Below are 227,966 nucleotides of genomic sequence, written 5' to 3'. Positions count from 1 at the left end.
GGCCCGCTTGCACAGCAAGACCTGCAGCTGCCCATCTTCTTCCCAGACGGGAATCGAGCCGACCACCATTTTCGGGTTCTGGTAATGGATGGCGTCGCAGTTGGCGCACACATAGCGCGGACGGTTGTCGCCTTCCGGAATGGACAGGCTGACAGGATGGGCGCATTCGGAGCAGAATTTCATGGGCAGCTTAGGATAAGAGATGTCTCGTGTAACGCTTACTGTACACCGATTGCGTGCCGCGTGGCGAGCAGCGCAGGCACGATTGGCTGCCGCTCATGCCGCCCGCGTATTCATTAGATTGGTCTATTACGGTTGAATTTGAGATAGCTATTGCCTAAGCCACCCGTTTGCCCTTATAATTCTTGTGCGGGGTGGAGCAGTCTGGCAGCTCGTCGGGCTCATAACCCGAAGGTCACAGGTTCAAATCCTGTCCCCGCAACCAATACCGGAAAGCCGCTGATTCTTGCAAAAGATCAGCGGCTTTTTCATTCTCAAGCCGCCGATGCAGCTCTTCCAGCCCGCTGCCGAGATTAGCTCCCCGCAGTGCAGCAAACTGGTATATAATTCGCCTGCGGGGTGGAGCAGTCTGGCAGCTCGTCGGGCTCATAACCCGAAGGTCACAGGTTCAAATCCTGTCCCCGCAACCAATTCGAAGCCGCTGGTTCCTCGCAAGAGGGCCAGCGGTTTTTTCGTTGTGCGCCCCGTTGTGCGCCCCGTTCACTCCGGCGCCTGGCGCGCATACACGACCAGGCGCAAGTGGCGGTCCGCATCGATGGACAGCGAGGTGTGCTCATAGGCGACCTGCTCGCCGTCGATTGTCAGCTGGCGCACGCCTGCACACGGCGCATGTACATCGTGGCGGCGCCACCACAGCTTGAATTCGGGTGACACTTTTTCCAGTTCCTGCACCAGCGCGTGGATATCGGCTTCCTGCGTGGCGCGCGCATAGTCGCGGCGAAAGCTCGACAGCATCAGCGGCGCCTGCTCTTCCCAGGCCGTGAAGCGTGCGCGCAGCAGCGGGTCGGTAAACAGCAGCCACAGCAGATTGCGGCGCGAGGCGGCATGCGCGCCGAAACCAAACAGCGCGTCGGCGTCCGCATTGAACGCCAGTACGTCCCAGCGCAAGTTGAGCACATAGGCCGGATGCGCCAGCTCGTGCATCAGGCGGCGCACGAGCGGCGGCACCACGCAAAACGTCTTGCCTTCTTCGGCCGGCGGGCGCGCATGCGCGAGCAGGAACAGGTGGCGGCGTTCTGCCGCGTCCAGTTTCAGCACTTCGGCCAGCTTGTCGAGGAAGGCGCTCGAGACGCCGATGTCGCGCCCTTGCTCGAGCCAGGTGTACCAGGTCAGTCCCACGCCGGCCAGCGCCGCCACTTCTTCGCGGCGTAGGCCGGGCGTGCGCCGCCGTCCTCCACCGGGTAAACCCACGTCTTCCGGCGACAGCCGCGCGCGCCGCGCCCGCAGGTAGGCGGCCAGTTCGTGGCGGGTGCGTTGCAAGGTGCGCATGGTGCGGTCTTTCCGGTGAGGCTGTTGCTATCAGTAATAGCATAAACAGTTAAATTGTAATTGTTTATATTGTATTCCAGAATGCCTGCTTTCTTTCCGAAGGCTTGCCCATGTCTGACTCTTCCCGCAGCGCCCCCGCAGTTGGCACTACCGCGCTTCCCGCCGCCGTCTACCTGATCGCCATTGGCGCGTTCGCGCTGGGCATGGCGTCGTATGTGACGGCGGGCCTGATGCCGATGATCGCCGGGGCGTTTTCCGTTTCCCTGGCGATGGCCGCGCAACTGGTGACGGCGTTCACCCTGGCCTATGGCCTCGGCTCGCCCTTGGCCGTGGCCTTGCTGCCGGCGCGCGCGCAGCGCTCCGGCCTCTTGATCGCCTTGGGTGTATTCGTGCTGGCGAATGGGGCTAGCGCGCTGGCGTCCGGTTTCAGCGGTTTGCTCGCATGGCGCGCCATTGCGGGCATCGGTGCCGGCGTCTACCTGGCGCTCGGTATCGCGGCGGCGGCGGGCGTGTCTGCGCCGCAGCAGCGGGGCAAGGCCATCGGCGTGATCATGGGCGGCATGGCGGGCGGCACGGTGCTGGGCGTGCCATTGAGTTTGCTGCTGGCGCAGCAACTGGGCTGGACGGCGGCCCTGTGGCTGGTGACTCTTTTGGGCGGGCTGGCGCTGGCGGGCTTGCTGTGGCAGCTGCCCGCGTTGCCGGCGGCACCGGCGATTTCTCTGCGCCGCAAACTGGCCTTGCTGGCCGATGGGCAGGTGCTGGCCATCTTGCTCGTGTCCTTGCTGGCGGCCATCGCCAGCCTGGGCATGTACACGTTTATCGCGCCGCTGCTGGCGTGGTCCGCGAACGGTATGGCGATGTCCGCCACGCCCTTCCTGTGGGCGTGGGGCGTGGGAGGGATCGTGGGCAGTGTGCTGGTCGGGCCATGGGCGGACAAGGTGGCGGCGCCGAAGCTGACCTGCATCATCTTGCTGCTGCTGGCGCTGGCCTTGTGCGCGCTGCCGCTGGCGGCCGGCTGGTCGGCCTGGCTGATGCTGGCGCCGATCGCGCTGTGGGGCGCGGCTGGCTGGGCCCTGCAAGTGCCGCAAAACCAGCGGCTGCTGGCCGTGCGCGCGCGGCAGGGCGACGGCAATCTGGCCATCGCCCTCAACGAATCGGCGCTGTACCTGGGCAGCGCCATCGGCGCCGCCACGGGCGGCCTGCTGCTCCTGCTCAACTGGCCGATGTGGCTGCTGGCGGCAGGCGCCGCCTTGGTCGCCACTGCGGCGTTGCTGCTGCAGTGGCCTGCCGCGCGGCGGACTTAAGCCTTTTTCGCCAGCTGCATGCCCACGGGCAGGGCGCGGATGCGCTTGCCCGTGGCGGCGAAGATGGCGTTGCACAGGGCCGGGGCGATCGGCGGCGTGGCCGGTTCGCCCACGCCGCCGAGCTCCATCTCCAGGGTGCCCGGCACCAGATGCGTGTGGATCACGCGCGGCGCATCGGCGGCGCGCAGCACGGCGTAGTCGTGGAAATTGCTTTGCTCCACCCGGCCATTTTTAAAGCTGATCTCGCCGCTCATGGCCAGCGACAGGCCCATGATGCAGGCGCCCTCGATCTGCGAGCGCACGCGGTCCGGGTTGATCTGCGGGCCGCAATCCATGGCGATGTCGACTCTCGGCACGATGACTTCGCCGGCCGCATTGATCTCCACTTCGATCACGGCCGCCACATAGGTGACGAAACTGTAGGACACGGCCAGGCCCAGTCCCCGTCCCTTGGGCAGCTTGCGGCCCCAGCCCGCCTTGGCCGTCGCCAGCTCGATCACGTGGCGCATGCGGCCGATATCGACCGGATACTTCGCCGGGTCTTCGCCATAGTTCCAGCCGTCGGACAGGTCGGCCGGGTTGATCTTGCGCGCGGGGCCCAAGAGCGCCAGCAGGTAGTCGCGGTGGTCCTTCTTTGCCGCGTGGGCCAGTTCGGCCGTGAACGACTGGATGGCAAACGCGTGCGGGATGTTCGACACGGAACGGAACCAGCCGATGCGCGTGTGGGCCGGCACTTCGGGCACTTCCACGCGGACGTTTGGAATAGCGAACGGCACGTTGATGGCCGACATGCCCAGTTCGAACGGCGCCTGCTTGTTCGCGCCGGCGGCAAAGGTCGAGGTGATGGTGGGCGCGGCTGTGCGGTGCAGCCAGGCCGTCGGCATGCCTTTCGCGTCCAGCGACGCTTCCAGCCGTTCGACGGACACCGTGTGCAGATAGTCGTGCTGCAGGTCGTCGTCGCGCGTCCACGTCAGCTTGACGGGCGCACCATCCATGGCCTTCGACAGCAGCGCCGCCTCGACGGCGAAATCGGGTTTCGATTTGCGCCCGAAGCCCCCGCCCAGCAAGGTCACGTGGACGGTGACGTCGTCGTACGACAAGCCCAGGGCCTTGGCCACGTTGCTGCGCGTCGCTTGCGGCGCCTGCACGCAGGCCCACACTTCGGCCTTGCCGCCGGCGATGCGCACGGTGGCGGCGGGCGGCTCCATGGTGGCGTGGGCCAGGTGGGGCAGATAGTATTCGGCGCTCAGTTTGCGCGCGGCGGGAGCGGCGGCCAGGGTAGCCACCGTCTTGCCCTGGTCGCGCGCCGGGCTGGCCGGCTGGCGCACGGCCGCTTCCAGCGTCTTGCGGAAGGCTTTTGAGTCGTAATCGCCGTTCGGGCCATCTTCCCATTCCAGCACCAGCGCTTCGCGGCCCTTGATGGCGGCCCAGGTGTTACGCGCGATGACGGCCACGCCGCCCAGCGGATTGAACATGGCCGGCGGCGGGCTGCCCGCCAGTTCGACGATGCGCAGCACGCCAGGCACTTTCAGGGCCGCCGTCTTGTCCACGCTTTTCAGCTTGCCGCCGAAGACGGGCGGACGGGCGATGACGGCATACGCCATGCCATCGAGGCGCGTGTCGATGCCGAAGTGGGTATTGCCCGTGACGATGTCGCGCAGGTCGATACCGCGCGTGCTGGTCTGGCCGATGTAGCGCAGCTCGTCCGCCGTTTTCAGGCTGATGCGCGCGCGTGGCGGCACCGGCAATTTGGCCGCTTCTTCGGCCAGAGCGCCGAACGACAGCGAGCGTCCGCTGGCCGCATGCACGACCGCATGGTTGACGGCTTTCACCTCGGTGACTGGCACGTCCCAGCGCACGGCGGCCGCCGTTTCCAGCATCAGGCGCGCTGTGGCGCCCACGTGGCGCATGGCGCGGAACGAGTGGCGCATGCTGCGCGAACCGTCCGTATCCTGGCTGCCGTAGCGCGCTTCGTCGGCGGGCGCCTGCTGCACGCGCACCTGCGCCCAGTCGGCGCCCAGTTCATCGGCCGCCACCATGGGCAGGCTGGTGCGGATGCCCTGGCCCATTTCGGAGCGGTGCACCACGATGGTGACGATGCCATCGGCGGCCACCGACAGGAAGACCAGGGTGTCGTCGACCACGCCACCGGCCATCTTGTCACCGCCGTATTTGACGGCGTCGGCCGCCATCACGAGGCCGGAGGGGCCTGCCACCAGAGTCAGACCGGCCAGCGCGCCGGCCGCCTTGAGCCAGTTGCGCCGCGCAGGCGAATGGACGGCGGGAGTGTCATGGATGCTCATTTGGCCGCTCCTTTTGCGTTGATGCTGGTGGCGGCCTGCTTGATGGCCGCGTGGATGCGCGTGTAGGTGCCGCAGCGGCAGATATTGCCGCTCATCGCTTCGCGGATTTGCTGGTCGTTCGGCTTGGGCGTCTTGTGCAGCAGGGCCGTGGCCGACATGATCTGCCCGGCCTGACAGTAGCCGCATTGGGGCACGCCGTGCTCCTGCCACGCTTGTTGCAAGGCCAGGCCGACCTTGTCTTCGCCCACGGCTTCGATGGTGGTGATCTTCTTGCCGGCGGCGGCCGACACCGGCGTCACGCAGGAGCGGATGGCTACACCATCGAGGTGCACGGTGCAGGCGCCGCACAGGGCCATGCCGCAGCCGAACTTGGTGCCGGTCATGCCCAGTTCGTCGCGCAGGGCCCACAGCAGGGGCGTGTCTTCAGGCAGGGCAAGGTCGTACTGTTTGCCATTGATGGTCAGGGTCGTCATGTGTATTCCTCTGTGGGGGCTGGTACGGAAAGCGCGACGGCCATCCGCCATACGGATTAGCTCATCAGTAGGGGATGGTAGCACCAGCCGCCATGCGCTGCAGGGAGTGGGGCCCGGTGGCATACTGCGGCTTCTGATATTGGAGTTCTCCATGACATACATCGCAGCGGCGCAAGGCTTGCCGGACATCCTCGCTCCCGGCTTGCAGGTGGTTTTTTGCGGTCTCAATCCCGGCGTGGACGCGGCGGCGGCCGGCCACCATTTTCTCGGCCGCGGCAACCGCTTCTGGCCCGTGCTGCACCTGTCCGGCTTCACGCCGCATCTGGTGGCGCCGCAGGACGATGCCAGCGTGCTCGGTTTCGGACTGGGCTTGACGGCGGCCGTCGGCCGCCCGACCAGCCGCGCGGACCAGGTGGGGGCGGACGAATTCGCGCAAGCGGCGGCGGGCCTGCAACATAAACTGGTATTGATGCGGCCGCAGTGGATCGCCTTCCTGGGCAAGGCCGCCTACGCGGCGATGACGGGCAAGCGCCAGCTGGCGTGGGGCGAACAGGCAGAGCGCTTCGGCGGCGCGCGTGTGTGGATCTTGCCCAATCCCAGTGGGCTCAATCGCGGCTATTCGAAGGAGCGGCTGGTCGACGCGTATGCGGAACTCCAACGCGCGCTGGGCTGACGTCCAGTGCCGCGGCGCGCAACAGCGGCGTGACGAAATCGAGGAAGGCGCGCAATTTCAAGGGCAGCGGCGCTTGTCCCTTGTGCAGCAGGCTGACGGGCAAGGGCGCCGCTTCGAACGGTGCGAGCACGATGCGCAGCCTGTCGCCGCGCAGGGCGTCCATCACCTGATACGACAGCACGCGGATCACGCCCGCGTCCAGGGTGGCGGCGGCGATCGCCGCGTCCACCGTATTGACGGCCAGGCGCGAGTGCACGGGCACGGACTGCGCAGCCTTGCCCGTGCCGAAGACCCAGGCGCGCCGCGATTCCAGCACCTCGAAACTGATGCAGGCATGCGCGGCCAGATCGCCCGGCGCAGTTGGCGTGCCATGCGCGGCCAGGTAGCCGGGGCTGGCGCAGACGACCCGGCGCACCGTGCCGACCCGCGTCGCCACGAAGCTGCTGTCGGGCAGGTCGCCGATGCGCACGGCCACGTCGACCTGCTCGTCCATCAGGTGCAGGACGCGGTCCGTCAGTACCAGCTTGATCTCGATGTCCGGATAGCGGGCGAGGAACGCCGCCACCACGGGCACGATGTGCAGGCGTCCGAACATGACGGGCGCCGTGATCGTCAGTTCGCCTTTCGGCACCGCGTATTCGCCCGTCGCAATACGCTCCGCTTCGCCGATCTCTTCGAGGATGCGGCGGCACGCGGCCACGTAGGAGTGGCCCGCCTCCGTCAGCGACAGCTGGCGCGTCGTGCGGTGCAGCAGGCGCGTGTTGAGGTGCGCTTCCAGCGCCGCCACCTTGCGGCTGACGTTGGCCAGCGGCATGCCGAGATGGCGTGCGGCGGCCGACAGGCTGCCCGCGTCCACCACGGCCAGCAGGATGGTCATGGATTCCAGTCTATCCATCGCGTGTTCTCATGTGAGTCTATCGAATTTTGGAAGAATGATTCTCAATCTTATGGGATTCTCTTTGTTGGTGCAAGTACGTAAGCTGGTCTCCTTCGCCGCGGCATGTTGCCGCGGCAACTTGAAAGGAGAGCGCCATGCGCCCCACACCCATTCCCCCGCCCGATGCACACACCGTGGCGTCCGCGCCGCGCGGCAAGATCCTCATGATGGCGGTGATCGCCGGCGCGGTCATCACCAACATCTATTGCACCCAGCCTATCCTGCCTCTGATCCAGTCCGGCCTCGGTGTCGATCTGGCGGCCGTCAACCTGGTCGCCGGCGCGGCGCTGCTGGGCTTTGCCACGGGGCTGGCGCTGCTGCTGCCGCTGGGCGACCGCGTCGACCGGCGCACCCTGGTGCTGGGGCAGATCGCGCTGGCTTTCGTTTGCGCCCTGGCGGCGGCGCTGGCACCGGGCATCTGGCCGCTGATCGGCGCTTCGTTTGGCCTGGGCATCGTCAGCTGCGTGCCGCAGCAACTGGTGCCGCTTGCCGCGAGCATGTCGCCGCCCGCTGAGCGCGGCCGTTCCGTCGGCACGGTGGTCAGCGGCATCATGGTGGGCATCCTGCTAGGGCGTACGGTCGCCGGCGTGGTGGGCGAGGCCTGTGGCTGGCGCGCCGTGTACGCCATGGAAGCGGCGTTCATGGTGCCCGTGTGGATCGCGGCGGCGGCCTTGCTGCCACGCGGGAAACCGGGTAGCCAGCTCTCCTACCTTGGCTTGCTGGCGTCGTTGTGGCCACTGGCGCGCGACCATCGTCCCCTGCGCGAATCGATGCTGATCCAGGCGCTGTAGTGGGCCTGCTTCAATGCGTTCTGGGTCAACCTGGCCTCGCTGCTGGCCAACGGTCCATGGCACCTGGGCAGCGCCTGGGCTGGCGCCTTCGGCATCATCGGCGCGGCCGGCGCGCTGGCCGCCACCGTGGGCGGCAGGGCCACCGACAGACTCGGTTCGCGCACGGTCATTGGCCTGAGCATCGCCATCGTGACCTTGTCCTACGTACTGCTGGCGGGCGCCGCCTCGTCGCTGGTCTTGCTGGTGATCGGCGTCATCGTGCTCGACATCGGCGTGCAGGCCGCCCTGGTAGCCAACCAGACACGCGCCTTTGCCGTCGATCCGGCCGCCCAGGGCCGCATCAACAGCCTGTACATGACGGCGACCTTTATTGGCGGCGCCGCCGGCGTGGCGGTGAGCGGCTGGCTGATGCAGCGTTTCGGCTGGACGGGCGTGGCGGTGTTTGGCGTTGTATTGGGCTTGCTGGCCGGAGCGATCCACCTGGCCGGATCACGCGCACAGCGGCGCGCGCCAACCTTAACTTAACGCGGCTGTTCCAGCTGCGCGTACACGGCGCCGGCGATCTTGCCCAGTTCCTGCTTGGGCAGGTTCGCCGAGAGGGCATAACCGAGCTGGCCGTCGATCCAGTAAAACACGCTCAATTCCTTTTCCTGCGTGTAGCGGAAGGCCGTTTCCTGCCTGCCGGCCCGCTCTTTCGCCACGTACAGGGTCAGGCGCTTGCCGCCGCCATCTTCATACATGAATTGCGCCACGGGGCCGTCGCCATCGCCGGGCAGCAAGCGTCCGCCGATCAAGCGATAACCGAGCGGCGACAGCGCGGGCGGCTGCAATTTCGTACCCAGGCGTTTCGACAGCCATTGCACCAGGTGCGCCTCCTGTTCCGCGCCCACCTCGACGGGGTGGCGCACTTCGGGCGTGTAGACGGCGTGGGCGATGGCGGCGCTGCGCGCCAGGGCAAGGGGGCTGGCGCTGGCGGTGATGCTGTCGCCGGCATCGCCGCGCAGCAGCCAGCCGCCCGCGCCGCCAGCGATCACCAGCACGACGGCCGCTGCCGCCTGCATGGCGGGGCGCTGCCAGGCGCCGTTCGCGGCCGGTGGCGATGCCGCTTGCAGCAGGGCCGGTGGCACGGTTTCGTCCAGCACGGGGTCGAACAGGGCGCGCAGTTGCCGGTTCTGTGCACGCCAGGCGTCGACTCGGGCGGCGTCTTCTGGATGCCCGCGCAGGTGGTCGTCGATGGCCGCGCGCTGTTCCTCGGGCAGGACGCCGTCGGCCAGGGCGTGCAATTGCGCTTCGCTGATGGCTTGCGTTGTCATTTCACGACTTTCAGGGTGGGGGCGCCATGGCTTCCAACGGGGCGGCCGTCGAGCAGTTCGCGCAGCCGCTCGCGCCCGCGCGATAAACGCGACATGACGGTGCCGATGGGGATGTCCAGGGTGGCCGCCACCTGCTCGTACGGCATCTGTTCCAGCGCGACGAGCAGGATCACTTCGCGCTGCCCCAGCGGCAAGCGGGCCAGCGCCGCATCCATTTCGCCGATGGCGATGGACTGCCCGGGCGTGCGCTCGGGCGCGGGCAGCAGGGCGTCGTCGTCGAGCTCCTGCAGCGCCAGGCCGGGACGGCGCAATTGATCCACGTGCAGGTTGTGCATGATGGAAAACAGCCAGGGCCGCATCTCGCCGCCGCGCTGCCGCTGATCGAGCTTGCGCCACGCCCGCTCCACGGTGTCCTGCACCAGGTCGTCCGCGTGCAGGGCGCCCGCCAGCGCGCGCGCATAGCGGCGCAGGCCGGGCAGGCACGCTTGCAGCTGGCGGCTATCGTCTTGCGTGGCCATCGTGGCGGCGGGAAGGGCTGCTTACGGCTTGACGATGTGCCACACATTCTTGAAATTGTCGCCGGCCACGTCGCCCGGCTTCTTGTCTTCCTTGTACAGGTACAGAGGCTTGCCCTTGTAGGTCAGCTGCATGGCGCCGTTGTCTTCGCGCTTGATGCTGCCATATGGTGCGGCGGGCGCCGCTTCGGTGGCGATGACGGCGGGCCAGGCTACCAGGCAGCCGCCGCTGCAGGCGCTCTTGCCGCTGTCGGCGACATCCTTGTCGAACACGTACACGGTCATGCCGCTGGCGTTGACCAGCATGCCGTTGGCGGGCATGACGTCGGCGGCGAAGGCCAGTGGGGCGGACAAGGCGGTGAACAGGGCGGTGGCGGCAAAAGTGGTAAAGCGCATGATGGTCTCCTTGAGGTTTTGGGGGCTTGCAAGGGATAGACGCGTGCCGCCCGCCGTTTATTCCCGCGCTGGCGGATTATTTTTTGGATGCAGGCTGGCCCACAGGTGGGCCGCCGCCATGGTGCGGTGCGGCGCGTACTGGCGCAGCCACTGTTCCGTGCGCGCCATGTCAGGTTTCGTTACTTCGCCGAGCAGCTTTTGCAGGGCGGCGCGGATGGCCACGTCGCCATGCAGCGAGCAGTCGGCATAGCCGTAGCCGCGCAGCAGCGCGTAGTTGACGGTCCACGGGCCGATGCCCTTCACGGCCAGCAGCGCTTGCGATATCGCCGCCACGTCACCGGAGGGCGGCAGCTCCAGCGACAGTTCTCCCTCATCGACGAGGCGTGCCAGGCGCAGCACGGTTTCCGCCTTGGCGCGCGAGAATTTGCGGCTGGTCAGCTCTTCCACCGACAACCGTGCCACGTCGCGCGCCTCGGGATAGCACCACAAGCCGCTGGCGTGCCGGCGTCCCGCTTGCAGAATGAAAGTGCGGCGCAGGGAAATGGCAAACGGCAGGTTGATCTGCTGGCCGATGATGGCCCAGGTCAGCGCTTCGAACGGGCTGGCCGATTGCACGATGCGCAAGCCCGGATTGACGCTGACCAGAGGCGCCAGCAGCGGGTCGCCGGCGGCCAGTTGCGCGAACGGCTGCGGGTCAATGCGCAGGCCGAGGATGTTGAGCAAGGCGCCGTGCAGCGGCGTTTGAAGGTCCGCATCGCCATCGATGTCTGCCTGGCAGACGGCCGCAGCGTCCGTGAAGGCGACATCCAGCACGACCGGCACGCCCTGCATCAGGATGCCCTTGCGCAGGCCCGTTGGCGTGACTTGTTCCGCCACGGCTTCGCCATCGCGGCTGTGGAAGGCGATGACGTCGTCGCGGCGGTAGCCGGCGGGCAGGGGGAGGGTCCAGTGCAGCAGGGTCATGGTGGGGTGGGCCAAAGTCAGGGACGGTATCAGGGAGGCGATGCGGGCGCACCGCGTTTCTTGCTTTTTACCTTAGCGCGCGCAGATGTCGATGCTGGGCGGGCTCAGGGCCGCCGCGTGCTGGATCTGCAGAGCGTCGGGCACGCAATTTTTCACGGCCGTCAGTTCGGCCAGAATGGAAATGGCGATTTCGGCCGGCGTCTTGCTGCCGATGTACAGGCCAATGGGGCCGTGCAGGCGCGCCAGCTGTTCGGCGCTGACGTCGAACTGCAGCAGCCGCTCGCGCCGCTTGGCATTGTTGGCGCGCGAACCGATGGCGCCCACGTAGAACGCGGGCGATTTCAACGCTTCCATCAGGGCCAGGTCGTCGAGCTTGGGGTCGTGCGTGAGGGCGACGACGGCGCTGCGGCTGTCGAGCTTGAGTTCGAGTACGAGGTCGTCCGGCATGGCGTGCAGCAAGGGCACGCCGGGCACGTTCCAGCCGCCCCGGTATTCCTCGCGCGGGTCGCAGACGATGACGTGGTAATCCATGGCCGTGGCGATCTGCGCCACAAAGCGCGACAGCTGGCTGGCACCGATGATCAGCAAGCGCCAGCGCGGGCCATGCTGCGTGGTGAGCACGCCCTCTTCCAGGGCCAGCACGGCCCCCGGCGTGGCGCGCCGCAGGGTGACGGCGCCGGTATCGAGATCCAGGCGGCGTTCGACCAGTTCATGCGCTTCCAGGCGCGCCAGCAGTTCGGCCACCTTACTGTCCGCATGCAGCGGTTCGATGGCCAGTTCGATGGTGCCGCCGCAGGGCAGGCCGAAGCGGTGCGCCTCGTCCGCGCTGATGCCGTAGCTGACGATTTCCGGCAGTGCGCGCACGATGCCGTGCACGCGCACGGTATCGATCAAATCATCTTCGATGCAGCCGCCGGAAACGGAACCGACCACCGTGCCATCGTCGCAGATAGCCAGGGTGGCGCCCACGGGGCGGGGGCTGGAACCCCACGTCTTGATGACGGTGACGAGTTCGCAGCGGTGGCCGGCGGCCAGCCAGGCGGCGCTGGTTTTCAGAACTTCAAGGTCGATGCTGTCCATGGGGCGCGGAAGGAAAGCCGCAGGTACGCGGCAAAGTATGGAATATTTTTTAATATTGTGGCTATACTACGCTCTCCAACAGCCTGCGGAGAGTTTCATGTCGAACGACCAAAAGACGCAAGATGACGGCATCCCCAAGTTTGGCAAACTGCTCATCGCCCTGTTCCTGGCGGTGGTGTTTTGCGGCGCCCTGACCTGGATCATGGGCACCTACTTCCCGAACTTCCCAGGCGCCTGAGCAAACCTGCTGTATCAGGCGCCTTTGGCGTTTAAGGCTTCAACGGCTTCTTCGCCGCCTGCTTCGCGCGCACGTCGATGACGGCGCGGTTGACGGCCGCCATGCGCGAGTTGGTGCCCGGGTGCAGGGCCGTGTAGCCGTTGGCGACCGTCGCCGGCACTTGCGCGGCCAGGCGCTGCCAGAAGCGCGCGGCGTTGTCGACGTTGTAGCCGGCGCGCGCCAGCAGGTAGATGGCCAGGGTGTCGGCTTGCACGTCGAGTTCCTGCGGCATGGCCTTGATGCCGGCGGCGCCCGTCAGCATCGACACGTCGGGCTGCACAGCGCCCAGGCTGTCGATGATGCTGCCTGCCGTGCCTGCCGTGCGCTGGCTGCGCGCGTGGTCGAGGATGTTGTGCGCCATTTCGCGGGCGATCACGAAGGCGATGCCTTCGTCGTTTTGCGCCGCGTTGACCATGCCGCGCGTGAGCATGATGCGTCCGCCGTCCGAATACGCGTTGATATTGTCCGCATTGCCCAGGGCGACGCGGAAGGCGCAGGCGCGCGTGACGGGAATTTTGAGGTCCTGCTGCTGGCCGTCGCGGGCGATGGTCATGTTCAGGCTCGCGCTTTTCGAGGCCAGCGGGCCGACGATGGCGCCGAACGGGCCTTCCGCTTTCGGGCCGGCCGGCAGCGGCTTGCCTTCGGCGGCCAGCAAGCCGTCGCCCTTGCGCAAGCCGGCGCGCGCGGCGCCGCTGCCCGGCAAGACGCCGGACACCTGCATCTGTTCGCCGTAGCCGAGGGCCGCCTGCGCCGCGTCGGCATAGATGCCAGGGTAGGAATACTTGTTCTGCGCCGTGAAGCCCAGCAGGTTGCGCGCATACGTCTTGCACAGATCCGCATTGTTGATCAGCAGGGGCGCCGAGACTTTCGACAGGCGGTCCTGCAGCGCCACCATCTTCACCAGTTCTTCCTGCGCCGCCTTTTGCTGCGCCGTCGGCGCGGGCGCATCGGGCGCCGGCACGACGTTGAACGGGCCGCTGACATTCGTCATCGGGGTGGTGCAACCAGCGAGGATGGCCGCACTGGCCAACAGGAGAGGAGTGGCCAATCGGCGCAGCGAAGTTGGGGCTGGGATCAGATGGCGGAAACCTGGCATGGACTATTCCTTCGTGTAGCTCCTGACAAAACCTACTGCGCGGCGCGATTTGCGGCCTCCGATGCTCACTGTGCATTCGCACAGCTCCGCTTCTCAGCCACAACTCACATCCGCTCGCTACGGTTTGTCAGTCGCTGTTAATGTTTGCCGGTGCTGCCGAAACCGCCAACACCGCGTTCGCTGTCGCCGAATTCCTCGACGACGTTAAAGCCCACTTGCAGCACCGGCACGATAATCAGTTGCGCCAGGCGTTCCATGGGATTGAGCGTGAAAGCGCTCTGGCCCCGGTTCCAGGTCGATACCATCAGCTGGCCCTGGTAATCGGAGTCGATCAAGCCTACCAGATTCCCCAGGACGATGCCGTTTTTGTGGCCCATGCCGCTGCGCGGCAGGATCATGGCCGCATACGACGGGTCGCCGATGTGGATGGCCAAGCCAGTGGGAATGAGCACGGTCTGGCCGGCTTCGATGGTGATCGCTGAGGCTATGCAGGCGCGCAGGTCCAGGCCGGCGCTGCCGGGCGTAGCGTAGGCCGGCAGCAGTTCTTTCATGCGGGCGTCGAGGATCTTGATGTCGATATTTTTCATGAATCTAACTAAGCTAAGTCGTTTAATGGGATTATTTGAGCAGCGAATTCTTGGCAATGCGCTTCGAGATTTCCGAAATCAGCTGGCGCGCCAGGTTCAGTTTCGAGGCGCGCGGCAGCACGGTATGGCCTTCCTCGTCGAACAGGATGATGGTGTTGTCGTCCTGGCCAAACGTGTTCTGGCCGATATTGCCGACCAGGAGGGGAATGCCCTTCTTTTCACGCTTGGTCGAGCCGAATTCCACGAGGTTTTCCGATTCGGCGGCAAAGCCCACGCAGTACGGATAGCCGGCCAGGTTGGTGCGTGCCGCCACGGTGGCGAGGATGTCGGGGTTTTGCGCGAACTGCAGTTCGGGCACGGAGCCGTCGGCCTGCTTTTTCATCTTCTGGTCGCTGGCGTTGGCCACGCGCCAGTCGGCGACGGCGGCCACGGCGACGAAGACGTGCTGGCCGTCGACGTGGGCCAGCACGGCATCATGCATCTGCTGCGCGCTTTGCACGTCGATGCGGCGCACGCCGAATGGCGCGTCCAGGGCAGTTGGGCCGGAAATGAGCAGCACTTCGGCGCCCGCTTCGCGCGCTGCGCGCGCCACCGCATAGCCCATCTTGCCCGAGGACAGATTGGTGATGCCGCGCACGGGGTCGATGGCTTCGAACGTGGGGCCGGCCGTGACCAGCACGCGCTTGCCCGCCAGGACTTTCGGCTGGAAGGCGGCGATCAGCTCCGTCAGCAATTGCTCCGGTTCCAGCATGCGGCCCAGGCCCACTTCGCCGCATGCCTGTTCGCCGGCGGCCGGGCCGAACAGCTTGATACCGTCGTCGCGCAACTGCTGCACATTGCGTTGCGTGGCGGGGTTCTGCCACATTTCCACGTTCATGGCCGGCGCCACCAGCAGGGGCAGGTGGGCGGGACGGGCCAGGCACAGGGTCGACAGCAGGTCGTCGCACACGCCATGCGCGAGCTTGCGCATGAAGTCTGCCGAACACGGCGCGATCAGGATGGCGTCCGCATGGCGCGTCAAATCGATATGCGCCATGTTGTTGTCGATGCGGGCATCCCACTGGCTCGTGTGAACGGGGTGGCCGGACAGCGCCTGCATCGTGACGGCCGTGATGAAGTGGCTGGCCGCATCCGTCATCACCACTTGCACCGAGGCGCCGGCCTTTGTCAGCGCGCGGCACAGTTCCGCCGCCTTGTAGCAGGCGACGCCGCCTGACAGTCCCAGGACGATTTTTTTGCCGGACAATTCCATGCCGTTCTCCCGCGTGTCTATTTGTTTACCCGGCGCAGTTCATCGATGATGAACAGGGCCGCGCCGATGCAGATGGCGCTGTCGGCGATATTGAAAGCGGGGAAATGGCCCCAGCTTTTCCAGTGGAAGTCGAGGAAGTCGACCACGTGGCCGTACATCAGGCGGTCGATGGCGTTGCCCAGCGCGCCGCCGAGTATCAGCGCCAGGGCCCAGCAGAACATGCGCTGGCCCGCGTGCTTTTTCAGCAGATAGATGATGTAGATGGCGGCCGCCAGGGCGATGCCGGTGAAGAAATAGCGCTGCCAGCCGCCCTGGTCGGACAGGAAGCTGAACGCGGCGCCCTTGTTATACGCGAGCACCAGGTTGAAATACGAGGTGATGACCATCTCTTGCGCATAGCGGAAGGTCTTCAGGATCGTGATCTTGGTGATCTGGTCGAACAGGATGACGATGGCGGCAATGCCCAGCCAGGGCACGAGCGACGCAGACGATGACGATTTCGATGAAAAACGGTTTTTAGTGGCCATATTTTTCCAGGGAAGATAAAGCCGCCGCCACCCTTGCGGGCAGCGGCGGTGGGAAGCGGCGCAGGAGCCAGTCCCGCGCTGTTTTATGCGAAGCGGCGTTTCTCGCCGGCGCCAAACAGATTGCTGACGCAGCGGCCGCACAGGGTAGCATGCGCGGCGTCCGTACCCACGTCCGCACGGTAGTGCCAGCAGCGTTCGCACTTCGGCGCCGTCGACGCGGCCACGACCACTTCCTCGGCTGCTTCGTCGGCCACTTCAGCCACGGTTGCCTGCGAGGTGATGAAGACGAACTTCAAGTCTTCGCCCAGGGTGGTCAGCAGCTTGTACTTCATCGGCGCGGCCTTGATCGTCAGTTCCGCCTGCAGCGACGAACCGATGGCGCCCGAGGTGCGCAAGTCTTCCAGCTGTTTCGTCACGTCCGTGCGCACGGCGCGCAGGGCCGTGTATTTCTCCAGCAGGGCGGCGGCGTCCGCCACTTCCGGCAGCTGCCACCACGTTTGCGTGAAGATGGTTTCATCGCTGGCGGCATACGCTTCGCTTCCTGCGAAGACGGCCCAAGCTTCTTCTGCCGTGAACGACAGGGCCGGGGCCATCAGGCGCAGCAGGCTTTGCGTGATGTGCCACAGGGCCGTCTGCGCCGAACGGCGCGCATGCGACGTCAGGCCCGAGGTGTACAAACGGTCCTTCAAGATGTCCAGGTAGAAGCCGCCCAGGTCTTCCGAGCAGTACGTCTGCAGCTTCGACACGACCGGGTGGAACTCGTAGCGCGCGTAGTTGTTCTCGATCTGCGTTTGCAGCGATGCCATGTTGGCCAGCGCATAGCGGTCGATTTCGAACATGTCCGCCACCGGCACGGCGTCCGTGGCCGGATTGAAGTCCGACGTATTGGCCAGCAGGAAGCGCAGGGTGTTGCGGATGCGGCGGTACGATTCCGTCACGCGTTTCAGGATCTCGTCGGAGATCGACAGCTCGCCCGTGTAGTCGGTCGAGGCGATCCACAGGCGCAGGATGTCCGCGCCCAGGGTGTCCGAGATCTTTTGCGGCGCCAGCGTGTTGCCCAGCGACTTAGACATCTTCTTGCCTTCGCCATCGACCGTGAAGCCGTGCGTCAGCAGGGCTTTATACGGCGGACGGCCATTGAGCATCGAGGACACGAGCAAGGACGAGTGGAACCAGCCGCGATGCTGGTCCGAGCCTTCCAGGTACAGGTCGGCCGGGAATTGCAGCTGCGTCGAGTGCGAACCGTGGCCTTGCGGGCCGCCCAGCACCGTCTGGTGCGTGGCGCCGGAATCGAACCACACGTCCAAGGTGTCCTTGTTCTTCGCGTAGATGGCCGCTTCGTCGCCGATCAGGTCTTTCAGATCGAGCGCCTGCCATGCCTCGATGCCGTCTTTTTCGATCAGCTTGGCCACTTGCTCCAGCAATTCCGGCGTGCGCGGATGCAGGTCGCCCGTTTCCTTGTGCACGATGAAGGCCATCGGCACGCCCCACTGGCGCTGGCGCGACAGGGTCCAGTCGGGACGGTTGGCGATCATGCCGTGCAGGCGCGCCTGGCCCCAGTCCGGGAAGAACTCGGTGTCGGCGATGCCTTTCAATGCCGTCTCGCGTAGGGTCGCGCCGCCGTCTTTCGGCGTCACGTCCATGCCGGCGAACCACTGCGAGGTGGCGCGGTAGATGATCGGCGTCTTATGGCGCCAGCAATGCATGTAGCTGTGGTCGAACATCTTGACTTCGAACAGCGCGCCCGCTTCGCGCAGGGCGTTGCAGATCGGCTTCGACGCTTCCCAGATGGTCATGCCGCCGAACAGGGGCAGGGTCGAGGCGAACTTGCCGTCGCCCATGACGGGCTTGATGATGTCGTCGTCCTTCATGCCGTGCGCCTTGCACGAGATGAAGTCGTCCAGGCCGTAGGCTGGCGCCGAGTGCACCACGCCCGTGCCGCTTTCCGTGGTCACGTATTCGGCCAGGTACAAGGGCGACAGGCGGTCATAGAAAGCGTCGCTCGCATGCAGCGGGTGGCGGAAGCTGATGCCGGCCAGGGCCGCGCCGTCGCAGGTGGCGATCGTCGTGCCTTCGAGCTTGAAGCGCGCCAGGCTGGCCACGACCAGGTCTTGCGCCAGGATCAGCAGCAATGGCTGGCCATCGCGCTCGGCTTTCACCAGCGCGTATTTGACTTCCGGGTGCACGTTCAGCGCCTGGTTCGACGGGATGGTCCACGGCGTCGTGGTCCAGATGACGATGAAACCGTTATCGGTCGGCAGCGATGGCAGGCCGAAGGCAGCCGCCAGTTTGGCCGGCTCGGCGAACTTGAAGCCGACATCGATGGCGGGATCGCGTTTTTCCGCGTATTCCACTTCCGCTTCGGCCAGGGCCGACTGGCAGTCGAAGCACCAGTTGACCGGTTTCAGGCCGCGGTAGACATAGCCTTTTTCCAGCAGCTTGCCCAGCGCGCGCAATTCGTCCGCTTCATTGCCGTGCGCCATCGTCAGGTAGGGGTTGTCCCACTCGCCCAGCACGCCCAGGCGGATAAAGTCCTTCTTCTGGCGCTCGACCTGCACGTTGGCGTAGGCGCGCGCTTTTTCCAGCACTTCGGCCGTAGGCAGGTTCTTGCCGTGCAGTTTTTCGATCTGGATCTCGATCGGCATGCCGTGGCAATCCCAGCCCGGTACATACGGCGCGTCGAAGCCTGCCAGCGAGCGCGACTTGACGACCATGTCCTTGAGGATCTTGTTGACGGCGTGGCCCAGGTGGATATCGCCATTCGCGTACGGCGGGCCGTCATGCAGGATGAATTTCGGGCGGCCGGCGGCGGCTTTGCGCACGCGCTCGTAGATTTTCTTGTCTTGCCATTGCTGTACCCATTGCGGCTCGCGCTTGGCCATGTCGCCGCGCATCGGGAATGGGGTTTCCGTCATGTTGACCGGGTATTTGCTTTCAGGCTTCTTGTTCTGCTTGGGCGTGGCTGGCTTGTTTTGATCGGACATAATCTTCTTTAATGATATTGAATGGTTTGCGGCGGCAGGAGCCGCCAGTCGGCGGAGTTGGCCGGCGTCAAATTCGGTCGGTGGCGGTAATGGCGCCGCTGCGCTGCTCGAAGTAGGCGCGCGCCTGGTTCGAGTCGCGCTCGATGGCGGCCGTCAGGGTAGGCAAGTCGTCGTACTTTTCTTCGTCGCGCAGCTTTTCCAAAAACTCCACGCGTACCAGCTTGCCGTAGCAGGACTGGGCGAAATCGAACAGATGCACTTCCAGCAAGACGCGGCCGCTGTCGTCGACGGTGGGGCGCACGCCGAGGCTGGCCACGGCAGGCAGCGGTGCCGGTCCCAGGCCGTGTACCTGCACGATGAAGATGCCGGACAGGGCGGGGCGGTGCGCCACGCGCAGGTTCAGGGTGGGGAAACCGAGCGTGCGGCCCAGCTTCTGGCCGTGGATGACGTGGCCGGAAATGGCGTACGGATGGCCGAGCAGTTGCGTGGCCAGCGGGAAATCGCCGGCGGCCAGGGCCAGGCGCACGGCCGACGAGGAGATGCGCGTGCTGCCATTCATCACCGTCGGTAAAGTTTCTACGTGGAAACCGTATTGGCGGCCCGCTTCCTGCAGCATGGCGACGTCGCCGGCGCGCCGGGCGCCATAGCAGAAGTCGTCGCCGACCATCAGCCATTTCACGTGCAAGCCGTCGACGAGGACTTTTTCAGTGAATTCCTGCGGCGTCAGGGCGGCAAACTGGGCGCTGAAGTGCTCGACGACGACACGGTCGATGCCGGCGTCGTCCAGCGACTGCAGCTTGTCGCGCAGGTTGGCGATGCGCTGCGGCGCCTTCGACAGGTCGCCCGCGCGCTGCGCGAAGAACTCGCGCGGGTGCGGCTCGAACGTCATCACGGCCGCTTCGATGCCGAGTTCGGTGGCAGCTTCACGCACGCGCGCCAGCAAGGCCTGATGGCCGATGTGGACACCGTCAAAATTGCCGATGGTCAGAGCGCAAGGCGCTCGTGCCTGGGCATTGGGAAGTCCGCGGAATACCTTCATAGGAATCTGATGAAAAACTGTGCCAAAAGGGGGATTATACGGACTGTTTCAGGGATGCACACCCGGCAGGGCGGGCGCAGGGGCAATTTCCCTGCTGAAATGATAAAAAGCGTTGCCGGCGGGTGTGCTGGCAACGCTTTTCTCGAACTAAGGACTTGACAACATGTTCAGGGCTAGGCGCCGAGTCGAAGACAGTACGAATGTACGGCGATACGCGGCAACAACGCCCTGGACGTGTTGTCTTATTTGTTCATCAATGCCCAGTAACGAGCCAGGTCAGCCGCGCCATCCGTGCCCTTGACGGCTTTCAGCGCGGTCGATGCGTTGGATTTCTTGCCGGCGTGGATGTAGGCGATGCCCAGATGCAGCTTGGCTTCTTCCGGATACTTGGCGGTGCCCATTTTCACGGCGTCATTCATCAGGCCCAGGCCTTTGTCGGCTTGGCCATCGTAGACCAGGGCGAAGCCCAGCTTGCTCAAGCTGTCGGCGTCCTTGTTCTTGACGTATTCCGCTTCCGACTTGGCGGCGTTGGCCTTCAGATCAGCCTGGGTTTTCAGGGCCAGATCTTTCAGGCGCTGGTGACGGGCGGCATCGGTGCCGGTGCCCAGCACGCCTTTTTTGTAGCCTTGCTCGATGATGGCCAGCGCTTCGCCAGGATTGCCTGCTTGCAGGGCCAGCTGGCTGATTTCCATGTATTCGGACGGCTTGGTGAACAGGCCGTTGGCCAGGCGCAGGCGCTGGACGTCCAGGCCCAGGCGCTGCGAGAAGCCAGGTTTGCCGGAAACGCGGTTCAGCAGGTCGGCCCAGTAGCTGGTTTTCGGATAGCTCGATGCCAGTTTTTCCAGGGTGGCGACGTAGCCGGCCTTGTCGTTCTGTTTCAACTGGATGTTGGCCAGCATTTGCAGGCTCGCTTCCGAGTTGCCGCCGCGCGATTGCAGTTCCTTCGCCGCTTCGGCGTAGTTGCCGCTGACGTAGTAGGTCTGGATCAGCAGTTCGCGCATCTGTGGATCTTCGCGGTCTTTCAGCGAACGTTTGATCCAGGTGATGGTGTTCGGCCAGTCCTTGGCGCGGTAGTACATGCCTGCCAGCGCTTGCGTGAATTTGGGGGCTTCGGCGGCGCTCAGGCGGCCGGAATTGATGACGGCTTCAAACGCCTTGATGGCGGTGCCGTTGTCGCCGGCGGCAGCAGCGGCCGAGGCGCGCACGCGCTCGATCTGGTAGCTTTCAAAGGCGGTCTTGCCGCCGACGCTGTCAGCTTCGCGCAGCTTGGCCAGCGCTTCCTTGTTTTTGCCGCTGCTAGCGAGTTTTTGCGCTTCTTGCAGTGGCTTGCCCACTTCGGCACGCACGGTGTCCGCGGCGTATGCCAGCGAGCCCAGGCCGATTACGGGAGTTGCTGCGGTAAAACCGATAGCGGCCATGACGAGGCCGAGATGAGCGAGACGAAACTTGGACATAAGAAAGTCTTTCAGTAAAAAGCGAATAGGCAGGAAGTCCTGCCTATTCGGATGTAAAGAGAACCTGATTGCTGCAGCTTACTGGAATTGCTCGTTGCCGACCAGACCGATTTTGGTCACGCCCAGACGCTGCGCCGACGCCATCACACCGGCGACGACTTTGTATTCCACCAGCTTGTTCGGACGCAGATGCACTTCCGGCTGGTCTGCTTGCGCAGCGACGTTGCTCAGCTTGGCTTCCAGCGAAGCGCGGTCAGGAACGACCTGATTGTCCCACAAGATCGTACCGTCAAAATCGACATCGATCGTGACGACCACTGGTTCGGTTGTCGGTGGCGGCGGGGTGCCGACCGGCATGTTCAAGTTCACCGAGTGGTTTTGCTTAGGAATCGTGATGATCAACATGATAATCAGCACCAGCATCACGTCGATGAGGGGCGTCATGTTCAGTTCCATCATTGGTTCCGGATCCGCGCCTGGAGCGCTTCCCGAACCGACATTCATACTCATAGTGTTTCCTTTAAGAAGTCCAACGAAGCACCGGGCGAAACTGCCGCCCGGTCAGCTTCCGGCAGTGGCGCGCCCTTGTTGCCGGGGCGCCGCTGCCAGTCGCTATCAGCCCTTGTCAGGTGGTTCGGTGATGAAGCCGACCTTCTGGATCCCGGCACGTTGGGTCGTGTAAATAACCCGGCCGATCGATTCGTAGCGTGTTTCTTGGTCGCCACGAACGTGTACTTCCGGCTGCGGTACTTTCACTGCTTCAACTTTCAGATAATCGAACAGTTCGCTCGTATCTTTCAGTTTCTTCTGGCCCAGATAAATCTCGCCATCCTTGTTGACAACGATGTTGACGTTTTCTGGCTTGCTTTGAAGGGCTTGGTTGGCCTCGATCGGCAGATCGATTTTCTGCAATTTGAGGACAACCGGACTGGTGATCAAGAAAATGATCAGCAAAACCAACATGATGTCGACGAGCGGCGTCGTGTTGATTTCTGACATTACTTGATCTTCATCTCCGCTGTCGGAGCCGACGGACATCGACATGATTCTTATCCGATCTTTTTAGCGCCGGCAGCACGGCCAGCTTCGCTGGTCGACATTGCGCCGGAGATCAGTACCGAGTGAACGTCGGCGCTGAACGAGCGTACGTCTTCCATTGCGGTTTTGTTACGACGCACCAGCCAGTTGTAACCCAGAACGGCAGGAACGGCGACCAGCAGACCGAAAGCGGTCATGATCAGTGCTTCACCAACTGGACCTGCAACTTTATCGATCGAAGCGTTACCGGTCATGCCGATGTTGGTCAGCGCGCCATAAATACCCCAAACGGTACCGAACAGACCGATAAACGGTGCGGTCGAACCAACGGTTGCCAGGAACGACAGGCCATCTTGCAGACGCGATTGGACTTTGTCCGAAGCGCGCTGGATCGACATCGTCACCCAGGTCGACAGATCGATTTGTTCCAGCAGGGCGCCGTCATGGTGAGCCGTTGCCTTGGTGCCCGATTCAGCGATGAAGCGGAATGGCGAGCCTTCGGTCAGCGTTGCCGAACCAGCAGCGATCGAAGGTGCTTTCCAGAATTTGGCAGCGGTTTCTTTAGCTTGCTTGAAGATCTTCATTTGATCCATCAGCTTGGTGATGATGATGTACCAGCTGCCGATCGACATGATGGCCAGAATGATCAGGGTGGCGCGTGGCACGAAGCCGCCGTCCCACACTGCTTGCAGGCCGAACGGGTTGTGGACTTCTTCGGTTTTGGCTGGAGCTGCTGCGTCAGCGGCTGGAGCGGCTGCGTCTGCTGCTGGAGCTGCTGCGTCAGCAGCTGGTGCTGGTGCTGCTGCAGCGTCTGCCGCTGGAGCCGTAGCTGCTGCCGATGCTGGCGCGTCAGCGAATGCCGGAGCTGCTACCAGAGCGGTAGTAGCGGTAACGGACAACAGAACCGCGGCAAAAAATGCGGACAAACGGGTATTCTTAAACATGCTTCCTCCAAAATTAAAAATAACAGATCGCTGAACGTAATGACAACGAAATCATAGTGTGAGACAGGGGATAACTGTCTCGGGTTTTAATCCAGCGACCAAACGTATTGCATTTGCTGCCAGCCTTGTTCCGGCTTGCCGTCAACTGTTGCCGGCTTAAATGTACAGCGGCTGATACCTTGCACCGCGGCTTTGTCCAGGTCTCTGAAGCCGCTGGACTTCACGATCTTCGAATCAGCGACCTTGCCGTCTACACCGATCAGGAACGACAGTGTCACCACACCGGTTTCCTCATTGCGCTGCGACGACTTTGGATAAGCCGGCTTTTCGCAGACACTGAAGTCAACCACGGCCGGTGTACGCACCGATTTGGCTGGTCCAGGAGTTGGCGCAGGCTGTGCAGGCGGTGCTGGCGGTGCCAATACATTCGTGGCTGGCTTCACAGCAGTCGTATTTGCAATCACGTTTTGCTGTGGTGGCGGCTGCTGCACGTTCACCTCGACTGGCGGAATGAATGGCGGCGGTGGCGCTTTCATTTCTGGCGGCGGTGGTGGCGGTGGAAGATCCTTCGGTGGAGGCGGTTTGACTTCCTCGATAATCTTGGTTTCAACCGGTTCCATCATTTTGGTGACCAACCGCTTGCCCAAGCCCGTCACGATCCCGTAAGCCGCGAGAACGTGCAGCAGGACAACGATAGTGATGCCTGTGTAGTTCTTGGGACTTTTCTCGTTCGAAAAATTCATGCCTGCTTTCTCCAAATACCATCTCTTGTCTTGCAACTGAACCCCAAAATGACGACACAAAGCTCCAGCCGTATCCGGGACGTCGCCGAATTATACATACGAATTCTTTATTTTACACAGATTTTTAACGCCTAAAACCGGTTAAATTTTCGGCGCTTTTGCGCCCTGAAAACGTACTTGCTTATGTCATCTTTGCACGCTTTCGGACAGAAAAAAAGGCGGTCTTATCGGTTTTTTACAGCCGTTTTGGGCTACCACTGCTAAGTTCTCCGATGTGCCCATATGGCGGAATTATATTTCGTGATATTCAATATGGAAACTGCTAAATTTGGAGGAAAATCTTTCCTTTTGGAAATGTTTTACCTCGGAACCAGACCACTTAGCTGCACGCGCGCACCAAACGGGTGCGGAAGCCACTTCACCCAGGTCAAAAAAGGCGGTCCTGGCGGCCCATTTGAGGCCGCCAGGCCATACTGAATTCCTATGTAGGCATAGGAAACGCTTATATTCTTGCCATTGATTATTGTCAACAAATCATTTCATGGCCGGACAACGGGGTCATCGCGCCGGTTGCGTTTTTCCCGTCGGCAATTCAGGGTGCCCAGGACGACGCCCTGCGGGTCGACCGTATCGAGGTGGACGTCGAAGCCCCACAGCCGCGCCACATGCTTGAGCACCTCGGCCGCCTGCTGGTTCAGCGGGCGGCGCTGGAATTGCGTGTGGCGCAGGGTCAATGCACGGTCGTCGCGCGTATTGACGGACCAGACCTGGATGTTCGGCTCGCGGTTGCCCAGGTTGTACTGCTCGGCCAGCTGCTGGCGCACGTAGCGGTAGCCGGCATCGTCGTGGATGGCGGAAATGGCCAGCTTTTCATTCTTGTCGTCGTCGAGCACGGCAAAGAAATGGAATTCGCGGATCAGCCGCGGCGACAGATACTGGGCGATGAAGCTTTCGTCCTTGAAATTGCGCATGGCAAAGTCCAGGCTCTTGCGCCAATCGCTGCCGGCCATGTCGGGGAACCAGGCGCGGTCTTCGTCCGTCGGGTGCTCGCAGATGCGGCGGATGTCGCTCATCATGGCAAAACCCAGCGCATACGGATTGATGCCGCTGTAATACGGGCTGTCGATGGGCGGCTGGTAGACGACGTTGGTATGGCTTTTGAGGAATTCCATCATGAAGCCGTCGCCTACCACGCCTTCGTCGTACAGCTGGTTCAATATCGTGTAGTGCCAGAAGGTGGCCCAGCCTTCGTTCATGACCTGGGTTTGGCGCTGCGGATAGAAATACTGGGAAATCTTGCGCACGATGCGCACCATCTCGCGCTGCCACGGTTCCAGCAGCGGCGCATACTTCTCGATGAAGTACAGCAGGTTTTCCTCGGGTTCGGGCGGAAAGCGGGGGGCGGCCTTGCGCTGGTCGTCCTCGTCCTCGTCTTCGTCGCGCCGGGGCAGGGTGCGCCACAGCTGGTTGATCTGCGACTGCACATAGGCTTCGCGCTCTTTCTGGCGCGCATATTCCTTCGCCATCGACAGTTTCGCCGGGCGCTTGTAGCGGTCCACGCCATAGTTCTGGATGGCGTGGCACGAATCGAGCAGCAGTTCCACGGCGTCGACGCCATGGCGCTGTTCGCATTCGGCGATGTAATTCTTGGCAAACACCATATAGTCGATGATGGCGTCCGCATCCGTCCAGGCGCGGAACAGGTAATTGCCCTTGAAGAAGGAGTTATGCCCGTAGGCCGCATGCGCGATCACCAGCGACTGCATGGTCAGGCTGTTTTCCTCCATTAAATAGGCGATGCACGGATTCGAGTTGATGACGATCTCGTAAGCCAGGCCCATCTGGCCCCGCTTGTAGCTTTTCTCGGTGGACAAAAAATGCTTGCCGAACGACCAATGGTTGTACGAGACGGGCATGCCCACCGACGTGTAGGCATCCATCATCTGCTCGGCCGTGATGATTTCCAGCTGGTTCGGATACGTGTCGAGGCCAAACTGTTTCGCCACCCGGCGGATTTCCTCGTGGATTTGCTCGATCAGCTCGAACGTCCATTCCGACTGCTCGGGCAGGGCGTTCGGGTGGCGCAGGCGCACGAACGGTTCGCCCGGAGTATTGCTGGCGCGGTCAAAGGCTGCACTCATCATTTCACCTGTTTCTTGAACAGTTCGCGGAAGACCGGGTAGATATCGGCCGGCGTGACGATCTTTTGCATGGCGAAATGGGCGTGATGGTCGAGAACGCCCGCATATTGCTCCCAAAGGTTTTGCTGCGGGCCATCGGTGATCTCGACATAGGTGTAGTACTGCACCTTGGGCATGATGGTATTGATCAGCAATTGGCGGCACAGCATGGAATCGTTGTCCCAGTTGTCGCCGTCCGATGCCTGCGCTACATAGCTGTTCCATTGTCCGGCGCCATAGCGTTCGTCGATGATGGTATTGAGCAAGTGCAGCGCGGAGGACACGACGGTGCCGCCCGATTCGCGCGAATTGAAGAATTCATGCTCGTCCACTTCGGCCGCCGCCGTATGGTGGCGGATGAAGACCACCTCGATCTTGTCGTAGACGCGCTTGAGGAAAAGATATAACAGGATGAAGAAGCGCTTGGCCGTGTCCTTGCGCGACTCGTCCATGGAGCCGGAGACGTCCATGATGCAGAACATGACGGCTTGCGTCATCGGCTTCGGTACCTTGATGCGGTTGCTGTAGCGCAAGTCGAACGGATCGATGAAGGGAATGGCCAGCAGGCGCGTGTGCAGGTGGTGGATCAGGCGGCGCAGTTCCGTGACGAGCGGGTCGCTGTCGGGCGCCCCTTCGTGCAGCAGTGTTGCCAGGTCTTCCTCGGCCTGCGCCAGCTGCTTGCGGGCGCCACCGCCGACGGCGATGCGCCGGCCCAGCGCGCCGCGCAAGGAGCGCAGCACGTGGATGTTCGATGGCGTGCCCGACATATTGTAGCCGGCGCGCTGGTTCTTGAATTCCGTGGTGGCCGTCAGCTGGGTTTTCACCATGTGCGGCAATTCCAGGTCCTCGAAGAAATAATTCATGAATTCTTCGCGCGACAATTCGAAGATGAAGTCGTCTTCCGTCGTCTCGTCGCTATTGCCCGCCTTGCCCCGCCCGCCGCCACCGCCGCCTTTCGGCCGGGCGATCTGGTCGCCTTTCAGGTATTCCTTGTTGCCGGGATTGACCACTTCCCATACGCCGCCATGCGCGTGGCCAAACGACGGTTCGCCCACGTCCTTGACGGGGATGCTGACCTTCTCGCCATTCTCGACGTCCGTGATCGAGCGCCCCTTGATGGCGCGCCCCACGGCATCCTTGATCTGGCCCTTGTAACGCCGCAGGAAACGCTCGCGGTTGACGGCGGATTTATTCTTGCTTTGCAAGCGCCTGTCGATGAGATATGTCAAAGGGTGCCTCCTTGCCTCTCGTCTTGCGCGCCCCGCCGGTCGTCAGGCGGGAGCGCGCCTCCGCTGTCCGCGCTAGGATGACTTGCGTACGCGCAAGTACCATTCGCATAACAGGCGTACCTGCTTGGCCGTATAGCCTTTTTCCACCATGCGGGCCACGAAGTCGGCGTGCTTGTTGGCATCGTCGGCGCTGGCCTTGGCATTGAAGGAAATCACGGGCAGCAATTCCTCCGTATTCGAAAACATTTTCTTTTCAATCACGGTGCGGAACTTTTCATAACTGGTCCAGGCGGGATTCTTGCCGCCATTCGAGGCCCGTGCGCGCAAGCCGAAGTTCACGATTTCGTTGCGGAAATCCTTCGGATTGGAAATGCCCGCCGGCTTCTCGATCTTTTCCAGTTCATTATTCAGCGACTCGCGGTCAAAACTTTCACCCGTGTCCGGATCGCGGTATTCCTGGTCCTGTATCCAGAAATCGGCAAACGTCACGTAGCGGTCGAAGATATTCTGTCCGTATTCCGAATAGCTTTCCAGGTACGCCGTCTGGATCTCCTTGCCGATGAATTCCACATAGCGCTGCGCCAGGTGCTCTTTAATATACGAGAAGTAGCGCTGCTCGAGTTCCGGCGCGAACTGCTCGCGCTCGACCTGCTGTTCCAGTACATATAATAGATGCACGGGATTGGCGGCCACTTCGGAATTGTCAAAGTTGAACACCTTAGACAGGATCTTGAAGGCAAAGCGCGTCGACAGACCGTTCATGCCCTCGTCCACGCCCGCGTAATCGACGTATTCGTGCATGGACTTGGCTTTCGGGTCCGTATCCTTGAGGTTTTCGCCATCGTAGACGAGCATCTTCGAAAAGATGCTCGAGTTTTCCGGGTCCTTCAGGCGCGACAGGATGGCGAACTGCGCCATCATGCGCAAGGTGCCGGGCGCGCACGGGGCCTTGACGAGCGAGGAATTGGCCACCAGCTTGTCGTAGATCTTGATTTCATCGGACACGCGCAGGCAATACGGCACCTTGACTATATAGATACGGTCAAGGAACGCCTCGTTGTTGCGGTTGTTCTTGAACGTCTTCCATTCCGACTCGTTCGAGTGGGCGAGGATGATGCCGTCAAACGGAATCGCGCCGAAGCCTTCCGTGCCCTTGTAGTTGCCTTCCTGCGTGGCCGTCAGCAAGGGGTGCAAGACCTTGATCGGCGCCTTGAACATTTCCACGAATTCCATCAAGCCCTGGTTGGCCAGGCACAGGCCGCCCGAATAGCTGTAGGCGTCCGGATCGTCCTGGGCGTAATCTTCCAGCTTGCGGATGTCGACCTTGCCCACCAGCGAGGAAATATCCTGGTTGTTCTCGTCGCCCGGCTCTGTTTTCGAGATGGCGATCTGTTTCAGCACGGAAGGATAGCGCTTGACGACGCGGAACTGGTTGATATCGCCATTGTATTCATGCAGGCGTTTCACGGCCCACGGGCTGGGGATGTTGCGCAGGTAGCGGCGCGGGATGCCGTAATCCTCTTCCAGGATGGTGCCGTCCTCTTCCTCGTTGAACAGGCCCAGTGGCGATTCGTTGACGGGCGAGCCTTTCAGGCAATAGAAGGGCACGTGTTCCATCAGCGACTTGAGTTTTTCCGCGATGGATGACTTGCCGCCGCCGACAGGCCCCAGCAAGTACAGGATCTGCTTGCGTTCTTCCAGGCCTTGCGCCGCGTGGCGGAAATACGAGACGACTTGCTCGATCACTTCCTCGGTGCCGTAGAACTCGCGGAAGGCGGGATAGATCTTGATCACCTTGTTGGCGAAGATGCGCGACAAGCGCGTGTCGTTGCGCGTGTCGACCAGCTGCGGCTCGCCGATGGCGGCCAGCATGCGTTCGGGCGCGCTGGCATACGTCAGCTTGTCCTTCTTGCACAGGGCCAGGTATTCGGTGAGCGACATTTCCTCTTCGCGGGTGCGCTCGTAGCGTGCTGCATAGTTATCAAAAATGGTCATGTCAATGTCCTTTAATGTAAACCTGAACTGCCAGTCACCATGGCCGCCCGCCTGGCACTCGCCTGGGCTTGCCGTCTGAATTTTTTCTGTACCCCGTACCGATTTTTATTGTTGTTTCAAGCCCGGCTGTCTTTGCGAGTCCGGATTGCCCGGACCAAAAAACTGGCGCTTGATGCCGTGTGCTGACGTGGCCAGCCGGCTTATTTTTTCACTGTTGATAGCGCTTGTTGCACTTACCTTTACCCCATGAAATTAATTATTGCTCTAAAGGATCAGGAAGTCAAAAGATATGTCAGCATATCCTTAATACTTGTTTGTAAATTGTTGATTTAATTGGATAAATCATCAAATTTTTCCTCAATTTCAATGAACCTTTGTAGGCCTTTTAAACCATCATACGACAATTCGCCAGCGCGTGCCGATGCCGGCCGTGGCGCTGCCGCAGCCGGCGCCATGGCGGCCGGTCGCCGGTGAGGCTGGCCATCTTGCGCTAAGATGCCTGCATGTCTGATGGCCCTGCGCGCCGCGCGTGCGCGTGCGCGAGCCAGCATTTTTATCGTCACCCTATAAGGAACACCCATGATGAACCCCCAATTGCGCGCGATCGTCCGCGGCATGCCGAAGGCCGAACTGCATATCCATATCGAAGGCTCGCTGGAGCCGGAACTGATTTTCGCACTGGCAGCGCGCAATGGCGTGCCGCTTGGCTATGAATCCGTGGAACACTTGCGCAGCGCCTATGCTTTTACGGATTTGCAGTCTTTTCTCGACATTTATTACGCTGGCGCAAGCGTGCTCTTGAAAGAGCAGGATTTCTACGACATGACGCAAGCCTACCTGCAGCGCGCCGAGGCCGATAACGTCTTGCACACAGAAATCTTCTTCGATCCGCAAACCCACACGGCGCGCGGCGTGGCCATGGCCGACGTGATCAACGGCATCCACCGCGCCTGCCAGGACAGCCCCGTCAGCGCGGCCCTGATCCTGTGCTTCCTGCGCCACCTGAGCGAGGAAGAGGCGTTCGAGACCCTGGAAGACGCCTTGCCGCACCGCGACAAATTCATCGGCATCGGCCTCGACTCGTCGGAAGTGGGCAACCCGCCCGAGAAATTCTCGCGCGTGTACACCCGTTGCCGCGAGCTGGGCCTGCACCTGGTGGCCCACGCGGGCGAGGAAGGTCCGCCAGCCTACATCCGCACGGCGCTCGACGACTTGCAGGTCGAACGCATCGACCATGGCGTGCGCTGCCTGGAAGACGCGGAACTGACGGCCCGTTTGGCGCGCGAACAGATCGCCCTGACCGTCTGCCCGCTGTCGAACACCAAGCTGCGCGTGTTCGACCAGATGCATGACCATAACCTGGTGCAACTGCTCGACGCCGGCCTGCTGGTGACGGTGAACTCGGACGATCCCGCGTATTTCGGCGGCTACATGAACGACAATTTCGACGCCATCTTCGACGCGCTGCCACTGGGCCTGTCCCACGCGCATCGCCTGGCGCGCAACGGTTTCATCGCCGCCTTCCTGCCGCAGGCACAGAAAGACGCCTTCCTCGCCACCGTCGATGCGTATTTCGCCCAGCACGCGGCTGCCCACTGCATCGCGCAATAACGCATCACAACCAATTCGCATAAAGACCCGCCGCCCATGTTCCGCCTCTCCCTGAAAATGACCGGCCGCGACTGGCGCGCCGGGCAACTGCGTTTCCTGCTCGTCGCGCTGATCGTCGCCGTGGCGGCCCTGTCGGCCGTCGGCTTCTTCGTCGACCGCCTGCGCGCGGGCTTGAACCGCGACGCGCACCAGCTGCTGGGGGCCGATCTCGTCATCAACGCCGACCAGCCCGTCAATGCGGCCTGGCGCGCCGAAGCGCAACAGCGCGGCTTCATCCTGGCCGACACGGTGACGTTTCCCAGCATGGCGCAGGCGGGCGAGGGCGAGCAGTCGCTGTCGCAGCTGGCGTCCATCAAGGCCGTCTCGCCCGGCTACCCGCAGCGGGGCAAGCTGAAAATCACGACCACACTGAGCGAAGCGCAGGATGCCGTGGGACGGCCCACGGACCAGGTGCCGGCGCCCGGCACCCTGTGGGTCGATGCGGCGATCCTGTCCAGCCTGAACGCCAAGCTGGGCGACACCCTGACCCTCGGTGACAAGGCATTTACGGTCACGCAACTGATCGCCAGCGAACCGGACCGCGGCGCGTCCTTCTTGAACTTCGCCCCGAGAGTCATGCTGCCCCTGGGCGACCTGGCCGCCACGGCGCTGGTGCAGAACGGCTCGCGCGTGTCGTACCGGCTGCTGCTGTCGGCGCCACCGGCCAAGGCCGCCGAGCTTGCGCAGTATCAAGCCAGGCTGGAAAGCCAGATCAAGACGCAGGCCATCAAGGGCGTGCGCATCGAATCGCTGGAATCGGGCAGCCCGCAGATGCAGTCGACCCTGGACCGCGCCGACCGTTTCCTGTCCCTCGTCGGCTTGCTGTCGGCCATGCTGGCGGCCGTCGCCGTGGCCATGGCCGCGCGCCGCTTCATGCTGCGCCACCTGGACGCGTGCGCCATGCTGCGTTGCCTGGGCTTGACGCAAAACCAGGTCACGGCCATGTACGTGATCGAATTCCTGCTCGTCGGCCTGGCCGGCAGCGTCGTTGGCGTGATAGTGGGTTTCGGCGGCCACCTGGTGCTGCTCGAACTCTTGGGCAAACTGGTGCAGAACGACTTGCCGCCCGTGTCCATGCTGCCCGCGCTGCAAGGCGTGGCCACCGGCATGCTGCTCTTGCTGGGTTTTGCCCTGCCGCCGATTTTGCAGTTGCGCAATGTCCCGCACAACCGCGTGATCCGCCGCGAGCAGGAGCCGCCGCAGGCGCTGGCCGTGGCCACGTATGGCCTGGGCATCGCCGCCTTCGTCGTGCTGCTGTTGTGGCAGGCGGGCGACGTGAAACTGGCGCTGCTGACGGCGGCCGGTTTCCTCGGCGGCTTCGCCCTGTTCGCGCTGGCCGGCTGGCTGGGCATCAAGTCGCTGAAAACCTTGCGCGGCGCTTTCAGCCACCAGGGCTGGCGCTTTGCCGTCACGTCCTTGCAGCGCCGCCCGGGCGCCACCGTCATCCAGGTGGTGTCGCTGGCCCTGGGCTTGATGGCCTTGCTGCTGCTGACGGTGGTGCGCGGCGACCTGATGGTGGCCTGGCGCAATGCCACGCCGCCGGACGCGCCGAACCGCTTCATGATCAATATCCTGCCCGAACAGAAAGAGCCGATCGCCGCGCGCCTGGCGCAAGCGGGCGTGGCCAATGCGCCCTTGTATCCGATGATACGCGGGCGCCTGGTGGCCGTGAACGGCAACGCCATCACGGAAACCACCTACGAAGACGACCGCGCCAAGGGCCTGGCCGACCGCGAATTCAATCTGTCGACGATGGCCACGATGCAGGAAGAAAACAAACTGGTGGCCGGCAAGTGGTTCGCCAATGCGCCCGGCGTGCCTGCCGAAGCGTCGGTGGAAGAGGGTATCGCCAAGACCCTGAAGCTGAAACTGGGCGACAAGCTGCGCTTCGACATCGCCGGCCAGCCCGTGGAAGCGGCCATCACGAGTTTGCGCAAGCTGGAATGGGGCTCGATGCGCGTCAATTTCTTTGTCATCATCAACCCTGCCGCCATGGCGGACACGCCGCAGACGTGGATCACGGCGTTTCACCTGCCGCCCGCGCAGGCGGACCTGGGGAATGCTCTGCTGCGCGACTACCCGAACCTGACGGTGGTCGACGTGGGCGGCGTGCTCAAACAGATTCAGGGCGTGCTGGACCAAGTGGTCACGGCCGTCGAATTCCTCTTCGCCTTCACGTTGGCGTCGGGCTTGCTGGTGCTGTATGCGGCCCTGATGGGTTCGCAGGACGAGCGCACGCGCGAAGCGGGCTTGCTGCGCGCCTTGGGCGCCACGCGGCGCCAGCTGGCGCAGGCGCAGCTGATCGAGTTTTCGCTCGTCGGCGCGCTGGCCGGCTTGCTGGCGGCATCGGGCGCGGCCGCCATGGGCTGGGCCCTGGCCACGTACCAGTTCAAGTTCGCCTGGAGCTTCGCGCCCGGCGTGTGGGCGTTCGGCCTGCTGGCCGGCGCCCTGTGCGCGATCGCCGGCGGCTGGCTGGGCTTGCGCAACGTGCTCAAACATCCGCCGCTGCAGACCCTGCGCGAAGGCTAGTCCTAAGCGCTGACGCTGTCGCCCGCGCCCGCGCGCAAAAATTGCGAGTAGGACATGACTGCTTGCCCCAGCTGGTGCGCCGGCACGTCGAACAGGGCCCAGAAATACGTCACGCGGCCCAGGCAGATGGTGGGCGCGGCGCAGTAGCGGAACCAGTTTTCGCCGATCTGCGCCGCGTACATGCCGTCGCTGTCGGCGTCGGAGAAATACGGGATCACGCGCATTTCCAGCAGCGCCAGCAGCAATGACTCGGGCGCGTCGCTGTCGCGCGCCATTTCATATTGCGTGTGCAGGCTGCGTTCCGTCTCGATGATCATCAGCTTGGCGTGGCCGTCGCGCGTGAAAAACAGGATGCCGCTGGGATTGGGAAAAATATAGTATTCGACAAAGCCATGGCGCTGGCACAGCTCGTGCACGACGGCGGCCAGCGCCTCGTCTTGCAGAAAACTGTAATCGTGCAGCATCAGCAAATCGCGCACGGTGTCCGTTTGTTGCAGGAAGAATTCGCGCTGCAGGGCATGGATTTCCTGTTCCAGGATGTCGAGCGCATCGTCGTCGCTTTTCTTGATGTAGCGGTCGATCAAGCCCCGGTTGAAGGCCGTCACGGCCACTTTTTCATCGGCCGCCCCCGTAAATAAAATCTTCTTGCACGGCAGGTCGCGCACGGCCTCGCAAAATTCCAGGCCATTCATCTGCGGCATCGAATAATCGACCACCAGCACGGAGGGCACGGCAAAGCGCTGCGCCTGGCCGCTGATGCGCCAGATGCGTTCGATGTCGAGCGCCACGTTGCATTGGTCGGGCGGCAGGTTTTGCGTGTCGAAGTTCACGTGCAGCGGCGTTTCGCCCGGTTGCGCGCTCTGGCGCAGCCAGTGCAGCGCGCTGCTGGTGTCGTGAAAAGTCTTGCGCGCCAGGCCGGGATCGAGCTGGAACGCCAGGCTTTTCAGGAAGGAATCGCTGTCGTCGATCAGTACGGTCAGGGTCGGATGGGTGTAGACGGGCAGTTGCATGCGTCACCTCGCGCGGTGGATGGATGGAAAACGGTTGTGCGTGGGCACGGGCAGGGGTTGGGGAAATTCCAGTACGAAGATGGCGTAGGCGCCTTCGCGCGCGACGCAGCGGATGCGCGCTTGCCAGGCTTGCATGATTTGCCGGCACAGGGCCAGGCCGATGCCGCTGCCGTTGTGCGAGGGATACGAATAGAAGCGGTCGAAGATCAGCGGCAGGCGGCTGGTGGCGATGCCGCAGCCCGTGTCGATGAACAGCAGGCGCGGCACGGGATGGGCGCCATCGATGATGATGCGCACGCGGCCCTTGCCCGCGCGGTGGATGCTTTTCAAGGCATTGCGCAGCAGGTTGAGCAGGATCACCACGCACAGTTCCGACTGGCCGGGAAACGTGAAATCGGCGCGCACGTCGATCTTGACGATGTCGCGCTGGGCCGTGCTGGTAAACGGATAGCGGCGCAGCACGGCCGCCACGCTGTCGTGCATGGCCACCGCTTCGTTCGCCTCGAGCTTGCGGTTGACGGCGCTGGCGCTGAGCAGGAACAGATCGATCATGTGGTGCATATGGCGCACTTCGAACTGGATGCGCGCCAGCGCTTCCAGGCTGGCCGCGTCGGGTGGCTGGTCTTGCAGGTTTTGCTGTAGCCCGCGCTGCAGCCCGCGCACGTTCGCCTCGACGCTGACGAGGGGCGTGCGCAATTCGTGCGCCACGCTGCCCAGGCCAGCCGCCAGCCCGGCCAGTTTCTCTTGTGCGCCCACGTTGCGCCCCACTTTGACCACGGACAGCACGGCAATCGTGAACCAGTGCACGGGCAATTGCTGCAAGACGTCGCCGCTGAGCAGGAAGGCGGGATCGCCGGCCACGGCAAACGCCAGGCAGGCCAGCAGGGTGCCGCTCAGGTAAGCGAGTATGGCGATGCGCGTATCGAAGTGAAACAGCACGACCAGCGCCACCAGCAGCGAATGCACCCACATGGTCGAGGCATGGTTCATCAGGAACATGTACGTGAAGAAAAACGGCAGTTCGAAGGTCAGCCCCAGGAACAGGTAGACGCTGAACCAGGTATTGCTGAAGCGGTCGGGCCATAGCGCGGGCAGGAACAGCAGCGCCGCCACGATGCGCAGCAGCGGCGATTCATATTCCTGCGGAAAAAAATAATGCCACAGCGCGTAGTACAGGGGCATGCCCAGCGCACCGATGAGCGCCAGCTTACGCACCTGTGCGCGCCGCACAGGTGTGTGTTCGATGGCGTCGTGGAAATGCAGGAAAGGCTGGAGCAGCTTGCCTTGCCATCGTTTTCCGGAAGGGGACTGCGCATGCTTCATGATCAGGGGGCGCGTTCGTTGAGGCGTGTCAATGCAACATGATCGGCGGGTTCCCTCTGTATCAGCAGGATATCGGCATAACTGTTGAGCTGTATCAAACTCTTGCCCGATGGCTCGCGCATGTTGGATGCGGTAGTTCCCTCGCAACCAATCAGGAGTTCCTATGTTAAACGCCATTTCCCCCCTGTCTTCCCGCGCCATCCACGCCGAACAACGGATGCCCGCCTTCGTGCGCGCACGCATGGATGAACATTACGTCGAGCGCATCGAGAAGCTGCTTGGCGGCCAGCATTTGCATGAATGGCAAGCCATGCCGGCCAGTGCGGTCATGCTGGCAGGTAATGATTACCTGAACATCGCCGGCGAGGCGGCGCTGCTGGCGGCCCAGGCGCGCGTCTTGCAGGGCGGCGGCGCCATGCTGATGTCGTCCGTCTTCCTGCAGGAAGGCAGCCGCCAGCACCGGCTGGAACAAAAATTCGCGGGCTATCTGGGCAGTGAAGCGTGCGTGCTGGCGCAGTCGGGCTGGGCCGCCAATGTGGGCTTGCTGCAAAGCCTGGCCGGACCCGGCATCCCCGTGTACCTCGACATGCAGGCGCACGCTTCGCTGTGGGAGGGCGTGCAATCGGCGCAAGCCGTGCCTGTTGCTTTTCTGCACAACGATGGCACCCACCTGCAGCGCCAGATCGACAAGCATGGCCCCGGCATCATCATCGTTGATGCGCTGTACAGCACGAATGGCAGCGTGGCGCCGCTGCTGGAGATGGTGGAAATCGCCGAGCGCAGCGGCAGCATGTTGATCGTCGACGAGTCGCACTCGCTGGGCACGCATGGCCCGCAGGGCGCGGGGCTGGTGGTGGAGCTGGGCCTGGCCGAACGCGTGCATTTCCGCACGGCGTCCTTGGCCAAGGCGTTTGCGGGCCGGGCCGGGCTGATTACCTGTTCGGCCCGTTTCAAGGGATACTTTTTGTCCGCTTCGCGGCCCGCCATCTTCAGCTCCTGCCTGCTCGAACACGAGCTGGCGTGGTTCGATGCGGCGCTTGATTTCATCCGCGCCGCCGATGGCCGCCGCGCCGCGCTGCACCGCCACAGCGTGCAGTTGCGCCAGGGGCTGATGGACCTGGGCTACAACGTCAGCGACGGCACCGAGCAGATCATCGCGCTGGAAGCGGGCAGCGAACCCGATACCCTGATCCTGCGCAAGGCGCTGGAACGGCATGGCATCTACGGCGCCGTCTTCTGCGCGCCGGCCACGCCGAAAAACCGCTCGCTGGTGCGCCTGACCCTGAATGCGGGCTTGCGCGAGGATGAGTGCGCCAGGGTGCTGGACGCCTGCGCCGCCATCCGCGACGAGACGGGCATGGCGCGCTGGCCATCGACGCGGCGGTTGCGCAAGCTGGCGCTGGTGTAGACCTCAGACTTGGCCGGGCTGGTTGCCGGCGATGCCGTTCAATAGCAGGGACAGGGGCGCCAGCTGTTCCGCGCTGGCATTGCCCAGTAATTCCTGGCCCAGCGTCTGCGCCGTCGTATTCGCATGCGTCAGCAATTCCAGTCCCGCGGCCGTGATGGCGGCGTAGCCGACGCGGGCATCGCGCGCATCGGCCTGGCGCGCCACCAGACCGATTTTTTCCAGCGGCATCAGCGAGCGCGTGATGCCGGACGCCGTCAGCGCCAGACGCTCGGCCAGGTCGATGCGGCGCAGGCGTCCGCCGGGCGCCCGCTGCAAGTGGTACAGCAATTGATAATCGCCAAAGCTCAAGCCGTGCAGATTGCCCAGGGTGCTGTCGAAGCGGCGCACGAGCATGGCCTGGGCGCGCGCCAGGCGCAGGCAAAAGTCCAGCGCGCTGCCGCCGTCCGGCGGCGGGGGAGTGAGATCGGTCATGACATCCTTTTCATTTGCTGCGCAGTGCGTGAGTGCGCAAGTGTAAAGCATGGCCGCTCAATAGCGTGATTGCCCCTGCTCCAGCAGCTGCGCCTGGTGCAGCGCCAGCAGGGCGTCCAGTTCTGCGTCCGCGTCGAAACCGGGATCGGCCGATGGCTTGACGGTGTCGATGATGTCGAAGCGGAAAGCCGCTTCGCCGTCGCGCCGCCAGTCCGCCTGCAGGTGCGCATTGCGGTGCGAGCCCAGCGCGAGTTCGAAGCGGTGGCGGTTCAGCGCGCCGGGCGCATTGCGGCTGCGTTCGAGCAGGGTGCGGCCGCTGGGCAGGTGGCGCAGCGCGATGATGCCCAGCGCGGGTGCTTGTTGCCGGTAAGCTGCTTTCAAGGCAGCTTGCTGTGTTTTATCCATGGTGAGACGTCCTCAAGCTTGGGTGATGTAATCGGTGCTTGCGATGCGCGCAATATCCGTGAGCAGGGCGGCGGCGATGGCGGCGGCCAGCAGCAGGGCGCCGCCGGCGCAGAACAGTTCGCCCACGCTCAGGTGGCGCAGCAGCGCGCCCGTGGCCGCCGCCGACAGCGGTGCCAGTCCCAGGAAGATACCCATGAACAGCGCCATCGCCCGGCCCAGCATGGCGGGCGCCACGCGCCGCTGTATCCAGGTAAAGATGGCCACCTGCACGTAGCCGCCCAGCAATCCCGTGACGGCCAGCAAGGCCGCGCCTTGCCAGGCTGTATCGATTTGCCCCAGCGCCATCAGCAGCAGGCCCACGACCGCATCGACAGCCAGCAGGGTGGCGCCGAAGCAGCGGCGCAGCCAGGCGCCGCCCAGGCTGGACGCCAGCATGCCGGCCAGGGTACCGGCGCCGTGCGCGCCCATCAGCAAACCGAGCGCCGGGGCGCCGTGCAGACGCTCGCTGGCCAGTACGGGCAGGGCCACTTGCAGCGGTCCCATGACGAAGAACGCTACCACGGCCCAGTAGGCATAGCAGCTGCGCAAGGCCATGTCGCGCCACACCATGAACAGGCCCGCCGCCATGTCGCGCCACATGCCTTGCGCCGCCGTGGCCGCTGCCAGTGGCCGCAGGCTGACTTGCCGCAAGGTCCAGGCCGAGAACAGAAACGTCAGCGCATCGATGGCAAAGGCGGCGGCCAGCGCCGCCATGCCGGTTTGCTGCCCGCCATCGCGGGCGCCGAGTACGAGCGCCGCCAGCAGCGGGCCGGCCAGCAAGGACAACTGGCGCGCGCCCATCTGCAGGCTGTTGGCCGTTTGCAGCACTTGCGGCGGCACGGCTTGCGGCAGGATGGCGGTGCCGGCGGGAATGCCGAAGGCGGAGGCGACGCCCAGCGCCAGCGCGGCCGCATACGCAAGCGCCACACTGGCCTGGTCCAGCATCAGCAGGCCGGACAGTGTCAGCAGGATGGCGGCGTTCGCATATTTGCTCAGCAGCAGCACGCGCCGGGGCGAGTAACGGTCGGCGATGGTGCCGCCCAACAAGATGAGCACGGCGCGCGGCGCGCCCATCAGGGCCACGGCGATGCCCAGGCTGAGGCTATCGTTTGTCAGGCTCAGCACCAGCCAGGGCAGGGCCAGCATGCTGAACTGGTCACCGAGCATGGACACGAGGCCGCCGCCGAGCAGCCAGCGGAAGTTGGTATTGCGTAGCAAAGGAGCTTGGACGGCGGTTGACATGCTGTTTTATCTCTCGTTAAAAATTGCATGGTATTTGATAAAAGCTTGATTAGTCAAGTATATTGCCATTTATTGTGGCAGAGGGGGCTGGCGCCGCATGGGCCGCCAGCGCTTGCGCTATCATGGCGGCCATGACTGATACCACTGCCCCCACCCTGTACGAGACCATCGGCGGCGCCCCCGTGCTGCGCGAAATGGTCGACCGTTTTTATGACTTGATGGAGCTCGAGCCCGAGTTCGCTGGCATCCGCGTCATGCATCCGCCATCGACGGACGGCTCGCGCGACAAGCTGTATTTTTTCCTCACGGGCTGGATGGGCGGACCAGATTTGTATATCGAGAAATTCGGCCACCCGCGCCTGCGCGCCCGTCACTTGCCGTATGCCATCGGCACCAGCGAGCGCGACCAGTGGCTGCGCGCCATGGCCTGGGCCATGGAAGACACGGGCATCGAAGAATCCTTGCGCGTGCGCCTGATGGAATCGTTCTATCAGACGGCCGACTGGATGCGTAACAAACCTGACTGATACCCATGAGCCCAATCGAGTTCTACAGCCTGCTGGGCGCCGCCATCGTCGCCATCGTCCTGTTGCTATTGATCTTGCTGCGCCCGCGTGGCGTGGCCGGCGACGGCGCCACCACCCTGGCCCTGGTGCAGCAGCACCAGCAGCAAAGCCTGGAGCGCATCGACCGGGTCGAGCGCGAAGTGCGGCTGCAGCTGCAGGCGTCGGCACAGGCCACGCGGCAAGACCTGGCCGCTGGCCTGGCGCAATTCCAGGCGGCGACCCTGCAACAGCTCGACAGCCTGCGCACGCAGATGCAGGCGCAGGGCAAAGTCGGACGCGAAGAACAGGCGCAAAGCCTGGCGCGCTTTGCCGAGAGTACGAATCAAACTCTGGCGCAGCTGACGGAATCGAATGCGCAGCGCATGCTGGAAGTGCGTGCCACGTTGGAAAACAAGATCCGCGATTTGCAGGCCGACAATGGCGCGCGCCTGGAAGAGATGCGCAAGACGGTCGACGAGAAACTGCACGCCACCCTGGAAACGCGCCTCAGTGCGTCGTTCCAGCAAGTGTCGGAGCGGCTGGAAAAAGTTCATCAGGGCTTGGGCGAGATGCAGCAGCTGGCGCTGGGCGTGGGCGATCTGAAGCGGGTGCTTACCAACGTCAAGACGCGGGGAACGTGGGGCGAAGTGCAGCTGGAAATGCTGCTGGAGCAGGTACTCACTGTCGACCAGTACGCGAAGAATGTGGAAACCTTGCCGGGCAGCGGCGCGCGCGTGGAATTCGCCTTGAAACTGCCGGGCATGGTCGACGGCGGGCCGCCAGTGTGGATGCCGATTGACGCGAAATTCCCCAAGGAACAATACGAGCGCCTGGTCGAGGCGGCCGAGCGGGCCGATGCGGACGGCGTGGCCCTGGCCGGACGCGAACTGGAGCGGGCCGTGCGGGGCGAAGCGAAAACCATCGCCGAGAAATACCTGGCGCCGCCGCTGACCACCGACTTTGCCATCCTGTTCCTGCCCACGGAAGGCTTGTATGCGGAAGTGCTGCGCCGCCCGGGACTGGCCGACGAATTGCAGCGCGTGCACCGGGTCAGCATCGCCGGGCCATCGACTCTGACGGCCTTGCTCAACAGCTTGCAGATGGGTTTCCGCACCCTGGCGCTGGAAAAGCGCTCGTCCGAAGTGTGGCAGGTGCTGGGCGCCGTCAAGACGGAATTCGGCAAGTTCGGCGAGGTGCTGTCGCAAACCCGGCTGACCTTGGAAAAGGCGGCGAAAAATATCGAAAGCGCGGAAGTGCGCAGCCGGCAGATGGCGCGCAAATTGAAATCGGTGGAAGCCTTGCCGGGCGAGGCAGCCGCCTTGCTGCTGGGTAAGGCGGATGCCAGCGACGGCGAGTAGCGCGCCGCCTCAGGCCGCCCGCACAGTGCGGCGCCGCAGCGCGCTGTAGCCGATCAGCGCCAGTCCCGCCAGCAGCATGCCCCAGGTTTGCGGTTCCGGCACGGCCGGCAAAACGGTCGGCACGGTCGGTGGCAAGGTAGGGATGATCACGGTGGGCGGCACGATGATGCTGCTGCCCTGGTCCGGCGGCCGGCCGCTGCCGCCACCACCGCCACCACCACCACCTCCGCCGCCCATGCCGGCCGGCGACGTGATGCCGCCGACGGTACGCACATAATCGAAGGGCAGGAAAGGAATGCTGGCCACCTCGGGCGGCATGGCGCCGCCCGTGAAGGAACCGCCGCGCAAGGCGTCGGGGTTGTCGATCAGTGGTACGCCTGCCGCTGCCGGGGCGGCGGGCGCGGCGGCAACGGGTGCCGCACCGCCGGGAGCGGCACCGGCCGCTGGCGGCGCTGATGCGGGCGCTTGCGTGATACGGCTGACGTTGCGGCAGATCGTCGGCACCAGGATGCACTGGCCCTGCACGCAATACACGAGTCCCCGTTCCTGCATCTGCTCGTTCCAGCCCGCGCGCGTGACGTTGCGGCAAACGCGACCCGGGCCGAAATGCATGTCGCTGATGCGCGCGTTGTAATTGCCCTTGCCGCGGATGGCGTCGCGGCTGATCACGACGATCTCATCGTACTGGCGCGCACGCATGCGCTCCTTCAATTGTTCGCGTACGGGCGGCGCGATATCCGTATAGCGGTCCACGGCCGCCACCACGTCACCCATGAACGGGTCGACGCCGGGACGATTCCAGTTGCAGTTATCGAGCACATCGGCGCGCGCGATGCCTTTCGCGTAGGCGGGCAAGGGCGCCAGGGACAAGGTGGCAAGCAGGCAGGCCGTACCCAGCAAGCTGGCTCCCGCGATCCATGAGCTGTGTCTCATTGTTGTTCCTCGTGAAAACAATATCAAAATTGAACTTTTTTGTATGAGTTCGAATGTTATCACCGAAGAAACTTCAATATCAACTAATAAATAAAATTATTGCAATTAGTGTTGTGTTTATTGATTTGTTTTAAGGAGAAATGATTGATATTTTTATCTCGATAGGCGAACATCGGCCGCGCAGGGGAATTGATTGCAATGGGGAAATGCAAACGGCCCGCGCAGGGCGGGCCGGTGGGAATGAGGTGGCGCTTGGACGGGCGCGCCGCTGGCAGGCGGCGGTGAGGCCAGGAATGTGTGCTAGATGCGGCCTGGACAGGCTTGCGTATCGAAGGCGGGGTAGCCGATGGCGGGCAGCTTATGCAGCCACCGGCGCATCAAGGTGCGCGCGTCTTGCGCATCGTACTGTCGCCCTTGCTGCAAATCTGCGGCCAGCGTGTCCAGTTCCGCGCAGATGGATTGCTTGCCGGACTGGGCCGCTAGCAGCGACGCCAGCAGTTCTGGCAGCGCCTCAGTCGCTGGCGTCGCCTGCCGCGTGGCCCGGTAGTGCAGCCAGTAGCGCTCTGCTGCATCGCCATCAAAGCTGGGGACGAAGCCGAACGTGGCGTCATCGTGGCGCAAGCGGTACACCGTGGGGAAGTAATGCGGACCCGTCAGTTCGCCGGGGAAGAGGCCGCGTCGTAGGACGTCGATGGCCAGCGATCCGTTGGGCTCCACGCGCACGGGACTGGGCGAATCGTACTGGTCGACGCTGACCATGGAGAGTGAGCTGCCTTGCGTGAAGATGATCTTCTGCGTGTAATGGCGCCCGCCCAGGTGGCCGCACAGGGCCATGTAGCGATCATTGATGGCGGTCACGGCCGCAACGTTGCCGCAGCCGGGGCGCAAGGGCGTGTTTTCCTGCCACACGAGCGCCTGGTCGCTGGTGCGCACAAGGCGGATGCCGCCCACGGTTTCGCCGTGCAAGTCGCCTGGCGCCGTTTCGATGCGTTCGTCGAAGCGCGCCGTGTAGCCATTGCTCCGGACTTCGCCTGCATACGCTGTCATGCCCTGCAGCAGGGCCATTACCAGTATCAGCTTCATATCAGCCCATGGAACAGCACGACGTCAACGAGGTCGCCCGCCGCCACGTGGCCTTGCGCTTCATGCAGCACGATCATGCAATTGGCTTGCGTCATCGAGCGCAGGATGCCCGAGCCTTGCGCACCTGTCACGCGCACGTGCTGGCGCCCGTCCGCGCCCCGCTCGACGATGCCGCGCTGGTATTCCGTGCGGCCCCGTTTCTTGCGGATGGGCGCTTGCGCCGCCACTTGCAGCAGTGGCAGGGTGGACGTGTCCGCATCGGCGCCCATCAGGCGCAGCAGGGTGGGGCGGGCGAGGAAATAAAACGCCGCCATCACGGCCACGGGATTGCCGGGCAGGCCCAGCAGCAAGGCCGTGTCGCCTTCGCTGGCAATCCGGCCAAAGGCCATGGGGCGGCCCGGGCGCATGTTGATGTGCCAGAAGGCCACGTCACCGAGGCGGGCGAGGATCTCGCGCGTAAAATCGGCCGCGCCGCTGGACACGCCGCCCGAGGTGACGATGACGTCGGCCTTGGCGCAGGCGCCGCGCAGGGCAGCTTCCAGCGCTTGCGGATTGTCCTTGACGATGCCCATGTCGAGCACTTCGCAGCCCAAACGGGTCAGCATGCCCAGCAGGGTGTAGCGGTTGCTGTCGTAGATGCAGCCCGCGTCCAGCGGCTCGCCGATCGAGCGCAATTCGTCGCCGGTGGAAAAGAAGGCCACGCGCAGGCGCCGGCGCACGGGCACCGTGGCGATGCCGAGTGATGCCAGCAGTCCCAGTTCGGCCGGCCCGAGTAGCTTGCCCTGCAGCAGCGCAGGCTGGCCCTGCATCAAGTCTTCACCCTTGAAACGGCGGTTGTCGCCAGGGCGGATGCAGTCCGGCGCGATGGTAATGCTGTGCTCGCTGGCTTGCCGCACCAGTTCCTGCGGCACCACGCTGTCGCAGCCGTCCGGCATGACGGCGCCCGTCATGATGCGCGCGCATTGTCCGCGCTGTACGGTGACCGTACCCGGGCGGCCGGCCAGGATGGTGTCGACCACGGCCAGGGTCACGGGTGCGTCGCCACCGAGGTCGTCGCCGTGCAGTGCATAGCCATCCATGGCGGAATTGTCGTGCGCGGGCACGCTGATGGGCGAGATGATGTCGGCCGCCAGGATGCGCTCGAACGCTTGCGGCAGCGCCAGTTCCTCGATCTCGGCGACGGGCGCGACGGTGTCGGCCAGGATGGCTTGCGCCATCGGCACGGACAAGCCCTGCGCTTGCAGGGCGGCCAGCTCGTCCGGGGTATTGATGTTGCCGAACGCGCCATGGTTCTCGAAGAGCACCTCAGCCAGTTTCAAGGGGCCATGCCAGGTACGCATGCGGCGCTCGCCGCCGCGCAGATACGAGTCCAACTGGGGCAGGGCCGAGGTTTTGACCAGGCAAAAGACGGGATGCGGGCGGCGCACGGCCGATCCCGTCGCCGGATCGATTTCCTCGGTGACGGCGATGGCCAGGTCGGCATCGTTGTCGATCAAACCGGCCGTCAGGCGCGCAGCCAGATCGGACGGCAACAGGGGCGAATCGCACGGCACGGTGAGCAGATACGGCGTGCCAGCGTGCCGCATGCCGCTGTGCAGGCCGGCCAGCGGCCCCAGCTGGCCCGGTAGCGCATCGGGCCACACGGGCAGGCCAAAGCGCGCGTAATCGCCGGCATCGGCGTGGACACTGATGGCCAGTTCGCCCACTTGCGGCGCCAGGCGCTGCAGCACGTGGCGGGCCAGGGGCTGGCCATGCAGGGGCAGCATGCCCTTGTCGCGCTGGCCCATGCGCGTGCCGAGGCCTCCGGCCAGGATCAGGCCGGTAATGTCGTGTTTGTTGATCATGTCAGGTAGGGAAATTGGTGCATGCGCCATGGTAGCAGCGCGGGGCGTGCGCCGCCCCGGATTCAGCCGCCGATGTACGACATTTCCACTTTCTTTTTACCGTGCTCAAGTACGCCGCCCGTCAAATCCGTATGGCTGGTGCGCAATTGCGAATAGCGGTCGCCGCGGCCGCGCCACAGCTGTGCCACGGCCGAGGAAATTTCCGCGTCGCTATGGCCGCCGCGCAGCAGGCTGCGCAAGTCGTGGCCGCTGCTGGCAAACAGGCACGTGTACAGCTTGCCCTCGGTCGAGAGGCGGGCGCGGCTGCAGTCGGCGCAGAACGCTTGCGTGACGCTGGAAATGAGGCCGATTTCGCCGCTGCCGTCCGCATAGCGCCAGCGCGCCGCCGTCTCGCCCGTGTAGTTCGGGTTGATGGGCAGCAAGGGCATATGCGCGGCGATGCGGCGCACGACTTCGGCGGACGGGATGACTTCCTGCAAGTTCCAGCCATTCGAGGCGCCCACGTCCATGTATTCGATGAAGCGCAGGATATACGGCGTGCCCTTGAAGTGGCGCGCCATGGGCACGATTTCCTGCTCGTTCATGCCGGCCTTGACGACCATATTGATCTTGATGGGCCCCAGGCCGGCGGCATGCGCCGCATCGATGCCGTGCAGCACGTCGGCGACGGCGAAATCGACGTCGTTCATGCGCTTGAAGGTGGCGTCGTCGAGCGAGTCGAGCGACACGGTGACCCGGTTCAGGCCCGCATCCTTCAAGGCTTGCGCTTTTCTGGCCAGCAAGGAGCCGTTGGTTGTCAGGGTCAGGTCCAGCGGCTGGCCCGACGGCGTGCGCAGCGCGGCCAGCATGGCGATGAGCTTTTCGATATTCTTGCGCAGCAGCGGTTCGCCGCCCGTCAGGCGGATCTTTTCCACGCCGTGTTCAACGAACAGGCGCGCGATGCGCGTGATTTCCTCGAACGACAGCAAATCCGTGTGCGGCAGATACACGTGGTTCTTGTCGAACACGTCCTTCGGCATGCAATACACGCAACGGAAATTGCAGCGGTCGGTAATCGAGATGCGCAAGTCGTGCAGGGGCCGGCCCAGGCTGTCGGCCACGTTGCCGCTGGGACTTTCCAGCCGTGCGGGGATCGCCGGTGCCCCATTGCGGGCTTCGGCGAGGTAGATAATCTTGTCAGCCATGAAAGGTCATGCCACTTACGTAAAATCGGTCAAGGCAGATACGATAGCACGAGGCCGAAGATGGCACAGGCGAGCAGCAATTTGATGGTGCCCATTTGGTATTTGATCAGCGCCACGCCGGCCGCCAGCGCAATGGCAATCGCCAGCCAGTCCCAGTGCGGCAGCGGGCTTGTTTGCCAGAAGACATGGCGGCCAAAGAACAGGGCCAGGCTGGCGATGACGCCGACCACGGCCGCCGAGATGGCCGTCAGGGGCGCGCTCAGGCGCAAATTGCCGCGTGACGCTTCCACGAGGGGCGCGCCGGCCAGGATGAAGATGAACGAGGGCAGGAAAGTAAACCAGCTGGCAACGAGCGCGCCGCACACGCCTGCCAGCCACAGCTGCTCTCCCGTCACGGCATGGCTCCAGCCGCCGACAAAACCGATGAAGGCGACGATCATGATCAGGGGGCCGGGCGTCGTTTCGCCCAGCGCCAGGCCATCCATCATTTGCGCGCTGGTGATCCAGTGGTAGTGGTCGGCGGCGCCCTGCACCAGGTAGGGCAGCACGGCATACGCGCCGCCGAACGTGAGCAGGGCCGCCTTGCTGAAAAACACGCCCATCTGCGCCAGCGGCTGGTCCGCGCCGCCCGCCAGCGCCAGGCCCAGCCAGACGAAGAAGGCCAGCGCCAGGCCCACGGCGGCCGTGCCAAGCAGGCGCGGCCAGCGGAAGCGCGCGTGGTCCGGCGTCGGCGTGTCGTCATCGATCAGGGCGGCGCCGTAGCGGGCCGCGCCGCCATGCGACGCGCCGTTGGCATGAAAGTGGCCCGGCAGCCAGCGCCCACCCGCCATGCCCAGCAGGGCTGCGGTGAGCACGATCAGCGGAAATGGCAGCTGTAGCGCGGCGATGGCGGCAAATGCGGCCGCCGCGATGGCGATCAGAGCGGGGCTGCGCAAGGTGCGCCGGCCCAGGCGCCAGGCGGCCGCCAGCACGATGGCGACGACGGCCGGCTTGATGCCGTACAGGACGCCGGCGATGGCGCCCACGTGGCCATACGCCATGTACAGCCAGGACAGGGCGATCAGCACCAGCAGCGAGGGCAGTAAAAACAGCAGGCCCGCCACCAGGGCGCCGCGCGTGCGATGCATCAGCCAGCCGATGTAGATGGCCAGCTGGGTCGCTTCCGGCCCCGGCAGCAGCATGCAGTAATTGAGCGCGTGCAGGAAACGCTGCTCGGAAATCCAGCGCCGCTTTTCCACCAGCTCCGCATGCATCATGGCGATTTGCCCGGCCGGGCCGCCAAAGCTGACGCAGCCCAGCTTGAGCCAGTACCAGAAGGCGCTGCGCAGGCTGACGGGGGCGGGAGGCAGGTTGGCGTTCTCGTGCATGGCGGGTGGATGGCAGCAAAAAAGTGGACATAAAAAAGGGGAAGCCTGAGCTTCCCCTTTCATCATTGGCGGCTGGGCGAACCCGGCGCGCTTATGGACGTTGCGTGTTGACCTGGATCAACGGCTCATCCGATTGCGGCGGCAATGGCTTGCGTTCGCGTGGCTTGCGGACCGGAGCGACTGCCTTGGCGGCCGCTTCCTGCGCCAGGCGCAGTTTTTCCGGATCGGTGGCAGCCAGGGTCAGACCGGCCGAACCGAGCACCGCGCTCAAGTCCAGCGGCGCGGCAGGAGCAGGAGCAACGACAGGCGCTGGCGCTGGTGCCGGAGCAGGCACGGGAGCAGGGGCGGGAGCCGCTTCGGCAACCACCGGGGCAGCTTCCACCACGGCTGGTGCCGCTTCGGCGACTGGCGCCGCTGCTGGAACTTCTTCCGCCACGGCGGCGGTTTCCACGGCAGCTGCCGTTTCCACGACTGGCGCCGCTTCGACGATGACTTCCGCCGGAGCCGGCGTCGGTGCTGGTTCCGCTTTCTCGGCAAAGCTGTACTCGGCAGCTGGTGCTGGTTCGGCAGCGGCTGGTTCAGCTTGCGCTGCAGCAACGGCGGCTTCGACAGGGGCTGGCGGCACGATCACTTCGGCCGCTGGTGCGGCTTCTTCAACCTTGGCCACTTCCACCACTTCGACCACTTCCACGACTTCAGCCACGACGGCAGGGGCGGCATCCAATGCAGCTTCCACTGGTGCGGCAACGGCGACGACAGCAGCGGCAGCCACGACGGCGACCGGAGCGGCATCAGCTGCAGCTTCCGGCGCCGGAGCGACCGTAAAGCTGATCACTGGTGCGTCCTGGCCTTCGTTGTCACCGTTTGCCGATTCGATCAGCTCGCCCGTTTCGCGGTCGCGGCGGTTGCGGTTGCGGCCACCACGACGGCGGCGGCGGCGCGGTTCTTCGCCTTCCACGTCGGTTTCCGTCTCTTCGCCTTCAGGACCGGCATTTGCCGGCGCTTTCAGCAGGTTTGCCGGTGCGGCGTCGGACTCAGGGCCGTTTGACGCCACGACGACGTTGACTGCGCTGGCGGTGGCGCCAACCAGTGCCAGCTCTTCAGCTTTCACTTCAGCAACAACAGCCTTGTCGGCGCGTGGTTCGCGCGCTTCGCGTGGCTGGCGTGGCGGACGCTCGGCGCGCTCTGGACGTTCCGCGCGTTCCGGACGCTCGGCGCGTTCAGGACGTTCGCCGCGTTCGCGCGGTGCTGCCGCCGTATCGCCGTTCTCGCGCGCTTCACGCGGTTCGCGTGGCGGACGCGGTGGACGTGGCGGACGGGCCGCTTTTTCCAGTGCTTCCGCTTCTTTCGCTGCATCGTCCTGGACTGGACGGCCCTGGCCTGGTTCGCGTTCTTCGCGGCCAGGCTTGCCGTTGCGGCCACGGCCACGCGGGCCGCGGCTGTTGCGGTCGCCACGGTCGGCGCCGGCCGGCTTGGCTGGTGCGACAGGAGCAGGTGCGGGCGCCACCGGTGCCGGAGCGCCGGTGAAGAAGCTGATGATCTTGGCGATCAGGCCCTGTGGTGCGGCAGGCGCGGCCACTGGAGCCGGTTTCGCTTCGACGGGCTTGCGCTCGACCAGCGGTGCCGGCTGGTCAGGCGTGATCGTCTTGACGACGGCTTCCTGGCGCGGCTTGGCTTCTTCCTTCTGGCGCTTGCTGTAAGCCATGTCGGTTTCAGCGCTTTCAGCCAGGTTGTAGCTGGCCTGGCTGTCTTCCAGACGCGGGTCGTCGTGCTTGATGCGTTCCAGCTTGTAGTGTGGCGTTTCCAGATGCTTGTTCGGGATCAGGATCACGGCGATGCGGTGGCGGTTCTCGATCTTCAGCACTTCGCCGCGCTTTTCGTTGAGCAGGAAGGCGCCCACGTCCACGGGCACTTGCACGTGGATGGTGGCCGAGTTTTCCTTCATCGCCTCTTCCTGGATGATGCGCAGCACCTGCAGGGCGGACGATTCCGTATCGCGGATGTGGCCGGTGCCGGAGCAGCGCGGGCACGTCACGTGCGAACCTTCGGACAGCGAAGGGCGCAGGCGCTGGCGCGACAGTTCCATCAGGCCGAAGCGCGAGATCTTGCCCATTTGTACGCGGGCCCGGTCATGGTGCAGCGCATCTTTCAGACGCTGTTCCACTTCGCGCTGGTTTTTCGCCACTTCCATGTCGATGAAGTCGATGACGATCAAGCCGCCCAAGTCGCGCAGACGCAGCTGGCGGGCAACTTCTTCGGCCGCTTCGCAGTTGGTGTTGAAGGCGGTCGTCTCGATGTCCGAGCCGCGCGTGGCGCGGGCCGAGTTGACGTCGACGGAAACGAGCGCTTCGGTATGGTCGATAACGATGGCGCCGCCCGATGGCAGTGGCACGGTGCGGCTGTACGCCGTTTCGATCTGGTGTTCGATCTGGAAGCGCGAGAACAGCGGCACGTCGTCGCTGTAGCGTTTTACGCGGTGCACCATGTCGGGCATCACGTGGCTCATGAACTGGTGCGCCTGGTCGTAGATCTCGTCGGTGTCGATCAGGATCTCGCCGATGTCGGGCTGGAAGTAGTCGCGGATGGCGCGGATGACGAGCGACGATTCCTGGTAGATCAGGAAAGCGCCGTTGGCCGACTTGCCGGCGCCTTCAATGGCGCGCCACAGTTGCATCAGGTAATTCAAGTCCCACTGCAGTTCATCGACGTTGCGGCCGATGCCTGCCGTGCGGGCAATCACGGACATGCCAGCAGGCAAGTCCAGTTTATCCATGGTTTCGCGCAATTCCTGGCGCTCTTCCCCTTCCACGCGGCGCGATACGCCACCGCCACGCGGGTTGTTCGGCATCAGGACCAGGTAACGGCCGGCCAGCGAGACGAACGAGGTCAGGGCGGCGCCCTTGTTGCCGCGCTCTTCCTTCTCCACCTGCACCATGATTTCCTGGCCTTCGCGCAGCGCTTCCTTGACGGAAGCGTTACGGACGTCGACGCCTTCGCGGAAATACGTGCGGGCAACTTCCTTGAAAGGCAGGAAGCCGTGGCGGTCTTCGCCATAGCTGACGAAGCACGCTTCGAGCGAAGGCTCGATGCGCGTGATCACGCCCTTGTAGATGTTGGATTTGCGCTGTTCGCGCCCGGCTGTCTCGATATCGATGTCGATCAGTTTTTGTCCGTCGACAATCGCTACGCGCAGTTCTTCTTGCTGCGTGGCATTAAACAACATGCGTTTCATTTTTATAACTCCGCGACCCGTAGGCCATCTCAAAGCCGCTTCCGGGGAAGCGGCGAAGTACAGGGATATATGCGAGAACGGGAGTGCTGGCGGGGGAAATGCCCAGGCGTGCGGAGCAACAACGCGTACGAGGTATACGTTACGGCCGCAACAGGCGCGGTGAGGTCGATCGTCATGCCGAGTGCACAGGACACTTGCAACTCATCTGAAACAGCCCGGATGAGAATGAACTGCATCGGGGGCAGAGAATGCAAGTGGTCAGCAAATTCAGAGCCAAAATCGTTAGCCGGCTCATTACAGGGATCGCGATGGCGAGGCTTGGCCTCAGCCTATCATCGACAACCCTCAGTATTTGGCCACATACGGGGTTTGGCGAAAACGGCAAGCGTTATCAACTTCATCAACCCGCGAGCCCGACTCGATAAGTCGCGCTAACGGGTACTTATCCTTATAATCCCACACTCACTTCAGCATCTCCACGCGTTATCCGATTACAACTACGGTGCAACCTTGATTCGCGCAGGGATGGTGCATATACATTTTTTTCCACCGAATTTGCAATTTGGCGAGGCCGGTGGAGACGCCCCTGTGTAAAATGTGCTTTTATTCTTACACTCGCAGCAGCCAGGGCCGCAGCAAAAACAATTATATATTCAAAATGAAGGACTTAGAGAGATTTCTGGGAAGACATAGTAAATGAAGAGTCAAAATGATGTTGTTCCCCCTTCAACACCCCCGGTTCAGCCGCAAGCCCAATTCGTAACGATCGCCGAGGAAGAAGCAGGCCAGCGCATCGACAACTACTTATTAAGAGTGTGCAAGGGAGTGCCTAAAAGCCACATCTACCGGATATTGCGATCGGGAGAAGTGCGGGTTAATAAAGGCCGTATCGATCAGCTGTACCGTCTCGCCGCTGGCGACGTGGTGCGCATTCCACCCGTGCGCGTGGCCGAAAAGGCCCCTACGGGCGCGCCAGCCGCCGAATTCAAGATCATCTTCGAAGATGCGCAGCTGCTCGTCATCGACAAGCCTGCCGGCGTGGCCGTGCATGGCGGCTCGGGCGTGTCGTTCGGCGTGATCGAGCAATTGCGCGCTTCGCGTCCCGACGCCAAGTTTTTGGAACTGGTACACCGCCTGGACCGCGACACGTCCGGCCTGCTGTTGCTGGCAAAGAAACGTACGGCGCTGACCAACCTGCACGAGCAGATGCGCGACGGCGTCACCGACAAGCGCTACCTGGTGCTGGTGGCCGGCGACTGGAAGAATGCACGCCAGCATATCAAGTTGCCGCTGCATAAATATACGACGGCCGAAGGCGAGCGCCGGGTAGCCGTGCAGGCCGATGGCCTGGCGTCGCACACAGTGTTTTCACTGTTGCATAAATATCACAACTTCGCCTTGCTGGAAGCGGAATTGAAGACGGGACGCACGCACCAGATCCGCGTACACCTGTCTTCGTCCGGTTTCCCCATCGCTGGCGACGATAAATATGGCGACTTTGCCCTCAACCGTGCCCTGTTGAAGGCCGACAGCACGCGCGGTGCCCTGAAACGCATGTTCCTGCACGCGCACCAGATCACGTTTACGCATCCGGAAACGGGCAAGACGATGACCCTGAACGCACCGCTGGCTGCCGAATGCGAGCGTTTCTTGGTAAGCTTGGGCAAACCATTGGCCGTTGCCGCACGATAAGTAACCACCGCGTGCGCGCGACACTACTCATAAGGTAGTCAGTCGCCATCATTCATTCTCAAGGAGCCGGCGGCTATGCTGTCGGGAAACATGGCAAGAAAGCAATTTGATCTGATCGTCTTCGATTGGGACGGTACCCTGATAGACAGTACCTCGACCATCGTCAAGTGCATCCAGGCATCGGCCAAAGACCTCGGCTTGCCCATTCCCACCGAGTTGCTCGCTTCGCACGTGATCGGCCTGGGCTTGCAGGAAGCGATGCAGCTGGTGATGCCCGACGTGGAGCCGAAATACCATGCGCGCATGGCCGAGCGCTACCGCTATCACTATCTGTCGCGCGACCATGAGCTGACCCTGTTTCCCGGCGTACACGAGATGCTGCAGGAACTGTCGCAGCAGGCATACTTCCTGGCGGTGGCCACGGGCAAGAGCCGTGTCGGCCTGAACCGCTCCTTGAATGCCGTCAAGCTGCTGTCCCTGTTCGATGCGACGCGCTGCGCCGATGAAACGTTTTCCAAGCCCCATCCGGCCATGCTGCAGGAACTGACGCGCGAGTTGGGGCAGGATATGCGCCGTACCGTGATGATCGGCGACACCAGCCATGATTTATTGATGGCAAGCAATGCAGGCGCAGCAGGTATTGCCGTAGAGTATGGGGCGCATCCGGTGGCGCAGTTGCAAGCTTGCAATCCCCTGTATTCGGCCGCCACGGTGGCCGACCTGCATCAATGGCTGAGTGAGCACGCATGATGACTGATGTTGCGGAAGTGTTGATTTGTGCGGCCGACGCCGTGGCCGATGGTGGCAAGGGCGTGCGCTTTCCCGTCGCTGCCGGCGGCGAAGCGACCACGGGCTTTGTCGTGCGCCATGGCGGCAAGGCGTATGGCTACCTGAACCGCTGTGCCCACGTACCGATCGAACTGGACTGGGCCGAAGGCGAGTTTTTCGAGTCCAGCGGCTTGTACCTGATGTGTTCGACGCATGGCGCCATCTATGTGCCGGAAAGCGGTCTGTGCGCGGGCGGCCCCTGCAAGGGCGGGCGCCTGCGTCCGATCGCCGTGGCCGAACGCGATGGCCAGCTGTACTGGCAGCCCGACGAGTATGTCCAGCCGCTGCCGGCCTGAGGCCGGGGCAGGCTTTATTGCAATTTAAACAAAGTGAATCATGAGCGATAACACGAATGACAAGCTGGACAGCAGCGCGCCAGCCGCCGGCCACGGCGTCCCTGCGGGGCACTGGGAGCGCGACGTGCTGGAAAAGCTGGTATTTGCGACTTTGCAAGAACAACGCGCACACCGCCGCTGGAGCATCTTTTTCAAGGTCTTCGGCCTGCTGATCGTGCTGTTCGCCCTGTGGGTGTTTTATGACTACAACACGGCCGACGACAGCGAAACCCTGGGCCGCCACACGGCCCTGATCGACATCAACGGCGCCATCGAGTCCGAAGGCAGCGGCTCGGCCGCCGTCGTCATCCCCGCGCTGGACAAGGCGTTTTCCGATAGCGGCTCCGTGGCCGTGGTGCTGCATATTAATAGTCCGGGCGGCAGTCCTGTGCAGGCCGGCATGATCGTCGACGAGATGCAGCGCCTGCGCAAGGGCTATCCGGACAAGCCTTTATATGTGGTGGTCGATGAAATGTGCGCTTCGGGCGGCTATTACATCGCGGCGGCCGCCGACCGCATCTATGTCAACAAGGCTAGCGTGGTCGGCTCCATCGGCGTGCTGATGGATGGCTTCGGCTTTACGGGCGTGATGGAAAAGGTCGGCGTCGAGCGCCGTTTGCTGACGGCGGGCGAGAACAAGGGCTTCATGGACCCGTTCAGCCCCCTGACGGAAAAGCACAAGGCGTATGCGCAAGGCATGCTCAATGAAATCCACCAGCAATTCATCGAGGTGGTGCGGGCGGGACGGGGCAAGCGCCTGAAGGAAACGGCCGATACCTTCTCCGGTTTGTACTGGACGGGCGCGAAAGCCGTGGAAATGGGCCTGGCCGACGATTTCGGCACGGTCGACAGCGTGGCGCGCGACGTCGTCAAGGCAGAAGACATCGTCGACTACACGCAGCATGAAGGCTTGCCGGAACGGGTGCTGAAAAAGTTTGGCGCCGCCATGGGCGCGGGCGCCATGAAGGCGGCCGTGCAGCAGTCACAACCGGCGTTGCGCTGAGGACATCACTCTTGGCTGGCAGGCAAGCCAATCGAGAATGATTTTCAATAAGGTGGTAAATTGGCTTGAAAATGGGGCTGCTTGGGCTATAGTGAAAGCGTAGTTCTTTTCAAGGAGGGGCGATATATCAACTATGTTGTCAGTACTAACTTGATTGGCAGGTCATGGAACTACTCGCCGCATCGCAGATGTGGTTTTGAGTGAATTTACATTCCTCACTAAAGTCCCGATGGGGCTTGGGAACGGCGGCGCAATGCCGCCGTTTCCTTTTGTGCGTCGTTCGTGCCGGACGGGTGAGTGTTGCTCGATGTTGTAGCTGCGCGTGCTGGCAAGGCAGGCATGCGAGGGCGGGGCATGGCCGGTGGTCGGATGGGGGGGGGCGCTCAGACGGCGCAGCCGTTGCAGTGCGCGGGCAGGGCGGCTGCCTGCCGGGCCGGCGCTACGCCGGTACTGGCGCCGGAACTGATCTCGGGCACTGTGTCCACCATGGCGGGCGCCGTTACGTTGTCGGTTTCCGCATTTGCGTCCGCATCCGCGTGGGCAAAACCGCCGAGCTCCAGCCAGCACATGAAATGGCATTGCGCCTCGGCATGCCAATGCGTCTGGCTCGCTGGCGATGGCGTTGCGTCCGCATCCTGCAGCGCCGGGGCGCTGCTCCAGCGCGCCACGCCGAGTCTGACCTTGTGCATGGCCGCCTGTTCCGTAGCGATGCGCAGGCGCATGTCGGCGATGCTGCCTTGTAAGGCGATGGTATCGGTATGCTTCATACAATGTCCTTGTGAATCGTTGCTTGGTTATTATTCCTAAAGCTCGTTAGGCGGATTCCTAACGAAGTTTCAGTCTATCAATGCGATATTCCGAGCGCTTGATATTGCTCAAAGGAATTGGCCATTTATATCGAAATCTCACCTTGTACTTCAGCTCATCTGTGCATGCGCAAGGCTGGTGCGCCCTCGGCGGCCTGGCGCAGGCCGCGCGCGCGGCCGCTTCACGCTGCCAGCCGCTTCTGGTAAAGTCACGCCCATGAGTAAATTATCCCTAGACCGCATCCTGCAATCGCAGGGTTTTGGCACCCGTAAATATTGCCGTTCCCTCATCGAAGATGGCGATGTCGTCATCGATGGCGTCACCCAGACCAATTACCGCACCACCGTCGAGACCGAAGGCCTGGTGCTGCACGTGTTCGAAGAAGAGTGGGTCTACCGCGCGCACCTGTACCTGGCGCTGAACAAGCCCGCCAACTTCGAATGCTCGCGCAAGCCCAGCCATCATCCTGGCGTGCTGACCCTGCTGCCGGAGCAGTTCACCTGGCGCGAAGTCCAGCCCGTCGGCCGGCTCGACCACGATACGACCGGCATGCTGCTGATGTCCGACGATGGGCCGTTTATCCATGCACAATCGTCGCCGAAGCGCCACGTTCCCAAGATTTACCAGGCCACCACGCAAGAGCCCGTGACCGATGAACTGGTGGCCCTGTTGCTGGCCGGCGTGCAATTGCACGACGAGCCAGCTCCGCTGGCGGCCCTCGTCTGCGTCAAGCGCGGCGAACACCAGCTGGAAATCGTGCTCGAGCAAGGCAAGTACCACCAGGTCAAGCGCATGCTGGCCGCCGCCGGCAACCATTGCAGCGCGCTGCACCGTTCCGCCATCGGCAGCCTGACCCTGGAATCGCTGGGCATCGCCGAAGGCGAGTGGTGTTACCTGACTCCCGAGCAGATCGCGCTGCTGGCGTAAATCCCTCCAGACCGTCAAAGCCGGGGATGTCCCGGCTTTTTGGCGTCTTTAGCCCCCTATTGCCTGCATTTGACGAAATTTCCCGCACATGAAATTAGCTACCCTGAACGATGGCACGCGCGATGGCCAGCTCGCTGTCGTCTCGCGCGACCTGAAAACGGCCCACCTGGCCGATGGCATCGCCTCGACCCTGCAAAAGGCGCTCGACGACTGGAGCTTCATCGCGCCCCAGCTCGACTTGCTGTACCAGACCATCAATAGCGGCCGCGGCCATCGCGCCTTCGAGTTCGACCCGGCCAACTGCATGGCGCCCTTGCCGCGCAGCAGCCTGCGCGTGGCGGGCGCGTCCTACCTGCAGCAGATCGAGCGCGCCTGCAAGGCGGCGGGAATTGAGGCACCCGCCAATCTGCGCGATGCGCCAAGGATGTACCAGGGCGCCAGCGACGATTTCCTCGGCGCCCACGATGCCATCACCCTGGCGCACGAGCAGTGGGGCATCGATTACGAGGCAGGCATCGCCGCCATCACGGACGACGTGGCTATGGGCTCGACGCCGGATCAGGCGCACCTGAGCATCAAGCTGTTGATGCTGGTCAACGACATCACCTTGCGCAACTTGGCGCCTGACGAGCAAGCCAGCGGCTACGGCTTCCTGCAGGCGAAACCGGCCATGGCTTGCTCGCCTGTCGCCATCACGCCCGACGAACTGGGTGACGCCTGGCGCGGCGGCAAGGTGCATTACGCCCTGCGCTGCAGCCTGAACGGCAAGTTGACGGGCCAGCCCCACGCGGGTGCCGACATGGCGTTCAATTACCCGCAATTGCTGGCCCATCTGTGCCAGACGCGCAATGCGCGCGCCGGCAGCGTGGTCAGTGCGGGCGGCGTCGCCAACAAGGAAGTCAAGAAGGGATTTTCCAGTATCGTTGAGCGACGTAACCAGGAGATGATCGCCGATGGTGTCGCCAGCACGCCGTATCTGCTGTTTGGTGATGTTGTTCGCCTGGAAATGCTGGGTGACGACGGCAAGTCCCTGTTTGGCGCGATCGAACAGACCGTGAAGCAGGCGGAAGCCAGGAAGTCCCGCTAAGGTTTCTGAAGAGCAAAGGAAATGCAGGGGATTTGCCCCCCTGTTCCTCCGATGGCAACAAGGTACTTGACTCGATAATGCTCCATGCCCAGTCCGTATTGCGCCTAGCCAGGCTGCAGGACTTCACCGGAGTTGATTGATGTCGGAAGACAGCGACGCAGAAAAGACCGAAGCCGCGTCACCGAAGCGCCTCGAGCAGGCGCGTGAGGAAGGCGACGTTCCGCGATCGCGTGAAGTGGCCACGTTTACGGTGTTGATGGCGTCCGGCTGCTGCCTGTGGTTTGCCGGCGACGCCATCGTGCGGCGGCTGACAGCTGTCATGGTTTCCGGGCTGACGCTGGACCGGGAGCAGATACTCAATCCCGACGCGATGATGTTGCGCATCGGCTATGACGTGGGCTCGGTCTTGCTGACCTGTTTGCCGTACGCCGCAGCCATCATGCTTGTCGCCCTGGCCTCGCCCGTGCTGGTGGGCGGCTGGCTGTTCAGCTCCAAGGCGTTTACTCCCAATTTTGGCAAGCTCAACCCGATTCGTGGCCTGGGCAATATGTTTTCAAAGAATGCGCTGGTGGAGCTGCTCAAGGCCATTGCCAAGACCCTCGTCGTTGGCGTCGTCGCCTGGATGGTGATGCAGCATCAAAAGGACGCCGTGCTGGGCCTGTCGGTGGAATCCCTGCGCGCCGGTTCGGCCCATCTGATCAGCCTGCTGATCACGGCCTTTTTGCTGATCGTCGGCGCCCTGGGCCTGATCGCCGCCATCGACGGTCCGTACCAGATGTGGCACTACGCTAACAAGATGAAAATGACCTTGCAGGAAGTCAAGCAAGAGTCGAAGGAGTCGGACGGCAATCCGCAGATCAAGGCGAAGATACGCCAGATGCAGCATGAAATGTCGCGCCGCCGCATGATGGCCGACGTGCCGACGGCCGACGTGGTGGTAACCAATCCTACGCACTACGCCGTGGCCTTGAAGTATGGCGAGAATTCGCGCGGCGCACCGCAGGTGGTGGCCAAGGGCATCGACGAAGTGGCGGCGAAGATCCGCGAACTGGCCGGCGAACACAAGGTCGCCATCCTCGAAGCGCCGGCCCTGGCGCGCGCGCTGTACAAGCACACGGACATCGGCGACGAGATTCCCGAGGCGCTGTATGGTGCCGTGGCCGAAGTGCTGGCCTACGTGTTCCAGCTGCGCAGCTACGGCAGCGGCCACGGCGAGCGCCCCGACAAGCCGAAAAAACTCGATGTCCCGCCCGAGCTCGACCCGCTCGACCCCGCATCGCAGACCAAACCCGCGGCAGACGCGGCAGACAAGAATAAAGGAAGCACACCATGAACGGCCTGACCATGCCAGCCTGGCTCAGCGGATTGAAAGGCAACGCCAGCAAGGGCCTCGCCGCGCCGATCATCATCATCATGCTGCTGGCGATGATGGTGCTGCCGCTGCCCGCCTTCATCCTCGACATCTTCTTCAGCTTCAATATCGCGCTGTCCATCATCGTGCTGCTGACGGCGCTGTACACGGTCAAGCCGCTCGACTTCATGGCGTTCCCGACCATTTTGCTCGTGTCGACCATGCTGCGCCTGTCGCTGAACGTGGCCTCCACGCGCGTGGTGCTGACGGAAGGCCATACGGGTGCCGACGCGGCCGGTAAAGTGATTGAAGCGTTCGGTCACTTCCTGATCGGCGGCAACTTCACGGTCGGTATCGTGGTCTTCATTATTTTGACGATCATTAACTTTACCGTCGTGACCAAGGGTGCGGGCCGTATCGCCGAGGTGGGCGCCCGCTTCGCGCTGGACGCCATGCCTGGTAAACAGATGGCCATCGATGCCGACCTGAACGCCGGCCTGATCGGCGAAGACGAAGCGCGCCGTCGCCGCACGGAAGTGGCGCAGGAAGCGGAGTTCTATGGCGCCATGGACGGTGCCAGCAAATACGTGCGTGGCGACGCCATCGCCGGCATCATGGTGACCGTCATCAATATCGTCGGCGGCTTGCTGGTGGGCTTGCTGCAGCATGACATGGGCTTTGCCGACGCACTCAAGAACTACACCTTGCTGGCCATCGGTGACGGCCTCGTGGCGCAGATTCCTTCGCTGATCATTTCCACGGCGGCCGGTATCGTCGTCTCGCGCGTGGCCAGCGAACAGGACATCGGCACCCAGCTGGTGGGCCAGCTGTTTGCGAAACCGCAAGTGCTGTATATTACCGCCGGCATCATCGGCGGCATGGGCTTGATCCCCGGCATGCCGAACATGGTCTTCATCCTGCTGGCCTCGCTGCTGGCCGGCTCCGCCTATTTGATCAGCAAGAAGCGCACGCAGGAAAAAGAAGCGGCCGAGAAGCCGGCCGAAGCGCCGCAAGCGACCGTGGCGCCCGAGCAGGAAGAAGCGAGCTGGCAAGACATCATGCCCGTCGATACCCTGGGCCTGGAAGTGGGCTACCGCTTGATTCCCCTGGTCGACAAGACGCAGGGCGGCGAATTGCTCAAGCGTATCAAGGGCATCCGCAAGAAATTCGCCCAGGAAGTGGGCTTCCTGGCGCCGCCCGTGCATATCCGCGACAACCTGGAATTGAAGCCGTCCGCCTACCGCATCACCTTGAAAGGCGTGGAAGTGGGCGTGGGCGAAGCGTTCAACGGCCAGTTCCTGGCGATTAACCCCGGCATGGCCAGCGGCACCTTGCCGGGCCTGGCCACGAGCGACCCCGCGTTCGGTTTGCCCGCCACGTGGATCGACGCCAGCCTGCGCGACCAGGCCCAATCGATGGGCTACACGGTCGTCGATGCGGGCACCGTGGTGGCCACGCACTTGAACCATTTGATCACCTCGCATGCGTCCGAGCTGCTGGGCCGCGCGGAAGTGCAGTCGCTGCTCGACCACCTGGGCAAGGATGCGCCGCGCCTGGTGGAAGACCTGGTGCCGAAGATGCTGTCGCTGTCGGCTCTGCAAAAAGTGCTGCAGAACCTGCTGGCCGAGGGCGTGCACATCCGCGACATGCGCACCATCATCGAAACCCTGGCCGAGTACACGGTCAGCACGCAAGACCCGAACGAGCTGACGGCGCTGGTGCGCGTGTCCCTGGGCCGCGCCATCGTGCAGCAACTGTTCCCCGGTGCGGCCGAGCTGTCCGTGATGACGCTCGACAGCCGCCTGGAACGCCTGCTGATGCAGGCGATGGGCAATGGCGGCGACGGCGCCGGCATCGAGCCGGGCCTGGCCGACACCATCGCCCACCAGGCGGGCCTGGCTGCCCAGCAGCAGGAAGCGCTGGGCCTGACGCCGGTGCTGCTGGTGCCGGCGCCGCTGCGCGCCCTGCTGTCGCGCTTCCTGCGCCGCGCCTTGCCGCAACTCAAAGTGCTGTCGCATGCGGAAGTGCCGGAAACCAAGACGATCCGCGTCACGGCGCTGGTGGGTGCGCAGTAGTTGACAGAGTTAATGCCGGGGTCAGACCCGCCGGGTCTGACCCCAGCCTTCGTTTGGGTCAAAAAAAACCGAAATTTCCTCCTGGCAAACTGAATAACGGGTACTTTCCCGTCCTGTTCCTTCGATCGTTTCCTGCAAGCATCGCTAATAATGGAAACTGTCCGAGTGATCTGTGTCCATGTGGAAGACAGCACTCAAGCAACAGGAGTCGATGATGGTCACACAGTTCAGCCAATATTGCGCCACCCCCGCCTTGGGAGGCCGGTCATGAATGTGAAGAAATTTACGGGCACCTCGTCGCGCGATGCGCTGCGCAAGGTGCGCGAAGCGCTGGGACCCGATGCCGTGATCCTGTCGAACCGCCAGGCCGATGGCGTGGTGGAGATCCTCGCGCTGGCCAATGACGATGCCGCTTCGCTCGCTTCGCCGCCGGCCGCGTCCGAAATGGCCCAGCCCCGTCCCCAGTTGCAGACCCAGTTCGCCACGCCGCAGCGTCCGGCCGCCCCGGCCCAGCGCCCGGCTGCGCCCCGTCCTGCCGCACCGCGCCAGGCTGCCTCCGAGCCAGTGGACATGGCCCGCATGCAGCAGATGATGGCCAGCGCGCTGGCGCACGTCAAAGAGAACGCCGCCGCCGAGATGAGCGGCATGATGAATGAAATCCGCGCCATGCGCGGCATGATGGAAACCCAGCTGGCGGAAATCTCGTGGGGTTCGACGCAGCAGCGCGAGCCGCAAAAAGCCGTCGTGCTGCGCGAAATGCTGGCCGCCGGCTTTTCCGCCAGCCTGGCGCGCTACCTGATCGACAAGCTGCCCGCCGGCCTCGACGGTGCGCAAAGCATGCGCTGGATCAAGACCGTCCTCAGCCGCAACCTGAACACGGTGGCCAATGAAGACGCCATGCTGGAGCAGGGCGGCGTATTTGCCCTGGTGGGCCCGACCGGTGTCGGCAAGACCACCAGCACGGCCAAGCTGGCGGCCCGCTGCGTGATGCGCCACGGCCCGGAAAAGCTGGCCCTGATCACCACGGACGCCTATCGTATCGGCGCGCATGAGCAACTGCGCATCTATGGCAAGATCCTCGGCGTGATGGTGCATTCCGTGAAAGATGAAGCGGATTTGCGCATCGCCTTGAAAGAATTGAAGAACAAGCACACGGTGCTGATCGATACGGTGGGCGTGAGCCAGCGCGACCAGATGGTGACGGAACAGGTGGCCATGCTGTCGGGCGCCGGCGCCGACGTGAAACGCCTGCTGTGCCTGAACTCCACGGCGACCCAGGAAACCCTCAACGAAGTGGTGCGCGCCTATCAGGGCAGCGGCCTGGCCGGCTGCATCATGACCAAGCTCGATGAAGCGGCGTCGATCGGCAACGTGCTCGACGTGGTGATCCGCCAGAAGCTGAACCTGTTCTATGTGTCGAACGGCCAGCGCGTGCCGGAAGACCTGTACCTGGCCGACCGTGGCTACCTGATCGACCGTGCCTTCAAGCTCAAGCGCGACTCGGCGGCCACGCAGTTTTCCGATGCCGAACTGCCGCTCCTGATGGCGCAGGCGGCCGCCCGCAACAATGAAGCGCGCGGGGTGCACCTTGGCTAATTTCGATTTCGACCAGGCCGAAGGCTTGCGCCGCATGCTGGCCGGCCCGCAGCCGCGCGTCATGACGTTCCTCTCGGCCACGCCGCAGGACGACAAGGGCGCCATGCTGGTCAACCTGGGTGCTTCGCTCGTCTACGGCGGCAATGACGTGCTGCTGCTCGACGCCAGCGGCGGCAGCGATGGCGTGGCCGCGCGCCTGGGACTGGCGCACGGCGCCAGCCTGCGCGACGTGGCGCGCCAGCAGTGTGGCTTGAACCAGGTCATCCACCAGGTGCCGCAAGGTTTTGGCGTGGCCAGCCTGGGCGCGCGCAACCACCTGATGGACAGCATGGACTATGCGGGCGAGGAGGAGCTGCGCCGCCTGGGCAAGACTTTCGACGTGCTGGCGCGCCGGAGCGGCATCGTGCTGGTCGACGGCGTCGTGGCAGAAGAGGGCGCCTGCTTCCCCGTGCCCTTGATGGCATCGTCCGATATCGTCGTGCAAGTCTCCACCAGCGCCACCTCGATCAAGGCGGCGTACTGCCTGATCAAGCGCCTGAGCCAGGAACTGGGACGCCGTCCGTTCGGTATTCTCGTCACCGGCGCTTCCGAATCCGAAGCAAAAGTGGTATACGATAATATGGCACAGGCGGCGAGCCGTTACCTGGCCGTGAAGCTGACGTCGATGGGTTCGGTGCCTGCCGATGAGTATCTGCACCGCGCGGCGCGCCTGGGCCGCAGCGTGGTCGATGCGTTTCCGCTGGCGGGCGCCTCGGTGGCGTTTCGCGGACTGGCCGAGCGCCTGGCCCGTTCGGCGGCGCCCGTGCTGGGCGGCACCTTGTACCAGACGGGGAGTCCGCACCAGTTCAGCGCCTGAAGCCAACCGTAGCACCAGATAAGATGAGAAAACAATAAGCAGCCTATGTACACGGTCAAAGGGAAATCGAACAAGGACTATTTGCTGACGGAGCACATTCCGCTGGTGAAGCGTCTGGCGCACCATATGAAGGCGAAATTGCCGCCTTCGGTCGAGGTCGATGACCTGATCCAAGCCGGCATGATCGGCCTGCTCGATGCCATCAGCCGGTATGAAGAGACGCATGGCGCGCAGTTCGAGACGTATGCCGTGCTGCGCATCCGCGGCGCCATGCTCGACGAATTGCGCACCAGCGACTGGCTGCCGCGCAGCATGCGCCAGAACATGCGCAAGATCGAAGAGGCGATGAGCACCTTGCAGCAGCGCCTCGGCCATCCGCCGACAGAGTCGGAAGTGGCGAAACTGCTCAAGATGTCGCTGGCCGACTACCAGGAAATGCTGGGCGACGGCGGCGGCCACCAGCTCGTGTACTACGAAGACTTTCATGACCCGGACGGCAATGACAGCTTTCTCGACCGCCATTGCGTGGACGAGGACAGCGACCCCTTGCGTTCCCTACTCGATACCGATTTCCGGCAATCCGTGATCGATGCCATCGACGCGCTGCCACCACGCGAGAAAATACTCATGGGCCTGTATTACGAAGAAGAGCTGAACCTGAAGGAGATCGGCGCGGTGATGGGCGTATCCGAATCGCGCGTCTCGCAGCTGCATACCCAGGCCGTCGCGCGCCTGCGCGCAACCTTGAGGGAGCAGGCGTGGACTGGTCCAGCGTAATCGGGCTGGCGCTGGCGCTGGCGGGCCTGTTGGTCGGCCAGGCACTGGAAGGCGGCAAGATGGCCTCCCTGCTGCAGCCGGCCGCCTTTGCCATCGTGGTCATCGGCACTTTCGGCGCCGTGCTGCTGCAAACGCGGCTGCGCACTTTCGTGCGCGGCCTGGAAATGCTGCGCTGGGTCTTCCTGCCGCCAGCCGATACGCGTGCCGCGCTGGCGCGCGATATCGGGCAATGGAGCTTGACGGCGCGCCGCGATGGCCCGCTGGCGCTCGAGCGCCTGATGGAAAACACGGCCGACCGCTTCAACGCCAAGGGCTTGCGGATGATTGTCGACGGCATCGCGCCGGACAAGCTGCGCCAGCTGCTCGACGTGGAAATCTCCGCCTACGAAATGGCCGAGCGCCAGGCCGTCAAGGTATGGGAGTCGGCGGCCGGCTATTCGCCCACCATCGGTATTCTGGGCGCCGTGCTGGGCCTGATCCACGTGATGGAAAACCTCACCGACCCAAGTAAATTAGGCAGCGGCATCGCGGTGGCGTTTGTCTCGACCATCTACGGCGTCGGCCTGGCCAACCTGCTGTTCCTGCCGGTGGCGAATAAACTCAAGGCCATCGTTTCGCGCCGCGTGCTGCAGTATGAAATCACGGCCGCCGTACTGTACGACATCGCCACGGGCGACCATACGCGCATCATCGAAGAGCGCGTGTCCAGCCTGCTGCACGAGCACTGACCATGATGCGGCGCGCGCGCAGGAAGTATGACGAGGAACCGGACAACCAGGACCGCTGGCTGATCTCGTACGCCGACTTCATCACCCTGCTGTTCGCTTTCTTCGTTGTCATGTACGCCATTTCGCAAGTCAACGAAGGCAAGTACCGCGTCTTCCAGAACGCCATCGGCCAGGCCTTCAGCCTGGAAAAGGGCGCGCCGCCCATCATCATGGAAGCGCCGCAAGCGATCCCGCTGCCGAATCCCGCCCTGAAACGCCGCACGGAAGCCATCCGCCGCGAGCGTGAACACATGACGCGCCTGGCGCAGGACTTGACGTCGACCTTGGCGCCGCTGGTCAAGGAAGGCAAGGTGCGGGTCACGCAGACGAGCCGCGGCGTGAGCGTGGAAATCAATGCCAGCGTGCTGTTCGACCCGGGCGCGGCGCGCCTGACGGCTGAGTCGGACCAGGCCCTGCGCGCCGTCGCCGTGCTGCTCAAGGACGATACGCACGACGTGCAGGTGGAAGGGCATACGGACGTGCAGCCGATCAGCAATTCCAACTTTGCCTCGAACTGGGAATTGTCGGCCGCGCGCGCCAGCGCCGTGGTGCGCCTGTTCATTGCCAGCGGCGTCAAGGCGTCGCGCCTGACGGCCGTCGGTCACGCCGACAATATCCCCGTGGCGCCCAATGAAACGGCGGAAGGGCGCGCGCGCAACCGCCGGGTCGCCGTGACGATCCTCTCGGGCATCCCGGAAACGGTGACGGAAGTGCCGACGGCGCCCGTGGCGCCGGCACCGGCACCTGCTCCGGCCAACTGACGGTCGTCAACTGCTGGCCGCCGCTTGGTACAATCGCGGCCTTCTTTCTTTTTATTTCTCCATCATGAAAAGCAGCTCCTTGGGCGGTCTCGTCTATTCCACTGAAACGGGCCGCATGTGTCCGGCCTGCCGCCAGCCGCTGGCGCAATGTGCGTGCAAGGCGCAAGCCAAGGCGGCGCCGGCGGGCGACGGCGTGGTGCGCGTGTCGCGCCAGACCAAGGGCCGCGGCGGCAAGAGCGTCACCGTGGTCAAGGGCTTGCCGCTGGACGCCATCGCGCTGGCCCTGCTGGGCAAGCAGCTGCGCACGCAGTGCGGCTCGGGCGGCACGGTCAAGGATGGCGTGATCGAAGTGCAGGGCGACCATGTCGACTCCATCCTTGCCGCGCTGACCAGGCTGGGCCACCAGCCGAAAAAGGCGGGCGGCTAGCCGGGGCGCGTGCGTGCGGAGGCGTGCGGCCCGCTGCCATGCGCCTGTGGTAACGTGCATTTCCTTTTATGCGCCACCTCATATGAATAACAAACTGACCGGTATCGCCATCGCCGCTGCCATCGCGGCAGTGCTGGCGGTCGTGTACTGGCCCGCGCCCGATGGCGGCGCACCGGACACTTCCGCCACTGCTGCCGCCAGCGGGCCGCCGGGGCGCAGCCTGGCATCGTATTTGAATATCGATGCCACCCCGGCCGCCGATGCCGCGCCAGTTGTCGTGTCCCTGGCGCAGCGGCTCGAGCGCCTGGCCTCCAGCGGCAAGCCGGAAGACGCGTATGCGGCCTATAACCTGATCGACGACTGCATCGTTTTCCAGCGCGAAAGCCGCTTGCCGGGGATGGAATTCGAGCTGGGACGCGAGATGACGGCGGAAGAAAAAGCAGCCCAGCAGCAGTTGTGCGCGGGCATGACGCAGCGCCAGCGCGAGGATCGCCTTGGCTACCTGGCCACTGCCGCGCAAGGCGGCGTGCCAGGTGCGGCCACCCTGTTCCTGTCGGAAGGCCCGTTCGGCGACCGCAGCGCGCTGCGCAACCGTCCAGACGATCCGCTGGTGCAGGCCTGGAAGCGGCAAGCGATCGCCCAGCTGACGGCACAGGCGGACGCGGCGGAACTGACCAGCGTGTCGACCCTGATGATGGCCTATCTGCGCGATGGTGACGTGGTGCAGAAGGACGCGCCGCAAGCGTATTGCTACCTGCTGGCCCTGCGCATGGTCTACAACGACATCCTCACGCCAGGCACGCCAAACCCTTACCAGGATGAATACTGGCATTGGCTGCAAAACGAGCTGACGCCGGAACAGCAGGCCGCCGCCCTCACCAAGGCGAATGGCATCGCCGCGAAATTCCGCCAGCATACGGGCCGGCCCGCGCACGGTTGAGTGCGTAGGCCAGCCCCTGCCTGGGCTGGCCCGTGCAGAGGCCAGCCCGTGCGTGGAACCGCCGCGCCTGCCCCGTGTCTGCCAGCTACGGCAGTGCTTGCAGGCGCCCCGATGCCGATCAGGCAGCCATCTTGCGGCGCCGTATGCTATACCCGATCAGGCCCAGTCCCGCCAGCAGCATGCCATAGGTTTCCGGTTCCGGTACGGCCGTGGTGATGGAAATGTCCAGCACGGAATCACGCACGCCGATGCCGCTTGCCACCAGGGTGTAGGTGCCAGGTCCCAGCAGGCCGTCGAAGGTCGAATGGGCAAACGCGCCCAGCACGCCGGTGAAGGTATCCGATTGCACCAGGTTATTGCTGGAGTCGAACAGGTCAATGTTGACGCCAGTCAGGCGGGGACCAAAGTCGTTGGCGCCCGTGACCAGCCAGGCCGCGTTGCCCGTGAACGACTGCACGCCGGCGCCGACCGTAAACGTGGTCGTTTGCAGCAGCGAGCCGCGCTCCGTCGTGAAGGTGTCGACGAACAAGGTGTCTTGCGCCAGCAGCGGCGTGGCCACCACGGCGGTCGATACGAGGTGGTTATAGAACACGGCTTGCGTTTCGGCCTGCGCGACCGGCGCCAGCAGGGTGCAGCCGAGCAGCAGCGCCGCGCCAGCCTTGCTTACTGAGAGAGAGTTCATATCATGCTCCTGTGTACTTGCGATTGAGGTGGTGTGCGTCGTGGCGCAGCGCAAAAGCGCAGGCTGGGGCGTGAAATGGATCAGCTATGCCTGCGGGAACGAAGTTCGTGTCGGCGAGGAAAGTCCCACCTGGAGATGTACGGCGTACGCCAGGGATTAGCATATAGTCATCACCTGTCTCAAGTTTGAGCATGCTCAAACGTGCGGCGTCGAAAAGAGGTTGTGTTGTTTCTGCGTGCGGCGTTGTGGCGGAAATGCGGACGCGCTGGCACCGCCGCAGTCTCCCTGGAGGGGCGACACGGCGATGATGTTCTCGATGGCCTTCGGAAGGGTGCCGTTGTTCGAGACGGCGTCAGGTGTGCAGCAAGGGCTTATTGCTGGGGTGAAACGGGAAGACGCTTAGCCGATGACGACGCGCCGGCTGGCCGGGTTCGACATCGGTTGGCCACTGGGGCCGTAGAAATTGCCGCTTTGGGCCGTGGGGCGCATGGCGTTCAGGGCGCCTTGCGTGTGCAGCATGTGTTTGTTGACCAGCAGGCTGTTCAGCCGGTTCTGTTCCTTCGCTTCGCGCGTCGTCTCGAGCAGGGCTTTCCACAGGGGCGCCGCCTCGGCTTCGCTGGCGCTGACCAGCCAGTCTTCCATGCCCACTTCGGCGGCGGTAAAACCTGCTGCCGCCAGCGCCTGGTGGCGTTGCGCCGCCAATTGGCTCAATTGTCCTACGAGTGCCGTCTTGCGCACCGTGAGCTCCGTGATTGCATCGATGTCAGCGGCAACCAGATGCCGCTGTTCTTCTTTCATCAATGCCAGCAATGTGGTCATGAGCTGTTGCTCGTCGCGCAGGCTGGAAAACGGAGTCACTGATTGCATGAGGGAACCTATCTATTTCGTGAGTGCAGCAAGTCCTTGACTGTGTCGAGGAGACCGTCCGCCACTTTTTCAGAGTTGACCTGGAACTGGCCGTCGGCGATCGCCAGCTTGATGCGTTCGACTTTTTTCGTGTCGAACACGGCGCCGCTGCCGGCAGTTGCACTGGCCGCTAATGCCTGTCCTTGTGGCGACAGGCGTACATTGTCCGACGTCGTCGGTGTTGCCTGGGCTTTCTCGGCATTCCGGGCGCCGGAGGTACTCGCGGGCGCCACCGGCAGGCCGGGATTGCTTTTAATGGTGTTATCGGTAATTTTCACAGCGTGATCCTCGTCTGGTCGAAGTCAAAAAACTCCGGGATATGTGTCATTATCGGCACCTTCTTCCGAAACTTTAGTGCGCCAGACCACAATATCGCTGTCCATCCGGGTTTAAAAGGCGACCTCCACCAAGCCGCCCGCGCGCGCCACGCCGCTGATCTGCTGCCCGCTCTGCGTGCGCACCTGCACCGTCTGGCCATCGCCTGCGCTGCCGATGGCGCGTCCTTCTGATGCCACCTGGAAACCGTTGCCACTGGAAACGACACGTACCAGCTGGCCCTGCATCACCACCGGCTTGCGGCGCAGGGTGTCGAGGCGCATCGGCGTGCCTGGTGGCAAGGAAATATTCGTGCTCGCTCCTACTACCTGGGCCATGTCTGTGGCTATACCTGCCGGCAATGCGGCCAGGTCGCCCTGCATCGTCACCAGCTGGCTGGCGTCGATGGCTTGTCCTTGCGCCAGCGGCACGGCGCTGGCCACGTAGTCGCCCACGACGGCCACGTTCGCCTGCAAATAGATAGTCCAGCTGGAGGGCGCCGTGCAGCGTACGCCGACGGTGGTCTTGCCCCAGGCGCGCGCGCCCGGTGCCATGAACGCTTGCGGCGCGGGGCAGGCGGCCAGGTTCAGGCGCGGATCGACGGCGCCGACGGTGATGGTCACCTTGCCCGGCAAGCCATTGCTTTGCACTTGCAGGAATTGTTCCACGCTGTTGCGCAGCGCTTCCGGCGTTTGCCGGCCGGCGTTTTGCGCCTGGGCCAGCAGTGGCAGGGCGGCAAGAGCGAAGAGGAAAGCAAGCGGTGTTTTCATGGTGATAGGCCTCTGGAATACAGCCATGATAGTGGGCGAGGCCCCGTTCGAAGCGCCGATTAAGGGGTAAAAGTACGGTCTGATCCGGCGATGGTCTTGCTGGTGCGCACCGTACTATGTTTCCTGTCATCACTATACCGCCATCCTTCCGCCATCTCGGGCGCCAGTGGCAGATCTTTCCGGAGCCTGACATGATAGGGAAACTCGACGATTACATGCGCTTCAACGAGACGGCGCTGAGCCTGCGCTCGACGCGCCAGGAATTGCTCGCCTCGAATATCGCCAATGCCGACACGCCCAACTACAAGGCGCGCGATGTCGATTTCGCCGCCGCCCTGAAGGGCGCGATGGCGCGCAAGGACGGCGTGCCGCCAGCGTTGAAGGGCACGGCGCCGCAGCACATGCCGGGCAAGGGCGTGGCTGCCGCAGCGGGCGCGGCCGGCGGCGGCAAGGTCGAGACCCTGGCCGACGGCACGCCGCTGCTGTACCGCGCGCCTGCCCAGGGCGCCGTCGATGGCAATACGGTCGACATGGACCTCGAGCGCAATGCGTTTGCCGACAACGCCATCCGCTACGAGGCGGCCGTGACGTTCCTCAACTCGCAGATCAAGGGCATGCTGACGGCTATCCAGGGAGGACAATAATCATGTCGCTATTTAATATCTTCAATGTTTCCGGTTCAGCCATGAGCGCCCAGGCGCAGCGCCTGAACACGGTGGCCAGCAACCTGGCCAATGCCGACAGCGCCACCAGCGCCACGGGCGAAGCCTACCGCGCCAAGCAGGTGGTGTTCGAAGCCGTGCCCATGGCCAACGGTGCCACGGCCGTCAAGGTGCAGAAGGTGATCGAAGACCCGTCGCCGATGAAGCTGGTCTACGACCCGAAGAACCCGCTGGCCGACGAGAAGGGCTACGTCACCATGCCCAACGTGAATACGGTCGACGAGATGGTCAACATGCTGTCGGCTTCGCGCTCGTACCAGACCAACGTGGAAACCATGAACGCGGCCAAGTCGCTGCTCCTGAAAACCCTCACCATCGGCCAATAAGGCTGACTGATCATTATGGCAACCATCGATACCAGCACCGCCACCGTCACCGACCTGATGGCGACGATGAATCCGAAGAAGAACACGGCCGCGAAAGGCAGCGTCGAGGAAGAAACGAACAAATTCCTGACCCTGCTGGTGACCCAGCTGCAAAACCAGGATCCGATGAACCCGCTGGACAATGCACAGCTGACGAGCCAGCTCGCCCAGCTGTCCACGGTGACGGGCGTCAACAAGCTCAATACCACCCTGGAAACGCTCAAGACCAGCTACCAGCAAGCCGAATCCATGCAGGCGGCCAATATCATCGGCCATGGCGTGTTGACGGCAGGCAAGAACATCACCTTAACCAAGAGCGCGGCCCTGCTGGGCGTGGACCTGGCGACGCCGGCCGACAAGGTCAAGGTCATCATCTACAACAGCACGGGCAAGGAAGTCCATTCCATCGACCTGGGGCCGCAGGACGCGGGTACCTTGCCGCTGGGCTGGAACGGTTCTACGGCCGAGCTCGACAAGGATGGCAAGAACATCGTGCTGCCTGACGGCGCCTACACGTTTTCGGTGGAAGCCACGCGCGGCGGCGCCAAGCTGACCGATGCGGCGGCGCTGATGTTCGGCTCGGTCGCCAGCGTGTCGACGGGCGCGGGCGGCGTGAAATTGAACGTGCCGGGCGTGGGCAGCATCACCATGGCCGACGTGAAACAGATTTTGTAAGCAAGCCGCTCATTTGTAGCGTAGACCCTCTACCCCTAATTTCTACCAGGAGAACACAATGTCTTTCCAACAAGGCCTGAGCGGCTTGAATGGCGCCGCCAAATCGCTGGACGTCATCGGTAACAATATCGCCAACTCGGCCACCGTGGGTTTCAAGCAATCGCAGGCGCAGTTCGCCGACATCTATGCCAACTCGCTGTATGGCGTGGGCGGCAACCAGCCCGGCATTGGCGTGTCCGTGTCGCAAGTGGCGCAGCTGTTCAACCAGGGTAACCTGGAGAGCTCGTCCAATCCGCTCGACATCGCCATCAATGGCGGCGGTTTCTTCCGCACCAGCGTGAACGGCGCCATCCAATATTCGCGCAACGGCCAGTTCCAGGTCGACAAGAGCGGCTTCATCATCAATGCGCAGAAAGCCCAGCTGACCGGCTATCCGGCCGATGCGAACGGCAAGATCCTGGCCGGCGCCACCGTGCCGCTGCAGATCGACCCGTCCGACATGGCACCGCAGGCGACCACCAAGGTCGATACCCAGGTCAACCTCGATTCCAACTCGGCCATGCCGACCGTGGTGCCGTTCAGCGTGGGCGAGCAAAAATCGTGGACCAAGCAATTCCCCGTGCCCGTCTTCGATTCACTGGGCAATGCGCACACCATGTCCAATTTCTACGTCAAGACGGGCACCAATACGTGGGATGTCTACACGGCCACTGACGGCAAGGAAATCACCAGCGCGAAAGTAGCGTCCGCGGCGCAGACCGATGCCGCCTCGCTGGCTGCGCGCGCCGCCTACCAGGCCGCCGTCACGGCCGTGCCGCTGGTACCGGCCAATATCACGGCCGCCGCCGTTGCCTACGGCAATGCGGCCGGCGCCGCCGTGCGCACCGCCGCCGCCGCGGCCGGCGCCAGCCCCGCCCAGCTGGCCGCCATCAGCGCCACCTTTGGCAGCGCCGTGCCCAATGGCGTCAATTCCAGCCTGACGCCAGACCAGATCGACACCAATATTTCCTCGGTGACGGAAGTGCCCGCCGTGAAGTCGGCTTCGCTGGTGTTCAACAGCGTCGGCAGCCTGGACAAGGCCGCCATGCTGGGCCTGACGCCGCCGCAAACCTTGCCGGTAACGGTAAACCTGCCTGTCTTCCCCGCCACGGGCGCGAACGCGAACCTGGCGATCAAGGTCGACTTCACCAATTCCACCCAGCTCAGCTCGTCCACCAGCGAAAAGCGCACCGTGGCCGATGGCTACGCTGCCGGCCAGCTGAGCCGTTTCGTCGTGGGTTCCGATGGCGTGATCCAGGGCCAGTACAACAATGGCAAGACGCGCGACCTGGGCCAGGTGGTGCTGACCAACTTTTCCAATCCGAATGGCCTCGAACCGCTGGGTAACAATGCGTGGGCGGAAAGTTCGACCTCGGGCAGCCCGATGACTGGCGAGCCGAGCTCGGGCAACCTGGGCGACTTGCGCGCCTCGGCCGTGGAAGTGTCGAACGTGGACTTGACGGCGGAACTGGTCAACATGATCACGGCCCAGCGCGCCTACCAGGCGAATGCGCAAACCATCAAGACGCAGGATTCGGTCCTGCAGACTTTGGTTAACCTGCGTTAATAATCAGGGAGTCAGTCACTTCGTGACCGGAATGTGCCGCATTGCGGCGCATTCCCCCGCCGGGTCTGACCCCAGCTTTCGTTTTGCACGGAGAAACACATGGACCGTCTCATCTACACCGCCGGCTCGGGCGCCAAGCATATCCTCGACAAGCAGGCGACCACGGCGAACAATCTGGCGAACGCCACCAGCACGGGTTTCCGTGCCCAGCTCGACTCGTTCCGCGCCGTGCCCGTGGTGGCCGACGGCATGATGCCGACGCGCGCCTTTGTCGTCGATTCGACGGTCGGTTCCGATTTCACGCAAGGGCCGATGCAGCACACGGGCCGCGCGCTCGACGTGGCCGTGGAAAACAGCGGCTGGATCGCGGTGCAGTCGGCCGACGGTTCCGAAGCCTACACGCGCAACGGCGCCTTGAAGCTCAATGAAAACGGCATGCTGCAAACGCAGTCGGGCCTGATGGTGCAGGGCGATACGGGCCCCATGGCCATTCCGCCCGGCGTGACGGTGGCCATCGCCAGCGACGGCACGGTGGGCACGATTTCCACGGACGTGCCGCCAGGCCCGTCGACGGTGCTGGGACGCATCAAGCTGGTCAACCCGCCCGAGCAGCAACTGGTGCGCGGCGACGACGGCCTGTTCCGCCTCAAGGATGGCACGGTGGCGCAGGCCGACCAGGCCGTCAAGCTGACCACCGGTGCGCTCGAGGGCAGCAATGTCAGCCCCGTCGACTCCATGGTCAGCATGATCGCCCTGGCGCGCCAGTTCGAAACGCAAATGAGCTTGTTGAAGAATGCCGAGAATAACGCGGCGAAAGCCACCCAGATCCTCGCTTTGAATTGATGGGGCCCACCGCATAATGGTCACATAGAAATAGTCTACAGAGCTGACTAGCGCTGTTATTGGAGAAAAATCATGATTCGTTCCCTTTGGATTGCCAAAACCGGCCTGGAAGCGCAGCAGACGCAGATGGACGTGATCGCCAATAACCTGGCCAACGTCAGCACCACGGGCTTCAAGAAGTCGCGCGCCGTGTTTGAAGACTTGCTGTATCAAAATGTGCGCCAGCCGGGCGCGCAATCGTCGCAGCAAACCCAGCTGCCATCGGGCTTGCAGATCGGCACGGGCGTACGCACCGTGGCCACCGAACGCATCCATACGCAGGGCAATCCCCAGGCATCGGGCAATTCGCGCGACGTGATGGTCAACGGCACGGGTTTCTTCCAGGTGCTGATGCCGGACGGCGCCACCGCCTACACGCGCGACGGCTCGTTCCAGACGGACGCCAACGGCCAGCTGGTCACCTCCGAAGGTTTCGTCATCCAGCCCGCCATCACCGTGCCGACCAATGCGCTGAGCCTGACCGTGGCGCGCGACGGCACCGTGTCCGTCACCTTGCCCGACACCGTGGCGCCATCGCAGATCGGCTCGCTGCAGCTGACCACCTTCGTCAACCCGGCCGGTCTGGAATCGAAGGGCGAAAACCTGTACATGGAAACGGGCGCCTCGGGCGTGGCGCAAACCAACACCCCGGGCACCAACGGTGCCGGCGTGCTGATGCAGGGCTATATCGAGACGTCGAACGTCAACGTGGCCGAGGAAATGGTCAACATGATCCAGACGCAGCGCGCCTACGAGATCAACAGCAAGGCCATCACCACATCCGATCAAATGCTGCAGAAATTGTCGCAACTTTAATTTTCATAGTCGTCATGCCATCCGCCGCCGGATGGCAGCGGAGGTTCGCCATGCAATACCCCATCATCGCCCTGTTGTCCGCAGTCCTGCTGTCCGGCTGCGCCATCACGCCTACGTCCATCGTGCAATATCCGACCACCACGCGCGCGCCGATGCCGGAACCCGTGGTCGCCAACAATGGCTCCATCTACCAGCCGTCGACCTACCGCCCCGCCTTCGAAGACCGCCGCGCGCGCCACGTGGGCGACACCATGACGATCGCCATCACCGAGCGCACGAATGCCGTCAAGGCGGGCGCCAGTTCCGGCAACAAGTCGGGCAGCGTGGGCTTCAGCACGCCGGGCATGCTGCAGGGCCGCCTGGGCGGCACCGTCTCGGCGAGTGGCGCGACGAAATTTGCCGATGGCGACAACCAGTCCGCCAGCAACACGTTTTCCGGCGTGATCGGCGTGACGGTGATTGAAGTGCTGCCGAACGGCAACCTGATCGTCGCTGGCGAAAAACAGATCGCCATGAACAAAGGCACGGAATTCATCCGCTTCTCGGGCATGGTCAATCCGGACACCATCGGCACGGGCAACGTCGTGCCGTCGACCCAGGTGGCCGACGCGCGCGTCGAATACCGCACCAACAGCCAGATCGACCGCGCTGAAATGGCGTCGATGGCGTCGCGCTTCTTCCTCAGCCTGCTGCCGTTCTGATCATGGCAATGTTGACTTTCCCCCGTTTCTTGGCTATCTGCGGCCTGGCTGCTTCCCTGCTGGCGCCCGTGGCGCAGGCCGAGCGTATCAAGGACCTGGCCAGCATCGCCGGCGTGCGCCAGAATCAGCTGATGGGCTATGGCCTCGTCGTCGGCCTCGACGGCAGCGGCGACCAGACCACGCAAACCCCATTTACCATCCAGAGCGTGGCGGCCATGCTGCAGCAGCAAGGTATCAACTTGCCGCAAGGCACGAGCTTGCAATTGAAAAACGTGGCCGCCGTAATGGTGACGACGGCCTTGCCCGCGTTTGCCCAGCCGGGCCAGCTGCTCGACGTGACGGTGTCGTCGATGGGCAATGCGAAAAGCTTGCGCGGCGGCACCTTGCTGATGACCCCATTGAAGGGCGCCGATGGCCAGGTGTACGGCATGGCGCAGGGCAATGTGCTGGTGGGCGGCGTGGGCGCGCAGGCGGCCGGCAGCTCCGTTGTCATCAACCACCTGAGCGTGGGACGCATCTCGGGCGGCGCGACCGTCGAGCGCACCGTGCCTTCGGCGCTGGGCGCCAACAATACGATCCGCCTGGAATTGAACGCCACCGATTTCGCCACCGCCAGCCGCGTGGTCGACGCCATCAACAGCCGCTACGGCGCTGGCACGGCCGCCGCGCTCGATGGCCGCGTGATCCAGGTGCAGTCGCCGGGCGGCAGCGACCAGCGCGTGTCCTTCCTGGGCCAGCTGGAAAGCATCGAAATCAATCCGGCCCGCCTGGCGGCCAAGGTCATCATGAATGCGCGCACCGGTTCCGTCGTGATGAACCAGTCCGTGACCCTGGAAACGTGCGCCATTTCGCACGGCAACCTGTCCGTCACCATCAATGTCGAGCCGCAGGTGAGCCAGCCGGCTCCCTTGTCGGGCGGGCGCACGGTGGTCACGCAGACGGCGCAGATCGATATCAAGAAGGAACCGGGCAAGGTCATGCTGGTCAAGGGCGGCGCCTCGCTGTCCGAGGTGGTGAAAGCCTTGAACGCCATCGGCGCCTCGCCGCAAGACTTGCTGGCCATCCTGCAGGCGATGAAGGCGGCCGGTTCGCTGCGCGCCGAACTTGAAATCATTTGATGGATACGCCATGATCAGCCAAACCGACCTCAGCAATACCGCCGCCTATGACGTCAAGGGCATGGATGGCTTGCGCCAGTCCGCCAAGGCGAAGGACCCTGCCGCTCTGAAAGAGGCGGCCACGCAATTTGAAGCCATGTTCATCAACATGATGATGAAAAGTATGCGCGAAGCCACGCCGCAGGACGGCATCATGGATAGCCAGCAAAGCAAGATGTACACCTCGATGCTGGACCAGCAGACGAGCCAGAACCTGGCCAAGCGCGGCACGGGCCTGGCGGACGTGCTGATCCGCCAGTTGTCGTCGTCGAACCAGGCACTGGCCGCCGATGGCACTGAAGCGCCGTCGCCCCGTTCGTCGAGCATGGCGCAGGCGCTGGCCGCCTTCCGCCAGCAGCAGGGCGCCCTCACCGGGGGCGCAGCCAGCGCCACCGGCACCGGCAAGACCCTGAGCGACAAGGCCAACGCCACGCAGGCGCCGCACGTGCGCGCCTTCCAGGAAAAGCTCGGCGTGCATGCGGAAGAAGCGAGCCGCGCCACCGGCATCCCGGCCAAGTTCATGCTGGGCCAGGCGGCGCTGGAAACGGGCTGGGGCAAGCGCGAAATCATCGCCCGCGACGGCAGCAGCAGCCACAACCTGTTCGGCATCAAGGCGTCGAGCGACTGGAAGGGCAAGGTCACGGAAGCCGTCACCACGGAATATGTGAATGGCAAGGCGCAGCGCAAGGTGGAAAAATTCCGCGCCTACGACAGCTACGCGGACAGCTTCAAGGATTATGCGCAGCTGATTACCAACAACAAGCGCTACGAAAAAGTCCTGGCCAGCGCGGGCGACGCCAGCACGTTTGCTCACGGCTTGCAGAAAGCCGGCTATGCGACGGACCCGAATTACGCTGCCAAATTGACAAAAATTATCAAGAATTCGCTGGTCGGCTAGCAACCCGCCGTGCTCCCGTGCAGGCCGCGCGCTTCAAGTTTTCGCCGCGGCTGCCGTAAATACATTTGACGGTAACCAATAAGACACCATGACTTCGAATCTACTCAGCATCGGTAAGAGCGGTTTGCTTGCAGCGCAGGTGGGCCTGTCGACGACCGGGCATAACATCACCAATGCCAACGTGGCCGGCTACAACCGCCAGGTGGTGCTGCAGCAGACTTCGCAGTCCAACTATGCTGGCTATGGCTTCGTTGGCACGGGCACGGAAGTGTCGCAGATCAAGCGCCAGTACGACAGCTTCATGGCCACCCAGGTCAATGCCGCGCAAAGCGCGACCAGCTCACTCGACGCCTATTACACGCAGATCAGCCAGATCGATAACTTGCTGGCCGATCCCACGGCGGGCCTGTCGCCCGCCATGCAGGATTTCTTCAAGGGCGTGCAGGATTTCAGCGCCAATCCTTCCTCGGTGGCGTCGCGCCAGGCGCTGCTGTCGAGCGCCGGCTCGCTCGCTTCCCGCTTCCAGGGGTTGAGCGCGCGCCTGACGGAGATCGGCGACGGCGTCAATTCGCAGATCACGTCGAATGTGACGGTCATCAATACCTACGCCAAGCAGCTCGCCGAGTTGAACAAGTCGATTTCCCAGTTGTCGGTCGACGCCAGCAACCAGCCCAACGATCTGCTGGACCAGCGCGACCAGCTGATCACGGAATTGAACAAATACGTGAAGGCGACGGTGCAGCCCGCTGCCAACAATACCGTCACCATTTCCATCGGCGCGGGGCAGCCCCTGGTGGTGGCCGACCGCAGCTTCGAGCTGGCGGCCACGCCTTCGCGCACGGACCCGAACCGCATCGAGGTGGGCTATGTCACGGGTAATACCGTGACCGTGCTGCCGGACAACTCCCTGACCGGTGGCTCGCTGGGCGGCTTGCTGGAATTTCGTAGCGGCACCTTGGACAATGTCCAGAACTCGCTGGGCAAGGTGGCCATCGCGCTGGCCAGCACCTTCAACGACCAGCACAAGCTGGGCCAGGATCTGAATGGCGCCATGGGCGGCGATTTTTTCAAGATTCCCGATCCCGTGATCGGCGCTGACCGCGGCAACAACACCAGCAGCACCACCGTGCTGTCGGCCAAGGTCAGCGACCCGACCAAGCTGACGGCCAGCGATTACAGCCTGAAATACGATGGCAGCAACTATGTGGTGACGCGCGAGTCCGACGGCGCACACACCATCATCAATCCGTATCCGCAAACGGGGCCGCAAACCATCGACGGCGTCGATTTCTCGATCTCGGGCACGGCCGCCCAGGGCGACAACTACGTCATCCGGCCGACGGCGAATGGCGCGGCCGGTCTGAACGTGCTGATCACCGACCGCAACAAGATCGCCGCCGCCGCGCCGATCGCCACGTCGGCGCCCGTGGCCAATACGGGTTCGGGCAAGCTCAGCGCCGGCTCCGTCGACAAGGCCTACCTGACCCCGGGCAATGCCCTGACGGGTCCCGTGACCTTGACGTATGACAAGGCGACCACCTCGCTGACGGGTTTCCCGGCGGGCCAGGCGGTGACGGTCAAGGGTTTGAACGGCGCCACCACGACGTATCCGGCCGGCACGGCGAACATCCCGTATACGGAAGGCGACAACTTCAGCTTTGGCGGCATCAATGTCAGCATGACGGGCGCGCCGGCGCAGGGCGACACCTTTACCATCAAGCCCAATACGGGCGGCGTGGGCGACAACCGCAACGCCGCGCTGCTGGCGGGCTTGCAAACGAAGAACATCCTCGATGGCGGCAATGCCACGTTCCAGGGTTCGTATGCGCAAACCGTCAGCTTCGTGGGCAACAAGACGCGCGAAGTGCAGGTCAGCGGCCTGGCCAGTCTGGCCTTGCTGCAGCAGGTTAGCACCCAGCAGCAGGCTGTCTCCGGCGTCAACCTCGACGAAGAGGCGGCCAACCTGCTGCGTTATCAGCAGTCCTACCAGGCGTGCGGCAAGGTCATGCAGATTGCTAGCACCCTGTTCGACGTGGTGATCGGCCTCGGACGTTAATCAATTTTTGCCGCGACGTAGCGCGCGGCGGCTTTCTGGAAGGGCAGCATCATGCGCATCAGCACACGAATGATTTATGACCAGGGCAGCTCGCAGCTGAACAATCTGCAGGGCGCCTTGAACCGTACGCAGATGCAGCTGTCGTCGAACCGCCGCAATCTGACGCCGGCCGACGATCCGATCGCCTCGGCGCGCGCGCTGGAAGTGACGCAGTCGCAATCGATCAATACCCAGTTCGTGACGAACCGTTCGAACGCGAAGAACTTCCTGTCGCAGGAAGAGCTGGCGCTGGGCAGCACCACCTCGCTGATCGCCGACGTCAAGGACCTGGTCCTGAAAGCCGGTAATCCGGCCCTGAAGGACGTCGACCGCGATACCCTGGCCAGGGAACTGGAAGGCCGGCTGACCGACTTGCTGGGCATCGCGAACACGGCCGATGGCGCGGGCGGCTACCTGTTCTCCGGCTATAAATCCACGACCCAGCCATTCAGCCAGACGCCGACGGGCGCCAGCTACGTGGGCGACCAGGGCCAGCGCGAACTGCAGGTGGGTTCGGCGCGCTACCTGGCCACCAGCGATTCCGGCGCCACCGTGTTTGAAAACAACCTGACGGGCAACGGCAAGTTCACCACGGCCGCCGCCGCCGCCAACTTCACGCGCGGCGGCTCGGGCGTGGTCTCGGGCGGCACGGTGACGGATCCGTCGGCATTGACGGGGCATAAATATTCGATCGACTTCAAGGTCACGGGCACGGGGACGGACGCCGTCACCACCTATACCGTCACCGACGCCACCCTGGGCCAGACGGTGCCCAATCCTGCCGTCCCCATCCCCTACAAGGCGGGCGACGCCATCACCTTCGACGGCCAGCAAGTGAACATCACGGGCAAGCCGGCCGACCAGGACAGCTTTACCCTGGAGCCGAGCGCCAAGGAGTCGCTGTTTACCACCGTGAAAAACCTGATCGGCGTACTGCGCCAGACGGGCAGTGGCGATGCTGCCCAGGCGCGCCTGACGAACGGCTTGAACGCCGCGCACAATATTCTCGACACGGCCTACGATAACGTGCTGTCCGTGCGCGCCGACGTCGGTTCCCGCATGAAGGAACTCGATTACCTCGACAGCGCCGGTGATGACCTCGACATCCAGTACGCCACCACCCTGTCGGACCTGCAGGACCTGGACATGGTGAAAGCCATTTCCACCTTCAGCCAGCAACAGGTAACCCTGCAGGCGGCGCAAAAAACGTTCACTTCGATCTCGGGCTTGTCGCTGTTTAACTACATCAGCTAAGAACGGGCATCGGCAGGATGACCGGCAAGCCGGGGCAGGGAGGATATCTCCCGCCCCGGCTTTTTTGCGTCCACATTCTGGTCACTTAGGCAAGATATGCAGGCAAACTGTGCAGTCTACCTGCATATCTGTTATAGTAGGGGCCGTTGATCCACTTTCGCTCCCATGCACACGACACAAGAAGACCACGAACAAGTCCTGCAACTGGCCGGCGAATTGCGCATCCTGATCGGCAAGTTGCGCCGCCGCCTGCGCGAAGAGGCGCACCTGGGGGATGTCAGCATGTCGCAGGCATCCGTGCTGAGCCGTCTCGAGCGCGACGGCCCCGCCACGGCCAGCAGCCTGGCCCGCGCCGAAGGCATGCGGCCCCAGTCGATGGCCGCCACCGTGCAAGCCTTGACGGAAGCGCGGATGGTGACGGGTTCGCCCGATCCGGCTGACGGACGGCAAACGATCCTGACCCTGACGGACAGCTGCCGCGTCTGGATCGCGGCCAGCCGCGCCGCGCGAGAAGACTGGTTGGCGCGCACCATCGAAACCCGGCTCACGCCGGACGAAGTCACCGAACTGGACAAGGCGGTGGCATTACTCAAACGCTTGGCGGAATGATCCGCTGCTAGACCTTAACACCCGGCAAGGAGCCCGCACGCCCAGATGAACAACACATTCCGTTCGCTACGCATTCCCAATTACCGTATCTGGGCCGGCGGCGCCCTCGTGTCGAATATCGGCACCTGGATGCAGCGCACGGCGCAGGATTGGCTGGTGCTCAGCGAATTGACGCAGCACAATGCCAGCGCCGTCGGCATCGTCATGGCCTTGCAATTCGGCCCGCAGCTGCTGTTGCTGCCCCTGACGGGCATGGCGGCCGACTTGCTCGACCGGCGCAAGCTGCTGCTGTGCACGCAGGCGGCCATGGGATTGCTTGCGCTGGGACTGGGCTTGCTGTGCATCAGCGGCCTCGTGCAACTGTGGCACGTGTATGTGTTTGCTTTCCTGCTCGGCTGCGTGACGGCCTTCGATTCGCCCGTGCGCCAGACCTTCGTTGCCGAAATCGTCGGCGAGGAAGACTTGACCAATGCCGTGGCGCTCAATTCCACGTCGTTCAATGCGGCGCGCATGCTGGGCCCGGCCGTGGCCGGCTTGCTCATCAGCAGCGTCGGCAGCGGCTGGGTCTTCATCATCAACGCCGTCTCGTTTGCCGCCGTGATCGGTTCGCTGTTGCTGCTGCGCGTGGAATTGCTGCGCCGCGCGCCGCGCCTGAAGGCCACACGCGCCAGCCTGGGCGAGGGTTTCCGCTACGTGCGCCAGCGGCCCGACCTGATGGCCATCCTGCTGATGCTGTTCCTGATCGGCACCTTCGGCCTGAATTTTCCGATTTTCCTGTCGACCATGTCCGTCACGGCCTTCCATGCGGGTGCGGGCCAGTATGGCGTGCTCAGTTCGATTATGGCTTGCGGCTCCGTGGCCGGCGCCTTGCTGGCGGCGGGGCGCGGCCAGCCCACGCTGGCCTTGCTGCTGGGCGCGGCCGCACTGTTCGGCCTGGCGTGCGCGCTGGCCGCCGTGATGCCCAATTACTGGCTGTTCGGCATGATGCTGGTGGTCATCGGCATTGCCGCGCAAACCTTTACCACCAGCGTCAACAGCAGCGTGCAACTGTCGACGGCGCCCGCCATGCGGGGCCGCGTGATGGCCATCGTGCTGGCCATTTCGGCGGGCGGCACGCCGCTGGGCGCACCCATCGTGGGCTGGGTGGCCGACACCTTCGGCCCGCGCTGGGCGCTGGGCATCGGCGCTTTGTCCGGTCTGGCGGCGGCCCTCGTCGGCGTGCGCTATCTGGTCAAGCATCACCAGTTGCGCTTGAACGTCGACCTGCGGCGCTGGCGCTTCGCACTCAGCAGCGACCAGCGCTGACGCTGGCAATCAGGGCGGCAGCAGGCCCGTGCGGGCGGCGGCCAGGATGGCGGCGCTCAAGCCATCGAGCAGGCTGGAGGCTGCGCGCGCCGTATGCCAGTGCAGGGGCACGTCCAATGGCGCATCGGGCAGCAGTTCGACCAGGCTGCCATTATCGAGATGGGACTGGATCAGCGCCTGCGGATGCAAGCCCCAGCCCATGCCGGCCAGGGCGGCCGTGACGAAAGCATGCGACGAGGGCAGGGTGTGGCGCGGCAACTCCACGTGCCGGTGGCACAGGCGCCGCACCCAGCGCGCCTGCAGCTCATCCTTGGCGTTGAAGACGAGGCTGGGCGCCAGCGCCAGGCTGGCGGCGCCGACGCCGTGGGCAAAATGCCGCTGCAGGAAGGCGGGACTGGCGGCCGCCAGGTAGCGCATGGCGCCCAGCGGACGGCTGTTGCAGCCGGAAGCGGGCCGGGCCGTGGCGCTGACGGCGGCCAGCACGGCGCCGCTGCGCAGCCACTCGGCCGTATGGTCCTGGTCGTCGACGGCCACTTGCAGCAGCACCGGATGCGCGGCCCCGAAGGCGGCGATGGCGGGCGCCAGCCAGGTGGCCAGGCTGTCGGCGTTCACGGCGATGGGCACGCTGGCGCGCGACATGCCCTGCGCTGCCAGCGCCGGCAAGGTGCCCTGCAAATCCTGTTCCAGCAATTGCACCTGGTCCACATGCTGGCACAAGCGCCGGCCCGTTTCCGTCGCGCGGCAGGGCTGGTCGCGGATGACCAGCGCGCAGCCGACGCGCTCTTCCAGCAGGCGGATGCGCTGCGAAATGGCTGATGGCGTCACGTGCAAGGCGCGCGCCGCGCGCTCGAAACTGCCTTCGCGGATGACGGCGGCCAGTGCGGCGAGGGCGGCATAATCGAGCATGAATGAAGTTCTCCTTAACTGGCTGTAGAAAAGGTAGTTTGCCTTCATTCCATGCGGCTGGCAAGATCGCCGCATGACACTCCCGACCGCCACCACACCACTCGTTTTTTCCGTCTTTCTCCAGGGCTTGACCCTGGGTCTGGGACTCATCGTTGCCATCGGCTCGCAAAATGCCTTTGTCTTGCGGCAAGGCTTGCGCCGCGAACACGTGGGCGCCATCGTGCTGTTCTGTGCCTTGGCCGACGCGGCGCTGATTGCCGCCGGCGTCCTGGGCATGTCCCGGGCGCTGGGGCAGCGTCCCATGCTGGCCAGCGCGCTGGCGCTGGGCGGTGCCATTTTTCTGGCCGTCTATGGTTGGCAAGCCCTGCGGCGCGCCCGCCGTCCCCAGCAGCTGCACGCCGCCGAGGGCGGTGCAGGTCTCGGCCTGGCTGCCATCCTGGCGCAGGCAGCCGCCTTTACCTTGCTCAACCCTCATGTCTATCTGGATACGGTATTGCTGGTGGGAAGTATCGGCGCCCAGCAGCCGGGCGCGCTGCGCGCCTGGTTTATTGCTGGCGCCAGCGCGGCCAGCCTGCTGTGGTTTGCTTCGCTCGGCTATGGCGCGCGCTGGCTGGCGCCGTGGTTTGCGCGGCCGCGGGCCTGGCAAGTGCTCGATGGCTTGATCGGTGTGACCATGTTCGTGCTGTCGGCGCTGCTGCTGCGCCACGCGCTGGGCTGATAGGTCTGATCAGCGCGTGGGCGGCAGCGGCGCCGGCGCAGGCAGTGCGGGACGCAAGGGGGTCGGCGGCGCCGGCGGTGGTGGCCGGTCGCGGGTGGCAAAGCCGCGCGGCAGCAAACGCGCCGTTTCTATGCCGCGCAGGAACATGTTCTGGAAGGGCGTGGCCAGGTAGGGCAGGACCATGCCGATCACCAGCAAGCCTACGCCCAGGGTGACGGGAAAGCCGATACCGAAAATGTTCAGCTGCGGCGCGGCCCGCGTCAAGATGCCCAGGGCCACGTTGGTCAGCAGCAGGGCGGCGATGATGGGCAGCGAAATTTGCAGGCCGGAACGGAAGATTTCCCCGCCCCAGGCAGCCAATTGCTGGAAACCGCCGCCGCTGATGGGGCTAGCCGAAATGGGCAGGCTGACAAAGCTTTCCGCCAGCGCCGCCAGCAAGACCAGGTGGCCGTTGACGGTCAAAAACATCAAGGTGGCCAGCATCACGAGGAACTGGCTGATGGCCGACGACCTGCCCTTGGTTTGCGGGTCGAAGAATGAGGCAAAGCCCAGGCCCATGGTGAGACTGCTGAGTTCGCCGGCCATTTCGATGGCGGAAAACACGATGCGGATGGAAAAACCCATGGCCAGGCCCACCAGCATTTCCTGCGTGAGGATCAGCAAACCGGGCAGGGACATCGGGTTGACGGCCGGCAAGGCCGGCACGGTGGGGGCGATGATCATGGCCAGCAGCGCGCCCAGGGTCACCTTGACGGTGGCCGGCAGGGCCGCATTGCCGAACAGGGGGGCGGCCGCGATCAGGCCGAGGATGCGGCTAAGCGGCCACAGCAATGCTGCGATCCACGTATTGAGTTCGATGCTGGACAGGGTCAGCATGGCAACAGTGGCTGCACTAACCCACCAGGTTCGGGATGCCCGTAAACACCTGGCGCATGTAGTCGAGCATGACGGACAGCATCCACGGACCGGCCACGACGATGGCGACAAAGATGCCGACCAGCTTGGGGATGAAGGAGAGGGTCGCCTCGTTGATCTGCGTGGCCGCCTGGAAGATACTGACGATCAGGCCGATGATGAGGGCGACGAGCAGCATGGGCGCGGCCACCATCAGCGTGATTTCCATCGCATGGCGGCCCAGGGTCATGACGCTTTCGGGTGTCATCTGCTTCCCCTAGTAAAAACTCTGAGACAACGAGCCCAGCAGTAACTGCCAGCCATCGACGAGCACGAACAGCATCAGCTTGAACGGCAGCGAGATCGTGGCGGGCGACATCATCATCATACCCATCGACATCAGCACGCTGGCGACCACCATGTCGATGATCAAAAACGGGATGAAGATGGCAAAGCCGATCTGGAACGCCGTCTTCAGTTCACTGGTGACGAAGGCGGGCACGAGGATGCGCAGCGGCACGTCTTCCGGACCTTGCAGGGCCGGTGAGCGCGACATCTTGGCAAACAGGGCCAGGTCGGCCTGGCGCGTCTGCTTGAGCATGAAGGTTTTCAGGGGATCGACGCCCTTGTCCATCGCCTGCTGCATGGTGATCTTGTTTTCCTGGTAGGGCTGGTAGGCATCCGTATAGATCTTGTCGAACACGGGCCCCATGACGAACAGGGTCAGGAACAGGGCCAGGCCCACCAGCACCTGGTTCGGCGGTGCCGATTGCGTGCCGATGGCCTGGCGCAGCAGGGACAGCACGATGATGATGCGCGTAAAGCAGGTCATCATCAACAGGGCCGCCGGCAAAAAGGTGAGCGACGTCATCAGGATGAGCGTCTGCACCGGCAGCGAGTAATTCTGGCCGCCGCCCGGCGCCGGCGTGCTGTTGAATGCAGGGATGCCAGGCTGGGCCATCGCCCACAGCGGCAAGGCCAGGGCAACGGCCGCCAGCAGCCAGGTCAGGGGAGTCTTCAAGGTGGACCACGCCATCTGCTGCTTATTTCCCATTGCGTTTTTCGATGGTCTGTTTCAGCCACTCGGAAAAATTGGCGGCCGCGGGGCCGTTTTGCGCCGTGGCCAGTTGCGGCAGGTCGCCTTCCTGGCGCGGCATGGTGGCCAGCGCGTTGATCCGGCCGGGCGAGGCGCCGACGACGATCCACTGGTCGGCCACTTCGACGAGGACGATGCGTTCGCGTCCGCCCAGGTTGAGCGAGCTGACGACGCGCATCTTGTTGTTGCCGCCCATGACCTTGGGGCCATAGCGCTTCATGAACCAGGCCAGGCCGATCAAGAGGGCCAGCACGAACATCAGCGCGAAGATGGTTTGCAGCAAGCTGCCGGCCGAGCTTGCCGGCGCCATCGTCGCCGGTGCGCCAGGCGGCATGGCGGGCAGGGCGGCGGCAGGCGAGGCAGCCGGAGAAGCTGCTGGCGCCGTTGCGGCGGCAGGCGGCGTCTCGCTTGCCACTGCGGCGGAAGCGGTGGCGGCGCTGGCCGCTGGTGCGGACGCGGCTGGCGCTTCAGCCAGCGCAATGCTGCATGCCGCCATCAGCGGCAGCATGGTGGAAATCAACAGGCCAGGCTTCATTTATTCAATTTTCGGATGCGTTCGGAAGGCGTGATGATGTCGGTCAGGCGGATGCCGAACTTGTCATTGACCACCACCACTTCGCCCTGGGCGATCAGGCAGCCATTGACCAGCACGTCCATCGGTTCGCCGGCCAGGCCGTCGAGCTCGACCACGGAGCCCTGCGCCAGTTGCAGCAGGTTCTTGATGGCGATCTTGGTGCGGCCCAGTTCGACCGTCAGCTGCACGGGGATATCGAGGATGAAATCGATATCGTTGTGCGTTTCCGACTTCGACGCCTGCTTGGAAAAGTCCTTGAACACGGCGGCGCTGGCCGCGCTGGCCGTATTGGCGGCCTGGTTCTGCAGCGCTTCGGCTTCCGCCTTGGCCTGCTCGGCAATGGCCGCGCCCCAATCGTCTTCCGCGCTTTGGTCGTCTTGGTTGTCAGACATGTGTTTCTCCTGTTGTACAGAGTTGGCCGCCAAGCGGCCAGTGTATATATTAATTGTAACGCCTGGCAAAACCGTAGCGAGCGGCAGTGATTTGTGGCTAAGAAGCGCAACCGTGCTGGAGCACGGTGAGCATCGCAGGCCGCAAAGCGCGACGCGCAGTAGGTTTGGTCAGGTGTTTAGTGGTTGTTCATGTTATCGGCATTGGCGAGGAGTTTCTCCACCTTCAATGCATATTGTCCGTTCAGCACGCCGTACGTGCAATCCATCACGGGCACGCCGTCGACGGTGGCGGCGATCAGTTCCGGAATATTCAGGGGGATGATGTCGCCCACCTTCATGTTCAGGATTTCATCGAACGACACGCGCGCCGTGCCCAGCGAGGCCACCAGCTCGACTTCGGCGATCTGGATCTGCTGCGTCATCAGGCGGATCCAGCGCTTGTCCACTTCCAGCGCCTCGCCCTGCAGGCTCGAGGTCAGCGAATCGCGGATCGGCTCGATCATCGAATACGGCATGCAGAAGTGAATTTGTCCGGAAACGGAGCCCAGTTCCACCGTAAACGTGGAAGCCACCACCACCTCGTTCGGCGTGGCGATGTTGGCGAACTGCGTGTTCATTTCCGAACGGATATATTCGAACTCGACGGGGAAGACCGGTTCCCACGACTTGGTATAGGCTTCAAAGACGATGTCGAGGATGCGCAGGATGATGCGCTGCTCCGTCTGCGTAAAGTCGCGTCCTTCGACGCGCGTATGGAAGCGCCCGTCGCCGCCGAACAGGTTGTCGACCAGCAGGAAGACGAGGCCCGGATCGAAGACCATCAGGGCCGTGCCGCGCAGCGGCTTCATGTGCACCAGGTTCAGATTGGTCGGCACCACCAGGTTGCGGATGAACTCGCTGTATTTCGAGACGCGCACGGAACCGACCGACACTTCGGCGCTGCGGCGCAGGAAGTTGAACAGGCCCACGCGCAGCAGCCGGGCGAAACGCTCGTTGATAATTTCCAACGTTGGCATCCGGCCGCGCACGATGCGCTCCTGGGTTGCCAGGTTGTAGGTACGAACTCCCGTGACATCTTCCGGCGCCTGCGCGTCGTCCTGGTCTCCGTTGACGCCCTTCAGAAGGGCATCGACTTCTTCCTGGGAGAGGAAATTATCGGCCATGGCTGCTTATTGAATGATGAATGCGGTAAATAATACGTCCGTCACGTCCTGCTCCGGCCCTTTGTCCTCGAACGGCTGGTTCACCTGATTGATGATTTCGGCCGCCAGCTGCTGCTTGCCTTCCACGGTATTGAGTTCGGACGCCTTCTTGCCCGACAGCAGCAACAGCAAGCGGCTGCGCACTTTCGGCATGTTCAGCTTGATGGAATCCATTTCTTCCGGGCTGCCCACTTGCAGGGTAAACGCGATCTGCAGGTATTGCTCGCCATTTTCCGGCTGCAAGTTGACGGTGAACGCATCGACGGGCACGAATACGGGTGGACCTGCCTTGGAAGCGGCATGTTTTTTCTTGCTCGGCGCCGATTCTTCTTTATCGGCCTTGCCATGCAGGAAGTACCAGGCGGCACCGCCACCGATGCCGCCGGCCACCAGCACCGAGGCCAGCACAATGATCAGAAGCTTCTTTTTCGAGGCGCCGGCGGGAGCCAGGCCTGCATCTGCTTTCGGATCTGCTTTCATTTTTGGATTTGCTTTCAATGGTACTCGGGTGCATGGAAGTGGATCACGACGCCATTATGTCATTATCGGCAAATTCTGCGCAGAAGGATGCAGTGAAAAGAGGGCGGAAGCGCCCTCAACTCGCTGTTTTTATACGAAAAGTTATGCCGTGGGGCGCGCCTGTGGCCTGCGGACGACGAATTGTCCTCAGGCAAAGGTATCCACGGCACTCAGGCTGGCCCGGCTGCGTCCGCCCGTCGCCGGCGCGATGGCGATCTCGCCACCGGAAGTGCCGCCGCCCTGGCCATTGCCACGGCGTTCGCCCGAGGCGGCGCGTTCGCCATTGTTTTGCTGTTCCGGCGTGCCGGCCGAGACGGTGGCGCTGCCGAAGGCGATGCCCGCTTCGCTCATCATTTCGCGCAGGCGCGGCATGGCCGCTTCCAGCGCCTGGCGTACTTCCGGCTGGGCCGACATGAAGGCGGCGTCGGCCTGGTCATTGGTCACCGTCAAGACCACTTGCACGGGTCCCAGGTCGGGCGGATTCAGGGTCAGGGTGGCGCTCTGGTCGCCACCGGCCGCCATCCACACGACTTTCTGCCCCAGTTGCTGGTCCCAGGCTGGCGAGCCGACGCGGCCCGTCAGCTTGTCGGCCGGCACGGCCAAGGCGGCGGCAGCCTGCTGCAGCGCGCCTGGCTGTAACTGGGCCGCCAGGCGGCTCAGGTCGGCTGGTGTTTCCTTGAGGATCGGTTCGGCCACGGCGGCGCCCGCCTTGGCGGTGGCTGCCAGCTGGGCGTCGATGGCCAGCTTGCCCGGTTCGGCCTTGCCTGCCGGCACGCCGGTGCCTGGTGTGGCGGCCGCCTTGCCCTGGGCCTGGCCCAGGCTGTCGGCAAAGTCGCCGCTGTCCGCTTGCGCAATGACAGTGGCGGCGGCCTTGCCGCTGCCCTGGCCGGCTGCCAACAATGGCCCCGTTGCCAGGCCTTTGCCGTCAGCCTTGACGCTGGAACGCGCGGGCAGTTCCGGCATGGCCTTGGCCGCTGGCGGCTGGATGGCCAGCTGGATGTTGCCCACGAGGGCCAGCATCGCGGCGGCCGGATCGGCTGGCGGCGCTGTTTCGGCGGGAACGTTGGCCTCGGCGACGGTGCTGTCGGTGGCGGGGGGGGCCGCCGCTTCGGTGGACTGTGCTGGCGGGTGTTCGCTGCTGGCGGCCTGTTCTGTGCCCGCTTGCGCCGGCTTCGCTTCATTGGCCGGCGCAGGGGCCGCGGGCGCTGGCGTGGCGGCGGGGCTGGCAGGACGGGCCGCCGGTGCTGCCGCTTGCGTTTGCGACATATTGCGGCTGGCCTGGCGTTGCTCGATCTGGCGGTTCAGGGTGCGCTGGAAGTCGCCCGCCGTGCCGTTGGTGGACGGCTGGCTGCGGTTGGCGGCACCCGGCGTGGCGTTCGGCGAGATAATCTGGGAAATCGGGGTTGGCTGGGTTTGCATGATGCTGCCTTAGTGTTGCTTAGCGTTTGTAATAGGCTTGTCGCGCCGCGTGCTCATCCATTGCTTTCTGGTCGCGCTTGTTTTCCAGCTTCAGCGCCTGTTCCTGCGCCCGGTTGTTCAGGGTGGTGTACGACATGCGCTTGCGTTCGGCTAGCTGCCAGCGCATCTTTTCATTGTCGCTGCGCGCTTGCGCATGCTCGACCACTTGCTGCTGGCCCATGATGGCGCTGTCGAGCTTGCCCATGAAAGCCTGGAAATTGCGGTAAGCCATCGGCGTGATGCCGCTGCTCATGCTCGCCTCGAAGCGCTTGGCATAGTCGTCGCGGTAGCCGGACAGCATGTCGAGCTTCTGGCGGCAATCGTCGAGCGCCTTCAGGGCCGCGCCCAGGCGCTTGGCGCAGTCGTCCGTTTCGCGCTGGGCAAGGTCGATCAGGGTTGCAAGTTGGGAAGGAGAAGCCATGGCTGATTATATTCCCGCTATGCAAGTCCTAATCAGTCGAATAGAGCGGTAAGTTGCCCCAAGCTCTCGTCCATGCTGACCCGCTCCGTGATTTGCTGTTGCAAAAACGCCTCGATCTTTTCATGCAGGGCGATGGCCTGGTCCAGCACGGGGTCGGTGCCGGCGCTGTAGGCGCCTACGCTGATCAGGTCGCGGCTGCGTTCATAGCGCGAATACAGCTGTTTCAGCTTGCGCGCCTGCTGCTGGTGCTCGTGCGTGGTGATCGAGTGGGCGGCGCGCGAAATCGATTGTTCGATGTCGATGGCCGGATAATGGCCCGCCTCGGCCAGGCGGCGGTTCAGCACGATATGGCCGTCCAGGATGGCGCGCGCCGAGTCGGCGATCGGATCCTGCTGGTCGTCGCCTTCGGTCAGCACGGTGTAGAAGGCCGTGATCGAGCCGCCGCCTTCCTCGCCATTGCCGGCCCGCTCCACCAGCACGGGCAGCTTGGCGAAGACGGACGGCGGATAGCCCTTGGTGGCGGGCGGTTCGCCGATGGCCAGGGCGATTTCGCGCTGCGCCATGGCGTAGCGGGTCAGCGAATCCATGATCAACAGCACGTTCTGCCCCTGGTCGCGGAAATACTCGGCAATGGCCGTCGCATATGCGGCCCCTTGCAGGCGCATCAGCGGCGGCGTGTCGGCCGGCGCGGCCACGACGACGGAGCGGGCCAGGCCTTCGGCGCCCAGGATTTGCTCGATGAATTCCTTCACCTCGCGGCCCCGTTCGCCGATCAGGCCGACGACGATCACGTCCGCTTCTGTGTAGCGGGCCATCATGCCCAGCAGCACGCTTTTACCGACGCCGGAACCGGCGAACAGGCCCATGCGCTGGCCACGGCCCACAGTCAGCATGGCGTTGATCGAGCGCACGCCCACGTCCAATGTGTCGACGATGGGCGCGCGGCCCAGCGGATTGGCGGGACGTACATTGATGGGGGCGCTGTCGACCGTGTGCAGCGGGCCGAGCTGGTCGAGCGGGCGGCCAGCGCCGTCGAGCACGCGGCCCAGCAGTTGCGGCCCCACGGGCAAGTGGCGCGCGCGGTCGCTGGGGCGGCGGCGCGGGTGCGCCACGCTGCCGGGGCGGGGGATGGCCGGTTCGACGGAAAACACGCGCGTGCCGGGCACGATGCCCTCGACGTCGCTTTGCGGCATCAGAAACAGGCGCTCGCCTTCAAAGCCCACCACTTCCGCCTCGACCCGGCCGCCATTTGGCAGCGGCACGGTACAGGCGGCGCCGACGGCCAGGCGCAAGCCCACGGCTTCCATCACGAGACCGGCCACGCGCGTGACCCGGCCTGAAATTTGCATCGGTTCGACAAAGCCGACGACGGCCGAACAGTCGCTCAGGTAGGCGCGCCAGCGCGCCGCATGGGCAGTGGGGCCTTTGACGGGCTCGCTCACGGCGCCAGCCAGTCCAGGTCTTTGCCCAGCGCATGCGTCAGGCGCTGCCAGCGGGTGGACGTCTGCGCGTCGATCTGGTTGCTGGCCGTGTCGATCTTGCAACCGCCGCGTTCCACGCTGGGGTCTTCGATGACACGCCAGCCGCCCTTGTCGAGCTCGTCGCCGATACCGTCGCGCACCACTTGCGCATCTTCCGGGTTGAGCATCAGCAAGGCCGGTTGTTGCAGCACGGGCAAGTATTCGATGGCTTCGCGCACCACGGGCAGCATCAGTTCGGGGCGCACGGGCAAGGCCGTCTTGAGCATACCCTTGGCCAGCTGCAGGGCCAGTTCCATCACGTCGTTGGCGATCAGTTCGTCTGCCTGGTGCACGGCCGTGCCGAAGTCGACGGCGATGGTTTGCAGGTGCGCCAGTTCCACGGCGGAGGCCGCCTTGCCTTGCGCATACGATTCGGCATGGCCATCGGCATGTCCGGCCGCATGGCCTTCCGCATAGCCGGCCGCGCGGCCTTCCTCGAAGGCCGTGGCGCGCGCTTCCTCGCGGATGGCGTCGAGCTCTTCCTGCGTCGGGTATTCGAGCGGCGGGGCCAGCTCTTCCTCGTGCAGTTCGGCAAACGGGTCTAGCTCGGGCTCGGGGTCCGGTTCCAGCAGCTTGCGCGCCGCCACCACGCTGGGACGCTCGTCGCCAAACGAGGTCATTTCCCAGCGCTGGTAGGCGGTTTGCTGCTCTTTGGGAATCAAATTAGACAAACGAATCCTCGCCTTTTCCGCCTAGGACAATCTGCCCTTCGTCCGCCAGGCGGCGCACGATCTGCAGGATCTGTTTCTGCTGCGATTCCACTTCCGACAGGCGCACGGGGCCTTTCGACTCGAGGTCTTCGCGCATCATCTCGCCGGCGCGCTGCGACATGTTCTTGAAGATCTTGTCGCGCAGCTCCTGCGAGGCGCCTTTCAGGGCGATGATCAGCATTTCCGACTGTACTTCGCGCAGCAGCAACTGGATGCCGCGGTCGTCGATGTCGATCACGTTGTCGAACACGAACATTTCGTCCATGATCTTTTGCGCCATGTCGTTGTCGTAGTTCTTGATGTTGTCCATGACGGAGCCTTCTTGCTCGCCGCTCATGAAGTTCAGGATCTCGGCCGCCGCGCGCACGCCGCCCAGCGACGATTTCTTGATGTTCTCGTTACCCGACAGCAGTTTCGTCAGCACGTCGTTGAGTTCGCGCAAGGCGGCCGGCTGCACGCCGTCCAGGGTGGCGATGCGCAAGACCACGTCGTTGCGCAAACGGTCCGTGAAATGGCCGAGGATTTCGCAAGCCTGGTCGCGTTCCAGGTGGACGAGGATGGTGGCGATGATCTGCGGGTGCTCGTTGCGGATCAGCTCGGACACGGATTGCGAATCCATCCATTTCAGCGATTCGATGCCGGACGCATCCTTGCCGCCCAAGATGCGCGACAGCAGCACGGACGCCTTGTCGTCGCCCAGCGCCTTGGTCAGCACCTGGCGGATATATTCGTCCGAATCGAGGCCGACGGTGGAATTGAGTTCCGTCTGCGCGCGGAAGTCGCCGAGCACCTCGACCACCTGCTCGTGCGCGATGCCCTTCATGGTGGCCATGGCGGCGCCCAGTTTCAGCACTTCGCGCGGGCCGAGGAATTTCATCACTTCGGCCGCTTCGCTCTCGCCCAGTGCCAGCATCAGGATCGATGCTTTTTGCAGTCCCGTTGTCTCAGTCATTATTGCCTATCCATGCTTTGATCACGTTGGCCACCACGCGCGGGTCTTCCTGCGCCAGTTTTCTGGCCATCGCCAGGTTTTCGCGATAACCGCGGGCAGTGTCTTCTTCCAGTTCTTCCAGTTCCGCTTCGCTGAGCAGGACTTCGTTTTCTTCGTCCGTCTTCTCCAGTTCCGGCTCGATGACGGGCGGCGGTGCGCCGAAATCGTCGATCTTGCGCATCACGGGGCGCAGCATCGGGCGCACGATCTTGATGAAGATATACAGCAGGATCAGGGCCGTGATGAGGAATTTCGCCAATTCCTTGGCCAGCGGCAAGTTGGCCGGGTCGCGCCACCACTCGAGCTTGCCTTCCGGCGCACGGTCGATGCCGTCGAACGGCGAGTTGGCCACGCTGAAGCTGTCGCCGCGCTCCTTGTTGTAGCCCATCGCTTCCTTGACCAGATTATTGATCTGGACCATTTCGGCAGGGGAAATCGGCTTGACCGTGACCTTGCCATCCTTGTCGAAAGTACGGCGATAGTTGACGACGACGGCCACCGACAGGCGGCGCAAGCCGCCCATGGACTTCTGTTCGTAGCGCACGGTCTTGTCGACTTCATAATTCGTCGTCGATTCCTTCTGTGTCGGCGCCGTCGGTGCGCCGCCCGGGGCGCCTGGCGCCTCGGCCGTCAATGGCGCCGTCGCCACGCCAGGCGGCTGGTTCGACAGCGCACCCGGCACGCCGGATGGGTTGGCATTGCCGGCGCCCGTCGACTCGCTCGTTTGCTGGCTGCGGATGGTGGACGCTTCCGGCGGCGAATTCGGCTTGTAGGTTTCTGCCGCCTGCTCGCTTTGCGAGAAATCGACATCGGCCGTCGCTTCGGCGCGCACATTGCCTTCGCCGACGATGGGCAGCAAGATCGATTCGACCTGCTTGATCACGCTTTGCTGCAACTGCTGCACGTACTTCAGCTGGTTCGGGTCCAGGCTCTTGATGCCGTTGGCGCGGTCCTTGTCCTTTTCCTGGTTCGACAGCAAGGTGCCGGCCTGGTCGACGACGGTAACATTGATCGGCAGCAATTCCGGTACGCTCGACGCCACCAGGTGGACGATGGCGCTCACCTGCAACTGATCGAGGCCGCGGCCCGGATGCAGGTTCAGCAGCACGGAAGCGGTCGGTTTTTGCTGTTCGCGCACGAAGACGGACGGTTTGGGCAGGGCCAGGTGGACACGCGCCGTGTCGACGGCGGAGACGGATTCGATCGATTTGGCCAGTTCGCCTTCCAGTGCGCGCTGGAAATTGACCTGTTCCAGGAATTGCGACACGCCCAGCTTCTGGTTTTCCATCAGTTCGAAGCCCACGTTGCCGCCCTTCGGCAAGCCTTGCGCGGCCAGTTTCAGGCGCGCGTCGTGGACTTGCTCGGATGGCACGAGAATGGCGCCGCCGCCTTCGGAAAACTTGTGCTTGATGCCCAGCTGGTCCAGCGAAGCGGTGATGGCGCCGCCGTCGCGGTCCGTGTAATTGGAGAACAGGACTTTGTATTCAGGCGGCTGGTTCCACATGTACAGTGCCACGCCGATGGCGATCAGTGCCGCCACGCCCAGGCCGCGCAGGAAATTCTTGCCCATCGGCGTCTTGGCGAACGCTTGCACGGACTCCACGGGCGAGCGGGCAGGCGCCGGTTCCGGCGGTATGCGGTTCACATCGATTTCTTCGGCTACAGCCATGATTGCCTTCCGGGGCGCGTATGTTTGGTATTGAGTGGGGGCCGCTTCCACTGGAGGAGGGGGCGATATGCAGAATTATCCGCCACTGTCACGCGCTTCAATCGTCCAAATAGAAGGCGCTTTTGCCGCCTGCTCGGCCGAGCGGCTGGCGTTGGCGCTGGTATTGTGGAACCCTGGCAACATGTGACGGAAGTTATTGTACCCGTCGTTGCCTTGCAAGCCAGGGTTTTGTTCTCTGGGTGCAACAGGCATGGAACAGATATGAAGCAGACCAGAATCGGGAGGCAAAGTGAAAACAGGCGGTATCGATAGCAGCAGGATCGAGGCGATGATCGCGCAACTGAAGTCGGCGGCCACGCGGCCGGAGGCGAAAATACCGGCGATCCAGACCGAGATGCCGGCGGCGAAGGTGAATTTTGCCGATGCCTTCAAGAGCGCGCTCGACTCCGTGAGCGGCGCGCAAAAGGCTTCGTCGGCGCTGGGCCAGCGCTTTACCATGGGCGACGAAAAGGTCAGCCTGTCGGACGTGATGGTAGCGATGCAAAAGTCGAGCATCGAATTCCAGGCGACAGTGCAGGTGAGAAACAAGTTGGTTTCTGCGTATCACGAGATCATGAACATGCAGGTATAAACGTCGCACCAAAGCTATTGCGCGGCGCCCTTTGCGGCCTGCGATGCTCGCTGTACTTCAGTACAGCTGCGCGTCTCGGCCGCAAATCATCGCCGCTCGCTACGCTTTGGCGGGACGTTTGGTGGCCTTCAATTCTGCCTTACCCCAATCCAGCCATGCGCGCATTGCGCTCGCGCTCCAGTCGCGTGATGTAGCGCTGCACGTGCGCCAGCATGCTGCGCGGCAGGTCGACGAACTGGCAGCCGAGGCGGCGGTTCAGTTTGTTGTTCAGCAGGGTCATGTCCAGCGAATTGCGAATTTGCAAAGTCGCGGTGACGATGCCGACGTCGGGCAAGTCGATGCGGCAGCCCGGATAGTCCCTGCCGATGGTCTCGCCCAGCATCAGTTTATTGTCGAGGATGGCGATGCCGCCGCAGCTGATGTCGGCCAGCGGGAACAGGGTATCGGCGCCACCGAGCGAGGGCGGCAGGGGAATCGAGACGCGCACGGGATTGCTCACGGGCGTCGTCATGCGGTAGTACTCGCGCCGCTGCAAACGGATCAGTGTTTCTGGAATGGCAATTTTCAAGGCGGGCGTGCCGCCGTAATTACACTCTTCCACCTGGGCGCTGGCAAACAGGATGCGGATCTTGTCGAGCGAGGTTTCAAACGAAATGCCCGTGGCGGCCAGCATGCGCCGGTTCTGGTCGGCGTTCACGGAACGGTCGAGGATGACGGTGTTATGGTCGGCATCGACTTCCAGGATGGACGTGACGCACACATCGGATTCACCGTGGATCAGCATGCGGATCAGCTGGTTTTTTTCGCTGATGCCGCGCAGCAAGGCGATGATTTCCCGCCGCGATTCCACTTCAAAATCATGCCAGTTTTCGAGACCGGAATCCATAATATGTGCTTGCATTGATGCCTGTCTATGTATCGGTGAGGTTGACGCTGGTGTCGGGCGGCGGCGGGATCGGCCCGCCATTCGCAGATTCAATATGATATAACCAGGCCAGCAGTTCCGCAATCGCCCGATACAGGCCGGGCGGAATCTGGCGGTCCAGGTCGACATCCATCAGCAGCGCCACCAATTCCTTCGATTCATGCACGAAGACGCCGTGTTCGCGCGCCGTGCTGATGATCTGGTCCGCGATCAGGCCGCTGCCCTTGGCCACCACCTTGGGCGCCGGCGTGCCGCTCTGATAGGCCAGCGCGACGGCCGTCTGCGGCACCTTGCGTCTGCTGTCGTCAAGCATCGTCTTCTCCAGCCGCCGCCTCCGGCTTGCCGGCGATCGTCAGCGACGACAATGGCCAGCCGGCCGCATCGAGCGACGCTTCCAGCCGCGCCGCATGCTGGCGCAAGGTGTCGGCGCTGCCTTCGCTGCCCGCCTGCAACTGGATGGATACGCGGCCGCCCTGCAGGACCACATGCGCGGCCAGGTCGCCCAGAAGGGGGAACTGGAAGCGCACATTGCTGCGCCAAGCCGTCGCTTCCTCGTCGCCATCGCGTCCTTCGTGCTGCTGTCCTTCCGGCGCATCCTTGCTGATATCCCACTGCATCTTCTGGCCGGGCCAGGCTTCGCCCTGCCACTGCACGCGCGCCTGTTCGTGCGTATGCAGCTGCAAATTGATCAGTTGCGCCGAAGCGAGGTCGGTGCCCGTTCTGGCCATGTCGCCCTGTGCCGCCTTCTGCATTTGCGGCTCCAGCAGCAGCGAGGCCAGCGGCCGCTTGCCTTCGGCCCATTCGGCCACGTGCGATTCATAGAACAGGCCGCTGCTGCCGACGGCATCGCGCAGGTTCTGGGCCACCTGGGCCGGAGCGGCGCCCGGCGTGGCCATCAGCGGCGTCTTGCCGACCAGCGACAGGGGTGCGCCGGGCACGCTTTCGGCCTGGCTGAGCACCGTGCTGATGGCGCGCGCGGTGGTGCTCAGCTCTGGCGCGGGCGTGTCGCCGGCCAGGGCGGGCAGCAGATTGGCGGGTGTCAGGGGTGCACGGCTGAGCAGGGTGGCGGCCGTGCTGCTGGCGCGGGTGCCCGCCTGGGCGGCACCGGCCTGGGGGCCGCGCAGGTCGGCTGCTTCCGGCTCGGCTTCCGCGTCCGCATATGTCAGCAGGGCGCTGGCGGGCTGGTCGCGGTTATTGCCGATTTGAAAAGAGGGGCGGGGATTGATGCCGATCAGGGTCAGCGGGATTTCCGTGCCAGGCTGGGCGCCGGCGGGCAGCTGCATGCGGGCCGGCGTGCCGGCCACGCGCACGAGGAAGCTGCCGTCGCCCATGCGGGCCAGCACCTGTCCCTGCATGGATTTGCCGATCAGTCCCTGCAGCGAGCGCTGGAACTCCGCCTGGCGTGGGTCGGCGACACTGTCGGCCGCCCGCGTGCCCTTGACCGGGGTCAGGGGCGTCATGCCGATCGCATCCATCTTCGGCAACATGATAGCTGACCTTGCCCCGTGGGCGTTTAGACGCCGTAGGCGTTGGCCAGGCGCCGCTCGGTGCCGGTGCTGTTGATCAGCTTGGACAAGTGGGCCATCCACGGCATGGTCAAATCGCGGATCTTGCGGTCGTCTTCGAGGATCTGCTTGATCAGGGCGACCTTGCGCTGGCGGCCGGCGCTTTCCAGCACGACTTTTTCTTCATTCGCCTTCAGCGCGGCCACATGCGCGCTCACTTGCTGTTCCAGCGCTTCGAGCTCGTCCCAGTCGGCATTGCTGGCGGCGGTCACCATCCGGCCCGTCAGGGTCTGCATGGCTTCGTAGGTGGTCAATACTTCTTGATTGGTCATCATGGGTCAGGCGCTCGCAAGGCTGGGCATACGTTTCAAATCGGCGCCGGGAATGGCGGCCGGCGTGGCGCCGATGGCGTTCCAGGTTTCGCGCAAGTCGGTCAGCAGGCGCTGCACTTCTTCCAACAGGCTGATGTCGTTTTTCAGGTTGGCCATCAGCAGGCGCGCGCTCATGTATTCATACAGGGCGTCGAGGCCTTCGGCGATCTGGCCGCCAGCGTCCTTGTCCAGGCTGGCGCGCAAGCCATTGTCGATGATCTGGATGGCTTTCGAGATGGACTTGCCTTTTTCCGGCACATTGCCCGATTTCATGTGCATCTGTGCGCTGAGCACTGCCACCAGGGCGCCGTCGTACAGCATCACGATCAGCTTGTGCGGCGAGGCCGAGACGATGCCCGTCTCCAGGCCGACCTTGGCATAGGCGTTGACGCCGCGTTGTTGGGTTCCAAACATGTAATTCTCCTGATGATAGCGCTTAACGGTTGGCGGCGATGGCGGCCAGCTGCTGGGTCAGATAGGTCTGCGTAGTCTGCATGGCACTCAGCGACACGTCGAGGCGCGAGAACTGGGCGCGATAGCGCGCTTCGATGGCGGTCAGTTTTTCGCTGAACTTGTCGCGCTGCGCCGCCACCGATTTCAGGGTTTCGTTGATGCCATTCGTGCGGCCGGTGATCATGCCGTCCGTCCCCAGGAAGGAGGTGGCCAGATTGTTCAGCTGGTAGGCATAGCCTTGCGAGAAGCTGACGGTGCCGCGCGGGCCGATCGTGCCGCCAGTTACCTCGATTTTCAAGCCTTCCGACGATGAACCGGGCGCGCCCGTCAGCGTCTGACCGGAGCCGATGACCGGTTGTCCGCCCAGGGTGCCAGCCACGTCGGCGCCCTTGACGGGCTTGGCCGTGCCAAACAAGGTTTCAATGGTGGTTCCCGTGCCGTTGCTCAGGGCCAGGTTCGACACGGAACCATAGCGGCTCGAGGCCAGCACCAGCTTGCCCGTGCCATCGATCGAAGCGGACACGGTGGCGCCATTGTCCGAGAAGGCTTTCACGCCATTGATCGACGATTGCACCAGCGCCGCCAGCTGGGCCGGTGTGTAGGTGCCGGCCGGTATCGTCACCTGGGCCGTGTTCTTGGCGGATGAAGGATCCGTATCGTTCAGGGTCACGTTCCAGGTGGTATCGCTGGCGATGGTCGTGCTGGCGCCCAGCACGCCGGTCGAGGTGAGCGAACCCTGGCTGGCCATGGTGGTGATGCTCAGTTCATACGTGCCGGGCTTGGTTGCCGCCGTCGAGCTGGTAAAGGAGACGTTGCTGTCGCTGGTCTTGCCGATGGCCGAGAACAGGCCAGCGATATCGCTGAAATTGGCACTGATGGCCTTGTCGAGCTTGCTGGAATCCAGCGCCAGGCTGCCGTCTTTCTGGAAAGAAATACCCACCTGGCTGAGGGTACTCATAGTGCTGTTCAAGCCGGTGATCGGCGCGCCCAGCTGTCGGCGCAGCTGGCTCTGGATCGATTGCACGGTCGAGTCGCCCAGCAGCACGCCGCCAGTCTTGGTGTCAGGATTGTACGCCGTCATTTTACCGATCGCCGTGTTCAGTTCGTTGTATGCCTTGACGAAGGAGTTGATGCTGGTCTTGACGGTGGTGGTATCTTTGGCAACGGACAGGCTGCTGCTGCCGACCTTGGCGATGTTCAGGGTAATGCCTTCGATTGCCGTATCGACGCTGTTCGAGCTGCTGGTGATGGGAATGCCGTTAACACTGAACATGGTGTTCTGTGCCGCGCTGTTCTGCTTCAGATTCTGCGCGCCGCCAACGTCGTAGGCCAGCAAGGATTCCAGGGCACTGTCCGCAGGCTGGCCGTCACTGCCGCTCAGCGAGATTTTCATGGCCGAATTGGCGCCCGTCTTGCTTGAGCTGAGCACCAGGTGGAACGGTTTATCCGTGCCGTCGGAAACGATGCTGGCCGTGACGCCCAGACCGGCGTTGTTGATGGCGTCGCGGATGCCTTGCAAGGTATTGTTTGTCGAATCAATGACGACCGACCCCGTTGCCTGCGTCGCATCCTGGGTAAAGCCGGCACCCATGTAGCTGCCGACGGTGCCCGCCGTCAGGCCGGCCGCGGCCGGATTGCTGCCAGCGATGATGATGGGGCTGGCATTGCCCGATGTCAGGGTGATGGCGCTGGCAATTGTCACATTCGAGCCATCGTTGCTTGCGCCCGCTGCCTTGCCGATGCCACCGCTGACGCCACCCGTGACGACCTCTTCAATATTGATGTTGGAGCCATCGGCGCGCGTAAATTGCAAGGTGCCATCGGCAGCCTTGCCCGTGACCGTGATATTGGCTGCGGCCAGCGCATTCGAGACGGCATTCGGCCCTTCCAGCTTCGCATCGAGGCTGGCGGCGGTGATACCGGCGCCGGCGGCCACGTTCTCGCCTTGCGAGACGATTTCAATGCCGCCAACGGACAGGGAATAGCTGCTGCCCGCGCCGCTGGTGGCGACATTGCCATACGTGCCGAACATGGCGGCATCACTGCTTGCTGGCTGGGCTGTCGCCGTGACGCCCGTGGTGCTGCTCTTGGCATTGATGGCATCGGCCAGCGCGCGTGCGCTTTTCGTGCTGGCGTCCGTCGGGATGGCCGTGCCGTTGAGGCTCAGCGAACCGTTGCTCACGCCGTTCAGCAGTGTGCTGCCGCTCAGGGCCGTGCCTTTGGTGCCAAAGGTGCCGCCGCTTGCCGAGCCGAGCTGGAAGGAAATCGTCGTCTTGGCGCCCAGGCCGATGGTCGACAGCTTGCTGGCCATGCCACCTGACGTCAGGGTCTGCGCCTGCGCCAGCTGCGAGACATTGATATTGTAAGTGCCGGCCACGGCCTTGGCGCCAGCGCTGGCGGACAGCACCAGCGGATCCGATGGCGTGGCGCTGACGGCGCGAAAATTGTTCGAGTTGGTCAGTGACGACAGCGAGCTCTGGAAGGTGCTGATCGAACCGCCCAGTGTACCCAGGGCGCTGAGCTTGGCCTGGTAGGAAGCCGTTTTCTTGTCGTAGAGATTCAGCGGCGCCGACTCAGCCGTCATCAGCTTCTCGATGATGGCATTGACGTCCAGCATGCTATTGCCGATGCCCGGAGAGGATAAGGTTGGTGTGATGGCCACTGCATGCTCCTAGGAAAACACTAATATAAGCTGTTATCGGCAGAATCAATCAGGACTTGAGAGGGGGATTTACCGCGCTGTTTTCATTTCGGGGAAAAAAGCGGCCTGGTGTGCGTAAAGGGTTGCTCTTGTGGTAATAAGAATGCGGGGGCCGGCAGGCTGGCTGGCGGACCCCGGTGTCGTGCTGATGCATGGCGAAACATGGCAGCGCGGACGGTTTTGCATGGCATCCGTCAGGCGCTTTGGCTGATGAGCGCGCCTTTGGCTGACTCAAAGGCCTTGGCCAGCGCCAGGGCTTCCTTGGTCGGGATCTGCCGCAAGACTTCCTTGGTTTCCTGGTCGATCACCATGACGACTGTGCGCTGGCTGTCCTCATCGACGGAAAATTCCAGGCCCTGGGTCTTGATTTGTGACGACTGGTTCAGTTCCGATACCGCCTGGTCCAATTGGGCGCGGCTGGGTTCCTGCTCATTTTGCTGCGTTGTCACGGCGTCAGTGGTGCTGCGAGATGCCGCGGCACGCGCCGGCGCGATGTCTGCCGGAGTGTAACTCTTCTCGATCCGGCTGGCCGAGGCGGCTGATATCGTGTCTATAGTCATGGTGCTCTCCTAGTGAAAATTCCCCTGCCGAAAAAATCCGGCAGGGGAACCTGGGTCTGGCGATGTGACGAGACTAATCGAAGATTAGCCGCGCAGCAGGCTCAGCACGCCGTTAGGCAGCGAGTTTGCTTGCGCCAGCATGGCGGTACCAGCTTGTTGCAGGATCTGGCCGCGGGTCAGGCTGGCCGTTTCTGCTGCGAAGTCGGTATCGACGATGCGGCTGCGCGATGCGGACAGGTTTTCCGTCGTCGATTGCAGGTTCGAAATCGCCGAGGAGAAGCGCGATTGCAAAGCACCGTACTGGGCGCGTTGGCTGTTGACCGTCGACAGTGCCGCATCGGTGATCTTCAGGGCCAATTGCGCGCCCGCAAACGTCGTGACGTCCAGCGATGCAACCGATTTCAGCTGCGAACCAGCATTCGTGGTTCCAGCGGCCGCCGCACCCAGGCCCAGGCCGGAACCCGCATCGGTCACGGAGAAGCTGCTGTCCGAATCGAACGTCACGCTGCCGTTGGCGATACCAACTGCAGCTGCACCTTTGGTATCAGCAGCCGCCGACAACGTGTTATCCAAGTTGTAGGTTTTGACGTCCAGCTTGACAGCAGCCGTGGCGCCATTCGTCACCTGGATGTCGGCACCATTGGCATTACTCAGCTTGATGCCAGGATTTTTGGCGTCAAAACTTGCCGTGATGCCCGTTTTGGCGGTTTGTGCATTGATCGCGTTGATGCCGGCGGCAAAGTCGGCAGCCTGGTTGGCGGCGCCGGTGACGGTGAACGAAACAGTCACGGCATCAGCAGGTGCAGAATTATCGCCGTTCAATTTGAACGAGTACGATTCCGCACCCAAGCCCAGGTTGGCTTCGGTTTTTGCCGTGGCGGTGACGCCGGTGCTTGCCGTTTTGGCATTCAATGCGGCAGCGATCGATTTGGCGGTGTCGCCTGCAACGGTGGTGTACTTGTCGGTACCCAGCTTGCCGTTGACGGTGACATCTTTGGCTGCAACGACGTTGGTCGTGGTCAGTTTGGCTGCAACAGCGTTGTTTTCAACGCGGTTGTTGCCATATGTGTTCGTCAGGAAGTTCGCGCCGTTGGCGGAAATCAGCTGGTTCGCATCGGCGCCGACCTGGAAGTTGGCCGTACCCATGGTGCCATCGAGCAGTGCCTGGCCGTTGAACGAGGTGGTCGTGGCGATACGGTTCAGTTCCGAGTTCAGCTGCGTCACCTCGGTTTGCAGCGCCTGGCGGTCGCTCGACGAGTTGGTCGAGTTCGACGACTGTACGGCCAGTTCGCGGATACGTTGCAGGATGTCGCCCGAGCTCGACAGTGCACCTTCGGCCGTTTGGGCCAGCGAGACGCCGTCGTTTGCATTGCGGGTTGCTTGGGTCATGCCGCGGATTTGCGACGTCATACGGTCGGAAATCGCCAGACCAGCAGCATCATCCTTGGCGCTGTTGATGCGCAAGCCAGAGGACAAGCGTTGCAGCGAGGTGCTCAGGGATGCTTGCGAGGAGCCCAGGTTGCGTTGCGAGTTCAGGGAAGCGATGTTGGTGTTAATTACTGCAGCCATGTTAATTCTCCAGACAGGTACTACATTGCGCTATGTGCTAGTCACTTTGGCCTGCCCCGCTGTTCCGGGACAATCAAGCCGCTGTTGTTTAGGGTAACGGTTGCTCTGCGGGAAAATTTATGGCGAAAAGTGCTTTAAATTTTAATTTTTAGCCCTTCAGTTTGTCGCAGGCCGCGCGCTAGACGACATGCTTTTTGGAAACTTTAGGGTGAAAATAATTTTATTTTTATATGGTGCGCATGCTGGCGGCGTGCTGGAGGCAGGGGGGTGTTATTGGTTTTGCCATGAAGTTGCCGTCCAGCTGGGCAGCGGGACGGCATGGCGTAGGCCGGACGGACTCAGGCGGCCAGCATCCTCGCCCTCGTTGGCAGGAGCCAGGATAGGCGAGGAAAAAGTGGATCAGGACTTTTTGGTGAGGTCATATGGCGGACGGATCGTTCGTGCCCGACAAGCGATAGCATATTATTCGCCAGTTGTTGTGTTCACGATTTCCGTTTACGTCGAACAATGAAACCCATCAAGCCTAAACCTGTGAGTAACATGGCATAAGTTTCGGGTTCGGGAACTGCGGAGGTAAATGTCAGGGACAATGTTTGAGCGCCAGATGGAAAACCGGTGAAGTCAGTCCAGTTTTGTCCTTCTATAGAGGATTTCATCATGAATCCCACAGGCGTACCATTTTTATAAGCCTTGTTCAGATATTCTGTCAGGTCAATGGGTTTTTTTTGGCTTATATTGGTTGCTGTCTTTGCTACCAATCCCCCGATGGGATTCGGAGCGGTATAGTAATTAAAGGATACCCAGGTTCCATCGGTAAGATAAACCTCCATGCTACGGGCAGTTATCGGTGTCCATAAAAGCCCCGATGTCAGCGTGACGGAGGGATCATAGGCTGGCAAGATGAACTTTTCATACAGGCGGCTATATCCTTCGCCAAAAATAGCCCCTACTTCACCTCTATCTAAGGTGTTTGTGTTGCCGTTGCGGGTATTGTAAAAAGTTGATAGGTGCTGGCTGCTTGTGATGGAAATTTCTTTGACAGCCGCCTGGGAGACCGCAGGCATGATTGCAGCCATGAAGATTGCGAGCGCGAATAAGGTATTTGAGGATATATTTTTAATGCACTTAAGTGGACTTCTTTTCATATGGCATGCCCTGAAAGGTTGATTTAATAAAATTATTGGCATAACTGGTGTGTGTAGCCTTTTCTTAAAAAAAAGCACACAACCATGTTACATTGCCAATTAAGTCATTAAAACGATCCAGGTTAATTTTTTAGTAATTCGCCGAGTGATTTTTTTTCGGTAATGCCCCGAGGCAAAGTGATTGAGGTGCTGTGTGTTGCTTCGCACCACATGGGTTCACTCCGCCACCACCACCCGGTTCTTGCCCGTCTGCTTGGCCTGGTACATGGCGCGGTCGGCGCGCTTGACCAGCTCGGCCTGGTCTTCGTTGGGCAGGCGCAGGGCGACGCCGGCGGAGAAGGTGATCAAGACCTTTTCGTTGTCGTGCAGGAAGAAATGCCGGGTCAGCTCGCGCTGCAGGCGCGTCATCGTCGACGAGGCCGCCTCGACCGTGGTTTCCGGCAGCAGGATGAGGAATTCCTCGCCGCCGAAGCGGGCGATGACGTCCATCGAGCGCAGGGTTTCCTTGACGATCTTCACCAGGTGTTTCAAGGCGGCATCTCCGGCCAGGTGGCCGTAGGTATCGTTCAGGCGCTTGAAGTCGTCGAGGTCCAGCATGGCGATGCACAGCGGCGTGCCGCGGCGGTCGGAACGGGCCGTCTCGCGTTCGAACACGTCGTCCAGGCCACGGCGGTTCAGGCTGCCCGTCAGCTGATCTTCCCGCACCAGTTCGCTCATATGCTGGAGTTTCGCTTCCAGGGTGTGGATGCGTTGCTCGGCATCCTGCACTTCCTGGCGCGCCAGTACCATCTTGTCACGTGCGCGCAAGGCCTCGTTCTGCACCATGCGCGTTTCGCGCAGGACTTCGTCGAGAACGCTGTTCAGTTCGCTGATATTTTCCGCCTGGCTGATCTTTTCCGAATAGCCGCCGATCTTTTCATGGAAGTCGCCCGTACTGGCCGCCACTTGGCCCAGGCGGTCGATGAAGGTCATCATCATGTTCTTGACCGTCAGCTTGACGTCGGACAGGCTGTGCTTGAGCTGGCTTTGCTTGTAGATGACTTCCTTCAGGCTGCGCGTGGCGTCTTCCAGCGCGCGCTGGTCGAGCGGGCCAGCGATCAGGTTTTGCACGGCATCGACCTGGCCGCGTAGCCAGCTGTCGTCGTCGAGCAACTGGCTGACGTTGTCGAGCAGCAGCTTGAACAGGCGCAGCAGCAATTCCTGCTGCTCGGCCGTGTCGCCGCTTTTCAATTCGATCTGGTAGCACAGCTGTTTCAGGCGCAGGGCCGCTTCGTTCAGCGCTTCTTCCGTATGGGCTTGCTTGATGGCCGCGCCCAGCGATTCGGCCTCTTCCACCAGCGCGGGCGTGCCCGTCAGCAAGGTGGCGACGGCAAAGCCCAAGGTACGGCTGAGCAATTCACGCAGGGTGCGCGTCTGTTCGCCGTCCGGCAAGGGCGGCAATTCGATGCCGCCGCCTTTCTTGACCTGTTTCTCCGCCAGCTGCGCCAGGGTGCGCGCATAGCTGTCCCAGTCGCGCGCTTTCAGTGCGCGCTGGAAACGCTTGCCAAAGTCGCCCAGTTCGCCCGCCGATTCGCTCATCTTGGCGGCAAATTGCGTCAGGACGTTTTCCGCGCCGCTCTCCGTCGGTGCGCTGGCGGCCAGCACGGCACCAGGCGCCGCAGGGCTGTCCGCCGGTTCGCTGATGCCGGCGATTTCATTGTAGATATCGCGGTAGGCGCTCGGCGTGGGGGCGATGCGGCGCGTGGCCAGGCGGCGAAACGCTTCGCGGGCGATATCGGCCGGGTTCATCGCCGCGGCGGCGGTATTCGTGGCGCCAGCGGGAGCGCTTGCTGGTGAAGATGGCAATTTACTGGACATGTAGGCACAGCCTTTTCAGATATTTCTCATTATCCCCATGATATGCGAGTTGGCAAAGAACTTATTGTGCGAGAAGCAAGGAGAAGTCCTGTCAATTCGCCCGATGCCAGCGGGCATGCCGCTTTGCCGTCAATCCACCAGCTGGTTGCGGATCGCGTAATGTGTCAGTTCCGCGCTATTCTTGAGTTTCATCTTGACCAGCAAGCGGGCGCGGTATTCGCTGACGGTTTTCACGGACAATTTGAGCTCTTCGGCGATGGCGCCCACGGCCTTGCCCGAGGCAATCATCACCAGGGTCTGGTATTCGCGGTCCGACAAGGTGTCGTGCAAGGCCGTTTCGTGGTCTTCGCCCACCGTGTTGGCCAGTTCCTGCGCCAGCGAGGCGCTGATGTATTTCAAGCCCTGCGCCACCTGGCGGATGGCCGTGACCAGCTCGCGCGGCGCGCTCTGTTTCGTCAGGTAGCCGGCCGCGCCCGCCTTGAGCGAACGGATGGCGTATTGGTCCTCGCGGTGCATGGACAGCATCAGCACGGCCAGTTCCGGCTTTTCCTTCTTGATCTGCTTGAGTACCTCGATGCCGCTGCGGTCGGGCAGGGATATGTCGAGCAGCAATACCTGGCATTTCGAGCCACGGAACAGCTTGATGGCGTCGTGGCCATTTTCGGCTTCGCCGGCCACGATGATGTCCTTCGTATCGGCGAGGATTTGCTTCAAGCCTTCGCGCACGATCGCATGATCGTCGGCGATGAATACCCGGATGGTGGCTTTTTCTTTCATGACTGCGTTGTTTCCTATCTGATTCACCCACTAGGCCGCGTCTGGCGGCGGCCCGCTGTGCGCTGGCGCACTGGCTGCAGCCGCTATTATCGCCTCTGGCGCCGTGGTCAGCCGGATTTTTATGCTCAGGATGGTGCCGCCATCCGGCCCATCCATCAGGCTCAAGGTACCGCCCAGCGCGCTGGCCCGTTCGGCCATGCCGCGGATGCCGAACGACTGCGGCTTGGCGCGGTCGGACAGGCGCATGCCGACGCCATTGTCGGCGATCGACAGGCTGATATGCTGGCGCTGCCGGGCCAGGCGCACGCTGACCTTGCTCGCCTGCGCATGCTTGGCGATATTCGTCAGCGCTTCCTGGGCGATGCGGAACAGGCTCGTCGCCTGGTCCAGCTCGAGGTCGATGTGCTGGCGGTTCGAAATGAACTGGCATTCGATGCCTGCCTGGCGCGCGAATTCCTTGACTTGCCAGTCCAGCGCGGCGACCAGGCCCAGGTCCAGCATGGACGGGCGCAAGTCCAGCGAAATGCGGTGCACGGCGTCGATGCTGCGGTCGACCAGGGCGTCGACATAGTCGGCCTTTTCCTGCAGCTGGGTATCGTCGGGTGGCAGGCGGCGCGCCAGCATGGCCAGCGCCATCTTGATGGCCGTCAAGTTGCCGCCCAGGTCATCGTGCAGTTCGCGCGCCAGGCGCGTGCGTTCGTGTTCCTTGACCTTGTCGATATGCGCAGTCAGCTCGGCCAGGCGGGCGCGCGACTGGCGCACTTCAATCTGTTCGAGCCGGCTTTCCGTGATATTCGTCATGATGCCTTCCCACTGCACCGTGCCGTCGGCCAGCGCGCGCGGCGTGGAGCGCAGGTTGATCCATTTGACGTCCTTCCAGGCGTCGATCCAGATGCGGCCTTCCCAGTTCCAGCTCCACAAGGCCGCCTTCGACGTCTGCATCGATTCCAGATACGAGGCGCGGTCGTCGGCGAGGATCAACTGGTAAAACAGTTCCGGGCGCGCGTGCAGCAGTGCCGGGCTCAGGCCCAGCAGGGCCTGGCAGCCGTCGCTCAGGTAGGCAAAGGAAGCCCGTCCATCCGCATGCAGGCAGAACTGGTACACGAGGCCCGGCGTATTCGAGACGATGGCGTTGAAGCGCGACTGCACCTGCGCCAGCGCGGCGGCCGTCGCCTGCGGCGTGCGCAAGTCTTCGCCTTCGGCCAGCAGCAGGGCGCGGCCGTGGCGGTGGGCGCGCGACAACTGCAGGCTGAGCGAATACAGGCTGCCGTCGCGGCGGCGCTGCTGCACGTGCAGCCGGGCTTGCGCGCCGATGCTGTCGTCCAGGGTAGCCAGCACGGCGGCCAGTTGCTGCGCATCGAGCTGCGGCGCCAGCGTGAAGGGTGTCATCGCCAGCAATTCCTTGCGTGCGTACTGCAAGTTGTCGCAGGCGGCATCGTTGGCGTCCAGCAATTGCAAGCTGGCCGCGTCGTACAGGTAGATTTCCGGCGCCGCCGCGCGCATGGCGGGGGCCAGCCGGGGAGTGTCGTGCATGGAGTTGGCTTTCTTCATCAGCGGCGGGCGCGCCAGAAGGCGGCGAAGCGGCGCAGGACCCTGGCCGGGCGGGAATTATGGCGTCCTGGCGTACCTTTGCGCAAGCGCTGCCACCAGGCACGGCGGGCGCGGCCCAGCGCGGCCGACAGCCGGCTGACTCGGCGCCATGGACGCGTGGCGCGCAGGCGGGCGATCCAGCGGTCCTTGGTTTCCATGAACAAGCCATGCCAGCGCGCAAACCATGGCAAACTCAACAGGGTAGGGCGCGTCAGGCTGTACAGGCGCGCGACGGCGGCCGCGCCGCCCAGCTTGGCGATGACGATCACGCCGATGCCGGAAAACGCATGGCCGCGCGCGATTGCCAGCAGGGCCAGCAGCTTGACGGGGAACAGCAGCACGGCCGGCAGCACGAAGATGGCCAGCGCCCAGTACGGCGGCAGGCGCTTGATCCACGCTTCGAGCGCATGCAGGGGCGGAAATTGCGCGATCACCTGCATGATGCGGGCCCCGGTCGCCCACAGCCATTCCTCGATCAGCAGGAAGATGGCGGCCAGGTAGACCAGCGGCGCGAACAGCCAGCGCCTGACTCTGTAGAATTTTTTCATCCGTCTCCGTGTGCGGCGCAGGTTTGCCGCGATTGCCACGATGATACGTCAAAAAAGCCCGCTTGCCCCCGTATCCCGTGTGCCCGCGGCTCCCTGGCGGGGCTACAATAGACAGATGAATAAAGCCTTTGTAAAAGAATCCGACAACGACGACGATGAAGAAGCGGCCGCGCTGGCGCTGGCCATTCCCGCCGGCGCCAAGAACTACATCACGCCGGCCGGTTACCAGCGCATCAAGGAAGAGCTGCTGCAGCTGATCGACGTCGACCGTCCGGAAGTGGTGCGCATCGTCCATTGGGCGGCGTCAAACGGCGACCGTTCGGAAAATGGCGACTATATCTACGGCAAACGCCGCCTGCGCGAAATCGACCGCCGCATCCGCTTCCTCACCAAGCGCATGGACCTGGCCGCCATCGTCGACCCCAGCGTGCACCATGGCAACGACCAGGTGTTTTTCGGCGCCACGGTAACCTACCGCACCAGCGACGGCGAAACGCACACCATCACCATCGTCGGCATCGACGAGTTCGATCCCCTGAACGGCAAGATCAGCTGGGTCTCGCCCATGGCCCGCACCATCACCAAGGCGCGCGAAGGCGACGTGATCACCCTCACCACGCCGCTGGGCGAGCAGGAACTGGAGTTGCTGGAAGTGACGTATCCGGCACCGGGGGAAGCTTGAAGTGATGGGGGCAGCATGAAAAAACGGCTGGGCAGAGAATCTGGCCAGCCGTTTTTTTAATTGCGTTCGCGCAGGATGCGGTTCACGCCGGCCACTCTGCGCACATTGCGCAGCAGGGCGGCCAGGTGGACCCTGTCCTTGACTTGCACGGTGAAGCGCAGCTGGTCGAGGACGTTGTCCTTGTCTTCGTCCATGCCGACATAGATGATGTTGGCGTCGGATTCGCCGATTTCGGCGGCCACGCGGGCCAGGATGCCCCGCTCGCTGTTGATCAGCACCTTGATGCGGCAGTCGAAACGGCGGTTCAGTTCGGTTCCCCAGCGCACGGCGATCCAGCGGTCCGGTTCCTTGGCGCGCTGGCGTTTCGCTTGCGAGCAGTCGCTCGTGTGCACGAGCAAGCCCTGGTCGCGGCGCAGCTGGCCGATGATCTGGTCGCCCGGAATCGGCAAACAGCATGGCGCCAGTTGCACGGAGACGCCTTCGCTGCCGCAGATGGTGACGGGGTCGAGCTCGCTGCCGCTGTTGTGTTCTACGGGCATGCTGGCCGCTTCGCCGCCGATCAAACCGAAGATGTGGCGCGCCACCAGGGTGGCCATGCGCTTGCCGATGCCGATGTCCGCATACAGCTCGTCCATGGAATTGGCGCTCGATTCGTTGAGCAGGCGTTCGACCAGCGGTGCTTGCAGGTCGGCGTCGATGTTCAGGGTGTGCAGCGCCTGCGACAGCAGTTGCTGGCCCAGGGCGATCGATTCGGGCAGGTTGATCGTGCGCAGATGGTGGCGGATGGCCGAACGGGCCTTGCCGGTGCGCACGAACGACAGCCACGTCGGGCTGGGGCGCGACGAGGAATCGGTGATGATTTCCACGATGTCGCCATTGTGCAGCTCGGTGCGCAGGGGCGAGGTTTCGTTGTTGATCTTGACGGCCACGGTCTGGTCGCCGATGCCCGTGTGGATCGAATAGGCGAAGTCGATGGCCGTGGCGCCGCGCGGCAGGGCGATGATCTTCGACTTTGGCGTAAACACGTAGACGGAATCGGGGAACAGGTCGACCTTGACGTGTTCGAGGAATTCGGCCGAGTCGCCCGTCTGCTGCTGGATGTCGAGCAGGGATTGCAGCCACGCATGGGTGCGCTGCTGCAAGTCGGACGGGTTCGATTCGCCGCTCTTGTAGAGCCAGTGCGCGGCCACGCCGGACTCGGCCGTGCGGTGCATTTCCTGCGTGCGGATCTGGAATTCGACGGGTGTGCCGTAGGGGCCGATGACGGTCGTGTGCAGCGACTGGTAGCCGTTCAGCTTGCGGATCGCGATGTAATCCTTGAACTTGCCCGGCATGGGCTTGTACAGGCTGTGCAGGGTGCCCAAGGTCACGTAACAGTCGGCAAAGCTGCCCACCACCACGCGGAAGCCGTACACGTCCAGCACTTGCGAGAACGACAAATGCTTGCTGCGCATCTTTTTATAGATGTCGTACAGGGTCTTTTCGCGGCCCGTGACGTCGGCCTCGAGCTCGGCCATGGACAAGGTGCTTTTCACCGCTTCCATGATCTTGTTGACCACTTCGCGCCGGTTGCCGCGCGCCGCCTTGACGGCTTTCGCCAGGGTGCGGTAGCGCATCGGGTACAGGTGCGAGAACGACAGGTCCTGCAGCTCGTGGTAGATGTTGTTCAGGCCGAGGCGGTGCGCGATCGGCACGTACACTTCCATGGTCTCGCTGGCGATGCGGCGCTTTTTCGCCGCCGTCATGAAGTCCAGCGTGCGCATATTGTGCAGGCGGTCGGCCAGCTTGATCAGGATCACGCGCACGTCGGACGCCATGGCCAGCAGCATCTTGCGGAAGTTTTCCGCCTGCGCTTCGATCTGGCTCTGGAATTCGATCTTTTCCAGCTTCGACAGGCCGTCGACCAGGTGCGCGACCGGTGCGCCGAAGCGCTCGATCAATTCATCCTTCTTGACGTCCTGGTCTTCCATGACGTCATGCAGCAGGGCGGCCATGATGGCTTGCGCGTCGAGCTTCCAGTCGGCGCAGATTTCGGCGACGGCGATCGGATGCGAGATATACGGCTCGCCCGAGCGGCGCATCTGGCCCAGGTGCATTTCGTCGGAGAAGCGGTAGGCTTCCTTGACTTTCTTCAGGTCGGCGGGAGACAGGTATTCGGCCAGCTTGTCGGCCAGATGGCTGACGGAGGCCACGCCGAGGGCGGGTGCTGGCGATACTGCGGGGGTGTTGCTGCCGGACGTGCCGGTGCCGGGCGCGGAAGCGCCCTGCGATTTTGCCGCCTGGCGCGGGGCCAGGGGCGGCAGTGCTGCGGAAGTCGTGTCGGCTGGGGTCAGACTCATAAAACGTCGCGTTGCTTCACAGTGTGAATAAAGGATACGGTAGAACCAGGGGTCAGCACTGTTCCGGCACGCGGGTTCCCAATTACATCGGGACCTTTTTCAGCATTTCGATGCCGACTTTACCGGCAGCGATTTCACGCAGTGCGACAACGGTAGGCTTGTCCTTGGCTTCCACCTTCGGGGTGTGGCCTTGCAACAACTGACGTGCGCGATAGGTCGCAGCCAGGGTCAGCTGGAAACGGTTAGGGATCTGCTTCAGGCAATCTTCGATTGTGATACGGGCCATAGTAACTCCTAAATTTGTGTGCGTGGTGCTGTGTGAACTGGCGTGCAGAGACGATTATTCTGCGTGCAGGCCCAGCTGGGCGAATAGCGATGCGTTGCGGGCCGCTTGTTGCGCAAACCGGCAACGGGCCGCTCTCACGATCGCGCTCAGTTCGGACAAAGCGACCGTAAACTCTTCATTGATAATAACATACTCGAACTCGGGAGCGTGTGCGATTTCGCCGCCGGCCGCCAGCAGGCGACGCGTGATCACGTGCGGCTCGTCCTGGCCGCGCTTGTTCAGGCGTTCTTCCAGCGCATCGATCGACGGCGGCAGGATGAAAATGCCGGCCGCGCGGGGGAATTGCTTGCGCACCTGGCGCGCGCCCTGCCAGTCGATTTCCAGCAGGATGTCGGTGCCGGCGGCCATTTGCTGTTCCACCATGATGCGCGAGGTGCCGTAGTAATTGCCATGCACTTCCGCCCATTCCAGGAATTCGCCCTGGTCGGCGCGCGCGACAAAGTCTTCCGCCGTCGTGAAATAGTACTCGCGGCCATGCTGCTCGCCCGGACGGGGCGCGCGCGTGGTGGTCGAGATCGACAATTTGATGCCGGGCTCTTGCGCCAGCAATGCATTGACCAGTGTCGATTTGCCGGCGCCCGATGGCGCGGCAACCACGAACAGGCTGCCGGAGAAGGCGGTAGGGTGGCTCATGCGGATCTTTCAATAATCGTGTTGTTGGCGCCGGTGCTCGCGCAAGCGGCGCCCAATCCGCTATTTTACCAAGAGGCAAGGCGGCGAGCCAGTCCCAAAGCGGCCGGCATGGAGGATGCCTGGCCAGGCTGGACCTTATTCCAGGTTCTGCACCTGTTCGCGCATCTGCTCGATCAGCAGCTTCAAGTCCATCGAGGCGTCGGCCAGTTCCTTGACGGACGCCTTGGCGCCCAGGGTATTGGCTTCGCGGTTCAGTTCCTGCATCATGAAGTCGAGGCGCTTGCCCACTTGCCCGCCCTTGGTGAGGATGTGGCGCGTTTCGCCCAGGTGGGCCGACAGGCGCGCCAGTTCTTCCGATACGTCGATGCGGATGCCGTACAAGATCACTTCCTGGCGGATGCGCTCCATGGCGTCCTGGCGCGACAGGGCCGAATTCGAACCCTGGCTGGCCAGACCCAGCGCGTCCTGCATGCGCTCGATGGCTTTTTGCTGGAAGGCCGCCACCACTTGCGGTATCAATGGCGTGATGCGCTTGACGATGGCTTCCATCGCTTCGATGCGCGACACGAGCACGGCTTCGAGCGCCGCGCCTTCGCGCTTGCGGCTGTCGACGAAGGCGGCCACGGTGCGCTTGGTCAGCGCGCCCACGTCCGCCTGCAAGGATTCCTGTCCCACTTGCGCTTCTTCGATGACGCCAGGCCAGCGCAGCAGTTCGGCCACCGTCATGACGGGCGCGGAGACAAAATGCTGGCCCACTTCGTTTTGCAGGCGCGCCAGTTCGGTCAGCAGGGGCAGGTTCAGCGCCTGCGTGCCGGCCGTCGCGGCCTTGCGGCCAAAGCTCAGGCGTACCTCGACTTTGCCGCGCGTGATGGCGGACATGACGGCGGCGCGCAAATCAGGCTCCAGGGCCCGCAGATCGTCGTTGATCCGGAATTGCAGGTCGAGAAAGCGTGAGTTGACGCTCTTGATTTCAATTGTCAGTGTGCCTGCAGCACCTTCGCTGGTGGCAACCGCGTAGCCTGTCATGCTTGAAATGCTCAAAGGATTCCCCGATTTGGTCTTGTATACAGTCACTTATACACTTAATCAGCCAGCGCAGGCAATACCGCCCGCGCCGCAAAACAGGACCGAAGTGCTCGATGGCCTGGAAATTGCTGAATAGTGTGCGTTTTACGGCATTGTAAAGAAAATTGTGTTTGGCGGGGCAGGATTGTATGGATCATGTGTGCGCCGCCCGCCATTGCGCCTTGCGCTGTTGCATGGCCGCAAATAGACGGGCGCGCGGTGGTAGAATCGCTGCCGCAACCCCAATCACACAGGACATCCCCATGACATTCGAATCCCGCCCGAGCGGCCGCGCCGTCGATGCGCTGCGCGCCATCCGCATCACCCGCCAGTACACCAAGCATGCCGAAGGCTCGGTGCTGATCGAGTGCGGCGACACCAAGGTCATCTGCACCGCCAGCATCGAAGACAAGGTGCCGGGTTTCCTGAAGGGCAAGGGCCAGGGCTGGTTGACGGCCGAGTACGGCATGCTGCCCCGCTCGACGCACACGCGCATGGACCGCGAAGCGGCGCGCGGCAAGCAGTCGGGCCGCACGCAGGAAATCCAGCGCCTGATCGGCCGATCGCTGCGCGCCGCCTTCGATCTGCAGGCATTCGGCGAACGCACCCTGCACCTCGATTGCGACGTGATCCAGGCCGACGGCGGCACGCGCACGGCCTCGATCACGGGCGCCATGGTGGCCGCGTATGACGCGTTTACCCAGTTGCAGGCGCGCGGCGCGATCACCGCCATCCCCGTGAAAAGCTTTGTCGCCGCCATCTCGGTGGGCGTCTACCAGGGCATGCCGGTGCTGGACCTCGATTACGTGGAAGACTCGGGCTGCGACACGGACATGAACGTGGTGATGACGGAAGCGGGCCACTTCATCGAAGTGCAGGGCACGGCGGAAGGCGCCGCTTTTGACCGCGCCGGCATGAACCGCTTGCTGGACCTGGCGCAGGGAGGCATCGCCGACCTGATCGCCATGCAGAAGCAAGCCCTCGGCATTTAATCTTTACACAGATTTACACATCGCCGCCCGCCGCGCCGGGCAACAAGCCCGCTTTTGCCGCCGTTGAGCGCGGCGGTGGGCCAAGGTGAGGGGAGCGCAAAAGGTTTACAATGTCGGCACTTCAACCGGACTACTGACATGACCCAACGCCTCATCCTCGCCTCCAACAACGCCGGCAAGCTCAAGGAATTCAACGAGCTGCTCTCGACCATCGGTTTTTCCGTCCACGCCCAGGGCGAGTATGACGTCCCGGAAAGCGACGAGCCGTTCCACACCTTCGTTGAAAACGCCCTGCAGAAGGCGCGCCACGCATCGCGCCTGACGGGCTTGCCGGCGCTGGCCGACGATTCCGGCGTGTGCGTCAATGCGCTCGGCGGCGCGCCGGGCGTGTACTCGGCCCGTTATGCGGGCGAGCCGAAATCGGATGCGGCCAACAGCGCCAAGCTGATCGCCGACCTCGAGGCGTATGCCGACAAGTCCGCGTATTACTACTGCGTGCTGGTGTACGTGCGCCATGCGGACGACCCGCAGCCCGTGATCGCCGACGGCCGCTGGAACGGCGAGATGATCGCCACCCCGCGCGGTGCGGGCGGCTTCGGCTACGATCCGCATTTCTTCCTTCCCGCGCTGGGCAAGTGCGCGGCCGAACTGACGTCCGATGAAAAGAACGCGCTGTCGCACCGTGGCCAGGCCCTGCGCGCGCTGGTGGAAAAGCTGCGATGATCCCGATCAAACTGGTGGGCGCCGTTGCCAAGTCGGCAGCCAAGCCCGGCGCCGCTCCCGCGCCGCAGGAAGGCATTTCCGGCGCGGCCGGGGCGGCCCTGAAATACCTGCAGCCGGGCGCGCTGAACCTGACTGCCCTGCCGCCGCTGTCGCTGTACATCCATTTCCCGTGGTGCGTGAAAAAATGCCCGTATTGCGACTTCAATTCGCACGAGGTGCGCGGCGACTTGCCAGAAGCCGAATACCTGGCGGCCCTGCGGCTGGACCTGGAAATGGCGCTGCCGCTGATCTGGGGCCGCAAGATCCACACGATTTTCATCGGCGGCGGCACGCCCAGCCTGATGTCGGCGGCGGGCCTGGACCGGCTGATGTCGGACGTGCGCACCCTGCTGCCACTGGAGCCCGATTGTGAAATCACCATGGAAGCCAACCCGGGCACCTTCGAAGCGGAAAAATTCAAGTCCTACCGGGCCAGCGGCATCAACCGTTTGTCGATCGGTATACAGAGCTTCAATGGCCGCCATTTGCAGGCGCTGGGGCGCATCCACGACGACAACGAGGCACGCCGCGCGGTGGAGATCGCGCATGCCAATTTCGACAATTTCAATCTCGACCTGATGTACGCGCTGCCCACGCAGACGCTGGACGAGGCGCGGCAGGACCTGGAAACGGCGCTGTCGTTCGCGCCGCCGCACCTGTCGCTGTACCACCTGACGCTGGAGCCGAACACCTTGTTCGCCAAGTATCCGCCCGTGCTGCCGGACGACGACGAGAGCGCCGACATTGCCGACATGGTGGCCGCGCGCGCCGCGCAGGCTGGCTACGGCCGCTATGAAGTGTCGGCCTATGCTCAGCCGGGCCGCCAGGCAAAGCACAACCGCAATTACTGGGAATTCGGCGATTATCTCGGCATTGGCGCGGGTGCGCATTCGAAGATATCGTTCCCGCACCGTGTGCTGCGCCAGGCCCGCTACAAGCAGCCGCGCGCCTACATGGACGCGGTACTGGCCGGCAACCCGGTGCAGGAAGAGCGCGAACTGGCGCGCGAGGAAATGGGTTTTGAATTCATGCTCAATACCCTGCGCCTGACGCAGGGTTTTGCGCCGAACCTGTTCGCCGAGCGCACGGGCCTGGCCCTCAACGCCATCGAGCAGCCACTGAATGCGGCCGAAGCGAAAGGCTTGCTGTACCGCGACCACCAGGTCATCCGCCCGACGGAACGGGGATTGTGCTTCCTGAACGACCTGCAGCAGATGTTCCTGGAAGATTAATGCGTGGTGACGGCGCGCAGGCGCTGCAGCTTGGCCGCATAGAGCGTGTGGTCGCTGCGCGTGGTGCTGCTGCTCATCGCCAGTTCCAGCTGCTTGCCGGCCTGCTCCAGCTGGCCCAGGCGCGCATAGGCTTGCGCCAGCCAGAAGTGGAACTCGTGGTAGTACGGGTCGCGCGCGATTTCACGTGAAAACAGCTGTATCGCCCGCACGTAATCATTTTGCTGCATGGCCGCCTTGCCCAGGTTGAAGTAGTGGAAAGGCGGCTGCGGCTGCAGCGCCAGCAGGCGCCGGCGCAGCGGCAGCGCTTCATTCTGCAGGCCGGACGCTTCCAGCGCCTGCGCCAGGTTCGACAGCAGCACCGTGTTGTCCGGCGCGCGCGTCAGCGCATGGGCGAACGTGCGCCGCGCTTGCGCCAGGTTGCCATGGCGGAACTGGACCACGCCCAGGGTGTTGTAGGCGCCGGTGAACGAGGGGTCCTGCAGCAGCGCTGCCCGGGCCCACCAATACGCCTGGTCCAGCTGGCCTTCGCTCATGCTTTCGGCGGCTCGGTTGTTCATGTACATGGCGAGCACGGTTGCTTCGTCGAGTTCCCGCGTGCGATAGCTGCCCATCTCCGCGGACGGCAGGAAATCGATCACCATCATGCCCTTGGCATCGTACCTGCCGGATTTGTCGTCCAGCCGCTGGCCCAGTACGAGGTTGACGTGGCCGGCGACAAAATACATGTCGCCGCTGCGGCTCCAGCTTTCTTCACCGAGCACCTCCTGGTAGCGCACCTGCAAGCCCATTTCATGCGCCAGCGCCGCCGTCATGATCACCAGCGACAGGCAGTTGCCCTGGCGCGCCGCGAACGTTTCGCGCGCATTGCGCGTCATGGCCGCATCGTATTCGAGTTTCAGCCTGCTCTTGTCGTACAGGGCGTCATACAGGGCCGCGCGGTCGTTCTTGTTGCGCGCCTCGCGCCGCACTTGTGTGCGCACATACTGGCGCATGGGCTCGTCGATAGCAAAGACCTGGCTGGCGTCGATGGCGGCGGCCGGGGCGAAATCGCTGTCGTTGAAGATGGGGGGCAGGCTGGCAGGCGGTGTGACGCTGCAGGCCGCCAAAACACAGCAGAGCAGGGCGGCGCCCAGGTGCTTGAAGCAAGGGGCGGAAACAAGATAGGGGCGCATGGTCTCTCCCTGGAGGCGCCGGCTGTCTCATGTCGCGGTGGCGCGCCAGTCCCACCTGAAACCAGTATCGGCGCGCCTGGCGCCGCTGTCAAATAGTTTCAAGCGCCTTGCCGCCGCCGGCACGGCGCTTGAAACTGTGCTTGAAAACCGGGTTTGAACCCCCGGGCTTAAAATTCTTCCCAGTCGTCGCCGGCGATGTGCGATGGCGTTTTGTGCGCCGCCGCACCGGCCGCCTTGGGTGCTGCCGGCTTGCCGGCCGTGGCCTGGGACTGGCGTGGCGCGAGTTTTTGCGTGCTGGCAATGGCGGCCTTGGCTGGCCGCGCGGCGCGCACGGGCGCCGCCGCGACGACGTGTTCGAGCTGGAAGCCGGCCGCCACTTGCGCCAGGCGCGCGGCCTGGTCCTGCATGCTTTCGGCCGCGGCGGCCGCTTCTTCCACCAGGGCCGCATTTTGCTGCGTTACCTGGTCCATCTGCGCGATGGCCTGGTTGACCTGGTCGATGCCCAGGCTTTGTTCGGCACTGGCGGCGGTGATCTCGGCCATGATGTCGGTCACCCTGCGCACGCTGTCGACCACTTCACCCATGGTGCTGCCCGCCTGCTGCACCAGCCGCGTGCCATTGTTGACCTGTTCCACCGAGTCGCCGATCAGGGTCTTGATTTCGCGCGCCGCCGCGGCCGAGCGCTGCGCCAGGCTGCGCACTTCCGTGGCGACGACGGCAAAGCCGCGTCCCTGCTCGCCGGCGCGCGCCGCTTCGACGGCCGCGTTCAAGGCCAGGATATTCGTCTGGAAGGCGATGCCGTCGATGACGCCGATGATGTCGACGATTTTCGTCGATGCCGTATCGATGGCGCCCATGGTGTCGACCACCTGGCTGACGATGCTGCCGCCCCGTTCGGCCACGCCGGACGCGGCCACCGCCATCTGGTTGGCCTGGCGCGCATTGTCCGCATTCTGCTTGACGGTGCTGGTCAGTTCTTCCATCGACGACGCCGTCTCTTCCAGCGAGCTGGCCTGCTGCTCCGTGCGCGCCGACAAATCCTGGTTGCCGGCGGCGATTTCGCCCGATGCCGTGGCGATCGCGTTGGTGCCCGTCTGCACTTCCGACACCACCTTGCGCAGCGCCTCGTTCATGCCGTGCAGCGCGCGCATCAGGTCGCCGATTTCATCGCTGGCGGCCTTGCCGAAATGCGTGCGCAAGTCGCCGTCGGCCACCGTTTCCGCCACTTTCACGGCAGCCTTCAACGGCTGCGTGATCGAGCGCGTGATCAGCCAGGCGCAGACGCTGCCCAGCGCCACCACCAGCACGCACAAGGTCAGCAGCAGGGTGAAGCTGCGCCCGTTGGCCGCCTCGATCGCGTGCGCCGTGGCGTCGATGGCCTGGCGCTGCTGCGACAGCAGGGCCTTGACGTTGTTCTGGTATTTGGCGGCGGCCGGCGCGAAGCTGTCGCGGTAGGTGCTTTCCGCCTGCGCCGCGTCGCCTGCCTTGCGCGCATTCATCACCAGGGTCTTGGCATCCTGGTACTTGACGCGCTCGGCGATGGACGATTTGAAGATGGCTTTTTCTTCGTCGCTGTCGAGCAGCGCCTCGATTTTCTTCAGCAGTTCGCTGCCCTGTTTGGTGCTGTCGGCGATGGTGTCGGCAAACACGCTGGACAGGGTTTCATCCGTGCTTTTGGCGATCATCGAGGTGCGCGCGATGGCCGAATAGATCAGCACGTACCAGTCCGATACGAGGCGTTCCTTGGCCAGCGGTTTTTCCATCATTTGCCGCGTCGCTTCGGCATTCACGTGGGCGCTGTACAGCGCGTACGAAGTGGAGATCACGGACAGCAGCAGCACCAGCGCGAAGCCTGCAGCCAGGCGCGTGCCGATACGAAAGTGGGAGAGGGCGTGCATGGTTGGAGCTCCTGTCGCAGAGGGGATTTAATTGCCTGTGCGACATAGTATGCACTGAGAAGTGACCAAGAGGCGAGCGAAACGCGCGCTTGTTTTGGCGTCTGTTGCAGCCACGCCCGTGCTACAGATCGCCCGCCTGGCGCAAGTCCGGCTGCTCGGCCCAGCGGGCGAAGGCGGCCGCCATGCGCTCGCTTTCCGCGATGGCGCGGCGCCAGTCGCGCATGCGCGCCGCGTGGTCCTGCCCGTAATGGGGGAAGTCGCGCCGGTCCGGCAGTTTTCCATTGGGCAGGCTGGCCACGAAGGCGGGCGAGGGCGAGACGAGGATCATGTTGTCGAGTGCGCTATCGCCGCTGCGCGCGCGGCGCCAGGGCATGGCCTTGTCCAGCCAGCCCGGCACGATATGGTCGGCAAAATGCGGATACAGCACGAGGTCCGGTTCGCGCTGGTAGGGCAGGTGCAAATGGTAGTCGACCAGGCCGCCGTCCCAGTAGCGCCCGGGTGGCGCGCCGGCGATGTCCGTGACCGCATCGAGCACCAGCGGAATGGAGCCGGAGGCCAGCAGCGCGTCGCGCAGGTTGTCTTGCGCCAGCGGCACGAAGTGGGAATGAAAGGCGTCGAAGCGCGAACGCAGCCAGCTGGCGCCGTCCGGTCCGGCATGGAACACGGTGCGCTCCAGCGAGGCGGCCAGGCGCGCGCGCGCCACGGCGTTGCCGGCGGCCGCCAGCAGGAAGCCGCGCCGGTCGCGCCATTTGCCCGGCTGTGCCAGCGTGCCGATGCCGCGTACGGCCAGCACCGACAGGCTATGGCGTTCGTGCCGCAGCAGCTGCGCATCCTGGCCATCGAGGACGGCGTCGAGCAGGGCGCGGCAGGTGCGGCTGACGTGCGCCGCCTCGGGTTTGTCGGGATAGCGCTGGCCCACGTATTCGCGCACCAGGCGGCGCTGCGCGGCGACAGGGTCGGGGAACACGGCGGCGGCCATGCGCCAGGCGCCGATCGAGGCGCCGACGAACTGGCGCGGACGCGGCGCTTGCGGCAGGAAGTGGCCGAACAGCCAGCAATCGAGCTGGTGCAGGATCAAGCCTTTCGGCCCGCCTGCGGCGGCAGGAACGATGGCGATATCGCTGGCGCGCACCCCGTTGTCGGCGATGCGCGCCCGGGCGCGGCGGCCCAGGCGGATAGTGATCGGTGATTGCATGAGTAGTCGTTGGCGGCCTGTAGCCAGGTATTTTACCGCCAGCGTGGCGCCACGACACAGTCGCGCTCGCTATAGTCCCATTGTTAGTATTAATAAATTTCTTTAAGGCAACCATTCTCTTGAGAAATGTTGCATAATATTGGACGTTGAATTTTTGGCATGTGCCAAGGATTCCTTATGTCTTGCTTTTTTTATTGGAATCATATGCAACTGAATCACGCTTTTGTTCTGACCCTGATCGCCGCTTCGCTTGCCGCTTGCGGTGGTGGTGGTTCCTCTTCCCCATCCGACACGTCGGTTGCCGTGAACACGGCCAAGCCTGCCGATCCGGTGGCGCCCGTCGTTCCTGTCGTTCCTGTCGTTCCCACGGTGCCAGCGGCCACCGGCGAAAACACGGGTAGTGTCAGCGCCCGTTTCGTCAATGGCGACAATAGCCGCTTCATCTTTACGGCTATCGGCTTGCAGAGCAGTGGCAAGGCCAGCCTGCTGGTCCAGGATACCTCCGGCGCCTTGAGCAATATCGGCAGCATCGTGCTGACGGGCAACCCGTCCGTGACGCGCGAAATCAGCGGCGACGCGGCTTTTGCGCAGGGACGCTGGTTCAAGGGCTCGTTCAGCAACAGTACTGGTGCCACGACGTTGACCGGCAACAATGCCAGCGCGCATTACGTCGCCTACAACGTGCTCGCCGCATTGCCAGCGACCGGCACGTTCACTTGCGATGCCGGCACGTTCACGGCGCCAAGCTATACGGGCGGTACGAACATCTCGTCGAGCGGCTACTTCGGCACTGCCAGCGGCACTGCCAGCATGTCCTTCGATGCCTCCGGCGCGAAAATAGCGCTGGCCATCGACGCCAGCGCTGGCGGCAGCACGGGCAAAGTATCGGCTTCGACGACCATCGCTTCGCCAGGTTCCAGCAGCATCACTGGCGGCTACCTGTCGAACGGCACGGGCGCGCAGCTGATGCTGGGCGACGGCGGCACCGGCCGCTATCTGCTGATCGCCGCCTACAAGGCGCAGCTGGCGAATGGCGCCAATTACCAGGGCGTGGCCACGTTCCGCTGCTCCTGATCGCACGGGCATGAAAAAAGCGGCGCCGTGCAATGCACGGCGCCGCTCTTTTTCGTCCGTCGCGATTGCCGCGATTAACGCAGCGCCGCGATCATCTGTTTCAGCTTGCCGGAATCGATGCAGAAGGCGCGGATGCCTTCGGCCAGTTTTTCCGTCGCCATCGCGTCTTCATTCATCATGAAGCGGAAGGCTTCTTCGTTCAGCGACATTTGCACGATGCTGGTCGATGGCGCCGCTTCGGCGCTCAGCTTGCGTTCCACCGGCGCATCGCTGTCGGCCAGTTTTTGCAGCAGGTCGGGGCTGATGGTGAGCAGGTCGCAGCCGGCCAGTTCGAGGATTTGCGACGTGTTGCGGAAGCTCGCGCCCATCACCTCGGTCTTGTAGCCGAATTTGCGGTAGTAGTTGTAGATGCGGCGGACCGATTGCACGCCCGGGTCTTCCGCGCCCATGTAATCGATACCCGTCGATTTCTTGTACCAGTCGTAGATGCGGCCGACGAACGGCGAAATGAGCTGGGCGCCCGCTTCGGCGCAGGCAATCGCCTGGGCCAGCGAGAACAGCAGGGTCATGTTGCAGCGGATGCCTTCCTTTTCCAGGATGGCGGCGGCGCGGATGCCTTCCCAGGTGGAGGCGATCTTGATCAGCACGCGCTCGCGCGGAATGCCGGCATTCGAATACAGGGCGATCAGGTCGCGGCCCTTGGCGACCGTGCCTTCCGTGTCGAACGACAGGCGCGCATCGACTTCGGTGGAGACGCGGCCGGGGATGGTTTGCAGGATTTCCACGCCAAAGGCGATCAGCAGGCGGTCGATGATTTCGGCGGTCGAGGCGTTCGGATGGTCGCGCACGGCCTTTTCCAGCAGCGGCTTGTATTCATCCTTTTGCACGGCCTTCAGGATCAGCGACGGATTCGTCGTCGCATCGCGCGGCGTGTATGCCTGGATCGATTGGAAGTCGCCGGTGTCGGCCACCACGGTAGTAAATTGCTTCAGTTGTTCGAGTTGGTTCATGGCTGCACGGGAAAGAGTGAATGGGCTTGCCGGGCTATTGTACCGAATTCACTGCCTGAAGCATCGACTATTGGTTTGCCCGCGCACTACTTACTCAATTGAATCTTGCTTTTTTGAGAACTCGCGCATAATTGCCTGGACTTGTTTATTTTGTACATTGTTTTAATAAGCAATGTGCGATGCCACTCTCCAGATGAAGAGCATCTTTTGACACAAGATATCGTTAGCGCGGTAGCCGCCTTCAACGGCGCGACACGCCTGTATGCATTGTCCATCGGCGACGATGGACAGGACAGCGGCTTGCTGGTCGAAGCCTTTGCCGCCGACGAACGGCTGCAGGAGGTGGGCGCGCGCGACATCATCGCCTTGTCCACCAGCGCCCATGTGGCGCTGGCGTCGCTGCTGGGCCAGCCTGCCAGCCTGCATATCAGCCTGGCGGACGGCACGCGCACCCCATTTTCCGGCTATATCAGCGCCGCCGCCACGCTGGGCAGCAATGGCGGCCTGGCGCGCTACCGGCTGCGTATCACCCCATGGCTGTGGCTGCTGACCCAGGCGCGTAACAGCCGCGTCTGGCAAGACCGCAGCGTGACGGCCATCGTCGACGAGGTCTTGCAGGCGTATGCGCCGTACGCGCTGTGGCGCTGGAGCGACGAGGTGGCGTCATTCATGCAGGAGGCGGGCGAACGCAGCTATTGCTGCCAGTACCGGGAATCGGACTACGATTTCGTGCGCCGCCTGCTGACGGAAGAAGGGCTGGCCTGGCGGTTTGACGGTCAGGCCATGATCGTCTTTGCCGACAGCAGCCAGGCGTGCGCCACGCCCGAGGACGCCAGCAGCGCGCAGGGCGGCGGCTTGCGCTTTCATGGCGCGCGCGTCGGCGAGCCGGGCGACAGCGTGCAGGCCTTGAGCGCGCGGCGCAGCCTGCAGGTGGGCCTGAGCAGCGTACTCAGCTATGACTACAAGGCGAAAAAGGCCGTGGCCGCCAGCGTGCCGACCAACACGGTGCTCGGCGGCAAGCATGCGCCGGTGCTGGAAAGCTACGATACGCCTGGCCAGTACTGGTACGCCAGCGCCGCCCAGGCGCAGCGCTATGCGCAGTTGCAGATGCAGGCGCATGAAGCGCGCGCCCAGCTGTGGCAAGCCCGCTCGACCGTGCGCACCCTGCGCGCCGGCACGCGTTTTACCCTGACGCAGGGACCATTGCCGCCCGCCGATGGCGCCGCACCCGAGTATGTCGTGCTGCGCGTGGCCAGCATCGGCGTCAACAACCTGCCGGCGCCGGCACTGGAGGGATTGGCGGAACTGTTCGGCCCGATACCGGAATTGCTGGAGGAAACCGTGGCGCAGTGGGGCGACGGTTTTCCCGATGTCGCCGCCGCGATCGCGCAGGCGCAAGCCAGCGGTTACGCCAACTGCATCGAGATGATCACAGTAAGCACGCCGTGGCGTCCGCTGCAGGATGGCAACGATGCGCGCCAGCATGCCACGCCGACGGCCCTGGGCAGCCAGAGCGCCATCGTCGTGGGAGCCGATGGCCAGGACGCGGCCAGCGGCGCCGATGAGATTTATTGCGACAGGCTGGGCCGGGTGCGCATCCGCTTTCACTGGCAACAGGAAACGGCCGCGACCTGCTGGGTGCGCGTGGCGCAGCGCGCGGCCGGCGGCGGCATGGGCAGCCAGTTCCTGCCGCGCATCGGCCAGGAAGTGCTGGTGCAATTTTTGGAAAACGATATCGACCGGCCCGTCATCATCGGCGCGCTGTACAACGGCCAGGGCGAGGGCGGTACCAAACCGACCCCGGGCGGCATCGGTGGCGAGCCTGGCGACGCCGGCGTGTTCCAGCCGGCACACGATCATGCGGTAGCGGGTCAGGGCAATCTGGCGGGCGGCAACAGTCCGCTGTGGCACGGGGCATCCGCCGCTAGCGCCGGCCATCGCAATGCCAGCGCGCAGTGGGGCATCCGCAGCAAGGAGTTCGGCAAGGCTGGAGGAGCGGCGGGCTACAACCAGCTGCTGTTCGACGACACCGACAGCCAGGGCCGGGTGCAGCTGAAAAGCAGCCATGCGGCCAGCGAACTCACTCTTGGCCACCTGATCCATGGCGCCGACAATTACCGGGGCAGCCTGCGCGGCGCCGGCGCCGAGCTGCGCACCGATGCGTATGGCGCGGTGCGGGCGGGCGCCGGGCTCCTGATTTCCAGCTACCTCGTCAACCACGACGCGCGGGCACGCGACCCGGCCGGCGACAATGCGCCCGGCATGGCGCTGCTCAAGCAGGCGGCCAAGCTGGGCGAGACTTTCAGCGAGGCGGCCGTCACGCATCAGGGGGTGGCCTATGCGGGGCACTTGGGGGCGACGGCGCCTGGCAGCAGTGTGCTCGATGCCAAGGCCGCGCCGTTGTCGGCATTCTTGACCAGTGCCTCGGGCATGCTGAGCCGCGACAGCGCGGACGCCGCCAGGAGCGACGCGGCCGGCAAGCCCACGGCGCCGGCTGACGACAAGCTGCCGCACAGCAGCGACGCCATCATCGCGGTGGCGGCCAAGGCGGGCCTGGGCGTGGTGGCGGGCCAGGATATGCAACTGGCCAACGGCGAAACGGCAACACTGATGAGCGGGCTCGATACGCAGTTCGCCAGCGGCGGCCAATGGCGATTGCACACGGGCCAGGCGATCGGCATGCTGGGCGGCGTCGTCAAGCCGGGCGAGGGCGAGCTGGGCGTCCAGCTGGTGGCGGCCAGCCAGCCCATCGAGGTGCAGGCCCAGTCCGACGAGATCAAGGTGCAGGCGCGCGAAGAGGTCAATGTCGCCAGCGCCAACGCGCACGTCGACTGGGCGGCGGCGAAAAGCATCCGCCTGTCGACGGCGGGCGGCGCCAACATCACGATCGAGGGCGGCAACATCACGATCCAGTGCCCGGGCAAGATCACCGTGTTTGCGGGCAGGAAGAGTTTTATCGGGCCGGAGCGGCTGACTTATCCGTTGCCCAGATTCTCCCGTTCCATATGTAAACGATGCAGGCGTAGCGCAGCCGAATCAGGTTCGCCTTTTTCCATGGTGGAAGAGTGAATAGCCAAAAACAACAGTTAGAGGAGCATGACTAAGTGGATATTAATATGTTTCCTTCTGACTGGAAAGTGTCATTGCACACGCGCTTGCAGGCGTTTCGCCGTCAGTTTCCCGAGGCGCACATTTATGCGTTGATCGATGGTGTTTTTGACGAGTCGTGTTATCCATTGCTTAAGCGCACGCAGCATCTGCGATATGAGGCGTTGTTTTCCGGTGCGCCAGGTGCGAATGAAGAAACTTTGTCCATCTCGCCGCTGCTTGTTGAATTTGACGATACAGCTCGTTTTACTTGGGAACGACTACTTGAAAAAACCAATGGTCATCCGGCGCTCAGCCTGATTGTCACGCCGGAGCCGTTGCAACAACTGGCTGCCCGTTTGGCATCATGGTGCATCGTCGATGCCGCAGACTATACGGTGGCGTTGTCGTTTGCCGATACCCGCATTTTGCCGCCGCTTTTCAATATATTGACGGCGCAGCAGTTGGGCCAGTTTTGCGGGCCGGCACACCATTGGCAATACGTCACGCGCAAAGCCGACTGGAGTGATTTGACCTTGCCTGGTGAAGCGCTACCGGCGGCGCTTGGTATATCGTTAAGTGAGCAGCAATGCGCTCAACTGATGCGGGCGGCGGAAGGCGACGGCATCTTGTTTCAAGTGCGCGCAACCAGTCCTCGCTTGCTGGAACCACATACTGCCGAACATGCCCATGCCCTGATCGAATATTGGCTGGGTTGTGCCGATCATGCGCGGCTCGAAACACCGCCAGATCGATTTGACGTATGCATATTTGGCCTCGAAAACCCAGGTCTGCAAACACGGCCGCAAATTGCGTCCTGGCTAGCAGAGCCTGCTAGGGCGCAAACACCCGATTCATTGTTTGAACTCTGGATGGCAGAGCAATCCTCTGCTGATGTGCCGACCTTATCAGTGGAGGCAAAGTCATGATTATCTTGTTCAGGCAGTGGCTGTGGCGAGGTATCTTGCTGGCCGCATGTTTGCCCGGCGTTGCCATGGCCGCGAGCATTCAGGCGCTGAATTATTCTTCGCGCGAAGTCAATTACATCGCGGTTGAAAATCCGGGCAATACCAACAGCGGCGGCGGTGGCGATGCGATCGATCCTTATGGCCAAGGCGGCACGATATGCTGTTTCAGCGTGCCGGAAAAATGGCATGCGGATTTGAAGGTCGTGGTGGTCTATCAGTTTTATCCAGACCCGACCCTGCATCGCGAGACAGTCAGCATCCCGCCGTATCCGGATGGGAAGGCGGGCGATATCTGGCTGATCGTCTATGAAGATGGCAGCGTGGGGGCCGTGGTATCGCATTACGGACCAAGTCGGCCGGAATGGCCGGGGAAAATCAAGGGGTATCCGGTACCGACGAAGGAGTATCGGGATGAGCGTCGCAAGGATAAACTAAAGAGAGAGAGAAATACGCTCGATTTTTTGGAGAAAAGATTACTGCGTGACTTTTATACATTATCAGATGAAAAGATAAAAGAGAAAAAAGAAATTATTGAATTTCAAAAAAAAATTGTCCAGAGTTTAGAGGGAGATGTGAGATGACAGCTTTTTTAGCCGAAAACTATTCTGTTGATAAAACTGATCCATCTGACAAAGACCGTTTTTTTGACGGCGCTAATGAAATGGATGAAATTATAGAATTTATAAAGAAGCGTGAATGCCCACTTCCAGGTTTTCCTCCACCATGTGATGTCAATCTGTTTTTCGGTTTCTTCTTTGACGGCACCAACAATAATATGAAGCGGGATGTGCCGCTTCATTGTCACAGCAACGTGGCGCGCTTGTACCGTGCATTTCCCGGCGGTAAAGATACGCATGGCAGCGAGGCCTGGCCGGACTTGGAAACAAAATACCACAACAGTTACTTTCGCACCTATGTTCCCGGAGTGGGAACACGTTTCGACGAGGTTGGCGATACGGGCGAGGGATTTAGCGCTCTCACCAGCGACCGGGCGCGCGGCCTGGCCTTCGCTTACAAGGGAGAGAATCGCATCATCTGGGCATTGGTGGAGGCACTCAATAATGTGCACAGATATTATACGGATGCTCCCTTGGTGGATGACAAGACGTTTAAACAAGACTTCAATACGCTCAGTTTACCCAGTAAAGTGCGGCCTTCACAGGCGCTGGTGAACGCTTTTACGCAGGCCTTGCAAAAGTTGCACAGCAATTTGCGATCATTTGTGCCAACCGATGGGCCTGCGAAAAGCGTTAATAAAGGCAGGGTGCTCAATATCTTCGTGTCGATGTTCGGTTTCTCGCGTGGCGCGGCCGAAGCGCGCTCGTTTGCCAACTGGTTTATCTGGTTATGCAAGCTCGATGCGCAACTGACCGTTAGCAAAGGCGTCAAGGCTCGCCAGTTAAGTATGGGCACTATCGAGGTGACGTTTGACTTTATGGGCCTGTTCGATACCGTCGCTTCGGTTGGCTTGGCGGCTTCAGTGCCCCTCCCGAACAGGATGGTGGACGGACATGGTGGCTGGGCCGACACCGAAGTGTCGCTCAGAATACCCACATCACCGGGGCCAACCAAGTGCCTGCATCTGGTGTCGGCGCATGAAGTACGCCGGTCTTTTCCCTTGGACTCCGTTGCTCACCTGGGCAATATTCCCCCTAATTGCACTGAAATTGTTTTCCCCGGTGTTCATTCGGACATCGGAGGCGGCTATTTACCGCAAGAACAAGGGCGCGGTACAGATCCAAGCGGAGGTGACTTGATGTCGCGCATTACCTTGGCCACGATGTACCGGGCGGCGCGCCTGGCTGGGGTGCCGCTGAAGCTGGAAGAGGCCAGTGAAGCGACGAAGCGGGCCTTTCGCATCGATCCGCGCACAATAGCCACCTTCAATGCCTATATCGGCTTTTGCCATGCGCAGCAAGGAGCTGAGCCATCATTGCGGCTACATAGGATTATGGAATTCCAGCACATGCTGTACATACAGTGGCGCAAGAAAATGCTTGGCAAGATGGGAGATTTGCCGAATGTCAAGAATTTGGCAGCCACCTATAAAAGCGGGAAATTCGATTTTACTGATCTCACGATGGCGGACAAGGAGTTGGAGGAAGAGGTTGCGAGCTTTGAAAAATGGCGCACCGATCAGCGCACGACTGGCAGTAGAGGGCGGCCCCGTAATCCCGAATGGGAACCTATCGCCGAATTTTGGGATAAGCCGGTACCACCCGCCGAAGTAAACAACTTTTTTGAACAGTTCGTGCATGACTCGCGTGCGTGGTTCAAACCGTTGGGGAAAGACATTCCTGACTTGTGGTACGCGCTGGAATTGCTTGTGGCTCAGGAAGAGCGAGCCCGTGAATGGGAGAACGGTCCGGAGGCAGACCCTGGGAAGCCCAATCCCTATAGTTTGAGCAAGAAGGAAAAAGAGCAATTGCTGCGATACAAAGCTGTCAAAGGTACCGAAAACGAAATGGATGCGATCGAGCCGGACAAGGGCGGACGCGAGAACAGACTTTTGGGAGGTGGCTATTTGCGTTTCCGGTCAATTTACATGGGATCGGATACCTTCAAGCCGTCAGGCGCTCAGTATGCGGGCATGCTGCCTGTTTTGCACAAGGAACAGCGCATTATCGCGATGGCCCATCATATATCTGCCGATGCCGTGGAGTCGCTGAAGATGGTGTAAGTCAAATGCCAATCCATTGAGCTACCCGTGCACCGGGTCGATAGCCGCACATTGCCGGCCTTGGTGGCAGCCTTGACTAACGCAGTCCGTGCATTTGCTGAGCCCGATTTATTTCATTCCGCCACCCCGGCTAAGGAGCTGCCCCAGCAGGGCTGGAGCCGGCAGGGGATCAGCCGGATCAGCCGATGAAAGAATCGAACTGCATGTCGAATTCCTGCAGCGCTTTCTGCGCATTCTGCATCTTCTTTCGGAATTCCGGTCCCCGTTGCAGGGCCAGGCCCACGGCCAGCACGTCGATCACGACCAGGTAGGCCAGGCGCGCGGAAATCGGGGTGTAGGGGTCGGTGTTGAAGACCAGGTCGATCGGGATCAGCACGGTCGCCAGGTCGGCCAGCGGCGTGCCCGATGGGGCCAGCACGACGACGTCGGCGCCGCCGCGGCGCGCCAGTTTCACGGAGCGGACCAGGGCGGGGCTGTTGCCGCGCTGCGAGATGGCCACCAGGCAGTCGCCGCCGCGCAGCAGGGCCGCGGCGATGCTGTGGATATTCGGATCGCTGTAGGCGACTGTCGGCACGCCCGAACGGAAGAACTTGTGCTGCGCGTCTGCCGCCACGATGCCCGACGTGCCCTGGCCATAGAATTCGATCTTGCTGGCGCGCGACAGGATGTCGAGCGCGCGCTGGATCGCTTCCGGATTCAGGTTGTTGCGCAGGTCGAGCAGGGTGTTGATCGAGCGGCTGCAGATTTTGTTCACCAGGTCGGCCGCCAGGTCATCCTGCGCCGGCTGCTCGTTCGCGCAGGGCATGGCCAGGGCCAAGCCCTGCGCCAGCTTCAGCTTGAATTCATGCCAGCCGTCATAGCCCAGGGTGCGGCAAAAGCGCACCACGGTCGGTTCCGACACCTGCGCGCTTTTCGCCAGCGCCGTGATGTTCTGGCTGACCGTCTGGTTAGGCTGGTCAAGCACGGCTAGCGCGACCTTTTTCTCCGACTTGGAGAGCGAATCGAGCTGGGTGCGGATGGAATCAAGCAGCATCAGGGTAGTTTTCTGGTAGGTGTTCAGGAGTGTGGGGATAATAGGTAAAGGGCCTGCCCATCTGCGGGCAGGCCCCTGTTTTGCCTGTTAATCCTCGGGTAATGCTTCTTCACGCCACTGCAAGCCATCGCGGCCGATCAGGGCGCTGGCGGCCGCGGGGCCCCAGGTGCCTGCCGTGTACGGAATCGGCGCGCTGTCGTTCTGTTCCCAGTTGTCGAGAATCGGCTCGACCCATTCCCAGGCCGCTTCCAGTTCGTCGCCGCGCATGAACAGGGTCAGCTGGCCGCGCAGCACGTCGAGCAGCAAACGCTCGTAGGCATCCATGCGCGGGGTCTTGAACGATTCGCGGAAATCGAGTTCCAGTTCCGCCGGTTTCAAGCGCATGCCGTCGCCCGGGGTTTTCGCCATCAGGTTCATGCGCAAGCCTTCGTCCGGCTGCAAACGGATCACCAGGCAGTTCGGCTGGAAGCTCGACGTGGGCTGGTTGAAGATCGAGTGCGGGATCTGCTTGAAGCGCACGACGATCTCGGCCAGGCTGTCGGCCATGCGCTTGCCTGTGCGCAGGTAGAACGGCACGCCGGCCCAGCGCCAGGTGTCGATTTCCGCCTTCAGGGCAACGAAGGTTTCGGTGCGCGAATGTTCCGGCGCATCCGGTTCGTCGCGGTAGCTCGGCACGGTGGCACCGTCGACGTGGCCGGCGCGGTACTGGCCGCGCACGATGTTTTGCGCCAGGGTGGTGGGCGTGAATTTTTTCAGCGAGCGCAGCACTTGCAGCTTTTCATCGCGCACGGCGTCCGGCGCGATCGAGGTCGGTGGTTCCATGGCGACGATGCACAGCAGTTGCAGCAAGTGGTTTTGCAGCATGTCGCGCAGCGCGCCCGAGGTGTCGTAGTAACCCATGCGGTTGCCCACGCCCAGCTTTTCGGCGATGGTGATCTGCACGTCGGAAATCCATTCGCGGCGCCACAGCGGTTCGAACAGGATATTGCCGAAGCGCAGGGCCAGCAAGTTCTGCACGGTTTCCTTGCCCAGGTAGTGGTCGATACGGTAGATCTGCGATTCCTGGAAGACCTTGCCCACTTCGGCATTGATCTGCTTGGCGCTGGCCAGGTCGCGGCCCAGCGGTTTTTCCAGCACCACGCGCGAATTCGGCGTCACCAGGCCGTTGTCTTCGAGGTTGTCGCAGATCAGCGCGAACAAATGCGGCGGCGTCGCCAGGTAGTACACGCGCGTCAGGTCGGCATCGCCGCGCAGCGCTTCGACCAGCGGCGCGTACGTGGCCGCATCGCTGGCGTTGAGCGACACATACACGATGCGCGCGCAGAATTTGCTCCAGGTGGCGGCATTCAGGGTGCTGGCCTTGATATGCGGGCGCGAGTTGGTTTCCACCATTTTCAGGAAGGCATCCTGGCCGCTGTCCTGGCGGCCCACACAGATGATGCGCGCCGTCGGCGGCAAATCGTTCGCGACGTCGCGCGCATACATTGCAGGCAACAACTTGCGCATTGCTAAATCGCCGCTGCCGCCAAACAGGACCAGGTCAAAATCGGTAAGTGCCATAAGTGAGTGTCGTCGCAAAAGTAAAAGGGCCGGAACGGGGAGGAAGCCGACCGGAAGTGCCAGTCTGTCGCTACTATAATCGGCGGTGTAAATTTACTACGTAGAACAGGCAATTGCAAGAAATTTTACTACATTCCAACGGCTGCCGTCGCCATTTTGCCCTGTATGCCTGCCAGCGGTGCCGGCATGGTCATTATATGCCGTTCGCTGGTCTTGATAGGCTATCGCGATTTGCACGCGGCGTTTCAAAGTAACCATGGTTGCCAGGGAAATTTCTAGTTCTCTACGTCATCATTTGCGCTGTAGCAACAGGCAAAGCAAGAAATGCTGTCAGGATCGCCGTTGGCAGCGTAAAGTAGCTTTGGAGAAAGTAAAAAACCGTATAATTCAAGCTCGAATCGATAGCAACTATTGGTTGTAAGAAATTGTACGATACATACTGCACCGCTAGCGCCGGCCATGCCCCGAACCCGCCATCCGACGTCCATGCGACGTGCAGTCCGCACTGTCCGCCGCATCAGGGGCAGGCGAATTAACTTTACAAGACGGCTCAAGGGGACACAATGAATTCAATGCAGCAAGATGTCGATGAACGCACCAGCCTGACAGGCAATAACAAATTCGAACTGTTCCTGTTCAAGCTCGGTACCAGTGATCACTCGACCAGCCGCGAACTGTTCGGCATCAATGTGTTCAAAGTCCGTGAAATCATGGAAATGCCGGCCATCACGGCGGTGGCCGGTTCGCACCCGCACATGCTGGGCGTGGTCAATATCCGTGGCCAGATCGTGCCCGTGATCGACTTGCCAATGGCCGTCGGCTGCAAGAGCAGCGGCTTGAAGATCCTGATGGTGACCGAATTTGCCCGCTCGACACAGGCGTTTGCCGTGGAAGAGGTCGACGAAATCGTGCGCCTGGAATGGAATCAGGTGCTGTCGGCCGAGTCGAGCGTCGGTGGCGGCCTCGTCACCAGCATCGCCCGCCTCGATGGCGATACGGACAAGACGCGCCTGGCGCAAGTGCTGGACGTGGAGCAAATCCTGCGTAACGTGCTGCCGTCGGGCGACCCGGACGTGGACGAGAACAGCATCGGCCCGCAAGTGCGCTTGCCGGCCGGCGCCGTGATCCTTGCGGCCGACGATTCCTCGCTGGCCCGCTCGCTGATCGAAAAAGGCCTCGAAGCGATGGGCGTGCCTTTCATCATGACCAAGACGGGCAAGGAAGCGTGGGAACGCCTGCAGGCCATCTCGGCCCAGGCGGCCACCGAAGGCAAGACGGCGAAAGACAAGGTCGCGCTGGTGCTGACCGACCTGGAAATGCCGGAAATGGATGGTTTTACCTTGACGCGCAACATCAAGAACGATGGCCGTTTCTCCAACATCCCCGTGGTGATCCACTCGTCGCTGACGGGCTCGACCAACGAAGACCACGTCAAGGGCGTGGGCGCCGATGGCTATGTGGCGAAGTTTGTGGCGGCTGAATTGGCCGAGACGATCCGCAAGGTATTGTCGCGGTAATCCGGCGCGGCCATGGTCAACACTGTTGTCGGATTACGCGGGCCTTCGTCCCGCTAATCCGACCTACGCCGTTGCGCAAGAAAAAGCGCCGGACCCTCGCGGGTGCCGGCGCTTTTTCTTGCTGGCAAACGATTACGGCTGGTCCGCCACGCCTCTGGGCACGTGGCAGTCCGGTAGGTCGGATTGGCGCAGCGACGCTGCGCGTAATCGACGCCGCCACGGTCAACAATGGTGTCGGATTACGCCTGGTAAGCTGTTTCCGGCTGGCCCGCCACGTCCACGCGCACGGACAGCACGTGGCCCGTCAACGGGTAGTCGGCGATTTCGGCGGCGGAGCGGTTGTGGCTGGCGCTGGTGATGTACAGGGTGCGCAGGTCGGGGCCGCCGAATGTCACCATGGTGGGGCAGCGCACGGGAACGGTGATTTCGCCCAACAGATGGCCATCGGGGGCGAAGCGCAAGATCTTGCCGCCTTCAAACATGGCCGACCAGTAATTGCCTTCGCTGTCGACGGCCGCGCCATCGGGGCGCCCGCCGTAATCAAACGCTTTCTTGTCCGTGGAGAAACGCTGGAACGGTTGTGGCTCGGAAATGGCACCCGTGGCCGCATCGAAATCGAAGCGGTCGATGCGGTGCGTGGTGGTATCCGAATGGTACATGGTGCGCTTGTCCGGGCTGAAACCCAGGCCGTTCGACACGGTCATGCCGCCCGACCAGACCTTGCGTACTTGTCCCTTGTCCAGCACGAACATTTCCGCCGCGTCGGCGCTGCGCGGCTCGAAAATCGTGCCGACCCAGAAACGGCCTGCCGGATCGACCTTGCCATCGTTGAAGCGCGTGGTGCTCATGTCGAACGGCGCCGGGGCGATTTCCGCCAGGCTGCCCGTCTTTGTGTCGAGGTGGGCGAAACCGCTGCGCAAGGCCACGATCAGGCCGCCGCCCGCATTGATGGCCAGCGCCGACGGTTCCGTCGGCATATTCCATTGCTCATGCTTGCCGCTGGCCGGGTGCAAGCGGTGCACGGCGCGGCCATCGATATCGACCCAGTACAGGGCCGCTTCCTTGCCATGCCATAGCGGGCATTCGCCCACTTGCATGGGCTTGTCGCTCACTACTTTGATTTCGTAAATATTCATAAACCTCAATTAAGTTAGTACGCCGCCTTGGCGGCTTTCGCCAAGGCAATCAAGCCATTGGTCGAGCTGTCGTGGTGGTCGGGACGGGCTTCGCCCGTCAGTTCGGCCTGGATTTTCTTGGCCAGCACCTTGCCCAATTCCACGCCCCACTGGTCGAAACTGTTGACGTCCCACAAGACGCCCTGCACGAAGGTCTTGTGTTCGTACAGCGCGATCAGGGCGCCCAGAGTGGTCGGGGTCAGCTGGTCCATCAGGATGGTGTTGCTGGGGCGGTTGCCGGGGAAAGTCTTGTGCGGCACCAGCGCTTCGATCTCGCTTTCCGGCAAGCCTTGCGCCTGCAAATCAAGGCGTACTTCCTCGCCCGTCTTGCCCGTCATGAAGGCTTCCGACTGGGCGAAGCAGTTGGCCAGCAAGGCGTCGTGGTGGCCCGGCAAGTCGTGCGTGGCACGCAGGGCGGCGATGAAATCGATGGGCGTGATGTCCGTGCCCTGGTGCAGCAGCTGGAAATACGCGTGCTGCGCATTCGTGCCGCAATCGCCCCAGATGACGGGACCGGTCGGCACGCCGACGGGCTGGCCATCCTTGGTGACGCGCTTGCCGTTGCTTTCCATGTCCAGCTGTTGCAAATAGGCGGCAAAGCGGCTCAAGTCCTGGTGATACGGCGCGATGGAAACGGAGCCGCAGTCGAGGAACTGGCGGTTCCAGAAACCGACCATGGCCAGCACGACGGGCATGTTCTGTTCCAGCGGCGCCTGGCGGAAATGCTGGTCCATTGCATGCGCGCCGGCGAGGAAATCGCTGAAGTATTCAAAGCCGACGGACAGGGCCACGGCCAGGCCGATCGACGACCAGACGGAATAGCGGCCGCCGACCCAGTCCCAGAACGGGAACATATTGTCCGGCGAAATGCCGAAGTCGACGATGGCTTGCGTATTGGTCGAGACGGCCACAAAATGCTGGGCCAGATCCTTTTCTTCGCCTTCGAGCAGGAACCAGGCGCGCGCCGTGTTGGCGTTGAGCATGGTTTCAGCAGTAACAAAAGTTTTCGATGCCACGATGAACAGCGTCGTTTCCGGATCGACTTTGGACAAGGTCGCTTCCATGTCGTGACCGTCGACGTTGGAAACAAAGTGCATTTCCAGGCCCGGGTTGGCGTAGGAGCGCAGGGCCAGGCACGCCATTTTTGGGCCCAGGTCCGAGCCGCCGATGCCGATGTTGACGATGTCGCAAATTGGCTTGCCCGTGTAGCCGAGCCAGCTGCCATTGCGCACCTTGTCTGTAAATGCCTTGACGCGTTGCAGCACATCTTGCACGTCGGCATCGATATCCTGGCCATCGACGACCAGCTTGGTGCCGCGTGGCGCGCGCAAAGCCGTATGCAGAACGGCCCGATGTTCGGTAAGATTGATTTTCTCGCCAGTGAACATGGCTTCGCGCTGCGCTTCCACGCCGCGCTCGCGGGCCAGGTCCATCAGCAGCGCCATGGTGGTGGCGTCGACCCTGTTTTTCGAGTAATCGAGCAGCAGGCCGGCCGCATCGACGGTCATGCTGGAAAAGCGGGCGGGGTCGGCCGCGAACAGCTGGCGCAGATGCACGTCGCGCAGGCTGGCGCTATGCGCTTGCAGGGACTGGAAACTGGCGGTGGCGGTGATGGCAGGAGTAGGTGCTGGCTGGCGCATGGCGGTCGGCTTGGGTGCTTGTCGGTTGAAAGGAGCGCGGCGCGTTCGTCGTGGCGAACAGCGGATCCGGCATTGGTATGAGAATAATACATCAGAAAAACGTAATTTCACTACAGTTTGTGACGCGAAGCGGATTTTGTTGTGCTTTTTTTAGCGATGGCACGCGTGACATATAAGAGCCACGTTGACAGGCGCGGCTACGCGATATTGCCCGGGTTTGCCTTGATACGCCGCAATCTGTCGCTTATTTGTGTTGCTGGCCCATGCAAGAGTGCTTCTTCTTTAGCATTTTGTAGTAAAATTTCACGAAATACTCATTTTTAAGGAAATCCATATGGCGCTGCATCCAGTAGTCGAATCCGTAACAGCGCGCATCATCGCGCGCAGCCGGCCATCGCGCGGCGCCTACCTGGCGCATCTGGATGCGGCCCGCATCCAGGGCGTGCAGCGCGGCGCCCTGTCGTGCACCAACCTGGCGCACGGCTTTGCCGCCTTTCCCGCCAACGACAAGCTATCGCTGAAGGAATACAAGAAGCCGTCCGTGGCCATCGTTTCCTCGTACAACGACATGCTGTCGGCGCACCAGCCTTTCGAAGGCTTCCCGCAGATCATCAAGCAAGCCGTGCGCGAAGTGGGCGCTGTCGCCCAGTTCGCCGGCGGCGTGCCTGCCATGTGCGATGGCGTGACGCAAGGCCAGCCGGGCATGGAACTGTCGCTGTTTTCGCGCGACACCATCGCCATGTCGACGGCCGTGGCGCTGTCGCACAATATGTTCGACGCCGCCCTGTACCTGGGCGTGTGCGACAAGATCGTGCCGGGCCTGTTGATCGGCGCGCTGCACTTCGGCCACTTGCCAGCCGTCTTCGTGCCGGCCGGCCCGATGACGTCGGGCCTGTCGAACAAGGAAAAAGCCCAGGTGCGCCAGTTGTATGCGCAAGGCAAGGCCACGCGTGAAGACTTGCTCGAAGGCGAATCGAAAGCCTACCATGGCGCCGGCACCTGTACCTTCTACGGCACGGCGAACAGCAACCAGATGCTGATGGAAGTGATGGGCCTGCACATGCCGGGCGCCGCCTTCATCACGCCGAACACGCCGCTGCGCGATGCGCTGACTGTGGCCGCCTCCCAGCGCGCCGCCGCCATCACGGCGCAAAGCGCCAGCTATTTGCCGGTTGGCCATATCGTCGACGAAAAATGTATCGTCAACGCCGTCGTGGGCTTGCTGGCCACGGGCGGTTCGACCAACCATACCTTGCACCTGGTGGCAATCGCCAAGGCGGCCGGCATCGTCATCGACTGGAACGATTTCAATGAACTGTCGGCCATCGTGCCGATGCTCACGCGCATCTACCCGAACGGCGACGCCGACGTGAACCATTTCCACGCGGCCGGCGGCACCGGTTATTTGATCCGCGAATTGCTGGACGCGGGCTTGCTGCACGAAGACGTCAACACCATCCTGGGCCACGGCTTGCGCGCGCACTGCATGGAGCCGTTCCTCGGCGAAGACGGCAAGGTCTTCTGGAAAGATGCTCCAGCCGCCAGCGCCGACGAAAACGTGCTGCGCCCGGCCTCGAATCCGTTCGCACCGGACGGCGGCATGGTCCTGGTCGCAGGTAACCTGGGCCGCGCCGTGATGAAGGTCTCGGCCGTCAAGCCGGAGCACCGCACGGTCGAAGCGCCTGCCCTCGTGTTCAATTCGCAGGAAGAATTCATGGCCGCCTACAAGGCGGGATCGCTGGACCGCGACTTTGTCGCCGTGCTGCGCTTCCAGGGCCCGCGCGCCAACGGCATGCCGGAACTGCATGCGCTGACGCCGGCGCTGGCCAATCTGCAGGATGCGGGCCGCCACGTGGCGCTCGTTACCGATGGCCGCATGTCGGGCGCGTCGGGCAAGGTGCCGGCCGCCATCCACGTGTCGCCAGAGATTCTCGCCGGCGGCCCGCTGGGCCTCGTGCGCGACGGCGACATCATCCGTCTCGACGCCTTTACCGGCGTGCTTGAGGCGCTGGTGCCGGCCGACGTCTGGCACGCGCGTTCGCTGGTTACCGCCGACCTGTCGCCGAATCACATCGGCATGGGCCGCGAGCTGTTTTCCATGTTCCGTTCCACCGTCAGCGCGGCGGAAGAAGGTGCCACCACCTTCGGCCTGCCGTCGCCGATTCCCACCACCGTCGCCTTGCACGACGCCGACAATGTCGGTGATACCGTACCGGGTTCCGATGAAGACTTTTTGGCTAGGAAATAAGAGATGACCATGACACTACTGGAAATTATGCGCACATCGAGCGTGATCCCCGTGATTGCGATCGACGATCCTGAACACGCCGTACCGCTGGCGCGCGCGCTGGTGGCGGGTGGCATCCGCGTGCTGGAAGTAACCTTGCGCACCAAGCATGGCCTGGAAGCGATCCGCGCCATGTCGGAAGTACCGGGCGCCATCGTCGGCGTGGGCACCTTGACGCGTCCCGAGGAATTCGTGCAGGCGCGCGATGCGGGCGCCGTCTTCGGCGTGTCGCCAGGCCTGACGTCGGCCCTGGTGGCGGCGGCGAAAAGCAGCGGCTTGCCCTTGCTGCCAGGCGTGATGACGCCGGGCGAAGTGATGGCGGCGCGTGAAAACGGCTTCCAGCAGCTGAAACTGTTCCCGGCCGTGCCGGCCGGCGGCATCGGCATGCTCAACGCCATCTACGGCCCGCTGCCGGACGTGACGTTCTGCCCGACCGGTGGTATTTCGCAAGAGACGGCGTCGCAGTTCCTGGCGCTGAAAAACGTCGCCTGCGTGGGCGGTTCGTGGCTGACGCCAAAAGACGCGATCGCGGCCGGCAACTGGGACCGCATCACGGAAATCGCCAAAGCTGCCAGCGGCCTGCGCTCCGCCTAGTCGTACCTGACATAAGCTACTGCGCGTCGCGCTTTGCGGCCTGCGATGCTCACCGTACTAGAGTACGGTTGCGCTTCTTAGCCACAAATCGCTGCCGCTCGCTACGCTTCTGTCAGGTACTTGCAGTTATAGTACTCGGCAAGCTCCCATGCTTGCCGCTTCTTTCTTCTGACGGAGTGCCATGCGCGTCTTGCGCCGCCCCCTCACCATCGGCGAAACCGCCATGGCCCGCAGCGTCTTCCAGGGCGCCATCGACTACGCGCGCGTGCGCGTCGTGCGCGGCTCCTTTCTACCGTTCGGCTTGCAGGATCAGAACACGGCGATGACGCCGCGCGGCAGCCTGCACTTCATGCCGGCCCAGTACCGCGACGATTTCTCGCGCGAAGGCAACAGCGGCAAGCTGTTCTTCATCCACGAAATGGTGCACGTGTGGCAGTACCAGCTTGGCTACAGCGTGCTGCTGCATGGCGTGCTGCTGGCGCTGCGCGGCGGCTACATCGGCCAGCGCGCCTACCGCTACGATGCGCAAGCGGGCGGCGTCCTGTCCGACTTCAACATGGAGCAGCAGGGCGACATCATCGCCCACTACTTCGGCGCGCGCCAGCTGGGCATTCCTGCCTACGTGGCCAAGCTGCCGCAGCTGCAGGATATCCTGCAAGGCTTCCTGATCAATCCCGCCGACCGGCGCCTGCTGCCGCGCTGATTTCACCGTTACTGCGCCAGGTTCGATGCCAGGCGCACGTCCGGCGCGCGCAGGCTGGCCGGCGCATCCTTGCCCAGCAAGATACGCAGGTCGGCGCCCGCGCCCACGCCGCCGTCGTCCGCCGCCTGCAGCTGCGGCATGCCGCCCAAGGCCAGGGCCAGGGCGGCCGCTGCCTCGGCGTGACCGGGGCGGTAGACGATGCTGCTGGCCTGGACGCCGTACGGCCGCTGGTTGCCCAGCCGCAGCACGCTGATGCCCATGCCGCCCAGCATGCCGCGCATGCGCGCCGCCATCCCCGTTGCGCCATTGCCGTTGATGACTTCCAGCCGTGGCAGGGTTGCCACCGGTGCCACCTGTTTTGCCGGCGCTGGCAAGGCGGCGTGCGCCGCCACGGGAGTGTCGCGCCAGCTCAGCGTGAAGATATTCGGCTGCGATTGCGTCAGCTGCAGGCGGCTGGCCGGCGCCGCTGGCGTTGGCGCCGGGGCCAGGTCGGGCGCGATGGTCTCCGCGGTGGCATCGACCGTGCTGATGCTGCGCGCCAGCGCCGCGATGGTGAGATCCAGATTGGCGCGCGCCGGCTGCTGGCCGTTGTCGAGCTGCAGCGACTGGCGCAGCACGCTGGCCGCCTGGGCATAGTCTCCCTGCAGGTACAGCACGTAGCCGAGGTTGTTGTAGGTCCTCGCCGTCGGCGCCTCTTGCGCCAGCGCCTGCAGCATGCTGCGCGCCGTTTCCAGCTGGCCCAGCTGCGCGTGCAGCACGGCGGCGCCATTGCGCGCGTCGGCCGAGTCGGGCGTCAATAGCAGGGCTTCGCTGTACGCTGCCATCGCCGCGCGCGGGTCGCCCAGTTCCTGCATGCGCTTGCCCAGCTTGCAGAAAGCGGCGCTGCGGGTGGCGGGGCTGTCGTCGATGCGCGCCTGGGGCGGCGCAGCATGGTTGCTCTGAGTGGCCGGACCGGGCAGGTGGCCGCAGGCGGGCAACAGGCCGGTGCAGGCGAACATAAGCATCAGGGTGGTGTGCTGTGACATGGCGGTTCTCCGGTCAGCTGCCGCTGCCCATGCTGGGCAGGAGCACGCGGTAGATTTGCAGGAAGGCTGGTCCCATCAGGACGACCAGCAGCGAAGGGAAGATGAAAAAGATCAGCGGGAACAGCAGCTTGAGGGCGATCTTCGCCGCTTCTTCCTCGGCCAGCTGGCGGCGCTTCGTGCGCAGCTGGTCCGACTGCACGCGCAGCGAGGCGGCGATGCTGGTGCCGAAGCGCTCGGCCTGGATCAGCATGGCCACCAGCGCGTCGACATCCTCGACCCCCGTGCGCAGGGCCAGGTTGCGCAGCGCCCGTTCCTTGGTGTTGCCGGCGCGCAGTTCCAGCATCACCAGGTGCAATTCCTCGGCCAGCACGGCGCTTTTCAGGGCGATTTCGGCCGCCACCCTGGCCAGCGCCGCATCCATGGCCAGGCCCGCTTCCACGCACACCGTCATCAAGTCCAGCGCATCGGGAAAGCTTTCGAAGATATCGCGCTGGCGCCGCTTGATCATTTGCGCCAGCACGATATTGGGCAGGTAGTAGCCGATGGCGGCCACGATCAGCAGCCAGAACAAGAGAGCTTTGCCCGCCATCTGGCTGCCTGACGCGCTCAGTCCCAGGAACAGCAGCAGCGGCAGGCCGATGGCCAGCATGGTCTTGGCGGAAAAGAACAGGATGGGCGCCGATACCTGGCGCAGGCCGGCATTCATGAAGCGCCGGCGCATCACGGAGCCTTCCCAGCCCTGGTCGGGCAGCGACAGCTTGGCCAGCGGGCCGCTCAGGCGCACCATGCGCGCCAGCCAGGGGCTGGGCGCGGAGGCGCCAGGCGCGGCCGCGCTCTTGCCGGTGGCGTTGTCCATGCGCTGGCGCAGGGGATCGGGGGCAAAGCTGCGCATGGCCACCAGCACGGTGCCGAAGACGGCGATGAAGAGCAGGGCGAGAAAGGCGAAATGGACGGGATTCATGAGGATTCTCCTTGCGGGCTCAGACACGGATGCGGATGATATTGCGCATGACCAGGATGCCGCACACCATCATCACCAGTGCGCCGGCGAGCATCTTGCGTCCGCCTGGATCGACGAACAGCATTTCCAGGAATTGCGGATTGGTCAGCTGGATCATGGCCGCCGCGCCGAAAGGCAGCAGCGACAAAATCCAGGCCGACAGCTTGCCTTCGGCCGACAGCACGCGCACCTGTCCCAGCAGCTTGATGCGCTCGCGGATGATGCGGCTGATGCTGTCGAGCAGCTCGGCCAGGTTGCCGCCCGTTTCGCGCTGGATCAGCACGGCGATGACGAAGTAGCGCAAGTCCGTGCTGGGCACGCGCGTGGCCAGGTTCATCAGCGCATCCTGCATGGCGATGCCGAAATTGACTTCATCGAAGGTGGCGCGAAATTCCACGGCCAGCGGCGCGTTCATTTCATCGCCGACCATCTTCAGGGCGGTGGGGAAGGCGTGGCCGGCGCGCAGGGCGCGCGCCATCAGGTCCAGCGCATCGGGCAATTGCTGTTCGATGCGCTGCAGGCGCTTGGCCTTGGCGCGCAGGACCACCAGCAGCGGCAGCAGGGCCGCGCCGGCCACCAGCGGCAGGAGCAGCAGCCACGGCACGCTGAAGTAGCTGAGCAGCAAAAACGCGGCGCCGGCCGAGGCCAGCATCACGCCGGCGAAACTGGCCACGCTCCAGCTCAGGCCCGACTGTTCCAGCAGGCGGTCGAGCGCATGCACGCGGGGCACGCTGAGCAGCACGCGCTGCAGGGACGGGGTGTCGCTCAGCAGGCGTTTCTTGATCATCGAACTGCCCGCGTCGCCATGCGCGCCGGCCGACATGATGCGCAGGCGGCGCGCGACCCTTTCCGCTTCCGGGCCGCGCGAGGTATTCCACGCCAGGTACACGCCCTCGATCAGCAGTACCACGGCGATGAAGGTGAGGATGGCGAATACGTAATAGAGATAGTCCATGATGCTCCCCTTAATGGTACTGGCGGGCGGGATCGAACAGGGTTTCCGGCAGGCTGATGCCGAAGGCGCGCAGGCGTTCGAGGAAGCGCGGCCGCACGCCGCTGGCATGGAAATGCCCCTGCACCGTGCCGTCCTCGCCGATGCCCGTCTGGCGGAAGGTGAAGATTTCCTGCATGGTGATCATCTCGCCTTCCATGCCCGTGATTTCCTGGATCGACGTGACCTTGCGCTTGCCGTCCGTCAGGCGCGACACCTGCACCACCACGCTGATTGCTGAACTGATCTGCTGGCGCATGGCTTTCACGGGCAGGGCCGCGGAGGCCATGCTGATCATGTTTTCCAGCCGCGTCAGCGCGTCGCGCGGGGTGTTCGCGTGGATGGTGGCCATCGAGCCTTCATGGCCCGTGTTCATGGCGCCCAGCATGTCGAGCGCCTCGGCGCCGCGCACCTCGCCCAGGATGATGCGGTCGGGGCGCATGCGCAGCGCGTTGCGCACCAGCGCCCGCTGCGTCACTTCGCCCTTGCCCTCGATATTCGGCGGGCGCGTTTCCAGGCGCACCACGTGCGGCTGCTGCATCTGCAGTTCGGCCGCGTCCTCGATGGTGACGATGCGCTCGGCCGTGCTGATGAAGCCGGAAATCGCATTGAGCATCGTGGTCTTGCCGCTGCCCGTGCCGCCCGAGATCAGAATGTTGACCTTGGCCTTCCCCAGCGCCTGCAGCGTGGTGCTCATTTCCTCCGTGAGGCTGTGCTTGAGCAGCAGGTCGGCCAGGCGCAGGGGCTGGGCTGAAAAGCGCCGGATCGACATCACGGGGCCGTCGATGGCCAGCGGCGGGATGATGGCGTTGACGCGCGAACCGTCGGGCAGGCGCGCATCGACCATGGGACTCGATTCGTCGATGCGGCGGCCCACGCGCGAGACGATCTTGTCGATGATTTTCATCAAATGCGCATCGTCGGTGAAGCAGACGTCGCTCAGCTCAAGGCGGCCATGGCGCTCGACATACACCTGGCGGTAGGTGTTGACGAGGATATCGGAGACGCCGGGATCGGCCAGCAGCGGTTCGAGCGGGCCGAAGCCGAGCACCTCGTCCTGGATGTCGCGGATCAGCGAGCGCCGTTCCAGCTCGTTGATCACCACATTGTCTTCCGTGAGCACGTCGCTGACGAGGATTTTCAGCTCTTCGCGGATCTGTTCGCGCGACAGGCGCTGCATGCCTTCCAGGTCGACGCGGTCGAGCAGCGCCTGGTGGGTGCGGTGCTTGAGCTGCTGGTAGCTCTGGCTCGATGCGCCCTGGTGCGCGGCATCGTCATTCAGGCTGGCGTCGTCCTGGGCATAGCCCAGGCGGTCCCGCAGGGTGAGTTTTTCGACAGTCATGATCGGTCTCCGGTAAATGTAGGGGGATCAAGCGCGCGCCAGCAGCCGCGAAACCCAGCCTTGCGCGGCGGGCGGGGTTTCGCCGGCCATGCTGGCGGCCAGCTCCTGCAGGGCGCGCGAGACGGCGTTGTGCGGCGTCAGCTTGAGGATGGGCACGCCCTGGCTCACTGAGGCCGCCACCGCTTCGTAGTGGTTGGGGATGGATTTGTAGACGTGCTTGCCATATGCCGCTTCCAGGTCGGCCACGCGGATGCTGTCGCTGCTCGCATAGCGGTTCAGGATCAGGCGGATCTTGTCTTCGCGGTAGCCGAGGCCGCGGAACACGTCGAGCAGGCGCTTGCCGTCGCGCACATACGGCAACGTTGCCTGCAGCACGGGGAAGATCAGGTCGGCCCGGTCCAGCGCGCGCACGCTGACGGGATCGAGGCCGCGCCCCACGTCGAGCAGGATGTAGTCGTACTGGCTGCGCGCCAGGGTCAGCAAACGGTCGATATGGTCGGCTTCGACGTCGGCCGCGTGGGCCGGGTCGTCGGCGGCGGCCAGCACGCTGTAGGCGGGCGTGATCTGGATCATGCTGGCGCTCAGCAGCGAGGCGTCGAGGCGCACGATCTGCTGCGACAGCTGCGACAGGGTGGTGGCCGGCTTGTGGTCCGAGACGAACAGGGCGGCGTCGCCGAACTGCAGGTTCAGGTCGAACAGCGCCACCTTGCGCTGTTCGCCGGCGGCCAGCGCGTAGCCGAGGTTGGCGGCGATGAAGGTGGCGCCGCTGCCGCCCTTGCATGAGACGAAGGCCAGCACCTGGCCCTTGCGCGTGACCTGCTTCTGCAGTTTTTCCTCGATGCGGCGCAAGGCGGCGCACAGGGCCGCGTCGTCGTCCGGCTGCAGCACTTCGCGCACGCCGGCGCGCATCGAGCGCAGCAGGAATTGCGGACTTTGCTGCGGGCATTGCACGATGATGGCCAGGCTCGGATGGCGTCCGCCCAGCAGCTCGAGCTGTTCCAGCTCCGCCTCGCCCGTCTGCTCCTGCTCCAGCAGCAGCAAGTCCGGCGTGACGCCGTTGTCGAATACATCGGGTATGCTCGCCAGCAGGGTCACGCGGTCGGCCGTGCTGCGTTCGCGCAGCAAGCGGGTCAGCCGTTTGAGCTGGGCTTCATTCTTCGAGACGATGACGATATTCACTTGGTACTCCCCGGTAAAAGTGTTCGGTAAAGGCGTTCAGTTGATCTGGAAGCCCAGGCTTTCGGCGTGCATGACCACGACCGAGGCTGGTACGGCAATATTGAGAAAACCGAACAGGCTGACCATCGGCGTGTAGCTGACGTTGTCGATCGAGACGCGCACGCTGTCGATGCAACTGGCCGTGCGCGTGATGTCGCCGCAGGCCGACAGGTTGTCGCCCGGGTCCGTCGGCGGCAAGGTCACTTCGGCGCCGCTCTTGTTCAGGTAACGGATGGTGATGTTGGCGGCCGTCAGTTCCGGCGCGGCAGGCAGTGCCGTGCCGCCGAACAGGGCCAGGGTCTTGATGGCGTCGGTCTCGTCGACCCAGCGCACCACGGCTTCGCGCGCGGCGCGGCGGCTCACTTCCTGCACCGTGTTGTACAGGTACAGCATGCGGCCAAATTCGAGGATGCCGAACAGCAAGGTGAAAAACAGCAGCGACACCAGGGCGAATTCGACGGCGGCGGCGCCGCGCTGGCGCCCGGCTGGAGGAGGTGATGAAAGGCGGTGGCGCATGGCGTTCCCCTTACAGCATGTAGCGCATGGTGGTGCGCGGCGAGAGCGGCGTGGCATAGCTGCTGGCCGCGCCGATCACGAAGGGCAGGTACTGGCCCACGGACAGCGTGTAGTTGACGACTTCGACGCGGATGCCGCCCGGCGCCGTGCCATCGTTGCAGTTGCTGTCGTTGAACGCCGCGTCCAGGCAGGTGACCGTCACGTTGGCCGTGGTGAAGTCGCTGATGCCGGCGCTGAGGGCCGCATCGACCACCGTCTGCCTGGCCGCCGGCACGCCCTGCGAGGCGATGCCGGCCTTGGCCTTGACGGACATGTTGCGCGCCGCGTCGCGCGTGGCCTTGGTCAGCGCGTCGTAATACCAGAAGGCGCGGCCGAAGCCGAAGATGCCTGCCAGCAGGGTGATCAGCAGGGCCAGCACGATGCCGAATTCGACGGCGGCGCCGCCGCGCTGCCTGAGGGGGGAGTGGTGGATACGCATGGCCGCCTCACTTGTAGAGTTTGATTTCGGAATTCGGCACGGGCTCGATCAGGCCCGCGAATTCGACGTCGAGGCGCTTGGTGCCGCCGCTGAAATCGGCCTTCATCGTCATGAAGAATTTGCCGATGCCGACCGCGTTCATGGTGCCGCACGAAGCGGGTCCCACGGGCGCCGTACGGCAGTCGACCAGCACCACGTTGAGGATGCGCCGGTTGCGCTGGCCCGGATGGGCCGGCGAAGGCGCCTGGAACGTGGGCCCGCTGGTCTGGTTGTACGGCGAAGGCGGCGTACTGGCAGGAAAGCCCGCGCCGGGGCTGACGGGGTAGCTGGCCGTGTCGAAGTAATTCGCCTTGGCCGTGCTGTACATGGGGTTGGCGTTGCCGTCCGCGACGCTGTAGGCCGTGCCGGCCTTGGCCGGGGTGGCGCCATTGCTTTGGTAGGCGGGGCCGTAGGACCACAGCACGCCGTAGCCGGAGAACTGGGCGAACGTGGCCGATGGCGCGGGAACCGTGCCGGCCGACGGCAGCTGGTAATTCGGCTTGTTGCCGGCCAGGCTGACGGGCTGCTGGCTGGGCAAGGTGCTGGCGCCCGGTTCCATCCAGCTGGCGGGCGGCGAACTGGCGGCGGTGGCGGCGCAGGGCGACGCGGCGCCCACGCATGGATATTCCTTGATGTTGGTGTCGGGCGGCGCCGTCGCGGGGTCGCACACGGACGGGCCGCCGTAATCGTCGAAGCGGGAATTGAGCGAGGCGGCCAGCGACGCCGTCAGCCCTGTGTTCGTGTAGACCTGGCCCGTGCCGCTGGTGATGACGGCGCTGCTGCCCGTGCACATGAATGGCGCGGTGGAGGCGGCGCTCGCGTGCGAGGCGCTGCAGGTGCCGGGCGGGGCGTCGACGGGATTGATCAGGTAGGGATCGGACGGGCCGCCCAGCGGATTGAGGCCGAACAGGTTGTAGGTGACGCCGCGGCGGAAACCGAATTCCACCAGTTCCGTCAAGCCCGTGCCGGCCGGCGCGGCCGGATACGTGTATTGCGCCGTCTTGTTGGCCGGATCGACGGCGCACACGCCGATCGGCGTGACGTCGTTGACGAAGCGGCCCGCCACGGCCACGCCCGAGGTGCTGGTGCTGGCGATGCCGGCGATGCCCATCAGGTAGGTGGCGAAGGTCTTGCTGCCCGTGTCGACTCGGATGAAGGTCTGGCCCTGGGGACTGGTGCGGGCGCTGGCGCCGGACGACCAGGGGCCGTCCGGGCTGGGGCCGAACTCGATGTTGGTGGCCGTGATGGTCAGCGCGGTGGAAAAATCGTAGCGGTTCTTTTGCGCGATGGCGATGGCCTTGGCCTGCGCGTTGTCGATGCCGTCCGCGCTTTGATTGAGTTCCACGGCGCCGGCCAAGGCGGCGCTGTCGGCGCCGTTCTGCAGTTCCGCCTTGGCGATGTACAGGTGGCCCAGGTCCAGCACCAGGCCGCCCATGGCAAACAGCACCACCAGGGTCAGCCCCAGCACGATGGCGATCGCGCCCTGCTGCTTGTCGTGCCTGCGAAATGCGGTGTTCATGGCTGTCTCCTGGTGGCCTGGGGGAAGTACATCGCTGAACTGGCGCCTACTGGCGTCCGCCCACGCCGATGGTGAAGACATTCGGTTGCGGTTCCGGCGCCGCAAACGATTTCTGGTAGCGCTGGTAGGCGCTGACGCCGGCCTTGCCGTCGATGCCGCTGACGGGGTTGGCATTGCGGTAGGCGTCCGGATACATGATCTGTTGCGCCTTGAGCAGGGCCACCGATTCGCCGAAGTGCGAATCGAGCACGGGCGTGGTGGTGGCGGCGCAGCCGGCCAGCAGGACCAGCAGCGACAGCAGGGTGGCGCAAGGCAGGCGATGTGCGGTTTTCATGGTGTTCTCCTATTTGAGGTCGAAGCCGGCGGCAGGCTGGGGCGCGGCCGCTTGCGGCTGCATGGGCGCTGGTGCCGGTGTCTGTGCCGCTGCGGGCGCGCGCGCCGGTGCGCTGCCTTCCATTTTTCCCTGCATGAACATGTCGCCGCGCGTCGGCTGGATGTAGCCGTCGGTGGGAAGCTTGTAGTCGGGCGGCAGCGGCTTGACCAGGTGCGGCGTGATGATGAAGACCAGTTCCGAACGGTCCGTCTGGAAGTCCGTGCTGCGGAACAGGGCGCCCAGCACGGGCACTTCGCCCAGGCCTGGCAGGGCCTTGATATTGCTGGTCACGTTGTTCTTGATCAGGCCGCCGATGGCGAAGCTCTGGCCGTCGAACAGCTGCACCGTGGTGGTGGCGCGCCGCGTCGTAAACGATGGCAGGATGGCCGTGGCCGAGATGCCGGTGGCCGTGATGCCGATGCCGTCCTTGTTCAGGTCCGACACTTCCGGCGCCACCTTCAGGTTGATGCGTCCCCCTTCGAGCACGGTGGGCGTGAATTTCACGGCCACGCCGAACTCCTTCTCTTCCAGGGTGATGGTGGGCACGCCGTTATTGTTGCTCTGGCTGACGGGGATGAATATCTTGCCACCGGCCAGGAAGCTGGCCTCCTGGCCGCTGATGGCCATGATGTTCGGTTCGGCCAGCACCTTGATCAGGCCATCGCGTTTTTGCGCGTCGAGGTTGAAGAAGTTGTTCTTGCTGGCGCCGCTCAAGCCGCTGGGATTGTTGCTGAGCAGGCTCGACAGCAGCGAATACGACCAGCTGCCGATGGTCTTGTTGATGCCCAGGCTGGCGCCCAGCTGGTCGACCAGCACCTTCGACACTTCGGCCACTTTCACTTCCAGCATCACCTGCTGCGGCGCGGCGATCGACAGCAGGTTGATCACGCGCGGCATGTTCGCATCGGGCGTGGCGGCGGGGGCCGGAGCGGAAGCGCCTGCGGCTGCGGCTGCGGCGGGTGCTGCGCCCGAGGCGGCGCCGCCGCTGCGGGCGCTGCGCTGCACATAGGCGTTGGCCAGCGACAGGGCCTGGTCGGCCTTGACGACATCGCTGACCATGCCCGACAGGATCAGGGTGTCGCCCGCCACCGTGACGTTGATCTTTTCGTTCGGCAGCAGTTCGGCCATGCGCGCCTGCAGGCTGCTGCTGTCGATGCCGACGGCCAGGTCGATGATGGTGGCGTCATTGCTCTTGTTCCACAGGATCAGGTTGGTGGTGCCGACGGAACGCCCCAGCAGGTAGACCTCGTTGGGGTTAAGCAGGATGACGTCGGCGATGCGCGGGTCGCCGACGGACATGCGGCTGGCTGCGAACGGCAGGCGCATCAGGGTCGACTTGCCTTCGGCCAGGCTCATTTGCGGCGCCATCTCGGTGCGGCCGGCGCGCGATTCGCTTTGCGGCGGCGTGGCCTTGGGCCGGGTGGTGGCGCGGCTGCTTTTGGCTGCCCCGGTGTCGGCGGCAGCGGCGGTGGCGGCGACGGGTTCGCCGCGTGCCTGGGGCGCCAGGGCGCCGATCATGGCGAGGGCAAGCGCCAGGCTGAGTACCCGGCTTCCGCTTGCTGTGCAATATGTGCTCATGGCGTGACTCCTCTGGTGCAGGTTAGAATTGTTGGGAGCTGCGTTCCAGCCCCTTGATGACATCGACCTTTGGGCCGGCCGTTGGCGCGGGTGCGGCGGCGGGACGGCGGCGTGGCAGCGGCTTGGCTTGCACCATGGCGGCGGGGGCTGCCATGGCGACTTTTTCATCGAGCAGGCTGGACTTGGTGGCGCCTTCCGTGTTGACGGGCTTGTCCTCGATCTGGTTGCGCAGCACCAGTGACAGGGTGCCCACGCTGCGTGCCAGGTCGAGTTTTTCCGCCTGGTCCGGCGTCAGCTCCAGGGTCACGGCGTTGACCACCTTGGGCTTGGTGTCGTCGCGGCTCGATTCCTGGGCGATGGCCAGCACGAGGATGCGTTCGAGCACGATCTTGGAAATGTTCGGATCGCGGTCCGGCGTCTTGCGGGCCCCTTCGCCCTGGGTGTTGACGAGGATGTCGACGAAGTTGCCGGGCAGGGCGAAGCCGGCCACGCCCACCACATCGTTGACGCGCACGGTCATGGCGCGCTTGCCTTCGGCGACGACGGCCGACAGGCCGCCTTGCGTGCCGGGAGGCGCCAGCTTGCCTTCCATGATCGGTTCGCCGTGCTGGATGCTGGTGCGCGTGACGCGCGTTTCCAGCAGTTTCGGATCGTTGATGGCGCCGGGTGGCAGCGCGTTCGATGGCCAGTCCACCATGCGCACCATGTCGGGCGTCAGGCGCGCGCCCAGGCTGATGTCGACCTGGGCCACGGCCACCTTGTTGATGTTGCCCGAGGCTTGGGCATTGATCCAGCGCGCGGCCACGATGACCGCGGCGAACGCCAGGATGACCGCAATGGCCATCATCGTCAGAGCGCGTGCGTTTCTCATTTTGCTTCCCCTTTGTGCTGGACCGCTTCCGGTCCGTTATGTGTGCTTGCAAGGTCGTCATCGCTGCCGAAATAGTTTTTCCATGCCCACAGCAGCCCTTCCGGCGACAGCTGCGCCGCGTGGTCTTCATAGCGCGCCTGGTCGCAGATCTGCGCGAGGATGTCGCGTGGATAGCAGGCCAGCAAGGGCCGCCCGTACTGGCTGTGCAGGTGCAGCAGATAGGTGTAGGAGGCTTCGTCGAAATTGATGCCCAGCTGGGCGCAGGTGCTGCGGAACACGGCCAGGTAGTGGTAGGCGGTCAGGGGTCCCACATGGATCTTGTAGCCGATGCGGCGCAGGAAGGAATCGTCGGCCAGGTGCTGCGGCGCCAGGTTCGACGAGAACACGACGATGACGTCGAAGGGCACGGGGAACTTGTAGCCCGTGTGCAGCGACAGGTAATCGATGTGGCGCGCCATCGGCACGATCCAGCGGTTCATCAGCTCCACGGGCGAGCAGCGCTGGCGGCCAAGGTCGTCGATGATGAAGATGCCGTTGTTGGCCTTCAGGTGCGGCGGCGCCTGGTACAAACGGGTGCCCTGGTCGAATTGCAGGTCCAGCATGTCGAGCGTCAGCTCGCCGCCCGTCAGCACGGCGGGACGCTCGGCGCGCACCCAGCGCGGGTCGGACGGCACGGGGCCGCCGCGCGACACGGTGTGCAGCATGGGGTCGAGGAAGGGCAGCACTTCGCCGTCGACCATTACGGCATGCGGCAGGGCGATGGCGCCGCTGAGCAGGCCGTTCAGGCGCTCGGCCAGGTAGCTCTTGCCGCTGCCGGCGGGGCCGTGGAAGAACAGGGCGCGCCCGGAATTCATGGCCGCGCCCAGCTGGTCGAGCACGGCCGAACTGGCCACCACGTTGCGAAATTCGCGCTGCACGTCGTCGCGGGTGACCTGCATGTCCGCCACGCTTTGCGCCAGCACCTGGTTGCTGTAATCGGCCAGGGTGACGGGAGCGGGACCGCTGTAGGCATTGCGGCGCATGTATTCGGCGGCGCGCAGGCGGCCCTGGTCGCCCAGCAGATAAGACAGGTCGGCGTCGGTGCCGCTGCCGCCGTTGCGGCGCGCTTCGCACAGTTTTTCGGCGCGCATGAAAGTGAGCAGCGGCTCGAGCACGCCGGCGCCCAGTTTCACGTGCGTCGACAGGGCGGGCAGGCCGATCTGGCCGCGCTGGAAGAGTATCTTGACCAGCAGTTCTATGAGGAACAGGAAGGGCAATCCCGTTTCCTCGACCGTGCGTGGCGCGCGCTTGGCGGCCGGTTCGACGCCGCCGCCGTCGCTGCGTTCTGGATAGGTGTCAGGCATGATGGATGCTCCTCGCTCGGGTGGCCGGATATCAGAAAATGAAGGGCAGCAGGCGGTACTTCACCTGGCGCATGTAGACGCGATAGCGCACGTCGGTGGACAGGAAGCGCTCTTCGCGCAGCAGGCGCATCACCATCATCGTCATCGTCGCCACATAGATGATGGTGTTGGCGAGCGAGGTATTGGCCAGCAGGTAGCCGCTCAGGGAAATCAGGTAGCTGGCATACAGCGGATGGCGTACCACGCGGTACACGCCACCCGTCTTGATCTCGCGCTGCGCCGCCACCAGGCCGAAGCTGCGGTTCAGCGACAGCAGGCCGGCGATCTGCAGCAGGCTGCCGACGGCCAGCAGGTAGCGCGCGCCTGGCCAGATGGCCATGTCGGCTGGCGCGAAGAGGAAGGGGGCGAAGGTGGCGCCGATGGCCAGCAGCCAGTCGCCCGCATCGGTGGAAACGCTGACGGGGGCCGAACGCACGATGAAGAACAGGGCGGCCAGGGTTTCGGCGACGCAGAACAGCAGATAGCTCCAGTCGCCGCTGTGCAGATAACCGACCACGTGGGCACTGGCGAAGAACGCCCACAGGCAAGCCATGGCGATGCTGGTGAGCAGGCTTGCGTGGCGCGAGTGGCAGAAGGTGGCGAGGGTGTCCATGGTCAGTTCCTATGGTGGCGGGTCGTCGGAGCGGCGCGTTTCAGCGCAAGCTCCACAGGTGGGTGTAGTGCAGGAATACCTGCAGCAGGGTGCCGCTGGCAATGGCGAAGGCGTAGGCCAGCTTGCCGGTGGCGGGCGGCGGTTCGGCGATGGTGGCGGCGCCGCCGGCAAGGCTGTGCAGCAGCGCGCCCAGCATCATGTGATAAGTGTTTTTCAGCACCTGGCGCAGGCGCTGTCCCACCAGTGCGGCGGCCAGGGCCAGCACGCCGCCGCACAGGAAGGTCAGCAGGGCCGCTTCGAGCACGGCGTCGGGGCCGAGGAAGGCGCCGCACATGGCCATCAGCTTGACGTCGCCGGCGCCCAGGGCGCGCAGCAGATACATGGGCAGCAGCAGGGCCAGTCCGGCGGCGGCGCCGGCCAGCGCCTGCAGCAGTCCCAGGCCGCCGAAGGCCGCGTCGAACAGGCCGGCGCCCGATGGCACGAAGCTGTTCAGGATCAAGCCCGCCAGGGTGCCCCACAGCACCAGCCGGTTCGGGATGCGGCGCGTGCGCAGGTCGTGCCACAGGGCGGCAGCGAGCAGGGTGGCCAGCACGACCAGGCACAGCAGCATGGGCAGGTGGGCGTTCATGATGTCAGTCCTTCCTTGCCCATGCAGGGCGCCGTGGCCATGTGCACGGCCGGCGCCGCGGCCTGGCTGCCCAGCAGCCGTCCCACCAGGTGCCACACGAGCGCCGCGCCGGCCGCGCCGACATAGCCGTCGAGCGCATAGTGCCAGCCCAGGTGGATGGAGCCGAGCAGTATCAGTACGGCGAAGGCGGACAGGGCGATGCCGGCGGCGCGGTTGACGTTCCAGCCCACGATGGCCATCAGCACGGCCGTGGCCACATGCATGCTGGGCATGGCGGAGATGCCCAGCTCGCCGTTCGCGCCCTTGCTTTGATAGCCTTGCCACAGCATCTCCTGCACCTGCAGGGCCCAGACGGGGACGTGCCCGTTGGCCTCATGCAGGTAAGCCATCAGCGGCGCATACGGGTCGCTGGCGTGCAGGTGGCCGTAGTAGCAGGGGCCGACCGAGGCAAACAGCACGGCCATGATGCTGCCCAGGACGATCCACGTCAGCGCAAAGCTGAGCAGGAACTGCATGCGCAGCAGTGGGCGCCGGGTGTCGAGGATGAGCCAGTACAGGATGGCGTAGAACAGGAAGAACCAGAAGTGGTAGCTGAAGTTGAGCAAGCCCGTGACGAGCGGGTGGCCCAGCAGCGGCTGCAGCCTTTCCCACGGCGCCATGCCGCCATGCAGCGCGACGTCCCAGGCGGACAGGGTGGCATCCCAGGTGTAGGGGTGCAGGCGCGGGATGGCGCCCTTGATGACGGTGAAGCTGGACGCGAAGACGGGGATCAGCAGCATGGCCGGCAGCGCGTGCAGCAGGCGCTCGTTGCTCAGGTAGCGGCGCAGATCGTGGTACAGATAATGGCACAGGCGGTGCGGGCGTTTCATCACCATGACGTGGATGGTGTAGCCGCACAGGATGAAGACGGGGCCCGTGAGGATGGCCACGAGGAAGCCGGTCAGCACGTTGAGGATGTCCGCTGCGCTGGGCAGGCCGCCGGCCAGCAGCATCGCCGCGGCGGCGTACGGCAGCACGATCAGCAGCAGGGCGCGGTGGGTGCGCAGCGAGAGGCGCAGGGTATTCATGACAGGGCCAGGACCACTTGGTCCTTGACGTAGACAAACAGCAGCTTGACCTGGTCGCCAAGCACGGTGATCGTGATGACCAGCACGACCGCGATCAGGCCCGCCAGCAGCGCGTATTCGATCGCTGTGACGGCGGACTCGTCGGATACACGGCTGAAGAGAGATTTCACGATGGGCCTCGCTATGCGTCGTCAAGGTGGGTGTGCCGGGGGAGACTGGAAAGCGTAGTCCGGGCCGGCGCAGGGCCGGTCCGGACAGCACCGCATCAGTTCGCAGCGGTGAGCTTGGTGCCGATGGTGCTGAAGGTTTTTTTCAGCTGCGTGCCGACGATGGTGATGGCGGCGATGATCACGACGGCAATCAGGGCAGCGATCAGGCCGTACTCGATTGCGGTGACGCCATCTTCTTCGCGGATAAAGTTTTTGATGAGGTTCATGACAACTCCTGGTGTGGTTAAGGTACGGCGGTGGATGAAACGGCATGACGGTGTTGCTTCCTGCTGCTACGACCTGGCGTTCTCATGGGCTTTCGCCCAGTGCCAGCAGTCCGATGATGCATACCACCGCCATGAGGGCCGCCACCAGGGCATAGCGGTAGAACGCAGCCTTTTCCTTGCCCTGCAAATAGGTGATCAGGGCTGTCGGAAGATACTTGTCAAGGCGCATGCTGTGCTCCGTGTCGTGGTGGGCCGTGCGGTGATTTGCACTCCGGTAAATCCACTATAGAAGTTGGCACCTTGATCTACATCAGAAGAACATCCTTTTATTGCAAGGAGGAACTGCTTGTTTTTTTCGTGACAATTGTCATGGTCGAGTCTGGCGCGCAGGCGGGCGCAGGGGCGCAGGCCGTTTCGAAGGCTGGCGCAGGGGAGGCGGGAAGGGTGTGCGCGGCCGTGGCCGCGCGGGGGACGGCGGACTCAGGCGCCGGGCGGCAATTGGCCCAGCTGGTGCTTGGTGGCGTAGGCGTACAGTTCCAGGCGGTTGTACACGCCCAGCTTGCGGTAGATCGACGTCAGGTGATTGCGCAAGGTGTGTTCGGAGATGAACAGCTGGTCCGCCAGCAGCTTGGCCGGCGTGCCGCTGCCGTGCACCAGCGCGGCGATGATCTTTCTTTCCTTGAGGGTCAGGCTGGCGATGGCGATCGCTTGCGCCGAGCCGCCACCGGGCTGGGTCAGCTGCGTCAGCATGCGTCCCAGTATCGCGTGTTCCAGCCACAGCTCGCCCTGGTAGACCTTTTCGATGGCCTTCAGGACCATCTCCGCCGGCGCATCCTTGCTGACGATGCCGCGCGCGCCCTTGAGCACCGTCTGGTCCAGGACGGCCTGGTCGTGGCTGGCCGTCAGCACCAGCACGCGCGTGCCGCCGCTCTGCGCCAGCGCGGGCAGGATGGACAGCGAGCTGATGCCGCCCAGGTCCAGGTCCAGCACGATCACATCGGGTTGCAACGCTTTTGCCTGCTCCAGCGCCTCGGTGCCGTCGGAGGCCGTGGCGACCACGCGCATGCCCGAGTGCTCACCGCCGATCAGCCGCTCCAGGCCCCACAGCATGGTCTTGTGATCGTCCACCAGCATGACGCTGATGACATGGCTGGCCGGTGGCATGTGGCGTAAGTCATTCATATGGGGATCTCGATCTGCACGGAGGTGTTGCCCAGCATGCCATGCGTGACGCGGGCCGTGCCGCCGAGGGCGGCGGCGCGCTCGGCCAGCGAGTCGGGCAGGAAATCGGGGACGTGCGCGGCGGCGCATTCGTTGTCGATGCTGATGTGCAGCGCGCCCTGCACGCAGGTCAGCTTGACGGCGCCGTGGCGCGCCGACGTATGCTTGCGGATATTGCTCATGCCCTCGTTGACGATCTGGAACACCTCGGCCGCCAGGCGGTCGTTGATGTGCAGGTCGCCTTCGATCTGCAGGGCGATGTCGATGCCATAGAATTCGCGGATCTGCGTGGCCTGGCGGCGCAGCGCCACCAGCAGTTCCGGCTCGCTTTGCACTTGCCCGTTCTTGAACGTGCGCGCGTAGCTGCGCAGGTCGGCGATCACCTGGCCCGACATGATGATCAGTTTTTCCAGTTCCGGCAGCAGCGGATTGCCCGGCGTGGCTTCGTTGCGCAAGGCGGCCAGGCCGTGGCGCAAGCCGATATACGGCTGCACGGCCGTGTCATGCAGGTCGCGCGCGATCTTTTCGCGTTCGCGCGAGGCCGCCTGCGACGCCAGCCGGTCGAGCAGGTTGATGTTTTCGATGACGGGAAACGCCTGCGCGCCGATATGGCTGAGAAACAGGGCGTCCGTCTTGCTCATGCTGGTGGCGGAGACGATAAAGATGCGGCCTTTGCCATTGCGCAGGGGCAGTGGCGCGCTGATGAAGGCGTGCGCTTCGAGCAGCTCGGCCAGGCGGGCGCCCGCCGCGTCGTCATGCCGCAGCCAGCGTCCGCTGTCGGGCTCGAGCATGCGCGCGCCGCCTATCCACGGCAGCCAGGGGCCGGCGGGCTGGTTGTACAGCGCGATTTTATCGTGCGGGAAAGCGAGCAGGGGACTGGCCGCGTCGTCGCTGAGGAGCGAGCTGGTGTGTACGACGCCCGTTGCCGTTTGCAGCACGCTGCGCAGCGACCAGACCCGCGTGCCCTTGTCCTGCATGATCAGCAGGCAGCTGCGGCCGTTGAAATAACTGCGGGTTTTTTCCAGCACCGAGGTAATGGTCTGGTCGACGCCGAAGCGCGGATTGGACAGCTGGCTGACATCGCGCAGCAGCGCCAGGTGGCTGCGCTGCGTGATGGCCGAACCGCCCCAGTAGGCGATCATGTAGCCGAGCGCCAGCAGGAAGGTGGTGCGCAGCAGCAGGCGCGACAGTTCCGCATCCGTTTCGCCGAACAGGGCAGTCGCGGCGAACAGGCCGGCCGAAGCGAGGGTGACGCGCGCGCCTTCCTCGAAGCCACGCTGGAACGACGAGGTCAGGATGGCAAAGAAAAAAAACAGGAAGAATAAAGTGTTGTGGCTGCTGGTGGAAAACACGATCAGCGCATACCAGGCCACGTCGAGCCAGTACAGCAAGATATCCTGGGGCAGGCTGAGGCCCAGCACGGCCAGCACGTAGAGCAGCAGGCTGTGCATGGTGTAGGCGGAAAAGATCAGCCAGGTAATCTTGCTCAGCTTGCCGGCGCTTTCGGGATCGATGAACAGGGTCAGCAAGGTGGCGCTCGACAGCAGCAGGCGCATGCCGTTCACCATGGTCGTATCCATGCCAGCACCCGGCAAGCCGGATTTGAGGGGAGGATCGAGTTTCACAAGCGCTCCTGGCCGTGTCCCGCATGGTGAGCCATGCGCAGGGATAGATACCACAGATAAATTCTTGTTGTTGTTGCTGCAATCACTGACGAGTCTACGCACACGCCGTAAAGATGTCTACTGGAATCCTTTGTCCGGCGTTGCTTTTTTTATAGCGGCTGCACCATCACGCGGTTGCGCCCCGCGCCCTTGGCCAGGTACAGGGCGCGGTCGGCGGCGCCGATCAGGGCGGCGATGGTCGGCTGCTGCTGCGGGTGCTGGGTGGCGATGCCGATGCTGACCGTAATGTGCTTGACCTCATTGCCCGTCTTGGCATGCGGAATGCGCAGCCCGGCCGCCCGTTCGCGGATCGCCTCGGCCATGCGCAGCGCCTGCGCCGCGTCCGTGTCGGGCAGGATGGCGGCAAATTCCTCGCCGCCATAGCGCGCCAGCAAGTCGGTGGGGCGCTGCAGCATGGCGGCCAGTTCGGCCGCCACTCGTATCAGGCAATCATCACCTTGCTGGTGACCGTAATGGTCGTTGTAATCCTTGAAATGGTCGATGTCGATCATCAGCAGCGACAGGGGGCTGCCCGTGCGCATGGCGCGCCGCATTTCCTTTTCGATCGCCACGTCGAAGTGGCGGCGGTTGGCGATGCCCGTCAAGCCGTCGGCAAAGGTTTGTGAACGCAACACCATGGTTTGTTCGCGCAGCAGCTTTTCGCGGCCCACGGCGATGGTCACATCATTGATCTGGATCAGGCAGTGGCGCGGCGAACCGGGCAAATTGATCGGCGTGACGGCAATCGCCTGCTGCATGCGCTCCCGGCCTTCGGCCGCGCCATGCGTGTACAGGGGGAATGGCGCCTTGTGCAGGGTTTGCGACAGCAGCGACTGGAAATTGTCGCGCAGGGCCTGGGTGATGGCCGAGGCTATGCGCTTGTGGCGCAGTTCAGGATAGACGGCAAAGAAATCCTGGCCCAGCACGGCGTCGGCCTGGCACGCCGAGTGGCGCGCCATCCAGTGGTTCCACAGCACGATGCGGTGCTGTTCGTCGAGCACGATGGCGCCCAGGTTGACGGCGCCGAGTATGCTCTCGAGCAGGGCGAGTCGGTGCAAGGCCTCCGGCATGATCGTCACGCCTGTCCCAGGACCTTGGCCAGATAGCGGCTGACCTGCTGCTTCAGGTCGTGCAAGGCGGACAGGTCGAGCACGAATGCCACATAACCGTGGATCTGGTGCTTGGACAGCACGAAGTCGATATGCAGCATCAGCACGACGGCGTCGTCATCGTCGCCGCCGAACGAGGACAGGATTTCCGCGCTGGTGCCCACGTGGTACAGGGGCAGCGAGCCGTGCAGTTCACTGTCGAACAGGTTGGCCAAAGTTCCCACGCAGGAATTGAGGATGATGTTGCCGATTTCGCTCATCGCCTCCTGTTCCATTTCCGTCAGTTCCTGCAGCGGCATGGCGTCGCCCACCATCAGGCGCACGATTTCCAGGCTCTTGTCTTCGGGGAACATCAATATGGCTTCGGTGGCGAAGGCGCCATCGTAATGCTGGCTGACGCCGCAGATGCGTTCGCCATCCTTCTTGCTGCCCAGCAAGGCAGCCGCGTCGGCACGATTCAGGAAGGTGATCGACGGCACCGACATGGTGACTTCTTCATTGACGATTTCGCTCATCGCGGCGGCCGCATGGCCCACCCCGATGTTGAATATCTCTACGAGGGCATCGTTTTCGAGTTCGGAGAGATTGACCATGCTCACAGTCCCAGTGACGCGATCAGCTGGTGGATGCGCGTTTCCGTGATCGGTTTTTCCATGAAGCCGACGCCGAGCTCAGTGGCGCGGTTGCGGATGGCGTTTTGCACGTTGGCCGTGACGAGAATGATGTGCGTTTGCGGGCACAGCGCGCGCAATTGTTCCGCCGCCGCCACGCCGCCCATGCCGGGCATGTTGACATCCAGTAATATCAGCACAGGGCTGACAGTCTTGACTTTTTCCAGGGCTTCTTCACCGGTCGCCGCCTCAATTACTTGCCAGTCGGCATGTTTGCTGAGGATGAACTGATGCGACATCAAACGTGAAACCCGGCTGTCATCGACAACAAGTACCTGTTTACTGTGATTCATGTGCTATTCCTGGAACGTCATATCGGGCAATCGTGCCATTTTCGCATATTTTAGAGTGCATAGAGAGTAATTGGCTGGGAATTGCCCTGGGGCAAAGGTTTCCAGCTTGGCTGTTGTATTCCATCGCATGGCCCGTCATCATGGCCGGCTGGCCGGGCTGGCAATCCGTTAAAATAGCGGCATTCCCCACTTTAGCCTTTTTTTGCCATGACCCAAGACGAATTGAAGCAAGCCGTAGCCCGCGCCGCCATTAACTATGTGGTGGACGGTGAAATCATCGGTGTCGGCACCGGTTCCACCGCCAACTTTTTCATCGATGAACTGGCCAAGATCAAGGACCGTATCAAGGGGACGGTCGCGTCGTCCGAAGCGACGGCCGCGCGCCTGGCAGGCCATGGCATTCCCGTCTTCGACCTGAACGACGTCGAATCGATCGCCGTCTACATCGACGGCGCCGATGAAATCACGGCCAGCGGTGCCATGATCAAGGGTGGCGGCGCGGCATTGACGCGTGAAAAGATCGTCGCGTCCGTCGCGAAACAGTTCGTCTGCATCGCCGACGGCTCCAAGCTGGTAGAAACCTTGGGCGCCTTCCCGCTGCCCGTGGAAGTGGTGCCGATGGCGCGTGCCGCCGTGTCGCGCCAGCTGGCCGCACTGGGCGGCACGCCCCGCTTGCGCCTGAAGGCGGGCAGCGATCAAGCGTTCATTACGGATAACGGCGGCGAGATCATCGACGTGCTGGGCTTGAAAATTGCCGACCCGGTGGCGCTGGAACAGCAGATCAACCAGATCGTCGGCGTCATCGCCGTCGGCCTGTTCGCCGTGCGCGGCGCGAATGTCTGCCTGCTGGGCATGCCGGAAGGCGTGCGTACTTTGGCATACTAAGTTGATAGCCGGCGTTGCCGGCATCTAGACTTGGCTTACACGGCGGCCCCTTGCGGGCCGCTTGTCATAGGTGCCTGGCGGTACACGGCCACAGTGCGCAGCAAGCCGCCGATGAAGAGGCCGCTGAAGCAGCCATAGGCGAGGCAGACTGGTGCGATGAAGCCGGTCGCGTGGGCATAGGCTGGCGCGATGACCAGGGTCACGGCCACCGCATATTTCATGCAGAAGATACTCATCATCAAGATCAATGGCACCCAGCTGCCGGGACGCCGCACGCTGCTCCGTTCGGGAATGGCGACGATCTTGCGCGTATCGGTCAGCGTCCACGCCAGCGCAGCACCGGCCAGGGCGCCGATTGTCCAGGCGAACGGCGCCACGCCATGGAAGCCGAAACAGCCATGCACGCCGCTCAGCGACAGCGCCAGCATCACCAGCGGAATGATGCACAGCTTGCGCAAGGTCACTTCGCGCGCACGGCTGGCCAGCACGCCACGGTAGACGAGAAAGCCCAGGATGGCCCAGACGTAGAGGGGAGTGTGGCTGAAGATTTGCTGCAACATGGTGTCCGCCTTGGAATGAGGTTGTCGATGGACGTACTGTGCCAGCGGGCGGCATGGGCGGCGAGCGGTGTGCGATGAAACGGGGAGGCGGTGCCGTGAAACGGCGGAGGCGGGCGTGAAACGCAGGCGAAACTGCCCGTGACGTGGTCACGGGCAAGCGATAAAACTTATTCCGTTGGCGGCACGTAGCCCATGGCGGCATCGGCGCCATCGCCGAAGAAATGCTTTTCCATCTGCGTGGCCAGGTATTTGCGGGCGCGCGCGTCGGCCAGGTTCAGCCGGTTTTCATTGACCAGCATGGTCTGGTGCTTGAGCCAGGCAGCCCATGCTTCCTTCGACACGGATTCGTAAATCTTCTTGCCCAGTTCGCCCGGGTACGGCGGGAAATCCAATCCTTCGGCTTCCTTGTTGAGTTTGATGCAGTGGATCGTGCGGGCCATCTGTGCTCCTGAATCAGTGTAGAGATAAAGCGTGATTATAAGGCACTTTGCGCCTGCCCTCGCGGGGCCGTCGCGGCCTGGCGACACGCCGTTTGCCGCGCCCTTGCGCTGGATCAAATTTGATCTGCGCCGCCCCAGCTAGTAAGATGCCTTATCGCGCCAGCCGCTGGCTGCGCCTCTTCCAAGCAAGTAGTAACAATTAACCAATATGGAATCCCTATGACCTCAGTGAAAGTCCATGGCATCGACGTCAGCAATACGGGCAGCTTTGCGCTGTTTGGCGGCATCAACGTGCTCGAATCGCGCGATCTTGCCATGCGCGCCTGCGAAGAATATGTGCGCGTGACGCAAAAACTGGGCATTCCCTATGTGTTCAAGGCCAGCTTCGACAAGGCCAACCGTTCCTCGATCCATTCCTACCGCGGCCCGGGCCTGGAAGAAGGCATGCGCATCTTCCAGGACGTCAAGGCGGCGTTTGGCGTGCCCGTGATTACCGACGTGCATGAGCCATGGCAGGCGCAACAGGTGGCCGAAGTGGTCGACGTGCTGCAATTGCCCGCTTTCCTCGCGCGCCAGACGGACCTCGTCGTGGCCCTGGCGAAAACAGGCAAAGTCATCAACATCAAGAAGCCGCAATTTTTGAGCCCTGGCCAGATGGCCAATATCGTCGAGAAATTCAAGGAAGCGGGCAATGATCAGCTGATCCTGTGCGACCGCGGCACCTGCCTCGGCTACGACAACCTGGTGGTCGACATGCTGGGCTTTGGCGTCATGAAGAAGACGTGCGACGACTTGCCCATCATCTTCGACGTCACGCACGCGCTGCAGCAGCGTGACCCCGGTGGCGCAGCGTCGGGCGGCCGCCGCCAGCAAGTGGCGGACCTGGCCCGCGCCGGCCTGGCCGTCGGCATCGCCGGCCTGTTCCTGGAAGCCCACCCTGATCCCGACAATGCCCGCTGCGACGGCCCCAGCGCCTTGCCGCTGGACCAGCTGGAACCATTCCTGGCGCAATTGAAGGCGCTCGACGACCTGGTCAAATCGTTTGCGCCGCTGAATATCAAATAACGGTTCCAATGTAAAAAGCCCGGCATGCCGGGCTTTTTCAGTTTTACAGGGTCTTGATCAGTACCTGCGACTTGCGCTGCCAGTTATACATATGCTGGCGGTCCTTCGGCAAGTCGTCGACGGTGGCTGGTACGAAACCGCGCTTCTTGAACCAGTGCGAGGTGCGCGTGGTCAGCACGAACAGTTTGTTCAGACCGGCGGCGCGCGCGCGGTTTTCCATGTGTTTCAGGATGCGTTCGCCGTCGCCCTGGGCTTGCACTTCCGGGTTGACCGTCAGGCATGCCATTTCCGCCATCTTTTGCGCGGGGAACGGGTACAGGGCGGCGCAGCCGAAGATCACGCCATCATGCTCGATGACGGAGAAATAATCGATTTCGCGTTCGATCAGCTCGCGGCCCCGTTTGACGAGGGTGCCGTCCGCTTCCAGCGGTTCGATCAGTTTGATGATGCCGCCCACGTCTTCGATGGTGGCCTGGCGCAGGCTTTCCAGGTTTTCATGGCTGATCATGGTGCCCACGCCATCATGGGTAAACAATTCCAGCAGGGCCGAGCCATCCATCGAGAACGGCACGATGTGCGAGCGCTCGACGCCGTTGTGGCAGGCCTTGACGCAATGTTTCAAATAAAACGCCGTGGCGTCGGGCAGGAAGCCGGCCATCAGTACGGCTTCGGCCTGGTGCGACGACAGTTCGCGGATTTCCACGCCCGTCGCGTCTTCCATCATTGGCGTTTCGGTAATGAAAATCAGTTTATCCGCGTGCAGGGCGATGGCGGCGCTGCAAGCCACGTCTTCCATGGTGAGGTTGAACGCTTCACCGGTAGGCGAGAAGCCCAGCGGCGAGAGCAGCACCAGGCCGTCCGAACCGAGGATGGAATGGATGGTTTCGGCGTCGACCTTGCGCGTGATGCCCGTCAGTTCCAGGTCCACGCCATCGATCACGCCCAGCGGGCGTGCCGTGATGAAGTTGCCTGAAATGATACGGATGGCCGCATGCGACATGGGCGTGTTCGGCAAGCCCTGGCTGAACGCGGCCTCGATATCGAGGCGCAGCTCGCCGGCGGCTTCCTTCGCGCATTCCAGCGCGGCGATGTCCGTGATGCGCACGCCATTATGGAAGCGGCCTTCGACGTTACGCAAGGCCAGCTGTTCGGCCACCTGCGGCCGTGAGCCGTAGACAACGGTGACATTGATGTCCAGCGCATGCAGCAGGGACAAATCATGGGCCAGCACCTGCAGCGCCCCGGCGCTGACGAGTTCACCGGGGAAGGCGACCACGAAGGTCTTGCCGCGAAAGGCGTGGATGTAGGGCGCGACGGAGCGCAGCCATTGGACGAATTGGGTAGGGTTTTCCATTAAGCGCATTATAATTCGCTGCGCGATGTGCGCGCTTAAAATACCTGTAAAAAACAATGTCTTCAGCCAGCAATAAGTCTTCCCCTCCTTCCAACGTTGCAAATGTGCCCGCCGGCGGGGATGTTTCCGCGCCTGCCGCCACGCCTGCGCAGGGCCGCCAGCGCCCGCCCGTGAGCCAGCAAAGGCAGCAGCCGCCGCGCGCGGAACAACAGAAACAGCAACAGCAGCAGCGTGCGCCGCGCCCGCCGCGTGAGGGACAGCCGCCGCGCAATGACCAGGCTAGCCGCGAAGAGCGCGAAAGCCGTGACGCAGCCCGCGCCGCGCGCGAAGCGGAAAAGGCTTTCCGCAATCCGCTGCCACCGATCACGTATCCGGAAGACTTGCCCGTCTCGGGCCGGCGCGCGGAAATCGCCAAGGCCTTGCTGGAAAACCAGGTGATCATCGTCTCGGGCGAGACGGGTTCCGGCAAGACGACCCAATTGCCGAAGATTTGCCTGGAATTGGGACGCGGACAGAAGGGCATGATCGGCCACACGCAGCCGCGGCGTATCGCCGCCTCGTCGACGGCCAAGCGCATTGCGCAGGAGCTGGGCACGCCGCTGGGCGAAACCGTGGGCTTCAAGGTGCGCTTTACCGATACCCTGAGCCGTGGCGCGTCCGTCAAGCTGATGACGGACGGTATCTTGCTGGCCGAGACGCAGACCGACCCGTTGTTGAAAAATTACGACACCATCATCATCGACGAAGCGCACGAACGCAGCCTGAACATCGACTTCCTGCTCGGCTACCTGAAACAGCTGCTGCCGCGCCGGCCCGATCTGAAAATCATCATCACGTCGGCCACCATCGATGCGGAGCGCTTCTCGCGCCATTTCGGCACGTCGGAAAAACCGGCCCCCGTGATCGAAGTGTCGGGCCGTTTGTACCAGGTGGAAGTGCGCTACCGCCCCGTGGAGCGCGAGCAGGTGGCCATGCCTGGTGCCGCCAACCCTGACAAACCTGGCCAGCGCACGGCGAATGTACGTGTAGCTGCGCGTGAAAAGCGCGACCTGATGGATGCCGTCGTCGATGGCGTGGAAGAACTGTGCCGCATCGGCTCGGGCGACGTGCTGGTGTTCCTGCCGGGCGAGCGCGAAATCCGCGACTGCGCCGAAGCACTGCGCAAGCACCACCCGCCGCATGTGGAAATCCTGCCCCTGTTCGCGCGCCTGTCGGCCGAAGAGCAGGAGCGCGTGTTTAAAACCAGCAATGCGCGCCGCATCGTGCTGGCCACCAACGTGGCGGAAACCTCGCTGACCGTGCCCGGTATCCGCTACGTGGTCGACGCGGGCCTGGCGCGGGTGAAACGCTACAGCTACCGCAATAAAGTCGAACAGTTGCAGGTCGAGCCGATCGCCCAGTCGGCCGCCAACCAGCGTGCCGGGCGTTGCGGCCGCGTGGCCGATGGCGTGTGTATTCGCCTATATGAAGAGCAGGATTATCTTCTGCGCCCGAAATTCACGGAGCCGGAAATCCTGCGCTCCTCGCTGGCCGCCGTCATCCTGCGCATGAAGTCCTTGCACCTGACGGATGTGGAAACCTTCCCCTTCATCGAGCCGCCGCTGGCGCGCGCGATCGCCGACGGCTACCAGTTGCTGCAGGAGCTGGGCGCCGTCGATGAAGTCAATAAACTCACACCGCTGGGCAACAAGCTGGCCAAGCTGCCGCTCGACCCGCGCGTGGGCCGCATGATACTCGCCGCGCTCGATAACGCGTGCTTGAGCGAAGTGCTGATCGTCGCCTCGGCCCTGTCCGTGCAAGACCCGCGCGACCGCCCGATGGAACACCAGCAGGCGGCCGACGAGGCGCACAAGAAGTTCGCCGATGAAAAATCGGAATTCTTGAGCTACCTGAAAATCTGGCGCTGGTTCGAGTCCGCCATCGAGCACAAGAAAACCAACCGCCAGCTGCAAGACAATTGCCGCACGAATTTCCTGTCGCAGATGCGCCTGCGCGAATGGCGCGACGTGCATTCGCAGCTGCTGACCATCGTCAAGGAGCAGGGCTGGCGATTGAACGAAGCGCCGGCCACCTACGACAACCTGCACATGGCCTTGCTGACCGGTTTGCTGGGCAATATCGGCTTCAAGGGCGAGGACGAACCGGGTGCCGGGTATCTGGGCGCGCGCGGCATCAAGTTCCATATCTGGCCCGGTTCCTCGCTGCTGAAAAAGCCGGGCAAGTGGATCATGGCGGCCGAACTGGTCGACACGACGCGTTTGTACGCGCGCTGCGTGGCGCAGATCCAGCCCGAGTGGCTGGAAAAAGTCGGCGAGCATCTGCTGAAGAAATCGTGGGGCGAGCCGCGCTGGGAAAAACGCTCGGCGCAGGTGACGGCGTCGGAACGGGCGACCCTGTACGGCCTGGTGGTGTATAGCCAGCGCCGCATCAATTACGGCAATTTCAATTTGCCGGAAGCGCGCGAAATCTTCATCCGCGATGCCTTGGTCGGCGGCGACTTCGATACGCGCGCGCCGTTCTTTGCGCACAACCACAAGCTGATCAAGGACATCGAAAACCTCGAGCACAAGTCGCGCCGCCTGGACGTGCTGGTCGACGATGAACTGATCGCCGCCTTCTACGACCAGCTGCTGCCGGCCGACGTGTGCAATGGCGCCGGTTTTGAAAAGTGGCACAAGGAGGCGACGCGCGACAACCCGAAGCTGCTGTACCTGAATCGCGAAGAGCTGATGCGCCATGAGGCGGCCGGCGTGACGACGGACCTGTTCCCGAAAACCATGTCCGTGACGGGCCTGGAAATGGGCCTGACGTACCACTTCGAGCCGGGCAGTGTGCGCGATGGCGTGACCTTGGCCGTGCCGCTGTATGCCTTGAACCAGTTGCCGCGCGAGCGCTGCGAATGGCTGGTGCCGGGCATGCTGAAGGAAAAGGTGCATCTGCTGCTCAAATCCCTGCCGCAAAAGCTGCGCCGTCACTGCGTGCCGCTGCCTGATTACGCGGCGAAATTCTGCGAGCGCGTGCATGCAGCGGGCGTGTTTGGCCGCGGTGACTTGATCGACGCCATCATCGCAGACATCCGCACGCAGATCACGATCAATGTGCTGACGACGGACTTCAAGCCGGAAACCCTGCCTGCCCATCACTTCATGAATTTCAAGGTGATCGACGAGCATGGCCGCCAGCTGGACATGGGCCGCAACCTGGCCACCTTGCAGGCGGAATTCGGCGGCCAGGCGCGCCAGAGTTTTCAGAAACTGGCCGAAGTGTCGGGCGTTTCCGGCACGGGCACGCCCGGTGCCAAGGTGGCGGGTGCGCAAGTGGCATCGCGGCTGCAGGCGCAGGCGCAGGGCGCCGCCGCCAACGCGACGGCAGGCAAGGGCGGCGCGCCGACCAAGGGTGCTGCCGTTGCTGCCGCGCCAGCGTCCGGCAATGCCACCGTCTCGCAGCACATGGGCTTGACGGGCTGGACCTTTGGTGAATTGCCGGAGTTGCTCGAAATCGTGCAGGGCAAGCTGACCCTGATCGGCTTCCCCGCGCTGGTCGACAAGGGCACGCATTGCGACCTGGAAGTGTTTGACGACCCGACTGTGGCCGCCCGCACGCACAAGATCGGTTTGCGCCGTTTGTTCGCGCTGCAAATGAAGGAGCAGATCAAATACGTCGAGAAAAGCATCCCCGGTTTGCAGCAGATGGGTATGCAATTCATGGCCCTGGGGTCGCAGGAAGAGCTGCGCGAGCAAATCATCAACAAGGCGCTCGACATCGCCTGCCTGCAAGATCCGCTGCCGCTGGACGCCGCCTCGTTCGCCAAGCGCCAGGCGGAGGGCAAGTCACGTTTGGTCTTGCTGGTCAATGAAATCGCCCGTTTGCTGTCGCAAGTGCTGACGGAATTCCACGGCTTGCCCAAGCGCCTGCAGAATATTCCCGCAGCGGCCGCTACCGATATCCAGTCGCAGCTGCAGGGCCTCGTGCATAAACGCTTCCTGACGGAAAACGAATACACGCAACTGGCGCATTTCCCCCGCTATCTGAAGGCGATCAACGTGCGTCTGGAAAAGCTGCGCGCCGACCCCGCGCGCGACACCAAGTTGATGGCCGAATGGCAATCGGCCGCCGCGCCGTACTTGCGCCAGGCCAAGGACCGCCAGGCCGGCAAGAACACGGACCCGAAACTGGTCGACTTCCGCTGGATGCTGGAAGAACTGCGCGTGTCGCTGTTTGCGCAGGAGTTACGGACGCCGATGCCGGTGTCTGCCAAACGCCTGCAGAAGGTATGGGAGTCGATGCAGCGGTGATGGCGCCTCTATAAACCTACTGCGCAGCTCACTATCGCGTCGGCGTTGCTCACCGTACTAGAGTACGGTTGCGCTACTCAACGCGATATTGAACTTGCTCGCTACGGTTTCTAGAGGCGCCTTGACGCTAACGATGGGCAGCAACATGCTCCGCTAATCCATCCTACCCGACCTACCCGGCTCAAGTGCGCTTGTTGAGATCATCATCATCGCTGAGCGAGGAGCGCGAGCCCAGATCGCCGAGGTCGCCCTGGCTGCTGCCCGTGCCGGCGCGGCTGCCGCTCATGGAGCTGCCGGTCAGGCTGCCTTCGCTGCCCGATTGCAGGCTGGCGCCGCTGCGCAGGTCGCTGCCGGATGGCATATGGCCTGCCATGCTGCCGTAGCGCGTGCCGCTGCCATAGAATGCTTCCATCTGCTGGTTCCATGCTTCGCTGCCCATGTCGGGCCAGTTGTCCTTGTCGAAGCCGGGAGCGTTTTTCAGCAAGTCTTTGTCGACGTTCAGCAGGAAGCGCTTGTTGACGGTGTCCAGGGTCAGACGTTCCCAAGGCACGGCAAACAGCTTGTCGCCCATGCCCAGGACGCCGCCGAAGGACAGCACGGCGTAGGCGATCTGGCCGGTGCGCATGTCGAGCATGATTTCCTTGATGTCGCCCAGCTCCTCGTCTTCGTGATTGTAGACATCGTCCCCGATCAGGGTATCGGCCCCCATCAGGGCCGGCCCCGGGCCGTCGTGGTTACGGTACATGCCCAGGATGTCGCGGTCCAGATAGCTCATGGTGTTCTCTCCTCGTGTGAAGTGCTGATTGAACATCCAGATTAAGCATACGCACTATGTGGCGTTTGATCTGCCTCAATGGTGCTAAGTAACCCCCAATAAATTATTATGATTTCTGACTTCCATAACCGGCGCTCTGCGGCGTTGCCCGCTGCTAGCAGTGCTCGCACTGCGTCGCAGTGGGCGCCTTGCATAGCATCCGGTTCTGTTCGTCATAAATTCACAATAATTTCCTGAGGATTACTTAGCGGCACTTTTATCGGTGTGCAAACGTACGGTGCTGTCAGCCAATTGCGGTACTCTATGCGTTCCAAGGAGGAGGCCGCACATGCTGATGACGCAACGATGCAGTGGGATGAACTTGCGGTACGCTCCACAACGACACGCACGCCGCGTGCCATGGTAAAGCCCGCCACCAAATGGCTGCGCGGGCTCTTGCGCGCCGGTAAGGCGCAGCAGCGCACGGCGACCAAGCTGGCCAAGGTGCTGTTCGGGCCCGTGCCAGCCAAGCCCAAGCCCAAGGCCAAACCCCGCAGCAAGCCCGTGGTCAAAACCAAGGCCAAAACAATCGCCAAGCCGCGCGCCAGGCCCGCCAGCGACGCCGTACCCTCGCTGGCGCCCTTTGCCACGCCCCTGTCGCCACCGCGCGTGCGCAAGCGAACGGCGCCCCCGCCGGGCAAGTGGCTGGCCGCCCACTATGCGCCGCTGCCGGAACTGGGGCAGATGCCGGGCCGGCGCCTGCCGTATTTCCTGTACCTGCCCGAGAAGGCGCCGAGCGTCGCCATGCGCAGCCGGGGCCGGCCGCTGCTGGTGATGCTGCACGGCTGCGAGCAGAGCGCCACGCAGTTTGCCGATGGCACGCGCATGAACCGCCTGGCCGAGCGCAAGGGCTACGCCGTGCTGTATCCGCAGCAATCGCTGCGCTCGCATGCGCGCCGCTGCTGGAAGTGGTACGACAAGCTGACGCAGGAGGGCGGCGGCGACGTGCGCCTGATCGTCGGCGCCATCGAGCAGGTGGCGGCCCGTTATGCGATCGACCGCGCGCGCATCTATATCTGCGGCATTTCCGCCGGCGCCGGCATGGCGCATATCGTGGCGCTGAACCATCCCCATCTGTTCGCGGCGCTGGGCCTGCATTCCGGACCCGTCTTTGGCGCCGGGCATAATCTGATCGGCGCGCTGGGCGTGATGCAGCATGGCGCTGCCGCCCGCGCCGACGTGGCCATCGATGAAGTACTGGCGCGCCAGCCCGCGTTTCCCCGCCTGCCCACCATCCTGCTGCAAGGGCTGGCCGACAAGGTGGTGCGGCCCATCAATCAGACGCAGCTGGTGCGCCAGAGCGTGCGCGTCAACCGCTTGCCGTTCGATACCGTGGTGACGGCGCAGCGCCTGTCTGGCGGCGCGGCGGGCGGGCGCAATCCGGCCCATGCGTATGCGCTGCACGATTATCAGGTGGGCAAGGATGTGCTGCTGCGCGTGGCGCAGGTCGAGCACCTCGAGCATGCGTGGAGCGGCGGCGACGCCAGCCTGCCGTTCAACGACAAGGCCAAGCCCGACGCCAGCAAGATGCTGCTCGATTTCTTCGCCAGCCACCGCCGCCGCTAAACCAGCGTGCCGCGCGCCGCAACGGTGCGCTGGCACTGGTACGCATCGTTCTCCCTTTCCCCGCAGGGCCGCGGCCAGCGCGCCGGCACGCTGGCCGTGCCCTTTTCAGCCTGAATTCTAAATACCGCAGTACCATTGATTTCACTCAAGTGGTATTGCTGCGGTATTTAAAAATCACAAAAACAGGCGTTAAAAATACTAACTGGTATACAATTGGTACACGTTTCAGTGTGAAACCGTGTCCGCCGTCCCATGCCCCGACGGCTGATACGCACTGACGGCAGCCACCCACGTTACGGAACGCGCCATGTCCATCAAGTCGAAGCAGTTGCTGTGGTTTTTTGCGTTTTTTCTCGTCTTTGAGCTCAACATCTATCTGTCGAACGACATGATCATGCCGGCGATGCTGGGCATCGTCGAGGAGTTCCAGGCGGAAAAAAAGTTCGTCCCCCTGTCACTGAGCCTGTATCTGCTGGGCGGCAGCTCGCTGCAGATTTTCCTCGGGCCCTTGGCTGACTGCATCGGCAAGCGCAAGCTGGTGTTGACCGGCAATACCTTGTTCTTGCTGGCCACCTTGGCCGTGCCATTGACCGCCTCGATCGAGCAATTTCTCGCCGTGCGTTTCATCCAGGGCATGGGCTGCTGCTTCATCTTCGTCGGCTATGCCATGATCCATGAACTGTTCGATGACATGGCGGCCGTCAAGCTGAGCAGCATTTTGTCGAGCACCACCATCCTCGCACCCCTGGCCGGCCCCATCCTCGGCAGCGCCATCATCAGCCGGCTGGACTGGCGCTACGTCTTTTTCCTCTCGGCGCTGCTGGCGCTGCTGTCCTTGCTGGGCCTGTGCAAGACCATGCCGCGCGCGGTCCCCAAGGTCACGCGCCCGGACCTGGCCGCCATCATGCGCAGCTACGCGGCCATTTTCAGCAATGGCCGCTTCATGTTCGGCATGTTCACGGCCGGGCTGGCCACCGTGCCTCTGACGGCCTGGATCGGCTTTTCGCCCATCTTCGTGCTGCAGGAAATGGGCGCGTCCTACGCCACGTATATCGCCCTGCAATGCGTGATCTTGTCGGGCTTTGTCCTCAGCAGCATCGCCATCCAGCGCCTGCGCCAGGATTTCCCCCTCGTCTCTCTGCTGCGCCTGGGCGGGCTGATCGCGGCCGCCGGCATGCTGGGCGCCGGTGCCGCCCGCCATCACGTCGACGTGTTTGCCGCCTGCATGTTTGTCTATTCCATCGGTTTCGGCCTGTTCAACGGCGCGCTGATACGTAGCGCGATCACGGCCAGCAAGGAGGCGATGACCTTGACGACGGCCGCCATGAGCTTGCTGTACTGCATTTATCTGTCCGCCTGGCTGCAGCTGTACAACGTGCTGTGCCAGCGCTTCGGTTATGCGCTGGAAACGTATGCGCTGCTCAATATTCCCGTCATCGTGGCCATCACGGCCTGCCTGCTGCTGTTTACGCGGGGCATGGCGGGGCGCCGGGAAAGCGGGGTGCGGCTGGCCCGGCACTGATGGCGCAACGATGCGCTTGTTCTCGACCTTGCTTTACCTCCTGCGAAGTTTATTGACACTCTCCTGCGGAAAATGGTGCGCCCATGAAAATAGATGACCTGGCCTCGAAACACGATCAAGCAAAGATTTTCAACCTCGAATACGAGTTTCGCATCAACCGGCTGAAACTCGATTACATCACCCTGGCCGATGTCCGGCCGGCCGGCAGCGACCTGGAGCAACTGGCCGTCGAGCACCAGGCAGGCATCGCGGCCCTGCGCAGCTTCGTCGCCCTGAACTTCAATCATTTCAACGCGGCAAGCTGCTCCTCGCTCAGCTGCATCCCCACGCGCGCGCTCGGCGACGACGAGCGCTACCTGCACCGCATCTGGATGGGCGGCCCATTGCCGGCCATCGCGGCCGAAGCGATCAGGCAGTGGGGCGCGGCGCTGGAAGAGGTGCGGCGCAACGGCGGCGCGCCATATGTCTCCATCCTGTGGGTATGGGATGCGCAGCAGCTGTGCAATGACGAGCGCTTCAGCCCCACGGGCGGCGCCGGGCGCTACACGATAGGCCGCTACGCGATCGGCGGCACGACCCTGCATATCAACTCGCTGCGCGCGCTGGCGCTCGATTTCGCGCCGGCCCGCTTCGATATCCTCGATATCCTGCATACGCAGCGCTACTTCGCCACCTTGTCCGATTATTTCCGCATCCTCATCATGTGCGAATACGGCGGCATGTATATGGATGTCGATACGATCCCGCATAATCCGGCGACGATTTTCCTGATGAAGCCGGAAGTGCCTGATTATTTCCAGCGCAAGGAGGATGGCAGCGAAGAGCGCCGGCATGTCAGCTGGATGAATCTGTTTCTCGATGAAACGGGCATGCTGATCGCCAAGAAGAACGATGCCGCGCTGCGCGTGATCCAGCGCAATGTGAACCTCGCCTATGCGGGCATCGACGCGCAGATTCCCCGTTCCTGCCCGCAATTCGAGGCGCAGCTGTTTGGCCAGTTCTATGCGGAATGGAAGAAGAACCTGGGCGTGACCGTGCTCAGCCATGCCGAGTTCTACCAGCGCTATTGCGTGCTGTATGACGGTGCGCGGGAAGCGGTGGCGGGCGGCATCCGCGGCATGCGCTTGCTGGACGATATCATTACCGACATGCACATTCCCTTGAGCGACGAGGAACGGCGCGCGTATGCGCGTTGCGTGGCGCGGCTCGACGAGATCGGCTGGCAGCTTGACGATCCTTTGATCCTGCCCGACATCGTCGATGTGTTCGATATCGAGGAAGTGCCGCGCATGGCGTATGCGGCCCAGCTGCGTGCCGACATCGACCATTTCCACTATTACTCGGTGCTGTCGGACGACCCGCAGCTCGACCGCGTGAATAGCGTCTTTTGCCGCTACCTGCTGGCCCACCGTTCGCAGCATATTGCCGCCGGTGCTTTCTGGCGCCCGACCGTGGGCCGCCACGGCAGCCGCATGCCGGCCGTCAGCGATGTGGCCCCGCCAGGTGACGAGGCGCAGGCGGACCTGCTGTCGCATGCGCCGCTCACGCTGGTGCCGGGCGAACTGCTGGACGACGAGACGAAGAACCGCATGGCGAAGCTGCTGTTTGCCACCAGCTACCTCGAATACTGCTCGTTCGGTAATAAATTGAATCTGCAATTTGTCGAATTGCAGCGGCGGCAGAATATTGACCCGTATCTGGCGCACATCCACGGCCTGCATGACGAGGACGGGCGTTTCATCGGCTTTTTCACGGCCGCGACGATGGACGAGTTCCAGGCCTGCGGCGCCGTCTCCTATTACCGTGACGACATGAAGGCGCTCGACGATGCCTATGATGAATTCGTGCTCGCGCATGCGCGTGCCGACGACTGTTTCGTCAGCAGCCTGGCCATCGACGAGAAATACCGGGGCCAGGGTTTATTCAGGCAGATGTTCCATGAAATCCGCGACCTGGCCAGCCGCAAGGGCTGCGCGCGCATCACTCTGACGGTGTGGGAAAAGAGCGAAGCGCTGCAAGTGTATCTGCACAAGGGCTTTCGCAGTGTGGGCACGTTCGACTATGCCTACAGCCTGTTCTATGACCGGCTGCATTTCCTCGTGTATGAGGGTAACTGAGGCGGGAAACTGAGGGAAGCGGGGGCGGCCGGCAGCCGCCCCGTGAGTAGCGTTACAAAGCGAGGAAGGCCAAGGCCGCCACGGCCGTCGGCAGCAGGGCGCCGGCCAGCAGGCCGATGGCGCCGATCGATTCATCCTTGAAGCCGCGGCGCAGCAGGGCCACGCCGGCCGGGTTCGGCGCATTGGCGATGACGGTCAGGCCGCCACCGGCCACGGCGCCGGCCATCAGCATGTATTTCGCTTCATCCGTCATGCCGACGATCAGCGAACCGAGGTAAGTGAGGGCCGCATTATCGGTAATGGCCGTCAAGCCCAGGGCGCCGAAGAACAGGGCCAGCGGCTTCAGGCTCGAGACGATGGGTTGCAGCCACCATTGCTGCATGCCGCCCAGTACCACCAGGCCGCCCAGGAAGAAGCCGACCAGCAAGCCTTCCTTGAGGATCAGCGGGCTTTGATAGCGCTCGTACGCCTGCACGAAGCCGAGGAAGAACAGGAACAGGCCGATGAACAGCACGGGATGGTGCGCCAGGGTCACCACGCCGGCCAGCACGATCATGTGCACGAGGCTGACGGCCAGCGGCACTTTTGGCGCTTCCACCTCGCCGGCCTTCGGCTTGATGTCGGAAGTGTTGCTGTGCAGGTATTTGCGCAGCAGAATGCTCACGCCCGTGGCGTTGACGAGTACGGCGATGGCGGCCTTCCAGCCGAAGTGGCTGGCCATGTAGGCGCTATCCCAGTTCCACGTGGTGGCCACCATCAGCACGGGCGGCGCCGCGTACGAAGTCAGGGTGCCGCCGATGGAAACGTTGACGAAGAGCACGCCCAGCGCGCCGTATTTCAGCCATTCAGGGATGCCAAGGCGGAAGATTTGCGGCGCCAGCATCAGCGCGGCCAGGGTCATGGCGGCCGGTTCCGTGATCAATGAGCCCGTCAGGGGCACGAGCGCCAGGCCCAGCCAGACGAGGCCCAGTTCCGTGCGCAGCGGCATCACGCGCGCCACGCTTTTCAACAGGCGCTGCACGGCGTCGAGCACAGGGCGCGAGGCGGCCACGACCATGACGACAAAGACGAACAGGGGCTCCGTGTAATGGCGCGACTCGGCATACTCGATGGCCGCATCGCTGCCCGAGACAAAGGCCATGATGAGGATCAGGATGAAGGCCCAGAAGCCGAACACGACTTCGACTTCGCCCAGCAAGTGCAGCAGGCCCGCATGGCGGGGATGGCGCCGCGACAAGGTTTCAAAGGACTTGGCGGCAAAGGTGTGGATGAGCGCGAGGCCGAAGACGATGGCGCTGATGATTTGGATGGTGGTCAAATGCGTTTCCTTATGGACGGAGGAAGCCGGCTGGTACGTTGCCAACCGGTAAGGAGAGTGCTTATGGTACAGCAATCGATGCCAAAAACGGGGTTTTTCGGACATGGCGGAGCGGCCCCGGCGGTAGCGGCAGTCAGATAAACCTTGCTAAAAGTGGAGCTGGATAGTACTGTATATACATACAGTATTCATCTATCTATCCAATGATGCAACATTCTCAATTGATGGCCTCGCCGGAAGCCTTGCACCCGTCCTTGTGGCGCGCATCGCAGCTGGGGCAGGGCGCCACGCGCTGCCTGGACACGGGCTTTGCCGCCCTGTCCGCGCAGCTGCCCGGCGGCGGCTGGCCCAGCGGCAGCCTGATCGACCTGCTGGTGCAGCAGCCGGGCAGCGGCGAATTGCGGCTGCTGGCGCCCGCGCTGGCGCAACTGCCGGGCTTGCCCATCGTGCTGTTGCAGCCGCCCCATCCGCCGCAGGCGCTGGCCCTGGCCGCGCAGGGACTGGCGCCATCGCAACTGCTGTGGCTCAAAAGCGCCGGCAGCAAGGATGCCTTGTGGGCGGCGGAAAACATCTTGCGCAGTGGTACCTGCGGCGCCTTGCTGTTCTGGCAGCCGCACGTGCGCGCCGACAGCCTGCGCCGCCTGCACCTGGCCGCGCAAAGCGGTAACACCCTGTTCTGCATGCTGCGCCCGCTGCACGCCGCCCAGGATGCGTCGCCGGCGCCGCTGCGTCTGTCCGTGCGCCCGGCCGCCGGCGGTATCGAGATCGGCTTCATCAAGCGCCGGGGACCGCAGCGCGACGCGCCCCTGTTCCTGCCCCTGCAACCTCCTTCATTATTGCGACGCCATGCGACTCTGGATCGGCCTGTGCCTGCCCCGGCTCCCGCTCGAAGTGTTTTGCCCGCGCTGGTCGGCTGACAGCCTGGGCGTGGTGCTGGAGCAGGAGCAAGTGATGGCCGTGTCGCCGCTGGCGCGGGCCGCCGGCATCCGGCCGGGCATGTGCCGCGCCGGTGCGCTGATGCTGGCGCCGCAGGCGCGCCTGCACGAGCGCTCGCCTGAACTGGAAGCGCAAGCCTTGCAAGCGGTGGCGCTGGCGCTGCTGCAATATTCACCGCTGGTGGCGCAAGGCGAGGAAGCGACCCTGCTGGTCGATGCGGGCGCCAGCCTGCGCCTGTTCGGCGGCGTGCGCGCCCTGTGCCGGCACATCGCGGCCAGCTTGCGCGCGCTCGGCTACACGGCCCAGTTGTCGTGCGCACCCACGGCGCGCGGCGCCTGGCTGCTGGCGCGCGCCGCTATGCGCCGGCGCCGCGTGCTGGGCATGGAGAGCCTCACCCGCCGCCTCGACGGCCTGCCGTGCGCCTTGCTGCCGCCCGCGCGCCCCTACCTCGACTGGTTCGAGGGCATCGGCTGCCGCACCCTGGGGCAGCTGCGCCACTTGCCGCGGCCCGGCTTGCAGCGCCGTTGCGGCGGGGCCTTGCTCGATATGCTCGACGATGCGCATGGCCACAGCACGGAATTGTTCGTGTGGCTCGAAGCGCCGCCCACGTTCCGCGCCAGCCTGGAATTGTTCGACCGCGTGGAGCATGCCGACGCGCTGCTGTTCGGCGCGCGCCGCCTGCTGCAGCAAATGACGGGCTGGCTGTGCGCGCGGCAATTTGCCGTCGAGCGCATCCAGCTGCTGCTGGCGCACGAGCGGGGCAGGGTGGCGCGTCCGCCCACCGTCATCGACCTGGCGCTGGGCGAGGCCGTGTGGCGCGACGAGCACCTGGTGCGCCTGCTCCAGGAGCGCCTGGCGCAGCTGGTGCTGGAGGCGCCCGTGATCGGCCTCACCCTGGAAGCGCTGCAGGTGCAGCCGATGGCGCCGCCCAGCGACAGCCTGTTTCCCGAGCCGGGCGGCACGCCGCAGGAACGCCAGCGCCTGCTGGAATTGCTGGTGGCGCGCCTGGGCACGGACAATGTCTTGCAGGCCGCGCCGCGCGCCGATTACCGCCCCGAGGCGGCCAACCAGTGGCTGCCGCTGCCGGCCAAGGCCGGCGCAAAAAACGCGCTGCCGGACTTGCCGCCAGGCTTGCCCGGCATGCCCCGTCCCGGCTGGCTGCTGGCCCAGCCCATCGCCCTGCTGATGCGCGAGCACCGGCCGTTTTATGGCTCGCCCTTGAAAATGGTGTCCGTTGCCGAACGCATAGAGGCGGGCTGGTGGGGCCAGTCGCAGGCGCGCGATTACTTCATCGCCGAAGGCCTCGACCACGCCCATTACTGGGTCTACCGCGAGCGCATTGCCGGCAGCGGAGAAGACGCCGCGCCGCGCTGGTTTTTGCATGGCTTGTTTGGCTGAATGGGCTGTCCTGCTGAAACTGCCATGCTTGGCTATACTGGCTTCCCGGCGCCGCATCTTTCATTGAAACAAAGGATATCCATGACACAGCTTTCCGACTTCCCCATCACCCAAAAATGGCCTGCCCTTCATCCCGAGCGCCTGCAGCTGTATTCGCTGCCGACGCCGAACGGCATCAAAGTTTCGATTTTGCTGGAAGAGCTGGGCCTGGCCTACGAGCCGCACCTGGTCAGCTTCGAGACAAACGACCAGACATCGCCCGCCTTCCTGTCCCTCAATCCCAACAACAAGATTCCCGCCATCCTCGATCCGAACGGTCCCGATGGCAAGCCGCTGGCGCTGTTCGAGTCGGGCGCCATCCTGCTGTACCTGGCCGAAAAGACGGGCAAGTTCATCCCCCAGGACACGGGCCTGCGCTATGAAACGATACAGTGGCTGATGTTCCAGATGGGCGGCATCGGCCCCATGTTCGGCCAGGTGGGCTTCTTCCACAAATTCGCCGGCAAGGATTACGAGGACAAGCGTCCGCTCGAACGCTACCTCGGCGAAGCCAAGCGTTTGCTGGGCGTGCTCGAGCAGCGCCTGCAGGGCCGCGACTGGATCATGGGCAGCCAATACACGATTGCCGACATCGCCATCTTCCCGTGGGTGCGCTGCCTGGTGGGTTTTTACGGTGCGGGCGATCTCGTCGGTTTTAACAACTTCCCGAACGTGCAGCGCGTGCTGGATGCTTTCCTGGCCCGGCCTGCCGTCATCAAGGGGCTCGACATACCATCGCGTGGCTAAAACAGCCGTGGCCGGACGGCGCTACAATGCGCCATCGGCCGCGCTGCGCGGCAGCTTTGATCTGAGACAATGAAATCCACCCGGCAAGATTTTCCCGGCGCGCACGGCCATGTGCTGGCGGCGCGCCTCGATGCGCCCGACGGCGCCATCCGCGCCTACGCACTGTTCGCCCACTGCTTTACCTGCGGCAAGGACGTGCTGGCCGCGCGGCGCATCGCGCAAGGCTTGACGGAACACGGCATCGCCGTGTTGCGCTTCGACTTCACGGGACTGGGTGCCAGCGAAGGCGAGTTCGCCGCCACGAATTTCTCGTCGAACGTGGACGACCTGGTCGCCGCCGCCGACTTTTTGCGGGCCAGACACGCCGCGCCGCAATTGCTGATCGGCCATAGCCTGGGCGGCGCCGCCGTGCTGGCCGCCGCGTCGCAAGTGCCGGAAGCGACCGCCATCGCCACCCTGGCCGCGCCGAGCACGCCCGCCTACGTGACGCGCATGTTCAGCGACCACCTCGAGAAAATCGCCGCCGAAGGCGAAGCGCTGGTGCAGCTGGAAGGGCGGCCCTTCCGCATCCGCCAGCAATTCGTCGACGACGCGGGCAGCCACAGCTTAAAAGAGCACATCGCCGGCCTGCGCCGCGCCCTGCTGGTGATGCACGCGCCGAACGACACGACGGTCAGCCTGTCGAATGCGATGGATATCTTTACGGCGGCCAAGCACCCGAAAAGCTTCGTTTCGCTCGACGATGCCGACCATCTGTTGACGGGGCGCGATGACGCGGCCTATGTCGCCAACGTGATCGCCGCGTGGAGTGCGCGCTATATCAGCTAAGTAACTAAGCGGCCGCCCATGAAAAACGCCGCGGCAGCAGAAGCTGGCGCGGCGCAGATGGGGGAGAAAACGGATCAGTCTTCGTCAAACTCGGCCGAAAGATCCTTCCAGCCCTTGCTCACGGCAAAGGCCGAGAATTCCTCGGGCGCTTCCAGAACGATCAGTTTCTTGTCTTGCAGGCCCAGGTCGCCGTGGCCGAAGTCGGGCCCCACGTAGCCGAGGCTGCGCAGGCGGGCCAGGATGTGGCCGACCAGGGTCTTGTCCTTGTAGGCGCCCGCTTCGAGCGGGGCGGCGAAATCGACGTAGACGTCGATGATGCCGTAGCCTTCGTCGAAGATGCGGATGGCCTTGATGTCGTGGGCACGGCCGGAGCCGTCGGTGGCCTTGAAGGGGCCGCTGAGCTGGATGTCGGTGTCATTGTTCATGCCGCCAGCATACACCAAAAGCCGGCCCCGCATGGGCGGCGCCATGCAAAATCCCCGGGATGGGTCATGTAAAATTTTCTTACAAATTTCGCGGCGTCTGGGGCACTTTTCGCCAATTTCAAGGCCTTGAAAGGGGCTGGAGAGGCCGTATATCGGTAACAAGCGGATGCTCATCGTGAGGTCCGCCCCTCTTATCGCTTCATTTGAAAAGGATATTTATCATGCGTACTTTTGACCTTGCTCCCCTCTACCGTTCCGCCATTGGCTTTGACCGCCTGGCACAGCTGCTCAACGAACAACGCGCCGATGCGCAACCGAGCTATCCACCGTACAACATCGAACTGGTGTCGGAAGACAAGTACCGCATCGTGATGGCATTGGCTGGCTTCTCGCGCGAAGAGATCGACATCATCACCGAACGCGACTCCCTGCACGTCACGGGCCGCAAGCAGAAAGATGGCGTCGAGCGCACGTTCTTACACCGCGGCATCGCTGCCCGCGATTTCGAACAGCGTTTCCAGCTGGCCAACCATGTGAAGGTCACGGGCGCCACGTTTGAAAACGGCATGCTGACCATCGACCTGGTGCGTGAAGTGCCGGAAGCACTGAAACCGCGCAAGATCGAGATCGGCGCCGGCAGCGATACCGTCAGTGTACTGGAACAGCGCCAGGCAGCCTGAGCTGAGCTGAGCTGATCCCGGCGCCACGCGCTGATATTGGCGGGAGGGAACATCCCCTCCCCGTGCAGTAAAATACTGGCCGGTTGATCCGGCCAGTGTCACGTCTGGAGCCTGTTCGGGCCCTTCATTGAGCGCCATGCAAGGTGCGTGCTGCAGGCCAGATTAAGCCATGCTTAAAGGCGCAAATACCTGTTTCCAAATAGAAAAATGTTAAGCACCGCCTAAGACTCGTGGCCCACTATTGCAGACATCAAAATCTCATTAAATGAGGAGCAATTCATGGAACAGCAAACGAATACCGCATCCCTGAAAATCAAACGCACCGTAGCCGCGCTGGCCGCGATCGGTGTGCTGGGCGCCGGTGGCGCCATGGTGGTGCATCAGAACAATGCCGGCGCGAATGCCGCTGCCGCTGCCCCAGGCGCCCCCGTGGCCGCCGCCGTGGCGCCCGCCGCCAGCGCGCCGCTGGTGGCCTTGCCCGACTTTAGCCAGATCGCCGCGCGCAACAGCCCGGCCGTCGTCAATATCAGCGTCACGGGCAGCACCAAGGTGGCCTACGACCCCTCGGCCCAGGCCGGCAATGACGACTTCGGCAACGACCCCTTCTTCGAATTTTTCCGCCGCTTCCAGGGGCCGCAGGGCGGGCAGCGCGGTGGCCGCGACGTGCCCACGCATGGCCTTGGTTCCGGTTTCATCGTCAGCCCCGACGGCGTCATCATGACGAACGCCCACGTGGTGCGCGATGCGCGCGAAGTGACTGTCAAGCTCAACGACCGCCGCGAATTCCGCGCCAAGGTGCTGGGCACGGATCCGAAGACCGATATCGCCGTGCTGAAAATCGACGCCAACAACCTGCCCGTCGTGCCGCTCGGCCATTCGAGCGACCTGAAAGTGGGCGAGTGGGTGCTGGCCATCGGTTCCCCTTATGGCTTCGACAGCACGGTGACGGCCGGCGTCGTCAGTGCCAAGGGCCGCTCCCTGCCGGACGACAGCAATGTGCCGTTCATCCAGACGGACGTGGCCGTCAACCCCGGCAACTCGGGCGGCCCCCTGTTCAACACGCGCGGCGAAGTGGTCGGCATCAATTCGCAGATCTACAGCCAGACGGGCGGCTTCCAGGGCCTGTCGTTCGCCATCCCGATCGACCTGGCCGGCCGTATCAAGGACCAGATCGTCGCCACGGGCAAGGCCAGCCACGCCAAACTGGGCGTGACGGTGCAGGAAGTCAACCAGGGCTTTGCCGATTCGTTCAAGCTGGCCACGCCGGAAGGGGCCTTGGTCGCCAACGTGGAGCGGGGCAGCCCGGCCGACAAGGCGGGCCTGAAATCGGGCGACGTGGTGCGCAAGGTGAATGGCCAGCGCATCATCGGCTCGGCCGACTTGCCGGCGCTGGTGGGCACGTCCTTGCCAGGCGACAAGATCACGATGGATGTCTGGCGTGACGGCAAGATCGTGAGCCTGACGGCAACCCTGGGCAATGCGGCCGACAAGGTGGCCGACGTGGCGAAGAGCGACAGCGCCGCCGGCAAGGTAAAGCTGGGCCTGGCCCTGCGTCCGTTACAATCGGATGAAAAACGCGAGGCGGGCATCAGCGCCGGCCTCTTGGTGGAAGACGCGGGCGGTGCTGCGGCCAACGCCGGAGTGCAGCCGGGCGACGTGCTATTGTCGGTCAATGGCCGTCCCGTCAACACGGTCGAGCAGGTGCGCGACGTGGTGGAAAAATCCGCCAAGTCGGTCGCCTTGCTGATACAGCGGGGACCCGACAAGATTTTTATTCCGGTGCGTTTAGGCTGAAAACAAGAGTAACGAGATAGAGAGGCAAGCCATGCGCTTATTGCTGGTAGAAGACGATACGATGATCGGCGAGGTGGTGCTCGATTTGCTGCGCGCCGAGCATTACGCGGTGGACTGGGTCAAGGATGGCGACATGGCCGATACGGCCCTGCAGACGCAGACCTATGACCTGGTATTGCTGGACCTGGGCTTGCCGCGCAAGGATGGCCTCGACGTGCTGCGCTCGATGCGCTTGCGCAAGCTCGACACGCCGGTCCTCGTGGCCACGGCGCGCGACGCCATCGAGCAGCGCATCGCCGGCCTCGACGCGGGCGCCGACGATTACGTCTTGAAACCGTATGACCTCGACGAACTGCTGGCGCGTATCCGCGCCCTGCTGCGGCGCGCCTCGGGACGGCCGGAACCGGTCTTCGAACACCAGGGCGTCTCCATCAATCCGCTGACGCGCGAAGTGATCGCCGAAGGGCATCCCGTCAATCTGTCGGCGCGCGAATGGGCCGTGCTGGAAGCCTTGATCGCGCGCCCTGGCATCGTGCTGTCGCGCGCGCAGCTGGAAGAAAAGCTGTACAGCTGGAAGGATGAAGTCAACAGCAATGCCGTGGAAGTGTATATCCATGGCTTGCGCAAAAAGCTGGGCAGCGACTTGATCCAGAACGTGCGCGGCCTCGGCTACATGGTGCCCAAGGCATGAGGATGAAGGTCACGGTGACGCATTCGCTGCGCGGCCGCCTGCTGTGGTTTTTGCTGGCGGCCATCATCATGGCGGCCCTGGCGCAAGCGTCGATCGCCTATCGCAGCGCCCTGTACGACGCCGACCAGATTTTCGATTACCACATGCAGCAGATGGCTTTGTCGCTGCGCTCCGGCGCGCCGCTGGCCAACCACGCGCAAGCCTTGCCGGCCGACCCCGTCAACAACGACATGGTGGTGCAGGTATGGACGCCGGACGGCGTGCAGGTCTTCCGTTCGATCACGCGCGCGGAATTGCCGCAGCGCGCCGTGCTGGGCTTTTCGAATGTAAAGGCCAACGGCACGACTTACCGCATCTTCTCCGTGCAAACCAGTTCACAGACCGTGCAGATCGCCCAGGACATGGCCGTGCGCAAGCGCATGGCCGGCAGCCTGGCGCTGCGCACGGTCGGGCCGATTGCCCTGATGGCGCCGATTCTGATGCTGGTCGTCTGGTGGGTCGTCAGCGGTTCGCTGGCGCCCGTCTCGCGCGTGCGCAAGCAGGTGGCGGCGCGCCAGGCGGACGATCTGTCGCCCGTTTCGGAAGCGGGCTTGCCCGACGAAGTGCGTCCCCTGGTGCATGAGCTGAACTTGCTGTTCGGCCGCGTGAAAACGGCATTCGACGCGCAGCAGCATTTTGTCGCCGACGCCGCGCATGAATTGCGCACGCCGCTGGCGGCATTGAAGCTGCAGGTATTGAGCCTGGAGCGGGCCGAATCGCAGGAAAAGCGCAGCCTGGCGATCTCCCGCGTGAGCGCCGGCATCGAGCGGGCCACGCGCCTGGTCGAGCAGTTGCTGGTGCTGGCGCGCCAGGAAGCGAGCGCCGCCAGCGGCGACCAGCTGCAGGCGGTGGATTTGAACGACGTCGTCAAGCGCGCGCTGGGCGACATGGCCGGCATCGCGCAGGCGCGCAAGATCGACCTGGGCCTGCATCACATGGATGCGGCCAAGGTGGCGGGGCAGGCCGATGCGCTCAACATCATGCTGCGCAACCTGGTCGACAACGCCATCAAGTACACGCCGCAGGGCGGCACGGTCGACATCGACCTGCGCGCCAGCCCCGTCGGCGTGACCTTGTCCGTGGAAGACAGCGGCCCCGGCATCCCGCCCGAGGAGCGCGAGCGTGTCTTCAGCCGCTTCTACCGCGTGCCCGGCACGGACGCCAACGGCAGCGGCCTGGGCCTGGCCATCATCAAGGCCATCGCCGAGCGCCACGGCGCGCGCCTGGTGCTCGATAAATCCGAGCGCCTGGGTGGTTTGTGCGTGCGCGTGGAATTCCCGCAAGCCGTGAAAAAATAGCGTTTTGATCATGATCTTTGGCATGTTGCATTGACGCGCGCGCCGCTGGCATATATTGTCTGCGCAATAAGCAATCAAGCAAACGGAGCGCAGCATGCAGAAGATCGGCTTTTCAGGAACCCTCGACCCCATCACCAACGGCCATATGTGGGTGATCGGCGAAGCGCGTTCGCTCGCCGACGAGGTGATCGTGTTCCTGTCGCAAAACCCCGCCAAGCGTCCCCAATTTCCCGCTGAAGACCGCAAGCGCATCATCGAGCAGAGCGCGCGCGAGTGCGGCTGGGACAATGTGCAGGTGGTCATCGTCAAGGGCGACTACACGGCCCGCGCGGCGAAAAAGCACGGCTGCGACTACCTGATCCGCGGCATCCGCACGACGGCCGATTTCGACTATGAAAACCTGATCCAGCAAACGAACGTGGACGTGCTGCAGGGCGCCAAGACGATCTTCGTGATGCCGCCGCGCGACCTCGGCTCCGTCAGTTCCAGCTTCGTCAAGGCGCTGGAAGGGCCCGTCGGCTGGAACTGGACCATGAAGAAATTCGTCCCCGGCCCGGCCTACCAGGCGTGGATACTCGACTGCCTGCGCAAGGAGTGGGAAGCGCTGTGGAATTACGCCAGCGCATCGCCAGCGGACATCGCGCTGGCGGACCACTGGTTCGCGCACCTGACGGGACCGCAGGCGTATGGCGGCGCGGACCGCCACTATCACAACCTCGACCACCTGGTGCACGGCCTGTCCGAGATCCGCGTGTGGGCAGACAATACCTTTGCGCCCAAGCGCGACAGCGCGCTGGTCAAGAAGGCGTTCTGGTTCCACGACGCCGTCTACAGCCATGACGACGATGCCCTGTATTCGAGCGAAGAGGCAAGCGCCCAGCTGTGGCTGGCCAGCGGCCTCGATGCGGGCGACAACCAGGATGTGGCGCAATTGATACGCGCCACCGATCACTTCCAGGGACCCGGCATCAGCCATGCGCTGAAGGACGCCATGCTCAGTGCCGACCTGGCCATCCTGGGGCAGGATGAAGAAGTGTATCAAGCGTATACGCAAGCCATCGGAAGGGAATACGCGCACGTGGACCCCGTGCGCTTCAACGAGCAGCGGGGCCTGGCCCTGCAGCACCTGAGCGCCAAGGCGCAGGCGGGCCAGCTGTTTGGCGACGCGTATTTCGCCGACCAGTATAACGAGCGGGCGATAGACAATATGCGGAAAGAGATCGCGGCGCTGGCGGGGAGTTGAGTTTAACGGCGGCTGGCGGCTGCATGCAGCAGTGCATCCTCGAGCCGGTCATTGCCCCAGAATAATTCCCCTGCGCTGATGAAGCTGGGGGCACCGAACAGGTTCAGCGCTTGTGCCTGCTCGGTCTGGCGGCGCAGCCGCAGCTTGTTATCTTGTGTCAAAGCCAGCGCCACGACGGCGCGTGCATCGAGCCCCAGTTCCTCCAAGGCTTCGCTGACGGCCTCGATGTTGTCGATATCGCGGTCCGCGGCAAAATTCATCGCCATCATGCGGCGCGCGAATGGCGCAATCCAGCCCTGGTCCGCGCCGATCAAGGCGACACGCATGGGCAACAGGGCCGTGCGGGGAAAGGAACCCGGCTGCTGCCATGGCAACGCGTACTTTTCGCACTGGCGCGCCATGTCGCGCCACGTGTAGTCGCCCTTGAGTTTTTGCAAGATGAAGGGCGATGTCTGCCAGCCCAGCGCCTTGAAGACGACGCCCAGCAGGAAGGGTTTCCAGATCACATGCACCTTCTTTTCACGCGCCAGCGCTTCGATGCGCATGGCGCTCAGGTAGCTGTAGTTGCTGCCAAAATCGAACCAGAATTCCAGTGTGGCCATGGCATCGCTTCCAGGTGGTGATGCTAAGTAGGGCGTAATAAATTATTGTCATTTCTGACTTCCATAACCGGCGCTCTGCGGTGTTGCCCGCTGCTAGCAGTGCTTGCACTGCGTCGCAGCGGGCGCCTTGCAGAGCATCCGGTTCTGTTCGTCATAACTTCACAATAATTTCCCACGACCTACTTAGCGAGCCGCCGCCTTGGCGCGCGCCGCGTGCAGTTTCTTGAAGCTGTCGATCAGGCGCTGATGCCTGTCGAGGCCTTCCAGCTGCATGCTGGTCGGGGTCAGGCCGAAGAAGCGCACGCTGCCTTCCACCGAGCCCAGCACTGCATCCATCCGTTCGTTGCCAAACATGCGGCGGAAATTGACGACGTAGTCGTCCAGTTCCAGTTCGTCATCGAGCTCCACTTCCAGCACCACGTTCAAGGCTTGATAGAACAGTTTGCGCTCGATCGTGTTGTCGTTGTACTGCAGGAAGGTTTCCACCAGCTCTTTCGCTTCTTCGAATTGCTGCAAGGCGAGATGGATCAGCAGCTTCAATTCCAAGGTCGTCAGCTGGCCCCAGACCGTGTTTTCGTCAAATTCGATGCCGATCAGGGTGGCGATGTCGCCGTACTCGTCGAGCTCGCTGTTTTCCAGGCGGTCGAGCAAGTCTTCCAGGCCGGCATCGTCCAGCTTATGCAGGTTCAGGATATCGGCGCGGAACAGCAGCGCCTTGTTGGTGTTGTCCCAGATCAGATCTTCGACCGGATACACCTCGGAATAACCGGGCACGAGGATGCGGCAGGCCGTGGCGCCCAGCTGGTCGTACTCGGCCGTGTACACTTCCTTGCCCATGCCGGCGAGGATGCCGAACAGCGTCGCCGCTTCCTCGGCATTCGAATTTTCGCCGTGGCCGGAAAAATCCCACTCGACGAAATCGTAATCGGCCTTGGCGCTGAAGAAGCGCCACGAGACGATGCCGCTGGAATCGATGAAGTGTTCGACGAAGTTGTTCGGCTCGGTGACGGCTTCGCTGGCAAACGTTGGCTGCGGCAAGTCGTTGAGGCCTTCAAAGCTGCGGCCCTGCAGCAATTCCGTCAGGCTGCGCTCGAGCGCCACTTCCAGGCTCGGGTGCGCGCCGAACGAGGCGAACACGCCGCCCGTGCGCGGGTTCATCAGGGTGACGCACATCACCGGGTACACGCCGCCCAGCGACGCATCCTTGACCAGCACGGGGAAACCTTGCTCTTCCAGGCCGGCGATGCCGGCCAGAATGCCCGGGTATTTCGCCAGCACTTCCTGCGGCACGTCGGGCAGGGCGATCTCGCCTTCGAGGATTTCGCGCTTGACGGCACGTTCGAAAATTTCCGACAGACATTGCACCTGCGCTTCAACCAGGGTATTGCCGGCGCTCATGCCATTGCTGACGTACAGGTTTTCGATCAGGTTCGACGGGAAATACACGACTTCGCCATCGGAGTGACGCACATACGGCAGCGAGCAGATGCCGCGCTCGGCATTGCCGGAGTTGGTGTCGATCAGGTGCGAGCCGCGCAGCTCGCCATCGGGGTTGTAGATATCCAGGCAATACTCATCGAGAATCTCTTTCGGCAACGCATCCTTGCGGCCCGGCTTGAACCAGCGCTCGTTCGGGTAGTGGACGAATGGCGCGTTGGCGATGTCCTCGCCCCAGAACGAACCGGCGTAGAAATGGTTGTTGCTGAGTCGCTCGATATATTCGCCCAGGGCCGACGCCAGCGCGCTTTCCTTGGTCGCGCCCTTGCCGTTGGTGAAACACATGGGTGAATGCGCATCGCGGATATGCAGCGACCAGACATTCGGGATGATGTTGCGCCACGAGGCGATTTCAATCTTGATGCCCAGGCCCGCCAGCAGGCCCGACATATTGGCGATGGTCTGTTCCAGCGGCAAATCCTTGCCCACGATATAGGTGCTCGCGCCAGGGGCTGGATTTAAAGCCAGCAAAGCCTGCGCATCGGCGTCCAGGTTCTCCACTTCTTCAATCACGAACTCGGGGCCTGTTTGCACCACTTTTTTCACGGTGCAACGGTCGATCGAGCGCAGGATGCCCTGGCGGTCCTTGGCCGAGATATCGGCCGGCAGCTCGACCTGGATCTTGAAAATCTGCTGGTAACGGTTTTCCGGATCAACAATATTGTTTTGCGACAGGCGGATGTTTTCGGTGGAAATATTGCGCGTATCGCAATACAACTTCACGAAGTAGGCCGCGCACAGTGCCGATGATGCCAAAAAATAATCGAACGGGCCAGGCGCCGAACCATCGCCCTTGTAGCGGATGGGCTGGTCGGCGATGACCGTAAAATCGTCGAACTTGGCTTCGAGACGCAGCTTGTCGAGAAAGTTGACTTTAATTTCCATGAGGTAATCCAATACAGTGCTTATGAGTTAGGCGCTATTATCCGTGCTTTCTGTCGCAGGGCAAACATTGTTCACTGCGGCCGTGCTGGCCGGGCACCGTCGGGGCAATGAGGCAGGCTGATAAATATGCGAGGCGACCGAACTGAACATGCGAATAACACTGATGCGTCACGGCGAGCCGCAACTCGCCAAGGGCGGCTGGATAGCGCCCATGCAAATGGGACAGTGGATTGATCTCTACAATCAATCGCTGATCAAGGAGGGCAGTATCCCTGCGGAGTGCCCCGTGGCCGCGCTTTCCGCGTCGACCATCGTGGCCAGCACGGCACCCAGGGCATGCTCGACGGCCAGGGCGCTGGGTGACTTGCCATTCACGCAAGAGGCGATTTTCACTGAAGCGGAGCTTCCCTTTGCGCTCTGGAAAGCGCCTTGGCTGCCGCCTCAAGCCTGGGCAGTGATTTTCCGCCTGCTGTGGCTTTGCGGTTATGCGCGCGGCTCGGACTCGCTGACGCTCACCCGGCAGCGTGCCAGGGCCGCCGCCGAGCGGCTTGTTGCGCTTGCCGCCAAGGGGCCTGTGCTGCTAGTCGGACATGGCATCATGAATCGTTTGATCGGCAAGGAACTGCAGGCATTGGGTTGGCTTGCCCGCAACAGGCAAGGCAGCCGCTACTGGAGCATGGGCGTCTACGAGTTGTGAAACTGGCGGGGCGTGGATCGATACAATAGATGGTGATGTGATCGAAACGCTTGGACCTTCCCATTGCGAAGGTCAGCGTCATTCATAAAGAAGGCCGTGCCGATGCAAATTTCCATGAATGATGTGATCACCGAGCAAGAAGTGATAGCCCTCTACAAGGCCAATCACTGGTCGTCCGCGGAAAAGCCCAAAGAGCTGATGGCTGCGCTGCGCAATTCCCACAGCCTGGTGACGGCCCGTGCCGATGGCAAACTGATTGGCATCGGCAATGCCATTTCCGATGGCCATCTGGTTGTTTACTTTCCGCATATGCTCGTCGATCCGATGGCGCAAGGCCAGGGCGTCGGCAGAAAGATGATGGCGGCCATGCTGGAAAAATATGCGGGATTTCACCAGCAAATGCTGACGGCGGACGGCAAGGCCATCGCGTTCTACGAATCCGTGGGATTTGTTCGTGCCGGGAAAACAGAGCCCATGTGGATCTATGCGGGCGATGAGCATTGAATGGTGATGCCGACATAAAAACAGCGGCTGCCCATGCTGGCGCAGCCGCTGTTTTTTTAGGTGGACACGGTGGTCAGAACTTTACCCACAGCCGTCCGAAATACGAAGCGCCGTTCAGGCCGAACTGCACGCTGTCGTATTTGAAGCCGTTATCCGTCTCATCCGCGTTTTGCGTGGTGGGCTTGACGTTGAAGATGTTGTTGCCGCCGAAAGTCAGCTTGGTGTTCTTGCTGATGCTGTAGGTAAAGCTCAGGTCGGCCGAGGTCTTGGCCTTGTAGCGGGCGTTCGGTACGCCTTCGGCCGTGCCGCTGAAGGTGCCCAGGGTTTGCGGGCCAAAATAGATGATGCGCAGGTCCGATTCCAGCTTGCCCGTGATGTAGTCGAAGCCCAAGGTGGCTTTCGCGCGCGGGCCGCCCTGTTCGATGAACAGGCGTTCGCGCTCGGATAGCAAGACATCTTCGAAGCCCGTCAGCGAGGCGGGTGTCTTGACTTTCGTCACTTCCGTCTTGCTCAAGTTTAAGGCCACGAAGGTGTTCAGGCGGTTGCCGGCCAGCTCGCCCTTGTGCGAAGCCGTCAGGTCCAGGCCGCGCGTGCGCGTGTCGATGGAGTTGACGAAGAATTGCGCCTCGCCCACGCCCAACAGGGCCAGGCGCGCGGCCAGGTCAGGATAGTTGTCGGCATTGAAGCGGCCCGACAGCACGATGCGGTCCTTGATCTTGATGTTGTACAGGTCGGCCGTGACGGAGATGGCTTGCGTCGGCGTCCAAGTGGTGCCCAAGGTAAAGCTGGTGGATTTTTCCTCTTTCAACTTGGGAATGCCGGCCGCGTTGGCGACGGTGCCGCCGTTCGGCGCCAGCACCACGTCGGTGGGCACGCCGCCGATGAAGTCGGTGAAGGTGGACGAGAAATACACTTGCTGCAACGATGGCGCGCGGAAACCCGTGCTGGCCGAACCGCGCAGCAGCACGTTTGGCGCCAGCTTGTAGCTGCCGGCCAGCTTGCCCGTCACGGTGGAGCCGAAGTCGCTGAATTTTTCATAGCGCAGGGCGGCTTGGGTTTTCAGGCGTTCCGTCCATTCCAGTTCCACGTCGCCATACGCGGCGATGCTGTGGCGCTTGGCCTTCGTGGCGTCGCCGGGCTGGAAGCCGGGGAAGCCCTGGCTGCCCGCATTGCCGCCCACACCCACGCCGTCGGCGTCGTTGTAGGAGCCCGGTTCGCCGGCCATGATCTTGTATTCCTCGCTGCGGTATTCGGCGCCGAAGGCCACGTTCATGCCGCGCATCACCGTATCATAGTAGCGGCTGAAGTCGGCGTTGCTGGTCAGCTGCTGGAACGAGAAGCCGCCCGCGTCGTAGCTGCTGGCGCTCACGCCCTTGCCGCCGTTCATCAAGTCGAGGTTGGCGATCGAGGCATTCAGCGTGTTGCTGATGTCGTAGCGCATCTTGTTGTAGCCATAGGTTTGCGAAAAGTCCGCATGCCATTCGCCGATCTGGCTGCGGTGGCCGATGGTGGCGTACTGGTCGTCGATCTTGCCGTTAATGAAGGGCACGAAACCGTCCGGGTACATGGCGGCCGAATTGCGCGATGGAATGTCGTCGCTGCCGATGCCGCCCCGGCCAAATGCGGCGCTCGAGGCGTCGCGCGTCTGTGCGCCGGCCGTGAAGTACAGCTTGCCCGTGCCGCTGGTGGCGTAGTCGCCATTCACGTACAGGGTTTTGTTTTTGGATTTGGTGTCGCCGATGATGCGCATGCTGTCGGAATCGGCCCGGTTCGAGCGGCCCCGGTCCAGGTATTCGCCGGTGATGGCCAGGGTGCCCTTGTCGCCCAGCGCAATGCCGCAGTAGGCCGAGGTCATGTAATTCTTGCCGTCGCCTTCCGAATACTGGCTGTAGCCGGCCACCGCTTCGCAGCCCAGGCTTTTCTTCAGTTCGATGTCGATCACGCCGGCAATGGCGTCCGAGCCGTACTGGGCGGCGGCGCCGTCGCGCAGCACTTGCACGTTCTTGATCGCCAACAAGGGAATCGCATTCATGTCCGTGCCCGTGTTGCCGCGGTTGCGCGCGCCAAACAGGTTGACGAGGGCCGTCGTGTGGCGCCGCTTGCCGTTGACCAGCACCAAGGTCTGGTCGGAACCGAGGCCGCGCAGGGCTGCTGAATCGATCAGGTCGGCCCCGTCGGCGCCCGTCTGGCGCGTGGAATTGAACGAGGGCGAGATGTATTGCAGCGATTGCGCCAGGTCGAATTGGCCGCCTTGCTCGGCCACCTTGGAAATCGGAATGATATCGACCGGCACCATCGTATCGGTGGAGGAACTGGCGACCCTGCGCGAGCCGACCACGCTGACCGTTTGTACGGGGCCTTCTGTGGCCGCAGGGTCGTTGCTCTGCGCCATGGCGGCGGGACTGAAGGCGGCCAAGGCGGCGCTGCCGTACAGGCTGATGAGGACTGCTTTACGCAAGGTGGTGAGGGTCGGCACGCAGTATCTCCAAGTGGTATTGTGACTTGATTCTAGTGCCATCATTTCATCATTCACCAGCGATACTTTGTTTTGTTATTACAAATTTGTAGTAACTGTTGTTTCCTGGTTGATTATCTTTTCGCCGCTGCCCGGCTTGCCTTGTACTGGTGCGGCATGCCCCGTTCAGGTGCTGCGTTGCACCATGCCGCCCACCCAGATTGCCTGCGCGCTGTATTGCACCTCGATCAAACATGGCTGCTGCGTCACGTGGCCCTGATGCAGGCGCAGCGACTGTTGCAAATGGGCTGACAGCGCGCCTGCCGCCACGCCCGTGGCGCTGTCTTCCAGCGCCGGGTCGAGGTGGTTGAAGTTGCGCCCTTCGTACTTGTGCTCGCCCGTGCGGCTATACGCATAGCAGCCGTTGACCTGATGCAAGGCGCTCCAGTCGGCGATCAATTCCAGGTTCGGCCGCAACGCGCGCAGGGTGGTGCGGTCGGCCACTTCCAGCAGCAGCTTCGGGCTGCCGACGGAGGCGATCACGGGTGGCGACAGCAAGTGCATGTGCTGGCCCATCAGTTCGGACGGCACATATTTTTCCACTATAACGGCAGGCGCCGGCTGCTGCGCCAAACCAATAAATAAATTTTCTGCGCGGCGCACCAGCTGCAAGGCTTGCCCGCGCATGGCCGTGGTCACCGTCAAGGTTGCTGGCGCGCCAGGCACTGTCAGCAGCACATGTGCGGCCGCCAGGGTGGCGTGCAGGCACAGGGGACTGCGCGTGTGCGGATAAAAATAGTCGAGCACGATGCCGCCGTCCGCTTGCCGGTCGAGGAAGACGCAGGCGCTGACCTGGCGTTCGCGGGCGAATTGCTGGCGTGCCGTTTCGCTGTTGTCGTCGTTTTCCACGACCAGCGCCGCATTGCCGCCACCGGGTGCGGCGCCGAAACATTTCAATAAGTGGACGATCATGGTGGGCGAGGCATAAGATAAAACACGAGCATAAACGAAAATATGCGCAACGCCTCTTGCAATCCTGTCAGCCTGTAGCGACAAGGCTCTGCTTATTGACGCCTTCGTGGAAGTTGCATATCAACTGATGATATAATTTGCCGCATGTGGATCGATCCTGCCATTGATACATTGCTGGACCTTGATGGTTCCATACTCGACCAGGATGGCGGCTATTGGATCAAGATAGAAGCCAGGCGGACAAAGGTATCGGATGAGATCCCCCACGGCATACGCTACTCGCTGACGTTGCACGAACCGTATGGCAAACGCATCCTCGGTTACGACAATGCCCACATGGTGAAGCCGCCAAAGAAATTCAAATATGCAGGACGTATCGTGACTTTTGACCATAAACATCGGCATCCGTCAGATCAGGGAGTGCCATACGAATTCAAGGACGCACAGCATCTGATCAATGACTTCTTTGCTGACGTGGACCGCATTTTGCTGGAGGTAAAAAAGCAATGAAACCGATTTTTATTGGCATCATGCCGCAAGAGAAAATCCGCGAACGCGTGCTCGCCATCGCTCGCGGTACCTATAAACCGAAGCCGAACGAACCCAAAGTCTGGTTCACTTCCATCAAATCGCTGGCGGAAGTCCTGAGCGACGAAAACCGGGCATTGCTGCACGTGATTCTGGAAACGCAACCGGAATCCATCTCGGCCTTGGCTGAGACAACGGGCCGTAAACCGAGCAATCTGTCGCGGACACTGAAAACCATGTCCAACTACGGCATCGTGGAATTGAAACGGGAGCGCAATCAAGTTCGTCCCATCGCCACCGCAACTGAGTTTCGTATTGTCGCGCATTGACTTTTCAGGCTCTCAGCTTTTGACTTTCTAAATCAACAGCTGTTGCGCTTCCCTGCCACCTATCCCTTCCGTTCGCTATGGCTTCTTCATGCAGTGCTGGCCCCTGCTTAAACCGGCCCCTTGCTTCCAGATGAGTATAGTATACTGTGTTTATATACAGTATTGAGGTGGATCATGTGGGGCGTCGTCTTACCCGAGTATGCTGAGTTGTACTGCCTGAGCAATTTCAGCTTCCTGCATGGGGCCTCGCATGCGGAAGAGCTGGTGGTGCGCGCCGTCCAGCTTGGGTACAAGGGGCTGGCCATTACCGACGAGTGCTCGCTGGCGGGCGTCGTGCGTGCCCATGCGACGGCCAAGCGGGCCGATTTTCCGCTGATCATCGGCGCGCATTTTCATTTGACGCAGGCCGACGGCAGTCCGGCCCTGTCCTTGCTGGCGCTGGTGCGGGACATCGACGGTTATGGCAATTTGTCGGAACTGATTACCATGGCGCGCACGCGGGCGGCCAAGGGGCGCTATTTGCTGACGCCCGACGATTTTGCCGCGCCTTCGGCGGAGTTTGCCCATTTGCGGGGGCTGCCTGGCTGCCTGATGATCTTGCTGCCCAGCTATCCGGCCCAGCCGGAAACCGTGCGCGCGCAGGGGGCGTGGATGGCGGCCACCTTTGGCGGCGAGCGCAGCTGGATCGGCCTGAACCTGCTGCAGCGGGCGCAGGATGACGCGCACCGCGGCGCCGTGCAAGCGGCCGCGCAGGCGCAGGGCTTGTCCGTGGTGGCCGTCGGCCACGTGTGCATGCACGTGCGTTCGCGCAAGCCCTTGCTCGACACCCTGTGCGCGATCCGCGTGGGCAAGCCCGTGAGCGAGTGCGGCTATGCGCTGGCGCAAAATGCGGAGCAGCATTTGCGCGCGCGCCTGCGGCTGGCCAATGTGTATCCGCCGCAAGCGCTGGCGGAAACCTTGCGCATCGCGGACCTGTGCAAGTTCTCGCTCGACAGCCTGCACTATGACTATCCCGACGAGCTGGTACCGGGCGGCCACACGCCGGCGACCTATCTGCGCGAGGAAACGTATGCGGGCGCGCGTCTCCGCTTTCCGCTGGGCATTCCGGCCAACGTGCAGGAGCAGATCGAGCAGGAGCTGGAACTGATCGCCGAGCTGTCGTATGAAGCGTACTTTTTGACCGTGTACGATATCGTGCGCTTTGCCCGCTCGCAAAACATCCTGTGCCAGGGCAGGGGCTCGGCCGCCAATTCGGCCGTCTGCTATTGCCTGCACATCACGGAAGTGGACCCGGCACGCGGCAATTCGCTGGTCGGGCGCTTCATGTCGCGCGAACGTAACGAGCCGCCCGACATCGACGTCGATTTCGAGCACCAGCGGCGCGAAGAGGTGATTCAATATATCTACGGAAAATATGGGCGCGAGCGGGCTGCGCTGGCCGCCGTGGTGATCAGCTACCGTCCGAAAAGCGCCTTGCGCGACAGCGGCCGGGCGCTGGGGATCGACCTAGCCATCGTGGAAAAAGTGGCCAAGGCGCACCGCTGGTTCGACGGCAAGCGCGATCTGCTGGAGCGCCTTGCCGAATGCGGGCTCGACCCGGAAGCGGCATTGTCGCAGCAGTGGGCCGGCCTGGCGCAGCAGCTGCTGGGCTTTCCCCGCCATCTGTCGCAGCATCCGGGCGGCTTCGTCATTGCGCACGGGAAGTTGTCGCGCCTGGTACCGATTGAAAACGCCACCATGGCCGAGCGCAGCGTCATCGAGTGGGACAAGAACGACCTCGAGGAGCTGGGCTTGATGAAGGTCGACGTGCTGGCGCTGGGCATGCTGTCGGCCCTGCGCCGCGCTTTGGAACTGGTCGGTGCGCGGCGCGGCGAGGAGTTCCGCCTGCAGGATATTCCCCGCGAAGATCCGGCCACCTACGACATGATGTGCGAGGCCGACACCATCGGTGTGTTCCAGATCGAGTCGCGCGCGCAGATGAGCATGCTGCCCCGGCTGCGGCCCCGTGAATTCTACGACCTCGTCATCGAGGTGGCGCTCGTGCGCCCCGGCCCCATCCAGGGCGGCATGGTGCATCCGTATCTGCAGCGCCGCCAGCAGAAGGAACTGGTCGAGTATCCGAAGGGCCTGGAAAAGGCGCTGGGGCGTACTCTCGGCATTCCCATTTTCCAGGAACAGGTGATGCAGGTGGCTATCATCGCGGCCGATTTCACGCCCGGCGAAGCGGACCAGTTGCGGCGCGCCATGGCGGCCTGGAAACGCAAGGGCGGCATGAACAATTACCATGACCGCATCGTCAATGCCATGGTGGACAATGGCTATGAGAAAAAGTTTGCCGAGGCCATCTTCAGCCAGATCGAGGGCTTTGGCGAATACGGTTTTCCCGAGTCGCACGCGGCCAGTTTCGCCCTGCTGACGTACGCCAGTTCCTGGCTGAAATGCCACGAACCGGCCGCCTTCCTGTGCGCCTTGCTCAACAGCCAGCCCATGGGTTTTTACAGCCCTTCGCAACTGGTGCAGGATGGTCGCCGGCATGGCGTGCAAGTGCTGCCTGTCGACGTGACCATCAGCGCCTGGGAAGCGGTATTGGAAGAAGGCAAGGGCGCTGCGCCCGCCGTGCGCCTGGGCTTGAACAGCCTGTTCGGCATGCGCGCCGAGGCCGCCCAGCGTATCGAGGATGCGCGCGCCATTGCCGCTTTTGTCGACGTGGCCGACCTAGCGCGGCGTGGCGGCCTGGACCGTCATGATTTGCAGGTGCTGGCCGCCGGCAACGCGCTGCACGGGCTGGCCGGGCACCGGCGCGAAGCGCTGTGGCAGGCGGCCGGCGCCGTGCCCGACAGGGATTTGCTGCGCGCCACGACGCAAGAGGAAGATTTGCCCATGCTGGCCGCTCCGACGGAAGGCGAGAGCATCGTCAGCGACTACCGCGCGCAAGGCCTGACCCTGGGCCGCCACCCGCTGGCGCTGCTGCGCAGGCAATTGCTGGAACAGCGTTTCATGCCGGCGTCCACGCTGATGACGTACACGAGCGGGCAAGTGGCGCGCGCCTGCGGCATCGTCACCGTGCGCCAGCGGCCGGGCACGGCCAAGGGCGTGATCTTCATGACCCTGGAAGATGAGACGGGCACCGTCAACGTCATCGTCTGGCCCGACCTGGTGGAAAGCCAGCGGCGCGAAGTGCTGAGTGCGCCACTGCTGGGCGTGTACGGCGTGTGGCAGCGCGAGGGCATCGTGCGCAATCTGGTGGCCAAGCGCCTGGTCGACATGTCGCATCTGCTGGGACGCTTGCGCACCAGCAGCCGGGATTTCTGTTGAGAGTTGCAGGCGGGGAGGAGGGCATGGCATTATTTAAGAATGACAACATTACCCGAACCGACACTGCGTCCCGCCCTCGTCGCCGACGCGCCCGCCATCGTTGCCCTGATCGACGACCTGATGCCCTTTTTGACCCTGCATCCGGATGGCGCGGGGGCGGAAAAGTTCATTGAACACTGCCGCCAGCCCGCCATTGAAGGCTATCTGTCACAGTCGCGCTACGCGTATCAGCTCGCGCATATCGGCGGCGAGCTGGCCGGCGTCGTGGCCATGCGCGACAACACGCATCTGTTCCACATGTTCGTGCCGCGCGCCCTGCACCGGCGCGGCATGGCGCGCCGTTTGTGGCAGGCAGCCCGCGATGCGTCGCTGGCCAGGGGCGATGTGACGGCCTTTACCGTCAACTCCTCGCTGTATGCCTTGCCCCTGTACACGAGCCTGGGCTTTGTCGCCACGGGGCCGAAGGTGGAAGAGGGCGGCATCGCCTTCGTGCCGATGCGCATGGAGTTGACGGCCTGATTACCAGCGCACGATCTTCCCCGGATTCATGATGTTCTTCGGGTCCAGCGCGTGCTTGATGGCGCGCATGGTGTCGATGGCGCCTACACCATGTTCTTCCACCAGGAAAGCCATCTTGTGCATGCCCACGCCGTGCTCGCCCGTGCACGTGCCGTCCATGCCGATGGCGCGCGTGACCATGTCGCTGTTGACCTTTTCCGCGCGCGCGATGTCGGCCGGGTCGTCGGGATTGACCAGCATCTGCACGTGGAAATTGCCGTCGCCCACGTGGCCGATGATGGCGTAGACGAGGCCCTGCGCTTCGCAATCGGCCTTGGTGGCGAGGATGCATTCGGCCAGGCGCGAAATCGGCACGCAGCAGTCGGTGGAAATGGCGCGGCTGCCGGGGCGCATCTGCAGCAGGGCGAAATACGCATTGTGGCGCGCGGCCCACAGGCGCGAGCGGTCTTCGGGCCGGCTGGCCCATTCGAAATCGCTGGCGCCGTGTTCGGCCGTGATGGCTTGCACCAGCTGCGCCTGCTCGGCTACGCTGGCCGGCGTGCCGTGGAATTCAAACAGCAACAGCGGCTTTTGCGGCAGCGCCATCTTGTCGTAGGCATTGATGGCTTTCACGCCATTTTCATCGAGAAACTCGACCCGCGCCACAGGAATGCCCATCTGGATGGTCTGGATCACGGCGCTGACGGCTTCGCCCGTGCCGGGGAACGAACACACGGCCGCCGAGATCGCTTCCGGCAGCGGATACAGTTTCACGGTCACTTCCGTGATGATGCCCAACGTCCCTTCGCTGCCGACGAACAAGCGCGTCAGGTCGTAGCCGGCCGACGATTTTTTCGCCCTCGTTCCCGTCTTGATGATGCGGCCATCGGCCGTCACCACGGTCAGGGCCAGTACGTTTTCGCGCATGGTGCCATAGCGCACGGCGTTCGTGCCCGAGGCGCGCGTGGCCGCCATGCCGCCCAAAGACGCATTGGCGCCCGGGTCGATGGGGAAGAACAGGCCAGTGTCGCGGATTTCTTCATTGAGCTGCTTGCGCGTTACGCCTGCCTGCACGGTGGCCGTCAAGTCTTCACCATGCACGGCGACCATCTGATTCATTTGCGACAGATCAATCGTCACGCCGCCATGCAGGGCCAGCACGTGGCCTTCGAGCGAGGTGCCGCTGCCGTAGGCGATGATGGGCACGTCGTGCGCGCTGCACAGCTTGACGGCGGCCGCCACTTCCTCGGTGGAATGGGCGAAGATGACGGCGTCCGGCAGCATGGGGGGATAGCTCGACTCGTCGCGTCCATGGTGTTCGCGCATGGCTTGCGTCATGGAAAAGCGGTCGGCAAAGATCAGGGAAAGTACGGCAGCAAGAGAGTCTGGCAGCGGTTTTTTCAGTACCGCCAACTGGTCAGTTTGATTCACGCAAGTCCTCCGTTTTTTTTATTCTACCCCGCACCTGGAGATTTCACCGAAGCACCATTTTTGCCAGTTGTAAAAAATTCCGCATGATGCGCCGCGCAGTGGTTGTAAATGAGAATCATTTCTATTAAAATGCCCGCCAGTAGTTATTTTGCAATGCGTGCTTCAACCCGAAAGGCCATGCCCATGAGATTCCCCCTGTCCCTCGCCGCCGTCCTGCCCGCCTGCGTGCTGGCCCTGAGCGCCTGCGGCAGCGTCACGCCCGTCACCGGCGCCACCGCCGTTGCGCCTGCCGCTGCGCAAGACGTGCGCCAGCTGGGCGAGATCGTCGACCTGCGCAGCGGCAAGCGCGTGACTGCCGAGCAATTGCTGGCCCAGCTGGCCGCCGCGCCGCGTGTCATCGTGGGCGAGCAGCATGACCAGCTCAGCCATCACCAGATCGAGCAATGGCTGTTGCAGCAGTTGCAGGGCCAGCGTCCGCAAGGCAGCGTGCTGCTGGAAATGCTGAACCCGGACCAGCAAGCCAAGGTGGACAAGGTCAAGCCATGGCTGCAGACGGACCCCGTCGTGCGCCCCGAACACGTGGCCGAGCTGGTGGCCTGGCAGCCGAACTGGAAGTGGGCGCAATATGGCGACCTGGTGATGACAGTGATGCGCGCGCCGTATCCCGTCTGGTCGGCCAACCTGGACCGCAGCGAGATCAAGCAAATGTTTATCGACAAGCCGGCCGTGCAGGGCAAGCATTCGAACCTGGCCAACGATGGCAAGGTGCATGACAAATTGAAAGACATCATCCGCGTCATGCATGACAACCAGATCGACGAGCCGCGCCTGGCCGCCATGCTGTCGGTGCAGCAGCAGCGCGACCGCCGCATGGCCGAGCGCCTGCTGGCCGCACCCGTGCCGGCCGTGCTGATCGCCGGCGCCTACCACGCGCACAAGGACCTGGGCGTGCCGCTGCACGTACAGGACTTGACGGGCGGCCCCGCGCCGCTGGTGCTGGTCCTGGCGCAGCAGGGCGCGACGGTGCTGGCGCCGCAGGCCGATTTCGTCTGGTTCACGCCGGTTGTTACGCCCGCCGTCGCCAGCGCCAAGTAAGCCTTAGCACCTCCGCCGGGCGTTCAGCCCGGCATTCTCCCCCAGCAAGCTTCTTCGCAGCAGCTAGGTAGTTCGTCCGATTTTTTTGCATGCGCGTGCGCGCCGTTGGCGCAGCCATGCCTGTTACCTGTTGAAGCTTCCATGCGTATCTCCTGTCTCAAAGCCGCTACCTGCGGCGTATTGCTGTCCCTGTTGCATGCCACCGCGCAAGCGTCCGCCTTGCCGCACGATATGTCGCCGCTGGGCATGTTTTTCGCTGCCGACCAGGTCGTCAAAAGCGTGCTCATCGGCTTGCTGGTCGCCGCGCTGGCCACCTGGGTGGTCTTGCTGGTGAAGGGCGCCAGCTTGCTGCAAGCGCGGCGCGAAGCGGCGCAAGCCGTCGCCGTGCTGAAGACGGCCACTTCCTTGCCCGACGCGGCCGTCAAAGTGGAGGGCGCGGGCAGCACTTCGCTGGCGCAACAGCTGCTCGACGACGTGCAGCAGGAATTGAATTTATCGCACGCCAGCGCGCCAGCGGCGGCCCTGAAGGAACGGGCCGGCTTTCGCCAGGAACAGTTCATTGCGCAGCAGGTACGCAGCATGACGCAAGGCATCGGTCTGCTCGCCAGCATCGGCGCCGTAGCGCCGTTCGTCGGCCTGTTCGGTACCGTGTGGGGCATCATGAACAGTTTCATCGGCATCGCCGTCAGCCAGAGCACGAATTTGGCCACTGTCGCGCCCGGCATCGCGGAAGCCTTGCTGGCCACCGCCCTGGGCTTGGTGGCGGCGATTCCCGCCGTCGTCATCTATAACGTATTGAGTCGGGGCATCAACCAGTACAAGGCGCAGCTGCGCGCCGCTTCCGCGCAAGTGCTGCTGATGCTGAGCCGCGACCTCGACGCGCGCCAGCAGGCCTGAGCCATGGCTTCCCTGTTTCCTACGCCGGACGACGATACGGCCGACATGCCGGAATTGAGCGAGATCAATGTCACGCCCTTCATTGATGTGATGCTGGTGCTGTTGATCATCTTCATGGTGGTCTCGCCGCTGGCCACCGTCGACCTGAAAATCGACTTGCCGGCTGCCACGGCCAAGCCGGAACCGCGCCCCGACAAGCCCCTGTTCGTTTCCCTGAAAGCCGACCGCAGCGTGTACCTGGGCGAGGCGCCCGTGGCGCGCGAGCAATTGGGCAGCCTGCTCGACGCGCAGACGGGCGGCGACCGCCAGCGCACCTTGTTTTTCCAGGCCGACAAGCAAGCGGCCTATGAAGACGTGCTGGGCGTGATGGATGCCCTGCGCCAGGCCGGTTATCTGAAAGTGGGCCTGGTCGGCCGGGAGGGCGGGTGAATCCGCGTCCGATATTGAACTGGGGCATTGCCACGTCATTGGTGGTGGCAGCCTCACTGGCGCTGCTGCTGTGGGCCGGCTGGCAGCCCGTCAGCGTCGCTCTCACGCAGCCGCCCGCCAGCGTGATGGTGGTGTTTGCCGCGCAAGCGATGTCGCCGGAAACACGGCAAGCGGCAGCGGCAGGGGCGCGCCACTCGGCGGCGTCCAGTGCCGCCCAACCCAAAAAGAGCACGGCCAGGCAAGAGGCGCTTCCCGTGCTGGCGCGCGCCGTCGCGCCGGAGATCGTCGCTGCGGAAAAAGAAGCGAAGGCGGAAACCAGTCCGTCGACGGAGCTGGGCAAGGATGCCGCGAAGGAAGCGTCCGTGCCCGCGCAAGCCAGCAGCAGCGCCACGCCGGCGCCGGCCGCCGTGCGCGGTCCGCAGGCGGCGCCATTCGATAGCGATACGCCGTCGACCAATGCCGCGCCCGCCAGCTGGCAAAGCCGCGTGCTCGGCCATCTGGCCCATTTCAAGCGCTATCCGGGCGACGCGCGCCAGCGCAAGCGGGCCGGCGCCGCCTGGGTACGTTTCCAGGTGGACCGCGACGGCAAGCTGCTGGCCAGCGAACTGGTCACCTCATCGGGCACGGTGCTGCTCGACCGCGAAGCGCTGCAAGTGCTGCAGCGCGCGCAGCCGCTGCCGGCGCCGCCCGACAACGTTCTGCACCAGGGCACGGTGACGGTCACCTTGCCCGTGTCGTTCAAGCTCGACGCCGAGAGCGGCCACGGCACCAGCTGAATTTTTCAATCACATAAGAAATCGAGGGTGTATGCATATCAAGACAATGACGCAGGCCGTAGGCATCTGCATGGCTTTGCTCGCGCAGCAGGGATGGGCGCAACAGGCACAAGAGAGTGGCAAGGTCGTGTTTTCACCGCTGAACGTATCGGGCGAGGCTGTGTCGGCGGAACAGCAGGCGCTGGAAAAACCGGGCGCCGTCAGTGCGCGCGGCGCCGATACGCGCTTGCAGCCGGTCGACCAGATACTGCGCGGCATGCCGGGCACGTTTACCCAGATCGATCCGGCGCAGGGCGCCGTCAGCGTCAACATCCGCGGCCTGTCCGGCTTTGGCAGGGTTAACACCATGGTCGATGGCGTGACGCAGAATTACTATGGCAGCGCACCGTCGGAAGTGGCGCATGGTAGCGTGCCCAGCAGCCAGTTCGGCGCCCTGATCGACCCGAATTTCATCATCGGCGTGGACGTGTCGCGCGGTAATGTCGTCGGTGGCGACGGCGTCAATGCGCTGGGCGGCAGCGCCAACTTCCGCACCATCGGCGTCGATGACGTGGTGTTTGCGGGCGAGAAGGTGGGCGCGCGCACGAAAATGTCCGCTGGCAATAACGGCGTGGGACGCAGCGCCATGCTGGCCGTGGCCATGAAAAACCCCGCCTTCGATGGCGGCAGCCTCGGTTTCATGGCGGCCACGAGCGCGAGCGTGATCGGCAACAACTACAAGAATGGCAAGGGCACGGATAGCGAGCAATTCGGCTTCGGCTACAACCGTTTCTATCAACAAAAGCCGAAGTCGCAATTGCTCAAGCTGGACCTCAAACTGAGCGATTTCCATGCGCTGGAACTGTCGGCGCGCGATTACCGCAATACGTTCACGCGCCGCGATATCCGGAGCGATGACTACTATGTGAAATATCACTACACGCCGTTTTCGGAATTGATCGACCTGAATGTGACGGCCAGCAGCAGCCGCGGCAAGCAGAAATACATGCCGGGAGCCTTGATCAATTTCGTCAACACGAGCACGGCCAACCGTGCCGATGCCTTTGACATCAACAACACGAGCAGCTTCAAGCTGGCGGGCGGCGACGCGCTGCTGACCATCGGCGGCAAGCTGATGCGCAATCAATACAGCAAGCACGTGGAAAGCCTTGTCGACGATCCCGACAATCCGGATGCCAACCGGCAGTCGATTGAAAACAATACCTTTGGCCCGGCCGGCAAGCAAAAGATCGACAGCCTGTATGCGGGCCTGCAATACAACCGCGGTATCTACCAAGTCAATGCCGGGCTCAATTACACGCGTTTCGAATTGACGGGCTACAAGCCGGCCTGCGACGAGCGCGTGAAATGCTTCCCGCAAGGGGCGGCGCATATTGCGCTGAAGGAACACGGGATCAATCCTTCGCTACTCGTTTCCGCGCAGGTGACGCCATGGTTCCAGCCGTTTGCCAGCGCCGAGCGCACCATGCGCGGGCCGAATCCGCAGGAAGTGTTTTTCTCGAACGATGGCGGGGCCTCGATGAACCCGTTTTTGAAGGGCGAGAAGGCGACGACCTATCAGCTGGGCTTCAATTCCAGCCTGCACGGTTTGCTGAGCGCGAACGATGCGCTGAACTTCAAGGCCTTGTATTTCAAGAGCAAGATCGACGGCTATATCACCAGCCAATCCTTCCTCGTCTGTGATAACGGGCGCAAGTGCAATATGTCGGAAGTGATCGCCACGGACTGGGAGACGGTCGACGAATACGTGACCAATATGTATATCTACATCAACTCGGCCACGCCCGTACGCACGCGCGGCTGGGAACTGGAAGCCCAGTATCAGCTGGGCCCGGCTTTTGCGCGGCTGTCGTACACGCGTGAAAAGACCAGCCAGCCCACCTCGATCGCCAGCGCGTGGTTTGGCGCGTCCGACATCAGCGAACTGCCCAGCACCTACTACAACCTCGATGTGGGCACGCGCTTGCTGAACAATAAAATGGAAATCGGCGCCATCATCAAGCACACGGGATCGAACCGCCGCCTGTCGCCGGACAACGAAGCCGATGAGGTGACGGGGGAAGTGACAAAGGTGGACAATCCGAAGATCCCGGCCGTGATCGATTTGTATGCGAGCTGGCAAGTGACGAAAAACCTGTTCCTGCGCCTGTCCGTGCAGAACGCGATGGACAAGAATTACTCGGAAGCGCTGAATCGGCTGAACTCGATGCCGTCGCAGTCGAACGACAATACGCCGATGAGTACGGCGCGGGGCAGGACGTATGTGGCGGGGCTGGAGTACCGGTTCTAGTTTAAAGCTGGGGTCAGTTCCTTTGGAATCGGCATGCGGTCCATTGGGCCGCATGCCCCCGGCGGGTCTGACCCCAAATGAGGCCAGCTCTTAATACTCGCGCGGCGTCGTTCCATAATAGCTATGGATCGACGTCGCCCAGGCTTGGTCCGCCATGTTCGGCCAGTTATCCGTGTCGAAGCCGGGCGCGTTTTCGATGCGTTCCTTGTCGACGTTGAGGGTGAAGCGCTTGTTGACGGTGTCGAGCAGCAGCGCTTCCCACGGCACGGCGAACAGCTTTTCGCCGATGGTGAACACACCGCCGTGCGACATGACGGCGTAGGCGATTTTGCCGCTGCGCATGTCGATCATGATTTCCTTAATTTCGCCCAGATGTTCATCCTTGGCGTTGTGCACATGGTCGCCGATCAGGGTGTCGGCACCCATCAGTTCCGGGCCGGGACCTTTGTGGCCGCGGTTGACATACATGCCGTAGGCGTCGCGTTCTTCGTAGCTCATGATGGACCTCCTGTTGAAAATGCCAGTGTGCCGCCAGGGTGCGGCAGGGTCTGTTCGCTCTCCCACACAAAGTATGGAATTGGAAATATTTCAGTTATTGCTAGCTTGCAATTTTGTTGTGCGTAGACAGCAGGAGGGGGAGGGATAGTCGGTATTTGGCGCAAATTTCCGCGCGCGGGAGGCGACGCAGGCGGGCTTTAGTGTATAATTTCAATTTCCCGCACGTGCCGTTCGGCACCATCTGCAATGACCAAATTTGTCTTCGTCACTGGTGGCGTTGTGTCTTCCCTTGGAAAAGGGATTGCCGCCGCCTCCCTCGCCGCGATCCTCGAATCGCGCGGCCTTAAAGTCACCATGCTCAAGCTCGACCCATATATCAACGTCGATCCTGGCACGATGAGCCCTATGCAACACGGTGAAGTATTCGTCACCGACGACGGGGCCGAAACCGACCTCGACCTCGGTCACTACGAGCGCTTCATCTCCACCCGCATGAAAAAGGTGAATAACTTCACCACTGGCCAGATCTATGAATCGGTGATCCGCAAGGAACGCCGGGGCGAATATCTGGGCAAGACCGTGCAGGTGATTCCGCATATCACCAATGAAATCCAGGATTACATCCGCCGTGGCGCCGAAGGCTACGACGTGGCCCTGTGCGAAATCGGCGGCACCGTCGGCGATATCGAATCGTTGCCATTCCTGGAAGCGGCGCGTCAGCTGAGCCTGCGCGCCGGCCGCAAGAACACGGCCTTCGTCCACCTGACCCTGGTGCCTTACATCGCCTCGGCCGGTGAACTGAAGACCAAGCCGACCCAGCACTCGGTGCAAAAGCTGCGCGAAATTGGCATCTTGCCAAACGCGCTGCTGTGCCGCGCCGACCGCGCCATCCCGGAAGACGAGCGCGCGAAAATCTCGCTGTTCTCGAACATCGAGGAAGACGCCGTCATTTCCGTGTGGGACGTCGACACCATCTACAAAGTGCCACAAATGCTGCACGACCAGGGCCTCGACAAGATCATCTGCGACGCGCTGGACCTCGATCCCGCACCGGCCGACCTGTCGATCTGGAGCAAGCTGATCTACACGATGGAACACCCGAAGGCGGAAGTGACCGTCGGCATGGTCGGTAAGTATGTCGAGCTGACCGAGTCGTACAAGTCGCTGATCGAAGCGCTGCGCCACGCCGGCATCCACACGGAAAGCCGCGTCAACATCGAGTACATCGATTCGGAAGAAATCGAAACGACCGGTTGCGACAACCTGGGCAAGTACGATGCCATCCTGGTACCGGGCGGCTTCGGCAAGCGCGGCGTGGAAGGCAAGATCAAGGCGGCCCAGTTCGCCCGTGAAAACAAGATCCCTTACCTGGGCATCTGCCTGGGCATGCAAGTGGCCTTGATCGAATACGCGCGCAACAAGGCAGACATGCCGAACGCGAATTCGACCGAGTTCGACCTTGATACGGATCAACCTGTCGTTGCACTGATCAATGAGTGGCAAAACCACGATGGTAAAGTCGAGTTGCGCGATGAAAACTCGGACCTGGGCGGTACCATGCGCCTGGGCGCGCAGACCTGCGCCGTCAATCCGGGCACCCTCGCCGCCGAGATCTACGGCAGCGTGGTGACCGAGCGTCACCGTCATCGCTACGAAGCCAATAATCACTACCTGGCCCGTGTCGAAGCGGCTGGCCTGATCGTTTCGGCCCGTACGCCGAGCGAAGATTTGTGCGAAATCATGGAATTGCCACGCACGGGTGAAAATGCCCACCCATGGTATATGGGCGTGCAATACCATCCTGAGTTCAAGTCGACGCCACGCACCGGCCATCCGTTGTTTACCTCGTTCATCAAGGCAGCGCTGGCGCACAAAGAAGCCAACGCCGCTGCGGAATAACGCGGTCGATCGCGACAGTATTACCCGTAAGACAGCTCCCGGCCTGATGGTTCCCGCCGGGAGTTTCTTTGCCCCCTTTGTGCAATTGCGCATCAGAACGCAGTGTGCAGCCCCCCTGTTACGCTTAACTTTGGAGAATGACATGAGTGCTATTGTTGATATTATCGGTCGCGAAATCCTGGACTCGCGCGGTAACCCGACCGTCGAATGCGATGTGTTGCTGGAATCGGGCGTGATGGGCCGTGCGGCCGTACCGTCGGGTGCCTCGACCGGTTCGCGCGAAGCCGTGGAATTGCGCGATGGCGATGCCAAGCGCTACTTCGGCAAGGGCGTGTTGCAAGCATGCGAAAACATCAATACCGAAATCTCCGAAGCCATCATGGGCCTGGACGCCAATGAACAGGCTTTCCTGGACCGTACCCTGATCGACCTGGACGGCACGGAAAACAAATCGCGCCTGGGCGCCAACGCCATCCTGGCCGTCTCCATGGCTGTCGCCAAGGCTGCCGCCGAAGAAGCGGGCTTGCCGCTGTACCGCTATTTCGGCGGCTCGGGCGCCATGCAGATGCCAGTGCCGATGATGAACGTCATCAACGGCGGCGCACACGCCGACAACAACCTGGACATCCAGGAATTCATGATCATTCCCGTGGGCGCCCCGTCGTTCAAGGAAGCCGTCCGCTACGGCGCGGAAGTGTTCCACACGCTGAAAAAGATCCTGCACAAGAAGGGCCTGAACACCAACGTGGGCGACGAAGGCGGTTTCGCGCCATCCTTGGCCAACCATGAAGAAGCCATCAAGCTGATCATCCAGGCCATCGAAGAAGCGGGCTACGAGCCAGGCACGCAGATCGCCATCGGCCTCGATTGCGCCGCGTCCGAGTTCTACAAGAACGGCAAGTACGAAATGGAAGGCGAAGGCCTGAGCCTGACCGCCACCGAGTTCACCAACCTGCTGGCGACCTGGTGCGACAAGTACCCGATCATCTCGATCGAAGACGCGATGCACGAAGGCGACTGGGACGGCTGGGCGATCCTGACGGCGGAACTGGGCAAGAAAGTGCAACTGGTCGGCGACGACCTGTATGTCACCAACACCAAGATCCTGAAAGAAGGCATCTCGAAAGGCATCGCCAACTCGATCCTGATCAAGATCAACCAGATCGGTACCCTGACGGAAACCTTCGCCGCCATCGAAATGGCCAAGCGCGCCGGCTACACGGCCGTCATTTCGCACCGCTCGGGCGAAACGGAAGACTCGACCATCGCCGATATCGCCGTTGCCACGAACGCCCTGCAGATCAAGACCGGCTCGATGTCGCGTTCGGACCGCATGGCCAAGTACAACCAGCTGCTGCGTATCGAGGAAGACCTGGGCGACATCGCCAGCTACCCTGGCCGCGATGCGTTCTATAATCTGAAGTAAGCTGATGTAAAACCCACTGGCCGGCCGGAGATATCCGGCCGGTTTGTTAACCGACTACCCCATGCGCCTGATTACGCTCGCCCTGGCAGCCCTGCTGCTGCTGATCCAATTTCCCCTCTGGCTGGGTAAAGGCGGCTGGCTGCGCGTTGCCGACATGGAAGCCCAAGTGGCGGTGGCGAATAAAAAGAATGTGGAATTGAAGGCGCGAAACGCCAAGCTCGAATCCGAAGTGCGCGACCTGAAAGATGGTACGGGCGCCGTCGAGGAGCGTGCCCGCTATGAGCTGGGCATGGTCAAACAGAATGAGATTTTCGTGCAGATCGTGCGCAAGGGACAAACCCCGCCACTGCAGGAAACGCCGGTGGACGCTACCGCGCCGCACTGAGTACTTCCCACTTGCCAGCCTGGACCGATTGCCAGGCTGACATATCACAGCTTTATTGCTACCTGGTACTTCTTACTTTCTACTGCTATGCACGACTGTCTTGCTGTTTGCTGATCAGAAACGGGCCTTGCCGGTCGAGATCAGGTAGAAATGGATGCCGGTAACGACGACGGCTACGGCGATCAGTGCGGTTTCGAGAATCATCATATAAAAATCCTTTCAGTATTGAGTTAGCCGCGCGAGGCGAGGAAGCGCAACTCAGAAGCCAGATTCGGCATCAGGTTTTCGTAACGTGCCGCTTCCGAGTTCAGCAGGGCGATGTCGCGCTTGCTTGGGCGCACATAGCGCTCTTCATTGGCGACGCTGCTGCCGATGACTTCCTTCTGGGCCAGGTCGCTGTACGGCTTGGAAGCGAGCAGGGCGCCCAGGAAGGCGCGCGTGGCACGGCCCAGGTTGCTGAAGTAGTTGTCGTTGTCGTTGCTGTAGGTGTTGGTAAAAGTGGACATATGCCCTCCATGAATGGTCTGTTGTTGCATTGCACAATAATGGAGTTCGCGATATATGTCTAATTCCAAATTCCAATTTCAGAAATTCAAGAAACGAATAATAAGGGCGTAGCCGCCGGCCACGCCCTGAAAAAGAATTTGTTACGAAATGTTTATCCGGCGGCGATGCGCCCCAAACCCGGATCGTCGCTGAAAAAGCCGTCCAGTCCCGTCTCGATGTAGCGCCGCATTTCCGCCACGGAACCCGCTTCGTTGCGCGCGTTTTCACCGTTGCCGTCGCGGAAGTCGGCCGCCAGGAAACGGTTTTCCGGACGGAAGGTCCACGTGTGCAGCAACAAGCCCGCCTGGTGCGCATCGTCGACGATGGCAGTGGGCTTGGCCAGGCGCTGGTCGGCGCCCAACGCGATGATTGCTCGCGTGGGCGGCGCCACCACGTCCGCGTAGGCGGCGATGTCGCGCAGGCCGGCCGGCGTCGTCATTTGCCCGAACGTCAGCTTGCCGCCCGCCTTGGCCACGTCCATGGGGCGGATATCGCCACCCACCACCAGCTGCATCAGGCGCACATTGGCGCGCCGTCCCAGCTTCTCGCGCAAGTATTTCAAATTTGCCACTTCGAAGGACTGGATTTCGATCGGTGCGCGGCGCGTGTATTCGTGCGCCAGCATGGTCGACAGGAAACGGTCTTCCAGCGCCAGGCCCGCATCGCGGAAGTAGGTCGAGCTTTTCAGCTCGGGCACGAGGCCGATGATGCGTCCGCTGGCGGCCGATTGCGCTGCAACAAAATCGATGATTTCTTCCCACGTGGGGATCTGGAATTGTCCATCGTACAGGGTGTTGCCGGTGCGTACCTTCGGCAGCCGTTCGATGGCGCGCAGGGTTTTCAGTTCGGCCAGGGTGAAGTCGTCGACGAACCAGCCTTCATGCCATTCGCCATCGACCATCTTCTTGCCGCGCCGGCTGGCGAACTCGGGACGGCGCGCCACGTCGGTGGTGTCGATCAGGTTGCTTTCGTGGCGCGCCACGAGGATGCCGTCGCGCGTGGCGACCAGGTCCGGCTCCACGTAGTCGGCGCCGTCGAGGATGGCCTTGGCGTACGACGCCAAGGTGTGCTCGGGACGCAGGGCGCTGGCGCCCCGGTGGGCGAACACGAGCGGACGGGCAGGTGGCGTGGCCAGCAGGCCGGCCGCAAAGCCGGGCGCGGCGGCCAGCGCCAGGCCGCCGGCGGCCACCCGGACGAAGCTGCGGCGCGAAAAATGCCGTTGCGGCAAGATTGGCGTACGCATCAGAAGTCCGCCGTCAAGGTGAGGAAGCCCTGGCGCGGGGCGATCGGGAAGGTGTTGTAGGTCTTGTCGGCCGCGCCGACGACCACGTTCAGCGAGCCTTCGCGGTTGGCCAGGTTGCTGACGTTCACTCTCCAGCGCGGGTTTTTCAGCCAGCTGGCCATGGCCGGCAGCTTGCCCGACACGCCCAGGCCCATCAGGAAATAGCTGGGCACGGACAAATCGTTGGTGTACGTCGCGTAGCGCTTGCCCACATAGTCTCCCGTCAGCTGCACTTCGATATCGCCAAACGTTGCCGAGGCCACGAACTTGTTCAGCCATTCCGGCGAGCCCGGCACGTTCTTGCCCGCCGTCAGTACCAGCGCGGCGCCATTGTTGTAATTGTCCGCGTACTGCGAGCGGTTGTAGGACAGGGCATTGTAGAACGAGAAATTGTTGCCGAAGTGCACAGTACCCGCGATATCGATGCCGTCCGTGCGCACGCTGCCCACGTTGGCCAGCACGGGGTTGCCGCCTATGATGGAGGAAATCACGGGGGTTGGGCTGATCTGCAGCAAACGGTTGCTGAAGTCGACATGGTAGACGTTGACTTGCCCATCGATGGAAGTGATGGCGCCCAGGTTCAATGGATGGCTGCCGCGCACGCCCACTTCATAGGTGAGGGCCGTTTCCGGCTTGGCGTCGCGCTTGAATAAATCAAAAGCGGCCTGGCTCGACAAGCTCCATGGCGAGGCGCCGCCACCGCCATAGGTGACGAACTGGCGCATGTTTTTCTGGATGTTGAAATACAGCTGGTCTTGCGGTGTGAAGTCCCAGCGCGCGCCCACTTGCGGCAGGAACCATTTTTTCGTGTTGATCGTGCCGACCGGCAAGGCCGTCGAACCGCCGGCGATGGCGCCCTTGGCCGGCTGCACGGGGAATTGGCCATCGGCAAACTGCAGGCTGGACTTGAAGCCGGCTTGCAGGGCGATATCGGGGCGGATGCGCCATTCATCCTGCAAGTGCAGCTGCACCACCTTGTTGTCGATCTCGCTGCCGTATTGCGTGATCAAGGGATTGCTCGGGCGGTCGTACGGCGACGTCGGGTTGTTGACGTCCAGCGCATACCAGCGGCGGTAGGCGGACGAGCGGTTCTGTTCCAGCCACAGGCCCGCTTCCAGCTGGTGATTGCCGATTTCCTTGCGAAGTGTGGAAATGAAGCCGCCGCGCTTGATGCCGTATTCCGTCGTGCGCACGGCGTAGCCCGAGTTGCCGAAGACTTGCTTCAAATTCTGTTTAGGGTAGTACACGCTGAACAGGCCCGGCAAGCCGGCTACGCCGATGGGGCCGGCCACCACACCCGCGCCGTCATCCTTGTGGTAATACACCTGGTTCGACCACGTCATGCCTTCGGACAGGTTGGCGTCGAACTTGGCGTAGGCCAGGTAATCGGTGCGCTGCGCATCGCTGTAGTAATTGCGGTAATTGTTGCCGTCGGCGGCGGGCGTGGCGCCCGTTGGCGACAGGTAATTGAGGGCCGCCTTGAAGTCCGGATACAGGAAGGGGCGCGTGTACGGCGCGCTCGTCTCGCCGGCCACGTGCACGGTGCTGTCTTCGTTCGGCTCGATCTTGTCCGAGTAATTGAAGAACAGGGTCAGCTTGCCCGCATCGCTGCGGTTGACGTACTTGGCATTGAACTGGTCGCCGCCCTGGCGCGCATCGAAGTCCCAGGCGCGCGCCTCGTGGTGCAGGATGGAAAAGTAGGCGCTGCTGCCGTCGCCGAAGGCGCCCGTGTCGTAGCGGGCAAACGTGCGCGAGGTGCGGTGGCTGCCCACCGTTTGCTGCACGCTGGCGCCCTGCGTGGCCAGCGGGTCGCTGGAATAGGTTTCGATGGTGCCGCCCAGGTTGCTGGTCGAGGCCGTGGCCAGGTCGCCCGCACCCGACGACAGCACGACGCTGCGCACGTTTTCGCTGATGACGGCACGCTGCGGCGACAGGCCGTTGTAGTTGCCGTACTGCTGGTCACCCAGCGGCACGCCATCCATGGTGTAGCCCAGTTGCTGGCCCGAAAAACCATGCACGAACAGTGACAGGTTCTGTTCGTTGTTGCCCCACGGGTCGGCCGTCTGGAAGCTGACGCCCGGCAAGGTCTGCAAGGCTTTCAGGGGATTCGTGCCGGGCAGGATCTTCTGGATTTCATTCTTGCTCAGGGCGACGGAAGAGCGCGTCTTGCGCGAGGAAATCTCCACGGTGGCCATCGGTGCGCCGTCATCAGCGGCGGCGGCCATGTCGGTAGTGGCCGAAGCCACGGCGGCGGCGACGGCCGTTTGCGCCAGGGCAGGCAAACTCAAGCCTGCGGCGCAAGCGCCCAGCAACACGTGGAAGGAATGGCGGCGCAGGGCCAGCGTCAAGTGGGTGTTCATCATCAGCCTGTGGAAAGTATTGGGAGGAATACAAGCTGCGCAGCGTAACGGCGGCGCGTGACGGGCTGATGACGAACTGATGACGGGAAGATGACAGCAGAAACAAAAGCGCCACCTCAAGGGCGGCGCGAAGAATATTACAATTAGTTGATGCTGGCTGCGGGTGGTATGAGCACCTCTGCCGGCGCATCCGTGACGAACAGCTGCGCGCAATCGACCTTGTCGAACTCGTAGTGCTGGCCGCAGAAATCGCAGTTCACGCCCACTTGTCCCACTTCTTCCAGGGTGCTGTTGACTTCTTCCTCGCCCAGCATCTTGAGCATATTGCCCACTTTTTCGCGCGTGCAGCTGCAATGGAAGCTCGGGTGCAGCGGGTCGAAGACGCGGATCGTTTCTTCCCAGAACAAGCGCTGCATCAGGGTCTCGATGTCCGTCGACAGGATTTCTGCCTCTTTCAGGGTCGAGGCCAGCATCACGGCGCGGTTCCACGTGTCGAGCGCGTCTTCTTCCGACACGGGCGTCGCTTCGGCCTTGCCGCCATGGTGGGGCAGCTTTTGCAGCAGCAGGCCGCGCGAGACGGTGTCGTCCGTGGCCAGCCACAGGCGCGTGTCGAGCTGTTCCGAGCGCAACATGTAGTTTTCGATCACGGTCGCCATGTCGTCGCCGTCCAGCGGCACGATGCCCTGGTACGGTTGCTGGCCCGGCACCTTGTCGGCCGGATCCAGGGTGATGATGAAGCGGCCCTTGCCCGTGGCGTTGAGCAATTGCGGCACGGTGGCCACGTCGGCGATGATGGCGTCCGGGTCGAGCTTGGCCGTGGCGCGCAGGCGCAGGTCGGAGTCGCACTCGACCACCATCAGGCGCACGGGGCCGTCACCATGGATTTGCATGATGATGGAGCCGTTGAATTTCAGGTTGGCCGACAGCAGGGCGGCGGCTGCCACCATTTCGCCCAGCACTTTTTTCACGGCCGTCGGATAGGCGTGGCGCGACACCACTTCCTGCCAGGTGTGGGACACGTCGATGAACTGGCCGCGCACGGCGGCGTTGTCGAAAATAAATTTTTGCAGGGTATCCTGGCCGGTAGCGGCTGCGCTGACGGCGCCCGTGATTTCAGTCGTCATTCTTTTATCCAATCTTCTTGAGTTGCGTATTAAATAGCTGGCCGCGCTGCACATAGTTCACGGCGTTGCCTTGTAGCCTGGTGATATCGTCTGCCGTCAGGGCCCGCACGGCTTTCGCCGGTGAGCCGAGGATCAGCATATTGTCGGGAAATTCCTTGCCTTCCGTGACCAGCGCGCCCGCGCCGACCAGGCAGTTCTTGCCGATCTTCGCGCCATTCAGGATCACGGCCTGGATGCCGATCAGGGCGCCATCGCCGATCGTGCAGCCATGCAACATTGCCTGGTGGCCGATGGTCACGTTCTGGCCGATGTCGAGCGGGTAGCCCGGGTCCGTGTGCAGCACGGCGCCTTCCTGCACGTTGCTGTTGACGCCCACGGTGATGCGTTCGTTGTCGCCGCGAATCGTGGCGCCAAACCATACGGACGTATTCGCTTCCAGGGTCACTTTGCCGATCACGTTGGCCGTGTCGGCAACAAAAGCGGAAGCATCAATCTGCGGCGCATCGGCGCCCAATTGGTAGAGTGTCATCGTTAGCCTGTGGCGGTGGTGGAAGCGCCGGGCGCGGCCGGACGCGGAAGTTTTGCGCTATTTTACGCTGTTGCAGGGCAAGTCCGAGCGCCGACCGCCAATCCGGTATAATTATCGAACGGTCGTACTTTTATGTCCGCACTATCTACAGACACAGCATGTGGCGCCATTCGCGCCACTTTCAAGGCAGGCATGCGATGAAACCCATGAAACTTTCCCGTTCCGAATTCATCAACATCCGCGGCGCCCGTACGCACGTACGCCACTGGGGCCGCGAAGGGGCGCCCATCCTGTTCATGGTGCACGGCTGGATGGACGTGGCCGCCTCGTTCCAGTTCGTCGTCGACGAGCTGGCCGGCGACTGGCACGTGATCGCGCCCGACTGGCGCGGCTTTGGCCTCAGCGACTACACGCAATCGGACACCTACTGGTTCCCCGACTACCTGGCCGACCTGGACGCCATGCTGCTGCATTACTCGCCGGACGCACCCGTCAATCTGCTGGGCCACAGCATGGGCGCCAACGTGGCCGGCCTGTACGCGGGCGTGCGGCCCGAGCGCATCAGCCGCTTCATCAACCTGGAAGGCTTCGGCATGATGGCAACAAAACCGGAGCAGGCGCCGGGCCGCTACGCCAAGTGGCTCGATGAATTGCGCGAGCCGCCCGCCATGCGCAGCTATCCCACGCAAAAGGCCGTGGCCGAACGCCTGCAAAAGACCAACCCGCGCCTGCCGGACGAGCGCGCGGCGTTTCTGGCCGAGCACTGGTCGGCGCAGAACGAGGCGGGCGAGTGGGACATCATGGGCGACCCGCAGCACAAGCGGGTCAATCCCATCCTGTACCAGGTGGAGGAAGTGATGGCGTGCTGGCGCCGCATCACGGCGCCCGTGCTGTGGGTGGAGGCCGATGACACGAATATGTGGCAATGGATGGGGCCCAAGGAACAGGCACGCATCGAGATCGACCGGCGCTTGGCCTGCATCAAGGATGTGCGCTGCGAGATGATGCGCGATGCGGGCCACATGCTGCATCATGACCAGCCGGCGGCACTGGCGCGGCTCGTGGAAGCCTTTTTGGCCTGATGTGTGACGGGAACGCCGCAGCGCGATTTGACAAGCAGCGTACAATGAAAACTTCTTCCATGCTGAGCCCGTGCAGGGTATTGTTTTCACATGCTTAAAGTCGACCTGCATTGTCATTCGAATATCTCCGACGGCGTGCTCGCGCCCGCCGCCGTGGCTGCGTACGCACGCAAGGCCGGCGTCGATGTGTGGGCGCTGACGGACCACGATGAGGTGTCCGGTGTTGCCGCCGCGCGCGCGGCCGCGCTGGACCTGGGCATGCGTTTCGTGGCCGGCGTGGAAATTTCCATCACGTGGGCCGGCGAAACCGTGCACATCGTGGGCTTGCAAGTCGATGAAAACAATCCCGGTCTCGTGCAGGGCCTGCACCAGACGCGTTCCGGCCGCGACGCGCGCGGCCGCGAAATCGCCCGCCAGCTCGATCTGGCCGGTATTCCCGACGCCTATGAAGGGGCCTTGAAATTCGTCGGCAACCCGGACCTGATGTCGCGCACGCACTTTGCCCGCTACATCGTGGAAATGGGGAAATGCGCGAACATTCCCGACGTGTTCAAGAAATACCTGTCGGAAGGCAAGCCCGGTTATGTCGAGCACCGCTGGGCGACCCTGGCCGAGGCGGTGGGCTGGATACGCGGCGCGGGCGGCGTTGCCGTCATCGCTCATCCGGGCCGCTACCGCTTCAGCGACATGGCGCAAGGCGTGCTGTTCGATGAATTCAAGCAACTCGGCGGCGTGGCCATCGAAGTCGTCACGGGCAGCCATAGCCCGGACCAGTATCCCGAATACGCGCAGCTGGCCAACGCCTACGGCTTCCTCGCTTCGCGCGGCACGGATTTCCATGCGCCGGGCGAATCGCGCGTGGATTTTGCCAAGTTGCCGCCTTTACCTGCCAACGTGACCCCGATCTGGCACGACTGGTTCTAGGGCGCGGCTGGCCTGCGCGGGCTTGAAAAGTCGCGACTGCACACTTATCTTTTAGCTATTCTGTTTTCCGGAGCCAACGCCCATGAAACGTATCGTCCTTTTTATTGCAACCAATCTGGCCGTGATGCTGGTGCTGTCGCTCGTGCTCAGTTTGCTGGGCGTGGGCAATCCGGCGCGTGGCAGTACCTTGAACCTGGGTAGCCTGCTCGTGTTTTCGCTGGTGGTGGGCTTCACGGGATCGATCTTTTCCCTGTTGATCAGCAAACCGATGGCCAAGTGGAGCACGGGCGCGCGCGTGATCGACAACCCGACGTCGTCGACGGAATTGTGGCTGGTCAATACCGTGCGCGCGCTGTCCGAGCGGGCCGGCATCGGCATGCCGGAGGTGGCCGTGTACGAAGGCGACGCGAATGCGTTCGCCACGGGCGCTTTTAAAAATTCGGCGCTGGTGGCTGTCTCGACCGGCTTGTTGCAAAGCATGAACCGCGATGAAGTCGAAGCCGTGCTGGGCCACGAGATCGCCCACGTCGCGAATGGCGACATGGTGACCTTGACCCTGATCCAGGGCGTGGTGAATACCTTTGTCGTCTTCATGGCGCGCGTCGTGGGTTTCTTTGTCGACAATGTGCTGCTGAAAAATAACAACCGCGAAGGCGGCGGACGGGGCATCGGCTATTTCGTCACCGTGATGGTGTGCGAAGTGATCTTCGGCTTGCTCGCTTCCATCATCGTTGCCTGGTTCTCCCGCCAGCGCGAATTCCGCGCCGATGCCGGTTCTGCCAAGCTGCTGGGCAGCCCCACGCCGATGATGCATGCGCTGGCACGCCTGGGCGGCGTGCCGCCGGGCGAGCTGCCGCAATCGATGCAGGCGCTGGGCATCAGCGGCGGCAATGGCGGCTGGGGCGCGTTGTTCGCCACCCATCCGCCGATCGAACAACGCATCGCCGCGCTGCGCGGCGTACAATAATGCTAACTTAACAAGCTGGTTCGCCAGAACGCTTACACATGAGTCAATTTTTCCAGATTCACCCCGACAATCCGCAATTGCGCCTGCTCAAGCAGGCTGCGCAGATCATCCAGTCCGGCGGCGTCGTGGCCCTGCCCACGGATTCCTGCTATGCACTCGTATGCCAGCTCGACGACAAGGGCGCCGTCGAGCGCCTGCGCCGCATCCGTGGCATCGATGAAAAGCACCATCTCACCTTGCTGTGCCGCGACTTGAGCGAGCTGGGCGTGTATGCCCGCGTCGACAACCGCCAGTTCCGCCTGCTCAAGGCGGCCACACCGGGCGCCTATACCTTCATCCTGGAAGCGACGAAGGAAGTGCCGCGCCGCCTCAGCCACCCGTCGCGCAAGACCATCGGCCTGCGCGTGCCGCAGCACCGCATCGTGCAATGCCTGCTGGAAGAGCTGGGCCAGCCCCTGCTGGGCGCGACATTGACCCTGCCTGGCGACGAAGAGAGCCTGACGGATGCCGACACCATCCGCGAACGCCTGGAAAAACTGGTCGACCTGATCATCGATGGCGGCGTCTGCGCGCATGGCCCCAGCACCGTGATCGACCTGACGGGACCGGAGGCGGAAGTGGTGCGCGTGGGACGCGGCGACCCGGCCGTGCTGGGTTTGTAGAGGGGCAGGGCGCGCCCATTGCCGCGCCGGTCTTCACCTGTTCTTAATGACAACGTAAGAAAGAGGCTGTGGCGCCTCTGGTAGAATCGCGGTCATGAGCGATTTCAATACGATAGTCCAGACCGTTGCGGTGTACCTGGTGCCGGTGCTGTTTGCCATTTCCCTGCATGAGGCGGCGCATGGCTACGCCGCCCGCTATTTCGGCGACCCCACGGCTTCGAACGAGGGCAGGCTGAGCCTCAATCCCATCCGTCACATCGATCCTTTCGGCACGATCTTGCTGCCCTTGATGCTGTATTGGGCGATTGACGTGCCGTTCGGCTATGCCAAGCCGGTGCCCGTCGATTTCAGCCGCCTGCGCAATCCGAAGAAACAGATGGCCTGGGTGGCGTTTGCCGGGCCTGGCGCCAATTTCGTCATGGGCCTGGGCTGGATGATCGCCTTTATTGTGCTCAGCGTTATGCCGCCGACGGAAATGGGCATGTTTTTCCGCAAGATGGCGGGCGCCGGCGTCAGCGTGAATGCGGCCATGTTCGTCTTTAACCTGATTCCCGTGCCGCCGCTTGATGGCGGACGCATCATGACAGGCTTGCTGCCGATGCAGCTGGCGCGCCCTTACGCCAGCATCGAGCGCTACAGCCTGTATGTGTTCGGTGCCCTGGTGCTGCTGATGTACACGGGCGTACTGAACCGCGCCTTGCTGGCGGCAATCGAATTTGTCATAGGCATTTTTGTCACCTTGGTCACGCCCCTGACGGCCCTGTTGACGTGATACAAGCAACTGGATATACGCAAATAATTGATGGAAGTACCGATGCAAGCAATTGAACCAACAGTAGAAACCGAAGCGATTTCCGGCTGGCTGCGCCGCTGGGCGCCGCTGATCCCGGGCGGCGAAGTGCTGGACCTGGCCTGCGGCGCAGGCCGCCACGCGCGCCACCTGGTGAGCCTGGGCCACCCCGTGATCGCGCTCGACCATGATCCGGAAATGCTGGAAAAAGCGGCCGGCACGGGCATCACCACCTCGCTGGTGGACCTGGAAGCGCCGGGCGCCGTATGGCCTTTCGCGCCCGGCCGCTTTGCCGGCATCGTCGTCACCAATTATCTGCACCGGCCGCTGCTGGACGCCATGGTCGCCAGCCTGGCACCCGATGGCGTGCTGCTGTATGAAACGTTTGCCGAGGGCAATGAGCAGTTCGGCAAGCCGTCGAATCCGAAATTCCTGCTGAAGGAAGGCGAAATGCTGAGCTGGGCGGTGCAGCAGGGATTGCGTGTGGTAGCGTATGAGGATGGGCGCGTGGAACAGCCAAAAGCTGCTCTGGTGCAACGAATTTGCGCCGTCCGGCCGGATTTTCCACGGTTGGCGGCGCTGCTGCCGACGTTTTGAGCGGCCATACTATGTCAGAATGCACCACAGGCGCGGGCTATCCGCTACAATCGTTGTTTTATTTATCGGCGCTATAAACTTACTATGATCAAGGGCAGCATTGTAGCAATCGTCACCCCGATGCACGCAGACGGCAGTCTGGACTTTCCAGGTCTGCGCAAGCTGATCGACTGGCATATCGCCGAGGGTACGGACGGCATCGTCATCGTTGGCACAACGGGCGAATCGGCAACAGTCAGCGTGGAAGAACACTGCGAACTGATCCAGTTGACCGTCGAACATGCCAAGGGACGCATTCCTATCATCGCCGGCGCCGGAGGCAACTCCACGGCCGAGGCCATCAAACTGACGCGCTACGCGAAAGAAGCGGGCGCCGATGCTGTCTTGCAAGTGGTGCCGTATTACAACCGTCCTACCCAGGAAGGCATGTACCAGCACTTCAAGGCCATCGCCGACGCCGTCGACATTCCCGTCATCCTGTACAACGTGCCGGGCCGTACGGTTGCCGACATGAGCAACGAGACCATCGTGCGCCTGTCCGCCATCCCGAATATCGTCGGCGTGAAAGATGCGACCGGCAATATCGGCCGTGGCATCGACCTGCTGCGTTTGGTCTCAGCCGACTTCGCCGTGTACTCGGGCGACGATCCGACAGCCATGGCGCTGATGTTCTGCGGCGGCCACGGCAATATCTCCGTGACGGCCAACGTCGCGCCACGCGCCATGCACGAACTGTGCGTCGCGGCCATGGCGGGCGAGCGCGCCACGGCGATTGCCATCAATAACAAGGTTTTTCCTCTGCACCAGAAGTTGTTTGTCGAGCCCAACCCCGTGCCCGTCAAATGGGCGATGGCCGAAATGGGCCTGATGCCTGCCGGCATACGCTTGCCACTGGTGCCGCTGGCTGAAAATTGCCATGCCACCGTGCGAGATGCCTTGCGCGACGCCGGCATCCTGTCTTAAGACCGAACTTCAAGCCCGGACTTGACCAGTCCGGACCTTCCCTGATTCCAGCTGCTACTTAGCTTCTTATCCAGTTACGACATGACTAATTGCAAGAAAAACCAATCGGCGCCTGCCACCATCGCCGTCCGCGGCATCGTCATCGGCGCCATCGCAGCCAGCCTCGCGGGCTGCGGCATGATCAGTTCGGTAGTCGGCGGCGACAAGGTCGACTACAAGTCGGTCAAGAAAGCCGGCACTCTGGACGTGCCGCCTGACCTGACGCAATTGCAGCAGGACAACCGCTACTCGCTGCCGGATGCGAAAAATGGCGTGGCTACGGCTTCCGGCTACAACGCGCAGCGCAACGCCACGGCCGGTACGCCCGTCGTCGTGGGCGCCGACGGCGTGGTCGGTGTCGTGCCGGTCACGGCAGGCGGCGTGAAGGTCGAGCGCGCGGGCAACCAGCGCTGGCTGGTCGTCAAGCAGTCGCCTGAAGTGCTGTGGCCGCAACTGAAACAGTTCTGGGAAGATTCGGGCTTTACCATTGCCGTCGACCAGCCGACGGCTGGCATCATGGAAACCGAGTGGAATGAAAACCGCGCCAAGGTGCCGCAAGACTTTATCCGCAGCACCATCGGCAAGGCCTTCGATTCGCTGTACTCGACCGGTGAAAAAGACAAGTTCCGCACGCGCGTGGAGCGCTTGGCCGATGGCTCGACCGAGATCTACGTCAGCCACCGTGGCGTGGAAGAGGTTGTCACGGGCCGCGACAAGGAAACCACCACCTGGACCGCTCGCCCGAACGACCCGGGCCTGGAAGCGCAATTCCTGGCCAAGCTGATGACGCGCCTGGGCGCGGCCAGCGACGATGCGCAAGCGAAGACGGCTGTCGATGCCGCCATCGTGCAGCCGCAGCACGCCAAGCTGGTCGGCGACGCCGCCACGCCGGCGCGCGCAATCGAAGTCGATGAAGGTTTCGACCGCGCCTGGCGCCGTGTCGGCCTGGCGCTGGACCGCGTTGGCTTCACCGTGGAAGACCGCGACCGCACGCAAGGCACGTATTTCGTGCGTTACGTCGATCCGGACGCGGTCAAGAAAGACGGTTTCTTCTCGAAACTGTTCAGCTGGGGTTCGTCGTCCGACAAGGACAAGGAAGCGCAGCGCTACCGCGTCCTCGTCAAGGCCGGCACGGGCTCGACCAGCCTGGTCAGTATCCTCAGCAACGAAGGCCAGCCAGATACCTCACCAGTGGCAGAGAAGATCCTGGGCCTGCTGAACGATCAGTTGAAATAAGGTTCACTGAGTGGCGGCGATCAAAAGCTGCCACGCATCATAAAAAAGGCTGGCCCGGTGCAAACCGGGACAGCCTTTTTATTTTGGGTACGCAATAGATGCTTGCGACGCCCAACAAAACCGTAGCGAGCGCCAGTGATTTGTGGCTAAGAAGCGCAGCCGTACTTTAGTACGGTGAGCATCGCAGGCCGCAAAGCGCGGCGCGCAGTAGGTTTGGTTGGGTGTTTACCCAACAAAAAAGCCGGCCCTAAGGCCGGCTTTCTCTAGTGCAGGGTGCTAAATTACTTAGCAGCCGATGCAGCAGCCGAAGCAGCCGAAGCAGCGTCGGTAGCGGCCGAAGCGGCAGCCGAAGCAGCAGCAGCAGCGTCGGTAGCGGCCGAAGCAGCAGCGTCAGCAGCAGCAGCTGGAGCAGCTTCAACTGCTGGTGCTGGTGCTGGGGTTTCAACTACTGGTGCTGGTGCAGGAGCTTCTTCTTTTTTGCTGCAAGCAGCCAGAGCAACAACCATCAGGGAGGCGATCAGCAGGGATTTTTTCATTTGTTTTCCTTAATTATTTCAAAAAATAAATCAACATTGTTGCGATGAATAATTACCGGTAATTATCGCTCGTTAGGTCGTCTTCGAAGGCTTTTCGTACCAGGTGGTGCCTGCCAGACAACGGAAACTTCCTAACCGAATATTATAGCGATTTTTGGTGCGTCGCAATAGGAGCAAGAGGCAAATTCGCAACTATTTTGTGATATCGCAATATTTGCCGAAGCAAATTGCAAGCAAGTGTAAGTGTTTTGCGAAAGCGCGACAAAACGATATAAAAATAATATCTTTCTTTGCGCTGGCGCAGAAGATGTTATTTTGCTTACTGTAATACCACTTTGCTACGCTGCACCCATTCAAGCCAGTTCGATCCAGCCATCCTGATACCAGGTATATAAGGCATCCATCACGTCATCGGAAGCCAGGGCCACGGCGGCGCCATCGAGGGCGCGTTCGTTGGCCAGGGTTTCCAGGGCCGCTTTATCGGCCTTGCCAATGGCAAACGATTCGCCATTGATGAAGACATTCTTGCCACGATACAGCATCAGCGTCTTGCGCGACAACACGACACCTTTTTTCTGTGCGGCGTCCGCGAAGCGGCCCACCGTCAGCGGCTTGGACAGCGGCGTGAAAAACACATTGTGCTTCGGTTCCGACAGGTGTTCGCCGAGGAAAATGGTGACGTCTTCTTCCGTGAAGCGCACCTTGTTCAGTTCTTCCGCGATGGTGCTGAGCATTTCACGGGGGATTTCGGCCGGCTTGCCCGACGCTTTCAGGTCCGGATCGCTGTAAATGCCCGGCAAGTCGATCGAGTCGGCCATGAATTGCAGGAAAGCTTCGCCCAGTTCCTGGAACGAAGGCGAGCGGAAGCCGATCGAATACGTCTGGCAGTCACCGATGGCCACGCCGTCGTGCGCATAGTGGGGCGGCAAATACAGCATGTCGCCCGGTTCCAGGGTAAATTCTTCGTCGGGCGTGAAATTGCTGAGGATTTTCAGCGGCAAGCCGTCGATCAGGCTCAGGTCTTTCTGAGCGCCGATGCGCCAGTGGCGCTTGCCTTGGCCTTGCAGCAGGAACACGTCATAGGAATCGAAATGCGGGCCCACGCCGCCGCCATCGGTGGCGAAGCTGACCATCAGGTCGTCCAGGCGCGCGTCCGGCAGGAAACGGAACTGGCGCAGCAGGGCGTCAGCCTTGGCGCTGTGCAGGTTGGCGCCCTGCACCAGCAGCGTCCATTCCTTCTGTTTCAGCGAAGGCAGGCTGGTCAGCGGACCTTGCTGCATGTTCCAGTGGCCATCCGCATGGCTGACCAGGCGCGATTCAACGTGATCGAGGGTAGCCAGCTCGGCCAGGGCCTTGAAATCGAACAGCGCCTTGAAGCCGGGTACGGCTTGACGGATCAACAGGGGCTTTTTATGCCAGTAGTCGCGCAGGAATTGCGCCGGCGTGATATCGCCGAGGAGAGTTAATGTTTTCATGCGCCCATTATAACAACCGGAAATGCAGGAATGCGCCTGCCGTTGGCGGCGTGAAGGTATAATTTGCCAGCTTATACAATGAAAGGAAGCATAATGAAGATTGCCAAAAATACGGTCGTGACTGTCAACTACAAACTGTCAGACGCGCAAGACAATCTGATCGAAGACGGCCGTCAGCCGATGGTCTACCTGCACGGTGATTATGAAAACACCCTGCCGAAGATCGAAGAAGAGCTCGACGGCAAGGAAGTTGGCTATTCCAACACGATCCAGATCGAACCGGATGATGCTTTCGGTGAATACGATCCCGCCCTGGTCAAGGTCGAGCCGCGCAATCGCCTGCCTGAGCCGCTGGAAGTGGGCATGCAGTTCGAAGGCATGCCGGAAAGCGATTCGCCGGACGAAGAAGCGATGATCTTCACGGTCACCGACATCGCCGATGACAAAGTCGTGCTGGATGGTAACCATCCTCTGGCCGGCATCGCGCTGCGCTTCTCGCTGACCGTCGCTGACGTGCGCGCCGCCACCGACGAAGAAATCGCCCATGGCCACGTGCATGGCGCACATGGCCATGACCATGGTGATGAAGATGATGAAGGCGAAGGCGAAGAGGGCGACCACTTCCGTACGCATCCGATTCATTAATACTGCTTGTTCCAGGCCGGCTACATGCCGGCCTGTTTGCTGATGCGCTAGCGGCGTACAGTCGACGCCTTGGCGCGCGCTTGCGCCGATGGCCTGACTGCGCGTTGACGCACCTCAAAGAATGGCGTCTTGCCTGGCCGTACGGCGATGGCGGA

Annotated in this window: 211 protein-coding genes, 2 tRNA genes and 1 pseudogene (2 of these 214 only partly in view); 92 read left to right on the top strand and 122 right to left on the bottom strand. The window is 63.0% G+C overall.

Annotation, left to right across the window (positions count from 1 at the left end; all coding sequences use genetic code 11):
• A protein-coding gene (locus tag KO538_RS05540; RefSeq protein WP_034747557.1) for an NUDIX hydrolase crosses the window boundary here: on the bottom strand, positions 1–183 show its 5' portion. Its footprint begins 396 nt before the window's first position; 183 of the gene's 579 nt are visible here — the first part of the coding sequence; the start codon lies at positions 181–183; its stop codon lies beyond the left edge, outside the window.
• Positions 184–368: 185 nt separating this feature from the next.
• Between KO538_RS05540 and KO538_RS05535 the strand changes: the two genes are divergently transcribed.
• Both KO538_RS05535 and KO538_RS05530 read left to right on the top strand, forming a co-directional pair.
• Positions 369–445: transfer RNA gene (locus tag KO538_RS05535), tRNA-Met, on the top strand.
• 128 nt (positions 446–573) lie between these two features.
• Positions 574–650 (top strand) — tRNA-Met (locus tag KO538_RS05530).
• A 70-nt stretch (positions 651–720) separates the two neighbouring features.
• Here the strand turns inward: KO538_RS05530 and KO538_RS05525 are convergent.
• Positions 721–1,509: a helix-turn-helix transcriptional regulator gene (locus tag KO538_RS05525; protein WP_219327655.1), complete on the bottom strand. Its 789-nt coding sequence runs from the start codon at positions 1,507–1,509 to the stop codon at positions 721–723.
• A gap of 110 nt (positions 1,510–1,619) precedes the next feature.
• On the opposite strand from KO538_RS05525, the gene KO538_RS05520 reads away from it, so the two are divergent.
• A complete protein-coding gene (locus KO538_RS05520; RefSeq protein WP_072455454.1) occupies positions 1,620–2,813 on the top strand; it encodes an MFS transporter in 1,194 nt (397 codons plus the stop codon).
• On the opposite strand, the gene KO538_RS05515 is transcribed toward KO538_RS05520, so the two are convergent.
• Together KO538_RS05515 and KO538_RS05510 are read right to left on the bottom strand one after the other, a co-directional pair.
• On the bottom strand, positions 2,810–5,116 hold the full coding sequence (locus KO538_RS05515; protein ID WP_219327654.1) for a xanthine dehydrogenase family protein molybdopterin-binding subunit: 2,307 nt from the start codon (positions 5,114–5,116) through the stop codon (positions 2,810–2,812). The genes KO538_RS05520 and KO538_RS05515 overlap by 4 nt on opposite strands.
• Complete coding sequence (locus KO538_RS05510) at positions 5,113–5,589, bottom strand: (2Fe-2S)-binding protein (RefSeq protein WP_219327653.1); 477 nt, start codon at positions 5,587–5,589, stop codon at positions 5,113–5,115. Before KO538_RS05510 ends, KO538_RS05515 begins: the two co-directional genes overlap by 4 nt.
• Before the next feature lie 151 nt (positions 5,590–5,740).
• Between KO538_RS05510 and mug the strand changes: the two genes are divergently transcribed.
• A complete protein-coding gene (gene mug, locus KO538_RS05505) occupies positions 5,741–6,262 on the top strand; it encodes a G/U mismatch-specific DNA glycosylase (RefSeq protein WP_072455448.1) in 522 nt (173 codons plus the stop codon).
• Here mug and KO538_RS05500 read toward each other — a convergent pair.
• Positions 6,195–7,157 carry a LysR family transcriptional regulator gene (locus KO538_RS05500; RefSeq protein WP_081368289.1) on the bottom strand — a complete coding sequence of 321 codons (963 nt, stop codon included), beginning with the start codon at positions 7,155–7,157 and terminating at the stop codon, positions 6,195–6,197. The genes mug and KO538_RS05500 overlap by 68 nt on opposite strands.
• Before the next feature lie 137 nt (positions 7,158–7,294).
• Between KO538_RS05500 and KO538_RS29625 the strand changes: the two are divergent.
• Positions 7,295–8,515: pseudogene (locus KO538_RS29625) on the top strand (MFS transporter).
• Here KO538_RS29625 and KO538_RS05490 read toward each other — a convergent pair.
• The 5 genes from KO538_RS05490 to KO538_RS05470 all read right to left on the bottom strand — a co-directional run bounded on the left by KO538_RS05490 (position 8,512) and on the right by KO538_RS05470 (position 12,257).
• On the bottom strand, positions 8,512–9,303 hold the full coding sequence (locus KO538_RS05490; protein WP_219327652.1) for an anti-sigma factor: 792 nt from the start codon (positions 9,301–9,303) through the stop codon (positions 8,512–8,514). The pseudogene KO538_RS29625 and the gene KO538_RS05490 overlap by 4 nt on opposite strands.
• Positions 9,300–9,821, bottom strand: a complete 522-nt coding sequence (locus KO538_RS05485) for an RNA polymerase sigma factor (RefSeq protein ID WP_219327651.1) — start codon at positions 9,819–9,821, stop codon at positions 9,300–9,302. Before KO538_RS05485 ends, KO538_RS05490 begins: the two co-directional genes overlap by 4 nt.
• A gap of 21 nt (positions 9,822–9,842) precedes the next feature.
• Positions 9,843–10,214, bottom strand: a complete 372-nt coding sequence (locus KO538_RS05480) for a hypothetical protein (protein ID WP_071322330.1) — start codon at positions 10,212–10,214, stop codon at positions 9,843–9,845.
• 57 nt (positions 10,215–10,271) lie between these two features.
• On the bottom strand, positions 10,272–11,177 hold the full coding sequence (locus KO538_RS05475) for a DNA-3-methyladenine glycosylase (RefSeq protein WP_219327650.1): 906 nt from the start codon (positions 11,175–11,177) through the stop codon (positions 10,272–10,274).
• Between the two features lie 72 nt (positions 11,178–11,249).
• Entirely contained in the window at positions 11,250–12,257 is a 1,008-nt protein-coding gene (locus KO538_RS05470; protein WP_219327649.1) for an XdhC family protein, read from the bottom strand.
• A gap of 97 nt (positions 12,258–12,354) precedes the next feature.
• Between KO538_RS05470 and KO538_RS05465 the strand changes: the two genes are divergently transcribed.
• Positions 12,355–12,495, top strand: coding sequence for a hypothetical protein (locus KO538_RS05465; RefSeq protein ID WP_175444556.1), 141 nt, complete (start codon positions 12,355–12,357; stop codon positions 12,493–12,495).
• A gap of 31 nt (positions 12,496–12,526) precedes the next feature.
• Here KO538_RS05465 and KO538_RS05460 read toward each other — a convergent pair whose 3' ends face one another.
• The 14 genes from KO538_RS05460 to KO538_RS05395 all read right to left on the bottom strand — a co-directional run bounded on the left by KO538_RS05460 (position 12,527) and on the right by KO538_RS05395 (position 29,602).
• The gene (locus KO538_RS05460; protein WP_070303583.1) at positions 12,527–13,630 is read right to left on the bottom strand and encodes a M48 family metallopeptidase; all 1,104 of its coding nucleotides are present in this window, start codon (positions 13,628–13,630) and stop codon (positions 12,527–12,529) included.
• 137 nt (positions 13,631–13,767) lie between these two features.
• On the bottom strand, positions 13,768–14,217 hold the full coding sequence (gene dut, locus KO538_RS05455; protein ID WP_034754180.1) for a dUTP diphosphatase: 450 nt from the start codon (positions 14,215–14,217) through the stop codon (positions 13,768–13,770).
• A 31-nt stretch (positions 14,218–14,248) separates the two neighbouring features.
• Positions 14,249–15,469: a bifunctional phosphopantothenoylcysteine decarboxylase/phosphopantothenate--cysteine ligase CoaBC gene (gene coaBC / locus KO538_RS05450; protein WP_219327648.1), complete on the bottom strand. Its 1,221-nt coding sequence runs from the start codon at positions 15,467–15,469 to the stop codon at positions 14,249–14,251.
• A gap of 17 nt (positions 15,470–15,486) precedes the next feature.
• Complete coding sequence (gene lspA, locus KO538_RS05445) at positions 15,487–15,996, bottom strand: signal peptidase II (protein ID WP_034754175.1); 510 nt, start codon at positions 15,994–15,996, stop codon at positions 15,487–15,489.
• 83 nt (positions 15,997–16,079) lie between these two features.
• The gene (gene ileS, locus KO538_RS05440) at positions 16,080–18,980 is read right to left on the bottom strand and encodes an isoleucine--tRNA ligase (protein WP_219327647.1); all 2,901 of its coding nucleotides are present in this window, start codon (positions 18,978–18,980) and stop codon (positions 16,080–16,082) included.
• 67 nt (positions 18,981–19,047) lie between these two features.
• A complete protein-coding gene (locus KO538_RS05435) occupies positions 19,048–20,019 on the bottom strand; it encodes a bifunctional riboflavin kinase/FAD synthetase (RefSeq protein ID WP_034754171.1) in 972 nt (323 codons plus the stop codon).
• A gap of 242 nt (positions 20,020–20,261) precedes the next feature.
• Positions 20,262–21,473: a tetratricopeptide repeat protein gene (locus tag KO538_RS05430; RefSeq protein WP_034754169.1), complete on the bottom strand. Its 1,212-nt coding sequence runs from the start codon at positions 21,471–21,473 to the stop codon at positions 20,262–20,264.
• A 78-nt stretch (positions 21,474–21,551) separates the two neighbouring features.
• Entirely contained in the window at positions 21,552–21,983 is a 432-nt protein-coding gene (locus KO538_RS05425; protein WP_176741207.1) for a biopolymer transporter ExbD, read from the bottom strand.
• A gap of 105 nt (positions 21,984–22,088) precedes the next feature.
• Entirely contained in the window at positions 22,089–22,517 is a 429-nt protein-coding gene (locus tag KO538_RS05420) for a biopolymer transporter ExbD (protein WP_034754165.1), read from the bottom strand.
• A gap of 5 nt (positions 22,518–22,522) precedes the next feature.
• A complete protein-coding gene (locus KO538_RS05415) occupies positions 22,523–23,455 on the bottom strand; it encodes a MotA/TolQ/ExbB proton channel family protein (protein ID WP_181878028.1) in 933 nt (310 codons plus the stop codon).
• A gap of 86 nt (positions 23,456–23,541) precedes the next feature.
• Positions 23,542–24,198 (bottom strand): energy transducer TonB, encoded by a 657-nt coding sequence (locus tag KO538_RS05410; RefSeq protein ID WP_034754161.1) that lies wholly within the window; start codon positions 24,196–24,198, stop codon positions 23,542–23,544.
• 539 nt (positions 24,199–24,737) lie between these two features.
• Positions 24,738–26,339 (bottom strand): SpoVR family protein, encoded by a 1,602-nt coding sequence (locus KO538_RS05405; RefSeq protein ID WP_046686270.1) that lies wholly within the window; start codon positions 26,337–26,339, stop codon positions 24,738–24,740.
• Positions 26,339–27,607 carry a YeaH/YhbH family protein gene (locus tag KO538_RS05400; protein WP_219327646.1) on the bottom strand — a complete coding sequence of 423 codons (1,269 nt, stop codon included), beginning with the start codon at positions 27,605–27,607 and terminating at the stop codon, positions 26,339–26,341. The genes KO538_RS05405 and KO538_RS05400 overlap by 1 nt, the downstream gene beginning before the upstream one ends.
• Before the next feature lie 72 nt (positions 27,608–27,679).
• Positions 27,680–29,602 carry a PrkA family serine protein kinase gene (locus KO538_RS05395; protein WP_034754154.1) on the bottom strand — a complete coding sequence of 641 codons (1,923 nt, stop codon included), beginning with the start codon at positions 29,600–29,602 and terminating at the stop codon, positions 27,680–27,682.
• A gap of 579 nt (positions 29,603–30,181) precedes the next feature.
• Here KO538_RS05395 and KO538_RS05390 point away from each other — a divergent pair.
• Together KO538_RS05390 and KO538_RS05385 are read left to right on the top strand one after the other, a co-directional pair.
• Positions 30,182–31,213, top strand: coding sequence for an adenosine deaminase (locus KO538_RS05390; protein ID WP_219327645.1), 1,032 nt, complete (start codon positions 30,182–30,184; stop codon positions 31,211–31,213).
• Positions 31,214–31,249: 36 nt separating this feature from the next.
• A complete protein-coding gene (locus KO538_RS05385) occupies positions 31,250–33,781 on the top strand; it encodes an ABC transporter permease (protein ID WP_219327644.1) in 2,532 nt (843 codons plus the stop codon).
• Positions 33,782–33,783: 2 nt separating this feature from the next.
• On the opposite strand, the gene KO538_RS05380 is transcribed toward KO538_RS05385, so the two are convergent.
• The gene (locus KO538_RS05380) at positions 33,784–34,791 is read right to left on the bottom strand and encodes a response regulator (RefSeq protein WP_072455426.1); all 1,008 of its coding nucleotides are present in this window, start codon (positions 34,789–34,791) and stop codon (positions 33,784–33,786) included.
• Positions 34,792–34,794: 3 nt separating this feature from the next.
• Positions 34,795–36,114: a HAMP domain-containing sensor histidine kinase gene (locus tag KO538_RS05375; protein WP_070303596.1), complete on the bottom strand. Its 1,320-nt coding sequence runs from the start codon at positions 36,112–36,114 to the stop codon at positions 34,795–34,797.
• A 163-nt stretch (positions 36,115–36,277) separates the two neighbouring features.
• Between KO538_RS05375 and cqsA the strand changes: the two genes are divergently transcribed.
• Positions 36,278–37,522 (top strand): alpha-hydroxyketone-type quorum-sensing autoinducer synthase, encoded by a 1,245-nt coding sequence (cqsA, locus tag KO538_RS05370; protein ID WP_219327643.1) that lies wholly within the window; start codon positions 36,278–36,280, stop codon positions 37,520–37,522.
• 3 nt (positions 37,523–37,525) lie between these two features.
• Here the strand turns inward: cqsA and KO538_RS05365 are convergent, their stop codons facing one another.
• From KO538_RS05365 to KO538_RS05355, 3 genes are read right to left on the bottom strand one after another with little or no spacing between them, the layout of a single operon-like run.
• Positions 37,526–37,993, bottom strand: coding sequence for a MarR family winged helix-turn-helix transcriptional regulator (locus KO538_RS05365; RefSeq protein WP_219327642.1), 468 nt, complete (start codon positions 37,991–37,993; stop codon positions 37,526–37,528).
• 57 nt (positions 37,994–38,050) lie between these two features.
• Entirely contained in the window at positions 38,051–38,398 is a 348-nt protein-coding gene (locus KO538_RS05360; RefSeq protein ID WP_070303601.1) for a GIY-YIG nuclease family protein, read from the bottom strand.
• A 12-nt stretch (positions 38,399–38,410) separates the two neighbouring features.
• On the bottom strand, positions 38,411–39,679 hold the full coding sequence (locus KO538_RS05355; RefSeq protein WP_070303603.1) for an MFS transporter: 1,269 nt from the start codon (positions 39,677–39,679) through the stop codon (positions 38,411–38,413).
• A gap of 131 nt (positions 39,680–39,810) precedes the next feature.
• On the opposite strand from KO538_RS05355, the gene KO538_RS05350 reads away from it, so the two are divergent.
• The gene (locus tag KO538_RS05350) at positions 39,811–40,206 is read left to right on the top strand and encodes a group II truncated hemoglobin (protein WP_034754244.1); all 396 of its coding nucleotides are present in this window, start codon (positions 39,811–39,813) and stop codon (positions 40,204–40,206) included.
• Between the two features lie 5 nt (positions 40,207–40,211).
• Entirely contained in the window at positions 40,212–41,582 is a 1,371-nt protein-coding gene (gene rmuC, locus KO538_RS05345) for a DNA recombination protein RmuC (protein ID WP_219327641.1), read from the top strand.
• Positions 41,583–41,591: 9 nt separating this feature from the next.
• On the opposite strand, the gene KO538_RS05340 is transcribed toward rmuC, so the two are convergent.
• The 6 genes from KO538_RS05340 to KO538_RS05315 form a co-directional block, all read right to left on the bottom strand.
• Entirely contained in the window at positions 41,592–42,515 is a 924-nt protein-coding gene (locus KO538_RS05340; protein ID WP_219327640.1) for an MHFG family PEP-CTERM protein, read from the bottom strand.
• A gap of 300 nt (positions 42,516–42,815) precedes the next feature.
• Positions 42,816–43,598 carry a hypothetical protein gene (locus KO538_RS05335; protein WP_219327639.1) on the bottom strand — a complete coding sequence of 261 codons (783 nt, stop codon included), beginning with the start codon at positions 43,596–43,598 and terminating at the stop codon, positions 42,816–42,818.
• Complete coding sequence (glp, locus tag KO538_RS05330; RefSeq protein WP_257620158.1) at positions 43,595–45,442, bottom strand: gephyrin-like molybdotransferase Glp; 1,848 nt, start codon at positions 45,440–45,442, stop codon at positions 43,595–43,597. The genes KO538_RS05335 and glp overlap by 4 nt, the downstream gene beginning before the upstream one ends.
• 62 nt (positions 45,443–45,504) lie before the next feature.
• A complete protein-coding gene (gene moaA / locus KO538_RS05325; protein ID WP_257620157.1) occupies positions 45,505–46,626 on the bottom strand; it encodes a GTP 3',8-cyclase MoaA in 1,122 nt (373 codons plus the stop codon).
• A gap of 29 nt (positions 46,627–46,655) precedes the next feature.
• Positions 46,656–47,993 carry a chromate efflux transporter gene (gene chrA / locus KO538_RS05320; protein ID WP_219327637.1) on the bottom strand — a complete coding sequence of 446 codons (1,338 nt, stop codon included), beginning with the start codon at positions 47,991–47,993 and terminating at the stop codon, positions 46,656–46,658.
• 91 nt (positions 47,994–48,084) lie between these two features.
• Positions 48,085–51,225, bottom strand: a complete 3,141-nt coding sequence (locus KO538_RS05315; protein ID WP_219327636.1) for an Rne/Rng family ribonuclease — start codon at positions 51,223–51,225, stop codon at positions 48,085–48,087.
• Positions 51,226–51,921: 696 nt separating this feature from the next.
• Between KO538_RS05315 and KO538_RS05310 the strand changes: the two genes are divergently transcribed.
• The 4 genes from KO538_RS05310 to KO538_RS05295 all read left to right on the top strand — a co-directional run bounded on the left by KO538_RS05310 (position 51,922) and on the right by KO538_RS05295 (position 55,083).
• On the top strand, positions 51,922–52,917 hold the full coding sequence (locus KO538_RS05310; protein ID WP_034754116.1) for an RluA family pseudouridine synthase: 996 nt from the start codon (positions 51,922–51,924) through the stop codon (positions 52,915–52,917).
• Positions 52,918–53,007: 90 nt separating this feature from the next.
• Positions 53,008–53,667 (top strand): HAD-IIIA family hydrolase, encoded by a 660-nt coding sequence (locus tag KO538_RS05305; protein ID WP_034754241.1) that lies wholly within the window; start codon positions 53,008–53,010, stop codon positions 53,665–53,667.
• A complete protein-coding gene (locus KO538_RS05300; RefSeq protein ID WP_175560532.1) occupies positions 53,664–54,041 on the top strand; it encodes a Rieske 2Fe-2S domain-containing protein in 378 nt (125 codons plus the stop codon). Before KO538_RS05305 ends, KO538_RS05300 begins: the two co-directional genes overlap by 4 nt.
• Positions 54,042–54,081: 40 nt before the next feature.
• A complete protein-coding gene (locus KO538_RS05295) occupies positions 54,082–55,083 on the top strand; it encodes a S49 family peptidase (protein WP_034754114.1) in 1,002 nt (333 codons plus the stop codon).
• Positions 55,084–55,466: 383 nt separating this feature from the next.
• Here the strand turns inward: KO538_RS05295 and KO538_RS05290 are convergent, their stop codons facing one another.
• Entirely contained in the window at positions 55,467–55,850 is a 384-nt protein-coding gene (locus tag KO538_RS05290) for a hypothetical protein (RefSeq protein ID WP_219327635.1), read from the bottom strand.
• Positions 55,851–56,106: 256 nt separating this feature from the next.
• On the opposite strand from KO538_RS05290, the gene KO538_RS05285 reads away from it, so the two are divergent.
• The 11 genes from KO538_RS05285 (at position 56,107) to KO538_RS05235 (ending at position 67,454) form a co-directional block, all read left to right on the top strand.
• Positions 56,107–56,817 (top strand): pseudouridine synthase, encoded by a 711-nt coding sequence (locus KO538_RS05285; RefSeq protein WP_034754110.1) that lies wholly within the window; start codon positions 56,107–56,109, stop codon positions 56,815–56,817.
• Positions 56,818–56,905: 88 nt separating this feature from the next.
• The gene (locus tag KO538_RS05280) at positions 56,906–57,904 is read left to right on the top strand and encodes a fumarylacetoacetate hydrolase family protein (RefSeq protein ID WP_034754108.1); all 999 of its coding nucleotides are present in this window, start codon (positions 56,906–56,908) and stop codon (positions 57,902–57,904) included.
• Between the two features lie 139 nt (positions 57,905–58,043).
• Positions 58,044–59,237: a flagellar biosynthesis protein FlhB gene (gene flhB, locus KO538_RS05275; protein ID WP_034754106.1), complete on the top strand. Its 1,194-nt coding sequence runs from the start codon at positions 58,044–58,046 to the stop codon at positions 59,235–59,237.
• Positions 59,234–61,330, top strand: coding sequence for a flagellar biosynthesis protein FlhA (gene flhA / locus KO538_RS05270; protein WP_070303618.1), 2,097 nt, complete (start codon positions 59,234–59,236; stop codon positions 61,328–61,330). Before flhB ends, flhA begins: the two co-directional genes overlap by 4 nt.
• Before the next feature lie 267 nt (positions 61,331–61,597).
• Complete coding sequence (gene flhF, locus KO538_RS05265) at positions 61,598–62,926, top strand: flagellar biosynthesis protein FlhF (RefSeq protein WP_219327634.1); 1,329 nt, start codon at positions 61,598–61,600, stop codon at positions 62,924–62,926.
• The gene (locus KO538_RS05260; RefSeq protein ID WP_219327633.1) at positions 62,919–63,782 is read left to right on the top strand and encodes an antiactivator of flagellar biosynthesis FleN protein; all 864 of its coding nucleotides are present in this window, start codon (positions 62,919–62,921) and stop codon (positions 63,780–63,782) included. Before flhF ends, KO538_RS05260 begins: the two co-directional genes overlap by 8 nt.
• 45 nt (positions 63,783–63,827) lie before the next feature.
• Positions 63,828–64,559, top strand: coding sequence for an RNA polymerase sigma factor FliA (locus tag KO538_RS05255; protein WP_010400804.1), 732 nt, complete (start codon positions 63,828–63,830; stop codon positions 64,557–64,559).
• On the top strand, positions 64,541–65,287 hold the full coding sequence (locus KO538_RS05250; protein ID WP_034754098.1) for a flagellar motor protein: 747 nt from the start codon (positions 64,541–64,543) through the stop codon (positions 65,285–65,287). The genes KO538_RS05255 and KO538_RS05250 overlap by 19 nt, the downstream gene beginning before the upstream one ends.
• Before the next feature lie 5 nt (positions 65,288–65,292).
• Entirely contained in the window at positions 65,293–66,087 is a 795-nt protein-coding gene (gene motD / locus KO538_RS05245; protein ID WP_072455728.1) for a flagellar motor protein MotD, read from the top strand.
• 64 nt (positions 66,088–66,151) lie between these two features.
• Positions 66,152–66,514 carry a translation initiation factor Sui1 gene (locus KO538_RS05240; RefSeq protein WP_219327632.1) on the top strand — a complete coding sequence of 121 codons (363 nt, stop codon included), beginning with the start codon at positions 66,152–66,154 and terminating at the stop codon, positions 66,512–66,514.
• Positions 66,515–66,596: 82 nt separating this feature from the next.
• Positions 66,597–67,454, top strand: a complete 858-nt coding sequence (locus tag KO538_RS05235) for a hypothetical protein (protein ID WP_219327631.1) — start codon at positions 66,597–66,599, stop codon at positions 67,452–67,454.
• A 118-nt stretch (positions 67,455–67,572) separates the two neighbouring features.
• On the opposite strand, the gene KO538_RS05230 is transcribed toward KO538_RS05235, so the two are convergent.
• The 4 genes from KO538_RS05230 to flgA all read right to left on the bottom strand — a co-directional run bounded on the left by KO538_RS05230 (position 67,573) and on the right by flgA (position 70,127).
• A complete protein-coding gene (locus tag KO538_RS05230) occupies positions 67,573–68,136 on the bottom strand; it encodes an FxDxF family PEP-CTERM protein (protein ID WP_072455392.1) in 564 nt (187 codons plus the stop codon).
• Between the two features lie 399 nt (positions 68,137–68,535).
• Complete coding sequence (locus KO538_RS05225) at positions 68,536–69,003, bottom strand: flagella synthesis protein FlgN (RefSeq protein ID WP_219327630.1); 468 nt, start codon at positions 69,001–69,003, stop codon at positions 68,536–68,538.
• A gap of 8 nt (positions 69,004–69,011) precedes the next feature.
• Complete coding sequence (gene flgM, locus KO538_RS05220) at positions 69,012–69,320, bottom strand: flagellar biosynthesis anti-sigma factor FlgM (RefSeq protein ID WP_034787161.1); 309 nt, start codon at positions 69,318–69,320, stop codon at positions 69,012–69,014.
• A 111-nt stretch (positions 69,321–69,431) separates the two neighbouring features.
• Positions 69,432–70,127 (bottom strand): flagellar basal body P-ring formation chaperone FlgA, encoded by a 696-nt coding sequence (flgA, locus tag KO538_RS05215; RefSeq protein ID WP_034754087.1) that lies wholly within the window; start codon positions 70,125–70,127, stop codon positions 69,432–69,434.
• 191 nt (positions 70,128–70,318) lie between these two features.
• Here flgA and flgB point away from each other — a divergent pair, with 191 nt between their 5' ends.
• The 13 genes from flgB (at position 70,319) to KO538_RS05150 (ending at position 83,212) form a co-directional block, all read left to right on the top strand.
• Positions 70,319–70,771: a flagellar basal body rod protein FlgB gene (gene flgB, locus KO538_RS05210; protein WP_034754084.1), complete on the top strand. Its 453-nt coding sequence runs from the start codon at positions 70,319–70,321 to the stop codon at positions 70,769–70,771.
• A 2-nt stretch (positions 70,772–70,773) separates the two neighbouring features.
• Positions 70,774–71,175 carry a flagellar basal body rod protein FlgC gene (gene flgC / locus KO538_RS05205; protein ID WP_034754081.1) on the top strand — a complete coding sequence of 134 codons (402 nt, stop codon included), beginning with the start codon at positions 70,774–70,776 and terminating at the stop codon, positions 71,173–71,175.
• A 15-nt stretch (positions 71,176–71,190) separates the two neighbouring features.
• Positions 71,191–71,889 carry a flagellar hook assembly protein FlgD gene (locus KO538_RS05200; RefSeq protein ID WP_070303621.1) on the top strand — a complete coding sequence of 233 codons (699 nt, stop codon included), beginning with the start codon at positions 71,191–71,193 and terminating at the stop codon, positions 71,887–71,889.
• Between the two features lie 58 nt (positions 71,890–71,947).
• Positions 71,948–73,495 (top strand): flagellar hook protein FlgE, encoded by a 1,548-nt coding sequence (locus KO538_RS05195; RefSeq protein ID WP_034754076.1) that lies wholly within the window; start codon positions 71,948–71,950, stop codon positions 73,493–73,495.
• Positions 73,496–73,594: 99 nt separating this feature from the next.
• Positions 73,595–74,338: a flagellar basal body rod protein FlgF gene (locus KO538_RS05190; RefSeq protein ID WP_034754073.1), complete on the top strand. Its 744-nt coding sequence runs from the start codon at positions 73,595–73,597 to the stop codon at positions 74,336–74,338.
• Between the two features lie 72 nt (positions 74,339–74,410).
• Entirely contained in the window at positions 74,411–75,193 is a 783-nt protein-coding gene (flgG, locus tag KO538_RS05185; protein WP_034754070.1) for a flagellar basal-body rod protein FlgG, read from the top strand.
• A gap of 50 nt (positions 75,194–75,243) precedes the next feature.
• Positions 75,244–75,894, top strand: a complete 651-nt coding sequence (locus tag KO538_RS05180) for a flagellar basal body L-ring protein FlgH (RefSeq protein ID WP_034754066.1) — start codon at positions 75,244–75,246, stop codon at positions 75,892–75,894.
• A 2-nt stretch (positions 75,895–75,896) separates the two neighbouring features.
• On the top strand, positions 75,897–77,012 hold the full coding sequence (locus KO538_RS05175; RefSeq protein ID WP_374106826.1) for a flagellar basal body P-ring protein FlgI: 1,116 nt from the start codon (positions 75,897–75,899) through the stop codon (positions 77,010–77,012).
• A gap of 10 nt (positions 77,013–77,022) precedes the next feature.
• Positions 77,023–77,949, top strand: a complete 927-nt coding sequence (gene flgJ / locus KO538_RS05170; protein ID WP_219327629.1) for a flagellar assembly peptidoglycan hydrolase FlgJ — start codon at positions 77,023–77,025, stop codon at positions 77,947–77,949.
• An 88-nt stretch (positions 77,950–78,037) separates the two neighbouring features.
• Positions 78,038–80,005 (top strand): flagellar hook-associated protein FlgK, encoded by a 1,968-nt coding sequence (gene flgK, locus KO538_RS05165; RefSeq protein WP_051991489.1) that lies wholly within the window; start codon positions 78,038–78,040, stop codon positions 80,003–80,005.
• 51 nt (positions 80,006–80,056) lie between these two features.
• Positions 80,057–81,298: a flagellar hook-associated protein FlgL gene (flgL, locus tag KO538_RS05160; RefSeq protein WP_034754058.1), complete on the top strand. Its 1,242-nt coding sequence runs from the start codon at positions 80,057–80,059 to the stop codon at positions 81,296–81,298.
• A gap of 165 nt (positions 81,299–81,463) precedes the next feature.
• Entirely contained in the window at positions 81,464–81,907 is a 444-nt protein-coding gene (locus KO538_RS05155) for a MarR family winged helix-turn-helix transcriptional regulator (RefSeq protein WP_072455380.1), read from the top strand.
• A 45-nt stretch (positions 81,908–81,952) separates the two neighbouring features.
• Positions 81,953–83,212 (top strand): MFS transporter, encoded by a 1,260-nt coding sequence (locus KO538_RS05150; protein WP_070303626.1) that lies wholly within the window; start codon positions 81,953–81,955, stop codon positions 83,210–83,212.
• A 9-nt stretch (positions 83,213–83,221) separates the two neighbouring features.
• Here KO538_RS05150 and KO538_RS05145 read toward each other — a convergent pair whose 3' ends face one another.
• On the bottom strand, positions 83,222–84,118 hold the full coding sequence (locus KO538_RS05145) for a LysR family transcriptional regulator ArgP (RefSeq protein WP_219327628.1): 897 nt from the start codon (positions 84,116–84,118) through the stop codon (positions 83,222–83,224).
• A 73-nt stretch (positions 84,119–84,191) separates the two neighbouring features.
• On the opposite strand from KO538_RS05145, the gene KO538_RS05140 reads away from it, so the two are divergent.
• On the top strand, positions 84,192–84,836 hold the full coding sequence (locus KO538_RS05140; RefSeq protein WP_072455374.1) for a LysE/ArgO family amino acid transporter: 645 nt from the start codon (positions 84,192–84,194) through the stop codon (positions 84,834–84,836).
• Between the two features lie 9 nt (positions 84,837–84,845).
• On the opposite strand, the gene fliR is transcribed toward KO538_RS05140, so the two are convergent.
• The 13 genes from fliR to fliF form a co-directional block, all read right to left on the bottom strand.
• On the bottom strand, positions 84,846–85,712 hold the full coding sequence (gene fliR, locus KO538_RS05135; protein ID WP_219327627.1) for a flagellar biosynthetic protein FliR: 867 nt from the start codon (positions 85,710–85,712) through the stop codon (positions 84,846–84,848).
• Between the two features lie 16 nt (positions 85,713–85,728).
• On the bottom strand, positions 85,729–85,998 hold the full coding sequence (gene fliQ / locus KO538_RS05130; RefSeq protein WP_034754044.1) for a flagellar biosynthesis protein FliQ: 270 nt from the start codon (positions 85,996–85,998) through the stop codon (positions 85,729–85,731).
• Positions 85,999–86,007: 9 nt separating this feature from the next.
• Positions 86,008–86,784 carry a flagellar type III secretion system pore protein FliP gene (gene fliP, locus KO538_RS05125; RefSeq protein ID WP_034754042.1) on the bottom strand — a complete coding sequence of 259 codons (777 nt, stop codon included), beginning with the start codon at positions 86,782–86,784 and terminating at the stop codon, positions 86,008–86,010.
• Positions 86,774–87,361, bottom strand: a complete 588-nt coding sequence (fliO, locus tag KO538_RS05120) for a flagellar biosynthetic protein FliO (RefSeq protein ID WP_219327626.1) — start codon at positions 87,359–87,361, stop codon at positions 86,774–86,776. The genes fliP and fliO overlap by 11 nt, the downstream gene beginning before the upstream one ends.
• Complete coding sequence (fliN, locus tag KO538_RS05115; RefSeq protein ID WP_034754038.1) at positions 87,358–87,792, bottom strand: flagellar motor switch protein FliN; 435 nt, start codon at positions 87,790–87,792, stop codon at positions 87,358–87,360. Before fliN ends, fliO begins: the two co-directional genes overlap by 4 nt.
• Positions 87,793–87,968: 176 nt before the next feature.
• Positions 87,969–88,955 (bottom strand): flagellar motor switch protein FliM, encoded by a 987-nt coding sequence (fliM, locus tag KO538_RS05110; protein WP_034754035.1) that lies wholly within the window; start codon positions 88,953–88,955, stop codon positions 87,969–87,971.
• Between the two features lie 6 nt (positions 88,956–88,961).
• Positions 88,962–89,474: a flagellar basal body-associated protein FliL gene (gene fliL, locus KO538_RS05105; RefSeq protein WP_034754032.1), complete on the bottom strand. Its 513-nt coding sequence runs from the start codon at positions 89,472–89,474 to the stop codon at positions 88,962–88,964.
• Between the two features lie 186 nt (positions 89,475–89,660).
• On the bottom strand, positions 89,661–90,932 hold the full coding sequence (locus KO538_RS05100; protein ID WP_219327625.1) for a flagellar hook-length control protein FliK: 1,272 nt from the start codon (positions 90,930–90,932) through the stop codon (positions 89,661–89,663).
• A gap of 19 nt (positions 90,933–90,951) precedes the next feature.
• Complete coding sequence (gene fliJ / locus KO538_RS05095; RefSeq protein ID WP_070303632.1) at positions 90,952–91,392, bottom strand: flagellar export protein FliJ; 441 nt, start codon at positions 91,390–91,392, stop codon at positions 90,952–90,954.
• 32 nt (positions 91,393–91,424) lie between these two features.
• Positions 91,425–92,741 carry a flagellar protein export ATPase FliI gene (fliI, locus tag KO538_RS05090; protein WP_235194273.1) on the bottom strand — a complete coding sequence of 439 codons (1,317 nt, stop codon included), beginning with the start codon at positions 92,739–92,741 and terminating at the stop codon, positions 91,425–91,427.
• An 89-nt stretch (positions 92,742–92,830) separates the two neighbouring features.
• Positions 92,831–93,532: a flagellar assembly protein FliH gene (locus KO538_RS05085; RefSeq protein ID WP_070303646.1), complete on the bottom strand. Its 702-nt coding sequence runs from the start codon at positions 93,530–93,532 to the stop codon at positions 92,831–92,833.
• Between the two features lie 43 nt (positions 93,533–93,575).
• Positions 93,576–94,574: a flagellar motor switch protein FliG gene (gene fliG, locus KO538_RS05080; RefSeq protein WP_034754023.1), complete on the bottom strand. Its 999-nt coding sequence runs from the start codon at positions 94,572–94,574 to the stop codon at positions 93,576–93,578.
• Positions 94,567–96,282, bottom strand: a complete 1,716-nt coding sequence (gene fliF / locus KO538_RS05075) for a flagellar basal-body MS-ring/collar protein FliF (RefSeq protein ID WP_034754020.1) — start codon at positions 96,280–96,282, stop codon at positions 94,567–94,569. Before fliF ends, fliG begins: the two co-directional genes overlap by 8 nt.
• Positions 96,283–96,610: 328 nt before the next feature.
• Between fliF and fliE the strand changes: the two genes are divergently transcribed.
• Positions 96,611–96,913, top strand: a complete 303-nt coding sequence (fliE, locus tag KO538_RS05070; protein WP_254798560.1) for a flagellar hook-basal body complex protein FliE — start codon at positions 96,611–96,613, stop codon at positions 96,911–96,913.
• A 139-nt stretch (positions 96,914–97,052) separates the two neighbouring features.
• On the opposite strand, the gene KO538_RS05065 is transcribed toward fliE, so the two are convergent.
• From KO538_RS05065 to KO538_RS05005, 13 genes are all read right to left on the bottom strand, one after another.
• A complete protein-coding gene (locus KO538_RS05065) occupies positions 97,053–97,799 on the bottom strand; it encodes a flagellar brake protein (RefSeq protein ID WP_080698661.1) in 747 nt (248 codons plus the stop codon).
• Positions 97,800–97,824: 25 nt separating this feature from the next.
• On the bottom strand, positions 97,825–98,151 hold the full coding sequence (locus KO538_RS05060) for an EscU/YscU/HrcU family type III secretion system export apparatus switch protein (RefSeq protein ID WP_034754014.1): 327 nt from the start codon (positions 98,149–98,151) through the stop codon (positions 97,825–97,827).
• Positions 98,144–99,325 (bottom strand): flagellar hook-length control protein FliK, encoded by a 1,182-nt coding sequence (locus tag KO538_RS05055; protein WP_219327624.1) that lies wholly within the window; start codon positions 99,323–99,325, stop codon positions 98,144–98,146. The genes KO538_RS05060 and KO538_RS05055 overlap by 8 nt, the downstream gene beginning before the upstream one ends.
• Before the next feature lie 26 nt (positions 99,326–99,351).
• Positions 99,352–99,678, bottom strand: a complete 327-nt coding sequence (locus tag KO538_RS05050; protein WP_070303636.1) for a flagellar protein FliT — start codon at positions 99,676–99,678, stop codon at positions 99,352–99,354.
• Between the two features lie 3 nt (positions 99,679–99,681).
• Positions 99,682–100,128 (bottom strand): flagellar export chaperone FliS, encoded by a 447-nt coding sequence (gene fliS / locus KO538_RS05045; protein WP_034754008.1) that lies wholly within the window; start codon positions 100,126–100,128, stop codon positions 99,682–99,684.
• Between the two features lie 22 nt (positions 100,129–100,150).
• Positions 100,151–102,829 carry a flagellar filament capping protein FliD gene (gene fliD, locus KO538_RS05040; RefSeq protein ID WP_252867337.1) on the bottom strand — a complete coding sequence of 893 codons (2,679 nt, stop codon included), beginning with the start codon at positions 102,827–102,829 and terminating at the stop codon, positions 100,151–100,153.
• A gap of 233 nt (positions 102,830–103,062) precedes the next feature.
• Entirely contained in the window at positions 103,063–103,428 is a 366-nt protein-coding gene (locus KO538_RS05035) for a flagellar protein FlaG (protein WP_070303638.1), read from the bottom strand.
• A gap of 84 nt (positions 103,429–103,512) precedes the next feature.
• Positions 103,513–104,997, bottom strand: coding sequence for a flagellin (locus KO538_RS05030; protein ID WP_072455362.1), 1,485 nt, complete (start codon positions 104,995–104,997; stop codon positions 103,513–103,515).
• 482 nt (positions 104,998–105,479) lie between these two features.
• Positions 105,480–106,073 (bottom strand): PEP-CTERM sorting domain-containing protein, encoded by a 594-nt coding sequence (locus KO538_RS05025; protein WP_219327623.1) that lies wholly within the window; start codon positions 106,071–106,073, stop codon positions 105,480–105,482.
• 285 nt (positions 106,074–106,358) lie between these two features.
• Complete coding sequence (locus KO538_RS05020) at positions 106,359–107,930, bottom strand: diguanylate cyclase (protein WP_070303640.1); 1,572 nt, start codon at positions 107,928–107,930, stop codon at positions 106,359–106,361.
• Between the two features lie 198 nt (positions 107,931–108,128).
• Positions 108,129–108,776, bottom strand: a complete 648-nt coding sequence (locus tag KO538_RS05015; RefSeq protein WP_034753998.1) for a response regulator transcription factor — start codon at positions 108,774–108,776, stop codon at positions 108,129–108,131.
• Between the two features lie 30 nt (positions 108,777–108,806).
• A complete protein-coding gene (locus tag KO538_RS05010) occupies positions 108,807–110,309 on the bottom strand; it encodes a sensor histidine kinase (protein WP_257620156.1) in 1,503 nt (500 codons plus the stop codon).
• A gap of 17 nt (positions 110,310–110,326) precedes the next feature.
• Positions 110,327–110,914: a membrane protein gene (locus KO538_RS05005; RefSeq protein WP_034753995.1), complete on the bottom strand. Its 588-nt coding sequence runs from the start codon at positions 110,912–110,914 to the stop codon at positions 110,327–110,329.
• Positions 110,915–111,029: 115 nt separating this feature from the next.
• Between KO538_RS05005 and greB the strand changes: the two genes are divergently transcribed.
• Positions 111,030–111,596, top strand: a complete 567-nt coding sequence (gene greB / locus KO538_RS05000) for a transcription elongation factor GreB (RefSeq protein WP_099377931.1) — start codon at positions 111,030–111,032, stop codon at positions 111,594–111,596.
• A gap of 56 nt (positions 111,597–111,652) precedes the next feature.
• Here the strand turns inward: greB and KO538_RS04995 are convergent, their stop codons facing one another.
• From KO538_RS04995 to KO538_RS04980, 4 genes are all read right to left on the bottom strand, one after another.
• Positions 111,653–113,935: a bifunctional (p)ppGpp synthetase/guanosine-3',5'-bis(diphosphate) 3'-pyrophosphohydrolase gene (locus KO538_RS04995; RefSeq protein WP_034753991.1), complete on the bottom strand. Its 2,283-nt coding sequence runs from the start codon at positions 113,933–113,935 to the stop codon at positions 111,653–111,655.
• An 82-nt stretch (positions 113,936–114,017) separates the two neighbouring features.
• Complete coding sequence (gene rpoZ, locus KO538_RS04990) at positions 114,018–114,221, bottom strand: DNA-directed RNA polymerase subunit omega (RefSeq protein ID WP_010400723.1); 204 nt, start codon at positions 114,219–114,221, stop codon at positions 114,018–114,020.
• 54 nt (positions 114,222–114,275) lie between these two features.
• Positions 114,276–114,914 carry a guanylate kinase gene (gene gmk / locus KO538_RS04985; protein WP_080753685.1) on the bottom strand — a complete coding sequence of 213 codons (639 nt, stop codon included), beginning with the start codon at positions 114,912–114,914 and terminating at the stop codon, positions 114,276–114,278.
• A 135-nt stretch (positions 114,915–115,049) separates the two neighbouring features.
• Complete coding sequence (locus tag KO538_RS04980) at positions 115,050–115,940, bottom strand: YicC/YloC family endoribonuclease (protein ID WP_034753986.1); 891 nt, start codon at positions 115,938–115,940, stop codon at positions 115,050–115,052.
• Between the two features lie 302 nt (positions 115,941–116,242).
• On the opposite strand from KO538_RS04980, the gene rph reads away from it, so the two are divergent.
• The 3 genes from rph (at position 116,243) to hemW (ending at position 118,965) form a co-directional block, all read left to right on the top strand.
• Positions 116,243–116,971 (top strand): ribonuclease PH, encoded by a 729-nt coding sequence (rph, locus tag KO538_RS04975; protein WP_102294882.1) that lies wholly within the window; start codon positions 116,243–116,245, stop codon positions 116,969–116,971.
• 138 nt (positions 116,972–117,109) lie between these two features.
• A complete protein-coding gene (gene rdgB, locus KO538_RS04970) occupies positions 117,110–117,694 on the top strand; it encodes an RdgB/HAM1 family non-canonical purine NTP pyrophosphatase (RefSeq protein ID WP_219327622.1) in 585 nt (194 codons plus the stop codon).
• Positions 117,691–118,965: a radical SAM family heme chaperone HemW gene (gene hemW / locus KO538_RS04965; protein WP_034753981.1), complete on the top strand. Its 1,275-nt coding sequence runs from the start codon at positions 117,691–117,693 to the stop codon at positions 118,963–118,965. Before rdgB ends, hemW begins: the two co-directional genes overlap by 4 nt.
• Here hemW and KO538_RS04960 read toward each other — a convergent pair.
• The 3 genes from KO538_RS04960 to KO538_RS04950 all read right to left on the bottom strand — a co-directional run bounded on the left by KO538_RS04960 (position 118,962) and on the right by KO538_RS04950 (position 123,230).
• The gene (locus KO538_RS04960; protein ID WP_219327621.1) at positions 118,962–120,137 is read right to left on the bottom strand and encodes a tetratricopeptide repeat protein; all 1,176 of its coding nucleotides are present in this window, start codon (positions 120,135–120,137) and stop codon (positions 118,962–118,964) included. The two genes, hemW and KO538_RS04960, sit on opposite strands and share 4 nt — an antisense overlap.
• A 167-nt stretch (positions 120,138–120,304) precedes the next feature.
• Positions 120,305–122,035 (bottom strand): methyl-accepting chemotaxis protein, encoded by a 1,731-nt coding sequence (locus KO538_RS04955; protein ID WP_219327620.1) that lies wholly within the window; start codon positions 122,033–122,035, stop codon positions 120,305–120,307.
• A 121-nt stretch (positions 122,036–122,156) separates the two neighbouring features.
• Positions 122,157–123,230, bottom strand: a complete 1,074-nt coding sequence (locus tag KO538_RS04950; RefSeq protein WP_219327619.1) for a patatin-like phospholipase family protein — start codon at positions 123,228–123,230, stop codon at positions 122,157–122,159.
• A gap of 204 nt (positions 123,231–123,434) precedes the next feature.
• Between KO538_RS04950 and KO538_RS04945 the strand changes: the two genes are divergently transcribed.
• Positions 123,435–124,304 (top strand): hypothetical protein, encoded by an 870-nt coding sequence (locus KO538_RS04945; protein ID WP_219327618.1) that lies wholly within the window; start codon positions 123,435–123,437, stop codon positions 124,302–124,304.
• Positions 124,305–124,378: 74 nt separating this feature from the next.
• On the opposite strand, the gene tal is transcribed toward KO538_RS04945, so the two are convergent.
• Positions 124,379–125,314 (bottom strand): transaldolase, encoded by a 936-nt coding sequence (gene tal / locus KO538_RS04940; RefSeq protein WP_219327617.1) that lies wholly within the window; start codon positions 125,312–125,314, stop codon positions 124,379–124,381.
• 207 nt (positions 125,315–125,521) lie between these two features.
• On the opposite strand from tal, the gene KO538_RS04935 reads away from it, so the two are divergent.
• From KO538_RS04935 to KO538_RS04920, 4 genes are read left to right on the top strand one after another with little or no spacing between them, the layout of a single operon-like run.
• Positions 125,522–128,383 carry a type VI secretion system Vgr family protein gene (locus KO538_RS04935; protein WP_219327616.1) on the top strand — a complete coding sequence of 954 codons (2,862 nt, stop codon included), beginning with the start codon at positions 125,522–125,524 and terminating at the stop codon, positions 128,381–128,383.
• A gap of 47 nt (positions 128,384–128,430) precedes the next feature.
• Entirely contained in the window at positions 128,431–129,330 is a 900-nt protein-coding gene (locus tag KO538_RS04930; RefSeq protein ID WP_219327615.1) for a DUF4123 domain-containing protein, read from the top strand.
• On the top strand, positions 129,327–129,950 hold the full coding sequence (locus tag KO538_RS04925) for a DUF3304 domain-containing protein (RefSeq protein WP_219327614.1): 624 nt from the start codon (positions 129,327–129,329) through the stop codon (positions 129,948–129,950). Before KO538_RS04930 ends, KO538_RS04925 begins: the two co-directional genes overlap by 4 nt.
• Positions 129,947–132,049, top strand: a complete 2,103-nt coding sequence (locus KO538_RS04920) for a DUF2235 domain-containing protein (RefSeq protein ID WP_219327613.1) — start codon at positions 129,947–129,949, stop codon at positions 132,047–132,049. Before KO538_RS04925 ends, KO538_RS04920 begins: the two co-directional genes overlap by 4 nt.
• A 178-nt stretch (positions 132,050–132,227) precedes the next feature.
• Here the strand turns inward: KO538_RS04920 and KO538_RS04915 are convergent, their stop codons facing one another.
• Both KO538_RS04915 and zwf read right to left on the bottom strand, forming a co-directional pair.
• The gene (locus KO538_RS04915; protein WP_219327612.1) at positions 132,228–133,082 is read right to left on the bottom strand and encodes an SIS domain-containing protein; all 855 of its coding nucleotides are present in this window, start codon (positions 133,080–133,082) and stop codon (positions 132,228–132,230) included.
• Between the two features lie 87 nt (positions 133,083–133,169).
• Positions 133,170–134,642, bottom strand: coding sequence for a glucose-6-phosphate dehydrogenase (gene zwf, locus KO538_RS04910; protein ID WP_034750861.1), 1,473 nt, complete (start codon positions 134,640–134,642; stop codon positions 133,170–133,172).
• Positions 134,643–135,205: 563 nt separating this feature from the next.
• Here zwf and KO538_RS04905 point away from each other — a divergent pair.
• Complete coding sequence (locus KO538_RS04905) at positions 135,206–136,159, top strand: chemotaxis protein (RefSeq protein ID WP_034750860.1); 954 nt, start codon at positions 135,206–135,208, stop codon at positions 136,157–136,159.
• Between the two features lie 239 nt (positions 136,160–136,398).
• On the opposite strand, the gene KO538_RS04900 is transcribed toward KO538_RS04905, so the two are convergent.
• On the bottom strand, positions 136,399–137,295 hold the full coding sequence (locus tag KO538_RS04900) for an SMP-30/gluconolactonase/LRE family protein (RefSeq protein WP_219327611.1): 897 nt from the start codon (positions 137,293–137,295) through the stop codon (positions 136,399–136,401).
• A 14-nt stretch (positions 137,296–137,309) separates the two neighbouring features.
• Positions 137,310–138,974 (bottom strand): glucose-6-phosphate isomerase, encoded by a 1,665-nt coding sequence (gene pgi, locus KO538_RS04895; protein WP_219327610.1) that lies wholly within the window; start codon positions 138,972–138,974, stop codon positions 137,310–137,312.
• A gap of 334 nt (positions 138,975–139,308) precedes the next feature.
• On the opposite strand from pgi, the gene edd reads away from it, so the two are divergent.
• The 3 genes from edd to KO538_RS04880 all read left to right on the top strand — a co-directional run bounded on the left by edd (position 139,309) and on the right by KO538_RS04880 (position 142,558).
• Entirely contained in the window at positions 139,309–141,222 is a 1,914-nt protein-coding gene (edd, locus tag KO538_RS04890) for a phosphogluconate dehydratase (RefSeq protein ID WP_072455326.1), read from the top strand.
• Between the two features lie 3 nt (positions 141,223–141,225).
• A complete protein-coding gene (locus KO538_RS04885; protein ID WP_128142236.1) occupies positions 141,226–141,855 on the top strand; it encodes a bifunctional 4-hydroxy-2-oxoglutarate aldolase/2-dehydro-3-deoxy-phosphogluconate aldolase in 630 nt (209 codons plus the stop codon).
• Positions 141,856–142,036: 181 nt separating this feature from the next.
• The gene (locus KO538_RS04880) at positions 142,037–142,558 is read left to right on the top strand and encodes a hypothetical protein (RefSeq protein ID WP_034750855.1); all 522 of its coding nucleotides are present in this window, start codon (positions 142,037–142,039) and stop codon (positions 142,556–142,558) included.
• 8 nt (positions 142,559–142,566) lie between these two features.
• Here KO538_RS04880 and KO538_RS04875 read toward each other — a convergent pair whose 3' ends face one another.
• From KO538_RS04875 to KO538_RS04765, 23 genes are all read right to left on the bottom strand, one after another.
• Positions 142,567–143,583 carry a LytR C-terminal domain-containing protein gene (locus tag KO538_RS04875; protein WP_219327609.1) on the bottom strand — a complete coding sequence of 339 codons (1,017 nt, stop codon included), beginning with the start codon at positions 143,581–143,583 and terminating at the stop codon, positions 142,567–142,569.
• 13 nt (positions 143,584–143,596) lie between these two features.
• Positions 143,597–144,544, bottom strand: coding sequence for a type II secretion system F family protein (locus tag KO538_RS04870; RefSeq protein WP_219327608.1), 948 nt, complete (start codon positions 144,542–144,544; stop codon positions 143,597–143,599).
• Positions 144,545–144,563: 19 nt separating this feature from the next.
• Positions 144,564–145,538, bottom strand: coding sequence for a type II secretion system F family protein (locus KO538_RS04865; protein WP_219327607.1), 975 nt, complete (start codon positions 145,536–145,538; stop codon positions 144,564–144,566).
• Positions 145,539–145,548: 10 nt separating this feature from the next.
• On the bottom strand, positions 145,549–146,916 hold the full coding sequence (locus KO538_RS04860; protein ID WP_034750845.1) for a CpaF family protein: 1,368 nt from the start codon (positions 146,914–146,916) through the stop codon (positions 145,549–145,551).
• Between the two features lie 27 nt (positions 146,917–146,943).
• The gene (locus KO538_RS04855; RefSeq protein ID WP_034750836.1) at positions 146,944–148,095 is read right to left on the bottom strand and encodes an AAA family ATPase; all 1,152 of its coding nucleotides are present in this window, start codon (positions 148,093–148,095) and stop codon (positions 146,944–146,946) included.
• Between the two features lie 36 nt (positions 148,096–148,131).
• Positions 148,132–148,650, bottom strand: a complete 519-nt coding sequence (locus KO538_RS04850) for a TadE/TadG family type IV pilus assembly protein (RefSeq protein WP_219327606.1) — start codon at positions 148,648–148,650, stop codon at positions 148,132–148,134.
• Between the two features lie 10 nt (positions 148,651–148,660).
• Positions 148,661–149,128, bottom strand: a complete 468-nt coding sequence (locus KO538_RS04845) for a TadE/TadG family type IV pilus assembly protein (protein WP_034750833.1) — start codon at positions 149,126–149,128, stop codon at positions 148,661–148,663.
• Between the two features lie 7 nt (positions 149,129–149,135).
• A complete protein-coding gene (locus tag KO538_RS04840; protein WP_219327605.1) occupies positions 149,136–150,686 on the bottom strand; it encodes a Tad domain-containing protein in 1,551 nt (516 codons plus the stop codon).
• A 46-nt stretch (positions 150,687–150,732) separates the two neighbouring features.
• The gene (locus KO538_RS04835) at positions 150,733–151,020 is read right to left on the bottom strand and encodes a hypothetical protein (protein ID WP_034750828.1); all 288 of its coding nucleotides are present in this window, start codon (positions 151,018–151,020) and stop codon (positions 150,733–150,735) included.
• Between the two features lie 9 nt (positions 151,021–151,029).
• Positions 151,030–152,637 (bottom strand): type II and III secretion system protein family protein, encoded by a 1,608-nt coding sequence (locus KO538_RS04830; RefSeq protein ID WP_034750819.1) that lies wholly within the window; start codon positions 152,635–152,637, stop codon positions 151,030–151,032.
• A gap of 22 nt (positions 152,638–152,659) precedes the next feature.
• On the bottom strand, positions 152,660–153,508 hold the full coding sequence (gene cpaB, locus KO538_RS04825) for a Flp pilus assembly protein CpaB (protein ID WP_034750816.1): 849 nt from the start codon (positions 153,506–153,508) through the stop codon (positions 152,660–152,662).
• The gene (locus tag KO538_RS04820; RefSeq protein ID WP_200873010.1) at positions 153,505–154,851 is read right to left on the bottom strand and encodes an ATP-binding protein; all 1,347 of its coding nucleotides are present in this window, start codon (positions 154,849–154,851) and stop codon (positions 153,505–153,507) included. The genes cpaB and KO538_RS04820 overlap by 4 nt, the downstream gene beginning before the upstream one ends.
• 31 nt (positions 154,852–154,882) lie before the next feature.
• Entirely contained in the window at positions 154,883–155,503 is a 621-nt protein-coding gene (locus KO538_RS04815; protein ID WP_034750813.1) for an isoprenylcysteine carboxylmethyltransferase family protein, read from the bottom strand.
• Between the two features lie 40 nt (positions 155,504–155,543).
• Entirely contained in the window at positions 155,544–156,131 is a 588-nt protein-coding gene (locus KO538_RS04810; RefSeq protein WP_257620155.1) for a prepilin peptidase, read from the bottom strand.
• On the bottom strand, positions 156,128–157,198 hold the full coding sequence (locus KO538_RS04805; protein WP_051991106.1) for a phosphatase PAP2 family protein: 1,071 nt from the start codon (positions 157,196–157,198) through the stop codon (positions 156,128–156,130). The genes KO538_RS04810 and KO538_RS04805 overlap by 4 nt, the downstream gene beginning before the upstream one ends.
• Positions 157,195–157,368: a Flp family type IVb pilin gene (locus KO538_RS04800; protein WP_080698528.1), complete on the bottom strand. Its 174-nt coding sequence runs from the start codon at positions 157,366–157,368 to the stop codon at positions 157,195–157,197. The genes KO538_RS04805 and KO538_RS04800 overlap by 4 nt, the downstream gene beginning before the upstream one ends.
• Before the next feature lie 95 nt (positions 157,369–157,463).
• Positions 157,464–157,634 carry a Flp family type IVb pilin gene (locus KO538_RS04795; protein ID WP_070303472.1) on the bottom strand — a complete coding sequence of 57 codons (171 nt, stop codon included), beginning with the start codon at positions 157,632–157,634 and terminating at the stop codon, positions 157,464–157,466.
• An 82-nt stretch (positions 157,635–157,716) separates the two neighbouring features.
• Positions 157,717–157,863 (bottom strand): hypothetical protein, encoded by a 147-nt coding sequence (locus tag KO538_RS04790; RefSeq protein WP_161781479.1) that lies wholly within the window; start codon positions 157,861–157,863, stop codon positions 157,717–157,719.
• 251 nt (positions 157,864–158,114) lie between these two features.
• Entirely contained in the window at positions 158,115–158,816 is a 702-nt protein-coding gene (locus KO538_RS04785) for a response regulator transcription factor (protein WP_235194204.1), read from the bottom strand.
• Positions 158,813–160,480: a sensor histidine kinase gene (locus KO538_RS29740; RefSeq protein WP_139143401.1), complete on the bottom strand. Its 1,668-nt coding sequence runs from the start codon at positions 160,478–160,480 to the stop codon at positions 158,813–158,815. Before KO538_RS29740 ends, KO538_RS04785 begins: the two co-directional genes overlap by 4 nt.
• A 149-nt stretch (positions 160,481–160,629) precedes the next feature.
• Positions 160,630–161,589: a sensor domain-containing diguanylate cyclase gene (locus tag KO538_RS04775; RefSeq protein ID WP_034750954.1), complete on the bottom strand. Its 960-nt coding sequence runs from the start codon at positions 161,587–161,589 to the stop codon at positions 160,630–160,632.
• Positions 161,590–161,594: 5 nt separating this feature from the next.
• Positions 161,595–162,221, bottom strand: coding sequence for a chemotaxis protein CheC (locus KO538_RS04770; protein WP_034750807.1), 627 nt, complete (start codon positions 162,219–162,221; stop codon positions 161,595–161,597).
• A 2-nt stretch (positions 162,222–162,223) separates the two neighbouring features.
• Entirely contained in the window at positions 162,224–162,592 is a 369-nt protein-coding gene (locus tag KO538_RS04765; protein ID WP_034750804.1) for a response regulator, read from the bottom strand.
• Between the two features lie 207 nt (positions 162,593–162,799).
• Between KO538_RS04765 and rpiA the strand changes: the two genes are divergently transcribed.
• On the top strand, positions 162,800–163,477 hold the full coding sequence (gene rpiA, locus KO538_RS04760; RefSeq protein WP_034750801.1) for a ribose-5-phosphate isomerase RpiA: 678 nt from the start codon (positions 162,800–162,802) through the stop codon (positions 163,475–163,477).
• Positions 163,478–163,512: 35 nt separating this feature from the next.
• Here rpiA and KO538_RS04755 read toward each other — a convergent pair whose 3' ends face one another.
• Positions 163,513–164,037, bottom strand: a complete 525-nt coding sequence (locus KO538_RS04755; RefSeq protein ID WP_219327604.1) for a DUF6622 family protein — start codon at positions 164,035–164,037, stop codon at positions 163,513–163,515.
• Positions 164,038–164,204: 167 nt separating this feature from the next.
• Positions 164,205–164,477, bottom strand: a complete 273-nt coding sequence (locus KO538_RS04750) for an oxidative damage protection protein (RefSeq protein WP_034750797.1) — start codon at positions 164,475–164,477, stop codon at positions 164,205–164,207.
• Positions 164,478–164,696: 219 nt separating this feature from the next.
• Between KO538_RS04750 and kdsA the strand changes: the two genes are divergently transcribed.
• Positions 164,697–165,542: a 3-deoxy-8-phosphooctulonate synthase gene (gene kdsA / locus KO538_RS04745; protein WP_034750794.1), complete on the top strand. Its 846-nt coding sequence runs from the start codon at positions 164,697–164,699 to the stop codon at positions 165,540–165,542.
• A 43-nt stretch (positions 165,543–165,585) separates the two neighbouring features.
• Here kdsA and argA read toward each other — a convergent pair whose 3' ends face one another.
• Positions 165,586–166,896 carry an amino-acid N-acetyltransferase gene (gene argA, locus KO538_RS04740; protein WP_046685875.1) on the bottom strand — a complete coding sequence of 437 codons (1,311 nt, stop codon included), beginning with the start codon at positions 166,894–166,896 and terminating at the stop codon, positions 165,586–165,588.
• A 56-nt stretch (positions 166,897–166,952) separates the two neighbouring features.
• Between argA and hrpA the strand changes: the two genes are divergently transcribed.
• Entirely contained in the window at positions 166,953–171,191 is a 4,239-nt protein-coding gene (hrpA, locus tag KO538_RS04735; RefSeq protein WP_051991102.1) for an ATP-dependent RNA helicase HrpA, read from the top strand.
• 181 nt (positions 171,192–171,372) lie between these two features.
• Here hrpA and KO538_RS04730 read toward each other — a convergent pair whose 3' ends face one another.
• Complete coding sequence (locus KO538_RS04730; RefSeq protein WP_034750787.1) at positions 171,373–171,966, bottom strand: PRC-barrel domain-containing protein; 594 nt, start codon at positions 171,964–171,966, stop codon at positions 171,373–171,375.
• A gap of 399 nt (positions 171,967–172,365) precedes the next feature.
• On the opposite strand from KO538_RS04730, the gene KO538_RS04725 reads away from it, so the two are divergent.
• The 3 genes from KO538_RS04725 (at position 172,366) to KO538_RS04715 (ending at position 177,210) form a co-directional block, all read left to right on the top strand.
• Entirely contained in the window at positions 172,366–173,571 is a 1,206-nt protein-coding gene (locus KO538_RS04725; protein WP_034750784.1) for a PHB depolymerase family esterase, read from the top strand.
• A 307-nt stretch (positions 173,572–173,878) separates the two neighbouring features.
• Positions 173,879–175,093 (top strand): MFS transporter, encoded by a 1,215-nt coding sequence (locus tag KO538_RS04720; protein ID WP_034750781.1) that lies wholly within the window; start codon positions 173,879–173,881, stop codon positions 175,091–175,093.
• A gap of 83 nt (positions 175,094–175,176) precedes the next feature.
• A complete protein-coding gene (locus KO538_RS04715; RefSeq protein ID WP_219327603.1) occupies positions 175,177–177,210 on the top strand; it encodes a GNAT family N-acetyltransferase in 2,034 nt (677 codons plus the stop codon).
• Between the two features lie 52 nt (positions 177,211–177,262).
• Here the strand turns inward: KO538_RS04715 and KO538_RS04710 are convergent, their stop codons facing one another.
• Positions 177,263–178,528, bottom strand: a complete 1,266-nt coding sequence (locus KO538_RS04710) for a putative Na+/H+ antiporter (protein WP_219327602.1) — start codon at positions 178,526–178,528, stop codon at positions 177,263–177,265.
• Between the two features lie 206 nt (positions 178,529–178,734).
• Here KO538_RS04710 and imuA point away from each other — a divergent pair, with 206 nt between their 5' ends.
• The 4 genes from imuA to KO538_RS04690 all read left to right on the top strand — a co-directional run bounded on the left by imuA (position 178,735) and on the right by KO538_RS04690 (position 182,476).
• Positions 178,735–179,445, top strand: coding sequence for a translesion DNA synthesis-associated protein ImuA (imuA, locus tag KO538_RS04705; protein WP_219327742.1), 711 nt, complete (start codon positions 178,735–178,737; stop codon positions 179,443–179,445).
• On the top strand, positions 179,375–180,862 hold the full coding sequence (locus tag KO538_RS04700; RefSeq protein ID WP_219327601.1) for a DNA polymerase Y family protein: 1,488 nt from the start codon (positions 179,375–179,377) through the stop codon (positions 180,860–180,862). Before imuA ends, KO538_RS04700 begins: the two co-directional genes overlap by 71 nt.
• Positions 180,863–180,943: 81 nt before the next feature.
• Positions 180,944–181,648 (top strand): glutathione binding-like protein, encoded by a 705-nt coding sequence (locus tag KO538_RS04695; protein ID WP_219327600.1) that lies wholly within the window; start codon positions 180,944–180,946, stop codon positions 181,646–181,648.
• A 69-nt stretch (positions 181,649–181,717) separates the two neighbouring features.
• Positions 181,718–182,476: a S9 family peptidase gene (locus KO538_RS04690; RefSeq protein WP_070303486.1), complete on the top strand. Its 759-nt coding sequence runs from the start codon at positions 181,718–181,720 to the stop codon at positions 182,474–182,476.
• A 74-nt stretch (positions 182,477–182,550) separates the two neighbouring features.
• On the opposite strand, the gene KO538_RS04685 is transcribed toward KO538_RS04690, so the two are convergent.
• Positions 182,551–182,901: a hypothetical protein gene (locus tag KO538_RS04685; RefSeq protein WP_034783462.1), complete on the bottom strand. Its 351-nt coding sequence runs from the start codon at positions 182,899–182,901 to the stop codon at positions 182,551–182,553.
• A gap of 221 nt (positions 182,902–183,122) precedes the next feature.
• On the opposite strand from KO538_RS04685, the gene KO538_RS04680 reads away from it, so the two are divergent.
• The 5 genes from KO538_RS04680 (at position 183,123) to coaD (ending at position 188,646) form a co-directional block, all read left to right on the top strand.
• Complete coding sequence (locus KO538_RS04680; RefSeq protein WP_034750759.1) at positions 183,123–183,581, top strand: Hsp20 family protein; 459 nt, start codon at positions 183,123–183,125, stop codon at positions 183,579–183,581.
• 279 nt (positions 183,582–183,860) lie between these two features.
• Positions 183,861–185,375 carry a Do family serine endopeptidase gene (locus KO538_RS04675; protein WP_219327599.1) on the top strand — a complete coding sequence of 505 codons (1,515 nt, stop codon included), beginning with the start codon at positions 183,861–183,863 and terminating at the stop codon, positions 185,373–185,375.
• A gap of 31 nt (positions 185,376–185,406) precedes the next feature.
• Complete coding sequence (locus KO538_RS04670) at positions 185,407–186,066, top strand: response regulator transcription factor (protein WP_034750756.1); 660 nt, start codon at positions 185,407–185,409, stop codon at positions 186,064–186,066.
• A 2-nt stretch (positions 186,067–186,068) separates the two neighbouring features.
• On the top strand, positions 186,069–187,403 hold the full coding sequence (locus KO538_RS04665; RefSeq protein WP_034750754.1) for an ATP-binding protein: 1,335 nt from the start codon (positions 186,069–186,071) through the stop codon (positions 187,401–187,403).
• A 94-nt stretch (positions 187,404–187,497) separates the two neighbouring features.
• Positions 187,498–188,646: a pantetheine-phosphate adenylyltransferase gene (gene coaD, locus KO538_RS04660; protein WP_219327598.1), complete on the top strand. Its 1,149-nt coding sequence runs from the start codon at positions 187,498–187,500 to the stop codon at positions 188,644–188,646.
• Between the two features lie 2 nt (positions 188,647–188,648).
• Here the strand turns inward: coaD and KO538_RS04655 are convergent, their stop codons facing one another.
• Together KO538_RS04655 and KO538_RS04650 are read right to left on the bottom strand one after the other, a co-directional pair.
• The gene (locus KO538_RS04655; protein WP_219327597.1) at positions 188,649–189,248 is read right to left on the bottom strand and encodes a 2-hydroxychromene-2-carboxylate isomerase; all 600 of its coding nucleotides are present in this window, start codon (positions 189,246–189,248) and stop codon (positions 188,649–188,651) included.
• A 183-nt stretch (positions 189,249–189,431) separates the two neighbouring features.
• On the bottom strand, positions 189,432–191,630 hold the full coding sequence (locus KO538_RS04650) for an OsmC domain/YcaO domain-containing protein (RefSeq protein WP_219327596.1): 2,199 nt from the start codon (positions 191,628–191,630) through the stop codon (positions 189,432–189,434).
• Between the two features lie 148 nt (positions 191,631–191,778).
• On the opposite strand from KO538_RS04650, the gene KO538_RS04645 reads away from it, so the two are divergent.
• Complete coding sequence (locus tag KO538_RS04645; RefSeq protein ID WP_219327595.1) at positions 191,779–192,327, top strand: histidine phosphatase family protein; 549 nt, start codon at positions 191,779–191,781, stop codon at positions 192,325–192,327.
• Positions 192,328–192,441: 114 nt separating this feature from the next.
• The gene (locus KO538_RS04640; RefSeq protein ID WP_217494634.1) at positions 192,442–192,831 is read left to right on the top strand and encodes a GNAT family N-acetyltransferase; all 390 of its coding nucleotides are present in this window, start codon (positions 192,442–192,444) and stop codon (positions 192,829–192,831) included.
• A 73-nt stretch (positions 192,832–192,904) separates the two neighbouring features.
• Here the strand turns inward: KO538_RS04640 and KO538_RS04635 are convergent, their stop codons facing one another.
• Together KO538_RS04635 and KO538_RS04630 are read right to left on the bottom strand one after the other, a co-directional pair.
• Positions 192,905–195,307, bottom strand: coding sequence for a TonB-dependent siderophore receptor (locus KO538_RS04635; protein ID WP_081368282.1), 2,403 nt, complete (start codon positions 195,305–195,307; stop codon positions 192,905–192,907).
• A gap of 165 nt (positions 195,308–195,472) precedes the next feature.
• Complete coding sequence (locus KO538_RS04630) at positions 195,473–196,258, bottom strand: PhzF family phenazine biosynthesis protein (RefSeq protein WP_219327594.1); 786 nt, start codon at positions 196,256–196,258, stop codon at positions 195,473–195,475.
• 144 nt (positions 196,259–196,402) lie between these two features.
• Between KO538_RS04630 and KO538_RS04625 the strand changes: the two genes are divergently transcribed.
• The 4 genes from KO538_RS04625 (at position 196,403) to KO538_RS04610 (ending at position 200,949) form a co-directional block, all read left to right on the top strand.
• The gene (locus tag KO538_RS04625) at positions 196,403–196,768 is read left to right on the top strand and encodes a DUF6516 family protein (protein WP_034750731.1); all 366 of its coding nucleotides are present in this window, start codon (positions 196,403–196,405) and stop codon (positions 196,766–196,768) included.
• Positions 196,765–197,115, top strand: coding sequence for a transcriptional regulator (locus KO538_RS04620; protein ID WP_034750728.1), 351 nt, complete (start codon positions 196,765–196,767; stop codon positions 197,113–197,115). The genes KO538_RS04625 and KO538_RS04620 overlap by 4 nt, the downstream gene beginning before the upstream one ends.
• Positions 197,116–197,289: 174 nt before the next feature.
• The gene (locus KO538_RS04615) at positions 197,290–200,430 is read left to right on the top strand and encodes an error-prone DNA polymerase (protein WP_219327593.1); all 3,141 of its coding nucleotides are present in this window, start codon (positions 197,290–197,292) and stop codon (positions 200,428–200,430) included.
• A gap of 39 nt (positions 200,431–200,469) precedes the next feature.
• Positions 200,470–200,949: a GNAT family N-acetyltransferase gene (locus KO538_RS04610; protein ID WP_257620154.1), complete on the top strand. Its 480-nt coding sequence runs from the start codon at positions 200,470–200,472 to the stop codon at positions 200,947–200,949.
• On the opposite strand, the gene KO538_RS04605 is transcribed toward KO538_RS04610, so the two are convergent.
• Positions 200,950–202,359: an FAD-linked oxidase C-terminal domain-containing protein gene (locus KO538_RS04605; protein WP_219327592.1), complete on the bottom strand. Its 1,410-nt coding sequence runs from the start codon at positions 202,357–202,359 to the stop codon at positions 200,950–200,952. It lies immediately after the preceding gene.
• A 183-nt stretch (positions 202,360–202,542) separates the two neighbouring features.
• On the opposite strand from KO538_RS04605, the gene KO538_RS04600 reads away from it, so the two are divergent.
• The 5 genes from KO538_RS04600 (at position 202,543) to KO538_RS04580 (ending at position 207,846) form a co-directional block, all read left to right on the top strand.
• A complete protein-coding gene (locus KO538_RS04600) occupies positions 202,543–203,454 on the top strand; it encodes a ChaN family lipoprotein (protein WP_219327591.1) in 912 nt (303 codons plus the stop codon).
• 141 nt (positions 203,455–203,595) lie between these two features.
• On the top strand, positions 203,596–204,351 hold the full coding sequence (gene exbB / locus KO538_RS04595) for a tonB-system energizer ExbB (RefSeq protein WP_219327590.1): 756 nt from the start codon (positions 203,596–203,598) through the stop codon (positions 204,349–204,351).
• A 3-nt stretch (positions 204,352–204,354) separates the two neighbouring features.
• A complete protein-coding gene (gene exbD, locus KO538_RS04590) occupies positions 204,355–204,780 on the top strand; it encodes a TonB system transport protein ExbD (RefSeq protein WP_219327589.1) in 426 nt (141 codons plus the stop codon).
• On the top strand, positions 204,777–205,556 hold the full coding sequence (locus tag KO538_RS04585) for a TonB family protein (protein ID WP_219327588.1): 780 nt from the start codon (positions 204,777–204,779) through the stop codon (positions 205,554–205,556). Before exbD ends, KO538_RS04585 begins: the two co-directional genes overlap by 4 nt.
• Positions 205,557–205,587: 31 nt before the next feature.
• On the top strand, positions 205,588–207,846 hold the full coding sequence (locus tag KO538_RS04580; protein WP_034750718.1) for a TonB-dependent receptor domain-containing protein: 2,259 nt from the start codon (positions 205,588–205,590) through the stop codon (positions 207,844–207,846).
• A gap of 90 nt (positions 207,847–207,936) precedes the next feature.
• On the opposite strand, the gene KO538_RS04575 is transcribed toward KO538_RS04580, so the two are convergent.
• Complete coding sequence (locus KO538_RS04575) at positions 207,937–208,344, bottom strand: PRC-barrel domain-containing protein (protein WP_034750714.1); 408 nt, start codon at positions 208,342–208,344, stop codon at positions 207,937–207,939.
• 246 nt (positions 208,345–208,590) lie between these two features.
• Between KO538_RS04575 and KO538_RS04570 the strand changes: the two genes are divergently transcribed.
• The 3 genes from KO538_RS04570 (at position 208,591) to ftsB (ending at position 212,054) form a co-directional block, all read left to right on the top strand.
• Positions 208,591–210,243 carry a CTP synthase gene (locus KO538_RS04570; RefSeq protein ID WP_034750711.1) on the top strand — a complete coding sequence of 551 codons (1,653 nt, stop codon included), beginning with the start codon at positions 208,591–208,593 and terminating at the stop codon, positions 210,241–210,243.
• 142 nt (positions 210,244–210,385) lie between these two features.
• On the top strand, positions 210,386–211,669 hold the full coding sequence (gene eno / locus KO538_RS04565) for a phosphopyruvate hydratase (protein ID WP_034750709.1): 1,284 nt from the start codon (positions 210,386–210,388) through the stop codon (positions 211,667–211,669).
• Positions 211,670–211,730: 61 nt separating this feature from the next.
• A complete protein-coding gene (gene ftsB / locus KO538_RS04560) occupies positions 211,731–212,054 on the top strand; it encodes a cell division protein FtsB (protein WP_219327587.1) in 324 nt (107 codons plus the stop codon).
• A gap of 230 nt (positions 212,055–212,284) precedes the next feature.
• On the opposite strand, the gene KO538_RS04555 is transcribed toward ftsB, so the two are convergent.
• The 5 genes from KO538_RS04555 to KO538_RS04535 form a co-directional block, all read right to left on the bottom strand.
• Positions 212,285–212,560, bottom strand: coding sequence for a hypothetical protein (locus KO538_RS04555; RefSeq protein ID WP_034750703.1), 276 nt, complete (start codon positions 212,558–212,560; stop codon positions 212,285–212,287).
• A 152-nt stretch (positions 212,561–212,712) separates the two neighbouring features.
• Positions 212,713–213,843 carry a glycerophosphodiester phosphodiesterase gene (locus KO538_RS04550; protein WP_034750701.1) on the bottom strand — a complete coding sequence of 377 codons (1,131 nt, stop codon included), beginning with the start codon at positions 213,841–213,843 and terminating at the stop codon, positions 212,713–212,715.
• Complete coding sequence (locus KO538_RS04545) at positions 213,843–216,245, bottom strand: TonB-dependent receptor (RefSeq protein ID WP_235194202.1); 2,403 nt, start codon at positions 216,243–216,245, stop codon at positions 213,843–213,845. Before KO538_RS04545 ends, KO538_RS04550 begins: the two co-directional genes overlap by 1 nt.
• A 140-nt stretch (positions 216,246–216,385) precedes the next feature.
• A complete protein-coding gene (gene hslO / locus KO538_RS04540) occupies positions 216,386–217,366 on the bottom strand; it encodes an Hsp33 family molecular chaperone HslO (protein ID WP_051991090.1) in 981 nt (326 codons plus the stop codon).
• Between the two features lie 4 nt (positions 217,367–217,370).
• Positions 217,371–217,895: a gamma carbonic anhydrase family protein gene (locus KO538_RS04535; protein ID WP_219327586.1), complete on the bottom strand. Its 525-nt coding sequence runs from the start codon at positions 217,893–217,895 to the stop codon at positions 217,371–217,373.
• A gap of 206 nt (positions 217,896–218,101) precedes the next feature.
• On the opposite strand from KO538_RS04535, the gene KO538_RS04530 reads away from it, so the two are divergent.
• The 8 genes from KO538_RS04530 to bamC all read left to right on the top strand — a co-directional run bounded on the left by KO538_RS04530 (position 218,102) and on the right by bamC (position 225,155).
• Positions 218,102–218,977, top strand: coding sequence for an alpha/beta fold hydrolase (locus KO538_RS04530; protein WP_072455710.1), 876 nt, complete (start codon positions 218,102–218,104; stop codon positions 218,975–218,977).
• A 90-nt stretch (positions 218,978–219,067) separates the two neighbouring features.
• Positions 219,068–219,901, top strand: coding sequence for a 3',5'-nucleoside bisphosphate phosphatase (locus tag KO538_RS04525; protein ID WP_034750693.1), 834 nt, complete (start codon positions 219,068–219,070; stop codon positions 219,899–219,901).
• A gap of 82 nt (positions 219,902–219,983) precedes the next feature.
• Positions 219,984–220,868: a protease HtpX gene (gene htpX / locus KO538_RS04520; protein ID WP_070303511.1), complete on the top strand. Its 885-nt coding sequence runs from the start codon at positions 219,984–219,986 to the stop codon at positions 220,866–220,868.
• Between the two features lie 38 nt (positions 220,869–220,906).
• Positions 220,907–221,530: an L-threonylcarbamoyladenylate synthase gene (locus KO538_RS04515; RefSeq protein WP_034750687.1), complete on the top strand. Its 624-nt coding sequence runs from the start codon at positions 220,907–220,909 to the stop codon at positions 221,528–221,530.
• Positions 221,531–221,624: 94 nt separating this feature from the next.
• On the top strand, positions 221,625–222,302 hold the full coding sequence (locus KO538_RS04510) for a site-2 protease family protein (protein ID WP_219327585.1): 678 nt from the start codon (positions 221,625–221,627) through the stop codon (positions 222,300–222,302).
• Positions 222,303–222,344: 42 nt separating this feature from the next.
• Positions 222,345–222,917 (top strand): bifunctional 2-polyprenyl-6-hydroxyphenol methylase/3-demethylubiquinol 3-O-methyltransferase UbiG, encoded by a 573-nt coding sequence (locus tag KO538_RS04505; RefSeq protein ID WP_072455247.1) that lies wholly within the window; start codon positions 222,345–222,347, stop codon positions 222,915–222,917.
• A gap of 84 nt (positions 222,918–223,001) precedes the next feature.
• On the top strand, positions 223,002–223,880 hold the full coding sequence (gene dapA / locus KO538_RS04500) for a 4-hydroxy-tetrahydrodipicolinate synthase (RefSeq protein WP_219327584.1): 879 nt from the start codon (positions 223,002–223,004) through the stop codon (positions 223,878–223,880).
• An 81-nt stretch (positions 223,881–223,961) separates the two neighbouring features.
• Complete coding sequence (gene bamC / locus KO538_RS04495) at positions 223,962–225,155, top strand: outer membrane protein assembly factor BamC (RefSeq protein ID WP_034750677.1); 1,194 nt, start codon at positions 223,962–223,964, stop codon at positions 225,153–225,155.
• A gap of 281 nt (positions 225,156–225,436) precedes the next feature.
• On the opposite strand, the gene KO538_RS04490 is transcribed toward bamC, so the two are convergent.
• Positions 225,437–225,691, bottom strand: a complete 255-nt coding sequence (locus tag KO538_RS04490; protein WP_034783358.1) for a hypothetical protein — start codon at positions 225,689–225,691, stop codon at positions 225,437–225,439.
• Between the two features lie 353 nt (positions 225,692–226,044).
• Positions 226,045–227,166 carry a cupin domain-containing protein gene (locus tag KO538_RS04485; RefSeq protein ID WP_034750674.1) on the bottom strand — a complete coding sequence of 374 codons (1,122 nt, stop codon included), beginning with the start codon at positions 227,164–227,166 and terminating at the stop codon, positions 226,045–226,047.
• A gap of 93 nt (positions 227,167–227,259) precedes the next feature.
• Here KO538_RS04485 and KO538_RS04480 point away from each other — a divergent pair, with 93 nt between their 5' ends.
• Positions 227,260–227,811, top strand: a complete 552-nt coding sequence (locus KO538_RS04480; RefSeq protein ID WP_034750672.1) for a peptidylprolyl isomerase — start codon at positions 227,260–227,262, stop codon at positions 227,809–227,811.
• 47 nt (positions 227,812–227,858) lie between these two features.
• On the opposite strand, the gene KO538_RS04475 is transcribed toward KO538_RS04480, so the two are convergent.
• A protein-coding gene (locus KO538_RS04475) for a hypothetical protein (RefSeq protein ID WP_219327583.1) crosses the window boundary here: on the bottom strand, positions 227,859–227,966 show its 3' portion. Its footprint extends 930 nt past the window's final position; 108 of the gene's 1,038 nt are visible here — the last part of the coding sequence; its start codon lies off the right edge, out of view; its stop codon occupies positions 227,859–227,861.

Origin of the sequence: Janthinobacterium sp. NKUCC08_JDC (genome assembly GCF_019345575.1) — a bacterium.
GTDB classification, from domain to species: Bacteria; Pseudomonadota; Gammaproteobacteria; order Burkholderiales; family Burkholderiaceae_D; genus Janthinobacterium; species Janthinobacterium aestuarii.
The sequence above is the reverse complement of the archived record's forward strand: the minus strand, read 5'-3'. Positions and strand labels throughout refer to the sequence as shown.

Bases quoted from the DNA above. Each gene is read 5' to 3' on its own strand.
- edd (WP_072455326.1), top strand. From the start codon at position 139,309: ATGGCGCTGCATCCAGTAGTCGAATCCGTAACAGCGCGCATCATCGCG.
- KO538_RS04525 (WP_034750693.1), top strand. From the start codon at position 219,068: ATGCTTAAAGTCGACCTGCATTGTCATTCGAATATCTCCGACGGCGTG.
- KO538_RS04650 (WP_219327596.1), bottom strand. From the start codon at position 191,630: ATGGAAATTAAAGTCAACTTTCTCGACAAGCTGCGTCTCGAAGCCAAG.
- flhF (WP_219327634.1), top strand. From the start codon at position 61,598: ATGAATGTGAAGAAATTTACGGGCACCTCGTCGCGCGATGCGCTGCGC.
- KO538_RS05255 (WP_010400804.1), top strand. From the start codon at position 63,828: ATGTACACGGTCAAAGGGAAATCGAACAAGGACTATTTGCTGACGGAG.
- KO538_RS05180 (WP_034754066.1), top strand. From the start codon at position 75,244: ATGCAATACCCCATCATCGCCCTGTTGTCCGCAGTCCTGCTGTCCGGC.
- fliI (WP_235194273.1), bottom strand. From the start codon at position 92,741: ATGCAAATTTCAGGCCGGGTCACGCGCGTGGCCGGTCTCGTGATGGAA.
- KO538_RS04680 (WP_034750759.1), top strand. From the start codon at position 183,123: ATGCGTACTTTTGACCTTGCTCCCCTCTACCGTTCCGCCATTGGCTTT.
- KO538_RS04995 (WP_034753991.1), bottom strand. From the start codon at position 113,935: ATGAGTCTGACCCCAGCCGACACGACTTCCGCAGCACTGCCGCCCCTG.
- KO538_RS04515 (WP_034750687.1), top strand. From the start codon at position 220,907: ATGAGTCAATTTTTCCAGATTCACCCCGACAATCCGCAATTGCGCCTG.
- flgJ (WP_219327629.1), top strand. From the start codon at position 77,023: ATGATCAGCCAAACCGACCTCAGCAATACCGCCGCCTATGACGTCAAG.
- KO538_RS05415 (WP_181878028.1), bottom strand. From the start codon at position 23,455: ATGTTTAAGAATACCCGTTTGTCCGCATTTTTTGCCGCGGTTCTGTTG.
- KO538_RS04765 (WP_034750804.1), bottom strand. From the start codon at position 162,592: ATGAATCACAGTAAACAGGTACTTGTTGTCGATGACAGCCGGGTTTCA.
- KO538_RS05195 (WP_034754076.1), top strand. From the start codon at position 71,948: ATGTCTTTCCAACAAGGCCTGAGCGGCTTGAATGGCGCCGCCAAATCG.
- flgK (WP_051991489.1), top strand. From the start codon at position 78,038: ATGACTTCGAATCTACTCAGCATCGGTAAGAGCGGTTTGCTTGCAGCG.
- KO538_RS05065 (WP_080698661.1), bottom strand. From the start codon at position 97,799: ATGGATTCCGGTCTCGAAAACTGGCATGATTTTGAAGTGGAATCGCGG.
- chrA (WP_219327637.1), bottom strand. From the start codon at position 47,993: ATGCACGAGAACGCCAACCTGCCTCCCGCCCCCGTCAGCCTGCGCAGC.
- fliP (WP_034754042.1), bottom strand. From the start codon at position 86,784: ATGGGAAATAAGCAGCAGATGGCGTGGTCCACCTTGAAGACTCCCCTG.
- KO538_RS04830 (WP_034750819.1), bottom strand. From the start codon at position 152,637: ATGAGCACATATTGCACAGCAAGCGGAAGCCGGGTACTCAGCCTGGCG.
- KO538_RS05100 (WP_219327625.1), bottom strand. From the start codon at position 90,932: ATGCAAACCCAGCCAACCCCGATTTCCCAGATTATCTCGCCGAACGCC.
- KO538_RS05465 (WP_175444556.1), top strand. From the start codon at position 12,355: ATGTCGAACGACCAAAAGACGCAAGATGACGGCATCCCCAAGTTTGGC.
- KO538_RS04690 (WP_070303486.1), top strand. From the start codon at position 181,718: ATGAAATCCACCCGGCAAGATTTTCCCGGCGCGCACGGCCATGTGCTG.
- KO538_RS04815 (WP_034750813.1), bottom strand. From the start codon at position 155,503: ATGGACACCCTCGCCACCTTCTGCCACTCGCGCCACGCAAGCCTGCTC.
- glp (WP_257620158.1), bottom strand. From the start codon at position 45,442: ATGATCAACAAACACGACATTACCGGCCTGATCCTGGCCGGAGGCCTC.
- KO538_RS05145 (WP_219327628.1), bottom strand. From the start codon at position 84,118: ATGCTCGATTATGCCGCCCTCGCCGCACTGGCCGCCGTCATCCGCGAA.
- kdsA (WP_034750794.1), top strand. From the start codon at position 164,697: ATGACCTCAGTGAAAGTCCATGGCATCGACGTCAGCAATACGGGCAGC.
- KO538_RS05310 (WP_034754116.1), top strand. From the start codon at position 51,922: ATGAAGAGTCAAAATGATGTTGTTCCCCCTTCAACACCCCCGGTTCAG.
- KO538_RS04805 (WP_051991106.1), bottom strand. From the start codon at position 157,198: ATGAATACCCTGCGCCTCTCGCTGCGCACCCACCGCGCCCTGCTGCTG.
- KO538_RS04695 (WP_219327600.1), top strand. From the start codon at position 180,944: ATGACACAGCTTTCCGACTTCCCCATCACCCAAAAATGGCCTGCCCTT.
- flgB (WP_034754084.1), top strand. From the start codon at position 70,319: ATGATAGGGAAACTCGACGATTACATGCGCTTCAACGAGACGGCGCTG.
- KO538_RS05375 (WP_070303596.1), bottom strand. From the start codon at position 36,114: ATGAAGCATGCGCAGTCCCCTTCCGGAAAACGATGGCAAGGCAAGCTG.
- flhB (WP_034754106.1), top strand. From the start codon at position 58,044: ATGTCGGAAGACAGCGACGCAGAAAAGACCGAAGCCGCGTCACCGAAG.
- KO538_RS04670 (WP_034750756.1), top strand. From the start codon at position 185,407: ATGCGCTTATTGCTGGTAGAAGACGATACGATGATCGGCGAGGTGGTG.
- KO538_RS05480 (WP_071322330.1), bottom strand. From the start codon at position 10,214: ATGCGCTTTACCACTTTTGCCGCCACCGCCCTGTTCACCGCCTTGTCC.
- KO538_RS05390 (WP_219327645.1), top strand. From the start codon at position 30,182: ATGATGAACCCCCAATTGCGCGCGATCGTCCGCGGCATGCCGAAGGCC.
- fliF (WP_034754020.1), bottom strand. From the start codon at position 96,282: ATGGCTGTAGCCGAAGAAATCGATGTGAACCGCATACCGCCGGAACCG.
- flgG (WP_034754070.1), top strand. From the start codon at position 74,411: ATGATTCGTTCCCTTTGGATTGCCAAAACCGGCCTGGAAGCGCAGCAG.
- KO538_RS05005 (WP_034753995.1), bottom strand. From the start codon at position 110,914: ATGAAAAAATTCTACAGAGTCAGGCGCTGGCTGTTCGCGCCGCTGGTC.
- mug (WP_072455448.1), top strand. From the start codon at position 5,741: ATGACATACATCGCAGCGGCGCAAGGCTTGCCGGACATCCTCGCTCCC.
- KO538_RS05500 (WP_081368289.1), bottom strand. From the start codon at position 7,157: ATGGATAGACTGGAATCCATGACCATCCTGCTGGCCGTGGTGGACGCG.
- fliM (WP_034754035.1), bottom strand. From the start codon at position 88,955: ATGGCCGATAATTTCCTCTCCCAGGAAGAAGTCGATGCCCTTCTGAAG.
- fliG (WP_034754023.1), bottom strand. From the start codon at position 94,574: ATGACTGAGACAACGGGACTGCAAAAAGCATCGATCCTGATGCTGGCA.
- KO538_RS05300 (WP_175560532.1), top strand. From the start codon at position 53,664: ATGATGACTGATGTTGCGGAAGTGTTGATTTGTGCGGCCGACGCCGTG.
- cqsA (WP_219327643.1), top strand. From the start codon at position 36,278: ATGTTAAACGCCATTTCCCCCCTGTCTTCCCGCGCCATCCACGCCGAA.
- KO538_RS04775 (WP_034750954.1), bottom strand. From the start codon at position 161,589: ATGCCGGAGGCCTTGCACCGACTCGCCCTGCTCGAGAGCATACTCGGC.
- KO538_RS05015 (WP_034753998.1), bottom strand. From the start codon at position 108,776: ATGAAAGAAAAAGCCACCATCCGGGTATTCATCGCCGACGATCATGCG.
- coaBC (WP_219327648.1), bottom strand. From the start codon at position 15,469: ATGGAATTGTCCGGCAAAAAAATCGTCCTGGGACTGTCAGGCGGCGTC.
- KO538_RS04950 (WP_219327619.1), bottom strand. From the start codon at position 123,230: ATGCAATCACCGATCACTATCCGCCTGGGCCGCCGCGCCCGGGCGCGC.
- KO538_RS04510 (WP_219327585.1), top strand. From the start codon at position 221,625: ATGAGCGATTTCAATACGATAGTCCAGACCGTTGCGGTGTACCTGGTG.
- gmk (WP_080753685.1), bottom strand. From the start codon at position 114,914: ATGAGCCACCCTACCGCCTTCTCCGGCAGCCTGTTCGTGGTTGCCGCG.
- KO538_RS05060 (WP_034754014.1), bottom strand. From the start codon at position 98,151: ATGCTTGACGACAGCAGACGCAAGGTGCCGCAGACGGCCGTCGCGCTG.
- KO538_RS04725 (WP_034750784.1), top strand. From the start codon at position 172,366: ATGGTAAAGCCCGCCACCAAATGGCTGCGCGGGCTCTTGCGCGCCGGT.
- KO538_RS04685 (WP_034783462.1), bottom strand. From the start codon at position 182,901: ATGAACAATGACACCGACATCCAGCTCAGCGGCCCCTTCAAGGCCACC.
- KO538_RS05490 (WP_219327652.1), bottom strand. From the start codon at position 9,303: ATGACAACGCAAGCCATCAGCGAAGCGCAATTGCACGCCCTGGCCGAC.
- KO538_RS04835 (WP_034750828.1), bottom strand. From the start codon at position 151,020: ATGAAAACCGCACATCGCCTGCCTTGCGCCACCCTGCTGTCGCTGCTG.
- KO538_RS04820 (WP_200873010.1), bottom strand. From the start codon at position 154,851: ATGCCTGACACCTATCCAGAACGCAGCGACGGCGGCGGCGTCGAACCG.
- KO538_RS05010 (WP_257620156.1), bottom strand. From the start codon at position 110,309: ATGCACGACACTCCCCGGCTGGCCCCCGCCATGCGCGCGGCGGCGCCG.
- KO538_RS05200 (WP_070303621.1), top strand. From the start codon at position 71,191: ATGGCAACCATCGATACCAGCACCGCCACCGTCACCGACCTGATGGCG.
- KO538_RS04600 (WP_219327591.1), top strand. From the start codon at position 202,543: ATGAGATTCCCCCTGTCCCTCGCCGCCGTCCTGCCCGCCTGCGTGCTG.
- KO538_RS05340 (WP_219327640.1), bottom strand. From the start codon at position 42,515: ATGAGACACAGCTCATGGATCGCGGGAGCCAGCTTGCTGGGTACGGCC.
- lspA (WP_034754175.1), bottom strand. From the start codon at position 15,996: ATGGCCACTAAAAACCGTTTTTCATCGAAATCGTCATCGTCTGCGTCG.
- KO538_RS04785 (WP_235194204.1), bottom strand. From the start codon at position 158,816: ATGAATGACTTACGCCACATGCCACCGGCCAGCCATGTCATCAGCGTC.
- KO538_RS04570 (WP_034750711.1), top strand. From the start codon at position 208,591: ATGACCAAATTTGTCTTCGTCACTGGTGGCGTTGTGTCTTCCCTTGGA.
- KO538_RS05420 (WP_034754165.1), bottom strand. From the start codon at position 22,517: ATGTCGATGTCCGTCGGCTCCGACAGCGGAGATGAAGATCAAGTAATG.
- KO538_RS05020 (WP_070303640.1), bottom strand. From the start codon at position 107,930: ATGAACCCGGCCGATATCGCCCGCGAAGCGTTTCGCCGCCTGGCCACG.
- ftsB (WP_219327587.1), top strand. From the start codon at position 211,731: ATGCGCCTGATTACGCTCGCCCTGGCAGCCCTGCTGCTGCTGATCCAA.
- KO538_RS04790 (WP_161781479.1), bottom strand. From the start codon at position 157,863: ATGCGCCTTGACAAGTATCTTCCGACAGCCCTGATCACCTATTTGCAG.
- KO538_RS05425 (WP_176741207.1), bottom strand. From the start codon at position 21,983: ATGAGTATGAATGTCGGTTCGGGAAGCGCTCCAGGCGCGGATCCGGAA.
- exbB (WP_219327590.1), top strand. From the start codon at position 203,596: ATGCGTATCTCCTGTCTCAAAGCCGCTACCTGCGGCGTATTGCTGTCC.
- KO538_RS05305 (WP_034754241.1), top strand. From the start codon at position 53,008: ATGGCAAGAAAGCAATTTGATCTGATCGTCTTCGATTGGGACGGTACC.
- KO538_RS05175 (WP_374106826.1), top strand. From the start codon at position 75,897: ATGGCAATGTTGACTTTCCCCCGTTTCTTGGCTATCTGCGGCCTGGCT.
- KO538_RS04545 (WP_235194202.1), bottom strand. From the start codon at position 216,245: ATGATGAACACCCACTTGACGCTGGCCCTGCGCCGCCATTCCTTCCAC.
- KO538_RS05025 (WP_219327623.1), bottom strand. From the start codon at position 106,073: ATGGCTGCAATCATGCCTGCGGTCTCCCAGGCGGCTGTCAAAGAAATT.
- KO538_RS04490 (WP_034783358.1), bottom strand. From the start codon at position 225,691: ATGAAAAAATCCCTGCTGATCGCCTCCCTGATGGTTGTTGCTCTGGCT.
- KO538_RS04915 (WP_219327612.1), bottom strand. From the start codon at position 133,082: ATGCTGCTTGATTCCATCCGCACCCAGCTCGATTCGCTCTCCAAGTCG.
- KO538_RS05365 (WP_219327642.1), bottom strand. From the start codon at position 37,993: ATGACCGATCTCACTCCCCCGCCGCCGGACGGCGGCAGCGCGCTGGAC.
- KO538_RS05050 (WP_070303636.1), bottom strand. From the start codon at position 99,678: ATGATGACCAATCAAGAAGTATTGACCACCTACGAAGCCATGCAGACC.
- hemW (WP_034753981.1), top strand. From the start codon at position 117,691: ATGATCCCGATCAAACTGGTGGGCGCCGTTGCCAAGTCGGCAGCCAAG.
- hslO (WP_051991090.1), bottom strand. From the start codon at position 217,366: ATGACGACTGAAATCACGGGCGCCGTCAGCGCAGCCGCTACCGGCCAG.
- KO538_RS04580 (WP_034750718.1), top strand. From the start codon at position 205,588: ATGCATATCAAGACAATGACGCAGGCCGTAGGCATCTGCATGGCTTTG.
- rph (WP_102294882.1), top strand. From the start codon at position 116,243: ATGACATTCGAATCCCGCCCGAGCGGCCGCGCCGTCGATGCGCTGCGC.
- KO538_RS04845 (WP_034750833.1), bottom strand. From the start codon at position 149,128: ATGCGTATCCACCACTCCCCCCTCAGGCAGCGCGGCGGCGCCGCCGTC.
- KO538_RS05335 (WP_219327639.1), bottom strand. From the start codon at position 43,598: ATGAAGCTGATACTGGTAATGGCCCTGCTGCAGGGCATGACAGCGTAT.
- KO538_RS04755 (WP_219327604.1), bottom strand. From the start codon at position 164,037: ATGTTGCAGCAAATCTTCAGCCACACTCCCCTCTACGTCTGGGCCATC.
- KO538_RS04715 (WP_219327603.1), top strand. From the start codon at position 175,177: ATGAAAATAGATGACCTGGCCTCGAAACACGATCAAGCAAAGATTTTC.
- fliO (WP_219327626.1), bottom strand. From the start codon at position 87,361: ATGAAGCCTGGCCTGTTGATTTCCACCATGCTGCCGCTGATGGCGGCA.
- KO538_RS04945 (WP_219327618.1), top strand. From the start codon at position 123,435: ATGCAACTGAATCACGCTTTTGTTCTGACCCTGATCGCCGCTTCGCTT.
- KO538_RS05435 (WP_034754171.1), bottom strand. From the start codon at position 20,019: ATGAAGGTATTCCGCGGACTTCCCAATGCCCAGGCACGAGCGCCTTGC.
- KO538_RS04875 (WP_219327609.1), bottom strand. From the start codon at position 143,583: ATGTCACAGCACACCACCCTGATGCTTATGTTCGCCTGCACCGGCCTG.
- tal (WP_219327617.1), bottom strand. From the start codon at position 125,314: ATGAACCAACTCGAACAACTGAAGCAATTTACTACCGTGGTGGCCGAC.
- zwf (WP_034750861.1), bottom strand. From the start codon at position 134,642: ATGGCACTTACCGATTTTGACCTGGTCCTGTTTGGCGGCAGCGGCGAT.
- KO538_RS05240 (WP_219327632.1), top strand. From the start codon at position 66,152: ATGAAAAGCAGCTCCTTGGGCGGTCTCGTCTATTCCACTGAAACGGGC.
- KO538_RS05510 (WP_219327653.1), bottom strand. From the start codon at position 5,589: ATGACGACCCTGACCATCAATGGCAAACAGTACGACCTTGCCCTGCCT.
- KO538_RS04665 (WP_034750754.1), top strand. From the start codon at position 186,069: ATGAAGGTCACGGTGACGCATTCGCTGCGCGGCCGCCTGCTGTGGTTT.
- KO538_RS05150 (WP_070303626.1), top strand. From the start codon at position 81,953: ATGAACAACACATTCCGTTCGCTACGCATTCCCAATTACCGTATCTGG.
- KO538_RS04535 (WP_219327586.1), bottom strand. From the start codon at position 217,895: ATGACACTCTACCAATTGGGCGCCGATGCGCCGCAGATTGATGCTTCC.
- bamC (WP_034750677.1), top strand. From the start codon at position 223,962: ATGACTAATTGCAAGAAAAACCAATCGGCGCCTGCCACCATCGCCGTC.
- KO538_RS05355 (WP_070303603.1), bottom strand. From the start codon at position 39,679: ATGTCAACCGCCGTCCAAGCTCCTTTGCTACGCAATACCAACTTCCGC.
- fliR (WP_219327627.1), bottom strand. From the start codon at position 85,712: ATGCTGACCCTGTCCAGCATCGAACTCAATACGTGGATCGCAGCATTG.
- rdgB (WP_219327622.1), top strand. From the start codon at position 117,110: ATGACCCAACGCCTCATCCTCGCCTCCAACAACGCCGGCAAGCTCAAG.
- KO538_RS04610 (WP_257620154.1), top strand. From the start codon at position 200,470: ATGACAACATTACCCGAACCGACACTGCGTCCCGCCCTCGTCGCCGAC.
- KO538_RS05140 (WP_072455374.1), top strand. From the start codon at position 84,192: ATGACACTCCCGACCGCCACCACACCACTCGTTTTTTCCGTCTTTCTC.
- KO538_RS05395 (WP_034754154.1), bottom strand. From the start codon at position 29,602: ATGACCATTTTTGATAACTATGCAGCACGCTACGAGCGCACCCGCGAA.
- KO538_RS04645 (WP_219327595.1), top strand. From the start codon at position 191,779: ATGCGAATAACACTGATGCGTCACGGCGAGCCGCAACTCGCCAAGGGC.
- KO538_RS04630 (WP_219327594.1), bottom strand. From the start codon at position 196,258: ATGATCGTCCACTTATTGAAATGTTTCGGCGCCGCACCCGGTGGCGGC.
- KO538_RS04900 (WP_219327611.1), bottom strand. From the start codon at position 137,295: ATGAATATTTACGAAATCAAAGTAGTGAGCGACAAGCCCATGCAAGTG.
- KO538_RS05235 (WP_219327631.1), top strand. From the start codon at position 66,597: ATGAATAACAAACTGACCGGTATCGCCATCGCCGCTGCCATCGCGGCA.
- imuA (WP_219327742.1), top strand. From the start codon at position 178,735: ATGCAACATTCTCAATTGATGGCCTCGCCGGAAGCCTTGCACCCGTCC.
- flgC (WP_034754081.1), top strand. From the start codon at position 70,774: ATGTCGCTATTTAATATCTTCAATGTTTCCGGTTCAGCCATGAGCGCC.
- fliS (WP_034754008.1), bottom strand. From the start codon at position 100,128: ATGTTTGGAACCCAACAACGCGGCGTCAACGCCTATGCCAAGGTCGGC.
- fliL (WP_034754032.1), bottom strand. From the start codon at position 89,474: ATGAAAGCAGATCCGAAAGCAGATGCAGGCCTGGCTCCCGCCGGCGCC.
- fliE (WP_254798560.1), top strand. From the start codon at position 96,611: ATGATCGCGCAACTGAAGTCGGCGGCCACGCGGCCGGAGGCGAAAATA.
- KO538_RS04480 (WP_034750672.1), top strand. From the start codon at position 227,260: ATGAAGATTGCCAAAAATACGGTCGTGACTGTCAACTACAAACTGTCA.
- hrpA (WP_051991102.1), top strand. From the start codon at position 166,953: ATGTCTTCAGCCAGCAATAAGTCTTCCCCTCCTTCCAACGTTGCAAAT.
- htpX (WP_070303511.1), top strand. From the start codon at position 219,984: ATGAAACGTATCGTCCTTTTTATTGCAACCAATCTGGCCGTGATGCTG.
- KO538_RS05315 (WP_219327636.1), bottom strand. From the start codon at position 51,225: ATGAAACGCATGTTGTTTAATGCCACGCAGCAAGAAGAACTGCGCGTA.
- KO538_RS04555 (WP_034750703.1), bottom strand. From the start codon at position 212,560: ATGTCCACTTTTACCAACACCTACAGCAACGACAACGACAACTACTTC.
- KO538_RS05035 (WP_070303638.1), bottom strand. From the start codon at position 103,428: ATGACTATAGACACGATATCAGCCGCCTCGGCCAGCCGGATCGAGAAG.
- dapA (WP_219327584.1), top strand. From the start codon at position 223,002: ATGATCAAGGGCAGCATTGTAGCAATCGTCACCCCGATGCACGCAGAC.
- KO538_RS05280 (WP_034754108.1), top strand. From the start codon at position 56,906: ATGAAATTAGCTACCCTGAACGATGGCACGCGCGATGGCCAGCTCGCT.
- KO538_RS05380 (WP_072455426.1), bottom strand. From the start codon at position 34,791: ATGCAACTGCCCGTCTACACCCATCCGACCCTGACCGTACTGATCGAC.
- KO538_RS05385 (WP_219327644.1), top strand. From the start codon at position 31,250: ATGTTCCGCCTCTCCCTGAAAATGACCGGCCGCGACTGGCGCGCCGGG.
- ileS (WP_219327647.1), bottom strand. From the start codon at position 18,980: ATGTCCGATCAAAACAAGCCAGCCACGCCCAAGCAGAACAAGAAGCCT.
- KO538_RS05360 (WP_070303601.1), bottom strand. From the start codon at position 38,398: ATGGATAAAACACAGCAAGCTGCCTTGAAAGCAGCTTACCGGCAACAA.
- moaA (WP_257620157.1), bottom strand. From the start codon at position 46,626: ATGGCTGACAAGATTATCTACCTCGCCGAAGCCCGCAATGGGGCACCG.
- fliQ (WP_034754044.1), bottom strand. From the start codon at position 85,998: ATGACACCCGAAAGCGTCATGACCCTGGGCCGCCATGCGATGGAAATC.
- KO538_RS05085 (WP_070303646.1), bottom strand. From the start codon at position 93,532: ATGACCTCGTTTGGCGACGAGCGTCCCAGCGTGGTGGCGGCGCGCAAG.
- KO538_RS05055 (WP_219327624.1), bottom strand. From the start codon at position 99,325: ATGTTGCCGAAGATGGATGCGATCGGCATGACGCCCCTGACCCCGGTC.
- KO538_RS04850 (WP_219327606.1), bottom strand. From the start codon at position 148,650: ATGCGCCACCGCCTTTCATCACCTCCTCCAGCCGGGCGCCAGCGCGGC.
- rpoZ (WP_010400723.1), bottom strand. From the start codon at position 114,221: ATGGCCCGTATCACAATCGAAGATTGCCTGAAGCAGATCCCTAACCGT.
- KO538_RS05470 (WP_219327649.1), bottom strand. From the start codon at position 12,257: ATGGACAGCATCGACCTTGAAGTTCTGAAAACCAGCGCCGCCTGGCTG.
- KO538_RS05230 (WP_072455392.1), bottom strand. From the start codon at position 68,136: ATGAACTCTCTCTCAGTAAGCAAGGCTGGCGCGGCGCTGCTGCTCGGC.
- KO538_RS04485 (WP_034750674.1), bottom strand. From the start codon at position 227,166: ATGAAAACATTAACTCTCCTCGGCGATATCACGCCGGCGCAATTCCTG.
- KO538_RS04925 (WP_219327614.1), top strand. From the start codon at position 129,327: ATGATTATCTTGTTCAGGCAGTGGCTGTGGCGAGGTATCTTGCTGGCC.
- KO538_RS05290 (WP_219327635.1), bottom strand. From the start codon at position 55,850: ATGAAGCATACCGATACCATCGCCTTACAAGGCAGCATCGCCGACATG.
- KO538_RS05295 (WP_034754114.1), top strand. From the start codon at position 54,082: ATGAGCGATAACACGAATGACAAGCTGGACAGCAGCGCGCCAGCCGCC.
- KO538_RS04730 (WP_034750787.1), bottom strand. From the start codon at position 171,966: ATGAGCTATCTGGACCGCGACATCCTGGGCATGTACCGTAACCACGAC.
- pgi (WP_219327610.1), bottom strand. From the start codon at position 138,974: ATGCGCCAGCCAGCACCTACTCCTGCCATCACCGCCACCGCCAGTTTC.
- KO538_RS04955 (WP_219327620.1), bottom strand. From the start codon at position 122,035: ATGCACGCCCTCTCCCACTTTCGTATCGGCACGCGCCTGGCTGCAGGC.
- flgL (WP_034754058.1), top strand. From the start codon at position 80,057: ATGCGCATCAGCACACGAATGATTTATGACCAGGGCAGCTCGCAGCTG.
- KO538_RS05225 (WP_219327630.1), bottom strand. From the start codon at position 69,003: ATGCAATCAGTGACTCCGTTTTCCAGCCTGCGCGACGAGCAACAGCTC.
- argA (WP_046685875.1), bottom strand. From the start codon at position 166,896: ATGGAAAACCCTACCCAATTCGTCCAATGGCTGCGCTCCGTCGCGCCC.
- KO538_RS04575 (WP_034750714.1), bottom strand. From the start codon at position 208,344: ATGAGCTACGAAGAACGCGACGCCTACGGCATGTATGTCAACCGCGGC.
- coaD (WP_219327598.1), top strand. From the start codon at position 187,498: ATGCAGAAGATCGGCTTTTCAGGAACCCTCGACCCCATCACCAACGGC.
- KO538_RS04720 (WP_034750781.1), top strand. From the start codon at position 173,879: ATGTCCATCAAGTCGAAGCAGTTGCTGTGGTTTTTTGCGTTTTTTCTC.
- KO538_RS05520 (WP_072455454.1), top strand. From the start codon at position 1,620: ATGTCTGACTCTTCCCGCAGCGCCCCCGCAGTTGGCACTACCGCGCTT.
- KO538_RS05285 (WP_034754110.1), top strand. From the start codon at position 56,107: ATGAGTAAATTATCCCTAGACCGCATCCTGCAATCGCAGGGTTTTGGC.
- KO538_RS05405 (WP_046686270.1), bottom strand. From the start codon at position 26,339: ATGAGTGCAGCCTTTGACCGCGCCAGCAATACTCCGGGCGAACCGTTC.
- dut (WP_034754180.1), bottom strand. From the start codon at position 14,217: ATGAAAAATATCGACATCAAGATCCTCGACGCCCGCATGAAAGAACTG.
- KO538_RS05525 (WP_219327655.1), bottom strand. From the start codon at position 1,509: ATGCGCACCTTGCAACGCACCCGCCACGAACTGGCCGCCTACCTGCGG.
- KO538_RS05190 (WP_034754073.1), top strand. From the start codon at position 73,595: ATGGACCGTCTCATCTACACCGCCGGCTCGGGCGCCAAGCATATCCTC.
- KO538_RS05485 (WP_219327651.1), bottom strand. From the start codon at position 9,821: ATGGCCACGCAAGACGATAGCCGCCAGCTGCAAGCGTGCCTGCCCGGC.
- cpaB (WP_034750816.1), bottom strand. From the start codon at position 153,508: ATGAGAAACGCACGCGCTCTGACGATGATGGCCATTGCGGTCATCCTG.
- rmuC (WP_219327641.1), top strand. From the start codon at position 40,212: ATGAGCCCAATCGAGTTCTACAGCCTGCTGGGCGCCGCCATCGTCGCC.
- KO538_RS05515 (WP_219327654.1), bottom strand. From the start codon at position 5,116: ATGAGCATCCATGACACTCCCGCCGTCCATTCGCCTGCGCGGCGCAAC.
- rpiA (WP_034750801.1), top strand. From the start codon at position 162,800: ATGACCCAAGACGAATTGAAGCAAGCCGTAGCCCGCGCCGCCATTAAC.
- KO538_RS04865 (WP_219327607.1), bottom strand. From the start codon at position 145,538: ATGGACTATCTCTATTACGTATTCGCCATCCTCACCTTCATCGCCGTG.
- KO538_RS04885 (WP_128142236.1), top strand. From the start codon at position 141,226: ATGACCATGACACTACTGGAAATTATGCGCACATCGAGCGTGATCCCC.
- KO538_RS04640 (WP_217494634.1), top strand. From the start codon at position 192,442: ATGAATGATGTGATCACCGAGCAAGAAGTGATAGCCCTCTACAAGGCC.
- KO538_RS05155 (WP_072455380.1), top strand. From the start codon at position 81,464: ATGCACACGACACAAGAAGACCACGAACAAGTCCTGCAACTGGCCGGC.
- fliN (WP_034754038.1), bottom strand. From the start codon at position 87,792: ATGTCTGACAACCAAGACGACCAAAGCGCGGAAGACGATTGGGGCGCG.
- KO538_RS04625 (WP_034750731.1), top strand. From the start codon at position 196,403: ATGTGGATCGATCCTGCCATTGATACATTGCTGGACCTTGATGGTTCC.
- KO538_RS04870 (WP_219327608.1), bottom strand. From the start codon at position 144,544: ATGAATCCCGTCCATTTCGCCTTTCTCGCCCTGCTCTTCATCGCCGTC.
- KO538_RS04505 (WP_072455247.1), top strand. From the start codon at position 222,345: ATGCAAGCAATTGAACCAACAGTAGAAACCGAAGCGATTTCCGGCTGG.
- KO538_RS05030 (WP_072455362.1), bottom strand. From the start codon at position 104,997: ATGGCTGCAGTAATTAACACCAACATCGCTTCCCTGAACTCGCAACGC.
- flhA (WP_070303618.1), top strand. From the start codon at position 59,234: ATGAACGGCCTGACCATGCCAGCCTGGCTCAGCGGATTGAAAGGCAAC.
- KO538_RS04750 (WP_034750797.1), bottom strand. From the start codon at position 164,477: ATGGCCCGCACGATCCACTGCATCAAACTCAACAAGGAAGCCGAAGGA.
- KO538_RS04980 (WP_034753986.1), bottom strand. From the start codon at position 115,940: ATGACAGGCTACGCGGTTGCCACCAGCGAAGGTGCTGCAGGCACACTG.
- motD (WP_072455728.1), top strand. From the start codon at position 65,293: ATGCGGCGCGCGCGCAGGAAGTATGACGAGGAACCGGACAACCAGGAC.
- KO538_RS04770 (WP_034750807.1), bottom strand. From the start codon at position 162,221: ATGGTCAATCTCTCCGAACTCGAAAACGATGCCCTCGTAGAGATATTC.
- KO538_RS04905 (WP_034750860.1), top strand. From the start codon at position 135,206: ATGAATTCAATGCAGCAAGATGTCGATGAACGCACCAGCCTGACAGGC.
- fliJ (WP_070303632.1), bottom strand. From the start codon at position 91,392: ATGGCTTCTCCTTCCCAACTTGCAACCCTGATCGACCTTGCCCAGCGC.
- KO538_RS04960 (WP_219327621.1), bottom strand. From the start codon at position 120,137: ATGCGCCCCTATCTTGTTTCCGCCCCTTGCTTCAAGCACCTGGGCGCC.
- KO538_RS05410 (WP_034754161.1), bottom strand. From the start codon at position 24,198: ATGAATTTTTCGAACGAGAAAAGTCCCAAGAACTACACAGGCATCACT.
- KO538_RS04920 (WP_219327613.1), top strand. From the start codon at position 129,947: ATGACAGCTTTTTTAGCCGAAAACTATTCTGTTGATAAAACTGATCCA.
- KO538_RS04550 (WP_034750701.1), bottom strand. From the start codon at position 213,843: ATGCGTACGCCAATCTTGCCGCAACGGCATTTTTCGCGCCGCAGCTTC.
- KO538_RS04615 (WP_219327593.1), top strand. From the start codon at position 197,290: ATGTGGGGCGTCGTCTTACCCGAGTATGCTGAGTTGTACTGCCTGAGC.
- KO538_RS04840 (WP_219327605.1), bottom strand. From the start codon at position 150,686: ATGAACACCGCATTTCGCAGGCACGACAAGCAGCAGGGCGCGATCGCC.
- KO538_RS04860 (WP_034750845.1), bottom strand. From the start codon at position 146,916: ATGACTGTCGAAAAACTCACCCTGCGGGACCGCCTGGGCTATGCCCAG.
- KO538_RS05475 (WP_219327650.1), bottom strand. From the start codon at position 11,177: ATGACCCTGCTGCACTGGACCCTCCCCCTGCCCGCCGGCTACCGCCGC.
- KO538_RS04620 (WP_034750728.1), top strand. From the start codon at position 196,765: ATGAAACCGATTTTTATTGGCATCATGCCGCAAGAGAAAATCCGCGAA.
- eno (WP_034750709.1), top strand. From the start codon at position 210,386: ATGAGTGCTATTGTTGATATTATCGGTCGCGAAATCCTGGACTCGCGC.
- KO538_RS04700 (WP_219327601.1), top strand. From the start codon at position 179,375: ATGCGACTCTGGATCGGCCTGTGCCTGCCCCGGCTCCCGCTCGAAGTG.
- KO538_RS04810 (WP_257620155.1), bottom strand. From the start codon at position 156,131: ATGAACGCCCACCTGCCCATGCTGCTGTGCCTGGTCGTGCTGGCCACC.
- KO538_RS05460 (WP_070303583.1), bottom strand. From the start codon at position 13,630: ATGCCAGGTTTCCGCCATCTGATCCCAGCCCCAACTTCGCTGCGCCGA.
- KO538_RS04795 (WP_070303472.1), bottom strand. From the start codon at position 157,634: ATGAACCTCATCAAAAACTTTATCCGCGAAGAAGATGGCGTCACCGCA.
- greB (WP_099377931.1), top strand. From the start codon at position 111,030: ATGAATAAAGCCTTTGTAAAAGAATCCGACAACGACGACGATGAAGAA.
- KO538_RS04930 (WP_219327615.1), top strand. From the start codon at position 128,431: ATGTTTCCTTCTGACTGGAAAGTGTCATTGCACACGCGCTTGCAGGCG.
- KO538_RS04530 (WP_072455710.1), top strand. From the start codon at position 218,102: ATGAAACTTTCCCGTTCCGAATTCATCAACATCCGCGGCGCCCGTACG.
- KO538_RS05350 (WP_034754244.1), top strand. From the start codon at position 39,811: ATGACTGATACCACTGCCCCCACCCTGTACGAGACCATCGGCGGCGCC.
- KO538_RS04880 (WP_034750855.1), top strand. From the start codon at position 142,037: ATGCGCGTCTTGCGCCGCCCCCTCACCATCGGCGAAACCGCCATGGCC.
- exbD (WP_219327589.1), top strand. From the start codon at position 204,355: ATGGCTTCCCTGTTTCCTACGCCGGACGACGATACGGCCGACATGCCG.
- KO538_RS04655 (WP_219327597.1), bottom strand. From the start codon at position 189,248: ATGGCCACACTGGAATTCTGGTTCGATTTTGGCAGCAACTACAGCTAC.
- flgA (WP_034754087.1), bottom strand. From the start codon at position 70,127: ATGAAAACACCGCTTGCTTTCCTCTTCGCTCTTGCCGCCCTGCCACTG.
- KO538_RS04675 (WP_219327599.1), top strand. From the start codon at position 183,861: ATGGAACAGCAAACGAATACCGCATCCCTGAAAATCAAACGCACCGTA.
- KO538_RS05430 (WP_034754169.1), bottom strand. From the start codon at position 21,473: ATGTCCAAGTTTCGTCTCGCTCATCTCGGCCTCGTCATGGCCGCTATC.